Below are 230,686 nucleotides of genomic sequence, written 5' to 3'. Positions count from 1 at the left end.
TGCGGGAGAACTCACGCTCGATGCCGGAATCCGGTACCACGAAGGCCGCTGCGGCAGAACCGCCGAGACGCGCCCTCGCCCCAGCGGACCGGAACACCGCGCTCACTTCGCCGGTACATTCTTCGCCTGCAACAGAACTGGCCGCTGCAGGATGTGCGCCGACGCTCAACTCGGCGATCAGCACCTCCAAACCGGCGAGCAGCATCTTCTGTGAGAGGTCCCGGTTTTCGGCCGCCTTCGTGCGTCGGCCACGAAAGATCAGTGTTCCGACGAGGACGACCGCCGCGCACCCTGCCGAAAGACCTCCGAGAACCCACGCGGCCGAAATCGCGAGAAATGCGGCGACGAAGTCCCATGGAATTTGCCGGGAGGGCTTGTGGATACTCGGGTTGTATGTCGCGAGCCGAGCTCGTGAATCCCGCACCGGCGCAATCGAGACCGCCAACGCGAAGACCAAGAGGGAAACTGTCACGCTCTGACCTCCCGATTGCGAAGCCTGAACATCCGCTCGAGCCGCTCACGACCCGAACCGCCGTCCGGCCACGCCTGCATGATTCGCACGTATCCGTCCGCACTGCGGTCGATGACGCCGATCTGTTCGAGACGCCTCGATCCGTCTGACAACCGGTGGACGTGCAGGATCACTTGAACCGCCGCGGCAAGTTGACTGTGCAACGCGTGGCGATCCATACCGCCGAGCGCAGCCAACGCCTCGAGCCTGGCCGGCACCTCTTCGGGCGAATTGGCGTGGACGGTGCCGGCCCCGCCGTCGTGGCCGGTGTTCATCGCCGTGAGCAGATCCGTCACCTCCGCGCCGCGGACCTCACCGACGACGATGCGATCGGGACGCATCCGCAGAGCCTGCCGAACCAGATCGCGCACCGTCACCTCTCCGACGCCCTCCACGTTGGGAGCTCGTGCCACGAGGCGGACGACGTGCGGATGCGGCGGTGCGAGTTCGGCCGCGTCCTCGACGCAGACAATTCGCTCGCGCGGGTCGACGGCGCCGAGCATTGCGGACAACAACGTGGTCTTTCCCGCGCCAGTCCCGCCGATCACCAGAAAAGCCAAGCGAGAAGAGATGATGTGATTCAGGAGTTCGCGCGCGTCCGGTTCGACCGCGCCGTGAGCGCACAGCGCGTCGAGGCCCTGTGTCGCCGGCCGCAGCACTCGCAGTGACACGCAGGTTCCGCCCTGGGCCACCGGTGCCAGTACGGCGTGCAGTCGCACCCCGAAGTGCCCGTCGCCGACGCCCCGCAGGCGCCCGTCGACCCACGGTTGGGCGTCGTCGAGGCGTCGACCTGCCGACAACGCCAACCGTTGCGCCAGTCGACGCACAGCTGCCTCGTCGGTGAACCGCACCGCTGACCTTTCGAGGCCGACCCCGCGGTCCACCCAGACCTGATCCGGTGCGGTCACCAGTACGTCGGCGACACCGGGTTCGTGCAGCAGGGGTTCGAGCGGCCCCGCGCCCGTCAGTTCCGTCTGGAGCACCCTGACGACCTCCAACAGGTCGGTGTCCGCCAGAACGCCGGAGGACTCGGCTCGTACGGCATCGGCAACGGTGGCTGCCGTCGGCTCGGCGACCGACGACGCCGTCAATCGCTCGCGAACGCGGTCGAGCAGTTCGGCCGTGACCAACGCACTCATGCCGCAGCCCTGCGCGGGCGTGCTCCGGATTCAACGGCATCGAGTACCGCTGCTGCCGCCACACTCAACGGACAACCACGGGTCAATTCGAGGCCGCCGCGCTCGAGCATCGGTGCCAGCGAACGGTGGCCACGCATGACGGCAGTCAGGGTCAGGCCGAGCATGTCTGCCACATCGGCACCGCGTAGCCCTCCCGGCGCCGGCCCACGCACGACGAGTCCGACGTTGGAGTTGTGTCGCATCACCCAGGCCCCGACCTTCTCGGCAGCGACACACGCGGCCACGGTGGCCGGAACCACGACGAGGACAAAATCAGAGATCTCCAGTACAGCCTGGCCGACTTCGCTGGGGTGACGCGGCAGGTCGCAGACCACGAGTCCGCCGGATCTGCGACCTGCGTCCAGCACGGCGCGAACAGCGGTCACCGTCGGACCGTCGATCTCACGTCGACTGCTCGCCAGAACCCTCAAGAACTTTCCCTTTGCCGGCAACGCATCACGCAGCGCATCCGGTGCCAACCGTCCGCCCTCGACGGTCAGTGCACCCCAGCGCAATCCGGGGGCCGTCTCGATACCCAACAGGACGTCGGCGCCGGAACCGAGCGCGTCGACGTCCACCAGGAGCGTCGGGACGTGACGCGCCGCCGACGTCAGCGCGACAGCCGCCGCAGTTGCCGAGGCTCCGCCGCCGCCACAACCACCCACCACGCTCACGACGGTGCCGTCGCCACCCACGTCGACGTGGTCGGCCAGAACTGCGACCAACGCGTTCTCCTCTTCGGGCAGAGACAGAACGCTGTCGGCTCCGATCGCTGTGGCGCTCTTCCAATCGTCGACGGTCGGTGTGCCGTCGCATACGAGGAACACTCGCGTTCGCCTCGGGGAACGAGCCAGAGCATCTCGCGCAGCCGACGCGTCCAATACGACCGCCGAAGCGCGGTTCCACTGTTGCCGGGACACGGGATGCTCGGCCTCGTCCAGACGGCGGTCCACCGCGGCAGCGACGCGTCGCACACTCGCGAGGACCTTCGCGTCGTCGACGAGAACCAGAATGCAAGCGCCGGTTTCCCGGGAATTGATCGTCGTGTTCATGACTGCAGAGCCTGAACGAGCACGGGCACCGAAAACAGTGCGGTGAACGACCCTGTGGACAACTACGAAGTTGTGGAGAAACGGGCCTGAGACAGAGGACGACCCCCGCCAATGGGGGGAGGAGGCGGGGGCCGTCTGAGTTCAGCCCCGGGGGGTCGGGCTGAACTAGTTCGAACGAATCGAACAGCAACGATCTTACACCCGACATCGGCGAGAAACGCAAGCCTGAGCTGCACTGAACTGCTGTTTTTCGCCGAAAGAGGATGCTTGCCGAGGAGCACCCGAACCGCCTGTCGGACTATCCTCATTCCTGTGACCGACAAGCCTTCGAACGGACTGAATACCGGGCGGACAGCCGCTTTCTTCGATTTGGACAAAACGATCATCGCGAAGTCGAGCACCCTGGCGTTCAGCAAGCCATTCTTCGCCCAGGGTCTGATCAATCGACGCTCGGTTCTCAAGAGCAGCTATGCACAATTCCTGTTCCTACTGTCCGGCGCCGATCACGATCAGATGGAGCGCATGCGCGAACACCTGACGGCGATGTGTGCGGGTTGGGACGTGGAGCAGGTGAAGGCCATCGTCGCGGAAACTCTGCACGACATCGTCGACCCACTCGTCTTCGCCGAGGCGGCCGATCTGATCGCAGATCACAAGCTGCGTGGACACGACGTCATCGTGGTGTCGGCCTCGGGTGAAGAGATCGTCGCACCGATCGCCCGCGCCCTCGGAGCCACCCATTCCGTCGCGACGTCGATGAGGGAAGAAGACGGCCACTACACCGGCGAGGTCGACTTCTACTGCTACGGTCCGGGCAAGGTCGAGGCGATGGAAAAACTCGCCGCCGAGGACGGCTACGACCTCGCCGCCAGTTACGCCTACTCCGACTCGGTGACCGATTTACCCATGCTCGAGGCGGTCGGACATCCCACCGCGGTCAACCCCGATCGCGCATTGCGCAAGGAAGCAGCCGTAAACGGTTGGCCCATACTGACTTTCTCGAATCCAGTCTCACTTCGTGCGCGGCTGTCGGCCCAATCCACGACGACGGTGGCCACTACTGCCGCGGTGGGAATCGCAGCTGTGGTGGCCGGCGCCATGACCTTCGGGCTACTACGTCGGAAACGCTGAAATCCAAGGCCCACAAACAAAAATTGGTACTTGCTGTGAGCCCGGACACAGGGTACAAAGGAGTTACGGAAGAACGGAAGGCCAGGAACGGCTCGGAAGAGAAGGACCGTTTCCCCAACTGAAATTCCTAGCACGGGCACTAGGGCACCCACGCGGAGCACAAGCCACTATAAGGGCAGAAGCGTTGTGGGCCTGCGAGATTCGTTCAATTTGAGCGAGGACCCCACACAGGTTGCGGGGACGACCTCAGAAAGTGCGATCCCTCGCCGAGGCCACCCACACAACCCACCGAGCACGCTTGGTAACGAGTAGTCCGTGCTGACGGGCGGCGAAGTCGATTTATCGGCAGCGCCGCCCGTTCGTTATGTTCCGACAGGGGCAATTGTCCCGGACTACCCGGTAGCTGCGTCGGCAATCGAAGTCGCTTCTCGCGCACCGGCTTCGAGCGCACCGCAGCACAGGATCACCCAACTGCCGACGCCGGCCGGGTTTCCCGAAGCGAATCCTGCCGCGCCGTCCGTGTACGCCTGCGGCCGCCGAAGCCAACTGACCTCGGGGACCCCGAGATTGTGCGGATCCAACCCCGACGAGACCGCAACCAGACGTGAGGCCGCGCGGGCGACGATGCCGTCAGCTGTGCCGAACGGGCTCAGCGCCAAGAGTTCTCCGTGTACGACGGCTGCCAGAACCGGCGCCGGTGCACTGGTTCCTCCGGTGACGAGTTGGGCGAGAGCGTCCAAGCGCTCCCCCACGCCGCGGTCCGACCGTGGCCGTCCCAGTTGATCCGCGTCCTCGACGAGGTCCGCCGCGGCCAACAGGTGCAGCCGGGCCAGAGCCTGCAGTGGGGCGCGCTTCCACGTCGACTCCATGAGCGGAAGGCTGTCGCCGTCCAGAGCCTGAGCTACCCGCAGAGCACCCGCGAGAATCGGGTCACCGGCCATGCCCTCGGCCGGCAATTCGGTGGTGCCACCGGCCAATGAAGCGGAGGCTCGCGCAGCGCGAACCGCGGCTTCGGCGGCAGTGGTGGGCCAACCGCGACGGTTGGTCTTGTGCCGATGAACCTCACCCAGAGCGTCGCGCGCATGATCGGCGGCGGCGCGTACGCCTGGAAGATCGACGAGGGGCTGCAAGGGGTCCGTCACGATCAACGACGGTACCCTTGCAGCCCCTCTGCGGACTTGCCTACCTACCTGTTGCGTCAGCTTCCCAGCTTGATGGACCCACCGGGAATCGCGTCGAGCAACTTGCGCGTGTAGTCCTGCTGCGGATTGCCGAACACGTCGTCGATCGGCGCCGATTCGACGATCGAGCCACGCGACATCACCAAGACGTTGTCCGCGATCTGACGAACCACGGCCAGGTCGTGCGTGATGAAGAGGTACGTCAACCCGAACTCTGCCTGCAGGTCGTTGAGCAGGGTCAAGATCTGATCCTGAACGAGCACGTCGAGAGCGGAGACCGCCTCGTCGCAGATCACGACCTCCGGCTGCAAAGCCAGCGCGCGCGCAATTGCGACGCGCTGACGCTGTCCACCGGAGAGCTCGTTCGGGAAGCGTCGCATGACCGACTGGGGCAGACCGACCTTGTCGAGAAGTTCGCGGACGCGAGCCTCACGCTCGGCCTTGGTCCCGACCTTGTGGGTACGCAGCGGCTCCTCGATCGTGCGGTAGATCGAGTACATCGGGTCGAGCGTGCCGTAGGGGTTCTGGAAGATCGGCTGCACTCGGCGGCGGAACGCAAAGGTTTCCTTCGCGCCGAGTTTCGCCACGTCCTGACCGTCGAAAACCACGTTGCCCGCCGTGGGCTCGAGCAAGCCGAGGACCATCTGCGCGACCGTCGACTTACCGGAACCCGATTCACCGACGATCGCCGTTGTGGTTCCGCGGCGGACCTTGAAGGACACGTCGTTCACTGCGGTGAAGTCAGTGGTCTTGCGGAAACCCTTGCGCAGCTTGAACACCTTGGTCAGATGATCGACGACAAGAACGTCGTCGGTCGCCTTGCCGAAGGACTCTGCCGTACTTTCCTCGGCTTTGACCGCTTCGGCGACCCCTTCCGCCTGTTCCCGAATCTCGGCGCGCGCTACCGAAGAACTGAGTCGCTTCGACGCCAACGACGGCGCAGCAGCGACCAGCTTCTGTGTGTACGGATGCTGTGGACGCTTCAGAATCTCCAGTGCCGGACCGGATTCGACGATGCGCCCCTTGCTCATCACGATCAAGTGCTCGGCGCGCTCGGCGGCCAGGCCCAGATCGTGAGTGATGAGCAGAACGGCGGTGCCGAGTTCCGTAGTCAGACCGTCCAGGTGATCGAGGATCTGACGCTGGACGGTGACGTCGAGCGCCGACGTCGGCTCGTCCGCGATCAGGAGCTTCGGACGGGCAGACAACCCGATCGCGATGAGTGCGCGCTGACGCATACCGCCCGAGAACTCGTGCGGGTACTGCCCCAACCGGCTCTCGGCTTCGGCGAGGCCGGCCTCCTCGAGCAATTCGGCGGCGCGAACCTTGGCAGCTTTACCCTTGGCGATCCCGTTGGCAGCCAGTGCTTCCTCGATCTGGAAGCCCACTTTCCACACGGGATTCAGATTCGACATCGGGTCCTGCGGAACCAAACCGATCTGGCTGCCCCGGATGTGGACGAAGTCCTTCTCCGAAAGCTTCGAGATGTCCTTGCCGTCGAAGATGATCTCGCCTGCCGTCACCTTGCCGGTGCCGGGAAGCAGATTGATGATCGAGTGGGCGGTGGTGGACTTACCCGAGCCCGATTCGCCGACGATGGCGACCGTCTGACCCGGGTACACCGTCAGGCTGACGCCTCGAACTGCCGGAACCGGACCGGAATTGGACTGGAACGACACCTCGAGATCACGAATCTCGAGCAACGGAGTTTCCTCCGAGGTGAGAGTTTCCTTGGTGGTCATCGTGCTCACCGCTTCCGAGACTTGGGATCGAGGGCGTCGCGCAGTGCGTCACCCATCATGATGAATCCGAGGACGGTGATCGCCAAAGCCGTTGCCGGGTAAAACAAAATCGTTGATCCTTGACGCAGCGTCACCTGAGCGTTGCTGATGTCGCCACCCCACGAAACCTCGGTGGACGGAAGCCCGATACCGAGGAAGGACAGCGTCGCCTCGGCAACGATGTACGTGCCGAGCGAGATGGTGGCCACCACGATGATGGGCGCCAACGAGTTCGGGATGACGTGGCGGATCAGAGTCTTGAGCTTCGAAACACCCAATGCTTCCGAAGCCATGACGTAATCGTTGTTCTTCGCCGAGATCACCGCGCCTCGAGCAATTCTTGCCATCTGCGGCCAACCGAAGAGTGCCAGGACGCCGACGACGGTCCAGATGGTGCGATCGGTGAACAGCTGCATCAGAACGATGGCAGCGAGGATCAGCGGGATACCGAAGAAGATGTCGGCCACGCGGGAAAGAATCGAATCGGTCCAGCCGCCGTAGAAGCCGGACAGCGCGCCGAAGATCACTCCGATCACCAGCACCGACGCAGTGACGCCGACGCCCACGAGTACGGACGCGCGAGCACCGTAGATAGTGCGCGAGTAGACGTCACAACCCTGGCGGTCGAATCCGAACCAGTGGCCGGAAGTCGGTCCCTGCATGCTGTAGGTCAGGTCGCAGAACCGCGGATCGGTACTCGTGAACAAGCCCGGAAACGCTGCGATGACGATGACCGCGAGGATGATGATCGTCGAGATGATGAACAGGGGACGCTTGCGCAGATCGCGCCACGCGTCGGTCCACATGCTCGTCGGCGCCTGATCGAGTTTGACGGCGTCCGTCTCCCCCGGTGCCGCAACTTCGGGCGGTGCCACGAAATGACTTTGCCGGACTGCACGTCCGGTCTTCACGGTCTCAGACATAGCGGATCCTCGGATCGAGCGCGGCGTACAAGAGGTCGACGAGCAGATTCGCGATCAGGTAGATCACGATCAGGATAGTGACGAACGAAACCACCGTCGGTGCTTCACCTCTGGTCACGGCCTGGTAGATCGTGCCGCCGACGCCGTTGATGTTGAAGATGCCCTCGGTGACGATGGCGCCGCCCATCAACGTTGCGAGATCGGCGCCCAGGAACGTGACCACGGGGATCAGCGAGTTGCGCAACACGTGTACGCGAACCACTCGTCCACGGGAAAGTCCCTTGGCGGTGGCGGTGCGCACGTAGTCGGCACTCAGGTTCTCCGCCACGGACGTTCGGGTCAGTCGCAGTACGTAGGCGAACGAGACCGAACCCAGAACCAGGGCAGGGAGTAGGAGATTGGTAAAGCTGGTGTTGCCACCGACCGTCGGCGGGACGATGCCCCATTTGACGCCGATGAAGAACTGAGCCAGGAAGCCGATCACGAAGATCGGGATGGCGATGAGAACGAGGCTGAACAGCAGGACGGTGCTGTCGAAGAATCCGCCCTTACGCAGGCCGGCGATGAGGCCGAAGCCGACACCGAAGACCGTCTCGACGATCAGTGCCATGAAGGCAAGTTTCATCGTGATCGGAAATGCCTGTGCCAGAACTTCACTGACAGGTCGCCCGGAGAACGACGTGCCGAAGTCCAGCGTGAAGATGCCCTTCAGGTACAGCAGGTACTGCTGATAGAAGGGGAGGTCGAGGTGGTAGCGCTCCCGAAGCTGCTGTGCAACAGCCGGACTGAGCGCTTTGTCGCCCGCCAACGCGGCAATCGGATCACCGGGAAGCAGGAAGACCATGGCGTAGATCAGAAGAGTGGCCCCGAGAAAAACCGGGATCATTTGAAGCACTCGGCGACCGATGTACCAGAGCATCGGATCACCTCCTTGTCGATGATCGTGTACGTCAGCGGACAGTCCGGTGTGAACACGAGTTCGGGACGGCAGGCAGGGCGCCTGCCGTCCCGAACTCACGTTTCAGATGCGGATCGTTCTACGCGTCAGTTCTTTTCGATGTCTTCGTAGACCGGAACACCGTTCCAGCTGATGGTCACGTTGGAGACGTTCTCCGACCATCCACTGGCAGCGTTGCGGTACCACGTCGGAACTGCGGGCAGGTCTTTGAGCAGGACTTCCTGAGCCTGATCGAGCAGTTCCTGAGCCTTGGCCTGATCGGTCTGGCCGGCCGATTCGCGCAGGAGGCGGTCGAACTCGGGGTTGGAGTACTCACCGTCGTTGGAGCTGCCGCCGGTCTGGTAGTTCTGCGCCAGGAAGCCGTACTGCTGCGGGTAGTCACCCTGCCAACCGGAGCGGAAGGAGCTCTGGATGGTGCGGTTGGTGGCTTCGGTGCGGATCTGAGCGAAGGTGGCGTACTGCTTGCCCTTTGCGTCGATGCCGAGGGTGTTGCGGATGCTGTTCGCCGTGGCGTCGACCCATTCCTGGTGTCCGCCGTCCGAGTTGTACGCGATCTCGAAGCTGCCGGTCCACGGAGCGATCGCGTCGGCCTTCGCCCAAGCGGCCTTGGCTGCCTCGGGATCGAACTTCAGGTTGCTGTTGCCGGTCAGCGAGTCGTTCCAGCCCTTGATTGCGGGGCTGGTGAAGTCGAGTGCAGGCGTCCTGGTCTTGTTGAAGATCTGCTGGGTGATCTGATCGCGGTTGATCGCCATCGAGATCGCCTGACGGCGGAGCATGCCCTCTTCGCCGCTGAAGTGCGGCAGGCGACCCGGGATCGTGAACGTCTCGATGGTTGCCGACGGCTGGTTGACGGTGCGTCCGGGCAGATCCGACTCGAAGGTCGTGACGGCGCTCGGCGGAACCTGGTCGAGAACGTCGACGTTGTTGGCCAGGAGATCGGTGTAGGCCGTGTCGAGGCTGTTGTACATGATGAAATCGACGCCGGCGTTCTTCGGCTTGCGGTTGCCGTTGTAGTCCGGGTTCACGACGGTGTCGATGCGGACGTTGTGCTGCCATGCGCCGGTTCCGTCGAGCTTGTACGGGCCGTTGCCGATCGGGTTCTCACCGAATGCGGCCATGTCCTTGAACGCGACCTCCGGCAGCGGGTAGTACGCCGTGAAGCCGAGGCGATCGGGGAACGCCGACTCGGGCTGCTTGAGTTCGATGGTGAAGGTGGAGTCGTCCACGACCTTCAGACCCGACATGGTCTGTGCCGTCGGTACCTCGGCGGCAACTTCGTCGTAGCCCTTGATCGGGTCGAAGAACGAAGCCTGAAGCTGAGCGTTGGTGGAGAGGGCGCCGTAGTTCCAGGCGTCGACGAAGGACTTCGCGGTGACGGGGGTGCCGTCCGTGAAGGTCCAGCCGTCCTTGAGCTTGACGGTGAAGTTCTGACCGTCGGTGCTCTCGATGGACTCGGCAACCTCGTTCTCCGTACCGCCGTCGGCGGTGTACGAAACGAGACCGGAGAACAGCGAGTCGAGGACGCGGCCGCCCATGTTCTCGCTCGTGTTCGTGGGGATCAACGGGTTCTGAGGCTCGCCCGCCCAGGCGTTGACGACGCCACTGGACGATCCGCCCGACGAATCGCCGGACGAACATGCCGTGATCAGCACTGCCGTCATTCCGAGCGCGACCGCGCCGGTCGCTATGCGTGAGATACGCAAAGGAATTCCTTCCACATCTAAGTGACCCCGAGCATGCTCGCGGCCTGCCGACAGCCGTAACTGCCGGCGTCGTGTCGCCTACAACTGAAAGTGAACGTGACTTCGAGTTGCGGTCGAATAATGGTTTGACAATAGACACATCGAGCTCGAAGCGCGCACCGCACCCATTGTTGGAAAATTGGGGGTAATTGAATTCGCACACATTCATTCGTCGGCGGAAGCGACCACCCGTCGCATCAATTCGACCGATCGTCGCAGGACAACGGGTTGCAACGTGATGCAACGGTGCGTTTGCGCGAGCTTGTGACTACCCTCACACGGAGTCAGAAAAGTGTCGATCAAAGTGGAAAGAAGGCCGTCAGCCATGACAAGCGCAGCCGAAACAGACGTCCCCCAGGCATATCCGCCGAGCGCAGAGTTCGCTGCGGCCGCCAACGCGGGACCGGAGTTGCAGGCTGCCGCAGATACCGACCGCCTCGCTTTCTGGGCGAATCAAGCTGAGCGCCTTCACTGGCACGAAAAATGGACCGACGTCCTCGACTGGACCGACGCCCCCGTCGCCAAGTGGTTCGTCGGCGGAAAACTCAACGTCGCCTACAACTGCGTCGACCGCCACGTCCTCGCCGGCAACGGCGACCGCGTCGCCATCGCATTCGAAGGCGAACCAGGCGATTCCCGCGATCTGACCTACAACGACCTCCTCGCCGAAGTCAGTCGCGCCGCAAACACTTTCACCGACCTCGGCCTCGTCGCCGGTGACCGCGTCGCGATCTACATGCCGATGATCCCCGAAGCGATCGTCACCATGCTCGCCTGCGCCCGCCTCGGCCTGACCCACTCGGTCGTCTTCGCCGGATTCTCCGCCACCGCCCTACGCTCACGCATCGACGACGCCCAAGCCAAACTCGTCGTCACCGTCGACGGTCAGTGGCGACGCGGCGCAGCAGCACCCATCAAGACCGCGGTCGACGAATCCGTCGCCGGCGCCGAATCGGTGCAGAACGTGTTGGTGGTCAACCGGACCGGCATCAACGTCGACTGGACCGACGGCCGCGACCTGTGGTGGCACGAAACCGTCGCACAGGCCTCACCCGAGCACGAAGCGCAGGCCTTCGACGCCGAACATCCCCTGTTCATCCTCTACACCTCCGGCACCACCGGTAAGCCCAAGGGCATCATCCACACCTCCGGCGGCTACCTCACCCAAGCCTCCTACACCCACCACAACGTCTTCGATCACAAAGCCGGACAAGACGTCTACTGGTGCACCGCAGACATCGGCTGGGTCACCGGACACTCCTACATCGTCTACGGACCCCTCTCGAACGGCGTCACCCAGGTCGTCTACGAAGGCACCCCCAACTCCCCGAACGAGCACCGCCACTTCGACATCATCGAGAAGTACGGCGTCTCCATCTACTACACCGCACCCACCCTCGTGCGCACGTTCATGAAGTGGGGCCGCGAGATCCCCGACGCCCACGACCTGTCCTCGATCCGCCTCCTCGGCTCTGTGGGCGAGCCCATCAACCCCGAAGCGTGGCGCTGGTTCCGCGAGGTCATCGGCGGCAACAAAGCACCCATCGTCGATACCTGGTGGCAGACCGAGACCGGAGCGATCATGATCTCGCCACTCCCCGGTATCACCGCCACCAAACCCGGATCCGCCATGGCACCCCTGCCCGGCATCTCCGCCAAGATCGTCGACGACGACGCCAAGCCCCTCGGCCCCGGCGGCAACGGCTACCTCGTCCTCGACGAGCCGTGGCCGGCGATGCTGCGCGGCATCTGGGGCGACATGGACCGCTACCGCGACACCTACTGGTCACGCTACGCCGAAGAAGGCTGGTACTTCGCCGGTGACGGCGCCAAGTACGACGACGACGGCGCACTCTGGGTCCTCGGCCGCGTCGACGACGTCATGAACGTCTCCGGGCACCGCATCTCCACCTCCGAAGTGGAATCAGCACTGGTGAACCATCACGGCGTCGCGGAAGCCGCCGTCGTCGGTGCCGCCGATGAGACCACCGGACAGGGCATCGTCGCGTTCGTCATCCTCCGTGAAGGCGTCGAGAACACCGGCGACGTCCTCATCGCCGAACTCAAGGCGCAGGTCTCCACCGACATCAGCCCCATCGCCAAACCACGTCAAATCACCATCGTGCCGGAACTGCCGAAGACCCGGTCCGGCAAGATCATGCGCCGCCTCCTGCGCGACGTCGCCGAAGGCCGCGACCTCGGAGACACCTCGACCCTGGTCGACCCCAAGGTATTCGACGCAATCCGCGGCAAGTAAGGCCTTCGGCCCCCGTGCGCCTTTTTGGTAGTCCCCACTACCTAAAAGGCGCACAGGGGCGGAGCCCCTCTCGCAGCTTCACTTCCTCTTTCGACGTCAGCCAGGACTCCTCGGCCACGCGAATATCTGCTGCAACCCGCTTGTGCAAGGACTTTCCGCGCGAGGAGAGAAACACGCGCACCTTCCGGCGGTCGTCCTCACCGACTTCGCGATAGATGAGCGCAAGCGAGACCAGCTTGTCCGCGACTCGCGTCAGCGTCGGAGATGGTGTTCCCGTTCGATCGCGCAGCTCAGCCATAGTCAAGCCCTCGGTCGACGCCAAGGCTTCGAGCGTCATCCAGTGATCGAGAGTGAGATTCTCTGCCGCCAGCGTCTTCTCCGCCGCTGCTGCGGCAATTCGTGCTGCTCGGACCAGCGCGGTCGTCAGCGACGCATCGAGAATTCCGGAGTCACTTTTTCCCACTGATCGCTCCCCCGCTGTTGCGTAGTTCACACTTCTCGGGCAATACTTTCAAATGAAATGATAGTAACCCAGGCCAGGCCGCTGACTCCCGATTCCGGCGGCGACGCATGAACGCTACCGGCGCGCTCGAACGCGCGCGCAGCGCGGTGTGGCGCCTGGGCATGGTGGTTCCCCTCCAGGGACCGGCCGGACTGTTCGGTCCGTCGTGCGAAGCAATCAGCGAATTGGCCGCCCGCGACCTCAACAACTCCGGTGGCGTGCTGGGACGCGAAGTCCAGATCGAAGTGATCGACGGCGGCGCGACGCCGAGCGCCGTCGCCGCCCGCGTGCAACAACTACTCGACGCCGGCGACATCGACGCCGTCAGCGGCTGGCACATCTCCTCGGTCCGACACGCGCTTGCACCAGTGGTCGCCGACCGCATCCCGTATTCGTACACCTCGCTCTACGAAGGTGGCGAGGTCAGACCAGGTATCTACTGCTCGGGCGAGACACCACGGCAGCAGATCGCGCCGGCTCTGAAGTGGCTGCGTGACAACGTCGGAGCGCGTAAGTGGTTTGTCGTGGGCGACGACTACATCTGGCCCCACAGCTCACTCGGGGCCGTCCGACAGTTCGCGGCCGAACTCGATCTCACCCTGGTCGGTGGTTCGTTTGTCGACCTGGGGCGCGGCAACATGAAACAGTTGGTCGAGACCGTCTCGAACTCCAGTTGCGACGGCGTGATCATGCTCCTCGTCGGGCAGGACGCCGTCGACTTCAACCGTGCCTTCGCCCGCCGCGGGCTCGACGAATCGATGATCCGGTTCAGCCCGTTGATGGAAGAGAACATGCTGCTCGCGAGCGGGCCTAGGGCAACCCGAAACCTGTTTGCCTCCGCCGCATACTTCCGTTCGATGGTCGACGGCAACTCCATGGACCTGCTGGGACGCTACGTTGCACTGCATGGCGCGCACGCCCCAGCACTGAACAATGCTGCCGAGTCGTGTTACGAAGGGATACATACCCTTTCAGCCCTGGTTCGACGCGCCGACAGCACACAACCGCACGACCTGGACGCCGTCGTCGAAGGCGCCGCGTACGACGGACCTCGCGGGACCGTCGAGTTTCGCAATCGTGTTGCACGGCAGAAGATTCAGCTTGCCGTCGCCGACGGACTCGACTTCTCGATCATCGCCACCCTCTGAAATCTTTCCCTGAGATTCACCTCTTGACTTCTGTGGCGCGCATCACTTAGTTTCATTTGGAATCATTTCATTTGAAAGTAACCCGTCCCGAAAGTAACCGGAGGTGCCCGATGGGCAGTGTTGGCTTGCTTTACGTGGGAGCCGTCCTCTTCGTCAACGGACTGATGCTGCTCGGCACAGTTCCCGTTCGATCCGCCTCGGTCCTCAACCTCTTCGTCGGCGCTCTTCAGTGCGTCGTCCCCACCGTCATGTTGATTCAGGCACAGGGAGATTCGAGTGCCGTCCTGGCGGCCTCGGGGCTCTACCTGTTCGGATTCACCTACCTCTACGTAGGCATCAGCAATCTCGCCGGCTTCGAGCCGGAAGGAATCGGGTGGTTCTCGCTGTTCGTCGCATGCGCCGCACTCGTGTATTCCTTCCTCTCGTTCACGGTGAGCAACGACCCGGTATTCGGCGTCATCTGGCTCGCGTGGGCAGCACTCTGGACGCTGTTCTTCCTGGTGCTCGGCTTGGGCCGGGAAAATCTCGGCCGCTTCACCGGTTGGGCCGCAGTCCTTCTGAGCCAGCCCACCTGCACGGTTCCCGCCTTCCTGATGCTGACCGACAACTTCCACACCACGCCTGCCGTCGCGGCCGGCTGGGCCGGAGCACTTCTGATTCTCCTGGGTCTGGCCAAGATCCTCGCCGCCCCCAAAGCCGCAGTACCCCAATCCCGTCCAGTCTTCAACTGATCCACACAACCAAGGAGTGAAAGACAATGCGACACGGTGACATCTCCTCGAGCAACGACACAGTCGGCGTAGCAGTGGTCAATTACAAAATGCCCCGCCTGCACGATCGCGCCGGCGTCCTCGAGAACGCGCGCAAGATCGCCGACATGATGATCGGCATGAAGACCGGTCTCCCCGGAATGGATCTCGTGGTCTTCCCCGAATACTCCACGCAGGGAATCATGTACGACGAAGAGGAGATGTACGCGACAGCGGCCACCATCCCCGGTGACGAGACCGCGATCTTCTCCGCCGCATGCCGCGAAGCCGACACGTGGGGAATCTTCTCCATCACCGGCGAACAGCACGAAGATCACCCGAACAAGCCGCCGTACAACACGTTGATCCTCATCGACAACAAGGGCGAGATTGTTCAGAAGTACCGAAAGATCCTGCCCTGGTGCCCCATCGAAGGGTGGTACCCCGGTGACACCACCTATGTTTCCGAGGGCCCCAAGGGGCTGAAGATTTCGCTGATCATCTGCGACGACGGCAACTATCCGGAGATCTGGCGCGACTGCGCGATGAAGGGCGCAGAACTGATCGTCCGCTGCCAGGGATACATGTACCCCGCCAAGGACCAGCAGGTGATGATGTCCAAGGCGATGGCCTGGGCCAACAATTGTTATGTGGCAGTTGCCAATGCGGCCGGATTCGACGGTGTCTACTCCTACTTCGGACACTCGGCGATCATCGGTTTCGACGGTCGGACGCTGGGCGAAACCGGCGAGGAAGAATACGGAATCCAGTACGCGCAGCTGTCCGTCTCGGCCATTCGTGATGCGCGCGAGAACGATCAATCCCAGAACCACATCTTCAAGCTCCTCCACCGCGGCTACTCCGGCGTCCATGCAGCAGGTGACGGAGACAAGGGCGTCGCGGACTGCCCGTTCGAGTTCTACAAGCTGTGGGTCACCGACGCGCAGAAGGCTCAGGAACGCGTCGAGGCCATCACCCGAGACACAGTGGGTGTAGTGGATTGCCGCGTCGGAAACCTGCCGGTCGAGAAGACAATCGAAGCGTAAGGATTCCTGCCGTGCCGTATATCACCGACATGCTCCATGACCGGAACAGTGCAGCAGCACCACCACCGGCCGAGGAACCAACCGAACCCGCACCGGTAGGAGCCTTCGACGCCCACAAGCTCTCGAAGGCCCTCAGTTCCAAGATCGTCGGACAACAGGCCGCCGTCGACGCTGTGGTTCGCGCAATTTCGATCGCGCATGTCGGTGCCACGGATCCGACGCGTCCGCTCGCCAATATCCTTCTGGTCGGCCCCACCGGCGTCGGCAAGACGGAGCTGGTGCGGCGGGTGGCCGCGGAACTACGGTCAGGGCCCGACGATCTGTGCCGCATCGACATGAATGCTCTAGCACAAGAGCACTATGCGGCATCGTTTTCCGGGGCTCCGCCTGGATATGCCGGAAGCAAGGAGTCCTTCACACTGTTCGACAAGAACACTGTCGAGGGCGATCCGTATACCCCCGGAATCGTCCTGTTCGACGAAGTGGAGAAGGCCGACCCCACCGTGCTGCGCGCGCTCCTGCAGGTCCTCGACAACGGCGAGCTCCGGTTGGCGAACGGTCAGCAGAAGATCTCGTTTCGCAACAGCTACGTGTTCCTGACGTCGAATCTCGGTTCGGCTGCGGTGGCGGAACGTCGACGGTCCCGCCTACGACAGATCGCCGATCGCGTCCGCATCGATCGACCACGCCACGGTCATCATCTGGTGCAGCGCGCGCTGGAGAAGTTCTTCGACCCCGAGTTCTTCAACCGCATCGACGAAACCGTGATCCTCGACGAGTTCGACGAACGGACGGCGGAGCAGGTCACTCGGCTCGAAATCGGACTGATCACAGCTCGGCTGGCCAGGAGAGGCGTCGACGTGGAGGTAGACGACAGCGCCGTCGCCCTGTTGCAACGGCGCGGGTTCGACCCGGTGTACGGAGCACGTGGCCTACGCCGGACCATCCGAAACGTCTTGGCCGACCCGGTGGCCGCCGCCGTTCTCGACCTTCGGCCGGTCGGGACGCAGCCACTCGCCTTGCAAGCGCGGGCAGTTGGTGATCAGATACAGGTAAAGAAAGTCCCATGAGTGCTCGCTCACGTTGCGGATCGAATCCGCAACGTGGGCGACACATTTCAAACATGTCCGCGTAACGCCACCTCCCTAGGTTGGGTGCCTGCACCACAAAGTGCACATGCACAGGCACCCAGGGGAAGTGACGTCATGACAGCAGTGAACGAGCAGGTGTCCGCCGGCGCGCCGGACAGGGCAGAACTCGGTGAGAACGCCGCACTCAAGGAGACTCTGGAGGACTACACCCTCCGATTTGCGCCACGCAGTTACCGCAAATGGGGAACCGGCGTGGTCGCGACCTCCGCGCTCGGCGGAATCGCGTATCTCGCAGACTTCTCGATCGGCGCCAACATCGGCATCTCGTACGGCACCGGTAACGCACTGCTGGGCATCGCCGTGTTTGCCGTCGTCATCATGGCCACCGGCTTCCCACTCGCCTACTATGCCGCGCGATACAACATCGACCTCGATTTGATTACGCGCGGAAGCGGTTTCGGCTACTACGGTTCGGTGGTCACCAACGTCATCTTTGCGACGTTCACTTTCATCTTCTTCGCGCTCGAGGGTTCCATCATGGCCCAGGGTTTGAAACTGGGGCTCGGGATCCCGCTCTCGATCGGCTACGCGGTCTCGACCCTGATGGTCATTCCACTGGTCATCTACGGCATGAAGGCTCTGGCAAAGCTCCAAGTGTGGACGACGCCTTTGTGGCTCGTCATGATGGTGCTGCCGTTCCTGTATCTGCTGTTCAAGCACCCTGATTCGGTGAGCGCGTTCTTCGCATTCGGCGGTGAGGACGGCGCAAACGGCAAGGGTGTCAACTTCGGTTCGGTGATGTTGGCCGCGGGTGTCTGTCTGTCGCTGATCGCGCAGATCGCCGAGCAGATCGATTACTTGCGCTTCATGCCGCCCAAGACACCGGAGAACACCCGTCGTTGGTGGGCTGCAGTAATTCTCGCCGGGCCCGGCTGGGTCATCTTCGGCGCGTTCAAGCAGATCGTCGGACTGTTCCTCGCCGTGTACATCATCGCGAACGTCGTCGACGGATCCTCGATCGCCAACCAGCCCGTGCACCAGTTCCTCGAGATCTACCAGGACATGATGCCGCACTGGCTGGCCATGACGCTGGCCGTGATCCTCGTCGTCATCAGCCAGATCAAGATCAACGTCACCAACGCGTACTCCGGCTCACTGGCCTGGACCAACTCGTACACCCGCGTCACCAAGACCTACCCGGGACGCATGATCTTCGTACTGGTCAACCTGGCGATCGCACTGATCTTGATGGAAGCCAACATGTTCGACTTCCTCAACACGATTCTGGGCTTCTACGCCAACTGCGGTATCGCCTGGGTCGTGGTTGTCGCCTCTGACATCGCGATCAACAAGTACTGGTTGAAGCTCTCCCCGAAGGTCCCCGAGTTCCGACGCGGGATGCTCTACGACGTCAACCCCGTCGGCTTCGTGTCGATGCTGCTGGCTGCGGGAGTGTCGATCCTGGTGTTCTTCGGCGCTTTCGGTTCGGCGATCAAGCCGTTCTCCCCGATCGTCGCGATCGTCATCGCACTGGTGATGCCGCCGGTCCTGGCCGTCGCCACCAAGGGCAAGTACTACCTACGACGCACTGACGACGGCATCGATCTACCGATGTTCGACGAGTACGGAAACCCCTCCGGCGAAACGCTTTTGTGCTGCGTCAGCGGAGTCGAGTTCGAGCGTCCCGACATGCTCGCGTCGAACGTTCCCGGCCCGAACGGCGAGAAGCAGTACATCAGTTCCTTGGCATTGAGCACCGACAAGACCGGTGAGCACGTCCTGCCTGCTCAGCCCTGACAACTGCTGTGCGCCTTTATCAACCGCCGGGGGTTGATAAAGGCGCACAGCAGGGTCATGCCCCTACATTATCCAGCGACTCACCCTTTGTCTCACGCATGACCAGCAGCGCAACAAAAGTCAGTGTCGCCGCCACGAGGAGGTAGATGCCGACCCAGCCGACGCCGTAGTTCTTCGCAAGGTAGACGGCGATGAACGGCGCCACCGCAGCGCCCAGAATGCTGGCGGTGTTGTACGCGATTCCCGAGCCCGTGTAGCGGACGTTGGTCGGGAAGAGTTCCGGGAGAACGGCACTCATCGGACCGAAGGTCAGGCCCATGAGCAGCATGCCCACGATGAGGAACGCCAACATGCGTCCGTCGTTCATTCCGTCCGGTTCGAGGAAGACGCCGAAGGTCAAGCCGAACACCATGATCAGGCCGGTGATGATCAGCAGCGTGATCCGGCGCCCGTAACGGTCGGCGAGCCAACCCGAGACCGGCACGGCGGCAGCGAAGAACACGACTGCGATCAGCTGCAGGACAAGGAAATCGGTGTACTTGAAGCCGGCACCGGTTCCACCGTCTGCCGCCGTCTTGCCGGTTCCGTGACTGAGCACCCAGGTGGTCATGATGTAGAAGAGCGTGTACGTCGCGAGCATCACGAACGTACCGATGATCAGCTGGCGCCAGCTGGTCTTGAACACCTCGGCGACCGGGGTCTTGACCTTCTCGCCGCGCTCGACTGCGCGCGCGAACACCGGGGTTTCCTCGAGCTTGAGCCGTACGTACAGGCCGATCATCACCATGATTGCGCTGAGCAGGAACGGAATTCGCCAACCCCAGCTCAGGAACGCGCCCTCGAGGTCCGGGCTGGAATTGTCGTGGTTCATGAACAGCGTGATGATCAGGAACAGGCCGTTGGCCATGAAGAAGCCGATGGGGGCACCGAGTTGCGGCCACATCGCCGCCCAGGCCCGCTTGCCTTCCTTGGCGGTCTCGGTCGCGAGTAGAGCAGCACCCGACCATTCACCGCCGAGTCCGAGGCCCTGACAGAAGCGCATGAGCGCCAACAACGCCGGGGCCAGCAGACCGATCTGGTGATAGGTGGGCAGCAGACCGATGAGGAAGGTCGCGATGCCCATCGTCAGCAGCGAGCCGACCAGGGTTGCCTTGCGTCCGACGCGGTCCCCGAAGTGTCCGAAGAGGATCGAGCCGAGGGGGCGGGCGACAAACGCGAGTCCGAACGTCGCCAACGACGCGAGAAGCGCGGTGGCGTCGTTGCCCTTCGGAAAGAACAGGTGCGGGAACACCGATACTGCCGCGGTTGCATAGATGTAGAAGTCGTAGAACTCGATGGACGTACCCACCATGCTGGCAACCACGATTCGGCTGCGTGGCACTCCGGCGACGGTATCTGCGCCACCGTCCTCAGGCTTGGGTGGGTTCTCACTGACTGACGTGCTCAAAGAATGCTCCTGCGCCGATATACGAACGATGTCCAATTGGTGGGATGCTGTCCCAATCGGTAGGAATTGAACACCCGCGGGGTTTTCCTGCGCAAATCCGACTCCGCGAATTCGGCTCAGCGGGCAATCCGCGATAAAATTCCGTAAAGGTGAGCCGGGAAGTCTGGTCGGCACGTGCATTCGATGCGTCGCAACGTCGATCACGTTCATGTCTGTTGCATCCGAATTCGGTTGCACGAACAAAGGTCGTCCCCACGCGTGATCTCCACCCTGCGTTCCGAACTGTCCCGCTATCTCCGCACCGAAACGGTGGGCGGATCGATCCTCCTGATCGCCGCCGCCGTCGCTCTGATCTGGGTGAACTCACCTTTCGGTGAGAGCTACATCGCACTACGCGACTTCCAGATCGGCCCCTCCGTACTCCATCTCGACCTCAGCCTGGGCACGTGGGCGCAAGACGGACTGCTTGCCGTCTTCTTCTTCGTCGCCGGCCTCGAACTCAAACGCGAACTGGTGGTCGGCGAGCTCGCGGACCGTAAAGCCGCGATGCTGCCGATCATCGCGGCGTGCGGCGGCGTCCTGGTCCCCGCGATCATCGCGGCATCCATCGGCTTCGGCACGCCCGGCATGGACAAGGGCTGGGCTATTCCCGTCGCGACGGACATCGCTTTTGCCCTCGGCGTGCTCGCGCTCACCGGCTCGAAGATCCCAGCGAGCGCCCGAGTTTTCCTGCTCAGCCTGGCCGTCGTCGACGATCTGCTCGCGATCATCCTCATCGCCGTACTGTTCACCGGTTCCCTCGCGATGTTGTGGCTGCTGACCGCGGCCGCAGCCCTGGCTACCTACGCCTACGCCCAACACAAACGCATCACGACGCCGTTCCTCTACGTCCCGCTGGCACTATTGACCTGGTACGCGATGCACGAAGCGGGGATACACGCCACACTCGCCGGCGTCGCGCTCGGCTTACTCACCCGGGTCAGGCGTGATCCGGACGAGGAGTACGCGCCGGGCAGCCGTCTCGAGCACCGCATTCAGCCGTACTCCGCAGGATTCTGCGTCCCCGTCTTCGCACTGTTCGCCTCCGGTGTTCCGATCAACGCCGCGGTACTCGGCGACATTTTCACCGACCCAGTGGGGCAATCGGTTGTCGTCGGACTTCTGGTCGGCAAAACCGTCGGAATCTTCGGGATTTCCCTGCTCGCGATTAAATTGGGGATAGCAACCAAACCCAAGACACTGGAATTGAGAGACATGTTTGCCCTCTCAGTTCTCGGTGGCATCGGGTTCACCGTTAGCCTGCTTGTAGCAGACCTCGCATTGGACGGGGTCGGCGATGGCAGCGAGGCCGAGATAGCGAAGGCCGCAGTTCTCGTGACATCGTTGGTGGCATCGCTGATCGGATCAGCGCTGCTGTGGCGACGTGGACGGGTGCATGCGGCTCGAGACGACGCTTCCACCGCCATTGCCACGGACGCGAGAGAACTACCTGGAGAGGTCGACAAGTGAGCTTGACCAACGGAGAGAGCCAGCGCTTCACCGGAGATGGAGTACCGAACACGGTCTCTTCCATCCCTCTCACCGATGTGGACGCCCGCACGCCGGGCGAGGCCACCATCGGGGCCCTCGTCAAGGATGCGACTGCACAGGTCTCCACCCTCGTGCGCGCCGAGGTTGAACTCGCCAAGGCCGAGGTCACGGGCGAGGTCAAGAAGGGCCTGCAGGGCAGTGTCTTCTTCATCCTGGCCTTCACAGTTCTGCTGTTCAGCTCGTTCTTCTTCTTTTTCTTCCTGGCCGAGATGCTCGACACCTGGGTGCCGCGCTGGCTGGCGTTCCTCATCGTCTTCCTGATCATGGTGGTGACCACCGCGATCCTGGCGCTGCTCGGTTATCTGCGCGTGCGCAAGCTGCGGGCTCCGGAGAAGACGATCGAATCGCTCAAGCAGGCCAGGAACGTCATCCCCGGCAGCCATGACGACGCAAAGCCGTCCGTCGATTTCAACGCGCGCCGGTAGCGAGTCTGATCGAAAGTGGCAGCCCCAGATCCATCCACCGTCAGGTTCGACGGCCCCTGGATTCACCGGGACATTCACGCCAACGGCATCCGGTTTCACGTCGTCGAGGTAGGCGACGCGGAGCCGGATGCTCCGTTGGTGGTCCTGTTGCACGGATTCGCCGATTTCTGGTGGTCCTGGCGCCATCAGCTGACAGCGCTGTCCGAGCAGGGCTTCCGCGTTGTCGCGATGGATCTTCGTGGGTACGGCGATTCCGACAAGCCCCCTCGCGGCTACGACGGTTGGACGCTCGCCGGTGACGTAGCCGGCCTTATTCGTGCGATGGGTTACGGCAAGGCCACGCTGATCGGTCATGCCGACGGAGGTCTGGTGTGCTGGGCGACCGCCCTCCTGCATCCACGCCTGGTGCGGTCGATCGCGCTTATCTCGTCACCACACCCGATGGCGCTCAAGCAAGCCGTCGTCCGCGACCCCTATCAGCGGCGGGCACTGTTGCCCTCGTTCCTGGCCTACCAGGTACCGCTTCGCCCGGAGCGACGGCTGACGGCCGCCAAGGGCGCCGAGGTGGAGCGTCTCGTTCGTTCGAGGTCCGGCCCCACCTGGCCGCAGCAACCCGAGTTCGCGGACGTCATGAGCAAGATGCGATCCGCGATCCGGATCCCGGGTGTCGCGCATTCCACGTTGGAGTACCAACGCTGGGCATTCCGCAGCCAGCTCCGCCCCGAAGGGCGTCGCTTCATGAAGTTGATGGATCAGGTGCTTCGCATCCCGACCCTCCAGATCCACGGCGAACTGGACCCGTACGTCCTGACGCGCACCGTGCGTCGCGACAGGCACTGGGCACCCACCGAGAAACTCCACACCATCGCAGGCGTCGGCCATTACGCACATCAGGAAGCCCCGGAGCGCGTCAACAGCACGCTCCTGCACTTCCTGACCGACGAGCCTTCCTGACCGCTACAGAATGCACGCGCCGGTCGGCACGGGCGTCGAGGCCGACGCGGCCGCGTTCAACTGACGCGAGACTTCCTGCGCGGTGAGGACGAATCCGGTGTCGCTGTCGTCGACGGCAGCGCCGAACACGACGCCGAGGACCCGTCCCTGATCGTCGACCATCGGTCCACCCGAGTTGCCCTGCCGGATGGATCCGCGAACGGTGTAGACCTCGCGCTGGGTGGTTCCGGCCTTGTAGATGTCCGGCCCGTTCAGGTTCAGAACCTCACGAACGCGGGCTGCGCTGGCCGTGTACGGACCACCACCGGGGTAGCCGAGCACCAACGCGTTGTCACCGGTCCGAGCCTGCTCCGGAGCAAACGGCAGCACCGGCGCGTCCAATCCGGGAACCGCCAGAATCGCGATGTCGACAGCGGAGTCGAAGAGAACCACCTGTGCGGGCAGTGCGCCCTCCATGGTGTCCACCGTGATGCTCTCGGTTCCGGCCACCACGTGGGCGTTGGTCATGACGCGTTCGGGGGCGACGATGAATCCGGATCCCTCGAGCGCGCGCTGGCAACTCGGTGCGACGCCGTTGATGCGTAGAACACTCGGACGCAACTGCGCCGCCAACGGACTGGCCAGAACGCTCGCGTCGGGTGCTTCGACCTCGGTGATGGGTGTGCGCCCGAACGGGCCGATGACGTCCGGCAGGCCGGAGGTGTCGAGCAACGCCGAAAACTCGGTCGGGATGCGGCGCAGCCACTGCGGCGCCACTTCGTCCACACTGGCGAGTACATCCGAACCACGAACAGCTGCGGCGATATTCGGCTGCGACGAAGAAGTGAGCGGAATCGCGAGCAACCATGCCGCGACCACGACGGCCACCGCCTGTAGACCCGCACCGATGACGCTGTCGACGGATCTCGCCGTCGGACTGTGCATTCCGCTGCGCGCTGCGCGTCCGAGGACCATGCCGGCGACTTCGCCGATGATGACCAACACCACGATCAGCGAGATGCCCGCGAGGATGCGAAGTTTGCCTTCGGTGACGTGCACGAGCAGGTGTGGCGCCAACAGAATTCCGGCGACGGCGCCGAGGATCACGCCGACGAACGCCAACGCCGACGCCACCGCGCCCTGACGCCATCCGGACGTGGCGGCGATGAGGGCGACCAGAACGATGGCGATGTCCACCCAACGAGAACCTGTCATCGCGGCACCGCCGAATCCTCGACACCTTCACCGAACTCGGACAGCGCTGTGTCCAGGTCTCTCACGTCCTCGTAGTTCCATGGAATCTCCCAGCCGGACACCGTGAACAGCGCCGCGAGGATTCCTGCTGTGAACCCCCAGACCAGCATGCCGTCGGCGCGGAACGCCGGGCCCTGATATCCGAGGGGATGGCGAACCTGAAACCGGTTGTCCGGGTCAAGCAACGTGCGCAGTGGCACCCTGGCCACCCGTCCGACCTCGCCCTCGTCCTGAATGCCCACCGTCGTCGGCTGCTCCCAGTAGCCGAGCACCGGAGTCACGTCGAAACCTGACGGCGGGATGAAGATCTCCGGCAACACGGTGAGCGGCTGAACTCCGCTCGGATCGAGCCCGGTCTCTTCCTGAGCTTCACGCAGCGCGGTGCCGATGGGACCGTCGTCGCCTGGGTCGGCGGCGCCGCCGGGGAATGCGACCTGTCCGCTGTGCTGACGCATCGTCGACGCCCGTTGGGTCAGCAGGACGTCTGCGCCCTCCGGCAAGCCGCTGACGGCGAGAGGGTCTGCCTCACGCGGTCCTCCGAAGAGCACGAGCACCGCGGCCGGACGCGTCACGGTGCCGCGCGGCGCGCGACGCTCGAGGACGGGGTTGATCCGATGGGGATCGGTGGGCTCGGTGCTGGCGACAGCGCGCAACCACTCGGGAACCGGTGTGCTCATACGACGACTCCCAGATATTGCGCCGCAGCGGCGGCGATTTCGTCCGCACTGCGGAAGGGTTGGGGCAAGACCTTGGCGACTGTTCCATCCGCGCGCACGAGCACCGACACCGGCAGCACCGGCGGTGCGCCCACTGCGATCCGCACCTTGCCGTCACCGTCCTGGACGCCGGGCAAACGCACCGAGTAGTCGATGAGTCGCGTCAAAGCGTTCTCCTGATTCGGATCCGAATGCACGGTCAGCACGTTGATGCTGCCGTCGGCGCGCTCCGCGAATTCCTGAAGGTACGGAAGCTCTTCGGCGCATGGCGCGCACCAGTACGCCCACAGATTGAGCAGAGTCGGCTTTCCGCCCACCGCTGCGGCAAGGTCGACGGGCGCTCCGTCGGAGACGCAGTCGAGGGTGATTCCGGCGAGAGCCGAGCCGGCAGGCGCTTCGCCGGTCGGAGTCGGGCAGGAAGCCAGAGCCGCCTGGCTACGGAGTTGATCGAGCGATTCCGACGACGGAGTGAACGTCGGCGGCTGATACGCGGACGAGGACGGGCCCGTCGAGGTGGGCGTCGTGTCGTCTCCTCCGCGCGGCCAGATCGCCACGACGAGAGCCGCGACGACCACGAGCGCAGCGAGAGACCATCTTCCGGCACTTGTCATCGGCGATCACAACCCTGCCAGGGCGAGCAGATGATCGGTCTCGGGGCCTTTCACCAGGGCCGCGGCCTCGGTTTTGTCGGTCGGGCCGAGACCGTACGACGGGCAGTCCTTGGCCAGAACACACACACCGCATGCGGGCTTGCGCGCGTGGCAGACCCGTCGGCCGTGAAAGATCACGCGATGCGAGAGCAGAGTCCATTCCTTACGTTCGATCAGTGCCCCGACGGCGTGTTCCACCTTGACGGCATCTTCTTCCTCGGTCCACTTCCACCGACGCACGAGCCGACCGAAGTGGGTGTCGACGGTGATTCCCGGAATGTCGAAGGCATTGCCCAGCACGACGTTCGCAGTCTTGCGTCCGATGCCGGGGAGTTTCACCAGATCTTCGAGCTTGTTCGGGACTTGACCGTCGTAATGTTCGAGTAGCGCCTGACCGAGTCCGATCAACGACGTCGTCTTGTTCCGGTAGAAGCCGGTGGAGCGGATGTACTCCTCGAGTTCGGTCCGATCGGCTTCCGCGTATGCCTTGGCGGCGGGATAGCGGGCGAAGAGCGCCGGCGTGACCATGTTGACGCGGACGTCCGTGCACTGCGCCGACAGGATTGTAGCCACAGCCAGCTCCAACGGTGTCGTGAAGTCGAGTTCGCAATACACGTGCGGAAATGCCACGGCGAGCTCACGATTCATCCGACGCGCCCGGCGCACCAATCCGAGGTGTGATTCTTCTTTCCGCGCACCCCCCGAACGCGGTTTCTTCCGCTGCTCTGAACTGCCTGTCGGGGTGGTCTGCACTCAGACAACTGTACGGATAGGACATGAGTGGAGACTCCGTCGTGTCGATTCTGAGACCTTCGACGTGTTTACTTCCCCCTATGCAAGGACTCGCAGTAATTCTCTTTCCGCTACTGCTGATGCTCTTTGCCCTGGCGATGGAACGAGTCGAAGGGCGATTGCGTCGGCTCTCGGTTCAAGAGCACGAAGTAGAAGACTTCCTCGATCAGGCAAGTCACGACGACGTCGCCCGCCTGGCAAGCGATGGGTTTCCCCATGCGTTCGCTCGCTTCCACCGGAAGCGGAAGGGCCGTCAGTCGGAGGCTCCCGAGAGCGCCAGCCTGGGCGAAATCCGGACACAACGGGCAAGTTGACGGCCATACAAAGTAGTCACCACAGCGGATTCCGGAAGAATTTTCGGCTCTTACGTGGCATCAATCACTCGTCGCGAGCTATCGGGACGTAGACTTCGATGCCGTACCTGTTGCATTGAACACAGATTGCATTGGACACAGTGTCTCACTCATGGCCTCACTCATGAGGGGTGAACCTGTGTACAACGGTTTGTGCGCAGCACGGGTACAAAGATAGATAGCGCAAAAATGACACCACAAACGAACAAATCCCAACAAGGAGCGCACGTGGACGACGTCCTGGCAAGAGCCGGCATCTTCCAAGGAGTCGAGCCCTCAGCGGTAGCGGCGCTGACAAAGCAGCTGCAGCCCGTCGACTTCCCCCGTGGACATGTCATCTTCAACGAAGGTGAACCCGGTGACCGCCTGTACATCATCGTGTCCGGCAAGGTGAAGATCGGTCGACGCTCACCCGACGGTCGCGAGAACCTGCTGACGATCATGGGCCCGTCCGACATGTTCGGCGAACTGTCCATCTTCGACCCCGGCCCCCGCACCTCGACGGCTACGACCGTCACCGAGGTTCGCGCCGTGAGCATGGATCGCGACGCTCTCAAGGCATGGATCCAGCAGCGCCCGGAGATCGCCGAGCAGCTGCTGCGCGTTCTCGCCCGCCGACTGCGTCGTACCAACAACACTCTGGCCGACCTGATCTTCACGGACGTTCCCGGCCGTGTCGCCAAGGCGCTCCTGCAGCTCGCGCAGCGCTTCGGCACTCAGGAAGGCGGCGCCCTGCGCGTCACTCACGACCTCACGCAGGAAGAGATCGCCCAGCTCGTCGGCGCTTCCCGCGAGACCGTCAACAAGGCGCTCGCTGATTTCGCACACCGCGGATGGCTGCGCCTCGAAGGCAAGAGCGTTCTGATCTCGGATTCCGAGCGTCTGGCTCGTCGCGCCCGCTAATTTCTTCCTTCTCGACTCTTTCGGCCGCTCCCACTTCGGTGGGGGCGGCCGAAGTCATTCCCTGGACTCTTGTTGTACCTATCGGTAAAGTGTGTACCGATAGGTACACATCCGATCGAGAGGCCACGCAATGACCGTCCGAGCACCGATTCCGCCCTTCACCCACGAAACCGCCGTCCAGAAGGTCCGTCTCGCCGAGGACGGATGGAACTCACGCGATCCGCACAAGGTGTCGCTGGCCTACACGCCGGACAGTTGGTGGCGCAACCGGTCGACGTTCGTCACCGGCCGATCCGAAATCGTCGAACTTCTGACCGAGAAGTGGACCCGCGAGCTGGACTACCGGTTGATCAAAGAGTTGTGGGCACACGGCGACGACCGCATCGCCGTGCGATTCGCGTACGAGTGGCACGATCACGACGGGCAGTGGTTCCGCTCCTACGGCAACGAGAACTGGGAATTCGACGCGGACGGCCTCATGCACCACCGTCATGCCAGCATCAACGACGTCCCCATCGCGGAGTCCGAGCGAAAGCTCTTCTGGGATTCGACCGGACCACGCCCGCACGATCATCCGGGCCTGAGCGAGTTGGGTCTGTGATGAAAGGATGAATCCATGGCCAGACAGGTAGCTGAACGCTCGGACACGATCCCCGCCCTCGCGAACGTGTTTCGAACCTACGGGTTCGACGGAGCAAGACTGGCCGTCATCACCGAACACACCGGTTTGGGCAAAGGCAGTCTCTACAACTTCTTTCCGCGAGGAAAGGAAGAGATGGCCGAGGCCGTACTCGACGAGGTCGACGGATGGTTTCGCACCGAAGTCTTCGAACCGCTTCGAGCAGAGTCGGTTCCACCGCGGCAGCGCATCCAGAGCATGTTCGCTACCGTCGCCGACTACTTTCGGTCAGGGCAACGCATTTGCCTGTTCGGCGCATTTGCACTCGGTGAAGAGCGAAACCGCTTCGGCGCCAAGGTGCAAACCTACTTCGACGAATGGACAGCAGCTCTCGAGGCGGCACTCGTCGGCGCCGAAGATTCCACCGGACTCGCCGAAGAAGCCGTCGCCGGAATCCAAGGCGCAATAGTGATGTCCCGGGCCCTGGACGACGGTGCCATATACAGCCGAGTGACGACGCGACTCGAAGATCGACTGGTACAGGCCCTCTCGCCGTAACGCATACCGCACGACCACAAAGGCATTTGTGCCGCGGCATGCACCTGGCATGCTCGAAAAGGTATGCACAAGAGGAAAGGAACCCATGCCCTCGTCCCAGACGGTGATCGCATCCACAGCTTCGGGGAAGATCCGCGGCCGAAAGCGTGACGGTTCCTACTACTTCGGTGCGATCCCCTACGCCCGCGCGGAGCGTTTCGAGAAACCGCGCCCAGTGGAACCGTTCTCCGACGTCCTCGACGCCACAGCTCTCGGAACGGTGTTCCCCCAACCACCTTCACGTCTCGAACGGATCATGGGACCGCCACTCCCCGAACCGGAGCAGAGCGAGGACAGCTTCACCGTCACCGTCACAACCCCGTCGCTGACCGGTCATCGCCCGGTGATGGTGTGGCTGCACGGTGGCGGTTACTCCAGTGGAGGCGGCTCCCTCCCTTGGTACGACGGTGGCGCTTTGTCAGCCGAGGGCGACGTCGTCGTGGTGTCGGTCAACTATCGCGTCGGCGTGCTCGGATACCTCCTCCTCGACGGGGTCAGTGAAGGCAATCTCGGGGTTCAGGATCAGATCGCAGCGCTCGAGTGGGTGCGCGAGAACATCGAGGGATTTGGCGGCAACCCCGATTCGGTCACCGTGTTCGGCCAGTCGGCCGGCGCTCATTCCATCGTGAACCTGTTGAGCAGTAACAACTCTCGAACTCTGTTCCATCGAGCAATTCTGCAGAGCACCCCACGACCGGACCTCAACTTCACGCAGGCCGCGGCAATCGAGAACGGCGAGACGTTTGCCCGACTGCTCGACGGAGATCCTCGAACCGCGCAGCTCCCTCATGTGCTCGACGCGTTCCGCGGCACGGCAATCGAATTCAGCCGACGGTCTCCCAATGTCGTTCAACCGCCATTTGCGCCGATTTCCGGGCTTGAACCGGTGACCCTTACTTTCGAGGCAGCGCCGGACGTCATCGTGGGCTACACCCGCGACGAGGGATCCGCGTTCCTGCGCGGCGTGGTGGGCTCTCCGGATCTTGAACGTGTCGCCGAAAAGGCACTGACACAGAACATGTTTGCCGAACCTGCGATCGACCTGGCCGATGCCTTCACCGAGGCCGGTGCGTCGGTGTACACGTATCGCTTCGACTGGACACCGTCCGACGACGTCTTCGGAGCCACCCACTGCATCGAACTTCCCTTCGTCTTGGGAACCGAGCAGTCATGGCAGGACGCGCCGATGCTGGGCAGCAGCGACTGGCCGAGCATCGACGCACTGGGCCGTCGCGTGCGCAGGCACTGGACGTCGTTTGCGCACACGGGAAGTCCGGACAGCAGCGAATCGTGGGAGAAGTACACATCGGCCCAACCGATCGGAATCACCTTCTCCTGAGCAACTTCGGGCGCCTACCCACCAGGAGAAATCCCGACTAGGATTGCTCCATGGACATGCCCAAGCTCCTCGACGGGCGACTCAAACTCCGCCATCTCCTGCTCGTCGACGCATTGAGCCGTCAGGGCAGTGTGGTCGGTGCCGCTGCCGCACTCCACATCACGCAACCTGTCGCGACCCGCAGTCTGCACGACATCGAATCCATTCTCGGTGTCTCGCTCTTCGACCGCGGCCCGCGCGGAATCACCCCGACCATTTTCGGTGAGGCATTCACCACTCATGCTCGGGCCGTGATCGCACAACTGACCGAAGCGGGGCGGCACGTCGTCGAGCTTGCCGACGCCAATCGCGGAACCGTCATCGTGGGAACACATCTCGCCGGATCCAACGTGCTGCTTCCGGGCGCTATCGCGCGACTGAAGGTCCAGCACCCCCTGCTCACCGTCATCGTTCGCGAAGGCACACCCGAGCAATTGCTCACCGATCTGGAAGCGGGCCGGATCGACCTGATCGTCGGCCGACTCACCTCACCTACCGACGACACCGCGATCAGGCGAAACCTCTACGCGGAGTCGGTCGAACTCGTCACGCGCGTGGATCATCCACTCGCCCACCGCGAGGACATCCAACTCGAAGAACTGCGCGGCTTCCCCTGGATCCTGCCCGGTGTCGAGACAGTGCTCCGCCGCGAACTCGAGGAGTTCTTCGCCCGCAACGGCCTGCCGTTGCCCGAAAATCGCGTCGAGGCAACCTCTTTCCTCACCGTGCGTCAACTGCTGGTCGAGACCGACATGATCGCGGTACTACCGAGTCTCATCCCCCGCGACGACGCGCGCTTGACCACCCTGTCCATCACTCTCGATCCGATCGGGCACAGCGTCGGCATCACCTCGTCGGCGACTCGCACGTCGAGTCCGTCCGCGCAGGCGTTGATCGCGACGCTGAAGTCCTTTGCAGACGAGCTCATGCGACCGTGAAACGCGGATCGGCCCGCTCCCTCACAGGGAACGGGCCGATTCGGATCAATCCAGCACTCAGGCGTTTTCGGAGACGCGAATCTCTTCGTTCTCCAAGCCCCGCGACGAATCGGGAACAAGCTTGAACAGTGCGATGGCGCCGACCAGACTGATCGCGCATATCGAGGCGAGGTACCAGGTGACGCCCACCGAAGACCCTGTGGCGTCCAGCAGCGCAGTGGCGATCATCGGCGCCAGGCCACCGCCGAGAATCGCACCACTCTGGAGGATCAGAGACGAACCGGAGTAGCGGACCTTGGCCGGGAACGTGTCGGCGATGATGCTGCCCTGAACGCAATGGGTGACCGGCACGATCAGACCCATACCCAAGAACGCGATGACAGCGATCACTTTGTTCTCGGTGTTGAGGAGCGGGAAGAACACGATGCACCACAACAAGATTGCGGCGGATCCGCCGATGAACATGTGTCGACGCCCGTACTTGTCGGCGATCTTGGTCCAGAACGGGATGGAGAGGAACCAGAGGACAGCCGCCGCAGTCACGCTGAGCACGAGGAACTGCTTGTCGTAGCCCAGATGTTGAGTTCCGTACGACAGAGTGAACACCATGAAGGCGTACGCCACGGCGGAGTTCGCCAGGCACGCGGCCAGCGTCAGCGATAAACGCGGGAAGCCGACCTTGAGCGATTCACGCAGCGGGAACCGGACTATTTCGCCCTTCTCCATGATCCCGGCGAAGGACGGCGACTCGGTGACGCGCAAGCGAATCACCAGACCGATCGCCACCAGAACGAAGCTGAGCAGGAACGGGATTCGCCATCCCCACGAGGCAAACGCGGAGTCCGACATCACGGCATTGGTCGTGAGGAAGATGCCGTTGGCCAGAACAAGTCCGGCCGGTGTGCCCATCTGCGGGAAACCTGCGTACAGATTCTTCTGCCCGGCCGGTGCATGCTCCATCGACATGAGCGTCGCACCGGCGCCTTCACCGCCCAGACCGATGCCCTGAACGACGCGCATGGCCACCAGAAGGACGGGTGCCCAGAATCCGATGGAGTCGTAATTCGGGATGAGGCCGATGAGTGTGGAACCGACGCCCATCATCACCAGGGAGACCACAAGTGTGGCCTTGCGCCCGATCCGGTCGCCGAAGTGCCCGAACACGAGTCCGCCCACCGGCCGCGCGATGAATCCGACGGCGAAGGTGCTGAAGGCAGCCAGCGTGCCGGCCGTGGGGCTCAGGCTCGGAAAGAATTGCTTGTTGAAGATCAGCGCGGCGGCCGTGCCGTAGAGGAAGAAGTCGTACCATTCGAGAGTTGTGCCGGCCAGGGTTGCCATGGCAACTCGGCTACGGGCAGCTTTCTCCGGCAACGGCTTTCCGTCACTCGTTGTACTGTTGGATATCTTGTCTGACATCGCGGAACCTATCGATTGGATGGGGCAGGCGGACGATGAAATCTGTAGTCACCGACCCCGTCTTCGGGATTGTCGGCATCACGAGCGTCGTCGATCGTTGTGTTTGGAATTGTGCTCGCTCGAGACATGACTCACAAATGCCGAATTCACCGTCCGCCATACCGGAATGGGTATAGCCGGGGTCTCAGACGAGACCCAGAAAGCGTTCGGCGTTCCCCCGCGAGATCAGTTGGCGCGCAGTATCGTCCAAGAACTCACTCTTGCGAACCACCTCACCGACCGGACGCTCCCCCAAGGGGTACGGGTAGTCACTACCCACCATCACACGGTCCACCCCCACCGTGTCCACCAGCAGTCGCAGCGCACGCTCGTCGAAGACGACGGAATCCACGTAGAACCTTCCCAGGTAATGCGACGGTGGGAACTCCGACGTACCGATGATGTCGTTGCGGCCGTGCCAGGCGTTTTCCATCCGGCCCAACCAGAACGCGAAAGATCCACCACCGTGCGCAAATCCGATCTTGAGACGATCGTCGATCTTGTCGAACACACCACCGAGAATCAGCGCGAGTATCGACAGATGCGTTTCGGCCGGCATCGCGGTCAGCCACTGCGCCATCCAGCGATCGAGGCGCGGCGAGTTGGCCATGTCCCACGGATGCACGAATACCGGCACGTCCAGCGACGCACAGTGCTGAAGGAACGTCACCACGCCTTCACTGTCGAGGTCCAGATCGCCGACGTGATTGCCGATCTCGACACCGCGGTGCCCGTTCGCGATGCACCGCTCGAGCTCACGGCACGCGGCGTCGGTGTCCTGCAAAGGCACCTGGCAGAACGGAATCAACCGATCCTTTGCCGGCTCCACGATCTCGAGAGCGAGGTCGTTGAAGATCCGTGCAATGCGACTTGCCTGCTCGCCGCTCCGGCCGTAGTTGAAAAACGCCGGAGTGGGCGAGACGACCTGCGTGTGCACGCCGTCGGCATCCATGTCCCGAAGCCGCACTTCGGCGTCCCAAGCATCGGACTGGATGCGGCGGAACTCCTTGGTGCCCATCATGATCATGGCTTCGGTTTCCGACTCTACCTTCAGCCACGGTGCCTGCGGTCCCGCGTCATCGGTCAGATCGGGCCACCCGTTGGGCACGTAATGGGTGTGGATGTCGATCAGGTTGCTCATAGCTCAGCCCTTGCCGGGATGGAGCGTGCCGCACTTGTCACACGTGCGGGCTTCTTCGCTCTCGTAGAACTTGACGAACACTGGCGGCAGGTCGGCCACGATGTCGCGCACCTGAAGTTCGACCTCGTGAATCTTGTGATCGCATTCGAGGCAGTACCACTGGAACTTCTCGAGCGTGCCTTCCTTGCGGACGCGTTCGATGACCAGGCCGATCGAGCCCGCGGTGGGACGCTGCGGCGAATGCGGAATGTCTCCCGGCAGCAACCAGGTTTCGCCCTCACGAATGTCGACACGCTGAGGACCGCCTTCGGTCATGACGTTGACGTGGATGTCGCCTTCGAGCTGGTAGAACCACTCCTCGTACGGATCGAGGTGATAGTCGGTCCGCTGGTTGGGGCCGCCGACGACCTGCACGATGAAGTCGTCTCCGAGCGCCATCGTCTGATTGTTGACGGGCGGCTGCAGGAGGTGGCGGTTGTCGTCGATCCACTTCTTGAAGTCGATGACGGGAGGAATCGTGGTCATGATGCATTCTCCGTATCTTCGGACGCTGAGCGCTTGGAATCTTCGGACGCTGAGCGCTTGGCGGCGGGCACGTACGCCACGCCGGAAATTTCGATGAGCAGGTGAGGGTGGGGCAGCTGGTGAACAGCCACGGTCGTTCTCGTCGGACCGTTTTCGTCGAAGAGGTCGGCATACACCTCGTTGTATCCACCGAAGTCGTTCATCGACACCAGGTACGAGGTGACCTGAACCAGATCACTCAGTTCTCCGCCCACTTCGGCGAGGATCGCCGCAATGTTCTCGATGACGGCACGGGTCTGCGCCCGAATGTCGAGCGCCGTGGTCCCCATCTCGTCGACCTCGACGCCGACAAACGTGTTGTCGGGCCGACGCGAACTGGTACCGGAGACGTAGACGAAGTCGCCGACCACCTTGACATGCGGGAACTTTCCGCGCGGCTTTGCCAGCTTCTCGATGACCTGCGCACCACTCATCGCTTCACACCTTTCACCGTGACAGTCCCGAGGCCGTCGATGCTGCACTGCGCGACGCCCTCGTCGAGTCGCACAGCTGCTGTGGCGGCACCGGCCAGAATTACCTGACCGGCGCGCAACGGGATTCGGCGTCGACGAGCGATGTCAAGCAGTGCATGCAGTGCACGTGCCGGGTCGCCGAGAATGGCCGAGGTGGAACCGACTACCGTCTCGCCGCCGACTTCGATACGCACGGAACGGTCCTCGACGTTCTGCAGCGGCAGCCAACGCCCGATCACGTACCCGGCGGCGCTGGTGTTGTCAGCGACCACGTCGGTGTAGGTGAACCGGAAGTCGCGGTAGCGCGAGTCGATGATCTCCATCGCGGGAGCCAGTGCGTCGACGCAGGTTTCGATATCAACATTCGGATCGTCGAGATCGATGTCCTTCGACAGGCGGTATGCCACTTCGGGTTCGATCTTGGGATGAATGAACGTCGTCAGGTCGACTTCGCCGCCGTTGCTCACGCACATCGCGTCGGTCAACTGACCGACGATCACCTCGGAGACACCCATCTGCGCCATCTTCGCTTTGCTGGTGAAGCCGAGCTTGATGCCCACAATCGATTCACCACGACGGGTGCGTCGTTCGAGAAGTTCGTTCTGGATCCGGTAGGCCTCGTCGATGTCGATGGTGTGATCGTCGGCAAGACTCAGGGTGTCGGTGCGACTCTGCTGAGCGTCGTCGAGGCGACGGGCGAGTGCGGATACGGTGTCTTCGGGGGCTGTCATCACGCCTCGCTCATTTCTGGAGAACTTTTGCGGTTTCGATGTTCACAGTTGCACACACACGTTTGTCGGTTCGGTGTAGAAGTGCAGCGAGGACTCGCCGCCCTCACGTCCTATGCCGGACAGGCCCATGCCGCCGAACGGAGATCGCAGTTCACGGGTGAACCATGTGTTGACCCAGGAGATTCCGACGTTCATCTTCTGAGCGACGCGGTGTCCGCGGCGCAGGTCGTTGGTCCACACGGAGGCAGCCAGGCCGTACTCGGTGTCGTTCGCCAGGGCGATCGCTTCGGCTTCGGTGTCGAACGGAATAAGTGCTGCGACGGGTCCGAAGATCTCCTCGCGCACGGCACGATCCTTGTTGGTCAAGCCCGTCCACAGGGTGGGTTCGATCCAGGATCCGCCCGACAGTTCCTGTCCGAGATCCGGAATACCGCCGCCGGTCAGTACTTTCGCGCCATCCTGCTCGGCGATCTCGAAGTAGTCGAGAACCTTCTTCCGGTGCGCCTGCGAGATGAGCGGACCGGTCGTCGTCGCATCGAGCGTCGGGTCGCCCAGACGCAATCCTGCTGCCCGCTCGACGAGTCCACCGGCGATGTCGTCGAAAATGCTGCGGTGCACGTATACCCGCTCGGTGCACAGGCAGACCTGGCCGGTGTTGGTGAACACCGACTTGGTCAGACCCGTCAGCGCTTCGTCGATGTCGACGTCGTCGAACACGATCGCGGCATTCTTGCCGCCGAGCTCGAAGGAGACCGGGCGAACTCGCGGGGCAACGGTTTTCATGACATGGGAACCGGTTGCCGAAGATCCTGTGAAGGTGACGCCGTCGATACCGGGGTGCGTGGTGAGGAACTCGCCGGCCGAGTTCGCGCCGAATCCGTGGACGACGTTGTAGACGCCGGCAGGCAGGCCGACCTCTTCGAGCACCTCGGCCAGCAACGTCGCAGTCGCCGGGGTCTCCTCGGAAGGCTTGACCACCACGGAGTTTCCGCACGCGAGCGCGGGCGCAACCTTCCAGGTCAGGAGAAGCAGCGGCAGGTTCCACGGAACGATGACGGCGACCACGCCGAGCGGCTTGCGGATCGCGTAGTTCAGCGCCTGCTTGCCACCCGCGAGATCGGTGACAAACGATTCCTGGCCGGCAGCGGCGACGATGTCGGCGAATGTGCGGAAGTTCGTCAGGGCACGCGCGACGTCGAGTTCTCGTGCCTGCGTGATCGGCTTACCGGTGTCCGCCATTTCTGCGGCGACGAACTCTTCGAATCGTTCCTCGATCCGGTCGGCGGCCCGCCTCAGCAGAGCCGTCCGCTCTCGAACCGGCGTATCGGCCCAACCGTTGTCCAGAGCACGTCTGGCGGAAGTCACCGCCCGATCGACCAGGGCCTTGTCGGCCTCGTGGACCCGGGCGAGAACACGGCCCGTTGCGGGGTCAACCTGATCGAAGCTCGACGACTCGTCGGGTTCGACATAGGAGCCGTCCACGTAATTGCGGATCCATCCGTCGCATTGTGAGGTCATGGACTAACTATTGGCCCGTGACCCATATCAAACAAATGCAAAAACTGCCGCCAGCTATACCTCGATCGGCATAGGTGGCGGCAGTTCGGCTACTCGCCTGCAGCTCCTCATGTCGGCGCCGAGCGCCTCAGCGACGCAGATACGCCAACTGCACGTTGACGGATTTTTCCGCGACCGGCCACAGCTTCGGGTCCACGTCGGCGTAGACGTGCTCGACAACCTCGCGGACCGCTGCCGACTCCCCCAACGTCGTCAGAGCCGCCCGTATCTGATCCAGACGCTCCTCGCGGTGAGCCAGGTACTGCTGCGAAACCGCCTGCAGATCGGGCAGGTCCGGACCGTGCCCGGGAAGAACCGTCAATCCTTCGCCGAGCGCGGCCAGAGATCGCAGCGAGGTGAGGTAATCCCCCAGATCGCCGTCGGAATCGTCGAGAACTGCCGTGCCACGGCCGAGAATGGTGTCGCCAGTCAGCACGCTCGCATCGTTCTCGATGACGATCGACACCGAGTCGGCGGTGTGCCCCGGAGTCGCGAGGATCCGCAACTTCAGGCCCGCGACCTCGATCACTTCACCGTCGACAAGTGCCGAGCCGCCCCCACGCAGAAATGTGGGGTCGACGGAACGCACTGGAGCCGAAGTCAATTCGTGGAAACGGTCCACCCCGCCGGTATGATCGTAATGCCGGTGCGTGATCAAGGTCAGCGCTACCGGACCGACCCCAGCGACACGTTGCAGGTGTTCCTCGTCGTTGTCGCCTGGATCGACGACAACACACTCGACGCTGCCGGGAGCATGCAGGATCCAGGTGTTCGTACCGTCCAGCGTCATCATGCCCGGATTGTTCTCGAGCGCGACCGAAGCGATGTCGGTGACGCGGCGAAGCTGCGCGTAGGCGGGATGGACCGTCGACATCAACGAACTTCGACGATCAGTTCCACCTCGACGGGTGAGCCGAGGGGAAGTTCTGCCACTCCGACAGCCGAACGAGCGTGGATGCCGGCGTCGCCGAGCACCTCGCCGAGGAATTCGGAAGCGCCGTTGATCACGCCGGGCTGACCGGTGAATCCTTCGGCGGATGCCACGAAACCGACGACCTTCACGACACGGACGACGTTGTCGATGCCGACCAGCGCGTCAATGGCAGCAAGAGCGTTGAGCGCGCAGGTACGTGCCGCGGCCTTGGCGTCCTCATCCGACACGCCCGCGCCGAGCTTGCCGGTCAGCGCCAATTTTCCGTCGACGAACGGGAGCTGGCCCGACGTGTACACGTGGTTGCCGCTGCGAACCGCGGGAACGTACGCAGCGACGGGTGCCGCGACGGCGGGAAGTGCGATGCCCAGTTCGGCGAGACGCTCCGACCAGGTCTGTGTTGCCTCTGCCATGTGATTCAGCCCTTCGGACGCTTCATGTACGCGACGTGCTGCTCGCCCGACGCGCTCGGCAGGACTGCGACGAGTTCCCAGCCGTCGACGCCCCAGTTGTCGAGAATTGCCTTCGGATTGTGGACCAGCAACGGAGTCACGGTGTATTCCCAGGAAGTTATTTCGCTCATGCGCTGAGCCTATCCCGCGTACATCTTCGGCCCCGGACTTATAGGCTCGCGGTGTGGTTGCATCCCAAGATGAGATGAGCAGGACCTGGCCCGAGTCTGCGACGAAGGCCCGCCTGCACTTTGTGTCGGGTAAAGGCGGAACCGGTAAGTCCACGGTTGCCGCCGCGTTGGCGCTCGCGTTGGCCGAAGGCGGCAAGCGCGTTCTCCTCGTGGAGGTCGAGGGCCGTCAGGGAATCGCGCAGCTCTTCGACGTACCGCCGCTTCCACCGCAGGAGACCAAGGTCGCGGCCGCCGAAGGTGGCGGTGAAGTGATGGCTCTCGCCGTCGACATCGAGACCGCGTTCCTCGAATACCTCGAGATGTTCTACAACCTCGGCTTCGCCGGCCGAGCGATGCGTAAGTTCGGCGCTATCGAATTCGCCACGACCATCGCCCCCGGTCTTCGCGACGTTCTGCTCACCGGCAAGATCAAGGAGTGCGTCATCCGCACCGATCGAACCGGCAAGCGCGTGTACGACGCCGTTGTCGTCGACGCTCCCCCGACTGGACGCATCGGCAGCTTCCTCGACGTCACCAAGGCGATGGCCGATCTCGCCAAGGGCGGCCCGGTGCACTCACAGAGTGAAGGCGTCGTTCGCCTGCTGCACTCGCCGGAAACCGTCGTACATCTGGTTGCGCTGCTCGAAGCGCTGCCCGTTCAGGAAACTGCCGACGCCGCCGCAGAACTGGCGCGTGACGACCTCAACCTCGGTGCCATCATCGTCAATCGCGCCAGCCCGAGGTTCTTGCCCGAAGATCAACTCGCTGGTGCCGCGGCCGGCAATATCGACGCCGCTTCGATCCGGTCGACGCTCTCCGACGTCGGCATCGATCTATCCGACGACGACTTCGCAGGCCTGCTCACCGAGACGATCGAACATGCTTCGGTGCTCGAAGCTCAAGAATCCAGTGCAGAGAAGCTCCGCGAGATCGACGGCGCGCGGGTGCAACTTCCCGCACTCGCCGACGGCGTCGATCTCGGTGGGCTCTACGAGCTGGCCGAATACCTCACGGAACAGGGCGTGTGATGACCGAGACCACCGAGAACGTGACGGTCGGCAGTTCCAGGATCGGCCGACGCGCAGCTCCTGCCCTCGATATTTCGGCGATCATCAAGGACCCGACGGCACGGATCGTGGTGTGTTGCGGCGCGGGTGGCGTCGGCAAGACCACGACGGCTGCGTCGCTGGCATTGCGTGCGGCCGAAGAGGGCCGACGCGTAGTCGTCCTCACCATCGATCCGGCCCGTCGCCTCGCGCAGGCCTTGGGTGTGGCCGAACTCGACAACACTCCGCAGCCGGTGAAGCTGGGTCCCGAGGCCACGGGTGAACTGCACGCGATGATGCTGAACATGCGTCGGACCTTCGACGAGATGGTCATCGAGCATTCGAGCCCTGAGAAGGCCGAGCAGATCCTGGCGAATCCCTTTTACCAAACCGTTGCCACATCGTTCTCCGGAACGCAGGAGTACATGGCAATGGAGAAGTTGGGACAGCTGGCGTCGAACGACGCGTGGGATCTGGTGATCGTCGATACCCCGCCGTCACGCAATGCGCTCGACTTCCTCGACGCTCCTCAGAGGCTCGGAACGTTCCTCGACGGACGGATGATCCGGCTGCTCTCTGCACCCGGCCGTGGCCTGACCAGGCTCGTGGCCGGCGCGATGGGGTTGGCACTGAAGGGTGTCTCGACCATTGTGGGAAGCCAAATGCTTTCGGATGCATCGGCATTCGTGCAGTCGCTCGACTCCATGTTCGGCGGTTTCCGTGAACGCGCCACGAAGACCTACGAGTTGCTACGTCAGCCGGGGACTCACTTCCTGGTGATCGCAGCGGCCGAACCCGATGCTCTTCGCGAGGCGGCATTCTTTGTCGACCGTCTTGCAGGCGACTCGATGCCGTTGGCCGGTTTGGTTCTCAACCGCACTCACCCGACATTGACGGCCTTGCCTGCCGATCATGCGGTGACTGCCGCCGACAAACTGGAAGCGAAGGAAAATGCGACCGAGGCCGAAGCCCTCACCGCAGCTGTTCTCCGTATCCATGCCCATCGGGCAGTGATCGCGAAGCGAGAAATCGCCTTGCTGAGCCGATTCACTGCAGCTCACCCGAGAGTGCCGCTGATCGGTGTTCCGTCGCTACCGTTCGAGGTCTCGGACCTCGAGGCGCTGCGTGCGGTGGGAGATCAGCTCACTCGGAAGGGCTGATCCCCCGTTCGGCCGGGATCAGACTGCTGAGTGATGCTGGCGCTGGTCCTCGAAGAACTCGGACCAGGAGTCGACGTCGGGGTGCTGCTTGAGCAGTGCACGGCGCTGACGCTCGGTCATCCCGCCCCACACACCGAACTCGACCCGATTGTCGAGAGCATCGGCTCCGCACTGCATGAGGACCGGGCAGTGACGGCAGATGGTGGCCGCCTTGCGCTGCGCGGCGCCACGTACAAAGAGTTGGTCGGGGTCGACCTCGCGGCATCGCGCCTGAGTTACCCAGGCAATTCGTGCCTCGGCCTGCTCGATGTCCAAACGGCTACTCGGGGTGGCTGTGTACATTCTGGGTCCCCTCTACAAAGTCTGACCGTCGCCATGGGGCGAGCAGCGCACCATCTCAGCAGTCCCCGCGGTAGCACGGTGAAAGCCGAGACACATTCGTGATCGAGTGTTACGTCGATCACACTGATCACAATTTAGGTAAAGAACGGCCCTAGCGCAAGACGCTCGGGGGCATTTTTTGGTACGGCAGTACAAAGCGCGTGTTCAGGAGGTTTTGAACACCCCCAAAACACTGAAACCGGTTCCAATGGGTGGGCACACGTACTCTGTAGATCGTGTCGATTGCAAAAACAGTGGCGAAGCTCGCCGGAAGCTCCGCATTGGCGGGTGTCCTGGTCGCAGGGGTGATGTTCCCAGTGGCGGGCGGATTCGGATTCGCGTCCAACCGCGCCGCCGATACCGTCGACAACGTCTCGGCCGAACTGGTCGAAGGCACTGTCCCTGCGGTGTCCACCATGGTCGATGCGGAAGGCAATCCCATTGCCTGGCTCTACGACCAACGACGCTTCGAAGTCCCCAGCGAGAAGATCTCCAACAACATGAAGTTGGCGATCGTCTCCATCGAGGACCGACGGTTCCCCGACCACAAGGGCGTCGACTGGCAAGGAACGCTGCGCGCCTTCCTCACCAACACGACAACCGGTGAAGTGCAGCAGGGCGCGTCGACGCTCGATCAGCAGTATGTGAAGAACTACCAACTGTTGGTCGTGGCGAAGACGGATGCCGAGCGCCGCGCTGCCATCGAGACCACCCCGGCCCGAAAGATCCGCGAGATCCGGATGGCACTGACACTGGACAAGGAACTCACGAAAGACGAGATCCTCACCCGGTACCTGAACCTCGTACCGTTCGGCAACGGATCCTTCGGCATTCAGGACGCGGCTCAGACCTACTTCGGCGTCGATGCCGCAGATCTAACCGTTCCTCAGTCCGCGATGCTGGCCGGCATGGTTCAGTCCAGCTCCGCGCTGAACCCGTACACAAACGTCGAGGGCGTGACCGAGCGTCGTAACACCGTGCTCGACACCATGATCACGAACATTCCGGATCGTGCCGACGAGTTCCGGGCTGCGAAGGAAGAGCCCCTCGGCGTCCTGGAAACTCCCAACAACTTGCCGCGCGGCTGCATCGCCGCGGGAGATCGTGGGTTCTTCTGCGACTACGCACTGAAGTACCTCTCGGACGCCGGGATCACCCGTGACCAGATCAACGACGGTGGTTACCTCATCAAGACCACTCTCGACCCGCAGGTGCAGGCATCCACCAAAGCCGGCCTGAATGCGAACGCGAGCGCCAACCTCGACGGCATCGCGAACGTGATGAACGTGATCAGGCCGGGCCAGGATTCACACAAGGTCATCGCGATGGCCAGCAGTCGCACGTACGGTCTCAATGCCGACGCCGACGAAACCGTCCAGGCACAGCCGTACTCCCTTGCGGGTGACGGTGCGGGCTCCGTCTTCAAGATCTTCACGACGGCTGCGGCGATGGAGAAGGGTCTCGGCATCAACGCGACGCTCGACGTGCCCAAGCGATTCGAAGCCAAGGGCATGGGTAGCGGTGGTGCGGCCGGTTGCCCGGTGTCGACTTACTGCGTGGAGAACGCCGGCAACTACCCGCCGACGCTGTCCGTGACCGACGCGCTCGCACAGTCCCCCAACACCGCTTTCGTCAAGCTCATCGAGGCAACCGGCGTCACGCCGACCGTCGACATGGCCGTCCGTCTCGGCATGCGCTCGTACGCTGATCCCAACACCTCGGGCTTCGACGAGCGCAGCATGGCCGACTTCCAGAAGGAACAGAACCTCGGTTCGTTCACCCTGGGCCCCACCTGGATCAACCCGCTCGAACTCTCCAACGTCGCGGCCACTCTCGCCTCGCACGGCAAGTGGTGCCCGCCGAGTCCCATCGATTCGGTCTTCGACCGCTACGGCAAGCCGGTGGCCGTCACCGAGCAGGGCTGTGAGCAGGTTGTCGAGCCCGGCTTGGCAGACACACTCGCCAACGCCATGAGCCGTGACGACGTCGGCGCCGGTACGTCTGCCGGAGCTGCAAGCAGCGCCGGATGGAGCCTGCCGATGTCGGGCAAGACGGGTACCACCGAGACCCACAAGTCCTCGGCGTTCCTCGGCTTCACCAACAACCTCGCTGCTGCCGTCTACATCTTCGGCGACTCCCCGACGCCCGGCGAGATCTGCTCTAGCCCGCTGCGCCCCTGCTACAGCGGCAACCTGTACGGCGGTACCGAACCGGCGAGATCCTGGTTCGCGGCAATGAACCCGGTCGCCAACAACTTCGGGCCCACCTCACTGCCTCCGATCGACGAGAAGTACGCACGGGGATCGCAGAACGGCCAGGTTCCCGAGGTTGTCGGCCTGAGCCAGTCGGCCGCAACGTCCCGGCTTCAGGCGTCCGGCTTCACCGTCAATTCCGTGACGACGGCATCCGGAGCGCGCGCGGGAACGGTCACCGGAGTTTCGCCGTCCGGGTCCGCGATCCCAGGTTCGACCGTCACGATCTACATCAGCGACGGTTCCGTGAGGGCTCCGGCCGCACCCGCATCCCCCGCGGCCCCGGCACCGGGCGCGACTCCTCCGGACGCGACTCCGCCCGGAGGTGAACCCGCACCGCCTGCGGGGACCCCGCCGAACTGACGGCCATGAAACAAGAACGGCCGCGATCTCCGAGTGACTCGGAGATCGCGGCCGTTTTCGGTTTCTGGTGGCGCGCTTCTACAGGCGGGACTTCACTGCTGCAGAGATACGTGCGCCGTCGGCCTTGCCCTTGGCCAGCGCGTTGGCAGCCTTGATGACCTGGCCCATCTGACGCATACCCGGACGCTCACCGAGCTCCTCGGAAACCTGGGCAAGCGCGGTGTCGACGACGTCGACAAGCTCGGCGTCGGTCAACGGCGTCGGCAGGTACTCGTCGATGATCTGAGCTTCTGCACGCTCTTTCGCGGCAAGCTCACCGCGACCGTTCTCGGTGTAGATCTCGGCCGATTCGCCGCGCTTCTTCGATTCCTTTGCAAGGACTTTGATGATTTCTTCGTCGGTGAGGACGCGCGCTTCCTTACCGGCCACCTCTTCGGTCTGGACGGCTGCCATGAGCATCCGAAGGGTGGCTGTACGTAGCGGATCCTTCGCCTTCATGGACGCAACCATGTCGGTTCGGAGGGTGGCTTTGAGCGATGGTGTCGTGTCGGACATGGTGGAAACGCTACGCGCTCGGCGTTTCGAGCGTGCCGATAGTTACCTCCGCCCGGACACAATTCTCTGTGGAATAGCTGTAAAAGGCGGCGAGAGCGACGCAGAAGAAGGCCACACCCGTATCCTTGAGGGGTGTCTGACCAGTTCCGCACCAACCTGACCCGCGCCGCACTTGGTGCCGCGGGCGCCGCTGCACTCGGGATCGGGTACGCATCCGGCATCGAACGCAATGCATTTGCACTGCGTGAGGTGACGATGCCAGTCCTGGCGCCCGGTTCGTCGTCGCTGCGGGTCCTCCATCTCAGCGACTTGCACATGATGCCGAACCAACGGTTGAAACAGAATTGGTTGCGTGAGCTCGAAGGTCTCGACCCCGACCTCGTGGTCAACACCGGCGACAACTTGTCTCACCAGCGCAGCGTTCCGGCAGTGGTCCAGGCGCTCGGAGATCTGTTAGCTCGGCCGGGCCTGTTCGTCTTCGGCAGCAACGACTACTTCGCCCCGAAACCGAAGAACCCACTGAGCTACATCTTCAACAAGGACAAGCGCATCACCGGGGATCCCCTCCCCTGGGGTGACCTGCGTGCTGCCTTCACCGAACGTGGATGGCTGGACATGACTCACGTGCGCCGCGAACTCGAAGTGGCCGGTATTCGCATCGCAGCCGCCGGCGTCGACGATCCGCACCTGAAGCGCGATCGCTACGACACCGTCGCCGGAACACCGAACCCCGTCGCCCAGCTCAAGCTCGGTCTGACGCACTCGCCCGAACCGCGAGTTCTGGACCGGTTCGCCGACGACGGCTACGACCTCGTGCTCGCCGGCCACACGCATGGTGGTCAGCTGTGCCTGCCGTTCTACGGCGCGCTGGTCACGAACTGCCAGATCGACCGATCCCGGGTCAAGGGGCCGTCCAAGTGGGGCGCGCACACCCAGCTGCACGTCTCCGCGGGCATCGGCACTTCGCCGTGGGCGCCGGCACGCTTCTGCTGCCGCCCCGAGGCAACTCTGCTCACTCTGGTTCCGGCCACCAGGCGCGAACCCGAGCACGTCTCCGCGCACGGTTCCGCAGAGTCTCCAGCGTCGGTTCTACGCAACTGACCTGCGGATTTAATGTCAGTCGACTCGGTAATGTAAGCTAACCGAGGTTCGACACGGGGTGTGGCGCAGCTTGGTAGCGCGCTTCGTTCGGGACGAAGAGGTCGTGGGTTCAAATCCCGCCACCCCGACAGTGAAGAACAGAAATCGAGGCCCTGCCGCTCACGCGGCAGGGCCTCGATTTCGTTGACGATAAGGTGAAGCCGTGGCATCCGAACCAGACTTTGCACATAACGACATGGCGAGCCGTAGCCGACGCGAGAAAGCTGTCGGTCTTGCCAAGTTCGCCTGGGATCGCGATATCAGCAGTGCAGAGTTGCTCGACATGCCCGACGATCGGCTGCGCAAACTCGCGCGGGCGGCGGGCGCCAATCCGCCGAGCACGCGGGAGACTTGGACCATCGCGGCCGGACTGCTCGACGAGAAAGCTGTGTGGGCAGCCGCTAACCCTGACCGTCCCGAAGCTCGGCGTGAGCATCCGGACGAAAAGATCATGTGGGTGAAGAAGCCGATCGAGCCCTGGCTGTGACAGCCGAATTCAACGCAGCTGTCACAGCCGAATTCAACGTCGTTGAGACCACGATCGGGAAACCCTCTGATCTTGCTCCGTAGATGGCGACCACGGAGTAGCACCTAGTTCGTCGAAAACTGCTTCCAGGCTGCTCCATCGCTCTCGGTGCTCGTACGGCAAAGATCTGATGGCGTCGGCGGCCGCCCTCAAATTTTCTGCCAAATCGATTTCTCCCCCTTCGAGCAACCCCTTGTATCTTGTATCCAACAAATATGGTGCGTCGACACTGGTTAAGGTCGCGAGCTTGTCCAGGAATATCTCCAGGTCGCGTGCAGCCACACGCTGATCGAAAGAATCTGAAACGGCAACGTAATCGAAGTCGTTCTTCCACAGAGCAGTTCGAATCTCGTCTCGCTGCAGTGTGATCACGGTACCCAAAATTCGTGGGCGCTTGTTTCGTGCATCGAGCGCCAATACTTCATGCGCAAGACGAAGCACATTGTCATCTGTCATAGATGCTCCGACAACGATCAGATGTCCGGTTGCCATGAGAGACTGAACGATCGAGCCCAACGGACGTCGTTCTGCGTCGTATCTGACGAAATCCCGGCGACTCAAGACGATGCTGGCCGAGTCAGCCACATCTCCGTGCAGTTTCAGTACCCATGGAACCCCCGCGCGAGCTTCTTCTCTCGGCAATACAGCGACCGAGTTTTCGCCGTGCGCTGATTCAAATGCGCGCTCGTACAACGAATCGTAGTTGGTCGTAACAACTCTCGTGACTCGCAGAGACGCCAGAAGACAATGCGACAGCGTGGGTTTGATATCGAGGCCAGTCAGCTGAACAACGCGTTCGCCGAGTTCGTTCGATCCGTCGTCCTCCGTTTGCAACTCCTTCGACAGAAGTTGCGCACGGTCGAGGACATTGAGCTCAGCAAATTCTGCGCTGCTCACGCCCGGAAGTTCCTTCTGCCGAATTGCCTCGAGCAGACTGTCCCACGACGGCAATCCGGCGGGGATGCTGACTCCCGCGCCCAACAACAAGGAGGCTTCACCAGCTTGCAGCCTATCTGCCAATTGCTGGACCTGTGGAGGGATACCAGCGCTCAACAGATGTCCCCGCCGAATCGATTGATACGCGGCGTAATCGGCAGCATTGGCAACTACGAATGCGATATCGAAGTCGTATTTGTCGGCACATTCCACCGCAGCCTCGATCAACGCCTTGATGACGTGACCACGAACCATCCCCTGCCCACCTAGACCGACCCCGAAGGTCGGCAAAGCGATGAGCGGTTTGACTCGACGGCCTCCAGGCTGAATATCGGCAGATGCAATCGCGTCGAGGACCTCGTACACTCCGTCCACCAGCCAGGACACCGATATCCGAGAAGCGACGTTCAACAGCCACGCCGGCCGCCCCTCCTTCGGGAAAGAGCGCACCCGGTTGCCCCCTGCAGGTGCACTTTCCACTGGACTCGTGAGGCCGAGCACCGGCCACCAATGCTCACGCGGCACGAAGCTACCGCTCGTCGACACGACCGCCGCATCCCAGTCCACTGATTCGAGACGTCCTCGGACGACAAAAACATGCCCAGAACCTGCATCATTCCCAGTCACGCATACTCCCCACTAGTGCCAATACAGGTTTCGGAACCACTACATGCTCAGACTCTCGCTACGGTTTCGCGAGCCCAACGGTAGTCGGCCTTACCGCTGGGCGAGCGGAGGATGCTTGGTACGAGCACGATCGAGCGGGGGATCTTGTACCCGGCGACGTGGGTGCGGCAATGCTCCGACAATGATTCCTTCGCAACATCTTCGAACCCCGGTCGAACCTGCACCACAGCGGCGACCTTCTCACCGAATCGTGCGTCGGGCGCTCCCGCTACCAAGGCGTCGAAAACTGCCGGGTGAGTTTTGAGTGCCTGTTCCACTTCTTCGGGATAAACCTTCTCGCCGCCGGAGTTGATGCACATCGAACCGCGCCCGAGCAGCACGATGGTTCCGTCGGCTTCCATCGTGCCCATGTCCCCGAGTACCGCCAGACGCACCCCGTCGACGACGGGAAAAGTTGCCGCAGTCTTGGCGGGGTCGTCGAAGTAGGCCACGGGAACATGGCCGGCCCTGGCGATGAATCCGACTGTGTCCGAGCCTGGTTCGATACGACGAAATTCACCGTCGACAAGAATCATGTTGGGGTTGGAGCGAATTCGCTTGGAACCGTCCTCACCGAATTCGACGACGCCGTCGTTGCCGGATTCCGAAGCACCGAAGGCATCCTTGATCACCAACCCTGGCAATCGGGTTGTCAGTTCTGCCTTCAGGTTCGGGGAGAACAATGCGCCACCCGACCCGATCAGTTTGAGAGTCGAAAGGTCGTAGCGCCCTTCGCTTGCGGCGATGGCGTCCGCGATCGGCCGAGCAATCGCATCGCCGACGACCGTGATTCCGGTGATCTTCTCGGCCTCGACCAGTCGCAGCACTTCCATCGGATCGAAGCTGCGGGTCAACACTCGGGGCGCTCCCATGAGAAATGCCGTGAGCAGTGAATAGATCGCGGCTCCATGCATGAGCGGCGGAATGAGTAGCAGCACAGTGGGCCTGGCGTTCGCCACGGCCGCCTCCACAACCTCTTCGAGGCTCTGACGCGGTGGCCCGCTGAGGTTTGCTCCGGACAGCGCGGCGAAGAAGAAGTCCTCGTGCCGCCACACCACGCCCTTGGGCATTCCGGTTGTACCGCCGGTGTAGATGATGAAATGGTCGTCGTTGCTGCGGGGGCCGAAGTCGCGGGCATCGGATTGCGCCACAAGCGCGTTCTCGTAGTCGTCGCCGACGATCAGCACGTGGGTGATCTCCGGACACTGCGGAACTACAGCCAAAGCGGTCGGCGCGAATTCTGCTTCGACCAGCAGTGCCACCATTTGAGAGTTGGTGTAGATGTACAGCAGTTCTGCATCGGTATAGCGAAAGTTGACGTTGATCGGTACCGCTCTGATCTTCAAGCAAGCCAGGAGCGCTTCGACGTACTCGACGCAGTTACGCATGTGAATACCGACATGCTGGCCCGGTTCGACGCCGACGGACTGCAGATGATGAGCGAGGCGGTTCGATCGCAGTTCGAGTTCGGCGTAGCTCAACCGCGAATCTTCCAGAATCAATGGAACTCGATCGGGGATCGCATCGGCGACGGCCTCGAACAGATCGGCAATGTTCAGGGTCATCGAATTCCTCACTACACGCGTCTTCACTTACCAGCACAGGTCTTTCGCGAAGCTAACACGTTGCTCGCGCCCGGTAGTCCGAATTGCGTAGAGGTCCCGCTGAGCGAGACCTGACGCGCCGTTCACCTGGTGTCGACGGTGCGGATACCTCCCTGACCAAGCCCGATAGGCGGAAGGTAGGGTAGCCTAATGCATTCACGCACCACTCTCCGGAGCCGCACGTCGGTCCGGGTCGCCATGGTTGCCCTGGCGACTGTTTTTGCCGCTACTGCCTGCGGTTCTTCCGACGCCGGCGGCAACGCAAACGGCAATACCGATGTCGCGACCGGCGGCAAGCTGTTCAGCACTGCCGACACGGAAACCGCGAAGCTCGGCAGCGATGTCGCGCCCGGCGAGTTCCCTCGCACGATCACCCACGCGCTGGGCGAGACCATCCTCGAGGCCAAGCCGACCCGCGTCGTCGTCCTCGACAGCGGCGAACTCGACGAGGTTCTTTCTCTCGGGATCACCCCGGTCGGCATCGCCAGCCCGGAAAGTGCCGCCGGTCAGCCGTCGTACCTGGCCGACAAGTTGGTCGGAGTCCCCGACGTGGGCACGACCAACAACCTCAACCTCGAGGCGATCACCGCACTGCAGCCCGATCTGATCCTCGGTAGCAAGTTGCGCCAGGACAAGCTCTACCCGCAGCTCGCGGCTATCGCGCCGACAGTCTTCAGCATCCGCCCCGGCTTCCCGTGGAAGGAGAACTTCCTCCTTGCCGGTGACGCACTCGGCGAAGAGACCAAGGCTGAGCAGGTTCTCAACGACTACCAGACGCACGCGGATCAGGTCCGTGAGTCGATTGACGGTTCGCCGACCATCTCGCTGGTTCGCTTCATGTCCGGGAAGCTGCGCCTGTACGGCAACCTGTCGTTCATCGGCGTCATCTTGAAGGACGTCGGCCTGCCCCGCCCGGCGATCCAGGACATCAACGAGCTGGCCGTCGAGGTCAGCCCGGAAACGATCGCCGAGGCAGAGGGTGACCGAATCTTCTACTCCAGCTACGGAAATCCCGCCGACACCGGCCAGACCACCGTCGTTGCCGGCCCGCTGTGGGCCAGCATGGACGCAGTCAAGGAAGGTCGCGCCACCGAGGTCAGCGACGAGACCTGGTTCCTGGGTCTCGGCCCGACAGGTGCCGGCCTGGTTCTCGACGACCTGCAGGCCAAGCTCGGCAAGTAGCCGTCACCGAAGCCAAGACCGCCGCTCGACTCTCCGGAGTCGAGCGGCGTTTTTTGTTCAGCGGTTGTCCTGCTCGAGGTGTTCGTTCATCGTCGAGTGCAGGTCGACGAGAAATTCCTCGAATCGACTGAGCAGTTCGGGCGGGTACTTCGCCATCATGGCGTCGAGTCGCACGGCAAGGGGCCCGAAGAACTCGTCCGCCAGATCCTGCACATGCGCACTGCTGTGCAGCGTGACCACGCGACGGTCTGCATTCTCTCGGGTCCTTACGATGTGTCCCGCCTTCTCCAAACGATTGAGCAGCGCGGTGGTTGCGCCCGACGTCAAGGAGATCCGCTCCGCGAGGCGCGCGGGTGAGAGCGGCGCACCTTTCTCCTCGGCTGCGGTGATTTCCATCAGGGCAGTTGCATCGGTGGAATGCAGCCCGAGCCACGACGCGAATCGATGGCTGAATTCGGTGAACGTGCCACCGTACGCGCGGAATTCGTCCATCAGCCGCTCCCGCTCCACGGAGATGTCGCGCGGTGCCTCCACCCCGTGATCCCACCTTTCCTGTGCCAGACGGCGGCCGGTCGAGCCCAGCGCGCACGTTGACAACTTACCGCCTCAAATATACCTTCATCATGAAGTTACTTCACAATGGAGGTTTATTCGTGAACATCTCACCCACCACCCGCAAGTGGTTGGGCCTGATCGCCATTGCACTCGGCGTGGCACTGATCGTCGTCGACACCACCATCGTCAACGTCATAGTTCCCTCGATCATCGAAGATCTCGGGATCAATTCCGTTCAGGCTCAATGGATCCAAGAGTCCTACGCAATCGTGTTCGCGGCACTTCTGCTATTGGTCGGCAGAGTTGCCGATCTGGTCGGTGCGCGTCGCATCTTCATCGCCGGCGTCGTCGTTTTCGGCGCAACGAGCCTGCTGGCCGGACTGGCACCGAACGGCGGTCTGCTCATCCTGGCGCGTTTCCTGCAGGGCGCCGGCGCGGCCATGATCCTGCCCACCTCACTGTCGCTGCTGAACGCGATGTTCACTGGCAAAGCCCGCGGCCAGGCCTTCGCAGTCTGGGGTTCCACCATCGGTGCCGCCTCCGCCCTAGGCCCATTGCTCGGTGGCTGGCTTGCCGAACATGCTTCGTGGCGTTGGGCATTCGGGATCAACATTCCGCTGGCTGCGCTCATTCTCATCGGCGCAGTGCTGTTCATCGCACCCTCCCCGCGCACCGCTGGGCGTATCGACGCCACCGGAGCGGCACTGTCCATCGCCGGGCTCGGACTGCTGGCCTTCGGCCTCGTCGAGGGACGCACGTACGGGTGGCTGACCACGAAGGAACCCTTCGATCTATTCGGTCTGTCATGGTCCAGCGGACCGTCGCCGGTTCTGGTGGCGTTGGTTCTCGCCGTTCTGTCGCTCGGTGCGTTCGCCTACCGTCAAACCATGCTCACCCGCAGCGACGATCCGTCGCGGGCACTGATGGACGTACGGTTGTTCTCCATCTCGTCGTTCCGCAATGGCAACATCGCGACGCTGATCATCGGACTCGGTGAGTTCGGAATCGTTGCGGTGCTTCCTCTCTGGCTCCAGTTCACGCTCGGATACAGCGCACTCCAGGCAGGGCTCGCACTGGTTCCCATTGCCATCGGCAGCTTTGTCGCCAGTGGTGCGAGCTTCGGGCTGGCATCGAAGGTCTCGCCGTTGGGCTTGGTCCGTATCGGTTTGGCTCTCGAGGCGCTCGGTCTCGCCGGTCTCGGATTCATCGCTGCGACAGACAGCCCCTGGTGGACTATCGCCGCAGTGCTGTTCTTCTACGGAATCGGCGTCGGTTTTGCGACTGCGCAGGTGACCAACGTCGTGCTCGAGGAGATTCCCGAGCAGAGCGCCGGTCAAGGCTCCGGCATTCAGAGCGCGTTCCGCCAACTCGGATCCGCACTGGGCATCGCTGTCCTCACCACGGTCTTCTTCAGCACTCTCAATTCGACGCTGAACAACGACCTCACCGGATCCGGTGTCGACCAAGCTCAGGCTGATCAGTTGACGCGGGCAGTCACCGACAGCGCGGGAGCCGCCATCGACTCGCTGGCCGAGTCACCTAACACCGCTTTCGTCGCCGACGCTGCCCAGTCTGCAATGACTCACGGCATCACACTCGGCGGATACCTTGCGGCCGGATTTGTCGTGGTGGGCCTGATCGCCACCGCGCTCATCCCGAACAAGCCTGCCCCGTCAAGCGAGGAGGAAACGAAAGCACCAGCCGACGTCGCCTGACGGCCGGATAGGTGCAGTACGGTGCCGGTATGCGATTGCCCTGGTCACGGTCAGCACAGTCACAGTCACGACGGTCAGCACCGGCGCTCAGTGAGGCTGACATCGTCGCTGTCCGTGAGCAAGCGCGCGAACTGCTAGTCCCTGGTTTCGCGACGTTCGACGAAATCTGCGAAGCCGCCCGAGACTGTGTCGAGGGCGGTTTCGAGAACGACGAACTCGGCAGACATATCGACGCAGTAGTGCGTGACGTCTGGGACCAAAGAGTTGTGGAGCAGATGCAGTGGACGGCTCCCGGCGACTTCGAGCGCGTATCCGCAGCCTTCGCCGAACTCGAGCGCAACGGCATCGTGGCTCGGATGAACTTCACCTGCTGCATGCAGTGCGGCACTACCGAAATCGACGACGAACGCACGCCGTCCGAACCCGACGAGAACGGGTATCCCTTTGCTCAGTGGGCGTACACGTTCTTCCACATGCAAGATGCGGAGCGTCTCGGCGACGAGCCGTCCGATCTCTACTTGTCCTACAGTGCGTTTCGTCCTGCCCACGATCTCGATCCCGCGCTGATCGCCGCCGCTTTCGGCGGCGACGAAACCGCCAAGGCACACATGATCGCGCACACCGATCAGACAGTCGGGCGCCAGGTAGCTGATGCACTCCGAGCCCAGGGGCTGAGCGTCGATTGGAACGGCGACAATAATCAGCGTATCCGTGTCACCGACGTGTGTTGGCGCAAACCGCTTCCGCAGTAGGAGATTCAGCTGGGTGGCAATACGCGGTCGAGGAACGTATTGCTGAATACGCGGTGCGGGTCGTGTTCGTCCAGAGTGGCGAGAGCGAAGTCCCAGTTCCCGTCGCCACCGGCACGGAAGGTGGCAGGCACTGTGCTGGTGAGGAATTCGTCGTCCTGGTACGCCACCTGATCGGTAAATGCCCACCCCTTGGACCACTCCGGACGGAAAGTCGCGTAATCGCCGGAGTAGTTCGCGACCATCCACCGTTCCATTTCGCGAAGGAACGCGGGCAATCCCGCGGTACCAGGAATCGAGACCACGTTCATCCAGATCGCCGTGTCCCAGTCCTGACGATCCGCCCGCGGCCGCACCGCTGACAGATCCGGCACTCCGGCGCTGTCGACCAACACCTCGCCGTCATCGTCGACACCGCAGAGACGCACTTCGAACGGCATGTTGACGGGATACTGCCCCATCGACGCGTAGTGCGTCATTCGCTCGTTCAACCAATTCGTCATCTCGTGGACGACTCGGCCGATGTTTGACCGCTTGGTGATCACCGCGCCGCCGCCCGCTACTACGCGCAACGTCGTGTGCCGCAGGTAGAACAGAACATCCTTTGACCAGCCCCACAGATCGTCGGTGTCGGTCAGCACCAATCCTGCTGCTACAGCGCCGAACTGAGAGGCACCGAACAGTGGCGTCGCAGCTTGAAGACCCTGAGCCACCAGCCCCAACGGGGTGGTGACTTCTTCGGGAATCGCGTCGGAGAAGAAGTAGTTGTACGGCCCGCTCACCTCTCGGGACTCCGGCGGTTTGACCGGGGTCGGTGTCCAGACCTTGAGCCACGGTGTTTGCGTGAACGGGAACCAGATCGCCTCCACCCTTCCGGATTTCGCGACAAAACTCTCGTAGGTGCGCCCTGGCGATCCGGGAGCGGCAAAGAGTTCTTGCCACGGAATGTCGGTGAAACTCTGGCATCGAAGTCGATAGTTCTCGCCGGCCTGCAGCGTCACGGAGGTGACGAAGGTTCGACCCAGATGGGTCAGGAAGGCGGTGCTCTCGACGTCTGATCGGTGAAAGGTCTTCAGTGCGTATCGATTGCTGCCTTCGTCCCACGCCACCAACGTGATCTCGGCGATCAGGTTGCTCAGCGACCCGTACGACTGGCCAGGGGTGATCGTCTCCCCCACCGCCGGATATGTTGCCCCATGAGCACCGATCGCGAGTGCCCCGGCGATGGACAGCTCACCGATCGCTGGAGAGTTGGCCCAGCCGAGCCCTTCTCGCTCGAGTGCTGTCAGAATCGCTTCGATACTGGCGCCGGCGCCCGCCATGACTGTTGCGGGTGTGCCGTGCTGCACCACAACCGAATTCAAGTTCGCCATCGTATCGACCAGTAGAACTCGATCCGAAGGCGCGCCGGGCACCACCGTCAACGGGCTCCAGCCGTGCATCGTTCCCTTCGCACGCACTGTGTACCCATTGTCGAACGCCCAGTTGGCGAGGGTGACAACGTCGTCGCTGTGACGTGCCGTCGCTGTCCACACGCTGTCGAGCATGATTTCTCGCGACCAGTTCGCGTATGCCTGCTGTGACAACGGAATGTCTGACGGAAATCCGGGCGGGGGCGCGATGGTCGATGCCGAACCCCAGGGAACTGCTCCCGCCGGTGCCCAGGAAATGCCCGCGAGAGCAGCTGCGCCGGCACTCGCTGCGAGAAATCCGCGCCGGCTCACACCGTCTTCTCTCGAGCTGTGCTCTGCCTTGCGCTCTGATTGGTGCACCACTGCTCACTCCGTCAGCCGACTCGGTTCATGTCAGGGACGAACGTAGAACAAATATGATTACGATGCCAGTGGTTCCGTAATAAAAGATTTCCGAAGCTCACTGCACCATCGGAGCGAAGACGGCATAGATCGCTTCCGGGGCGCCGTCGAAAGCACTGATGATCAACCAGGCCGTCAGGACCGTCAGCGCCGGCCCGATCAGGACCTTCTCGAGGTTCCCACCTGCACGGATGGACAGAAATGACGGCAGCCGTTGTTCCCACCATCGCTTGCCGCCGAGCGGAATCAGGGGCGCGAGAAACGGCACTCCCTCTTTGGTGATCGCATCGCCGAGACAGTGCGTGGCGCAGCCCAGTGCCACCGCAACACCTAGCCCGGTAGATCCGGCCTCACTCGGATACCACTGCCAGGTGAGGGCAGAGAGCACCAACGCAACGGCGGAAACCGCGAGCCACCCCTTCTCCTTGGCCAATTCACCCGCCAACCCTCGGATGGCCAGCCCGAGGCAGAAGAACAGCGTGATGATGATGGCGGGCTTCCCGAACTGAACAACCAACGCGGAGACCCCGGCCCCCAGACCGGCGGCAAACAGTGCGGTGTGCGTGAGCGTCCGATGCCCACCACGACGCTTGCCGTCCTTCTTACCTTTGGTGATGTGGTAGAAGGTCACCGAAATTGCGTCGATACCCTTGGCCAGCGCTTTGCTGAGAGGACCGAATGATCGGGAAACCGTCGACTGACCGGTATCGAGGTCGGGAAGCAAGGCGGCTCCGGCGCACACACCGGCAAAGGTCAAGGTTTCAGCGGTGGATGTGGGCCCTCCCCAATCGAGAGGCAACAACTCTGCAACCACCAACCCCACAGCAGCACCGGACATCGCGTGGGTGGGGCCCATGACCATGAAACACAACACCTTTCGAAACGCGCCCCACATCAGGCCGTACCGCACCCTCTGCGAGACACCACACACATGACGCCGTCGGCGACGGTCCCGGCATGCTCGCCGAGACCGCCCCGAACGTAGCAAGTGCTACCGACAGGGTTGACCATCCTCCGGACCAGGTCGAGTACGGCCGTACCGTTCCAGGTCAAAGCGGTTCATGCGGAGCTTCTTTCGCTCGTCAGCCCGCAGCAACCGTGCATGACAGGGCAGCGCCTTCCTCCAGCGGAGCGACGCCTGCCATGTCGAGCACCTCTGCCGGAACACCCTCGGTGGTCGGAGCCCATACGACGGTCGGCAACGCCGGCACCCCTTCACGCGCAATGAATGTCGCGGCGTCGCCAGGTACTTCAATCGTGATTGCGGCTGTACCGGCCTCCTCCGCGCGCACGACCTTGCCCTCGTCTATGAGCTTCTGCAGCTCCTCGTCGGAAATCGGCGTCGCGGCACCACACGCTACTTCCGGTGCCACACCAGCCTCGGACGGAGCGGTCGCGATCGATCGCACCGCCACCGGCGACCCGTCGGAAATCGGGTTCGAAGCCCAGGCGATTCCCGGCGCCACGGCCATACCGAGGACCGCGACGGACGCCACCACCACACCGGTCCGGCGGGCCCGCTTGCCGTTCACTTTCAATCGCGTCATCGTTGTTCTCCTTGATCGAACGTTCTCGAATTCTCGGCGCGGTCGCATCCGAGAAACCCGAGGTTATGAAGCCAACACTGCAGATCTGTTGTCGGTTTCTTAGGAGTTGATGAGAATGCGACGGCCCTCGCTCCGAGCGAGGCCCCAGGTCGCAATCCGATGGCACCATGGCTGGGGTGAGTACACGCGAGCGCATCCTGATCGTTGACGACGACGCGAAGGTTCTGAATTCGCTCGAACGTGGACTCCGATTGTCGGGCTTCGACACGGCGACGGCCGTCGACGGACGATCGGCCTTGTCATCGGTGAACAAGCAATGTCCGGCCGCACTTGTTCTCGACGTCAACATGCCCGGCCTCGACGGCGTCGGAGTCGTGACAGCCCTGCGCGCGATCGGCAACGAGGTTCCCATCTGCGTACTCAGCGCCCGAAGTTCCGTGGGAGACCGCATCGCGGGGCTGGAGGCGGGCGCCGACGACTACCTCACCAAACCTTTCGAGTTGGCGGAGCTTGTCGCCAGACTTAATGCCTTGCTTCGACGCACGACGCGAGCCACTCCGTCGGTCGACCATCCGATCACGGTGGGACCGCTGACGGTCGATCTCCGTGGCCATCGAGCGCACATCGACGGTAGGCGAATCGAACTCACCAAAAGAGAGTTCGACCTGTTGTCGGTACTCGCCGAGCATGCCGGCGTCGTACTCAGTCGCGCACAACTCCTGCGACTCGTCTGGGGTTACGACTTCGCTGCCGACACCAATGTCGTCGACGTCTTCGTCACCTATCTACGCAAGAAACTCGAAGTCGACGGGGCGCCCCGCGTGATCCACACGGTGCGTGGAGTGGGCTTCGTCCTCAGGGCCGAACGATGAAGCGGCCGCTGTCACTTCAGACCCGCGTAGCCATCGCCTCGGGTCTGGCCGCCGGCATCGTGATTGCCGCGATCGGAATTGCGTTCGCGGTCTTTCTTCGCGTCAACGGATCCGAACAGCTGGAACGCACTCTCGATTCCGTCACCCTGGGCGTCGCAGCCAGTGCGCCGAGCCCATTATTCATCGAAACACCAACCGTAACAACACAACCACTTGTCGTCGACCCCGGCTTCAATGCCACGACCATCAGTGCGTTGGCTACCACTGATGTCCGCAGTCGGGATGTTCTGGTGCCCGGTGACAGCGGCGCCGCACTCGCCGTCAGCATCCCCGAAGACCCACTGACCCAGGCAATCCGTGAGCAGCAGGTCCAGGTGGCCGCTGCGGCGGTGGTGGCCATTCTCGCCGCGGCCGGGCTCGGCTGGTTCCTCACGGGCCGTGCCGTCCGGCCTCTACAGCAATTGACCGAGACCACCAGTTCGATCGGCAACAATCTCGACGTCGAAGGACTCTCGCGCCGGGCACCGTCGGTACGTGGCACGCGCGAAGCCGAAGAACTGTCCGAAGCAATCCACAGCATGCTCAGTCGCATCGAAAGCGATCGAAGCCGCACTGAGGAGGCGTTGAAGTCGGCACGCGATTTCGCTCGCGTCTCCGCCCACGAACTGCGCACACCTCTCACGTCGATGCGTACCGATCTGGAAGTTCTCGCGACACTGGATCTCACGGAAAGCCAACGGCGCGAACTGTCCAGCGAATTATTGGAGGCGCAGCGCCAGATCGAGCGCACCCTGACCGATCTCGAGACGCTCGCCCTGGGTGAAGTGGCCGATCCAGAGGATTGTGCCGACGTCGATCTCGTGGAGGTTGCCGATCGCGCCGTCGCTGACGCAGGCCGTCTGCACCCTCAGGTCGACGTTCGTTTGAAAGCACCGGAAGAACTTTCGGTTCAGGCCTTTCCCGCGGGTATCCGTCTGGTGCTGACCAACGCCGTCACCAATTCCGTTCGGCACGGCAATGCCGACGAAGTCGAGATCACCGTCCGATCAGGGGCTGCCACCGGTTCGGCGACGGTATTCGTCGACGACAACGGCACCGTGATCGCGCCATCGGAACGGGAAGTGATGTTCGAACGATTTGTTCGTGGTACCGGTGCGGGCGACGCCGGAAGCGGTTTGGGTTTGGCCCTCGTCGCGCAGCAGGCACGGCTGCACGGCGGTAGCGCTCGGCTCGACAAGAGCCCGCTCGGCGGAACTCGATTGATCTTCTCGATCAACCCAATTCGACGTGCAGAGCCTCGAGCAGCGGCTTGGCCGCCTCGTCGAAGAATCGGTCTTGGGTATCTCCACCGATCTGTACCAGTGCCACATCGGTGAATCCGGCGTCCGTGTATGCCTTCACCGCCTCGACGATCACATCCAGATCGGGACCACACGGGATGCTTTCAGCTACATCCTCTTTGCGCACGAACTGAGTCGCTCCGGAGAAGCTTGCCGGCGTCGGCAGTTCGGAGTTCACGGACCATCCTCCGCCGAACCACCGGAACTGCTGATGAGCGCGAGCGATTGCCGTGTCGCGATCAGGATCCCACGAGATCGGAATCTGACCGATGGTCCGGCCTGCGGGAGCCAATCCGTATGCCCGGCCATGCACATGCTTCCAGAGGTGTACAAGTTCCGAATCCGGTTGCACGGCAATCAGATCGTCGGCCATCGGACCGAAACGCTCGACAGACTTGTCACCGGACATGGCCAGCGCCAGAGGAACCGGGTTCTCCGGGAGATCCCAGATCCTGGCGGACTGAACGTCGAAGTACTCCCCCTTCCAGCTCACCAGATCTCCGGCGAGCAGTGCACGAATGATGCTGACCGCCTCCTGCAGCATGTCCTGCCGAGTGTCGATGGACGGCCAACCCTCGCCAACCACATGCTCGTTCAGGCTCTCGCCACTTCCCAACCCCAAGGTGAAGCGTCCGTCCGCGAGGATCTGGATCGTCGCAGCTTTCTGAGCGACGACGGCGGGGTGGTACCTCACGGTCGGACAAGTCACGTACGTCATCAAACCGACTCGCTCGGTGGCGTGGGCGACTGCCCCCAGCACCGACCAGGCGTAGGGCGCATGCCCCTGCTCGGTCAGCCACGGCGAGTAGTGATCACTCATCACTTCGAAGTCGAAGCCGACTTCTTCGGCCCGAACTGCGTGGCGAACCAGTTCTTTCGGACCTGCCTGTTCCGTCATCAAGGTGTAGCCGAATCGTGCCATCACTGATCAACTCCCGGTATCTTGGCCTGAAACGAGTTCGGAGATCACACTGCCGTCGAGGTGGTCGAGAAGGTCGCGGGCGTCGTCGTACACGGCCGCCGCACCCGCGCCTTCGAGTTCGTCGGTCGACATGCCGCCGCTGCGCACTCCCACAGCCACAACGCCCGCCCATGTCGCCGCCTTCATGTCCCAGACGGCGTCCCCGACCATGACCGCCTCACCCGCGTCGACACCTGCCTTCGCGAGCGCGACCTCGATCAGGTCCGGATCAGGTTTGGCCTCCTCGACGGATTCCGAAGAGGTGGCGGCGTAGATCATTTCGTCGATGTCGAGCGTCTGGCGCAGCAACTTCAGTTCGTCGTCAGGCGCCGAGGTAGCGAGCACCACGTGCAGTCCGAGCGAGTGCACTCGGCGGATCAACTCGCGCGCTCCCGGCAGCACTCGGAGACGGTCGGCCGACTGCCGGTAGTACGTGGTGTGAAGTTCTTTGGCCCGCGGCCCGCACCCGTCGATGTCTTCGCCGAGCAGCGTCTCCAACAGTTGGTCGCCGTCCATCCCGATGCTGCGGTGCACCCGCCACGCGTCAACCGGGCGACCTACCTCGAAGAAGGCTCGCGACCACGCTTCTACATGCAGATAGTTGGAATCGACGAGCGTTCCGTCGATGTCGAAGAGAACTGCACCTATTGCCATGGGAATTGACTGCCCAACACTTCCGTTCGCGAAACTTGTGCCCCGAGCATTCTCCGCTCGAGAAGCGGATCATGGAGAGTGCGAACAGCAGAAGTGCACGTCGAAACAGGGGTGTCGTCATGGAGTCAGTAGTTGTGTTTCTTCTCGCATGCTTCGTCTACTGGTTCGCACTGCTGTAGTCGGGCAGACGAAAACGGACCGCTGCGGGGAGTGATTTCCCTTGCAGCGGTCCGCATTCGGTACACCTAGGCGATGCTCATGTCAGCGGGTCACTGACCTGCGCGTACACCCTCTTCGACGCGCTTACCCAAATCTGCGTCGACGTTCTTCCAGTATTCGAAGACACGCAGCAGAACTTCTTCACTGACGCCCGCAAGAGCGTGGCCGACAATGTTGCTCACCAGGCGCTCACGAGCAGCGTCGTCGAGAACCTCACGTACCAGCGTTCCGGCTTGCGTGAAGTCGCCGTCTTCGGCGTGCTCGATGTATCCGGCGCGCACTGCCTTGCCGTCGAACGCCCACAGTCCTTCGTCACCGGCAACCGACGGATCGGCATGCGGTCCGCCGTACGAGTTCGGTGCGTACACCGGCGTCGACGGTGAATTGAAGCTGTACCGCATGGCGCCCTCCTTGGAGTAGGAGTTCACCTCGTTCTTCGGGGCGTTGACCGGCAGGTCGGCGTAGTTGGTGCCGATACGGTAACGATGTGCGTCGGCGTAGGAGAAGACGCGGCCGAGAAGCATCTTGTCCGGGCTGAATCCGATGCCGGGCACCACGTTCGACGGCTCGAACGACGCCTGCTCGATCTGCGCGAAGAAGTTCTCCGGGTTGCGGTTGAGCGTCCACTTGCCGACCTCGATCAGCGGGTAGTCCTTCTGAGACCAAACCTTGGTGAGGTCGAACGGGTTGAAGCGGTAGCCTTCGGCCTCGTCGACGGGCATGATCTGGACCTTGAGGGTCCAACTCGGGAAATTACCGGCCTCGATGGCGTTGTACAGATCCGCACGGTGGTAGTCGGGATCGCTACCGGCGAGGCTGTCTGCCTCGGCTTGCGTCAGGAATTCGATGCCCTGATCGGTCTTGAAGTGGTACTTCACCCAGAAGCGTTCACCCGCAGCGTTGACCCACTGGTAGGTGTGCGATCCGAAACCGTCCATGTTGCGCCAGGTCTTCGGGATACCGCGGTCACCCATCAGCCAGGTCACCTGGTGAGCAGTCTCGGGACGCAGCGTCCAGAAGTCCCACTGCATGTCGTGGTCACGAAGGCCGGAACCCGGCAGTCGCTTCTGCGAACGAATGAAGTCGGGGAACTTGATCGCGTCCTTGATGAAGAACACCGGGGTGTTGTTGCCGACGAGGTCGTAGTTTCCCTCTTCGGTGTAGAACTTCATCGCAAAACCGCGCGGATCGCGCCAGGTGTCCGGGCTGCCCTGCTCACCGGCGACGGTGGAGAAGCGGACGAGCGACTCGGTCTTCTTACCCGGCTGCAGGAACGCGGCCTTGGTGTACTTGCTGACGTCGTGTGTGATGACGAGTTCACCGAAAGCGCCGCCGCCCTTGGCGTGGACGATGCGCTCCGGGACACGCTCGCGGTTGAACTGCGCGAGCTTCTCGATCAGGTAGTGGTCATGAAGGAGCACCGGCCCCTGAATACCCGCGGTCAGCGATTCGTCATCACTTGCGACCGCGATACCGAAATTGTTGGTGGTGGGCTTGGTCATGGCGAAGCCTCCTAGCGTTGTGGGCTGGGCGTCAGAGGAGCGGGGCTGCATCCGAGCCAAACGCATGGGCTGCATGCGAAGGGGCTGGCTCGGAGGTTCTGGACGCATCAATTCGATTCTGCGAGACCGTGTCCGACGCGGTGTCGGATTCGGCAGAATTCTTCAGGCAATCTTGGCAACGGCCCCAGAACACGACCTCGGCTTCGTCGATTTCGAAGCCGTGATTATCGGAAGGTTCGAGGCAGGGAGCTTGGCCGACAACACAATCGACGTCGACGACCTTGCCGCAGCCGCGACAGACGAGGTGATGGTGGTTGTCACCAGTTCTCGTCTCGAACCGGGCGGGTGAACCCGCCGGCTCGATGCGTCGCAGCAATCCTGCGTTCACGCATGCCTTCAGCACGTCGTAAACGGCCTGTGTGGATACCGATCCGAGCTGCTGCCGCACGAGTGCTGCAACAGAATCGGCGTCTGAATGCGGTTGGGCTGTAACCGCATCCAGCACGGCGAGGCGCGGAGCAGTGACCCTCAACCCGACGGCGCGCAGTTGCGCTCGGGGGTCGAAGTCATGCTCTCCGTCTCGCATGTTTCCCAGTATGCCGCTTTTCTGGAATTAGTCAAGAAAAGGATTGCCTAAGTTGAATCGAGACCGGCGTCACATAGGCGGAGCGGGAACAAATACGGGCAGACCACCGTTGAACACCCTGTCGGCGTCCGAACAAGCCCCGGGCCCCACCCCTTTTGTCGCTGCGAGCGACCACCCGCCGAGAGGCGCCTGTGGGACGTCGACACCTAACTTTTAACACAACACTACCGAGGCCGCCCAATCACTGATGGGCGGCCTCGGCCGTTCTTTCGCAGGTCACACCCCTGCTACCGGTGTTTGGCTGCTCCGGTAGTCATCTTTCCGCCCAGAATCACGACGCCATGATGGGTGCCCGCGGCCAACCAGTTCGGCAGTGTCGGTCCCTCTGCCTCGACGCTCACGCGCGCGTATCGGAACGACCCCGTCAGCCTGGCCGACGCGATCGCCACACCGCCGCCGACGTCCGGCTGTGCAAACCCCAACGCCCCGGCAATCGGCAGACGCGGCCCGAGCATCCGCGTGTCGGAACGCACCCGCCATCCGTCGCCGGTTGCCGTGAATTTCTGCTGCACGTCTCCGTCGAACTCGGCCAGGACCTTGGGTAGTTGCCAATGGAACCGTCCGCCGTGCACCGAAGGTTCCGAATCCACCGCGATGAAAGGGACCGCCATTCGCGGCATAGGCCCGATCCGTTTCCCTGGCGCATGCAAGACCGGACTGGCGAGGATTTCGCGATACGGGCCGACCGGAGAATCGAGGTAGTCCACCATCATGGCTACCGTCACCGGAATCGTTCGACCGTCCGTGCCGAGCTCGCGCGCCGCCGATGTGCTGCGGTGCCACCACAGTGTCGCGCGAACGCGAGCAGGCCACGGCGGCGGATCACTCACCGGCCAGTCGACGCGGTCACTTGTCGATTCAGGCACGCTCCACATCGGACACCTTCTCAGCTCGAATGGTCAGGGGAAGCCGCAAAGCGCCTGGTGCATGCGTCGGCACCACCGGATCGGACGGCAACGTCGGGTCGATACGTACGTATGGCTCGCCAGTCCTCGGGCGGGCGTCTGCGCCACCTTTGTTCGGCCACATTGCGCACGCTCGTTCCGCTTGCGCGGTGATCGTCAGGGAAGGATTCACTCCGAGATTCGCGCTCACCACCGAACCGTCCATGACGTGCAGGCCCGCATGTCCGTAGGCACGGAGATACGGATCGACGACACCACTCGACGCACTGTCCCCGATCGCGCAGCCACCCAGAAAGTGCGCCGTCATCGGGATGTTCACGATCTCGGCGATGGAACCACCCGGATCGCCGTCGATCTTCTCGGCGACCTTGCGAATAGCTTTATGCCCCTGCGGAATCCACGGGGGAGGTGGATCACCCGGCCCCGGCCTACTGGTGAGGGAACGTCCGAATCGTTTGGTGTTCTTGGAAAGTTCGAGGGAGTTGTCGTCGGTCTGCATCACCAGCGCGATGACGGTTCGCTCGGACCAGTTCCGCACCGACAATGATCGAAGGAACGCACCTGGGTGCCGGGCCGCGACCGCCAGAGTCTTCAGCACCCGGGGAGTTCGCCCACCCCCGTCACTCAGGACGGTCTGCAGAAGTCCTATTGCATTGCTGCCCTTGCCGTATCGCACCGGTTCGATATGCGTGTGATCATCCGGGTGAAATGACGATGTAATCGCGACGCCCTGCGTGAAGTTCTGTCGACGCGACTTCGACGTTGCTGCCAGTACGGCCTCCGAGTTGGTGCGTACGACGGTGCCCAGCGTGTCCGACAGGCCAGGCAGGGCACCGGATTCCTTCATACCGAGCAGCAGTCTCGCCGTTCCGTAGGTTCCGGCGGCAACCACCACCTGGTCGGCGGTGAACCGAACTTCTCGTCGGCGGACGCTATCCGTTCGCCTCGCGAGCAGGTGGTAACCACCGCTTGCCGCCGGCCGCAGATCGGTGACGGTCATGAGCGGGTGCACTCTGGCGCCCGCTTGCTCGGCGAGATGGAGGTAGTTCTTGACCAGCGTGTTCTTCGCCCCGACACGGCACCCGGTCATGCATCCCCCACATTCGGTGCAGCCGGTGCGCTCGGGTCCCTTCCCGCCGAAGAACGGGTCCGGCACGGAAACTCCTGCCTCCCCGAAGAAGACGCCGACGGGTGTGGACGTGAAGGTCTCCCCCACACCCATTTCTTCCGCTACCTCCTTCATCACCGCATCGGCGGGAGTGAAGGACGGATTGGTGCGAACACCCAACATCCGCTTGGCCTGGTCGTAGTACGGCGCCAGCTCGTCGTGCCAGTCCGTGATGTGCGCCCACTGACGGTCTTCGAAGAACCGCTTGGGTGGCTGATACAACGTGTTGGCGTAATTCAACGATCCTCCACCCACTCCGGATCCCGCCATCACCAGCACATCCGGAAGCAGATGGATGCGCTGCACGCCATAGCACCCAATCCACGGCGCCCACAGATACTTTCGCAGTCGCCAACTGGTTTCAGGCAACTCGTCGTCAGCAAACCGTCGACCGGCTTCGAGCACCCCGACACGGTAACCCTTCTCCGTCAGACGAAGAGCGGCGACACTGCCACCGAATCCCGAACCGATCACCAGCACGTCGTAGTGCGTCGTGGTCATGCCTCGACGCTTTCGATCTTGCGAGCCGAGTAGTTCTCCCGATCGAAATGCTCCAACAGCGACCGGAATTTGAAAGTGAACGTCGGCCACTGCACCGAGTTACGCCCCTCCGGATCGATGTACCAACTCGAGCATCCGCCCTTGTTCCACACGGTGTGCTGCAACTCGTGCTGAATTCCCTTGTTGTAGTGCACCTGTACCGACTCGTTGACATCGAGAGCGTCCAGTCGCTCACGCTTCATGGTGTTCAACGCATCGTTGACATACTCGGCCTGGGACTCGAGCATGTACACGATCGAACTGTGACCGAGGTTGGTGTTCGGCCCGTACATGAGGAACAGATTCGGGAACCCACTCACCGCAGTGCCTTTGTACGCGTGGGGGCTTCCATTCCAATGCGCGGCCAGCGTCTCTCCCCGCTTTCCTGTGATCAGATGCGCGACAGGCGGTTCCGTCGGCGTGAAACCGGTGGCGAAGATGATGGTGTCAACCTTGTGCTCGACTCCGCGTCCGTCGACCACTCCGTTTTCGGTTACCGAGACGAGCCCACTGTCGACCAGACTCACGTCCACACGGTCAAGTGTGCGCAACCAGTCGTTGGACAGAAGCATCCGCTTGCAGCCGATCGTGAAATCTGGAGTCAGCTTCCGGCGCAATTCCGGATCTTTGACCTGTCGCCGCATATGGAGACGCGCGGCCGCCTCGAAGGCCGGCAGCACCCACGTCGCGTGCGACATCGCGGCACCGAGTAGCTCACGGAAGCCGTACACCCATCCCCGAACCACTTTCTGCGTAGCGGGAATCCGCGAGTACACGGCCTTCTGCGCGGCAGGCAGGGTGCGGTCCATTCGCGGGATCACCCAGGCCGGAGTTCTCTGGAACACGGTGACGTGGGCCGCCGGATCGGCAATTTCGGGAACGAACTGAACCGCCGACGCTCCCGTTCCGATCACGGCTACGCGCTCACCACGCAGTTCGTGTTCGTGGTTCCACGTCGCCGAATGGAAAGTGGTACCGGAGAATTGTTCGAGCCCGGGAAAGTCCGGAATCTTGGGTGTCGACAACGCCCCGGTAGCGGCGACCAACGTCTTGGCCGTCAAGGACCCTCGGGATGTTCGAATACGCCACAGCGCCGCATCCTCGTCCCAGACAGCAGCTTCGAGTTCGCAGTTCAGGACTACGCGATCCCCGATGCCGGTGTCTGCAGCCACTTTCTTCAGGTAGTCGTAAATCTCGGGCTGACGAGCGAACGTATGACTCCAATCTGCGCTCGGCGCAAACGAATACGAGTACAACGCCGTCGGCACGTCACAGGCACAACCGGGGTAGGTGTTGTCGCGCCAGGTGCCACCGATATCAACTCCGCGCTCGATCAACACGACGTCCGCCGCTCGGTTGTCGCGAAGCATTCTGGCTGCCAAGCCCATACCGGCGAATCCGGCACCGACGATCAACGTTTCGACATGTTCGGGAAGCTTCACTTCTTCTCCACTCGGGATTGCCAGGCCGGCAACAGTCGCGCTCTGAGCGCGTCGTCGGCTTCGGATGTACGGAAAAGGGCTGAGACGGCAAGCCCACGAACGAGTTCGATGGTGAGTTCGACCGATTCGGAATCGAAGCGATCGCCGAACAACTCGGCACTGCCGAATTCGAGTGCCTCATTGACCTTGCGTTCGAGGGGTACCGTCGCCGCGTGCAGGACGGGATCGGTTCGCGCCGCGACCCACAATTCGAGGGCGGCATAGAACAGCGGCCCGGAAAACGCGTCCGCCAGGACCTCGAGGCCGAGGTCGCGATCCACTTCAGCGGTGAGGATTTCTTCCAGTCGCTTGTCGACCAGATACTCGACGGCCGCAACGACCAGCGATTCCTTGGTCGGAAAATGATGCAGTTGCGTACCCCGCGAAACGCCTGCGCGGCGGGCGATCTCTTGCGTACTGGTCCGTGCGTAGCCCAGTTCGACCAGCGAGTCGACAGCGGCGTCGAGCAGGCGCCCTCGCATCGCAGCAGTTCGTTCGGCCTGCGTACGGCCTACTTTCGCGTCAGAAGTGGTCTCGGTCACAAGACAACTGTAGAGCCAAAACGTAAAACAGTCCAGGCTGACTTCAAATCTTGACACAGAGCAAACTGCATCTCCGCACCGCTGTGTCGGGTTAGTGGAAGCCCACGGGTCGGTAGCCCGGGACTGAACTCGTCACGATGGTTCGTCCGGGAAACTCACCGCGATCACGCGAGGCGAAGTGACCATTCGAATCCTTCCACCTCGGCGTACCGCTATGGCCACGATGTTGGTCGACACTGAAGACGTTCGACGAATCGAGTTCGATCACAACGGAATGCGACTACAGCACCGGCGAAGCGTCCTAGTCGAGCGACCTGGGCTCCCAGATCGGAAGTGTCGCGATCCGGATCGTCCTCGCGATCATATTTGCCGCCGGTGCCTGGTACCTGGAGAAGCAGCGCATCGGTTGGCCGCCGGCGGCACACGAGCAGTTGGTCAAACTGCAGTCGACATCACCCAATCGAGAAGAGTAACGGTCCCTACCGCTTCCGATCGCCCGCGCGGAGAAGATTACTGGGAACCGTATGGCCCACTATCTCCTCTGCAACGGCAGCGGCACGAATGCTCGCATCCAGGTCGATACCTGTCGCAATGCCCATGTCTTCGAGCATGTAGACCAGTTCCTCCGTCGCGATATTGCCACTGGCACCGGGAGCGAACGGACAACCACCGAGACCACCAGTGGACGCGTCCAAGTTTCGAACACCGTGCTGCACAGCCGTCAAGGCGCAGGCAAGACCAGCGCCGCGAGTGTTGTGGAAGTGCACACCCAAGCCGAAGTCACCCACTCTTTCGCCCACAGCGTCGATCAACCGTCCGACCCGCCCCGGCGTGGCAGTGCCGATGGTATCCGCGATCGAGAACTGATCGGCGTTGAAATTCTTGGCCTGCTCCGCAATCCGCAGAACACGATCCTGATCGGTGGGGCCGTCAAAGGGGCAGTCCCAGGCTGTGGCCACGATGACCTCTACCCGTCCACCGGCGTCGTGAACGATACTGACGACCTCTCCGATACGTTCAGTCGCTTGCTCCGTGGTCGACCGAGTGTTGGCTTCGCTGTGGCCATTCGATGCCGACACAACATATTCGACGGTCTTCATTCCTGCGGCGACGGCTCGTTTCGCTCCACCGATCCCGGCGACCAATGCCGAGAACTCGATGCCGGGCCACTGGTGCAGTTCTGCGGCCAACAACTCCGCGTCGGCCAATGCCGGCACAGCGCGCGGTGAGACGAACGACGTCGCCTCGATACGCGAAACACCCGTCGCAGCCAGAGCTTCGACAAGGCGAAGTTTCTCCGCCAGCGACACCGGGTCTTCGATCTGTAACCCGTCCCGTGGCCCGACTTCACGAATCCTGACTGCAGGAATACCCACTTCGGGGACCGACATGTCAGATCACACCCTTCGTCTTCAGTTCTGCCTGCTCCTCGTCCGAGAGTCCGAGGAGCCCGCCCCAGACGGAGGAGTTGTCGTGACCAGGCGCCGACGCTCCCGCGTTGCGCACGGATCCAGGGGTCTCGCTGAAGGTAGGCACGACACCCAAGCCGAGCACGTTTTCCCCGATCCGCTCGTCGTAGTGGTCGACCAGCATTCCCCGTTCGATCAACTGCGGATCCTTGACAACGTCTTCGACCGTGTTAATCGGCCCGGCAACAACCCCCACTTCGGTGAGGCGCTCCACCAGGCTGGTGGGATCTTGGAGCGCGACCCAGGCGCTGATCATTTCGTCGAGCTCGTCCTGATGTTTGCCACGCGCAACATGATTGGAGAATCGGTCGTCATGCGCCAGTTCCGGTCGGCCCATGATGGTGCACAGACGCACGAAGAGCGTGTCCTGATTGGCCGCGATCACCACCCAGTTTCCTTCAGAGGTCTGGTAGATGTTGGAGGGCGCGATACCCTCCAACCTCGTTCCCGAGGGCTGCCGGATGATCCCGCCCCGATCGTAATCCGGGATCGTGGATTCCTGCACCGCCAGACAGGATTCCGTGAGGGCAACGTCGACCACCTGACCACGGCCGGTCCGCTCTCGCGAGAGCAACGCCGCCAGCACTCCCTGAACGGCGAACATCCCGCCGAGAGAATCTCCGAGCGAAAGGGCAATACGCGGAGGTGCCTGCCCTGGATAACCGTTCAGATGCCGAAATCCGCTGACTGCCTCAGCCACCGAGGCGTAGCCGGCGCTCTTAGCCTGCGGTCCGCTCTGCCCGTAGCCGGATACCCTGGCCAACACCAACTTCGGATTGCGCGCGCTGAGAACGTCGAATCCCAGACCCCATTTCTCGAGCGTGCCAGGCCGGAAGTTCTCGACCACCACGTCCGCATGTTCGACCAGATTCAGAAACAGGTCTCGGCCCGCGTCGACACGAAGATCCAACGTCACACACCGCTTGTTGCGCGCGTGAACCGTCCAGAAGAATCGATGACCGTCCTGCTCAGCCTGACCCCAGGTACGAAGCGGGTCTGGGCGGTCCGGTGATTCGATCTTGATCACATCGGCTCCCATGTCGCCGAGCAATTTCCCGGCGAAGGGGCCGGCGATCAAGGTTCCAAGTTCAATCACCCGATATCCGTCCAGGGGCCCGGTGGGCGCACCTTCCGACACAGCTGCCTCCTCTGGGAACTTTTCTCCCTTTGAAGGCTACGTCACCACCCGATATCGCAACATCATGTCGTGGTCTTCGTGATCGAGCATGTGGCAGTGCCAGACGTACCCCTGCAGGTCCCCCATGCCAGCTTCTCCGTGTGCCGAGTGATCTGCCATGGAACCTCTCGCGAAAGTTGCATCCGGATCGAAGCCCAACTCGTCGGCCGTCGGAAAGCGCACGATCACGCGGGTGATCGAGTTGGCATCCACGATGACCGTGTCCTTCTCCCCCGCTTCCCACACTTCGGGAGGCCGCAGCGAAGAGGTCACGAATTCCTCTGCCGACGGCGTCCACCTGACCCCCAGGTCAGGTACCGGATACCGCTGCATCAGCGCTGCAGTGTCGATGTTCTGGCGCCCCATAACGCGGAACGCCACCAGATGCAGATGAATCGGATGCGGTTCCGTGGTGATGTTGATCAGATTCCATTGTTCGACGGTCCCCTGGCGCGGCAGTTCGATATCAGAATCGGTGAACCTCAAATTGTTGAGCGACATAGTGATCGACGGATAATCCGAGGGACGCGACAGCTGCATGATCGTGAGGTTTCGCACCACATCCGGGGACGCTGGTTCGGCGGCAACGGAATTCAGCTGCTGCGGGATCGATCCGGTGAGCCCCTTTGCGCTGCCAACGTCGAATCGGCAGAACACCGGCATCACCTGCGTGCCGCGTTGAGCCACCGCAAGGGGTACCGGTTCGTCGTTGCGCAATTCCACCGTCGTGCCCGGCTCGAGCATACTGAAGTCGACAAGCAGATCAGCGCGCTCACCCGGACTCAACCGAACGTGATCCGTCGGCGCCGGAGCGGCCAGCAAACCGCCTTCGGATCCGATCACCCAGAACCGCATACGATTTGCGAAGTGCAGATTCCACACCGAGTAAGTTGCGGCGTTGAGCAGTCGCAACCGATACAGTCCGCGAGCCACCTCCACTTTCGGCCACACGACGCCGTTCACCACGCCAACGTCACCGGGAGTCGCCGGATCCCAGGAACCCTGCGGAGTGAGCCACGTGGAACGGACGCTCTGTTGGCCGTCGGAGGTGAATACCTTGTCCTGCAGAATCATCGGGATTTCGAACTCGCCGGACGGAAGGCCGAGCGAATTCCCGGTGGCGCCCGTATCTGCGTCGTCACGGAGAAAATACATCCCGACCAACCCGGCGTAGACATTGAGGCGCGTCATCCCCATGGCGTGATCGTGATACCAGAGATTTCCGGCCGCACGACCATTCGTGTATTCGTGGACCAAACCTTCGCCCGGACGCTGGATCAGCTCCGGATGCCCATCGAACTGCGGTGCAGTAACTCCTCCGTGCAGGTGAAGCGAGGTGGGGACTTGTGTGCGGTCGAGGTCGCTCACACCGTGCAGACCCGGATCGACATCGGCGGCAAGCGGATACGCAGAAATATCATTCGCGTATCGCACTGTCACGAGCTGATCGACGTGAGCTTCGATGGTGGGGCCCAGATAATCCATTCCGCCGTAACCCAGCGACGGCGACGGCGGTAGGTCCGGGTGGAAACGGTGCATCGACGAGGCCGCGCGAAGTTCCAGATTGTCACCCGAAATGGCCGGCAGGACAGGAAGGGTCTCCCGAAACGGTTCCAGCCGGGGTGACGGAAGTTGGAATGGGCGCAGCGGATCGATGTCAGGGGGTCGAGCCGTCGCTGATCCAGCGGACAATGCACTCAGGCCGGCCAGCAGGCCAAGCCCTTGAACAAACGATCGTCGACGTATCTTGTGTGACTCGTCCACTCACGGCCCCCTCACGCTGACGGCATCCGGAGCGGGTTACCCGTGTGCTCGCGCGGTCAAACACCGACCACCTTCTCCATCCATGGTTTGAGAATCGGTGGCCTATACCCCAGCCCATCCGTCGTCATACACGATGACGGCCTCGGTCCCGACGAAACACATTCGCGGACAACGGATGCACTCTTGAATCGTTGCGAGAAGTCGAGGAATCAAAAAGGGCCTTGACTCGAACGCATGTTCGAGTATGATTGAGACAGGGGATCGGGGGATTCAATGAGTGTCTATTTGTCGGACGTGGTGTCTGGTTCTGCGGTGGGGTTGCGTGGACGCCTGTGGCGGTTGTCTGCTGCCGAGTTGCGCACGGCCGCTATCGAGGCGAGTGCGGAGATTCTTCGCCTGGAAGCCGTTCGGGTGGCCGTGGTGGACGAGCTGTCGATGCGTCCCGACGATCAGGTGATCGCCAGCCGCGGTGTCGGTGCGTGGTTGGCGGCCAACACGATGCTGCAGGTTCGGGACGGGAAGAAGATCGCCGCCCTGGGTGCTGCGCTACGCCCGTTCCCAGCGGTGGCAGCGAGATTTGATTGTGGGGATTGCTCGTTCGAACATGCCGTCTTGATCGTGGCGTTCTGCGAATCACCACCGAAGGGGATGCCGGAGGAGGCGCTCCCTCGCTGTATCGACCTACTGTTGGCTGCTGCTTCCGGAGTTGAGGCGACGACCACGAAAGTGCGGAACGTGATCGCGACCTTGGAGCGCGTTTTCGAGTCCGATGAGATTCCACCCGCCGAAGATGTCGACCGCAACGAGTTGCGGATAGCCTCGACCTTGAACGGTCGGGTGGTGGTGCGAGGCGATTTCGACGCCCTCACCGGAGAAATGCTGCTGTCCGCCCTGTCGAATCTGACGATGCCGACCCCGGCACCGGACGGCACTCCCGACGCCCGGTCCGCGGCGAAACGCACAGCGGACGGATTCACCGAACTGATCCGCCGCTACCTCGACTGCGCCAAAACCGGCACCGACGGCGGGCAACGCCCACACGTGAACGTGCACATCAACGCTCGGGATCTGGCTGAGCATCGGAACTGCGCCGCTGCACCGTCTGATGGTGGAGAGTCCCCGTCTGATCTCGATGTGGATCTGTCGGATCTCAACGTCGGACACATGCCGTGGCTCGGGCCACTGTCCGTCTCGCAGACCAGGCTTCTGGGGTGTGATTGTTTCCTGTCGACGGTGTTGCTGGACGATCATGGCGCGCCGCTCGATGCGAAACCCGGGAAGCGATTGGTCACCGCCGAACAGCGCGTAGCGTTGATCGCCCGAGACAAGGGCTGCGCGTTCCCGGGGTGTTCATGTGTTCCGGCGTGGACGGATGCGCACCACATTAGGCACTGGGCGAACGGCGGCCCGACGGTGATGAGCAACCTTGTCCTGCTGTGCCGTTCACATCACCGGCTGATGCACCGCAAATCGGGGTTCGTGGGCAAGTGGTCGATTCGGATCGGCGTCGACAACAAACTGTGGTTCATCCCACCGCCCTCGATCGACCCCGGCCAGCACCCACGGCCCGCGAACACCACATTCAAAACCTGACGACGAACCTCAGGCACAACAGAACACGGCCCTGCACCGCATCAAAGAAACCTCGATGCGGTGCCGAAAGCCGTGAATTCCGTCAGACTGCCTGCGGAACTTTGGTGGTGCGTGGGAATCGCTCCCGAATCTCCGCTGGGGTAACAACCCTCGGGTCGAGGGGTTGCTCGTCACGCAGGTGGCGCTCCAACACCTTGCCCGTCATCGGCGCAATGACTTTCAGAGCAGTGGTCATGTTCTTCGGTGAACTGCCCACCCGGACTGCCGTTCGCACCGCGGGCGCAAGTGCTCTGTCCAACAACGCGGGCTGATCGAACCCACCCATCGTTCGCATCCAACCGGGCAAAGTCGCGATAGTGGCCGGCGCGACCAATCGGCTGAATGTCGCGAACTTCGTCTTCCCCTGCGCTCTTGGTGTTCTCAGCAAGTAGTGCATCGCCCGGTTGGCACGCTCGGAGGTACACAATCTGGGCCTGACTTCAGCGAAGTACTCCCGTACCTCATCTCGCGAGCGCGGAACGTCGGACGCTTTGCATGTCTGCAGTTCGGCAGCGATCACGCATTCTTCCCAGTACCGCTGCTCTTCGACAGCCGAGAGCGGGCCCGGCCCATACATCTCGTAGCACTTGAGCACCGAATGCCAACCCGTCACGTGGATCCAGAGTTGCGACGCCGGATTGTTTGCACTGTAACGAGTTCCGGTGATCGGTTCGATGCCCGTGGCCTGAGCGTGAACCGTCATGAGATGGTCGGACAAGGCCAGCGCCGTCCGCCCGTCGGCAGTGGCGACGGTCAGGAAATAGGCCAAGGTTCGGTCGAGTCGTCCGGCCGGATCGCTGTAGATCCCGCTCATGTCTGCCACTGCGGCAGCAAGGAAAGGGTCGAAGTGCTCGAGCACCACTGACCGCTGGAAACCGATCAATGCCGTCGGAGCCGCCCATATTTTCCAACTGGGTGATCCTGGGCCGAAGAAGCCGTAATCCTCACGCGGTCGATTCATCGTCAGTTCAGACATTTCATACCTCCCCGTTTGTTTCGCGAGCACCGTTCATTTCGTATGCATCAGACAGGGCCACAACCTGCTGCCAGACGTACTCGAATCGCTCGGCCGCAAACGCGGGGCGCCGAACGGATGCGAGAGCCAATCGTTGTTGATCTTCACTGGCGCTGGGCTTGCCGTACAACTCCACCGCCGCAGCACTGAAGTCGCGAACCAAGACATCGAAGATCTGATCCACCACTCCACCGTCGCGCTGCCCCTCGTCCAATCCCAAGAGCTCGGCCTGTTCGAGAATCAACTGGCCGTAGACGACGAGGGTGAAGAGTTCGGTGATCGCCAGGCCGAAGTCCAAGTCGACCTGCTGCGCCGCATCCGGTGCAGCTTCGGCAAGAAGGGTCACGAGCGCTTCGGCCTGCTCCACGAACAGCGCGACGTTGGGGACATCCGCAAACTTCGCGTACACCGCTCGCCAATCGTCGAATCGAACCTTGGACAACCCCCGCGCCGGGCCCTGACGGAACAGGAACTCGTCGTCGGCTGCGTCGTTACGCGTCGGAATCGCCGGAAATGACTCGGGGGCAAAGAGGTACGCGGGCATGAACTTGGCGATCAGGGCGAGATTGACGGCGACGGTTCCCTCCAGTTTGGGCAACCCGTCGACATCCATCTTGGCCACCGCGAGGTAGCTGTCCTTCTCGAAACCCTTTGCCGCAGCGATATCGGAGAGCAGTCCGATCACTTTCTGCGCTTCGGTTGTCACCTTCATCTTGGTGACGGGGTTGAACAAGAGATAGCGGCGGTCTTCGGGCGATGCAGTACGGAAATAGTCCACCGCTCGATCCGAGAAAAGCCTCATCGCCAGCAGGCGCGCGTACGCGTCGACGAATTCACGTCGGACGTGTGGGAAGGCCGTGACGCGATTGCCGAACAGAATTCGATTGTGCGCGTGGGTGATCGTCTCGTACAACGCATGTGTCGACATACCGATTCCGCCGAAACACAGGTTGAATTTTCCGATGTTCACAGTGTTGAGTGCGGCACTGAATGCTGCCTCGCCGGTATGCAGAATATCCTCTGCCGCAACGGGATAGTCGGCGAGCGAGAACTCCGCTACGTACATCTGCGCCGGAACGATGTTCTTCACCACGGTGAATGCCGGATGGTCCGAGTCGGCGTAGAAGAAGACGTACTGATCAGCACCGTCCACCCCGTCGACGCGACCGAAGACGGAAATAGTGTTGGCACAGTTGCCATTTCCGATGTAGTACTTGGAACCGCTGGCCAGGTAGCCGCCACTGCCGTTCGGCGTCAAGACCATGTCGGTGGAGTAGACGTCGGCGCCGTGCTCTTTCTCGGACAATCCGAATGCCGCAACACCTCCGGAATTCAACGCGGAAGCTGCTCGCGCCCTTGCCGTCTCGTTGTCGCTCTGCCACACCGGCCCGAGACCGAGAATGGTCACCTGCCACGGGTACCAGTAGTTGAGTCCGTAGAAGCCGAGGATCTCGGACAGCGCGGCGATACGACTGGTATCCCAGCGCTTGTCGGAGTCACCACCGCTGTCGCGGGCGGGCGTCAGAAATGTGGCGAACAGGCCTTCCTTTGCCGCGAAGTCGAGGAAGTCGGAGTAGAAGGTCTTATCGTGATAGTCGGCCAGGAGTCGATTCTTTCCACGCGCCTCGAACCAGTCGACGGTCGCGCCCAGCAGTCTCCGCGTGGTCGCGTCGCACTCTGGCCGATCGTACGTGAAGGGATGGAGCAACAGATCATTCGGCGCTGTCATAGCGGTTGTTCTCCTCGAGATCTCGGCAGAGGCGCCTCACTGAGCACCCCTTCGAATACAACGCCACCGTAACAATTGCAGACGCCGAATACAACGGTTGCGTATTATTCAGGGAGAAGTGGCGGGCAGATTAGGGTGGGAGCGGAGGTGAGGCACACGATGACCAGGTCACAGGCAGACACAACGGACACACCGCGTCGAAAGTACGCTCCGCGCATGGCGCCTGAGCAACGTCGCGAACAGCTCCTCGACGCAGCATTCGAGGTCACCGGCCGCGTTGGCCTGCACAACCTCAGCATGGAATCAGTCGCCGCCGAAGCCGGCGTCGGCAAGCCCGTCCTCTACACAATTTTTGACACGAGGACCGATCTCGTCGCCGCACTCCTGCGCCGCGAGCACGAGCGAGCCATCGCTCAGGTGCTCGAAACCATGCCGACAGATCTGAGCGAACTCGGCCCAGCCGCGTCGTACACCGGGACCGTTGGAGCCTTCGTCGACGCCGTACTCGCGAACCCGACGCGCTGGCGCCTGATTCTCACATCTGTCGAGAACGCACCCAGTGAGTATCACGGTCTGTTGAAGCTCTCACGCGGAGCCGTTTTCGCTCGCGCCGAAGAACTTGCCCGCGCCGGAATTGCCATCGAACCGAAACTCGAAGGTCTGGATCCGGTTCTCCTCGCCCACACGATGCTGTCGTTTGCCGAAATGCTCGGGCGGTTGGCGGTCAGCGACCCCGAAACCTATACCCGAGAACGGCTTTCCAGCTTCGCCGTGGCTCTCGCTCAGTCGGTAGGTCGCTAGAAGACGACTGAAACCTGTCGGTCGGATCTGCTTCAATACACACATGACATCACCATCGATCGAACCGCTGCAGCTTTTCGAAACGTCTCCGGGAAACTGGTCACTGATGCTCACCGACCAGCATTTCGGCAAGGTGGCAGCAGTATTCGAGCAGGTAGAGGGTTTCGAAGGCTCCGGCTACGACTGGGCTTCGGTCGCCCACGCAGTGGTAGGCCGCGATGCACCGCATCTGGAAGGCCGATTCGGCACCGATCCTGAGGCCGGCATGTTTGTTGCCTACGGCGGCGACAACGAAGCTCTCGGCGAACTCGGAGTGCTTCTCGCCAAAGCGCATTCGGATGCCGACTACCTAGGCGGCCTGGTCGCAATCTCCGAACTCGACTGAAACTCACCAGTAAGACGACACCGGCCCCACACCTAGGTGCGGGGCCGGTACCAATCGAAAATCTAGCCGACCAACAGCTCGGCAATCTGAATCGTGTTGAGAGCGGCGCCCTTACGCAGGTTGTCACCCGAAACGAAGAGCGCGAGTCCGCGTCCCTCCGGGACACCCGGATCCTGACGGATACGACCGACCAGCGACGCGTTGCCACCGGCAGCGGCCAGCGGCGTCGGAACCTCGACCAACTCCACACCAGGAGCGTCGGCGAGGATTTCCTTCGCACGAGCGACCGAGAGCGGGTTCGCGAACTCTGCGTTGATCGCGAGCGAGTGCCCGGTCACGACGGGAACGCGCACGCAGGTGCCCGAAACCAACAGATCGGGAAGTCCGAGGATCTTGCGGCTCTCGTTGCGGAGCTTCTGATCCTCGTCGGTCTCGCCGCTTCCGTCGTCGACCAGCGAACCTGCGAGAGGCAGGACGTTGAACGCGATGGGGGCGACGTAGTTGTTCGGGGCCGGGAAGTCGACAGCGCTGCCGTCGTGAACCAGCTTCTCCGCGTCGCCGACTACGGCGCGCACCTGGCCGAGGAGTTCCTCGACGCCGGCGATGCCGCTACCGGACACGGCCTGGTAGCTGGAGACGATCAGTCGCTGCAGACCGGCTTCGTCGTGCAGAACCTTCAGCACCGGCATCGCTGCCATGGTGGTGCAGTTGGGGTTCGCGATAATGCCCTTGACCAAGTTCTTCGTGTCCTGCGGGTTGACCTCGCTGACCACGAGGGGAACCTCGGGATCCTTACGCCATGCCGAAGAGTTGTCGACAACCGTTGCTCCGGCAGCGGCGAAACGCGGAGCCTGGGCGCGCGAGAGCGTCGCGCCAGCTGAGAAGAGGGCGATGTCGATGCCCTTCAGGTCCTCATCCGATGTGGCGGCCGCATCCTCGACGATGATCTCTTCGCCGCGGAAGGGCAGCTTCTTACCGGCGGAGCGTGCAGATGCGAAGAACCGCACCTTGTCCGCGGGGAAGTTCCGCTCTTCGAGCAAAGTGCGCATGACGATGCCGACCTGACCGGTCGCACCGACAACAGCGATAGTCGTCATGAGAAATTACCGTCCCGTTCCAGCGTGTACTACTGCTTCTTCTTCGCCACCGAGCCCGAAAGCGTCGTGGATGACACGTACAGCGTCGTCCAATTCGGTGTCCTTGACCAGCACTGAGATGCGAATCTCAGAGGTCGAGATGAGGTCGATGTTGATGTCTGCCTTGGCCAGCGCCTCGCAGAACGTGGCGGTGACGCCCGGGTGGCTCCGCATTCCGGCGCCGACCAGGGAAACCTTGCCGATGTGGTCGTCGAACAAGATCTGCGTGAAGCCGATGTCTTCCTGACGCTTGGTCAGCATTTCGACGGCGCGGGGGCCGTCGGCGGTCGGCAGCGTGAAGGTGATGTCCGTCTTGTTGGTCTCCACCTTGGAGATGTTCTGCAGCACCATGTCGATGTTGATCTCGGCATCGGAGACTGCGCGGAACACCTTGGCAGCGTGTCCCGGTGTGTCCGGCAATCCGACAACGGTGATCTTGGCTTCGCCGCGATCGTGCGCGACTCCGGTGATCAGGGCCTCTTCCACAGGAATGTCCTCCATCGATCCGGACACGATTGTTCCGGGCTTGGTGGTGTATGACGAACGGACGTGCACTGGCACGTTGTAACGACGGGCGTACTCGACGCACCGGAGCATGAGCACCTTGGCGCCGCATGCTGCGAGTTCGAGCATTTCCTCGAAGGAAACCGTCTCGAGGCGGTGAGCGTCGGGGACGATGCGCGGATCAGCGGAGAAGACGCCGTCGACGTCGGTGTAGATCTCGCAGACGTCAGCGTTGAGTGCAGCTGCCAACGCCACGGCAGTGGTGTCGGAGCCACCGCGTCCGAGCGTCGTGATGTCCTTGCTGTCCTGGCTGACGCCTTGGAACCCGGCGACCAGAACGATCGAGCCTTCGTCCAGCGCAGTGCGAACACGGCCCGGCGTGACGTCGATGATCTTGGCGTTTCCGTGGCTGCCGGTCGTGATAACTCCGGCTTGTGAGCCCGAGAACGAACGAGCTTCGGCGCCGAGGGAGTGAATTGCCATCGCTACCAAGGAGTTGGAGATGCGCTCACCCGAAGTCAGCAGCATGTCCATTTCACGGGCCGGCGGGGAAGGGCACACCTGCTGAGCCAGGTCGAGCAGCTCATCGGTGGTATCGCCCATCGCTGACACCACGACGACGACATCATTGCCGGCCTTCTTGGTCTCGACGATCCGTTCAGCGACTCGTCGGATGCGCTCGGCGGTTGCCACCGAGGATCCGCCGTACTTCTGGACGACGAGAGCCACGCGTTTCTACCTCCAGGTCGAAATTGTTTACAGATACCAGAGGTCGAGCTTACCGAGGTGGTCCTGGGACTTCCCGATGCGTACTGCTGTTCGCCTCAGATCCGCGCGGGATCAGTTGCGAGATCCGCGCTCGCATCAACGTCGCAGAACGCGAACCACCGGCAACGTAACCGACCACCGCGACGGCAACTCCGCAGGCGAGAAGCACGCGGATACTGCTGACCAGCGAAACTGCCAGCGCGTCGTACACCTCGACTGCCGCGTCAGATGACGGTATGTCTGAATTCTGTAAATAGACCCGCCGCACGACGGCCAGCGCCACCAGCAGGGCGATCATCGCCACCGCCGTCGCCAGCCCGAGCAGGGACAGCCCGCGCATTCGCCTCGGCGCAACTGCGACGGCCGCGATCGCACAGGACACCGACACCCACGGCAGCCAGACCGCCGCTCGGTCGAGAGTGTTCGAGAGGTCCCGGGCCCGCACCAGCTCGTCGGACTGCAGGATCTCGAACTGCGGATCGAGTTTCGGGAGGCGATCGACGACGGTGAATCCGCGATCGCGGAGGTTCGTCCGCAGTTCTGTCATGATCGGCTCGAGGGACAAGGTGACTGTTCCGCTGTCGTCGGACCGAACGATGCCGTCGGCGGCTCGGCCGGTCACCATCGCAGCAAGTTGCGCGTGCGCTTGACGGTTGGCCGCAGTCCAAAGCGTCGCAAACTGGTCGCTCTGAACCAACGACTGAGCCGCCTCGCGAACGAGTCTCTCGGCCTGTCTCGTCACCACCTGCGGAAACCCATCCAACCGCTGCGTCAATTCCTCGGTCAGCCGGTCAACGACCGCCGTTTGGACAGCAGGCTCGGAAGCCAACGGGGCAACCGTGTCGACATAGCTGTCGGTGTCGTTCACCTGGGTGTGAACGAACAGCGCAACCACCGAGCAGGCAGAACCGAGACCAGCGAGAACGATCAGCAGTGAACAGACGATCCAGCGGATCGAGCGCATCACGCGAGCTTGGCGCGCGCCGGTCGAATCTTCGCGGTGATGTGGTGAATGCGGTGATCGTCAGCGGGTATCCGGAAAGTCTCGGTAACCCGAACGGTCATCAGGTTGCGCCCGAACAACCCGGCGTCAAGGAGGTAGTCAGCCGTCAGGTCATCCCCGTCGACCGTCCACTCCACCACACGAATGTCGCGGATCACGCGATACTGAGGACCTCGGGAAAGGCTGCGCCGCAAATGATTCCCCGAAAATCCGGTCTTCAACCCGACCTCGTGACGTACCGCGTCCGGAGCCAGCGGTACGGAACTACCATCGTGACTGCGGAGCGCGTCGAGGTACGTGCTCGCCACGGCGATTCGGGGATCCATGGACGACAGTCCACCATTTTCGGGGCCGAAACGGCAGCACAATTCGGCGACAAATTGGACATGAGGGCGAACCCCACCGATTTCTCGCGAAATCCAGGAGTAGAGTGCTGTGCATGCAGCGCGCACTCCTTCTTGGTTGCCGCGACGGGGTCTGATCCAGACTGGCCTCCCGCCGCGGGGTTTTTGTGCGCCGGTCGACCAAGCCTTCCGGACTCATGGTCTTGACCAACAGGTCATCAGGCCGGGTCCACAATCCTGGAGATCACACCCATGTCCCCCGCTGACGCATTCACCACCGGCACTCGCACCATCACCCCGCCCACGAAGCCGGCACCTTCCGACCAGCCTGCGTGGAACACGCAGAAGAACTCGTCGATGCCGACATTCCGCTACCGCCCGTTCGCCGAAGAGGTCGAGACAGTCACGCTGCCCGACCGCACCTGGCCGGACAAGATCATCGACCGAGCACCCCAGTGGTGTGCCGTTGACCTGCGCGACGGCAACCAGGCGCTGATCGATCCGATGAGCCCGGCGCGCAAGCGTCGTATGTTCGATCTCCTGGTTCGCATGGGCTACAAGGAGATCGAGGTCGGCTTCCCGTCCGCGAGCCAGACGGACTTCGATTTCGTTCGCGAGATCATCGAGGACGGCGCCATCCCGTCCGATGTCACCATCCAGGTGCTGACGCAGTCGCGTCCCGAGCTGATCAAGCGCACGTTCGAGGCTTGTGAAGGTGCCGAGAACGCGATCGTGCACTTCTACAACTCCACCTCGATCCTGCAGCGCCGCGTCGTGTTCCGCGCCGACAAGGACACGATCAAGAAGATCGCCACCGACGCCGCCGAGCTGGTCCTGGCCGAGTCCAAGAAGTACCCGGACACGAACTGGCGCTGGGAGTACTCCCCCGAGTCCTACACCGGCACCGAGCTCGAGTACGCCAAGGAAGTATGTGACGCAGTCACCGAAACCCTGGGTGCGACGCCTGCCAACCCGGTCATCCTGAACCTGCCTGCCACCGTCGAGATGGCTACGCCCAACGTGTACGCCGACTCCATCGAGTGGATGCACCGCAACCTGGCTCGCCGCGATTCGGTCATCCTGTCGCTGCACCCCCACAACGACCGCGGCACCGGCGTCGCTGCAGCCGAGCTGGGCTACCAGGCCGGCGCAGACCGCATCGAAGGCTGCCTGTTCGGCAACGGTGAGCGCACCGGCAACGTCTGCCTGGTGACCCTCGCTCTGAACATGTTCACGCGCGGCGTCGACCCGCAGATCGATTTCTCGAACATCGACGAAATCCGTCGCACGGTCGAGTACTGCAACCAGCTGCCCGTCCACGAGCGTCATCCGTACGGCGGCGACCTGGTCTACACCGCATTCTCCGGCAGCCACCAGGACGCCATCAACAAGGGCCTCGACGCCATGAAGGTCGACGCCGACAGCCAGAACTCCGACGTCGACGACATTCTCTGGCAGGTCCCCTACCTGCCGATCGACCCGAAGGACGTCGGCCGCAGCTACGAGGCAGTCATCCGCGTGAACTCGCAGTCCGGCAAGGGCGGCGTCGCGTACATCATGAAGGCCGATCACGGTCTGGTGCTGCCGCGTCGTCTGCAGGTCGAGTTCTCGCAGTCGGTTCAGAAGATCACCGACGGTGAGGGCGGCGAGGTTTCGCCGAAGGAAATGTGGGACGTCTTCCACGAGGAGTACCTCGCTCCCATCACCCCGCTCGAGCGCATGAAGCAGAAGGTCACCGCGTCCGAGGAAGACGGCGGCACCGATGCGATCACCGCGATCGTCAAGGTGAACGGCAAGGAGCAGGAGATCTCGGGCACCGGCAACGGCCCGCTCGCTGCCTTCGTCGACGCGCTGGGGAGCATCAACTTCGACGTTCGTGTCCTCGACTACTCCGAGCACGCGATGTCCGCCGGTGACGACGCCCAGGCCGCGGCCTACGTCGAGTGCGCAGTGACGAGCCCGGAGGGTCAGAGCACCGTCGTCTGGGGTGTGGGTATCGCCACGTCGATCACGACGGCCTCGCTGCGCGCTGTGGTCTCGGCAGTGAACCGCGCCAGCTGACACTCAGCTCCTGACTCGTGAACAATCCCTGGTCTCACCCGATTTTCGGGTGGGACCAGGGTCGTTTTCAGGGCACTGAAGATTTTCGGTCCATGTTTTCGATTCGGCATGACATTGGTCCCGAAAGAGTCGGTTAGCGACGTTAACAAAAAGAATTCACCCATCGAGGATGATGCAGACCGCACGTGCGCGTGAGATAGTCAGCTCAGACAAATCCGACTTGTGAAATGGAGCTCGACAATGGATTCCTTTTGGGACTTCCTCTGGCTGATCATCATCAGCTTCGCGTTCATCGCATACTTGATCCTGCTCTTCTCGATCATCACCGACCTGTTCCGCGATCACAAGACCTCCGGATGGGTGAAGGCAATCTGGATCGTCTTCCTGTTCTTCATTCCGCTGCTCACCTCGCTCGTCTACCTGATCGTTCGCAGTGACGGAATGGCACAGCGGTCCCTCGAGGCTGCGCAGCAGGTCAAGAACGCGCAGGACAGCTACATCCGTGAGGTTGCCGGAAAGTCCCCGGCCGAATCCATCGCAGATGCAAAGGCTCTTCTCGACGCCGGCACCATCAGCGAAGAAGAATTCGCAGCACTGAAGGCCAAGGCTCTCGCCTGATACCGGCCCTCACTAAGCGGCCCTCACTAATCCGTGAGGATTGCACTACCGAAACGGGAGCGACACTAATCGTGTCGCTCCCGTTTTGTGTTCATTCACCAACCGCCGTTCATTCACCAACAGCACGTGCGACGTCACGAAAGGCGTCGAGAACCACTCCGATTGCCGGGCTGCGGTCAGAATGTAATCGAGTTGCCAATTCATAAACGCGTGCAGCGCGCACTCCCGCGACCGGTTTCCGCGACACTCCGGGGTGCGTGATGGCGTAACGCGGCATCAAAGCCACGCCATGACCCGCCGCCACCAACTCTTCGATCACCCGGAAATCGTTTATCCGATGAGCGACGCGAGGCTGAACCCCCGTGACGGAGGCGACCGACAACAGAACGTCGTCGACCGGAAATCCGCCGCGCACGCTTATCCAGTTCTCATCGGCCAATTGTTCCAACCGAACCGAATCCTGCTCGGCGAGTGGATGATCAGGCCGCAGCACCAGATCGATCGGTTCACGCATCAGCGGTTGCACGCTGACCCGGGGAAACGACGTCTCGGCTCCGCGTTCGTCACGGTGAGTGAGGATCACATCATGATCGGCCAACAGCCCAGGGACGGCCGACGCCGGTTTGTCGACGTCGTAGGCGTCGATATCCACGTCCGAGTTCTTCAGAGCCGTCAGGACACCGGGCAGCAGGAGAGCCGCGCCGGAAGGAAAGAACGCGACTCGCACCTTTCCCCGCGGCGAGCCTCGGTACGACGCCATCTCCTCTGCTGCCCGGTCGAGCGCCGCCACCACGTCATCGGCGCGGAGCACCAGCGCTCGACCCGCGTCGGTGAGGCGCAGCGTGCGCCCGTCCGGCTCGAGGAGCGAGACCCCCGCTTCTCGTCCGAGAATCTTGAGTTGTTGCGAGACGGCTGACGGCGTCATCGACAGAGCGAGAGCAGTGGCGCCGACAGTTCCTCGATCGGCGAGCTCGCGGAGGATTCGCAAGCGTGTGGCGTCCATCTTAGTGACCAGCTTCTCTGTAGCGCCCTGAATCCATGTAGCAAAACTACATGGATAGTGCATCTATATTCGCTTGTTCTGATGCTTTGTACGGCTCACGATGAACGTCATGACTCCCCGCGACCGTCTCCTCGGCCTGACCGTGATCGTCTTGTGGGGTCTGAACTTCCTGGCCATTCGCGTCGGCCTGGATCATTTCCCGCCGTTCTTCTTCGCTGCGCTGCGGTTTCTGATCATCGCGATTCCGGTCGTCATCTTCGTACCGCGTCCGCAGGTACCCCTCCGTTGGCTGTTGCTGTATGGATTCGGTTTCGGATTCGGCCAGTTCGTCTTCCTCTTCTGGGCGATGCATTCGGGGATGCCGACGGGTCTTGCATCACTGGTTCTGCAGTCGTCCGCGCCGTTCACCGTCATACTCGGCGCGTTTCTGCTCCGCGAGAAGCTCAGCGTCTGGCAGGTCTCCGGGATCGCCGTCGCCGTCGCCGGTATGTCCTTGATCGGCTGGGACCGCTCGCACCATGCGGCACTGTTGCCCGTGATCCTCACGCTCCTCGGCGGTCTGTCCTGGGCGTTCGGCAATCTCGGCAGCCGCTTGGCCGCGGCGAACACCGTCGGCGAGCCTGCACCTATGCGTTTGATGTTGTGGATGTGTGTCATCCCGCCGTTGCCGATGCTCGCACTGTCAGCCGTGGTCGAAGGCCCAACCGTCGGCTGGCACGCACTCGGCACCGCATTCAGCGCCGACGCCTGGCCGTCGCTGGTCGGGCTGGCCTACATCATCGTGCTCGGCACCATCGCCGGATCCGGGCTCTGGACGATGCTCATGGGCCGCTATCCCGCCGGCATGGTGGCGCCGCTCTCCTTGCTGGTGCCGGTAGTGGGAATCGGCGCGTCCTGGCTGTTCCTGCACGAGGATCCGAGCCCGTTGTCACTGGTCGGGGCGGTCATCGTGATCGCCGGAGCGAGTGCCGCACAGATGAGGCGTAAGCCCACGAACACTGTTTTCTCTGACACACCTGCAGCCTCACCACCGGCGCGACTCGGCGTCTGACGACGCCCTGTGCCAAACTCGGGCCGTGGGAACTGGACTATCGATCACAGCGCGCGGAAAGCTCGCCATGCGAGCTGCCGCAGCAGCATCTTGGGCATCGCAGAAAGCCGGTCGCGGCAAGGGCTCGATGATCGGCGGGTTGATCGCCCTCAAGATCGACCCGACGCTCATGACTCAGCTCGGACGCGGCAAGCGCACCGTCGTGGTCACCGGCACCAACGGCAAGTCTACGACCACGCGTATGACCGCCGCAGCGCTCGCGACACTCGGTGACGTCGCCACGCAGGCCGACGGCGCAAACATGGATGCCGGGATCGTGGCCGCTCTGGCCGCGCGCACGGACGCGACGCTGGCAGCACTCGAGGTCGACGAACTGCACGTCCCCCACGTAGCCGACGCCGTGAACCCGGAAGTGATCGTGCTGCTCAACCTCAGCCGCGATCAGCTCGACCGAGTCGGCGAGATCAACATGATCGAGCGGAAGCTCCGCGCGTGCGTCAATGCTCATCCGAACGCGGTGATCGTCGCCAACTGCGATGACGTACTTGTCACCTCCGTGGCATACGACGCCACCAACGTAGTGTGGGTTGCTGCCGGCGGCGGCTGGGCCGGCGATTCCGTCAGCTGCCCGCGCACCGGCGAACCCATCGTGTGGGAGGGAAAGCACTGGCGCAGTACCGGTTCCGACTTCGCGCGGCCTGAGCCGACCTGGTGGCTCGACGACGACAATCTCTACGGCCCCGACGGCCTGAAGATTCCGATGACGTTGACTCTCCCCGGAAAAGCCAACCGCGGTAACGCAGCTCAGGCAGTAGCGGCAGCAGCAGCTTTGGGCGCAGATCCGGTCGGGGCAGTTGCCGCCGCGTCGACGGTCCAAGAAGTCGCCGGTCGATACAGCACCGTCGAGGTCGGACCGCACTCCGTTCACATGCTGCTCGCGAAAAATCCCGCTGGTTGGCAGGAAGCGCTGTCGATGATCGATCCCACGGTGGACGGACTCGTGATCGCAGTGAACGGTCAGGTGCCGGACGGCGAGGACCTCTCCTGGCTGTGGGACGTGAAGTTCGAGCACTTCGAAGGCGTCAAGGTAGTGGCCGCCGGCGAACGCGGAACTGATCTAGCAGTTCGCCTCACGTACGCTGGCGTAGAGCACACCCTCGATCCGGATCCGTTGCGCGCCATCGCTTCCTGCCCTCCCGGACGTGTGGAGGTACTGGCGAACTACACAGCCTTCCGCGATCTCAACACCGCCATCGCGAAGGAGTCTCGCAATGTCTGACTCGACAGTTCGCATCGGTCTGGTACTCCCCGACGTGATGGGTACCTACGGTGACGGCGGCAATGCCCTGATCCTGCGTCAGCGTCTGCGGATGCGCGGCTACGACGCTGAAATCGTGGACATTACCCTCAGCGATCCGGTCCCCGATTCGCTCGACGTGTACACGTTGGGTGGCGCCGAGGATTCCGCTCAGCGCCTCGCAACGCGTCACCTCGCGAAATACCCTGGCCTGCAACGCGCCGCCGAGCGTGGCGCACCGATTCTGGCGATCTGCGCTGCCATTCAGGTGCTCGGCAACTGGTACGAAACCTCCAGCGGCGAACGCGTCGAAGGTGTCTCGATGCTCGACGTCACGACCTCACCGCAAGAGAAGCGCTCCATCGGCGAAGTCATCACGAAGCCGCTGATCGACGGACTCACCGCACCCCTCTCCGGGTTCGAGAACCACCGCGGCGGAACAACTCTGGGCAGCTCGGCCTCCGGATTTGCACGGGTCACCCATGGTGTCGGAAACGGCGTCGGCGACGGATTCGAAGGCGTCGTACAGGGTTCGGTGATCGGGACGTACATGCACGGACCCGCCCTGGCCCGGAATCCGGAACTCGCGGACCTCCTGCTCATGCGGGCATTGGGCGTCGACGAGCTCGAACCCCTGCACCTACCCGAGGTCGACAAGCTCCGCAAGGAGCGACTCGCGATTCGTTGAGCCGGCTCAGACCGTCTCGGATTTCTCTTCGGTCAGGACCAATTCCACTGCCAGCAGGGCGGCGCAGGCCAGTCCCGCGACCAGTTCGGGCACTGCGGTGTAGGTACCACCGAGCACGACGGCTATCGCGACCGAGAACGGCACGAGGGTTCGTACCGAGGAGTCGTGCAGTCGAATGTGAATGAACCACAAGGCTGCGAGGATGACCGCGACCGGCACGGTGACTGCAGCACCCGTCACCAATGCGCTGCCGTCACCGTGATGAGTCCAGAAGTCGACGCGCGAGGCCAACCCGGCACCGATGGCGGCAGCGGCGGCGAAGATGAAGTAGTGACCGAAACCCCAGACGAAGGGGGAGACGTTGTCACCACCGATCACTTCGCCGGCATTGCGTTGGAAGTACAGCCACCACAGGCTGAACACGATCAGGATGCCGCCGATCACGACATAGGTGACCTGCGCTGCCGGATGCTCACCGTCCACGGCGTCCTGAATTGCGATGGTGGTCGAGAGGATCGTCTCGCCCAGAACGATGATGAAGAACAACGAGTACCGCTCAGCGATGTGATGCGGGTGCCACGGCGTCATGCCCTGCTTCTCGGACCAGATCGGAACCGCGAACTCGCACAGAACCAACGCCAAGAACGTCGGGACGTAGATCGCGGACGGCACGAAGTAGAAACCGATCCAACCCATCTGGACCAGAACGATTCCGAGAGCGTATCGACGAGCTGTCAGCGCGTGTTCCGGGTCATTCCGCGAAACCCTGAGCCATTGGATGACCAGGGCTATTCGCATGATGACGTAGCCGACGATGATCAGCAGGGCGTCGTCGTTGAAGAAGCGGACGATGCCGGCGGCCAGAACCAGAGACCCGAGGATCTGGAAGATGGTCAGCAGGCGGGCGATTCCGTCGTCGTTGTCGTACGCCGAGGTGAACCACGTGAAGTTCAGCCACGTCCACCAGATCGCGAAGAACGCCATCGCGAAGTGTCCGACGCCCGAGGCCGCGTGCCCTTCGCTGATCGCATGGTGCAGACCGGTGGCCGCTTGAGCGACCGCCACGACGAAGCAGAGGTCGGTGAGCAGCTCGAGCGGCGTCGCCACCCGATGCGGCTCGTGCGGATCCCGAGGAACCAACGGCCTGATGAACGAACTGGTGCGATTCACGAAGGGCAGAGTAGCGCGATGATTGCCGACGCGCTGCCTGTGACTGAAACCTGCCGTCTCAGATATTCACGCCGACGCCCCGATCTGAGCGCGGATTTCCAGCTGATCGGCGAGTTCGGCGCCTATCGCCCCCGCGCTCCCCAAGGTGAAGGCGATCTGGCGTCCCCACAGGAAGTAGCGGTGAATCGGGTAGTCGATATCCGCGCCCATCCCGCCGTGCAGGTGCTGGGTCGCGTGCACCACGCGCAGGCCACCGCGAGACGCCCACCATTTGGCGACCAGCGCCGCTGCTTCCGCTTCACTCTCGACTCCGCTGTCCATCAGCCAGGCAGCGCGATGCGTGGTCAATCTTGTGCTCTCGGTGTCGAGGTACGCGTCGGCGGCCCGGACTGCCACTGCCTGATTGGTCGAGAGCGGGCGACCGAACTGCACTCGCTCCGAGGTGTATTTCGCCGTCATCGCCAGCGCTTCCTCGCAGACGCCGGTAGCCAGGGCCGCCAGCGCGACCCGTGCGCGCCGCAACGTCCAGTCTCGAACTACCGTGCCGTCTGCGGGAAGTGCGTCGGCTGTGGTAACCGCAACCCCGTCGAACTGCACAGCGCTGTTGCTCTCGCGGTTCGTCACCTGAAGCGGTGTACGCACCAGCGCGTCCCGGTCCGTCGGCACGATCATGACGGTGACACTGCCGTCCGGCATCGTCACCGGAACAACCAGTGCGGCAGCGAACTCGGCGGCCGGGATGGAGTCGACGCGTCCGGACAGAACCCAACCGTCCGGCGCGGGCTCGGCGCGAACCGCCGTCTCGGCGTTGTAGCCGGTGTCGAATGCACCGGTGACGATGACCGAGCCGTCGAGCAGACCGGGAAGCCAGGACTGAACCTGATCGGGGCTGCCGAACTCCACGATCGGCAGCGCCGCCGTGGAAACCACCGACCAGAGCGGTACCTGGGCGACCCGGCGGCCCTGTTGTTCCAGCACCGCTGCCAGACCGAGCATTCCGAGGCCCGCTCCCCCGACCTCTTCCGGCAGAGCAATTCCCAGCACGTCGGAGTCGGCAAGGAGCTTCCACAGTTCCGCGTCGAAACCGCCGGCGCTCTCCACTTCCCGGAGTCGGTCTACACCGGACTTCGCCACAAAGATCGATTCACTCAGTTCCCGTACGGCGGACAAGTTGTCGTCGAATTCGAATTCCATGTCAGCTCTTTTCGTTCTGTGCGGTCGCGGCTCGACGACGCGCAGCAAGCGTCATGCCCAGGCATTTTGCGGCGACGATTTCACGCATCACTTCGTTGGTACCGCCACCGAAGGTGTTGTTCTGTGCGCGTCGACCCAGGTTCTCGACCCGTCCTTCCAGCACCGCTCCGGGTGTACCGGGGCGCAGTAAGCCTTTGGCGCCCAGCACTTCCTGCAGCATGCCGTACGCACTGACGACGGCTTCGGTACCGAAGATCTTGGCCGCGGCCGAATCCCCGCCGCCCAAGGTGTTGGCGGCGACGTCCGCCACCAGTCGCAGGTTCATCAGGTCGGCGGCGCTGAGCAGCGCGTAGACTTCCGCCAATTTCTCACGTACCCAGCCGATGTCGTAGACGTGGCCGTCACCGGCGGGTTCTGTCTTTGCCCACTCGACCACCTCGGCGAAGAGCTCGTTGGCGATGCCGCCGCGTGCTGCCAGGGCAACACGTTCGTGGTTGAGCTGGTTGGTGATGAGCTTCCACCCCTGATTGAGCTCACCGACGACATTGCTGATCGGCACCCGAACATCTTCGTAATAGGTTGCCGAAGTGCTGATTCCGCCCACGGTGTGAATTTCGGTGACCGAGAACCCCCGCGAATTGGTCGGTACCAGGACCACGGAAATGCCCTGATGCGTCGGCGCGTCAGGATCGGTGCGAACGGCAAGCCAGACCCAGTCGGCAAACACACCGGCGCTGGTGAAGATCTTGTTGCCGTTGATGACAAGCTCGTCGCCCTCGATGCGGGCGCGTGTTTCGAGTGCCGCGAGATCGGTGCCCGCATTGGGTTCGGTGTAGCCGATGGCAAAGATCAATTCACCCGCCAGGATCGGACGCAGGAAGAAGTCCTTCTGAGCTTGCGTCCCGTGCTTGATCAGAGCGGGTCCGACGGTGTTCAGCGTGACCAGTGACAGCGGCGCATTCGCGCGAATCACCTCGTCGTAGAACACATACAGAGCTTCGGGGTTCTCACCCCGACCGCCGAATTCCTCCGGCCACCCCAAGCCCAGCCAACCGTCTTTACCCATCCGGCGCAGGATGCGATCGAAGACGGGGCCGCCTTCGGTCTGATCCACGAGAGCACGGCGGTCTTCGACGTTGATGATCTCTGCGAAGTATGCGCGCAATTCCTTGCGCAGAGTCTTCGACTCCTCCGACAAATCCAAGTACATGGTGAAGCTCCTAAGATCTACGAACGCGGCAGGCCGAGTACGCGCTGCGCGATGACGTTGAGTTGGATTTCGACGGTTCCGCCGCCGAACAGAATCGAGGGAAGTCCGATGTGGTCTATTGCGTAGTTCGCCGCCGGGTCGACAACTGCGGCGCGCGGTCCGAGCAGTCGCAACAGGTCCCGCGAGCCCTCGCGCTGCGCCAGGGCGTTGTACACCTTCGACACGCTGATCTCGGCGCCCGGTTCCTGACCCGCCAGTCGCGCCGACACTCCGCGCAGATTCATCGCGGACAGTGCCAACTCACGAGAGAGACTGCGGCCGAGGGCTTCCACTGCATCTTCGCGAGGGCAGTCGTGGCTCGCGTCGGCAATCACCTGACGGAACAACCGACTCGAACCATGGTGCAGCGTGCTGCCCATGCTCAAGCGTTCGTTGGACAGCGTTGTCGCAGCAAGTTTCCACCCTTGCCCAGGTTCGGCCACCAGGCAGTCGTCCGGGACGAAGACGTCGTCGAGGAATACCTCGTTGAATTCCGACTTGCCGGTGGCTTGCTTCAGCGGACGTACGTCGATGCCCTTCGAGGTCATGTCGACCAGGAAGTACGACAGCCCACGATGTTTCGGAGCGTCCGCGTCGGAACGCGCCAGGCATACTCCCCAATCTGCCTCGTGCGCACCCGAGTTCCACACTTTCTGACCCGACAGGACCCAGCCACCGTCGACCTTGCGCGCTTTCGTGCTCAGACCGGCCAGGTCTGATCCCGCGCCCGGCTCACTGAAGAGCTGGCACCAGATGATTTCGGCTCGCAGCGAAGGCTCGATAAACCTGTCCTGCTGCTCGGTGTTGCCGTGTTCGAGAATCGTGGGCAGTACCCATTCCCCGATCACCGTGGACGGTTGAGCCCAACCTCGCATCGCGAATTCGTGTGCGATGACGGCCTGTTCTCTCGGTCCTGCTCCCAGCCCGTACGGCGCCCGATAGTGCGGGGCAACCAGTTTGGCGTCGGCAAATCGTGCGCGTCGAGCACTGCCTTTGGCCGGAGCCCAACTCGCGCTGGTGGTTCCGTCGTCCGGCAGCAGCGCAACCTCGTCCAGAACCCTACGAACCTGCTCACGTAGCTCCGGCAGCATGTCCGGGTCGACAAAGGAGAAGTCGCGGACCGAATCGGCAGACCGGCCTCCCAAGGCGTGTGCCCACTTCACCTCGGATCCTGCCACCGCCGCGATACTGATCGCCCGGCGCCAGTACAGATGCGCGTCGTGCTCCCAGGTGAATCCGATTCCGCCGAGCAACGTCACACATTCGAGGGCATTCTCGATGCCGACCGGCAGTGCAGCCAACGCAGCTTGAGCCGAGACAAGTTTCTGCTGATCCTCGTCGTGGTCCTCGGATCGAGCCGCATCCCATGCTGCGGCACAGGCAATCTCGGAGCGGACCAGCATCATGGCTGCCTTGTGCTGGACTGCCTGGAAGCTTCCGACCGGACGGCCGAACTGCTGACGGGACTTCACATAGTCGACCGCGGTGCGTAGCGCCCACCCGGCGATACCGCTCGCCTCCGCAGCCAACACCGTGTTGACGATCAGTTCGACTCGGTGGGCCTCGAGACCGTCGACGGTCAGCCCGTCATCGACCTGGTGATCGGTCAAGGTCAGTGTTCCGATCGATCGTGTCAGATCCACTCCGTCTTCGACCTCCACCGCAGCGGAAGGCAACGGTTCGAGCCGGAACCACAACTCGCCGTCTTCGCTGTTCGCCCGCACGAGAACGACATCAGCTCCGGGTAGACCTAGAGCTGGGTCGGCAGAACCGCTCACCGTCCACCCATCGTCGCTTCGAGCCGCGCGCAATCCCGCGCCCGTACAGACTGCTCCGGTTGCACCGGTGGCCAATTCGGTCAGCATTGCTTCCGCAGCCGAGCCTGCGGCTGTTGCGAGAATCCCACTCGCGATGACCGTCGGAACGTACGGTCCCGGATAGAGCGCATCACCCAATTGCTCGACTACCACTGCAAGTTCGGCAAGACCCGCCCCGTCACCACCGTACTGCTCCGGCAGGTGCACTGCGTGCAGGCCCTGACGGACCAACCCATCCCACGAGTCCGGCCGATCACCGGCGCCGTACCTCTTGACGTTGCTCCGCGTATCGGCGATGCCACCGAAGCGGTTCGCGAATGCGTCCACCGCTTCGGCCAGGTCACGGTGATCTTCGAGCAGGGGTAGTGCCATGGCAGGTTCCTCAATCTTCGGTTCTTGTCAGATGCGTTCGAGAATCAGGCAGGTGGTTGCGGCGGACGCGCAGATCGCGATCAGTGCGATGGACTTGTCCCGGCGCTCCAATTCGTCGATGACATTGGCCAACAGTCTGATTCCGGTTGCACCGGCCGGGTGGCCCAGTGCGATCGCGCCGCCGTTGACGTTCAGCAATTCGGGATCGACGCCGTGAACCTGCGCGAACGACATCGGTACCGAAGCAAATGCCTCGTTGACCTCGAACAGATCGATGTCGTCGATCGTCAGACCGGTGCGTCCGAGCACGATGTTTGCCGCGTCGACGGGACCGTCGAGCATGAACTCGGTGTCCCCCGCCGATGACGCACTGCGCCAGTATCTTTGCCCGTGGCCGCACGCCGAGTGCCTTGGCTCGATCCTCTGACATCAGCAGAGCTGCACTCGCACCGTCCGAGACCTGCGAAGACGTTCCAGCGGTGTGCAATCCGCCTTCTTGAACGGTACGCAGCTTCGCGAGCCCTTCGAGACTCGATTCGCGCAGACCCTGATCACGGTGAACCGGAGTGTCCGACCCTGGAACCACCACATCGATGATGTGCGAGTCGAAACGTCCTGCCTCCCAGGCTGCTGCGGCTCGCTGCTGCGAGCGCAGCCCGAAGGCGTCGAGATCCTCGCGGCTGAAACTGCGCTTGACAGCAATCCGATCGGCCGCGGTGTACTGGTCGACGGTATCGAGTGACCACGACTCCGGACGTGGTGTTCCCAGGCCGGTACCCACCTTGTACGTCAACGGAGCGCGGGACATTAATTCGACACCGCACGCCACACCCACGTCGACTGCACCGATGGCAATCTGCCCGGCAATCAACTGCACCGATTGCTGCGCTGTGCCGCACTGCGCGTCGATCGTGGTGCAGCCCGCTTTCAACGGAAGGCCCGCATGCATCCAGGACGTACGCACGATGTTTCCGAACTGCTCACCGAGAGGCGTCACACAGCCGCCGATGACCTGGTCGACTGCGCCAGGATCCACGCCGACCCGATCCAGCACGCCTTTCTGCGCGTAACCCAACAGTTCGGCCGCGTGGACTCCGGACAGCCATCCCTGACGCTTGCCGAACGGCGTTCGTGCTGCGTCCACGATGACGGGCTTCATGCCAACTCCTCGGTTCGTAGTGCCGTTCCGTCCAGACCGCGTACGGTCAGGGACCACTCGTCGATCAGGTCCAAGCTGACGCTCGAGCGCGCGGTGAACTCGGCGTCGCAATCACACAGCGCTGTGACCGCTTCCACCATTTCTTCCATAGATTCGACCTGATCCGGCCGGATAGTCTCACCGACCAGGACTCTTGCGCCCTCGCTGAGCACCGCCGCCCGCGGTTGAACCGTGTTGACACGCACCCCCTGGCCGTAGAGTTCCACGCCCATGCCGTTGCTGATCCTGTTGAGCGCTGCTTTGGACGCGCCGTACACGGTCATCGCGGATCCCGGTTCGACCCACGTGAACGGCGGACCCTGCCACGGTTTGACGGTGCCGCTGGACACGTTCACGATCCAGCCGTATCCGTTTGCCACCATCCCCGGCACCACGGCTTGCATCAGATCCAGCGGTGCGTGGACATTTGCGTCGAACATCAGACGTCGCCGACGGAGTGGGTAATCCGACAGCGGTTGATAGATCGCCGCTGCCGCGTTGTTCACCAGGATGTCGATAGTCCCGCCAAGCTTCTCGATCGCCAGCGGCACAACGGTGTCGCGCTGCTGCTCGTCAGTCAGATCTGCGACAACTATCTCGACTTTGGTTCCGTACTTGGCAATTCGAGCCGCAGTCTCTTCGAGACTGCCCGGCAGGGTTGCATGCGCGCCGAGCGTCCGGGCCACGAGAGCGACGTCGGCACCTTCCGCTGCCAGCCTCTCTGCGACGCCTGCACCGATTCCGCGGCTGGAACCGGTGACAAGCGCTCGGCGTCCTTCGAAGCGATTGGTCATGCTACTTCCACTTCGAGGCAAATCGATTGATGCTCTCCGCAATCCGAGCAACTTCGTCTTCGCGCAGGCCATGGCTCATGCCGAGCGTCATGCCGCGGGCAAAAACCGCGTCGGCTTCCGGCAAACCTTCGGCTGGCTGACGGAATTCGATGTTGTTCATCATCGGGTGACGAGTGACGTTGCCGCTCCACACAGTTCGTGTGTCGATGCCGTCGGCTTCGAGGGCTTCCTGTAGGTCGCTGCGTGTGAAGGGTGCATTCTCGTTGATCATCACCGGGTAGCACAGCCACGCGGTATCGAGCCCGTCGAGTTCTACCGGCGTCGTGAAGAATTCGGGGTGGGCGCCGTACGCCGCCGTAAAGGCAGCAAACGTGGCCTTGCGTGTCTTGTAGTTCTCCTCCAGCTTGTCGAGCTGCACGACGCCGTAGGCTGCGCCGAGTTCAGAGGGCTCGAAGTTCCACGACATGAGCTCGAAGATGAAATCGTTGTCGTAGTCGACACCGTCGAGTTCTTCGCGGAAAACTCGGCCGGACTTGTTGCTACCGAACAGGTTCGGCTCACTACGACGACCCCAGCGGCGGAGCAGTAGAGCCTTGTCACGGCTGGCTTCGTCGTCTACGCACACCATTCCACCGGTTCCCGCGCACGTGATGATGTGTGCCATCGAGAAACTGGTGACAACGATGTCCGCCCGGGAGCCGGTCGGAGTGCCGCGGAGCGTGGCGCCGATCGCGTCACACGAATCTTCGATCACCTTCAGTCCGTGGCGATCTGCAATGTCGCGGATGGCGTCCCAGTCCGGGCAGTTGCCGGCCAGGTTCGGCATCAGGATCGCACCGGTCTTCTCGCTGACCATGGCCTCGATCTTGGTGACGTCGACGTTGAATGTGTTGGGTTCCACGTCCACGAACACCGGCACCAGACCGGCACGCACGATCGGCGCGATGTCGGTGGAGAACGTCAACGGCGATGTGATGACCTCGCTGCCCGCAGGCAGTCCGAGCAGCTCGACAGCCAAGTACAGACCCGAGGATCCCGAGTTGCACATGACGCCGAACTTCTTGCCTGCCAACGCCGCGATACGTTCTTCCATCTCGAAGACGTTCTTGCCGATGCGCAATCCTTGATGCCCGCTGCGCAAGACGTCGACAACCGCCTGTATTTCTTCCTCGCCGTGGGTGGCTCTGGCGTAGGTGATCCGCTCGCTCATCTTGTTCCTGCTTTCTCGAATGGGCGGCAGATTCAGCGATCTGCCGAGAGGACGAGCGCACTGTGCGGGACGGGAGAGCCGCCGGTCACGAGCACGTTGTCCAGAGTTTTCGTGGGTTGGTTGGTGGAGGCGCCGCGGATCAGGCGAACACCTTCGGCAATACCGTTGACGCCGTGGATGTATCCCTCACCGAGTTGACCACCGTGGGTGTTGATCGGCAGGCGACCGTCCAGCTCGAGATTGCCGTCAGCGATGAAGTCTTTTGCCTCGCCCCGACCGCAAAATCCGTACTCCTCGAGTTGAAGCAGAACCATCGGGGTGAAAGCATCGTAGAGAATTGCGGCATCGATGTCGTCTGGCCCGATACCGGCCTGGTCCCACAGTTGGCGCGCGACCAGTTCGACTTCCGGCATACTGTCGATGTCGTCTCGGTAGTAGCTGCTCATCGAAATCTGTTGCGGACCTACACCTTGCGCGGCACCGCTGATGATCGCAGGTTTATGCGGGAGATCGCGGGCGCGCTCCGCGCTGACGATGACCAGTGCCTGTCCGCCGTCACTTTCCTGGCAGCAGTCGAGCAGGCGGATGGGGTCGGCGATCATGCGCGAGTTCTGATGATCCTCGATGGTGATCGGGCGTTCGTAGAACCAGGCCTTCGGGTTGTTCGCCGCATGCTTGCGCGAGAGAACCGAGATCTGGCCGAAGTCGGCGCTGGTTGCCCCGTACTTGTGCATGTACAGCTTGGCCAGGAAGGCTTCCTGCTGCGCCGGCGTCAGAAGCCCGTACGGGTTGATCCAGTTCCGATACTCCTGGTCCGTCGACGCGTTGTACGCAAAAGGTGGTGGCCCGGCGCCGAATCGGTGACCTGATCTTTCGTTGAAGGCACGGTAGACGACCACAACGTCGGCAACTCCGCTGGAGACGGCAAGCGCTGCTTGTTGAACCGGTGCACAGGCACCGCCGCCACCATGTGGAATACGACTGAAGAACGTCAGTTCCGGTATCCCCAGGGCGCGTGCGACCGCAATCTCGGGATTGTTCTCCATGGTGAACAGCGCAAATCCGTTCACCTCTTCTGCCTCGATGTGAGCGTCGTCGAGTGCGGCGATCACGGATTCGCACGCCAACTGCCATTCGCTGCGGCCGGAGTTCTTGGAGAACTCAGTGGCGCCGATCCCGGCGATGGCTGCTTGCCTCGAAAATCCTCGTGTCATGCGATTACCCTTTCCACCGGTTCGAGAGTCACGTCGGCCGTCACGTGTGTTCCGCGGGCGTTTTTCCCGAGAACCGTCACGGTGAGGGCCTGGCCGTCTATGGCGGTGACCTTGCCGGTGAATGTCATGGTGTCTCCGGGGAAGTTCGGAACACCAAGCCGTAGTGATGTTTTGACGATCCGTGATGCCGGGCCGGACCAGTCGGTGATGTAGCGGTCGATGAGCCCGTTGGTGGTGTTGATGCTCATGAAGATGTCGGGAGTTCCGCGATCCTGCGCCTTACCCGGATCGTGATGCACGTCCTCGAAATCCTGAGAAGAGATCGCCGTGGCCACGATCAGCGTTCGGTCCAACGGCAATTCGAGGCTGGGGAGAACCGAACCCACCTCGCAGTCAATCAGTTTCGTCATTCCACCGAACCCCGTCGCCTCAGTTGCGGCAGCATCTCGCCGTGAGCGTGCTCGGAGAAGGTCACTTCGAGTTCCATGCCGAATTCGAGTTCCTCGTGATCGATCCCCGCGATGTCGGCAACAAGTCGCGTGCCTTCTTCGAGATCGACGAGTCCGACGGCGAGCGGATACTCGAAAGCAGGATCCTGTGGGTGATGGATGACCGTGAAGCTGTGCAACATGCATTGCCGCGTGGATTCGACTGTGTCCCAACTGAACGAGCGGCATTCCGGGCACGCGGGCGCGGGTGGGTGGCGCAGTGTCTTGCAATCCGCACACCGTTGGATCTCAAGGCGACCCTCTTTGGCCGCAGCGAAGAAGAAATCGTTGTCGTCGGTGACGGTGAGTCTCGGAACAGCGGTGTTGCGGGAGCCAGTCTCGCTCATGCGATTACCTCCTGGGTGTCCGGCTGGGCATCTGGTTTGAACCTGAGCAATCGAAAACGCTCTTCGACCAGCGTCTTTCCGCCCTGGTCGACGTACTTCTTGAACAGAGTGATGAAGCACCCGTGACCGAGGGCAGTTTGTTTGAACGGCGAGATCGCTTCGATGGTGAAATGTGCGGTGACGCGATCTCCGGGGCTCAGCTCCGCGAAATACTCCTGCTCGACGTTGGTCGCGACAACGGACGTGTATCCGGCCTCGTCCAACAACGCCAGCAGTCGTGAATAGGCGAAGTCCTCGCAGGCTCCGTCGGCACGAAGTTGCTGGACCTGCCGATAACGTCGGTAACCCGCCATCACCCAGGTCGAAATCATGGCAGGCGGACAGACGACGTCTCGACGGCCGGTACTGCGGGCGGCCTCGGCGTCGACGTAGATCGGGTTGCGGTCGTCGTGCGCCTCGACCCAGTTGCGGATCATCGCCTCGTTGACCGCGTAGCGGGCGACCCGGGCTGGTTCGGCCTCTGCGCCGATGAAATTCGGAAATTGCGTCTGCAGGCTCTGCACTGAAATCCTCCGTGAACGAAAGTTGAGCAAGCGCTTGATTCTGAAGCTAGCATAGGAATCCGGAAGTGGAAACACGCGATCTCACCGACGAATTGGTTCGAGCCGGAGCCATCAGGCAGGATTGCGCTACGTTCGACGCCGGAAGCCCGGCACCCGTGAAACCCTGCCCTGAGCAGGACCGACAACCAGCGGAGATTTCAGTGGCATCACCAGATCGTCGGGAGAAAATCCTGGAGAGCTCAGCCGAGCTGTTTGCCAGGAAGGGTGTCGCGACCACGACCGTTCGCGAGATCGGCGATGCCGCTGGAGTGTTCTCGGGCAGCCTCTACCACTACTTCAAGTCGAAGAACGCGATAGTTGCCGAGCTCATGCGCGGCTTCATCACCGACATCCAGCTCCGCTTCGATCAGGTGGTGAAGACGGCAACCGGCCCCGAGGACGTCCTGCGCGGCCTGATCCGCGAGACGCTGATCGTCATCGAACTGCACCCGCACCCGACGGCGATCTACCAGAACGATCGGGCCTACCTACGCGACAACGATCTCCTGCAATCCGTCGACGGGCCTTCCCGCCAGGTCCGCGAGCATTGGATGAAAGCGATTGCCGAAGGTGTCGATCAGGGAATCTTCCGCAAAGACGTGGCCCCGGAGATTTTCTATCGATCGGTACGCGACACCCTGTGGTCGACAACGCATTGGCCGGACCGCCAGAAGTACACCACCGAAGAGTTCGCGGATCTGATGATCACGCTCTTCCTCTCGGGATTCAGGGTCGCGTGACGAGATCCGGCAGATCAATGTGTTTCGGGGTTAGCCCCTGCGGCAACAGGATCGACACTGCGAACACGACCACCGCGCAACCGGCGCACACCAGGTAGGCGACGGAGAATCCGGTCCACGACGTGGAATGTTCCGAACCGCTGATCACGAATGCCGCGAGGATGGTTGCCACCGTCGCACTGCAGATCGTGCTTCCGGACGTCCGCAGAAGTGAGTTCACCCCGTTGGCTGCCGCCAGTCGCTGACGAGGCACGGCAACCAGAATCAGCAGCGAGAGTGTGCTGTACACGATGGCGGTCCCGACTGCTGTGATACCCAGTGCCGCAACCACTCCCCACAGCGGCTTACCGGCAACTGCGTGAATCCCGTACCCTCCGGCAAGGAACACGGCACCGGTCAACATCGCGGTCCGTGAACCGAAGCGGTCGGTGATCCGCACCGCAACCGGCGAGAACAGCACCATCGCGATACTCGCCGGAATCTGGCAGAGCGCCGCCGCGATGATCGACAGCCCGTACCCGGCGCCCGGCCCCTTCATCCCCTGCAGCAGTTGCGTGGTGATCAGTGTATTCCCGAAAAATGCGAACCCGACCAGCAGAGCCGCCAGATGCGGGATCAACACCGCACGTTTCACGAGAGCACGGACGTCGACCAGCGGATTGACGTTGCGCCGCTGTTGAATTACCCAGAGCGTGAACAGCACCGCCGACGCAGCCAGCATGGAGATCACCGCTCCACTGGTCCATCCCCAACTCGATCCCTGAGTGATCGGCACCAGTAACGCGATCATCGCGGCGCTCAGACCGACAGCCCCGACTCCGTCGAATCTTCCCGACGGATTCGGCTCGGACTCTCGAATGAACAGCACCGCAGCAAGAGTCACGGACAGCCCGATGGCGGTGGTTACCCAGAACAGGACGTGCCAATTCGAGTACTGCGCGATCATCGCGGAAAACGGTATGCCCAAAGCGGTTCCGACGCCGAGCGTCGAACTCATCATGGCCACTGCGCCGTTGACCTTGTTGCGTGGCAATTCGTCACGCAGCATGGAGATTCCGATGGGGATGACCGCCGACCCGGCCCCCTGCAACGCTCTCGCGAAGATGAGGACTGCGATGTCCGACGACAGCGCACACAACATCGAGCCGAGAGTCATCATCGAGAAGGCAACGAGAAGCATCTTCTTCTTGCCGAACATGTCGGCGAGCCGGCCGAAGATGGGGGTGACCACCGCGCCGACCAGCAACGTGACGGTCACCAGCCAGGACACGGCCGTACGTCCAGCGCCTGTGAAGTGCGGCAACTCCGGCAGCAGTGGAACGATGACCGTCTGCAGAACAGCCTGGAACACTGCGGCGGCGACAACGATGGGGAACAGGAAGCGGGAGCGCGGCTGCGCGAGTCCCGCGTCGGAGGTGGTGACTGCAGGCGTGCCCGGCGGACGGTCGAGCGTCGTCACCCCACACCGCCTGTTCTCACTAGGTAAATATCCGTTCACCTACATTAGGTGAACGGATATTTACCTAGCAAGAATTGTGACGCCGCTCACCCGTCGAGCAGCTTTTGCACCAGCGGTGCGTACAGCGCAACCACCTCGTCCTGGGTGCCGGTGGCATGGCCGGCCATCATCCGTCGGCGCATGATCGCCACTCCGACCACCATCGACATCGCCAGTTCCGCGCGCAATCTCGCGTCGGGGCCGGACAGACGAGCGGCGAGGGTGTCGATCATCTGCGTCGAATAGTTCTCGCGCAGCTTGCGGTTGCTCTCTTCACTGACGCCGCTCATGAACAACAAGCTCATGGACAGCGGCTTGTACGACTCCAGCGGCTTGGTGAACAGCGAGACCATGCGCTCGCCGAGCGAGTCGTTCGGTGCGTCGAAGACCGTGACCGCCGCTGCCCGGAAGTCGACCAACTCGTCGTACAACTGCTCTTTGGAACCGAAGTACTTGATGATCAGCGGAGCGCTGACGCCTGCGTCTTCGGCGATGTCCTTGAGCGTGATTTCGCGGTACGGCCGAGTCGCGAATGCTTTCCCGGCCGACGCGATGATCTGCGCACGCGTCTGCTCGGACGTACGACGCACCTGCTGACCTTGCTCCGTGCCGCCCATCAAGCGTTCCGCGACAATTCGCGACGGCCGGACAATGCGCGACCCAACGTCAACTCGTCGGCGAATTCGAGATCGCCACCCATCGGAAGACCCGAAGCCAACCGAGACACCGTGAGCCCCGGAATGTCTCTCATCATGCGAACGAGATAGGTAGCTGTCGCCTCACCCTCCGTGTTGGGATCGGTGGCGATGATGACCTCGGACACGTCGACGCCGTCCTCCTGGTTTGCGATGCGAGCCAACAACTCCCGGATACGCAACTGGTCCGGCCCGATCCCCGAGAGTGGATTGAGCGCACCGCCGAGCACGTGATAGCGACCTTTGAACTCACGGGTGCGCTCGACAGCCTGGACGTCCTTCGGTTCCTCCACGACGCAGATCACCGTGCGATCGCGTCGTGCGTCGGCGCAGATGCGGCACTTCTCCTGATCGGACACAGTTCCGCACACCGTGCAGAACTGAACGCCGTCACGGATGCGCTGCAATGCATTTTTCAAACGGTCGATCTCGGGAGGCTCCACGGAGAGCAGGTGAAAAGCGATGCGTTGAGCGCTCTTCGGCCCGACTCCGGGAAGCTTCCCGAGTTCGTCGATCAGATCCTGAACCGGACCTTCGTACACGCGTTCTCGTTTCTAGAAGCCGGGGAGACCGGGAAGGCCTCCGCCGAGTCCGCCGGCCAACGGGCCGAGCTTCTCAGCAGCGACTTCCTGTGCCTTGCGCGAAGCGTCCTCGATCGCGCCGATCACCAGATCCTGCAGCGTCTCGACATCTTCGGGGTCGACGACCTTGGGATCGATCTGCAGACCGACAACCTCGCCGGTGCCCTTGACCGTGGCGACAACCAGTCCGCCACCGGCCTGACCGGTCACTTCGGCCTGAGCCATTTCCTGCTGCGCCGCCATCAATTGCTGCTGCATCTGCTGAGCCTGAGCCAACAGAGCAGACATGTCGGGTGCTCCACCTGGTTGCACGAGCGGTCCTTTCTACAGAGTTATCCCCACCAGCGTAGTCGGTGCGCGCTACCGTGAGCGGGTGCGCCGGAACCAGTCAGACACCGTAAAACCGTCAAGAGGGTCAAACATGGCATCACGTGTGTTCCGCTCGACCGCCCTCATTGCCGTAGTCGGGGCCGGGCTTCTGAGCGCCGCGTGCACGATTCCCACCGAGACTGCCGACGCCACGGCGCCCGAGGCCACGACTTCGGTCGAGGTGTCTCCGCTCAGCACTGTCGCCGCTGACATCCCCGCAGCGCTCACCGGCAAGGTCGTCTTCCTCGATCCCGGGCACAGCGGGGCGAACGACGACAGCATCAACACCCAGGTCCCCACGGGCCGCGGCGGCACCAAGAACTGCCAGACCACCGGCACCAATACCGATGCCGGGTTCCCCGAGCACACTTTCAACTGGGAAGTCGCTAGCCTGGTCAAGAGCGAGCTCGAAGGCCAAGGCGCAACTGTCGTCCTGAGTCGACCCGATGACGTCAGCGTCGGATCTTGCGTCGACGCACGTGCCGAGGCCGCCAATTCCTCCGGCGCCGACGTGGTGGTGAGCATTCACGCGGACGGCGCAGCAGCCGGGGCCGAAGGCTTCCACGTCTGCTACTCCGCGCCCCCGCTGAACACGGTGCAGGCCGGCCCGTCCGTCGCCTTTGCCGAAACCATGCGCGACTCACTCGTCACCGCCGGGCTCACCCCGTCGACATACATCGGTGACGACGGGTTGGCGCCACGCGCCGATCTGACGGGACTCAACCTGTCGCAGCGGCCGTCGATTCTGGTCGAACTCGGCAATATGCGTAATGCCGACGAGGCAGCGCGCATGACGAGCCCGGACGGTCAGCAGGACTATGCGTCCGCCGTCACCAGCGGAGTCACAGCCTTCCTGACAACCCCCTGATCCGGCTTCTGTGGAGAAGTTCCGCTTGTCCACAGGAAAGCCGGCACGGCCCCAATAGCCAGTTCGCCTGGCTACGGTTCAGCCATGGGGCCGATACTTCAGGTAGACATCGCTGCGTTGCAGCAACTTTCGGCTGATCTGTCTCGAATTGCGGATCAGATTTCAGGGATCGACTCCGCTGGCCCGATTTTCGAAGCCGCGACGAGCCTGGATTCGTCCGCTGTCATGGCTGTATCGACGGAGCATGCCAGCGTGATCGCCGACGCCTACCGGTACCTGGCTACGCAGTTGGGACTCATGGCGTCGGGAACCGCTGCCGCAGCACGTCTGTACGACACTGCTGAGGGCGAAGTTGCGTCCGAACTGCGCGGCGACCACTGATGCGGCCCAACATCTCTCAACTTCGCGCGTGGTCACCGGAGCAACTACGTGCCTGCGCTTCGAGACTGATCGACATCGACCGGCAGATCGAAGTTCTCGGCAATGACGCCGGACACAGCATCGACGCCGTCCGCGAATCCTGGCTGGGACAAGCGTCGAGCGCGGCGGCAGTGCAGTGGTCGGACATCTCGCTTTCCTCGGCTCGGCTGTCGATTGCGGTTCGCGTAGTTGCGGATCTGTATGGCGGAGCAGCCAATACGATTGGTTTGGCGCGAAAATCAATTCTGGACCTGGTCGAGGAGGCGACTCTCGAACACGGCTTGACGGTGTCAGACAGTGGAGCGGTATCGGCGCCTGAGACGAAGCAGCCGTGGAATCTGGCCGACGTCATGCAAGATTCCGAAAACGACACGGCTGCAGAGATTTTCCAGCAGAAGATTTCCACTGCATTGACGGCACTCGACGACGAAGACAACCGGGCCGCGACTGCTCTGGGTGAGGCATTCCGAGAGATCGGATCGCTCCTTGGCAATCGGCCTGATCGCCTCAACCGCACTGTCGTCGATATCCTCGATGGGAGGTCGACACTCCCCAGGACATCAACGGAGCTACATCGACTCTGGGAATCGCTCACTCCCGACGAGAAAGACGCGTTGGCGAGGTGGGATCCGTCCATCGGGAGCCACGACGGCCTTCCCGCTCTCGACCGGGACTACTACAACCGGCGGTACCTCGCTGCGCTCGAGCAGTTGCCGGATCGAACCGTAGCCGCCGAATATGCGGCCGTGCGCGGCGAACTTCGACCGGACACGTTCCTTCTCTCCGTCACGGATGCGCACGCCGTCGTGGCAGTCGGTAATCCCGATGCCGCCGGCAACGTCGCAACACTGGTCCCCGGAACCGGCTCCGGGCTATCGGGCGTCGGCGGCGATCTGCAACGAGCCAAGGCCATGTACGACGCGGCGGTCAGGGCGGCACCAACGGAAGCCACATCAGTGATCCTGTGGTCCGGATACGACGCTCCCCCAGGCATTCCCGACGCAGCCTCGGATCGCTACGCCAACTCCGCGGCGCCGAGGCTGGACAGCTTCCAGGACGGCTTACGCAGCTCGCATGACGGTCCGCCGTCGCACAACGTGGTGATCGGCCATTCCTACGGCAGCACCGTCGTCGGTGCCGCGACTACCCGTGGCGCTTCTCTCGACGTCGACGAACTGGTATTTGTCGCAAGCCCGGGAGTCGATGCCGAGCGTGTGAACGAACTGAGCCTGGACGGCGTCGACTCCTCCGAGATATCGCGTCGTGTTCATTCGACGACGGCCTTCTGGGATCCGGTCCAATTAATACCTAAGATCCTCGGAGTCCACGGATTCGACCCGTCGGATCCGGAATTCGGCGCGCAGGTATTCACCGGATCACCCGGGGAGCCTGGTTTCGGAGTTCACAGCGATTACTGGGAAAGCGGAAACCCCGCACTCACCGAGTTGGGGCAGATCATTACCGGCGCATGAAAGATGGCGCCGCACCGGTGAAGGTACGACGCCGTCTTTCGAGATGCAGAGTCAGTCAGACCAGTTCGCGCTTGAGGTTGTCCAGGACCTGGGCCTGGATGCGCTGCAGACCCTTCGGAGCGAAGGTGCGCTCGAAGAACCCGCCGATTCCGGTGGCACCCTGCCACTGGGTGAGCGTCGTCACCGTCGTTCCGGTGCCGTTGGGGGCAACGGTCCAGGTGGTGACGAGACTGGAGTTGGCGTCCTTCTCGGTGATGACGTTGCCGTCGACCGTCACTGTGGCCTTGACGTTGCGCGAGCGCTTTTCCGTCGCCTTGAGCGTCCACTGCGCGACGGTGCCGTCACCCTGGCCGCCTTCGACAACCTTGTAGTCGAGGTACTGCTCGGACAGGATCCGCGGGCGAACCGTCTCGTAGTCCGCGAGCGCCGCGAGCACCTTGTCGGGTGCTGCTGTGACGACTATCGAACTCATTGCATTGACCTGACCCATATGCCCTACGTCTCCTTGCTCGACCAACGCGGCTCGATGCCGCGAATGACTACCCGAATCCGCACCTCGAACTGCGCAGATATTCCTTTCCATACTGCCTGCTGCGCCCGGGTATCTCGACCATCTACCCATTCCATGTGAGCTGGTTCACCACTCGGAGCATTTACCGAGTTCGATTGCAACAACTCGATCAAATTCGGGCATTAATACCCCTCCGGATAGCTTGCACACGCAACTACCGATAGCGTCAGGGTGTGACTCTCTCGTTCAATGGGGTAGTTCAGAAGTTAGATCGAATCCGGACAAAGCAAGGCCCGGGTTCCGATGCTGCGCGTGAAATGGGGTTCGAGCAGCACAGAGAAGGCGTCGAACGCCTACTCGCGTCATACCGCGCCATTCCCGCCGATGCTTCTGTACGCCTGGCAAAGAAGACATCCAATTTGTTCCGCGCTCGCGCCAAGACGTCGGCCCCCGGCCTCGACGTCAGCGGTCTGGCCGGTGTCATCGCCGTCGATGCGCAGGCGCGCACCGCCGACGTCGCCGGCATGTGCACGTACGAGGACCTCGTCGACGCGACGCTGCCCTACGGGCTGGCGCCGTTGGTCGTGCCTCAGCTCAAGACCATCACCCTGGGCGGTGCGGTGACAGGCCTGGGCATCGAGTCCACCTCCTTCCGCAACGGCTTACCGCACGAGTCGGTACTCGAAATCGACGTACTGACCGGAAGCGGCGAGATCATCACCGCAACGCCGGACGGTGAACACGCCGAGCTTTTCTTCGGTTTCCCCAATTCCTATGGCACCCTTGGCTATTCGACGCGACTGAAGATCGCACTCGAACCCGTCGAGAAGTACGTCGCCTTGCGTCACGTGCGCTTCGATTCGCTGAAGAAGCTCGAAGAAACGATGGATCGCATCGTCACCGAGCGCGAGTACGACGGGATCGCCGTCGACTACCTCGACGGGGTGGTCTTCACCGATTCCGAGAGCTACCTCACACTCGGCGCGCAAACCGACGAGGAAGGCCCGGTCAGCGACTACACCGACCAGGACATCTTCTACCGGTCGATCCAGCATCCGTCACTCACACAGCCCAAGACGGACCGCTTGACCATTCGGGACTACCTGTGGCGCTGGGACACCGACTGGTTCTGGTGCTCACGGGCTTTCGGTGCACAGAACCCCAAGGTCAGGCGCTTCTGGCCCAAGCAGTACCTGCGCAGCAGCTTCTACTGGAAGCTGATCGCCCTCGACCACAAGTACGACATCGGAGATCGCCTCGAAAAGCGCAAGGGAAAGCCCCCGCGCGAACGCGTCGTCCAGGACGTCGAGGTACCCATCGAACGAACCGCGGACTTCGTCTCGTGGTTCCTCGAGGAAATTCCGATCGAACCACTGTGGTTGTGCCCGTTGCGCCTACGTGAGCCCAGCCCGGCCGCTGCCTCCGCATCGCGGCCGTGGCCCCTCTACCCCCTCGAACCCAAGCGCACCTACGTCAACATCGGCTTCTGGTCTTCGGTGCCGATCGTTCCCGGCGAGCGCGAGGGGGCAGCAAATCGACTGATCGAAGAAAAGGTCAGCGATTTCGACGGACACAAATCGCTCTACTCCGACTCCTACTACTCGAAGGAAGACTTCGAGGAGCTGTACTACGGCGGCGACCGGTACATCGGACTCAAGGAACGCTACGACCCGAAATCCCGTTTATTGGATCTATTCTCTAAGGCGGTGCAACGTAAATGACCACGTTTAAAGACTCCAAAAGCCAGGACAAGCTCTCCATCGCAGAGATTCTCGAGACGCTTTCCGACGGCATGCTGCCGCTAGGATTCACCGCGTACGACGGCAGCACCGCCGGCCCCGAAGATGCCGACTACGGACTGCACCTCAAGTCGACTCGCGGAACCACTTATCTCGCAACGGCTCCCGGCGACCTCGGCATGGCCCGCGCGTACGTCTCCGGCGATCTCGAAGCCGAGGGTGTCCACCCCGGTGATCCGTACGAGATTCTGCGCATCATGGGCGACGAACTCCACCTCAAGCGCCCGTCGGCACTGACTCTCGCCAGCATCACGCGCTCGCTGGGCTGGGATCTGTTGCGGCCCATCGCCCCGCCGCCCCAGGAACATCTCCCTCGCTGGCGTCGCGTTGCAGAAGGACTGCGTCACTCCAAGACTCGTGACGCCGAGGTCATCCACCATCACTACGACGTCTCCAACACCTTCTACGAGTACGTCCTCGGCCCGTCCATGACGTACACCTGCGCCGCCTATGACAATGCGGAGCAGACCCTCGAAGAAGCCCAGGAGAACAAGTACCGCCTGGTGTTCGAGAAGCTCGGACTTCAGAAGGGTGATCGACTTCTCGACATCGGCTGCGGCTGGGGCTCGATGGTTCGCTACGCGGCCAGGCGCGGCGTCAAGGTAATCGGCGTGACTCTCTCACGCGAACAGGCAGATTGGGCACAGAAGGCCATTGAAGACGAAGGTCTTGCCGATCTCGCGCAGGTCCGCTTCTCCGACTACCGCGACGTCGCGGAGACCGGATTCGACGCTGTGTCCTCGATCGGTCTGACCGAACACATCGGCGTCGGCAACTACCCGGCGTACTTCGAGTTCCTCAAGGGCAAGTTGCGCGAGGGTGGGCGTCTGCTCAACCACTGCATCACCCGTCCGGACAACCGAAGCGGCGCCAAGGCAGGCGGATTCATCGACCGGTACGTCTTCCCCGACGGGGAGCTCACCGGATCGGGTCGCATCATCTCCGAGATCCAGAACGTCGGTCTCGAGGTGCGGCATGAGGAGAACCTGCGCGAGCACTACGCACTGACACTCGCCGGATGGTGCCAGAATCTCGTCGACAACTGGGACGCCTGCGTCGCCGAGGTCGGCGAGGGAACCGCTCGCGTCTGGGGCCTGTACATGGCCGGCTCACGGCTCGGGTTCGAGCGCAATGTCGTTCAGCTGCACCAGGTTCTGGCTGTCAAGCTTGGCCCCAAGGGTGAGGCGCATGTGCCGCTTCGCCCGTGGTGGAAGGCCTAGGGGCACAGCCCCTGTGCGCCTTTTTGGTAGTCGGCACTACCAAAAAGGCGCACAGGTGCCGCATGCACCCGACTGCGTCCTCACCCAGCCTCCCCGCCGCAAGACCGTCTCCACTTCGTGTGCAACCTCGCATGGAGTCTTCATCACCTCGTCGAATCCGTAGACCAACCGCGGACGACCTGCCAGCTCTGCCGCATTGTCACGGCGGCGATCACGGAATGCCACCTCGGCCATGGAATGCGCCCACCGACCGTCGAGACGCACGATCAGCGGCACACCCACTTCGCTGTAATCGCAATCCTCGTACAGCGTGCGACCGTCGACGCGAACCGGTGATTGGCGTCTGGACGACGGCAACCCGTGTGCCTGCTCCACATCGACCGCATAGTGATATTCGAGCGATGACTGCACCCCGTCTGCCAGGAGTCGTACCGCATCGGAAAGCGCACTCTTGAATCGATGCGGTGTTCGTTCGTCAATCCGACGGCGCACATCGTTCAACGGAATTCGCGCATTTGTCACTGTGGTGATGAGCGAAACATAGGCGCTTCGCGCTGTGGATTCGGCAGTCGCAAGATCAATCGCGGTATCAGCCCGCGACGTTCGAGGTATGACTGACGGCACACCGATGTATCGGTGAGCTCGGGATCGGTGGACGACTACCCCGGGGTGAACCACGCCGCCCACTCTGACAAGCGCTCCTGACGTTCGCGCTGGAACTCGACGGATTGTCGCGGACTGACAGCGAGCGGACTTGCCATAGGGCACGGTGACATGGACTGGCTTGTCTGCGTCGATGCGACGCATTCCCCATTCCTCAGCTGCAGTGTCGTGGCTCAGAATCGCCTGCGGGCCACCGTAAAGCCAAGCGGCGTTCAGGATCATTTCTCTGGTCAGCGGGCCAGCGGTCACTGCATACACGCCTTGTAGGACGCGCTGCCATTCGCCGCGGTCCAGGAAGTTCCGCAGCGTGCCTCGGTTGTACCCGAATGACGAGAGTTGCTGTTGCCGTATCAGACCGGATTGCGCATCGAGAATCCGGAGAAACTCGCTTCCACCATGGGACGTAGTCATGGCACCAAGCGTCAGGTCGAACTCCGACAGGACTGACGTGAAATTCGCTGTCGAAGTTCGTCTGTGGATAACTCACAAATTGGGGAAAACCCCTGTGCGCCTTTTTGGTAGCAGCAACTACCAAAAAGGCGCACGGGGGGGCTATGCCTCTAGCGAAGCCGGCGGGTTGAACCGCGGGCCGTACTGCGCAGCGAGTTCCTTTGCGCGAGCAACGAAGCCGGCAGTGCCGCCCTCGTAGCCGACGATGAACTGGTGAACGCCACCGGTCCAGGCCGGGAACCCGATGCCCATGATGGAGCCGATGTTGGCGTCCGCCGTGGTGATCAGGACGTTCTCGTCGAAGCACTTCTGCGTCTCGATCGCCTCGATGAACAGCATGCGGTCGATGAGGTCCTGGATCGGGGCGTCGGAGGTTCCGGAGTTGAAGTTCTCGCGGAGTCCGGACCACAGGCCGGTGCGCTTGCCCTCTGTGTAATCGTAGAAGCCTGCTCCACCGAGCTTGCCCTTACGATCGAACTTCTCGACGAGGGTGTTGATGACCTCGCCGGCCGGATCTGCCGGCAGTTCCTTGCCTTCGGCCTTGGCCGCCTCGGCAGATTCCTTGCGGATCTTCTGCATGAGGGTGAGGTTGAGCTCGTCCGAAAGCTGAAGCGGCGCAGCCGGGTAACCAGCCTGCATACCTGCCTGCTCGATGGTGGCAGGCTCGACGCCCTCGGCGAGCATGCCGATGGCCTCGTTGATGAAGGTTCCGATGACACGTGAGGTGAAGAAGCCACGCGAGTCGTTGACCACGATCGGCGTCTTGCGGATTGCCTGGACGTAGTCGAACACGCGAGCCAGAGTCTCGTCGGAGGTCTTCTCACCGCGGATGATCTCCACCAGCGGCATCTTGTCGACGGGCGAGAAGAAGTGGATGCCGATGAAGTCTTCCTGACGCTTCACGCCGGTGGCGAGACCCGTGATGGGCAGCGTGGAGGTGTTCGAGCCCAGCAGTGCTTTGGGATCGACGATGTCCTCGATCTCTTGGAACACCTTGTGCTTGAGTTCCTGGCTCTCGAAGACGGCTTCGATGACGAAGTCGACGCCGGCGAAATCGGCCGGGTCAGCCGTCGGGGTGATCTTGGCGAGGAGTGCGTCGGACTTCTCCTGCGTGGTCTTGCCACGCGAGAGTGCCTTGGCCTCAATGCCTTCGGAGTACGCCTTGCCCTTGTTCGCAGCCTCGATGGTGACGTCCTTGAGGACGACGTCGAAGCCTGCCTTGGCGGAGACGTACGCGATGCCCGCGCCCATCATGCCTGCGCCGATGACGCCGACCTTCTTGATGGTGGACTTCTCGATGCCTGCCGGACGTGAACCGCCGCCGTTGATCGACTGCAGGTCGAAGAAGAACGCCTGAATCATGTTCTTCGCGACGCGGCCGGTCACGAGAGAGGTGAAGTAACGAGCCTCGATGAGCAGCGCGTTGTCGATGTCGACCTGCGAGCCCTCGACGGCTGCGGCCATGATGGCGCGCGGAGCCGGCATCGGAGCACCCTTGAGCTGCTTGCGCAGGTTCGCGGGGAATGCCGGAAGGTTGGCAGCGAATGCCGGAGTGGACGGGGTTCCGCCAGGGATCTTGTAGCCCTTGACATCCCACGGCTGAACGCCGCCTTCGGGGTTGGCCTTGATCCATGCCTTCGCGGCCGGAACCAGTTCCTCGACCGAGCCTACGACCTCGTCGATGAGGCCGACTTCCTTGGCCTGGACGGGTCCACGCTGCTGTCCCTGGAGCAGGACGCCCATGAGCGCGTTCTGCAGGCCGAGCATCCGCACGGTGCGAACGACGCCGCCGCCGCCTGGCAGCAGGCCGAGGGTGACCTCGGGCAGGCCGATCTTGACGCCCTTGACGTCCGCCGCGATGCGGTGGTGGGTCGCGAGAGCGATCTCGAGGCCGCCGCCGAGTGCCGCGCCGTTGATGGCGGCGACTACCGGCTTGCCGAGAGTTTCGAGGCGACGCAGGTCTGCCTTGATCTCGACGCTGTGGTTGTAGATCTCCTCGGCCTGCTCGGGGCCGACCTTGATCATGTTCTTGAGGTCACCACCTGCGAAGAAGGTCTTCTTGCCGGAGGTGATGACGGCACCGGTGATGGAGTCCTTCTCGGCGACCAGACGGTCGACGGTGGCCTTCATCGACGCGATGTACGCGTCGTTCATGGTGTTTGCGCCCTGGTTGGGATCGTTGATGGTGAGCACGACGATGCCGTCGGCGTCCTGGTCCCAGTTGATGATGTTCTGATCAGTCACTTTGATTGACTCCTGGTAAGCCTCGTTGGAAGGACGGACGCCGCGTCAGACGCGCTCGATGATGGTGGCAACGCCCATACCGCCGCCGATGCACAGGGTGATGAGGGCGCGCTTGCCGCCACGACGCTCGAGCTCGTCGACCATCGTTCCGGTGATCATCGCGCCGGTTGCTCCGAGGGGGTGGCCCATGGCGATTGCGCCGCCGTTGACGTTGAGCTTCTCGTCCGGGATGTTCAGGTCCTTCTGGAACTTCAGGACGACGGAGGCGAACGCCTCGTTGATCTCGAAGAGGTCGATGTCGTCGACGGTCAGGCCGGCAGCAGCCAGAACCTTCTTCGACGCCGGCGTCGGGCCGGTGAGCATGATGGTGGAGTCGGCTCCGCTGGTGGCGGTGGCGACGACGCGAGCGCGCGGCGTCAGACCCATGTCCTTGCCGGCCTGCTCGCTACCGACAAGCACGAGCGCAGCGCCGTCGACGATTCCCGAGCTGTTGCCACCGTGGTGAACGTGGTTGATCTTCTCGACCCAGTGGTACTTCTGCAGCGACACGGCGTCGAATCCGCCGATTTCACCGATCACACCGAATGCGGAAGCCAGGCCGGCGAGGTTCTCGGCCGTGGTGCCCGGACGCATGTGCTCGTCGTTGTCGAGGATGGTGATGCCGTTGATGTCCTTGACCGGTACTACCGACTTGGCGAAGTATCCGCCGGTCCACGCCTTGGCAGCGAGGTCCTGCGAGCGCACGGCGTATGCGTCGACGTCGTCACGCGAGAAGCCCTCGATGGTGGCGATGAGGTCTGCGCCGACGCCCTGCGGGACGAAGTAGTTGTCGTAGTTGGTGGCGGGGTCGAGCGCCCACGGTCCACCGTCGGATCCCATCGGAACGCGGGACATCGACTCGACGCCACCGGCGATCACCAGTTCGTCCCAGCCGGACCGGACCTTCTGAGCAGCCATGTTCACGGCTTCGAGACCGGAAGCGCAGAAACGGTTGAGCTGAACGCCGCCGACGGTGTCCGGCAGTCCCGCATCGTTGACTGCAACGCGGGCGATGTCCATTCCCTGATCGCCAACGGGGGTGACCACGCCCAGGATGAGGTCGGAGATCCGATCCTCGTCGAGGTCGGGAAAGCGCACGCGCAGTTCCTGGATCAGACCCGTGACCAGCGAGATCGGCTTGACCGAGTGCAACGACCCGGTCTTCTTGCCGCGGCCTCGCGGGGTACGGATGGCTTCATAAATGAATGCCTCTGTGGTCACTGTGAGGTGTTCCTTCCGTGTAATTCGTCGAACCGGTCTGCAGATCGTCCGCGCCACCTTCGGTGGTGGCGCATGGCCGAGGTACAGACCTCAGCCCCTTCACTGTAGAACGTGTTCCAAATTCATGGGAAGGACCGAAGCGATCCTGCTAGGTGACCAAGGTGATCCGGCGCGCGAACGCCTGCCCGTTTCGGTTCATTTCGAGTGCGCTTCCGTCAGCGCTCACGGCACGATGCGACAGGGCAGCATCATGTCGTGATCTTCGTGATCAAGTAGGGGCGTTGCCACACGTATCCCACTTGTCGGGCTCAGCTTTCGAGGCGGCGAGCCCCGAGAACGTCCTTGAGCAGCTCTTTAGCCACGTCTTCCGGGTCACGTCTGGCCGTCGGATCGGCGGGCTCAGCCGCCTCCGCGAACATTTCGTCCTCGTCCTCACGTGTCGCAGGCGGAGGAGTTGCCTCGTAGTCGACCTCGGGAGCGGGGGCCGGTCCAGGGTCTTCCGGGTAGTCAGGAGCCTCGGGCGGCGGAATGTCGTCCGAATCTCCACGCTGGGGCTGCGGAGCCTTGGGCTGCTGCGCTGCGCGTTCCTGACTGGGGCGCGAGAACCGCGGCGCAGCGGCAGGGCGAGTCGGAGCCTCTGACGCCTTGGGCGCGCTCGACCCGGCAGGCGCGGGCGGCGCACCTTCCTGGTACTCGACTTGCCAAGTGCCACCGAACATCTCGGCAAGGACCTCGCAGATGACCGCCGCGTTGTGCGGTTGCGTCACACGAGCACCCAGAACCGGTGAGCCGTGAGCGATGACCACGACATGACCACGCACGTCGTGAACCGTCGCAGCGGACAGCATGGCCGGAAGAACCTTGTTTCGCTCACCGACCTTGTTGCGCAAGGTGTTCCACGATTCACGAAGTGTCTCGACCGTAGGGCCGGCCGAGGCCGGCGCAACTTCTGCAGCCGCCGGCTCCTCGTACTCGGGCTCGGGCTCGTAGTCGGGTTCCGGCTCGGAAGGTCCGATCAGCTCTTCCGCTTCGACAGGAGCTGGAGCCGGTAGTTCAACCACTGGAGCTTCGACCACTCGAGCTTCGACGACCGGCGGTTCGGCAACGGGCGATTCAACGACCGGCGGTTCGGCAACGGGCGGCGCCACGATCTCGACAGCGGGAGGCTCGACGACTGGAACTTCCGCCACCGAAGGTTCGACGACAGGGGCCTCGACAACCGGCGGCGCCGCCGCGGGAGCAGTGGCGGCTGGTTCTGGTTGTGCCTCGGGCTCGGCCTTACGTTGGGAGGGCCGTTGGAACTTGGAAGCAATCTCCGGTTCGAGCGGCGGCACGGTCGGCGCCGACGCTACTGCGGCCCGTGCAGCAGGGGCAGTCGAGACTCCGGCAGCCGGAATACCCTGTTCCAGGCGCTCGAGCCGCTGCAGCACAGCCGACTCGGTGTCCGAGGCAGAGGGAAGCAGCATTCGCGCGCACATCACTTCGAGCAGCAGCCGCGGCGCCGTCGCCCCACGCATTTCACTGAGACCGGCATGGACGGTCTCGGCGAAACGGGTGAGCGTGGCCGGACCGACTCGCTGAATCTGCTCACGCATCGTGACCAGCTCCGCCTCGGGTGCGTCGACCAACCCTCGTTCGCTGGCGTCGGAAACCGCCTGCATCAATATGAGATCACGCAGACGTTCGAGCAGATCGAGCGCGAATCGGCGTGGGTCGTGACCGGCGTCCATCACGCGGTCGACGGTGCCGAACAAGGCGGCTCCGTCACTGGCGGACAGAGCATCGACTGCTTCGTCGATGAGCGCGACGTCGGTGACTCCGAGAAGAGAGAGCGCGCGCGGGTACGTGACACCTTCTTCGCCGGCTCCCGCGAGCAGCTGATCGAGGACACTCAACGAGTCACGAGGCGAACCGCCGCCGGCCTTGATGACCAGCGGATATACGGCGGGCTCGACCGGTACGCCCTCTTGGGCGCAGATCTTCTCAAGGAGTCCGCGCATGGTCGACGGCGCCAACAGGCGGAACGGGTAATGGTGCGTACGCGAGCGAATGGTGGGGAGAACCTTTTCGGGTTCCGTCGTCGCAAAGATGAAGATGAGGTGTTCCGGCGGCTCTTCGACGATCTTGAGCAGCGCGTTGAAGCCCGCCGCCGTCACCATGTGCGCCTCGTCGATGATGAAGACGCGGTAGCGAGAAGCGGCGGGTGCGTGGAACGCCTTGTCTCGGAGTTCTCGCGTGTCGTCGACACCACCGTGACTTGCGGCGTCGAGTTCGGTCACGTCCAGGTTGCCTGTACCGCCCGGGCCCAGCGAAACGCACGAGTCGCACACATTGCACGGCGTCGACGTCGGGCCCTGCTCACAGTTCAGCGAACGCGCAAGGATGCGCGCCGACGACGTCTTTCCACAGCCACGTGGGCCGGAAAAGAGATAGGCATGGTTGATGCGTCCGGTGTCGAGAGCCGTGCTGAGCGGTGCGGTGACATGCTCCTGCCCCACCACCTCGGCGAAGGACGCGGGTCGATACTTCCGGTACAGGGCCACGCGCAAAGACTACCGGCGACCCACGACAGGTGGTCCGGTGCGGGTGCAACGCCGAGTTCTCCCGAAACATGTTCGCAACACAATCGCAGTGCGTAGGAAACCGCACGCACGCATCGTGGGTTCCGTGCATGCGGGCTGGTCCGTGTGCGTGAGGAGAAAACTGTGCCCGCCACCATCGATGCCGGAGCAACTGCCTGGTTGCTCGTCAGTACTGCACTGGTACTTCTGATGACGCCAGGACTCGCACTGTTCTACGGCGGCATGGTCCGCTCGACCGGCGTCCTCAACATGATCATGATGAGCTTCGTCTCGATCGCGCTCGTCACTGTTGCCTGGTTGTTCGTGGGTTACAGCCTCGTCTTCGGCGACGATCACGGCGGCATCATCGGTGGACTCGAGCACGTCGGAATGGCGGGCATCGACCCGTCGACCGTGCACGGGAACGTTCCGGAAGTGTTGTTCGCAACCTTCCAATTGACGTTCGCGATCCTTACTGCAGCACTCATCAGTGGTGCGATCGCCGACCGAGCGAAGTTCTCCGCCTGGATGATCTTCGTCCCCATCTGGTCCTTGCTCGTCTACGTCCCCGTCGCTCACTGGGTGTGGAATCCGCAGGGATGGCTCGCCCAGATGGGAGCACTCGACTATGCCGGTGGCCTCGTGGTCGAGATCGTGTCCGGAGCGTCGGGTCTGGCATTGGCCCTGGTCCTCGGCCAGCGGATGGGTTTCAAGGCCGAGTCGATGCGTCCGCACAATCTGCCGTTCGTCCTGCTCGGCGTCGGCCTGCTCTGGTTCGGTTGGTTCGGATTCAACGCCGGGTCGGCCCTTGCGGCCGACGGTATGGCCTCGCAGATCTTCCTCAACACCCTCGTCGCCGGTTGCACCGGACTACTCGGCTGGCTGTTCGTCGAACAGAACCGTGACGGACACCCCACAACGTTCGGCGCGGCCTCGGGCGTCGTCGCCGGTCTGGTCGCGATCACCCCGTCGTGTGGAACGGTGAACATGTTCGGCGCGCTGGTCATCGGCCTGATCGCGGGCATCGTCTGCTCGTACGCCGTGGGATGGAAGCACAAGCTCGGCTACGACGACTCCCTCGACGTCGTCGGCGTGCACCTCGTCGGTGGAATCGTCGGCTCGTTGCTGATCGGACTCCTCGCGACAGCCGTGATGACGGGCGGTCCGGAAGGCTTGTTCTTCGGCGGTGGGTTCGCTCAGTTAGGTAAGCAGTTCGTCGGTGTCGTTGTGGTCGCTCTCTATGCCTTCGGAGTGACCTACGGTCTCGGAAAGCTCATCGACAAGACCTTCGGCTTCCGCATTTCGCGTGAAGACGAGGCCCGCGGAATCGACGTTGCCCTGCACGCGGAGTCCGCCTACGAGCACGGAGTCCTCGGCCACGGTCCGATCGGCGGACAGAACCCGAGCCCGTTCCTCCAGCGTCAGCGTGAGGATCGCGAAAAGCGCGAACGCGAAGACCGGTGATCTATTTCGCCTTCGCCGCAGCCTTTGCTGCCTTCTTGAACTCGCGGACCTCGAGCAGAGATTGCTCATCGACGACGTCCGCGATGGACCGCCTGGAGCCCTCGAGCCCGTAGTCGCCGGCCGCTTCGCGCCAACCCTTCGGCTCGACGCCGATCTGCTTGCCGAGCAATGCAACGAAGATCCGGGCCTTCTGATCCCCGTAACCGGGCAGAGCCTTGAGCCGCTTCAGCACTTCCTTGCCATCAGGGTTTCCCGCAGTCCAGATCGCCGCGGTGTCGCCATCGTAGTTCTCGACGATGAACTGGCACATAAGCTGGATACGCTCGCCCATCGACTTGGGGAATCGGTGCACAGCCGGGGGCTCCGCACAGATCGCGATGAACTCGTCGGTGTCCATGTCGGCGAATCGCCTGACATCGATGCCGCCGAGCCGATCCGCCAGCTTCTTCGGACCGAGGAAGGCGGTTTCCATCGGAACCTGTTGATCGAGAAGCATTCCGATCAACAACGCCAACGGGTCCTCGGCCAGGAGGGCATCAGCTTCGGGGTCACCGACAAGGTTCAGATGAAGTGCCATGAGTCCGATACTGCCACGTCAGGCAGCAGTTGTGACCGACGCCGGGGCATCCTGCGCCGGAATCTTCCACTTCTTCCAGCCGAACAGAACCAACGTCGACACCGCGGCAAGCGTGAAGACCCAGAGGTAGACGCCGACGGTCGGAATCCGCAGAAAATCGGGCGGCACGAACATGAACAGGCCCATTCCGACAAAGCGATCCGTACCCGGAATGACCGACGGGTCCCACCAAGTGTGAGACCAGTTCAAGACTGGGAGCAGGAAAACGAACGGCGCCACCCACGCCCAGCGCTTCTTCGACACCATCGCGTAGTGCGCGGCGAGGACGACCAGCGGGACGAACCACACCCAGTGATGACCCCACGAGAACGGCGAGACAGTGGTCGCAGTCAACCCCGTCATGGTGAGGCCGAGCAATTTCTGGCCGTGCCGGTGAGCAATCCACGCGGCACCGAGTCCGAGGCATACTGCCAGCGCACTGAAGACGAGGACCAGGACCCGCGACGGCGTCGGAGTGTGAGAGAGCTGAGCGATCAAACCGGACACGGACTGGTTGCTCGGGGCATCCGTCGGTCCGACGCGTTCGCTGTCGACAAGAGTGCCGGTCCAGTACTTGTATGCGTCGTTGTAGATCACGACGAAGCCGATCGCAACGGTCGCTGCGAACGTCACGACGGCCGTCACCAACGCACGCCATTGACGAGTGATGAACAGGTATGCCCAGAAGAAGGCCGGAGTCAGCTTCACACCGGCGGCAATGCCGGCTCCGATTCCTCGGAGGCGACTCTTCTCGTCCCGGCCGAGGTCCCACACGATCAGCAGCAGCAGGAAGATGTTGATCTGCCCGAGCCAGAGCGTCGTACGTATCGGTTCCATGAACAGGAAGATCGTGGTCGCCAACGCACTCACGGCGTACGCCTTCGCGTCGAGTCGATAGCCGAGGTACTTCCAGCACAACACGATCACGGTGAACAATGCCGCGATGTTCAAACCCGTCCAGACGACAATCGCCTGTTTGAGCGAGAGCACCGCCCACACCGTGAACAGCAAAGCCGCAAACGGGGTGTACGTGAACATCATTCCTTGCAGAACCGGTCCGTCGTACAACGGAAGGCCCTGAACCACGACACTGCCGCCATGACGGTAGACGTCGAGGTCGAGGAAGTTTTCGAAGATTCCCCAGTACCGCGTGTTCATCGGGACAGCAAACAGAACCATCAGAACGGATGCGACGGCCAGGACACCGAGCACAGAAAATCCGAGAACACCGACACGGAGGCTGCGTCGCGGAATGGGTGTTTCGATGACCGACCCTGAATTCACGGTGTGCGCCTCGAAAGAAGGCCCATCCGAAGCGTTGATCGCGCCCGCCATTACAACCTCCGGGATTTACACCCTATGTCGGGAATTGATGCTCCGAACGGTACAAGACGAGACCACAAGTACCGACCGGGCACGCCACTTCGAGAACTCAGATCTCGGAGAGACGCGATTCGGTGGCTGCGAGCAGGACACACGTAGCCACGCCGTCCATGGCGACTTCGAGTTCAGCCGTGGACGGGAAGCTGGGGGCCAACCGGATGTTCCGGTCATCCGGATCCGTGCTGTACGGGAAAGCCGAACCGGCAGCGGTGAGGGCGATACCCGCGTTCTTCGCCAGTTCGATGACCCGCTTGGCCGTGCCGTCGACCACGTCGAGGCTGATGAAGTATCCGCCCTTCGGCTCGGTCCAGGAGGCGACCTTCGACGCACCGAGACGATCCTCGAGGATCCTCAGTACGAGCTCGAACTTGGGCGCCAGGAACGCGCGATGCTTCTCCATGTGCGCACGAACCCCGTCTGCATTGCCGAAGAAACGCAGGTGGCGAAGCTGATTGACCTTGTCCGGTCCAATGCTTTTCTTGCCGAGGAACTTCTGGTACCAGGCAAGGTTTTCCGCCGAGCTACCGAAGAAGCTCACACCCGCGCCGGCAAAAGTGATCTTGGACGTCGACGCGAACACGAGCGGACGGTTGGGGTGTCCGGCCTCCGCTGCCATCGAGAGAATGTCGTAGGAAGGCGCGGTCTCGCCGACAAGCGGATGCACGGCATACGCGTTGTCCCAGTACAGGCGGAAGTCGGGCGCGGCGGCCGGCATCGACGCGAGCGTCCGGACAATTTCTTCGGAGTACACGGCGCCGGTGGGGTTCGCGTAAACCGGAACCGCCCACATGCCCTTGATCTGCGGATCTGACGCAACAAGTTCGGCGATCTTGACGACATCCGGGCCGTCGTGGTTCATCGGTACCGCGATCATCTCGATGCCGAGGGACTCGGTGATCGCGAAGTGGCGGTCATAGCCCGGTGCGGGGCAGAGAAACTTGATCTTCTCTTCCTGTGCCCACGGCCGGGCCGAATCCGGTGTGCCATGAAGCAGTGAGAACACGACGTTGTCGTGCATGATCTCGAGGCTCGCGTTGTTGCCGGCGAGAAGGTTCGCAACGGGGATACCCAGCAGCTCGCCGAAGATGGCGCGCAGTTCCGGCAAACCGGTGAGTCCACCGTAGTTACGGCAGTCGGTTCCGCTTCCGTCTCGAAAATCACCGTCGCCGGGCAGCGTCAGCAGCTCTGCGGAAAGGTCGAGTTGTTCCGGGGAAGGCTTACCGCGGGTCAGATCGAGTGCGAGCTTCTGCGCCTGGAGCTGCGTGTACTTCGCGCTCTGGCTCTCATGCTCGGAGGTGAGTTCTTCATGGCTCATCAACCCGATCTGGGTTTGGATAGGCATCCGGAGCGGCCTTTCACCGACGAGGCGGGGTCGGGTATGTGAAAAAATAGAGGACCCCGCGCACCCGGCAGAGCCCGTTGACCCTTGCTGCCTTCCGGCCCTGGGGGAGTTCACAGGATGCGCGCCGCGCGGGATCCAATGAACAGTGTAGACGGCTTTCGTCGGCCGCTGCACACCACCTACCGGGGTGGAGATGCAAACCCTGGGATCCACCAGTTCTTCGCAGGTCAGGTACCCGTTTAACGCTTCACGCTCGCGATTGGGTATGCTGCTCCACGGAGGATTCGCCTAGTGGCCTATGGCGCTCGCCTGGAACGCGGGTTGGGTTAACGCCCTCAGGGGTTCAAATCCCCTATCCTCCGCCAGGGAAGTCCCCGACCAGTTTTGGTCGGGGACTTTTTCTTTGCCGCGAAGCATCGCCAAGCCGCGCTACTGTCGCCAAATGCCTCCCTCGACGACTGGCCGCGTCATCGCAGCAGGTACCGGCCTTGCGCTGAGTGCACTTGTCGACGCACCCGTGAAAAAGTGGATGCCTCGCTACCGAACGCCGTCGTACGCCGCCGGCCTCATTGTTGCGGCGGCCGTTTATCCAGTGGCTCGACAGGGACAAGCCCGGTTGGGGAGCACGATCGACGTCTCCATTCCCACCCGCGAATGGAGTGCAGTGGCCGCAACTTTTGCGGTCCTTTTCGGCGCACTTGTTCTGACGTCGAGTTCCGCACGGCGACTGGTTGCAGCAAGCTGGGCCATCCATCCGATTTTCGACCTACTTCACGAGCGTGGTCCGGACTCACGCCTGCCGGATTGGTACCCCGCAATATGCGCGGGATACGACCTCGGCGTCGCTGGGCTTCTTGCTGTCGAACCACGCAATATCGTTTGACAGACGCACGAACCCGAGGACACACTCCGTCCAACCCAACAATCGGGAGTACGCGTGATTGCCGGCCAGACCAATCTGCTCGCGGATTGCAGCAGTTGCTTCGGCCTGTGCTGTGTCGCACTCCCCTTTTCCAAGTCCTCCGACTTCGCAACCAACAAGAATGCCGGCGACCCCTGCAAGAACCTGCAGCAGGATTTCCGTTGCGGCATTCACACCGGATTGCGAAAGAAGGGCTTCACCGGTTGCACCGTCTACGACTGTTTCGGTGCGGGACAGAAGGTTTCACAGCAGACCTACGACGGCATCAGCTGGCGTGATGCCCCGGAGACCGCGTCAGACATGTTCGAAACCTTCCCTGTCGTACGCCAGTTGCACGAACTGCTCTGGTATCTCGCCGAAGCCCGCTCGCTGAAGCAAACCCACTCGATACGGAAGGAACTCGACGCAGTACTCGTGGAGACGGAAAACCTGACCAACGGCACGCCTTCGCAAATCCAAGCCGTCGACGTCTCAGCACACCGAGCGGCAGTCAACACACTGCTCTTGCAGACGAGTGACCTTGTGCGCTCCCCTGTCTCGGGCAAGAAGGGGCGCAAACTCGACCACCGCGGCGCGGACCTCATCGGAGCCAAGTTTCGTGGTTCCGATCTACGTGGTGCCAACTTTCGCGGGAGTTATCTGATCGGTGCAGACCTCCGAGACTGCGAACTCGATCGAGCCGATCTGATCGGTGCAGACTTACGCGGCACCGACATTCGTGGCGCGAAACTCCGCGGCAGTATCTTTCTCACTCAGTTCCAGATCAACGCGGCGATCGGCGATTCGGCTACCACGCTTCCCGATTCGCTGACCCGCCCCAGCCACTGGGCCTGAGCCCGACTGTCAACTCCGTCGACGGAGAACCACCTTGTTGGCTTCGGGATCGACGGACACCCACGGCGGGTCAACGTCGGTTCCGTCCTCGCGATACATCAACGTACTCTGCCGTTGCTCGAATTCGTGGTGCTTGGAGCCCTGAAACAGCGCAGCGACCTCGCGAACAGAGTGCCCATGAAAAAAGTTTAGCGACGAACGCCGCTCGTTCCCGCAACTTTCGATCGGCCACTTTATGTCTGGTCCCGCGGTCGATGATCTGCCACAATGCAAGCCGTTACGACTAGTAACACCTTCGGGGGGAGGATTTCGCGTGAGCTTGATACTTGCAGCTACCGATCGTTCGTATCTTGTCCAGACACTCGGTACCGAATTAGTACATTTCGGGCACCAGATACAGCTCGTCCGCACTGGGCGCCGCCTACTCGACGACCTGGACACCGATAGTTTCGATATTGCCGTGATCGACCTTCTGTTGCCGGACATCGACGGCTACGAGATCGCACGACAGATCCGCCTGCGCAGTTCGATGCCGATCATGATGTTGGTGGACAGCCGTGAGGACATCGACGAAGCACCACACCGCGCCGTCTCGGACTTTGTACTGAGTCCGATCGATTCTCAGGCGCTCGATCTTCGGGTCACCGCGATCCTTCGCGAAACCGCACATCCGAGTGCCGGCAAACACCAACGTCACGGTGATTTGCTCCTCGATCGACGTGCGATGACGGCGACGATGGGCGGAAAGCTGCTGGTCCTCAGTCGGACCGAATGGCGAGTACTCCTGGAACTGTCGAGCGAGCCTGGGCGTGTGTACTCGCGTGATCACCTGATCCGAAGCGTCTGGGGTTCCGCCCACGAAAAGACGCGTGCGGTCGACGCGACGATTCTCAGCCTGCGGTCCAAACTCGAATCCGATCCCGCGAAACCGAAATACATCAAAACCATCCGGGGGTTCGGATACCGCTTCGGCCCGGTCGACTGAACTCGCCTTCGTGTCGGTGACGCTCGATAAGCTCTTGTCATGGGTTGGTACACACCACAATCGGTCGCCCCGGATCTCTCCGACATCCTGGTGTGCGGCTGGACGGCGTGTGCAGAAGGCGAGCACCTCCTCGTGCCCGATGCCTGCATGGACGTGCTGTGGATACGTGGCGTCGGCATCCGCGTCTGCGGCCCGGAAACCGCTGCGTGGTCGTTCACTCTTCCGCCGGGAACACGCTCCGTGGGTGTTCGATTCCGCCCTGGATCAGCCTCGCCCATGCTGCGAACTTCGGCGTCCGAGCTTCGGGACTCTCGCGCGGACCTCAGCAATGTAACCGACGCACGTACAGAACGAATACTGTTGAACCGCTTGGAAAATTCCGAAGACCACGAACAGGTCTCCATCCTCGAAGATGCTGTTCGAAGTTGGGCAAATTCGAGTTTCCGTCACGATCCGGTGATCAACCATGTTCGCACCGCACTGTCCGAACATTCGTGGAATGTCAGCTCTCTCGCCGACGCCGCCGCACTGACGTCACGCCAACTCCAGCGTCGTTGCAACGACGCCTTCGGATACGGTCCTGCGACTCTGCGCGCGATCTTGCGTCTCCAGCGCTTCATGGCACTCGCTCGCAGTCGACCCGCGTTGGGACTCGCTGAATCCGCTGCCCACTGCGGATTCAGCGATCAGGCCCACTTGACGCGTGAATGCCGCCGAATCTCGTCGCTGACCCCGGCGGCTCTGCTCCGAACCCAAGCCCCCGACTGGCACGGGTCGGATACCGTCGTCGCGCTGGCCGAGGGAGACGCGGTCGCATAGTCGCGACCGTCGTCCCCTGGCCGTCACTTTTGACTGAAAAGTGTCCTGGCCGACCACAGGCCGCCGAGGGAAAGAACTGCGACCGTCATGTAGTAGTAGCTCGGAGCGTCGAGCGAGCCTGTTGTACTGATCAACCAGGTCAAGACCAACGGCGCGATTCCGCCGAGCAGGGTCACGCCGAGGTTGTACGACAAAGACATCCCGGTAGCGCGAATCTCCGCAGGAAACAGCGAACTCATCAAGGCAGGCAACGGGCCGAAGGCGAACGCCATGATGACGCCCAGGACTGAAACAACCAGGACGAGCGTCAGAGTCGACGGGTGATCGACCATCAATTTGAAGAGCGGCCAGGCCAAGACGATTGCCGCGACGGCGGCCCAGGTCATGACTCTCGCAGGCCCGACCCGGTCTGCAAGATGACCGATCAACGGCACAGTGATCAAGGTGACCAGTCCGGCGACGATACCGCCGAGATAGCCGGCAGAGGCGGATACTCCGAGATTCTTCACGGCAAACGTCGGCATGTACAAGATGAGATAGATCGAGATAGTCGCGACGCCGACTACTGCGGCACCGGTGAGCACCCGGCCGAGATGCCTGGTCAGCGTCGTCTTCAGGGGGGCTCTATCCGGGACGCTCGTCTTGAAATCGTCCGTTTCGTCGAGCTTGGCACGGATGTAGAGACCGACCGGGCCGACGATGATGCCGAAGAAGAACGGAACGCGCCAGCCCCACGAGTAAAGCGCTTCATGCGAGAGATGGGTGTTGAGCACGTATCCGAACAACGATGCCAGGAACACCGAGGCACCTTGGCTCGCTACCTGCCAGGAAGAGTAGAACGCCTTCTTGTGTGGCGCAGTTTCCACGAGGAATGTTGTGGCAGTACCGAATTCGCCACCGGCGGAGAATCCTTGAATGAGCCGTGAAACCAGGATGACGACGCCGGCCCACGGACCGATCATCGAGGTCGTCGGCGCCACGGCCATGATGAGCGTGCCGATCATCATCAGCATCATCGTCAACGTCAAGGCGTTCTTGCGCCCGCGACGGTCGGCGTAGCTGCCGAGAACCATCCCGCCCAGTGGCCGGATGACGTACGAGATTGCGAACGTCGCAAACGTCAGTATCAATCCGAGTGTGTTGTCGCCACCGGGAAAGAAGTTATGGGCGATGACCACTGCGAATGACGCGTAGACGATGACGTCGAACCACTCGAGCGCGGCGCCGAGTGAGCTGCTGATCACCGCCTTGCGAGCAGCGGCCAGGCGTTCCGGAGTGACAGTTCCGGAGGTTGGCGTAGTTGCCGTGGACATAGGTTTCCTTAGGGGATTAGGGGGTGGATCAGGCGCGGGCGTGAGCGATGACGCTCCGAACGAACTGCTCGCACTGTGCCAATTGGTCAAGTGTCACGTACTCGTCGGGTGCATGAGCCTGCGTGATACTTCCCGGACCGCACACAACCGTAGGGACACCGATACTCGCGAACATGCCGGCCTCGGTGGCGTAGGCGACCTTTTCGTCCGTGGGCCGACCGCCCCATTGTTCTACCAGTGCAGCCGCCGAAGCATTCGCATCCGTCTCCAGCGGAGGAACCGAGGCCGAGACGTGCATCGTCACGGAGGCCGACGGATTTTCTTCCCGCATCAATGTTTCGATCCGATTAGCCTCGGCGGCAAAGCGTTCGAGCAGATCCTCGGCTCCTGCTGTGCTGATACTCCTGAACTCGAAAGTGATGGAGCAATCCTCGGGCACTGTGTTGACTGCTATTCCGCCGGATACGAGATTGACCGAGCATGTTGTCCAGGCCACGTCGAATGCGTCGTCGTACGGGCCGGACGCACGGAGCTCGTCGGCCACGCTTCTGACGAATCGAATCAACTCGGCGCCGTATTCGATTGCGTTCACTCCTTGTGGAGTGAGCGACGAGTGAGCCGAAACGCCCTGCAGATCAACACGTATGACGTTCATCGACTTGTGCGCGCGAATGACTCGCATCTCCGACGGCTCTCCGACAATGCACACCTCAGGTCGCAGGCCCCGGGTACCGATCTCCTCGACCAATCCGTCAGCACCGATGCAGCCGACTTCCTCGTCGTAGGAGAATGCGAAGTGAATCGGCTTCGCCAGCGGCCGAGCAACGATGTCGGGGATCGCCGCGACAACGATCCCGATGAACGACTTCATGTCGCACGTGCCGCGTCCGTACAGACTTCCGTCGCGAATTTCGGGGGCGAAAGGGTCGCTGCTCCAGTCTTGATCGTCGACCGGCACAACGTCTGTGTGGCCGGAGAACATCACACCACCGGAAGTACTTCCGTCAGGAGGCGTGAACGTGGCCAACAAGTTGAGCTTCGTTCCCCCGTCATCGGGAACAAGTATCGGCTCAACGCCGTGGCGACGTAGTTCCGCAGCGACGAGATCGATCAACGGTCGATTGCTCAGGGCACTCGTCGTATCGATACCGATAAGGCGCTTCACCCACTCGAGGCTTCTCTCGGTCGGAACGGCGGACAACGTGGTGGACGGCATCAGGATTCTCCTCTCACAGCAGGAACACGGCGGGCACTCGCCGCCGCGTTCTGCCCTTCGAGCATGAATGAAGTGATCCCAGACACAATGAAGATGCACGATACTTGCATGATGATCGAACAAACGCAGGATTCCGCCGTGCTCGACGACGTTGACCTCGCCCTGATCAATTGCCTGCAACTCAACCCGCGAGCGTCGTGGCGCACGGTTGGTGACGCGCTCAAAGTCGATCCGGTCACCGTCGCGCGGCGCTGGCAGCGACTACAGGACTCCGGCACAGCCTGGGTCTCCGCGAGGGCAACCGGCCACGGCCGTCCGGAATCGTGTCTGGCATTCGTGGAAGTCGACTGCACGACTTCGCACGCCTTGGCGATTGCCGAACGACTCGCCCTCTGGCCGCAAGTGCTGAGCGTCGAACACACAAGCGGCCCAGGCGACTTGACTCTTCTCGTCGAAGTCAGAGACATGGCTTTCCTGTCGCGCTTCATGCTTCGCTCGCTGGCGTCGGTGCCCGGAATCGTCAGTTCGCGTGCACATCTCGTCACCGAAGTCTTCGCGATCGGAGACGACTGGAAGTTGCAGGTACTCGATGCCACGCAGCGGGCGGTGATGACAGACCGGCCTGTGCGCTACAGATATGCACCGACGGATCAGCGCCATCACGGGAAGACGTTCGACGCGGTCGATCGCCGATTGATCTTGAAGCTGGGCGAGGACGGTCGATCATCGATTGCAGAGCTCACGGTCGGTACTGGCCTCAGCGAAAGTACGGTCAGGCGGCGCCTTGCCGAACTGACGTCGCGCAACCAGATCGTGTTCCGCTGCGACGTGTCACTGCCGTTGTCCGGTTGGCCTTTCGTGACCTGGGTGTGGGGATATGTCGATCCCACGGACCGGTCGACGATTCGTGCGCTGGTGGAACGAGTGCCAGGCATGCGCGTTTGCATGCGGATATCCGGAGGCCGCGCCAACACATTGCTCGCGATCGCCGCCCATTCCCTTCGTGAAACCCCCATTACCGAGGTACAACTCGCCCAAGAGGCGCCGGGTCTGGTGGTGCTGAACAGATCGGTGGTGCTGAGATCCATGAAAAGGGTCGGCCGACTTCTCGATGACGAAGGAAAGAGTGCCGGTGTCGTACCGATGGATATCTGGGCGGACGCTCCGGAAATCGAGTGAATGTCCGAAATAATCAATCATGATGCTCCGCGGCGGAGAAGGATCGACGTCATGACTTCAACAGAGAACTCCCCCGCCCAACGCTATCGGGATCTGGCCGCCGAATTCACGGCGCGGATCGACGCCGTACCCGCAGATCGCTGGGACAACGATTCCCCCTGCGAGGGCTGGACCGCCCGCGACGTGGTGAGACACGTGCTCGACAGCGAACGAGACATGGTCAAGGTAGTCGGCCTGGAATTGGCCTCGGGCCCGTCGGTTGACGACGACCCGTCCGCAGCCTGGGCGGCCGTCCGCGATTCGATGCAGGAAATTCTGGACGATCCAGAAAAGTCCACTCTCGAATACGACGGGCACTTCGGCAGGACCAACCTCGGGGCCACGGTCGAAGGGTTCTTGTGTTTCGATCTGGTCATCCACGGTTGGGACCTCGCAGCCGCAACCGGTACCGATACGGCGATGCGAGACGCGGACGTGGACTGGGTGTCGGAGATCGCCGCGGGCCTGGGCGACTCGATCCGCATGAGCGGCGTATGCGGCCCGGAAATACAGGTTCCGGACAACGCTGACAAAGCGACGAAACTCCTTGCCTTCCTCGGCCGGAAAGCGTGAAAAAGCACCCCTGACGTGCGCATTACTTCCATACACATGTAATGTCGCGGTATGCCAGAGCGTCGAAAATCCTCCACGAGTCCAGACCTGCTTGCGGCGGCATTGTTCGACGTCGCCGCGGAATCCGGACTGGAAAACGCCAGCGTCCGCGAGGTCGCAAAACGAGCGGGCGTCTCGATCGGCGCAGTGCAACATCATTTCTCGACCAAGGACGAGATGTTCGCATTCGCACTGCGAACACTCGTCGATCGATTGTTGACAAGACTGGCCGAGTCGTCCGCCGACGCGGATCCGCATACCTCTCTGTTCCAGGCACTCTCGCAACTGCTGCCCCTCGACGAACAACGCACGCGCGAGGCACATGTGCTCGCCGCATTTGCCGTGCGTGCCGCGACCAGCGAGTCACTCTCCGAAATCCGCCGGACAACTCTGTTCACAATCCGCACCGGCATCTCGACGGTCCTGATCGGGATCGGAACCCCGGAAGCGGAAACCAGAGCAGCACTCCTACTTTCAACCGTAAACGGGTTGGCACTCGACGCACTCGGAAGCCCCGCCATGTATCCGCCGCAGTACCTCGATCACGCTTTGGAAACCGCAATCCGCCTCACCCTGCACGACGCCGAGAACCCGCTCGCCTCCGTCGGGCTCGCCAGCTGACGTGGCAGGAGCAGGGCGCTTCGCGCCGAGCCCGTCCGGCGATCTCCATCTGGGAAACCTCCGAACCGCCCTCTTGGCCTGGTTGTTCGCCCGCACCAGCGGGCGCGACTTCCTCATTCGGGTCGAGGATCTCGACCGTGTCCGACCCGGCGCGATGGAACGGCAACTCGACGATCTGCGGGTGCTCGGCCTCACCTGGGACGGCCCGGTCGTCCTACAGTCACACCGTCTTCCCTTGTACCACAAGGCCATCGAACTATTACGCGAGCGTGACCTGACCTATCCTTGCTTCTGCACACGCAAGGAGATTCTGCAGGCACCGTCCGCTCCCCATGCTCCCGACGGCGCCTACCCCGGCACGTGTCGAAACCTGTCGGAGGCCGAACGCGCCGAGAAATCAGCAATCGGCCGATCCCCCGCACTGAGGCTACGGGCCGGCATCGACTCGTTCACCGTGCACGACGAACTGTTCGGCGAAGTGACGGGACAAGTCGACGACGTCGTCCTGCTCCGCGGTGACGGGGTACCCGCCTACAACCTCGCCGTTGTCGTCGACGACGGCGCCCAGAACATCGACCAGGTGGTCCGCGGCGACGACCTCCTGACCTCGGCTCCACGCCAGGCCTACCTTGCTCGACTGCTCGACATCGAACCACCGTCGTACGCGCACGTTCCTCTCGCGGTGAACAGTGAAGGCAAACGACTCGCGAAGCGCGACGGCGCCGTGACTCTTGCAGATCAACTCGAGGCCGGACGCAGTGCCGAACAGGTTCTGACGATGATCGCGTCGAGCATCGGCCTCGCCGAACCCGGCGAAGTTGTCACACCACCACTATTGGCGGATCGATTCGATTCTCGGAAGATCCCCCGGACCCCGTGGATTTTCCCGGCGAAGTAAGCGAAGGATCAATTTGCACCTCGACGGAGCAAAGGGTCGATTGTCCGATATGAGCAAGCCGTCCGCAATAGCTATTCGTTGGCAATTCTCCAATAGTGAAGTACGGTCGAGACTGGCGAAGGCATTTAAGGGCGAGTGGTCCCTGCAAAACTACGGCCGGGATCTGAACCTGGAATCCGACCGCAGGACCCACTTGCAGCATCCACGCTGACACGCACGTCCGGCACGGGAGACTCAGGACGAAAAGGAATACGCATGGTCCGCGAGCTTCGCGAGGCACTCGACGACCATCAATTCGAGGTGTTGTATCAACCCCAGGTCAATCTGAACTCGTCAGCAATTATCAGCTATGAAGCCCTGCTGCGGTGGCGCCATCCACTTCGAGGGTTGATCGAGCCTCAAGATTTCATGCGCTCCGCCGAGTCTTCCGGGCTCATCATTCCCATCGGATTACAAGCTCTGGACATGATTTGCGCCCAAACAGCGTCGTGGCCCGAGCACATGATGGTCGCGGTCAACTTTTCGCCTCGCCAACTCGCTACCCCGCACGCAGCTCACGAGATCCTCGGAGCGCTCGACAGTTCTGAAACCCCACTGAGCAGAATTATCGTGGAAGTCACCGAACTCGGCGTCGTGGGTCAGCATGCCGCCGAGACTCTTCACATCCTGCACAACGAAGGAATTCGAATTGCCCTCGATGATTTCGGGGCGGGCTTCGCATCGTTCTCCGCGTTATCGGAATTGCCGCTCGACATTCTCAAGATCGACCAATCGTTGACCTGGGCCGTCAGCGCAGCGGGTCGTGCTGGAGATCGCGCCTTCATGGTCATGGAGTCCATCACCGACATCGCTCGGAAGCTCGGTCTTGATTCGATAGCCGAGGGCGTAGAAACCGCCGAACACGCAGCCAACGTCCTGCGCGCCGGCTGCGACATGGGCCAGGGCTATTACTTCGGGAAGCCACTTCCTGCGTCGTCCATCGTCACTTCCGTGTGAGTGCCAGGCACTTCAGTACGACGCCACTTCAGTACGACGACGATGCACTCGCTATGAGTGCGACTACGAGAATCACGGCAAAAATCGCCAAGAAAGCCGCTCCGACCGCAATTCCGGCAATCGCAAGCCCGCGTCCCTCTTGACCTGTCTGCTTGATCTGATTGAGCGCGACAATTCCCAAGATGATTCCGACGATTCCGCCGACGCTGTAGAAGCAACCGCCTGCAAGCGATACAACCAGCGATGCAATTGCGAGACCATTGGTGCCGACCGGCTGCATCGGCGGTGCGTACCCACCCGTGAATTGATTCGGTTGACCGTACGGGTTCGGAGGTTGGCCGTATTGAGCTTGTCCGTACTGAGCCTGTCCGTATTGTCCGGGTTGCTGATATTGATTCTGCTGATATTGATTCGGCGGTCCGAAACTCTGCGGCGGCAGGTATGGGTTGGGTTCACCAATCCCACCCGGCTGAGGCGTATTACCGGGCGGGTTGTACGACGGCGGCGGATAACCCGGGTACTGCTCGTTGGGAGTGGTATATCCGGGAACTTCAGGTGAAGACTGCGTTTCGGACGGGGACACGCCGTACCCCTCGGGAGGCATGCTCGGAAATTCTCCGTATCCAGGTTTTGCCTGGTAATCACTCGAAGAATCGTCGTTGTTGCCCCCGGAACTCGTCATACAACGCAGCCTAAACCACAGGTGACCTCCGAATCCAAGTGAGCAGATGTCATCCACATAGCTCTTTGATCCCAGTAGGGTCATATCCACTGTCACACTCGAGCGCGATATTTACGACTGAGGGGAACACATGACAACCGGCGGGTACGACCCCAACCAGAATCCAGAAGGCGGGAAGCAATTCCCACCCCAGGATCCATATGGCCAACAGGGAACACCTCCTCCCGGAAGTTACCCTCCACCGGCCGGTCCTCCGCAGGGTGGAAGTTATCCCCCGCCCGGCGGCTACCCGCCGCCCCCACAGGGCAACTTCCCTCCGCCCCCTCAGGGTGGAAGCTATCCCCCTCCCGGCGGAAACTACCCGCCGCCCGGCGGTTACCCGCCACCTCCCGGAGGCGGCAACTTCCCGCCGCCGCCCGCCAATGACTACGGCGCAGGATTCGGTGGACCGCAGCTTTCCGTGGGTGCCGCGCTGAATTACGGCTGGGAACGCTTCAAGAACAATGCGTTGACGTGGATCGGTATCACTGTTGTCGCGGGCTTGATTTCCTTTGGCATCAACCTGTTGTTCGGTGGCTTCGACTTCTCGACAGACGGTTCGACTTCGGTGTCGGCGTTGAGCATCATCGGCGGATTGGTCTCGATCGTCGTCAGCATTCTGATCCAGGCTGCCTACGTTCGAGGTGCCCTCCATGAAGTCGACGGCAACAAGCCTGCTTTCGGTTCCTTCTTCCAGTTCTCGAACATCGGCGCCGTTATTCTGGCGAGCATCTTGGTAGGGTTCGCGGTAGCGATCGGCCTCGTCCTGCTGATCATTCCGGGCATCGTCATCGCGTTCCTGACCTACTTCACGTTGCAGTTCGTTATAGATCAGGATCAGGATCCCGTCACCGCAATCAAGTCGAGCGCCAGCGTCATCTCCAAGAATGTCGGCCCGCTGCTTCTCCTGGCACTCGCGGCAATCGGCATCAATCTCGTTGGCGCACTGCTCTGCGGTCTCGGATTGCTGGTCACCGGACCGGTCACTCTCATCGCAGGCACCTACGCGTATCGCGTCATCACAGGACGCTTCGTAGCAGCACTCTGATCAGGCTTCATCCCATTACTGAAGGCCCTGCGGTTCCACGTGAAACCGCAGGGCCTTCGGTGTGTTCTGCGCAACTGGACGGTCGCCAACTCGCATCCGAGCGCCTTGTGGTGCTTGGATGACGGACGTGACAGCTCAGGATCAGCAAGACGAATCGACCCACGAAACCAAATTTGCGCACGTCAGCCGGGGTTATTACCCGACGATCGTCGCGCTGTTCACCGCGACGCTGCTGATCTCGAATGTTGCGGCGACCAAAGGGGTCGCCTTCTTCGCGGATTCCGTGTTCTCGCTCGGTCCCTTGCAGATTCTGCCCATCATCACCGACGGCGGCTTCTTCTTGTTCCCGCTCGCCTATGTCCTCGGTGACGTGCTCAGCGAGGTCTACGGCTTCAAAGCGACCCGACGCGCGATCTACCTGGGCTTCGGCGCACTGATCCTTGCTGCCGCGTGCTTCTGGATTGCCGTGCAGCTACCGTCGGCGGCGTTCTACGAGAACCAGGCCGCCCTCGAAACCGTAGTGGGCGTCATTCCCCGGCTACTGGTCGCAGGCTTGGCCGCCTACCTCGTCGGCCAGCTCTTGAACTCCCTAGTGCTTGTCATGATGAAGAAGCGCATGCAGGAGAAGCACCTGTGGGCGCGGCTGATCGGCTCGACCGTCGTCGGCGAATTCGCCGATACCCTGATCTTCTGTTCCATCGCGGCCGGTGTCATCGGCATCAGCACGTGGGAAGACTTCATCAACTACGTGCTGGTCGGCTTCCTGTGGAAGACGCTTGTCGAGGTACTGGTCATGCCGATCACCTACCGCGTCATCGCCTACGTGAAGAAGCGCGAACCGACCTACGCCTGAGGTGCAGGCGTCTTCGCCGCGTAGAACTTTCCGAGCATGTCCGCTTTGAAGTCGTGGAAGTACCCGCCTTCGATGCTGGCTCGGATGTCGTCGACCAACTTCACGGTGAATCGCTCGTTGTGGATGGTGCAGAGCGTCGACGCGAGCATTTCCTTCGCCTTGAAGAGGTGATGGATGTACGCGCGGGTGTAGTTGGCGCAGGTGTAGCAGTCGCACTCGTCGTCGATAGGCGTGAAGTCACGACGGAATCGGCTGGTGTTGATGTTGAACCGGCCGGAGCGGACGTAGATCGCGGCATTGCGAGCAACACGCGACGGGTTGACGCAGTCGAAGGTGTCCGCACCGTTCTCGATTGCGACGAAGAAGTCGTCCGGTTCACTGATACCGAGCATGTGACGCGGTTTGTTCTCGGGTAGCTCCTCGTTGCACCAGCGCACGATCGTTCCGAGGTTCTGCTTCTCCAAAGCACCGCCGATGCCGTACCCGTCGAAGCCGTATCCGTTCTCGCCTTCGATCGACTCGAGGCCGCGACAGGCCTGACGACGCAGATCCTCGTACTGCGCGCCTTGGATGACGCCGAAGAGCGCCTGATAGGGCTTGTCGGCGCGTTCGGCGGTGAGCTTCTCGTGCTCGTTGATGCAGCGGATCGCCCACGCCTGCGTGCGCTCGACCGATCGCTCCTGGTAGCCGCGGGTGTTGAGCAGCGTGGTGAGCTCGTCGAACGCGAACATGATGTCGGCGCCCAGCTGATGCTGGATCTGCATCGACACCTCAGGGGTGAAGCGATGCTTACTGCCGTCGAGGTGCGATTTGAACGTCACGCCCTCGTCGTCGACCGTCGCGAGACGCTCCTTGCCCTTCGCGATGACGTCGTCGGACTGCACGCCGACGGCCTCCATCGCGAGCACCTTCTTGAACCCGACACCAAGCGACATGACCTGGAAGCCACCGCTGTCGGTGAAGGTGGGCCCGTCCCAGTTCATGAACTTGCCCAGCCCGCCGGCCTCGTCGACGATGTCGGGTCCCGGCTGCAGGTACAGGTGGTACGCGTTGGCGAGCAACGACTGCGCACCGAGTTCCTTCATGGACTCGGGCAGCACGGCCTTGACCGTGGCCTTGGTTCCGACGGCCACAAACGACGGCGTCGCGATGTCACCGTGCGGTGTGTGGATGGTGCCGGTTCGTCCGAGCCGGTCTTCGAGCCTGGTCCCTATCGTGAAAATCGACTCGGGACGCTTGTCTACGACGGGCTCGGGCGGTGTCGGTACTGCAGAAGTCACGGGTTCAATCCTGTCACAGCCCCTGAGTACCGCCATGATCACAGCAAGCGAAACGTCCCGCGCGATCACTGTTCGGCATCGGTCTACTGAACGAACCCGAGCAGTATCGCCGTGTGAGAGTCCCGCTCCATACTTCCCTGGGCACACCTCCGACTCGACCGGTGTACACCGCCATCCCGCTGACAGGAGCTCACTTGACGAGACAGACCTACAACTTCGTCACCGTCGACGTCACAGACTCGATTGCCACCGTCGTCATCGACAAACCTCCCGCCAACGCGTTCAATCCCAACCTGATCGCCGAGCTTCTGGATTTACTGCCGACACTCGCGTCGGATCAAAGCGTCCGTGCCATCGTCATCACGGGTACGGGCCGGTTCTTCGTCGCCGGCGCGGACATTACCGTGATGCGCGAGCTGACGGAAGAAACTCAGCGCGCGATGCGCCCGTGGGTCGACGTACAGCGGATCCTCGAGTCGGCTCCCAAACCTGTCGTCGCGAAGATCAACGGGCACGCACTCGGCGGCGGAGCAGAACTGACGTTGGCCTGCGACTTCCGCATCATGGCGCAGTCGGCGACCATCGGCTTCCCCGAGATCGGACTTGGGCTTTTTCCGGGTGCCGGTGGCAGCCAGCGACTTCCACGCCTCATCGGCGCTCACCGAGCCAAAGTGCTCATGATCGAAGGCAAGCGCCTCAGCGCCGAGCATGCACTCGATATCGGCCTGGTCGACACCGTCGTTGCGGACGCCGACCTCGATGCGCATTGCGCTGACCTCGCACGCGAACTCGCGACGAAACCCACTGCCACCATCGGAATGATCAAACGCATTGTCGACGAGGGCATGTCGTTGCCGCTCGATCAAGCGCTGGATCTCGAATTCGAGGCAGTGCTCGACCTGATCAAGACGGACGACGCTGCTGAGGGACTTCAGTCATTCCTCGACAAGCGGTCCCCCACCTTCACGGGACGCTGACAGCTCCCATTTACCGAGAGGCCATCATGCTCAACAAATTTCAGAAGAAATGGGTGGGCGCAGTCGCTACTCTCGCCGCCCTGACGATCGCGGTCAGCGGATGCACCCGGCCCGCTACCGACAACTCCGCGGAAAGTGGTGGCCTGGTACGGATCGCGGTGGGTGTAGACCCGTCGTACGCCCCGATTTTCCTGGCCGACCACGAGGGCATGTTCGAGGCCGCCGGCCTCGACGTCCAGGTCATCCAGACGGAAGGCGGGGCGGCGGGCGCCCAGAACGTCGTAGCCGGAACTTCGGAACTCTCCGGCAATGCCGACTCGACGGCACTGTCCGTCATGGCCGCCAATCCGAGCCTGCGGGCGCTGGGCGTATTTCAGGAATCCGACCGATACTTCCAGGTTGTACTGAGGAATGGCGTCGAGCCGAAGTCGATCAAGACCATGGGCGTCTTCCCCGGCATCGGCCTCTACTTCACGAACCAGTACCTGGCCAGTCTCGGCATCGACCCCACGACGGTCACACTCGTGAGCACAAGCCCGCCCGAACAGCCTGCTTTGCTGGCGCGCGGTGACATCGACGGCTTCCTGTCCTTCGACCCCTGGGTGACGCAGAGTGTCAATACCGGCGGGCGCGTTGTTGCCACGACCGGCGACTTCGGCGCCAAGTACGCCCAATGGATCATCGCTTCGGACAACTGGTTGTCCGCGAACGAAGAAACCGCAGGCAAGGTGTTCAAGGTGATCTCGGAAGCGTCGGCAATCGTGAACTCGGATCCGGATCGGGCTGCAACCGCAATTGCCGCGTCTATCCAGATGGACCCGGCCGAGGCCGCAGACCGGGTGACCCAAATCGATTTCGGTGGACGCGGATTCACCGAGGACGACGTGGAGCGCGCAAACGAACTTGTTGCATTCTTCCGCGAGCAGGGCAAGATCTCCGCGGACATCGATCCGTCCGCTGTCCTCCTCTCGGGATGGTTCGAGCAGAACGCAGCCTGAGCGGAGAGTGAGAACGGGTCCGGTGGGCAGACCGAAATCATGTCGCCCACCGGCCCGCAGAACTACGTTCGACACCAGTCGGTTCGGCGATATCTTTCGATTGAAACGGAGTAGTTGTGGTGCATCCCCCGGTACGGGTCGTAGAGATTTCCAGTCCGTTTGCGCGATTCGCCGGGCGCATCCTGGTCGGGCTGGGTTTCGAGGTCATTCTGGTAGAACCACCCACCGGTGATCCCAGTCGCACCGAGTCCCAGGGTGATTCGTACTTGCATTGGCATGCGGGCAAGAAGTCCGTTGTCCTCGATATCGACGACAGCAACGATCGCCTCGCTTTCGAAGCACTGCTGCGCAGTGCCGACGTCCTGCTCGACGGCAGCGCGACCGGCGCTCTACGCGACAACCGAGGATCTCTCGTTCACGTACGAGTGACACCCTTCGGCACAACCGGACCGCGAAGTGACTGGAAGGCAACAAATCTGACCGTCGCGGCACTCGGCGGGATGATGGCCCAGGTCGGCGATCCCGAGCACCCTCCACTGCTGCTCCCCGAACTCCAGGCTGAGCAGCTCGCCGGAATCAATGCCGCAATCGGCGTGCTTCTCGGACTGCGTTCGCGATCCAAGGGCCACAACCCGTTGCTGGAGATCAGCGCTCAGGAATGTGTTGCCGCCGCGCTGGAAGCGGGCACTCTTGCCTACATTCACGAGGACCGCGTACCACCGCGTCCGGGCCGGGTACATCCGCTCGTTCCGCACGGACTGTTCCAGGCCGCCGACGGTTACGTCGGTGGCGGCCTCGGCGGTAGCCCCCGCATGTGGGACGGCATGTTGGCCTGGCTGATCGACAACGATGCTCAGGACGATCTCGATCAACCGGAGTGGTCCGACGCGGTCTACCGAAAGACGCATCAGGAACACATTTTCGACGTTCTGTCCGCCTTCATCGCGAAGTGGCCGAAGGAAGAATTCGCGGTCAGCGCGCAGTCACGCAAGTTGCCGTGGGCAGCGGTCGACCGGCCCGAAGAACTGCTGCGTAACCCGCAACTCAACGACCGGGACTTCTTCACCGACGTGACCGGAGATCACGGTACCTACCGCGATCTCGGGTTCGGCTTCGCTTTCCCCGAAGGCCGGCGCACCGGAACGCTCGAGGCTGCCAGGTTGGGCCAGCATCAGGAACTCTTGAAGGCCACCTCGCCTGTGGCAGTGAACGAAACCCACGAGTTCAGCGGTGGCAGCACGCCCAGCCTCGAAGGTGTCCGCGTCCTGGATCTCACGTGGGTGTTGGCGGGCCCGTACGGCACCAGAATCCTTGCCGACCACGGTGCCGATGTCATCAAGGTCGAATCGATCGGACGCCCGGACCCGACTCGCTTTGCACCGTTCATGCATCTCTCGCGAGGACCGCACGACAATCCGAACACCAGCGGGTACTTCAACGACGTCAACCGCAACAAGCGCAGCATCACACTCGATACCCGATCCGCAGAGGGCCTTTCGGTACTGCGCGACCTGATCAGGAACTCCGACGTCGTGGTCGAGAATTTCAGCTCGTCGGTCATGGACAAGATGGGGCTCGGCTACGAACAACTCCGGGAGCTCAACCCGGACATCATCTACGTGTCGATGTCCGGGATGGGTCACACCGGTCCTCGCAAGGACTGGGTGTCGTATGCCGACATCGTTTCGGCAAGTACCGGTTTGACCGCACTGACCGGCTGGAACGCCGATGACGTTGTCGGAGTCATCTACGGCCATGGCGACATCGTCGCCGGACTGCAAGCCGGCGTCGCGATGCTGGCAGCCCTCGACTACCGCGACCGGACCGGCCGGGGACAGCACGTAGACCTGTCACAACTCGAAGCCATGGCAGCGCACATGGGTACCAGCGTTCTCCGAGCCGCCCGGTCACAGTCCCCCGATCCGATCGGCAACAGCCATCACGAACTGGCACCACACGGCGTGTACCCGTGCCTCGGCAGCGACCGGTGGTGCTCGATTGCCGTTCGCGATACCACGGAATGGAATGCATTGTGCCGCATCATCGAAGCAGAGAAATGGATCGGCAATCCTGACTTCGCGAGTGCAGAAAGCCGCCAAGCCGATCACGAACATATCGACGACGCCATCGCCGACTGGACCAGGACTCTGTCACCCGAAACCGTCATGGAACGCTTGCAATCGGCGGGTATCGCGGCCGGCACCGTCCAGGACGGACGCGACCTGGTCGAGAGCGATCCACATCTTCGGGCACGCAGTTTCTATTCGGCACAGGAACATCCCCTCGCCGGAACATTCCTCCACGAAGGCATCCCCGTTCGCCGGAACTCCGAACCCGGCTCGATCCGACGCGCTGCGCCGGTGCTGGGCGCGGACACCGACGACGTCCTCGAGTCGGTGCTCGGATACAGCGACGAACTGATCGCCGGACTTCGCGACCAGTCGATCCTGTCCTGACCGCACTCATATTCAGTACATCCATTCACAGATCGCTCCTAGGAGACACAATGCGCGCGGCCCGACTCCATCAGTTCGGCACTTCACCGGTCATCGACGACATCGACATTCCCACACGTGAATCCGGTCAGACGCTCGTGCGCATCGACGCTGCCGCGCTCGGCCATCTCGACATCACCGTCGCGAGCGGAAACTTCGGAGTCAAGCCGAACCTGCCACATATCGGTGGAACAGACGGAGCGGCGACGGTAATCGAATCCGACACCTATGAGCCTGGCACCCGCCTTCTGGTCCGAGGCGGCGGAGTCGGCCTGTTCAAGAACGGTTGCTGGGCTGAGTATCTGGTAGCGGCAGACAAGGCGTTCACACCCTTTGATCCCGCACTGTCGCCGGCCGTCGCCGCAACCTTCTTCCTGCCTAGCACAACCGGCTATGTTGCCGTCAACGACATTGCAGCCGTCGCTCCCGGCGAACGAGTTGTTGTCGCCGGAGCATCCGGCGCTGTCGGATCGATGGCAGCACAGTTCGCTCTGCTTGCCGGAGCGTCCGAGGTAATCGGTGTTGTACCGCGCGAAGATCAGGCTGCCTTGCTTCCGGAGGGTGTGCGTCCCGTCGTCGGGCAAGGCGACGAACTTGCCGGGGTGCTGGGATCCGAGCCTTCCGTCGACGCCGTGATCGACACGCTTGGCGGCGACGGCTTGCCGCACCTTCTGGCGAGTGTTATCCCCGGTGGCCGGGCTGCCCTGATCGGATATACCTTGGGTAAGAGCCTCACCCTGGACTTGCCGAACTGGTTGCTCAGCGATGTCCGGATCCTGCCCGTCAACATGATTCGCAAGACTGCCCGGCAAGCCGAACTGGCACCTGAAATGATCCGGCTGCTCATCGAAGGCAAGATTTCCGTTGCAGTGCAGGAGTTTCCGCTGGATGACATCGCAACGGCACTGCAGTTGATGGGTGAGGGCAAGGTTGCCGGCCGGGCCGTCGTCGTACCCTGAGGGATACAATTACCCATGCCCCACGACGCACATGCCATTCCGCGCTCGCTTCCGGATTTGATCCGGAGGCGAGCTTTGGAGCGTCCGGAGCACCCGGCGCTCGTCGTCGACGGGATCACGGTCACCTACCGCGAATTGCGGGATCGTGCAGCGTCGATGGGGGCGGATCTCCGTAATCACGGTGTCGGCCGTGGGGAGCGCGTGGCGGCACTGTCCGGCAACAGGATCGAACTGGCAGACCTTGTTCTCGGATGCGCGTGGATCGGTGCGGTTGTCGTCCCACTCAATACGGCCCTCCGAGCCGACAGTGTTGCCAGCGCACTCGAACAGGCTGGTGTACAACGGATCCTGGTTTCACCCGAATACTCAGGCGCTGTAGCCGGATTCGACGGCACCGTGTGGGTCATGGGTGAACAGTGCGTCCCCACTGCCGGTTCGCATCCGGGTTGTGAGCCCGAGACCCTCGATCCGCTCGACCTGGCCGCGATACTCTTCACCTCCGGCACCACCGGTCTGCCCCGAGGCGTCCGATGCCCGCACGCGCAGTTCCTGCAGTGGGGCAAAGGCGTCGGCGCCTCACTCGGGCTCACCGGGGACGATGTGCTGTACAACTGCCTGCCGCTGTTTCACACCAATGCTCTCAATGCCTTTGTTCAGTCCCTTTGGGCCGGGTCTACTTTTTTCCTGGGACAACGCTTTTCGGTCCGCAATCATTGGCGCGAAGTTCGCGAGATCGGCGCAACTGTCGACTACCTGCTGGGTGCGATGGTGGCCATGTTGATGAACGCGGACCCATCGCCGCAAGACCGACAGCACAGCGTCCACGTGGCACTTGCCCCCGCAACGCCGGCTCATCTGATCGAACCGTTTGCCCAGAGATTCGGTGTAGAACTCGTGGACGGATTCGGAAGTACCGAAACCAATCTCGTGATCGGCACACTTCCGGGAGATCGGCGGGCCGGGTACATGGGGCGGGTGATGAGTGGCTACGACGCCGCAGTCGTCAACGACGGTACTGCTGCCGCAGACGGGGAGCCCGGCGAACTGGTGGTCCGCAGCACGATCCCCGGCGCCTGTTCACTGGGCTATCTGGGCGAGGAGATTCCGGCGACGGAGAGTTGGATACAGACCGGTGACAGGGTGATTCGGGAAGCAGACGGCTGGTTCCGATTTGTCGATCGCATCAAAGACGTGATTCGGCGCCGCGGTGAAAATATTTCCGGGGCCGAAGTGGAAACCGTTCTGGCGTTGCATCCGTCGGTCGGTCAGGTTGCCGTCTTCCCGGTACCGTCGGATCTGGCCGAGGACGACGTCATGGCAACTGTAATACTGCGCCCCGGAGTATCTTTCGACCCCATTTCGATTCTGGAGTTCTCCCAGCAACAGCTGCCGTACTTTGCACTTCCCCGGTACATCGACGTCGTGGACACGTTGCCACTCACCGAAACCGGCAAGGTACAGAAAGCAGTGCTACGTGAGAGGGGCGTCGGCCCACACACCTGGGACTGCGAGAAGAGCGTGTTCCGCGCCCGGCGATAGACCGCGCCTCGCTACTTGCCGCAACCGTTGAACGAACACATCACCGGACTGCAGATCGTGCGCAGAGCCAGCGGGTCGCTCGGCGAATGTGTGCACTTCATGGCATGAAGTTTTCGGGTGATTCCGGCGCCGGCAGTGCGCAGGGCCCCGGTGATGCGGCTGACGTTGAGGCGAGCCGTCGGCGCTGTCACAGACAACGCGCCGGCCAGAGTGCGCGGGCCGCTGAACACCGGCACTGCGACGCTCATGTACCCGAGCCGTGTCTCCTCGACCTCCACCGCGAGTTGTTCCTTACGCATCCGCTCGGTTTGCTGGCGCAGCACGCTGACGGACATCGTCGTTCGACTGGTCAAGGCGGTGAAACCCTGCTCGACTACCTCGTCGAAGACCGATTGCGGGGAGAAGGCAAGGATGATCTTGCCGGTGGCGGTGCAGTACAGCGGGAGCCGACCGGCCACCCGCGACTGCTGATTGAGCCCGCGGTGTCCGATGATCTTCTCGATGTAGAGGACGTCGATGCCGTCACGAACCGCAAAGTGAACCGTCTCCTGCGTCGCCAGCAGTAGGTCCTCCATGTACGGCAGCGCCGCGTCGCGCAGAATCCGCTGACGCGGCACCAATTGGCCCAGCTCGAACAATCGCAGGCCGAGCCGGTACTTGGTACCCGCGCGCTCGAGCAATCCCCACTCGACCAGCTCGCCGGCCAACCGGTGAACCGTCGCTTTCGCGACCCCACTGCGCCGGGTGAGCTCCGTCAGAGACAGGTCACTGTGGTCGGTGTCGAAAGCGTCCAAGATCATTCGAGCCTTGCCCAGGACCGAGGACAGTTCACCTGCAGGCTGCGATGCAGCGGTCGTTTCCGACGCGATGGGTAGTACGGATCCGAACCCGACGGATTGTTGTGGAGCGGCCATGAGTGTCCTCCTGAACGATCTGTGACAGCCTGCCGAGACCGAGTGCCACAACGACCGAGATCGGTCGGGGCCCTCGTTAGGTGCAGGTGCTTCGAGACTGACACTATGGTGACGACACGATGAGACGCACGCCACACGGTCCGCTCAGTGAACCCGTCCCGCAGAGTTTACACGGGGCGCCTACCTGCGTAATTCTCCAGAAACATGCGGACGGCGGATGCAATCTGCGGAGCGTGCTCCTCGACGAGTGCGACGGTCCCCGATTCGACGATCTCCGTTTCCACCACTGCCGCACCCGTCAGGTGTGCACGCAACGGCGCAATGTTAGGCATCGAGAAGGGATCCTTCTGCGCGCCGATCAGCAAAACCGGCGCAGTCACCGAACCGACTCTCGCCTCCATGACGTAGCGGGCGCAGGCTTTGTGCCCCTCCGCCGGATCTACCCGGTAGGCAAGCGCGTCTCGGATGAACCTGTCGAGCAGTGCGGTGCCTGGTTCGGGGTAGTAGGGGCGACGCATCTCCCACAGCCTGGTGAGATGGCTACCGTCTGCGGCCCGGTCGACGCAGTCGATCCCACCGGGTCCCGAGTGCCCCTCGCGGTAGTTGCGGTCGGTCCACGGGCACGACGAGAGCACGGCAGCGTGCACCCTCTCGGGGCGTGATGCCGCCATCTCGAGCGCCACTGCCGCACCGGTGTGGTGACCGATGACCGTGACTCGATCGACGCCCAGGGTGTCGAGCAATTCCCACGCGCCTCGCGCATAGGTCTCGATGGTCTGCGGGCCGGGCACCGGAGCACTGTTGCCGTACCCCGGCATGTCCATCGCGACAACGCGGAAGTCGTCGGCAAGGAGTGGAATGAACTCGCGGAACTCGTCCCACGACCGGGGCGCCTGATGAAGCAGGAGAATCGCCTCACCCGAACCTTGCTGCGCGTAATGCAATTGCCCGAAAGACGAATCCACGTATCCGAGTTGCAGGCCGCCAGCCATCAGAACGCCGCAACCATCGGGGTATCGACGCCGACGATGTCGATCTTTGCCGAACCACCCGGATTTCCGACGGGCTCGCTACGGGTAGGCAAGACCTCGAGGAAGAAGCGCTTGTTGTCTTCCTTGAAATCCGGGTCTGCTTTCCGGTCGACGGTGATCGCCTCCACCGGGCAGGCCAATTCGCAAGCGCCGCAATCGATGCATTCGTTCGGGTTGATGTAGAGCTTGCGATCACCCTCGTAGATGCAATCCACGGGGCATTCTTCCATGCACGATCGGTCCGTGTAGTCGATGCATGCTTCACCGATGACAAATGCCATTGCCTAGCTCTCCTGTTCGGTGGAGTGTCCAGGGAAGATTTCTGCTTCCGGATCCAGCACTGCCGCAGCGTTGTTCACCGCAGTCGCGGCCTCGCCGAAACCGACGGCGATCAAGCGGACCTTGCCGGGATAGTCCGTGATGTCCCCGGCGGCATACACACGCGGAACATTCGTCTCCATCCGTGTGTTCACCGCGATGTGGCGATTGTCGATCTCGATTCCCCACTCCATCATCGGCCCGAGGTCGGCCGTGAATCCCAATGCAGCGATGACGGATTGAGCGGGCAGCGTGGACGTGCTCTTGTCTTGTTTGTGGGTGATGTCGACCTCGCCGATCCACCCGTTTCCACGTACCGCCGAGACATCGGCGTTGACGAGAACCTGGACACTGCTTTCCTGCACCTTGGCGACTGTGGATTTGTGCGCGCGGAAACGATCTCGCCGGTGAACCAGGGTGACGGACTTGGCAATCGGTTCCAGGTGAACGGCCCAGTCGAACGCGCTGTCGCCGCCACCGACGATGACAACGTCTTTCCCGGTGTGCGCCGACAAATCCGGGACGAAGTAACTCAGCCCCCGATCCATGAACTCCGAACCCTTCGCCAACGGACGCGGGGTGAAGGTTCCGATGCCGCCGGTGATGACAACCGCGCCGGCCACCACGACCTGGCCCGTGCTGGTGGTGATCCGCACCCGGCCGTCGTCGTCATGCGACAGCTCACGAGCCTGCATGCCCATAAGGTACACCGGATCGAACGGGGCAGCCTGCGCCATCAAACCCTCGATCAGGTTGCGTCCCTTGACCGAAGGGAATCCTGCGATGTCGAGGATCGCCTTCTCCGGGTACATCGCACTAACCTGTCCCCCCGGTTCCGCAAGGGCATCGATCACGGCAACCGAGAGGCCGCGGAAGCCTGCGTAGTACGCGCCGTATAGCCCGGCGGGGCCTGCACCAATGATCAGAATATCGACGCCGATCTCGTTGTCGGTCGCCGTGGAAGACGTTGTGTTCACGCTCGATACGGTATTGCGCTGACGGACTCCCGCAAATGAAACCGGTCCGCTCAACAGACCTCGGTAACAGTTGCGGGACACCACGAAAAGGGCCCGCCGACCTCTCGGTCTACGGGCCCAATGCTCGCAAGAATTCAGTGCGCGAAGAATTCAGTGCGCGAATACCTCGGGTTCGTCTGCTGCGATCTTCTGGATGATGGTCGAGTACGCAAACCACCCCACCTTCTCGGTGCCGACTGCCTCGTAGGTCTGCGCCGCGATCTTCTCGTGCAGGACAACCGGATCACCGGCGGCTCGCGCCGTCAGCTCCGCCTGCATCGACCGCTCCATCGACACATACCACCACACTGCGCTCTCCACGGAAGTTCCGACGGTCAGATGACCGTGGTTGGTGAGGATCACGGCCTTGTTCGATCCGAGGGCATCCGCGATGCGAATCCCCTCCTCTTCGTCCAGCGCCACCCCGTGATACTCCTCGTAGATCGAGTGATCCTCGTGAAAGGCGCACGCGTCCTGAGTGATCGGCGTGAGGCGGGTGTGCAGCGAGGAGAACGCCTTACCGTTCAAACCGTGAGCGTGAACAGCTCCGATGACGTCGGGACGAGCCTCGTGAACCTTGCTGTGGATGACAAACGCTGCTCGGTTGAGCGGTCCGTCTCCGGAAATGACCGTGCCGTCCGACGCCACATGCAGCAATTCCTCCGGCTGAACCTGGGAGAAGTGCCGCCCGAACGGCGCAGTCCAGAAAGTCTCCGGATCCTCTGGGTCTCGGGCGGTGATATGTCCCGAGATTCCCTCGTCCAAACCGAATTTCGACAAAATCCGATACCCGCCGATGACAGCGGTCTTGCGACGACGCCGATCACTCTCGATATCGGTGAACTCGGGCGGTCCCGGAATTCCGGCCTGCTCGGCAATGCTCAGCGGGTGATTCATGCTGCGCTCCTGACTATTTGACGCCGTAACGGGCGAGGTACCGCGAGGACAGAATGCGGAGAATCCGGTCGAAGATGAAGCCCATGATGCCCAGGACGATGATGCCGACGAACGTCCAGTCGATCCGGCCGTAGTTTCGAGCCTGCCAGATCATCGAACCGATACCCTGGTCGGCGGCGACGATCTCCGCCGACACGATGGTGAGGAAGCTGTTGCCCATCGCCAGGCGAGCGCCCGTGACGATGCCGGGGATCGACGACGGCAAGACCACCGTCTTCATGATCTGAAGTTTGTTGGCACCAAGATTTGCCGCTGCCTGCAGTTTGTTCTCGCTGATCGCTACAGTCGCGGCAATCGTGCTGACCGTGACGATGAATACCGAGGTGTAGAAGATCAGAACAACCTTCGACGTCTCACCGATGCCGAACCAGACGACGGCGAGAGTGACAAACGCAATAGGCGGAATGAACCGGAAGAACTCGATGTACGGATCGAGGAGCTGTCGCACGATGGAAATGCGGCCCATCAGAATTCCGACGGGAGCACCGATCACGACACCCAGGAACCAGCCGATGAGAATTCGCTGACCCGATGCGGTGATCGACGACCACAGAACGCCGCTCTCCCACAGTTCCTGTGCCGCCGACCATACTTCGGCCGGTGATGCAATGGTGGTCGGCCCGTACCACCACGCCAGGAACGACCAGATGCCCAAACCGATTGCCGCTGAGGCTGCATACATCAGCGTCGCTTTGACAATCTTGGATCGCCGCGCCGACGAACGCTTTTTTGTCTGCGCCACCTTCGCTGTTCTCACACCGGCTGAACCACCGGTCACTACAGCCGTCACAGCTCGTCCTCCTCAATGCCTTGGTTCCGCAGCGACGCAACCACTTCTGCCCGAATGTCGTCCCGCAGCTTCTCGTAGAGCTCGATCACCTCGGGATCGTTGCGGTCTCGCGGACGAGCCGAATTGACCTCGTAGACGCTCTTGATCCGGGCCCGCGGGCCGGCCGACATCACGATCACACGGTCAGCCAACGTCAGTGCCTCGTCGATATCGTGAGTCACGAATACCACGGTGCAGCGGGTGTGCCGCCAGATACGGTCGAGTTCGGTCTGCAGAACCTGACGAGTCTGAGCGTCCAACGCACCGAACGGCTCGTCCATGAGAACCAACGACGGCTGGTTGGCAAGAACTCGTGCGATCTGAACACGTTGCCGCATACCGCCGGACAGCTGCGAGGGGAACTTCGCACCCGCGTGGGGCAAGCCGACCATCGCGAGGTACTCGGCCGCGATACTCGCCTGCTCGCTGCGGTTCGCTCCACGCATCCTGGGGCCGTAGGCCACGTTCTGGCTCACGGTCATCCATTCGAACAACGCTTCGGAGCTCTGAAACACCATGCCGGCGTGGCGGTTACTGCCGGCGACGACATCTCCGTCGCACACGATCTCGCCGGCGCTGGGTTCCACGAAGCCGGCCATGGACGACAGCAGCGTCGACTTGCCGCAGCCACTCGGACCGAGCAGACAGACGAATTCACCTGGCTGCACGTGCATGCCGATTCCGGCGACGATCTCCGCCGCGCCGAAGCTGATTCCGAGGTCGACCACGTCGATGGCAACACCGGTGTTCTTCTTGCCGGGGCCGGCTGTCCCCGCGCTATTCGTCGAGCTGGTCGTTGAACCACTTGTTGCGATACTCACTGTGCACCATCCTTGTACCAATCCAGAAGCATTGCCGATTCGAGATCCGGCTGGTCGCTGAGAACACCGATCGACTTGTAGAAATCTACGATCGACTGAGCCGACCCGACATCCGCAGCTTCGAGATTCACCACGGCGAAGTCGATCTCGTCCACCGCGGCAATAGTCTGATCCTCGCTGACGTTCACAGCCGCCTTGGTCGCGGACGCTGCCACGCCCGGATCCGACTCGACCTTGCGCGTTGCCTCGTCGAGCACCTTCGCGACGGTTCGCGCTGTCTCTTCGTTGGCCGACAACCACGGAGCCGTCGTGATCGCCCAATGATGATAGAACCAGCCGTAGTCTCCGGTTACTGCCACCACGTGGCCGGTTCCCTGATCCAGGGCGGTGGCCGGCCACGGCTCCCACAGGACAAACCCGTCGATGTCGCCGCGACTGAGCAGTGCGGGCATGTCCGTCGGGGTCGCCGAGATCATCTCGACCGAACCGGGGGCAATGGAGTTGGCAGCGAGGTACTTGTCCGTCGAAATCTGGCTGAGACCCGGGACGATGCCCATCTTCTTGATCGCAGCCGGTGAGTCGACACCGTTACGCAGCACGACCTTGATGTAGTCACCCGACGCCTCGTACGAGTACATCGCGCGCAACGACGGATTCTGACGCAACTGGGCGATCGTTGTCGTATCGGAGCTACCGGCGATCTGGACCTGCCCGGTCGAGAGTGCGTCGACGGCCTCGCCACCACGACCGAACTGGACGAGTTCGACGTCCAAACCGGCAGCGTCGAACATGCCTTCCTGATCCGCTACGAAGAACGGAGCGTAGGAAGCATCGATTCCGACTGCGATACGCAGTGGTCCACTTCCGGCGGAATCAGCTGTGCTTTGCGTCGCCGGGCGGCTGCATGCGCCGGTTGCAACGGTCAGCAGCAGCGCAGCCGAAACAAGAGCAGTCCTTCCAAACTTTGACAGCGAGGCCATCTACTCACACCTTTGTTTGTGATCTGTGCCGCAGTTGCGGGTCGTGGAGAGCAAACCTAGCTGTGTGTACCTACACCCGAGAACCAACCGGGTCCACCGTGCGGACCGGGGACAGGAACTTACCTCGGCGAAACACTGCACCTGGAGGAACGTGCGGACCGAAATACTTCGGTAACACGGCCCTCGATCACAATGTCCACCGAATCACAATGTCCACCGAATTGTCTGCGAGCGCAGCGCACTGGCGACATTCTGCGCCGTCATCGAATAGATCGACGCACGCGCTCCGGCGCTGCCGCCGGCGACGTGCGGGCTCAGGAGGGTCGAATCGAATCCACGGAGCGGGCTCGAAATCGGTAGTGGTTCAACGTCGAACACATCGAGGGCAGCGCCGCCGACATGCCTGGAACGCAAGGCACGCGCCAATGCCGCGTCGTCGACGACAGCGCCGCGCGCCACATTGACCACGATCGCTCCGGTGGGCAACTGCGCAACTCGATGGGAATTGATCAGTCCCCGAGTTGATTCCGTAAGCGGGACGGCCAGCACCAGGACATCCGCGAGAGGCAGTAGCTCGTCGAGTGACACAAACGTCGCAGCCACAGTGTCACGCGGTCTCGAACGCGCGGTGACGTAGACGTCGCAACCGAAGGCGGCAAACAATTCTGCACACCGGCGGCCGATCGAACCGACACCTACGACGCCGACCCGGCGCTGCGCCAGATCGCGGCAATCGCGCGTCAGGATGGATTCCTGTGGCCATCGACCATCGGTAACCTCGTTGTGCGCCCAGAACATGGAGCGGCACAACACACCTGCCGCGAGCACTGCCCACTCCGCAACCGAATTCGCGTTTGCACCGGGAGTATTCGCCACCGGAACTCCGGCGGCGCGCCAGGCTTCGGCATCGATGAAATTGGTTCCGGCACCAGGCTGTTGGACGAGGAGCACATTCCGGCCGAGCTCTGCTTCCTCCTTGCCCAGTGGCAGATCACCACTCCAGTCCCCCACCACGACGTCGCATGTCGGCAACTCCGCACGGAGCGCCCCCGTGGTGCGCTCAGGTAATCGAACTACCTCCGCCTCACCCCTGACGGCGTCACGGATTGCGGTACCGAGTCCGTTGTCGGCGTCGGCCGTCAGCAGAAGTACTTTCTTCACGAGAACTCCTTCGCTGTAAGACGATGACTGTACCTTCGAAAACGCGGAAGCCGGCCTCCCAATCGAGAGACCGGCTCCATTACGCAGCAGTATATTTGGCAGGAACTTCTCAGATAGCTGCCTTCGCGCTGGCTGATGCCTTTGCCAAGAACTCGAGGCTCAGCGGGTTGTACTTCGCTGCCTGCTCGTGCTGCGGCCAGTGACCGCACTCCGAGTAGAGTTCGAGCTGAGCGCCCGGAATATCCTCGGCCATCTTCTTCGCTTCCGGAACATCACCGAACGGATTTTCCTGACCCCAGACCACAAGAGTCGGCGCCTTGATGAGTGCCATTCGATCCGGGCGCAGCAGGTTCCGCTGGCGAACCTCCATCTCCTGCAAGGAAAGGAGGTTGTGGATGTTGGCGACAAAATCAGGCTGATGGTAGATCCGGTGACGAGCCTGAACCAATTCCTCGGTTGCATCGGCGGGATCGTGCATGAGCAACTGCATACGTGCGCGGGTCAATTCGATGTCGTCGCTCTGGACGGCCTTCGCGGTCGACGTCTTGATGCGCTCCATGACTACTGGGTTCGCGACTGTTCCGCCTGCTGCCAGCAACTGCAGCGACAGAACACGTTCGGGCTGCTCGCTGGCCAGGTAGGCAGCGACCCAACCACCGAGGCTTTCACCCACCAAGTGCACACGGTCCAGTCCGACCGCGTCGAGGTAGTTCACCAAATGCTCGACGTAGCGCGGAATCTCGTACGGGTAGTCAGGCTTGCCGGTGTAACCATGGCCGAGCATGTCGATCGCGTGAACCCGGTAAGACTCGGCGTGCGGTGCAATATTGCGTGCAAATGCCTCGAGGTGTCCGCTGGTGCCGTGCAGGAAGATCACGGCCTCGTCACCGGATCCTGCCTGCAGAGAGCGCGTGGGCACACCGCCGGCGTCGACGGTCGTCAACTCGAAATCGAGCCCGGCAAGTTCGTTCCAGATTGTCATCAGAGAAACTTCCTTTACTGAAGGTGCAGATTATGTTGTTGCGCTGTCTGTTCCAGCTGGATCGAGAATCGTGACACCCATACCGGTGAGCCACTCGGGAATCGCTTCGTAGGCAAGGCGTTCACCCGGAACGTAGTCGACCATCGCGGCCATCATGAGCCAGGTCCGCAACTCCTGCGCACCGTTGCCCGCCTCGTCTTCGATCTGCTGCGTCGTGAACTCGGCAAGCTCACTTGCCTTGCCGCTGGCAAACAGATCAAGAATTCGGTCATCGAACTCCGGAGTGATCGCGGCATCGGCTGCGCGGATGATCTGGCGTCGCCGGACGTCGTAGTCGGACCAGTTCTCCCGGCCGTCCAGCCAGGCTTGAACCATGAAATCCTCGTCCTCACCGTGCGGATCACGCCAGTCCGGCCAGGGCAGACGATGAGACAATCCACCGGACGCGATCACCACGACCCGGGTATCCGCCGGATACGACGCAACGGCATCCCGCAGGGCCTTCGCCACTTCCTCACATCGCTTGAACGTCGGGAGGGGCGGCGCGAATACGTTGACCACCAACGGAACTATCGGAACATCGATTCCGTCGAGAAGGTACTGAATCGCGTGAGACTGACCATGATCGATCTGCAATCGCGCCGAGTAGGCAAGATCGAACCGGCCACCTTCGATCAGCTCGTTTGCAAGGTGCCTGGCGAACTCCACGTCGACCCGTTGCGGCCCCTTGGGTGTTCCTGACTCGCCACTGGAAATGCACTCTCCGACGCCGAGAGTGAACGCCGGAATCAGATCCAGCCAGAAACCGCGAAAGTGGTTGGAGCCGAGAATCAAGACAACATCGGGTTTCGACGCCGCGATCTTCTCCCGGCTCAGATACAGCGCGTCCCGGAAGCGTTCGGCCTCCGCCTTGTGCGTCGTCTCTTCCCAATGGGTGTTCATCAAGGTGCTGTGGGAGGCACCGATACCCAGAACTATCTTCGCCATCAGTCGATTCCTACTTCCTCGAGCGAGCGGGTGACGGTGTCGAGGGCCACTCGGATCAGATACTTCGTAAATCTCTCCGCCGCAGCGAGATCCACAGTGTTCATCCCCATCGCGAAGTCCACCTCGAAGGGTGCGTCGACCACCTTGGGCATACCCACCCGAATCGTCGGGATGCCGCGGCTGCGCAGGATGTTTGCGTCGGTGGCTCCACTGGCGTCGAAGAAGTCCTGATGCGGCTCTCCTTCGGCAGCCTCCCACGCGTCGACTGCGGCGCGGCGCAACCACATTCGAGGGTCGGAACCCTCACCGGGGATGGCAAGAACCTGTTCGACGTCGATCTGTAGATCCAGCGATTGTGCGATCTCCGCCACGACAGCTTTGAGTTCACGCTTGGCTGCGGTGGGCGTCGTCCGCGGGCTGAGCCGCAGATCAACGGTAAGGCGCACCTGCTCGGGGGTGAACGACGCTGTTCGCTCCCACCCGCCGCGGATGTTGGCGACGATCCCCTGGGGCGCAACCAAACCGTCCTGATGCGCCGCCGAGTACTTCGGGAACCATTCCTCCAACTTGGCGACCACCTCGCCGGCGGCGGTAATCGCGTTGCGGTACGGCAAGCGGTGGCGCGAGCCGACGTAGGTGTGCAGACCGTGCACCGTGATCTCGAACCAGGCCAGGCCCACTTCTTCCCAGGAAACCGTCCAGCCGGGCTTGGCGATCAGCGCGCAGTCCGCCCACACTCCCTGTTCCAGGAGGAACGAGCAGCCGACGCCTTGGCCGGTGTTGTGTCGGGGGTTTCCGACACCGGGCCGGGCATTGGTCGGCATACCGCCGGCGCCGAATCCGAGTACCAGGTCACCGCGGAGCGGAATGCCAGCTGCGGCAATTGCTTCGGCCGCTGCGACGATGCAGACGGCGTGGCCTTTGGGGTTCGACGCACCTAATCCGATCACGTAGTTCTCGTCGAACTGGGCGTGCGGCGTCAGATCCGCTCGCAGCTCTTTTCCCACCCACGGCAGGTCTTCCGCCGGATCGCCCGTCGTGACGGTGTCGATCGGCGCATACAGCAACAGGTCCGGTCCGGACCCGTCACCGCGGAGCCTTCCCCACGAGTTCGCTTGCCGATCATCGAGATCCATTGTGTGGGCCTCGATGCCCGACGCTGCCAGGACCGCCGTGATGTGGCGGGCCAGCGGTGCTTCGTCACCCGTCGGACTGGGAATGTTCACCACCGAAGTGGCGAGATCTCGCAATCGCGCACGATCGACATGGGCGTAGGCTCGCTCGACCCATTCCCGGCGCTCGTCGCCTAGGCCTGCGAGAGCGTCGGCCCTCGCAGTGGTCATGGATTGACCTGATGTACCTGAGTATTGCTGCGCTCGCCGGCCAGCTGCCACAGCTTGGGAATTGCCACTGCAACAGCGGCACCGATAGCGACAGCCGTCAGAATCTTGAACATGTATCTCTCCTATTCGCTGGTGCCGGTGGGAATCTGAGCGTCGGCGACAGGGGCCGAGCGGGACGTTGGCGTCCGGCGCTCTCGGGTGGGCCTGACCGGCGCCTTGGGGGTGTGCTTGGCCGCGTCGGCGATCTTCTCGGCGTACTCTTCCTCTGCCAGATTTCGCCACGTCGTCAGCGACACGTCCGGTCGGTACAGCTTCTCCGGCGGCGCGTCGGTGACCTCGACCATCCACGCATCCTGACCCGAGAACTGACCGTGGAACAGCCAGCGGATCGCGCCGAGGTACTTGGCGTAGAAGCCCAATTTTGCTGCGCCGGAGACGAAGTTGACCATGAGGCCGACGTACTTGTGGTTGTCTTCGTCCACCGGGACGTAGAACTCGTAGTGAATGAACTTGGGGTACGCGATGCGCAGGACACCCGGCATGGACAGTGAAGCAAAACCGGGGAAGTTCTGAGCTGCGATCACAGGATTGACATCCAGGCCGGCGCCGACGTTTCCGATCTGCGAAATCTGGGTCTCGTCCGGCTTCTTCTTCCACCACCGCTTGTTCGTCCAGGTTCCCACGCCCGGGAATTCCGCCTCCCAGTACACCTCTTCCTGCACGCGGTAGATCCAGCGTCCCTCCGGAACGATGCTCGTGATGTTCCACGTGGGCATCGGCTTGAACAGACGCCACAATGCGGTGCGGTGCAGGTACTTCGCATGTCCCTCGTCGAAACCGTTCTCACATGCGAAGCGCCAGTTGCCTTCTCGGGGCTGAATCCGACCACCGACGATACCCTTGTTCTCCACCAGCTCACGCGGCAACTGGTCGTCGATGGACGGCGCCGGCTCGTTGGCGATCGGGATGTACACCCACACCAGACCGAGTCGCTCCTCGATCGCATAGGTCTGGACGTTCAGCTTGCCGCAGATCTTGGAATCCGGACCGTCGGTGATGACCGCGGCCAGCTTGCCGTCGGTGAGCCGGTACGTCCAGCCGTGGTACGGGCAGCTGACGGTTCCCGGGAACTGCTGATCGCCCTCGGACAACGGAACGCCGCGGTGCGGGCACCGATCGTGCAGGGCATATGCCTTGCCTGCGTCGCGGATGATCGCCAGCTTTTCACCACAGATGGTGAAGCTCTTGGGGTCTTTGGTGATGTGGTTCGACCACGTGACCGGGTACCAGTAACCGCGGTATCCGCTGCCGGCTGCGTTGTAACCCGGCCATGCCGTCCAATCCTGCCGACCGGCCGCTCGTGGCCGCTCGGGCAGCGCGAACGTGGCTTCCGACGCCTCGACACCAGTCATGTGAAGTCCTCTCGACACTGAACGTTTGAATGAAACAGATCTTGGGTGAGATTGCGGTCTACGCCAATGGATTCGGTTCGCTCAGCAGACCCGGACCACCACAGCGGTTCCGACGGCACACAGCACGCCATTGTCCGAATGCTCCCGCAATGCCAAAGTTAGTTGGTCACTGTCGATTTGGGACACTTCACCCGACACCTCGAGTGTGGTTCCGACGGGCGCGGGCGCACGATTCTGCCAGGAGACGGACACAACTCCTTCGTATCCACCGGCAAAGTGTGACGCGGCACGAAAGAACAGCGTGCCCTGCAACTGGGCCATGACCACCGGTGCGGACAACCCCTCCGTCTGCGCATAGGAGGCGTCGTAGTGAATACGGTGCGAATTGTGCGTCGACGCCCCGAATCGAAGGATCCGAACCGGATCGCAGACCAAGGTCACCGATTCGATCGACGTGCCCACGACTACTGTTTCGGTCATCGGACGATGAACTTCTCGACGACCTCGGCAAATGAGCCGGACTGCGCACCCTGGTAAGTCTTGGTGACCGAGAGCAGCAGAAACTCGTCCGGAGCCCGGCCCTTGGTCGTCACGGTATCGAGTACTCGCCCTACGACGACAGCCTCACCCAGCGGGGCCGGTCGCAAGAAAGTCACACTCTGCCCGCCGGCCATCAAGCGCACGTCGATACCGTCTGTGCCCGGCACTTCGTCACGGAACATGCCGTCTGCTCGGTACTCTCGATCGGAGCCACCTTGCGGTCCTCGCAAAAGCGAAGGCAGATACATCGGATGGACGGCAAATGCCGGGTGCTCCGGGTCGAGAAACCGGGGGTCCGTCTCGGCGGTGGCAACCGCAAACGCAACCGACTCCGCCGGACGCACCGTTCCCAACTCTCGCGTTTCCCGCGTACCGATCATCGCCTCCGCGCGATCACGCGCGTGCTCGAGTTCTGTTCTCATGCCAGCACGCTAGGCATTCGGAAGTCTCACAGCCACGAACCGGGTTCGCCTGCCGGACCGCGATACTTCCCATACCGCTCACCTCGAGGTCAGGTATAGCCATGGCTGATCAACCGAAGAGCTTGTACGCCAAAGCAGATGGCGTCACATTCCATTACTACGACCTCGGCGAGGGCGACCCCACGATTTTCCTGCACGGAGGCGGCCCCGGCTGCACTGCGTGGTCCGACTTCGGGCCGGTGGCACCGCTCTTCGCCTCGGATCGACGAGCGATTCTCGTTGATCTGCTGCAATACGGTCGGTCCGACAAGTGCACCATCGCCGGCCCAATGTGGGACTTCCACGCCGCCAAGATGGTTGCCCTGCTCGACGAACTCGGAATCGAACGCGCAGACTTCGTCTGCAACTCGTGGGGCGGCACCATAGCGCTCAATCTTGCGGCAAAGTACCCGGAACGCGTTCGCTCCCTGGTGATCACGGGCAGCATGCCCGTCTTCTACGGTCCACTCGCGCCGCTCCCCGAGGATGGCCGGCGTGGCCGCAACGCCCGCGACCTCTACTACGGCGGCACCGGTCCCACCCTCGAAAAACTCCGCACCTTGATCACCAGTCTCGAATGGTTCGACGGATCGAAGTTGCCCGCCGAAACCCTCCAGATGCGATACGAGCAAAGTCTCGACCCCGAAGAAATGGCCCTGGCTGCCTCGGCGGACTCACCTCGTGGCGATTGGCAGGATCTCACAGCTGAACTCGGCCAGATCCAGGCGCCGACGCTCTTCGCCTGGGGCATGCACGACGCATTCCTCACCCCGGACTACCCGCTCATGCTGGCGCGGATGATTCCCCATGGCCATCTCTACATCATGGACAAGGCGTCGCATCATCTTCAGGAAGAACGACCATACGACTACTACAGTGTAGTTTCGGGTTTCCTTGACCAACAGCACAACTGAACGAACGGTGATCGCCCCGACGGGCGGTGCACGGATCCGATTGGTACTGCTTCTCGGAATTCTCACCGCCCTCGGGCCGTTCACCGTCGACATGTATCTTCCTGCGCTGCCACAGATCACGCAGGAATTCGGCACTTCGGACACGATGGTTCAGCTGACCCTGACGGGCACACTGCTGGGTCTGGCTTTCGGCCAGTTGCTCATCGGCCCACTGTCCGACATCTACGGACGTCGACGTCCCCTGCTCGTGGGCACAGTAATTCACGTCGGCGCGTCGTTGGCCTGCTTCTTTGCTCCGTCCATCGAAGTCCTCACTGCGCTGCGAACCCTTCAAGGTTTCGGCGCCGCCGCGACAGGCGTGATCGCGATGGCAATCGTTCGTGATCTATTCACCGGACACGATGCGGCAGTTGTACTTTCGCGGCTGATGTTGGTCATGGGCGTAGCGCCCATCCTGGCCCCCTCCATCGGCGGGGCACTGATGTCCGTAACACATTGGCGCGGAGTCTTTCTCGCTCTCTTCATCCTGGGCATCGCGATGATCGCACTCGCGGCAGTATCGCTGCCGGAAACACTTCCACCCGAGAATCGGTCGGGCAAGGGCATCGGCGCCATCGCGCGAAACTACATTGCGCTCGGCAAGGATGCCCACTTCATGGTGTTGGTGCTCGTGTGCGGTCTCGGCCGCGGCGTTTTGTGGTCGTACATCGCCGCGTCGTCCTACGTGATGCAGGAACAGTTCGGACTGAGCGCCACCGCATACGGATTTGCCTTTGCCGGCGGCGCCGTCGTTTTGATCGGTTCGTCCCAGCTCAACGTCGTGCTTCTCGGCCGGTGGTCGCCGAATTCCATCACGATCTGGGCAATGTGGGGCAGTAGTGCCGTCGGCGCTGCATTTGTTGTTGTTGCCGCCACCGACTCGTGGGGATTCGTCGGGTTTGCCGTCCCCATCCTGCTGATGCTCTGCGCAACGGGTTTTGTCATGCCCAACGCACCGGCGGTTGCACTGTCCCGTCACGGAGAAGCCGCAGGCTCAGCAGCCGCGCTGATCGGATTTGCGCAGTTCGGCGCTGCCGCTGTGGTTGCGCCCATCGTCGGCCTTCTCGGCAACACCAGTCTTGCCGTGGCCATCTCCATGACCGGGGCTTCGGTTCTCGGCGTGATCGCGCTGCTCTGCGTGCGTCGATAAAACGGTTATGCCGAGCGTTCGAGAACCGATACCTTCCGGCTGATCCCTTCGGCCGCCGCGCGCAACGGTTCGGCAAAACGCTCGGTATCCATTCGATACCGCGGACTCGACACACCGATCGCGGCAACTGCTTCACCAAGTCCACCGAAGATCGGGGCAGCGATACTCGATGTTCCCAGGCGAACCTCTTCGGTCTCGACCGCCAACTGCTGCGAACGAACAGCGTCGAGTTGCCTACGTAACCCGTCTTCCGAGTTCACCGTCCGATCGGTGAACTCGACAAATCCGTTGCCTGTCACCGCTCGAAAAACGGAATCCGGTGAGTACGCGAGTATTGCTTTGCCGGTTGCCGTGGCATACATCGGCAGCCGGCCAGCCACCCGCGACGGCAGGTCCACCCCGTGATGACCGGAGATCTTGTCGATGTACAGAACATCGAGGCCGTCGCGAATCGCGAGGTGAACCGTCTCCCGGGTCGCCGCGTGAAGATCCTGCACATACGTCAAGGACACCTCGCGCAGAATACGTTGACGAGGAACCAACTGCCCCAGTTCGAAGAGCCGTAACCCCAACCTGTACTTGGTTCCGACCCGTTCCAGTAGACCAAGAGACACCAGTTCACCGGCTATTCGATGCACCGTCGCCTTCGCAACACCACTCCGATTCGCAAGTTCGGTCAGCGACAGCGCACCCGAATCCGCATCGAAGGAATCGAGTATCAGGCGCGCTTTCCCCAGCAACGAATGCATCGCCGAGCGCCTCCAGTACACAGAATGTGGTCCACCCAGCGGACCAAGTCTGCTCCAGTCTACTGAGGCATCAGATCTCCGCGCCCACGAATTGGCTGTTGTACAGACGGAAGTACGCGCCGCGGGATTCGAGCAGAGCCTCATGGCTCCCCTGCTCCACGATCCGGCCTTCCTCCATCACCACGATCAGGTTCGCATCACGAATTGTCGAAAGACGGTGCGCGATGACAAAACTGGTGCGGTCACTGCGCAGAACCGCGGTGGCGCTCTGAACCAGTAGTTCGGTGCGTGTGTCCACCGAACTGGTCGCCTCGTCGAGGATCAGAATAGACGGCTGCGAGATGAAGGCGCGGGCGATGGTGATGAGCTGCTTCTCGCCGGCACTGACGTTGCTGCCTTCCTCGTCGATGACCGTGTCGTAACCCTCAGGCAGAGAGTGCACGAACTTGTCGACGTAGCTCATCTCGGCCGCGCGACGAATCTCCTCGTCGGTGGCACCGGGCTTGCCGTACGCGATGTTCTCGCGGATGGTTCCACCGAACAGCCACGCGTCCTGCAGAACCATGCCGATGCGTGAACGCAGATCGTCTCGCGTCATGTCGGCGATATCGATGCCGTCCAAAGTGATTCGGCCCGAATTGAGTTCGTAGAACCGCAGGATGAGGTTGACGAGGGTGGTCTTGCCTGCCCCGGTTGGGCCGACGATGGCAACCATCTGGCCAGGCTCGGCGGTCAGGGACAGGTCCTCGATCAGCGGCTGTTCCGGCTTGTAACTGAAGGTGACGTTCTCGAACTTGACGCGGCCCTTGTCAACCGTGGGCGACTTCGCGCCCTTCGGGTCCTCCGACTGCTCGTCTTGGTCGAGCAGCGCAAAAACACGCTCGGCCGAAGCGACACCGGACTGCAGCAGATTTGTCATCGACGCGATCTGCGTGAGCGGCTGGGTGAACTGACGCGAGTACTGGATGAACGCCTGCACGTCGCCGAGCGTCATCGTTCCGGATGCGACGCGCATGCCACCCACCACTGCGATGGCAACGTAATTGAGGTTGCCGAGGAACATCACGGCCGGCATGACCAGACCGGAGATGAACTGCGCCTTGAAGCTCGACTCGTACAGATCCTCGTTCTGCTTGCGGAAGCGCTCCTCGACCTCGTGCTGGCGGCCGAACACCTTGACCAACTCGTGACCGCTGAATGCTTCCTCGACCTGTGCATTGATTCCGCCGGTGCTCTTCCACTGCGCGACGAAGTGCTTCTGCGAACGTTTCGCGATGAACGCCGTGACCATGATCGACAGCGGAACAGTTGCCACCGCGATCAAGGCGAGCAGCGGTGAGATCCACAGCATCATCACCAGAATGCCCAGGACGGTCATCACCGACATGACCAACTGGCTGAGCGTCTGCTGCAAGCTCTGCGCGACGTTGTCGATGTCATTGGTCACGCGTGAGAGAACATCACCGCGGGCATGGGTATCGAAGTACCGCAAGGGAAGTCGGTGAATCTTCTGCTCGACGTCCTCACGCAGACGACGAACGGTTCGCTGGACCACGATGTTGAGCAGATACGCCTGCAGCCAACTGAACAGCGACGCGCAGACGAACAGCAGCAGCACGATCATCAAGACCTTGCCGACGGCGTCGAAATCGATTCCGGTTCCAGGCACAACTGCCATGCCGGACACCATGTCGGCGAGCTGACCCTGCCCCGAAGCGCGCAATCCTTCGACAGCCTGTTCCTTTGTCGTCCCCGGCTGGAGTTGCTTGCTGACGATTCCGTCGAAGATCAGGTTGGTGGCGTTTCCCAGGATCTTCGGAGCGATCGAGGAAAGTACGACGCTTGCGGTCACCAAAGCGAAGATCAGGACGACGATCGGCTTGTCGGGGCTCAAGCGTCCAAGGAGACGTTTGAGCGAAGGGCCGAAGTTCATGGCCTTCTTTGTGGGATCGCCGCCGCCGGGCGGGCCGATGGGAGGCGAGGAAGTCGGTCGATTGCTCATGATGCGTCCTGTACGGCTAGCTGAGAGGCGACAATTTCGCCGTAGGTGGGACAACTGACCACGAGTTCGTCGTGCGTGCCGATCCCCACGATGGCGCCGTCGTCGAGCACGATGATCTGATCGGCTTCCACGATGGTGGAAATACGCTGCGCGACAACGACGATGCAGGCGTCTTGCGTGACCGGCCGGAGCGCCGCACGCAGCCTCGCATCAGTAGTGAGGTCGAGTGCCGAGAAGGAATCGTCGAACAGATAGATCTGTGGCTTACGCACCAACGCTCTGGCGATGGCGAGTCTCTGACGCTGACCGCCCGATACCGTCGTACCGCCTTGTGCCACCGGTGTGTCCAGGCCTTCGGGCATGGCGCGGATGAAGTCGGCAGCTTGGGCGATCTCGAGGCACTCCCACAGCCATTCGTCGGTAGCTTCGGGGTTTCCGTAGCGGAGATTGGTGGCGACAGTGCCGGAGAACAGATACGGCTTCTGCGGGACCAGACCGATCACCGAACAGAGCAGCTCCGTGTCGATGTCGCGGACGTCGACGCCGCCCACCGATACCGATCCGGAGGTGGAGTCGATCAAACGCGGAATCAGGTTGAGCAGAGTGGTCTTTCCCGAACCGGTGCCGCCGATGATCGCCGTCGTCTTGCCTGGTTCGGCGCGGAAGGTGATGTCGCGCAACACTGGCTCCTCGGCTCCGGGGAACTGGAACTGAGCTCCACGAAGTTCGACGACTCCCGGGTCCTTCAGTTCTCGGACCGGATTCTCGGGCGGAATCACCGACGAATCCGTGTCGAGCACCTCGGAGATACGTTCGGCGCACACCGACGCACGCGGCAGCATCACCGCCATGAAGGTGGCCATCATGACGGCCATCAGGATCTGCATGATGTAGCTGAGCATCGCGGTGAGCGAGCCGATCTGCATCGAGCCCTCGTTGATCTGATGGCCACCGAACCAGATGACCGCGACGCTGGTGACATTGCTGATCAGCATCACGAGCGGGAACATCAGTGCCATGAGGCGGCCGACGCCGAGTGCAGTCTCCGTCAGTTCGCGGTTGGCGTCGCCGAAACGCTCTACCTCGTACGGTTCCCGTACAAACGCTCGGACGACGCGGATGCCCGTGATCTGTTCGCGAAGAACACGGTTGACGGCGTCGAGGCGGCCCTGCATGACCCGGAATCCGGGGACCATCCGGGCGATCAGGAAACCCATCGAGACTACGAGGAGCGGGACGCTGATCCCGAGGATCCAGGAAAGATTCAGGTCCTGGCGCAGAGCCATGATGATGCCGCCGATACACATGATCGGCGCCATGACGAGGATGGTGCAACTCATCACGACCATCATCTGCACTTGCTGGACGTCGTTGGTGTTGCGGGTGATCAGCGAAGGCGCACCGAAGTGCCCGACCTCTCGGGCCGAAAATGTCCCGACCTGATGCAGCACCGAAGCCCGGAGATCGCGTCCGACGCCCATGGCGACTCGCGCACCGAAGAAGACGGCACCCACCGAGCACAGGATCTGCGTCAGCGTGACCATGAGCATCATCCCGCCGGTGGAGAGGATGTAGCCGGTGTCGCCTTTGGTCACGCCGTTGTCGATGATGTCGGCGTTGAGACTCGGAAGGTAAAGAGCCGCCATAGTCGAAATAAACTGCAGGACGACAACGCCCGTGAGTTCACCCCGGTACGGCGTCAGATAAGTGCGCAGCAGCCTGATCAGCATAGTGAGCGAAGGTTACCAATCCTGGCCGACATGTGCCGCTGGATATTTCGATACCGGGAAAACAGCTGTGCGCCTTTATTAACCGCGGGGGGTTAATAAAGGCGCACAGCGGTCAAGCGGTCAAGCGGATGTGGACTGCAGTTCCGCTTCCTTCTCGTCACGGAGGGCCTTGCTGAGCTTCTCGCCCTCGATGTCGACGTTCGGCAAAATCTTGTCCAGCCACTTCGGCAGCCACCACGCCTTGTCGCCGAGCAGTGCCATGACGGACGGGATGATCACCATTCGCACGATGAAGGCGTCGAAGAACACTGCCGCAGCGAGCGCGAATCCGATCGACTTGATGAACGAGTTCGGTTCTGCGATGAAGGCGCCGAACACGGAGATCATGATGACCGCGGCCGCACTGACCACTCGGGCACCGTGGTTGAAGCCGATGGTCACGGCCTCCTTCGCGGTTGCACCGTGGACGTACTCCTCACGCATACGCGTCACGAGGAACACCTGGTAGTCCATCGCCAACCCGAACACCACGCCGATCAGGAAGATCGGCATGAAACTCACGAGCGGTTGCGGGTTCGAGATGATGCCCAACCAACCGTGCTGGAAGATCGCCACCGTCGCACCGAATGTCGCGAGCACGCTGAGCAGGAAGCCGAGCGTCGCAGTCAGTGGAACCAGGATCGAGCGGAACACCAAGAGCAACAAGATGAATGCAAGGCCGACCACTACGGCAAGGTAGGGCACCAGTGCATCCTTCAGCGTGTCCGAGACGTCGCCTTCGAGTGCGGTCTGACCGGTGATGCCGTAGCTGACGCCGATCGAATCGTTGAGTCCTGATTCGGCTCCGCGGAGGCTGGACACCAGGTCCATGGTTGCCGGATCTGTCGGACCACTCTTCGGAGTGATCAGTACCTGTGCGGTAGTGCCGGCGTCGTTGACCCCGATGACCTGTGCGTTCTGGACGTCACTGAAGCTCGAGATGGTCGAGACAACCTCCGCGAACGCCTCTTCGGCAGAAACACTGGCATCCTTGGCGTCGACGACGGCGATCAGCGGTCCGTTTCGGCCGTCACCGAAGCCCTCGTCGATGAGGTCGTATGCCTGACGCGCACTCGTAGCCGGGTCACCGGTGGCCTCCGACGGCAACGCGAGGCTCAATCCTGTTGCGGGTAGAGCCAATGCACCCAGAAGGACTACACCACCGATCAGCGGAACGAGCGGACGACGGACGACGGCGTTGATGAATCGCAGGGCCAACTTCGGCTTGCCCGAATCCTGGTCTTCAGACTCCTCAGCACGCTTGCTGAGGAAGGGGATCTTGCCGGCAAAAGCCTTGCGCCCGAACATACCCAGGATCGCGGGCAGCAAGGTCAAAGCGATCAGGACCGCGATCAGCACGGTGAAGGCTGCTGCCGCACCCATGTCCGAGAGGAACGGGATACCGACGACACGCAACGCGACCAGCGCGATGATGACCGTCAAACCGGCGAATACGACTGCGGAACCGGCAGTTCCGACAGCGCGGCCAGCTGCTTCGGCACGGTTGTCGGTGAGCGTGAGCTCATGCCTGAACCGGGACATGATGAACAGCGAGTAGTCGATCGCTACCGCCAGGCCGATCATGATCGCCAGGGTCGGAGTCATGGAACTGAGATCCATGAACCCGGTGGCGACAGTGATTCCGAGGCTGCCGATAGCGATACCGATGATTGCGGTGAGGAGCGGAAGCCCCGCGGCCACAAGCGAACCGAACGTGATGGCTAGAACGACGGCGGCAACGGCGATGCCGATCAGCTCGGTGACACCACCGGGCATCTCCGCTTCCTGCGCAGCCGAACCACTGACCTGGACATTGAGCCCCGCAGCTCGCCCGACATCGGCTGCGGAGTTGATCGAATCACGCAAGGCTTGGTCGAGATCGGCGAAGTCACCGCTGAACGGAACCTCGACGTACCCGACCGTTCCATCGGCACTGAGCGGGGACAACGCACGCGCGTCGTCCACGGCCTGCGTCTCGGAAGTTCCAGCGGCAGCTGCCTTTTCCTTGAACATCGCAACCATGGAGTCGTTGCCGGCAACCGGATTGACCAGCGCCTTCGCGGCCTGTTCCGGAGTGGCAGTTGCCGGGTCCACCTTGGCAGAGTCGGCGACCTTGTCGATGCCGCGGATACTCGTGAGCATCTCGTCCATGGCCTTGACGTTCGCCGGGTCAGCCAGGGTTGTACCTGCCGGAGCCTCGACGACGTATCGGGCGCTCAGCGAATCCATCGGATTGGGAGCACCGGGGAACCGCTCAGCCATCAAGTCCTGGGCCTGCTGCGCCGGCGTTCCCGGAATGGAGAAGGAATCTTTGGTGGGGCCGGACAGCGTTGCCGCCCCGACACCCATCAGGACCAGGATTATCAGCCAAACACTGAGGACCGCGCCCTTTCGCCGATAGGCGAACTTGCCGATCCGATAAAGATACGTGGCCACGACGGGCTCCTTGCTGTTTCGGTGCGTGTACGTGGACAGGTTTTACGAGTGGATCTCAGAAGCGGTGCCTCCGAGACGCGGTGGCGGTGCGGGCAATCCCGCACGAATCTGCCGAAAAGCGTCGTGGACCAGTTCTTCCGGACTGGAGGCCTCCGACTTTCCGCCAGTCCAGATGTCGATTACCGATTTAGCGGCTCCACCCACCGCTCCAAGGAGGAGAGTCGGGTAGAGGTCCCGTTCGGCGTCCGTACCGGTACGTTCCGCCAAGGCCTGAACGACTGCACGGTTGATCCGCTGATGCATGTCTGCGGCATCCCGATAGAGCGCGGGACTCGAATCCGACAGCAGCCAGATACTCGCCTTCTCACTCCCACTCGGACCTGAGTCGTTCACGATTTCGACCACAAGGTTTTCGAGCACGTCGAGGATAGGTTCGTCGGCGGGCCGGGCTGCAAGCGCCTCGATCCACAAAGTCACCGATTCCTCGAAACTGGCGAGCACTGCCTCTTCCTTGCTGGAGAAGTAGTTGTGGAATGTCCTCGTCGACACTCCGGCCTCGGATGCGATTGCGTCAGCGGTGACGCATTCGATTCCCAGCGCGCGAGCCAGCCGCGCCGCCGCACCGCTGAGTGCGGCACGGGTTGCTGCCTTCTTGCGGTCGCGCAGGCCTGGTTCGATGATCACTCCAACACGGTACCAATCTTGCAGACCTCTGCAACTTTGCAGAGCTCTGCAAGATTGTGCAATCGAACACACCACCCGGAACATCGAGGTGTGGCTCACACCCCTACTCGCCAAATGCCTGGACAAGACGACCGGAGAAGTTTCCGACCCGACACACTGCATGACATCACGACTCAAGTTGACACGCATATCAACAGAGGCTGACATACTTTGCTAATCATTAACCACAACGAGTTCGATGAAGGAAGCTGATGGATCCGCTCCTGCATACCTGGCCGGTTTCATCCTCGGTCATGGTGTGGGGCTCCAAGACCGGACGCGGCACGGTCCTGCGTCTCGCGCACCTCACCATCGGATTCTGCTCCCTCAATTTCTCGCTCGTGGCTTACCTCTTTTTCTTCAGCACAGAAGGCCCCGAGGGACCATTTGCGCGCGCCTGGTTGGTCGGCGTCGCGACGATCAACTTGATTCCGACTTTCCTTTGGTTCGCCGGCCGAATCAAAGGGGGACGCGCGCTCAAGCTCTACGGACTGTGGGCGGATATCGGCACCGCCTCCACTGTCATCGCATACTCCAGTCCCAACACCGCGCTGTTCGGCGCAGTCCTTTTTGTCGCCACCGGCGCCTACTTCACGTATTTCCTCGACTATCGCTGGCTGACCTTCCACCTGGCCTTCACCACGACGTTTGTCATCGCCCTGACCGTTCTCGGATTGACGAACAACGAGTACTCGGCAACCAGCGTGATCGCGCGCACCGACATCGTACTGTGTGCCGTGATCTTCATTCCGGCCACGATTCAGTTGAGCTGGCGACAATTACTTTCGCGCGCAACGGGATCCAAAGTAGACGCACTCACTGGTCTCCTGAACCGACGCGGACTGTGGGAGATGTCAGAGCATATCTGGTCGGTCGCGTCGGTGAATCGTGCCGACATCGCTGTTGCCGTTGTCGACATCGACAAGTTCAAGGCGGTGAACGACACGTTCGGTCATGAGGTCGGTGACGCCGTCATCATCCGGACGGGAACGCGCCTTCAGGAGCATGTGAACGGTTTCGGTTACGCCGCGCGCACGGGCGGCGAGGAGTTCACCGTCGTGATGATCGGCACCCCGTACGGATTGCGCAAACGAATCGCAACCCTACCCAAAGCAGTAGTGAGCACTTCTGACAGTCCGCTGTCCACAGTCAGCGTCGGAGCAGCGACGCTACCTTTCATCCCGCACCAGGAGGAATTCGACTACAACGAGTTCTCCCGAGCGATCATTGCGGCCGATCATCTGATGTACGAGGCGAAAGCCGCGGGCGGCAACGCGGCCAACACTGCGCCTACGACTGTTCCGCGTCCCAGGCGGACAGTCTGAAAATCGCGCTGCATCAGCGCCGATTCCACGCTTCGGGATCTGCCGTCAGTTCGTGAATGAAGTCGGGCAATTCACCGCCTGCGACATCGGTGAGGCTGACATTTTCGAGCACGGCGCGAAGGTTGACGCGTACTGCAATCCACACCTCTTTGAGCGGTGTTGCCGGTCCCCCGTAGTCGACGTCTTCCGGTCGCTGGCCCCGAATCGAGGCAAGCGGTCCTTCGACAGCGCGGATGACGTCGGCAATCGTGATCTCGTCCGCGGACCGAGCGAGCCAGTACCCGCCGTCCGGGCCGCGGCGGCTGTTGACGAGGCCGCCGCGCCGCAAGTCAGAGAGCACCGCTTCCAGGAACTTGTGGGGTATGACCTGGGATTTGGCGAGAAACTCGGCCTTGGCCGGGTCCGGACCGACTGCCGCAAGCTCGACCAGAGTCCGCACGGCGTAGTCCACCTTCGCGGTGATATGCACCGGCAATTCCTACCATTGTTCTATGGAAAGTCGCAACAAACCCGCAAGATACTTCTCGCAAAAGGTTCCGCGATGTTACACATTGATGCATGATGTAACGACCAGAGCGAGAGAATAGGACAAATAGCGTGTGGGAAACCCTCGTCGAGTCATGGCGGTCACTGCTCGAACCACTCCATGACCCGGTCACGCTCGCAATCCCCGCGTTTGTCATCTTCCTCGGCATCGAGTGGTTCGCCGCCCGCGCACTCGAAGATCATCCGGACGATGCCGACGGACGCGCACAGCCCGCGCAGGGTGGATACCGCCACATCGACGCTCGGACCAGCATCCTCCTCGGATTGGTGTCGATCGCCACCAGCACGTTCTGGAAAGCGCTGGCCCTGATCGGCTATTCGGCGATCTGGGTGTACCTCGCGCCGTGGCATCTGTCGCCCACCGCCTGGTACACCTGGGTAATCCTGCTGCTCGGAATCGACGTCCTCTACTACGCGTATCACCGCATCGCGCACCGAGTTCGAGTCGTCTGGGCTACGCACCAGGCTCACCATTCGAGCGAGTACTTCAATTTCAGCACCGCGCTGCGGCAGAAGTGGAACAACAGCGGCGAGATCATCATGTGGCTGCCACTACCGTTCCTCGGGATTCCGCCGTGGATGGTGTTCGTCGGCTTCTCCGTCAGCCTCGTCTACCAGTTCTTCGTCCACACCGAGCGTGTCGGAAAGCTCTGGCGCCCGATCGAATTCATCTTCAACACACCCTCACATCATCGCGTCCACCACGGTTCCGACGCCGAGTACCTTGACCGCAACTACGCCGGGATCCTCATCATCTGGGACCGGATGTTCGGCACATTTGCGGCCGAAACCCACAGGCCCACCTACGGACTCACGACACCGGTGGGAACGTACAACATCTGGAAGCTCCAAACGCGCGAATACGCTGCCATCGCCCGTGATTGGAAGGCGTCGACCTCGTGGCGGCAGCGAGCAGGCTACGTATTCGGCCCTCCGGGCTGGGCGCCGAAAGCTGCAGTCACGTCAACAGAATCCACAGCCCCGTCGCACTGAGCAACAGAAGACTCAGCGCGAGCGCTGCTCCCATACCCAAAGCAGGCGTTGCCTTTTCAGCTGAGAACTGGGCCAACCGTCTGGGCCGCGACCGACGTTCGTAAACCATCACCGCAACGACAAGCATCGCAGCGAGGGACGGCCCGATCAGGGCCAACGAACCGAACGGCGGCAACCACCTCAGGCAGGCGGCGGACAAGCCGAGGATCGACAGACTCGTCCGCACGAGCGAGAGCGATGTGCGCTCGGACTGTAGGCCCCTATCTGGCGGCGTGAGTCCTTCCGAAGGTTCCAGCGCGGTCAATCAGTTCACAACCTCGACCACCAGGACTGTCGCGCAGATCACCAGCACGATGCCGACCACCGGCGCCATCAGCGGCACCGGCAACGAGCGCTCGGCACGGAGCGCTCGCTCGGCACTGATCCAGTGGACAAAAGAAGTGATGGCGATCAGAGCGCCGCCGACGAGCAGCAACGCGGCCAAGCCGACGCGAACCGTCGGGTTGAGGATGTCGCCGCCGAAGGCCTCGAGTCCGACGCCCGACGCGACAAAGGCCGTCGCTGTGCGGATCCAGGCCAGATATGTCCGCTCGTTGGCGAGGGTGAACCGTGGATCGGGGTCTTCACCCGTTCGGAACGGCCTCCATCGGGGCATCACCTATTCATTCCGTCCCGGCAGAATTCGCCCGCAGCCTTCGGAACGGACAACAAGAAAGGAAGGTCATGTCCTTAATCTTCCCTACCCGCCCCGAAGGAGTGCGAATCGGGTGGACGTAATTCAGTTCGCGGCGAGCGAGACCAGGAAGTCCACCGAGCCACTGCCGTCGACGGTGACAAAGCCGAGCGACGGGGGTTCGACACCGAAATCGGTCCAGGTGACCGGAATCGAGCCCGAAGCAATCAGAGAATCCCCCGAGTGCAGCACAGTCATGTCGACCGATACCGGCTTGGATTGGCCTTTGAGTGTCAAGGTTCCCGACACCGTGACCGTTGCAGTTGTGCCGTCGGCCGGCACGGCCGACAGGTCCACCGGCGAGTCGATCGTGAACGTCGCCGTCGGGTAGGTGCTGGTATCCATCACATTGCCAGTGAACTGGCCATCGCGCCGATCCGAGTCGGTCTTGATGCCTGCCACCTGCACGGTCACTTCGCCGGCCGTGAGCTTCTCGCCCTCGACGGTGGCGTTTCCGCTCACCTCGCCGGTGGTTCCGACGACGGTCACACTCGATCCGTTGAGAATCTCGTGCACGGTGTACCCGGCTGCCGTCTGGTTGTCTCCCTGGCCTGCGACGACGGTCCACTGTCCGTCGATGGATCCGGACGCCGCCTCTGCGCCCTGAGTGGACACTACGGCCGCCGGTGCATCGTCCTCAGCGATGAACTTCCCGTACGCCCACGGCCCCACGAGCAGGGCGAGTACGACCACAACCACTGCTCCACCGATCCACCAGATCTTTTTCATGGGTTCGACGATAGTTGCAGCTTCAACGGTTGTCAGGACTTAACACCTGGGAGAACGCTGTGAAAGCTCTCCGCAGCAACTGAAGACGAGGGTGCTGTCCGCAACGATTAGTAATCATTTGGTAAAGTAGATTTTGCATTCCGGCCCCCAGCCTGGAATGCACCGGCCGTGCGCGTCGAATCATGCATCGATCCCGATGCGCACGGTCTGCCGAAACACGTATCACACTGGACGAGGGGGCTCGCGATGCCGGACCTGAGCCTCCTGAGCGACGACGAGTTGCGTGAGCGCCGAATCGCCCTCAGTCAATCACTGACTGCCGCAGCCGATTTGATCCCTACCCCGTCACCGTCATTCTTCGAAAAGCTGAAGCAGGACATCGATGCCGCCGCTGCGGAGTGGATCGCCCGCCGCTCCTGAAACCTCGTCAACCTGGGAATGTCACCGGAGGGCGTCCCTCCCCTATAAGAACGAGTGTGGCTCCCGATCTCCCCCGAGGTCGGGAGCCACCTTCGTCCGAATGGCGGATTTCTGCCCAATCCGAATGTTTGTTCCTTGATTACGAAATACGTTCGGAGCGACGGATCCGCCCGGCGGCTGATCAGGTCTGCGTGTCGAACTCACTTTGGCTTCGACACACATGGACACGGGCTTCGACCTGGCCGGTCGCCCGATAGTTCAGCCGGAGCGTGTCCGTCCCCGACAGTCGGCAGCGCTCGCATCGAGGTCTACGAACAAAAAAGCTCCCCACCTGCGTGAACAGGTGGGGAGCTTTGGCGGTGGCGGAGGGATTTGAACCCTCGGACGGGGGTTACCCGTCACACGCTTTCGAGGCGTGCTCCTTAGGCCGCTCGGACACGCCACCGTTGGTGACTTTACCGGATGGAGTGCCCGTGGCCGAAATCGCCAGGTGGAGCGGTATTATGTGAGCTTGTCCTTGATGCTGGACGCGGCGTCCTTGACCTTCTCGCCTGCATCCTTGACGGCCGATTTCACCTGGTCGCCTTTGCCTTCGTTTTCGAGGTCCCGGTCACCGGTAGCGCTGCCAGCAGCTTCCTTGGCCTTGCCCCCGAGGTCCTCGGCCTTGTTCTGAGCCTTGTCTGCGATTCCCATGAGTACTCCTCTGTGAACGCGAACGAATCGCCTTCCGACGATCCGCCGATGCCCTGACGACATCTGCCTCCACCATGCCCTCGTTCACCGGTTCCGGCTACCCGAGTGTGCGATCACTCTCGATGGGGAATACCGATTTCAGGCTCGCTGCTCACGGAAGAAATCTTCCAAAAGCCCAGCGCATTCGTCCTCGAGGACCCCGCCGCGCACCTGCGGCCGGTAGGTCAATCTTTTATCTCGAACTACGTCCCATAAAGATCCGACGGCACCGGTTTTCGGCTCCCACGCCCCGAAAACGACTCTGGAAACCCGGGCGAGGACCAGCGCGCCCGCGCACATCGTGCAGGGCTCGAGGGTGACGGCCAGCGTCGCGCCTTCCAGTCGCCAACCGTCGCCGTAGATTTTTGCGGCAGCACGCAACGCGACGATCTCGGCATGCGCGGTCGGATCGGACGACGCTTCCCTGGCATTGGCGGCGCGAGCAACTTCGACGCCGTCGCCGTCGAACACCACGGCGCCGACCGGGACGTCGGCGTCGGAAGCGGAGCGCGCAGCCACGATGGCCGCACGGATCATGCGCTGATCGTCAGCGAGAGTCATCTAGCGCGGGAGCTTGTCGAGCGCTGCGCCGAACTCGGACGCGAACCCGAGTCGCTGCGCGATCATCCCCAACTGCTCGTCCGGATAGAGATCGGTCTCGGCCGCGATGACGGCGAGTACGGGTTCCGGCAGGCCCAGATCGGTGAGGACGGACAGATCGCCCTCTTCCCAGGGTTCGACATCGTCGAGGTCGTCCGGGTCGATATCGGGGATCTCGATGTGCAAGGCGTCGAGGACGTCGGCTGCGATGTCGTAGTCGATGGCGGCAGTCGCGTCGGAAATCAACAACTGCGTGCCCGACGGGGCCGGACGCAACACGATGAAGAACTCGTCGTCGACGTCGAGAAGACCGAAGACGGCACCCGAACTTCGCAGCTCACGCAGCTGCGTTTCGGCGGCCGAGAGCGAGGTCAACGCGTCGGGCGTCAGTGCCTTGACCGTCCAACGCCCCTCTTCACGGACCACCGCGACACCGAAGCCTTCAAGCTCCTCCGACTGGTTCGAAGAGGCGCTCTTGTTACCCGCGCGCTGTGCACCCATGGCGCAACGGTAGCCCGCCTGGTGCCAGTGAGTGAAGTCCGAGCATCGATGTGCCAACCTGAACTCGTGTCTGCGATCGATTCCGCCCCACCAGTCTGCGTTCTCGGCCTCGGATTGATCGGCGGTTCGCTACTTCGTGCCGCCGTCCGATCCGGCCGTCAGGCGTGGGGTTACAACCGTTCCAGTGAGTCCGCCGACGCGGCCCGAGCCGACGGTTTCGACGCCGACACCGATCTAGTTTCAGTGCTGCAGAGAGCGAACGAGAGCGGCGCGATCATCGTGGTCGCCGTGCCGATGCCTGCCGTCGACGCCACCTTGGAGGCAATCGCCGCGCATGCACCGAACAATCCGATCACGGACGTCGTCAGTGTCAAGGGTGAAGTGAAGGCCGCGGTCGAACGAGCGGGCTTGAGCGCCAAGTTCGTGGGCGGTCATCCGATGACGGGGACGTCAGCTTCGGGTTGGGCGGTCGGGGATGCCGATCTGTTCGTCGACGCGGTATGGGTCGTTGCCACCGACAACGGCGTCGACGCAGACGTGTGGACGCAGGTCGCCGATCTCGCGCTCGACTGCGGCTCGGTGGTCGTGCCTGCCGAATCTCTGGAGCACGACCGAGCAGTCGCGCGTATCTCGCACTTGCCCCACCTGCTCGCGGAAACACTTGCGATCACGGGAGCGGCCGGCGGCGAACTGGCACTCGGGCTGGCTGCCGGATCATTTCGCGATGGCACTCGCGTGGCCGGAAGCGCACCCGGCCTGGTGCGGGCGATGTGTGAGGGCAACCGCGACGCCCTGGTGGTCGCGCTGGACGAAGCGCTCGACCTTCTGCAGGGCGCACGTACCGATCTGCTCGACAACGGCTCGACGGCACGATTGGTGGACGCAGGGTTCGCGGCGCGCGGCGCTTACGAGTCACACGAGCGGTGGGACATCGAAGACGTTCAGGTCGGAGAACCCGACTGGATCGACCGGATGCGAGACGCCGGTCGACGCGGCGGCGTCATCCGGCGATCCGAAACCTAGAAATACGAAACCTAGATACGAGTTGCCAGACCCGGGTAGTCGAGGACAAAGCCTTCGGTGTCGACGGACAGCGTCGAGCTGGACACCGGGGACAGCACACTGATTCCGTCGGTGCCGGAGCTGTACGTGATGGTCGCACCCTCGACGCGCAGGTCGAGAAGGTTGACGTAGACGACCGGAACCTCGGCGTCTTCGATGTCGTTCTGCAAACCGACGCGGCGGATGGGCAGCGTGTTGAAGAACGGACTGAGGATCACGTCGACGTCGAGTGCACCGTCGAACGCCGAGCGCTGATGGCTGGCGCCGTTCTCGACCATCCAGGTACCTTCCTCGTCCCGGCTGATCGACATCTGACGCTCACCGGCGGCCAAGGCGGTCCGCACGGAGAGCCTGCGAGTGATGCCGGCCTCGTCGGTGACCAGGTCGTATGACGCGCTGAATGCCGGGTGCTCGCTGCAGGCTCCACCGATGATTCGGCCGGAAGCCTTGATGCGATTTCCGTTCAGCTGCACACGAACAGACTCCATACGAGGAGCGTTGTGGGCCTGCCAGGTCAATACCGCGGGCCAGGACGCGTCACCGGAAGGTTGGATGCTCACCCGACCACGGTAATGGACGAACGGGCGCGGAGCACCGCTGGTTCGGGTTATTGCTCGGATCAGGGACCTTTCAGGGACTTCGATCGGCCCCGAAGATCTCGATGTAAGGCGTTTCACAACGGTTCTTCGGTAAGGAGCACGCCGCGGACCGAATAGTTGGCAAACGGTGTCGGAGTTCTCGAGTACCGTGCTTCTAGGTCGGTTCGTGAGGAAGGGTGCTGTGACGTCGTCGCGGAGCATGGTGGGTTTGTTTGCCGGTATCGGTGGGCTCGAGTTGGGGCTCTCGGAACATGGGTGGAACACCGAACTGCTGTGTGAAATCGATCCCGGCGCCCAGGCAGTTCTCCGTTCGCGTTTCGCTGACGTGCCGTTGCACGGTGACGTCACCAAACTGCGTGCGCTACCCAGTGACATCGAATTGGTTGCGGCCGGTTTCCCCTGCCAGGACCTCTCGCAGGCCGGCAAGACCGCAGGCATCACCGGCGCGCGTTCGGGCCTGGTGGACGAGGTGTTCCGTCTGGTCAAGCGCAAGAAGGGCCCGCGCTGGCTGTTGATCGAGAATGTTCCGTTCATGCTGCAACTCGGCAAGGGCGCTGCCATGCGGCACATCACCGACGCGCTCGAAGACCTCGGATACACGTGGGCGTACCGGGTGGTCGACGCCCGCGCCTTCGGACTCCCCCAGCGTCGCCAGCGGGTCATCATGCTCGCCTCGCGTACGGATGATCCCCGCGAAATCCTGTTCGGCCAGGACGCTGGCGAGCGCCTGGGCGGCGATCCCGCGGACTACCCGTGCGGCTTCTACTGGACCGAAGGCACCCGCGGACTCGGATGGGCCGTCAACGCCGTTCCGACGCTCAAGGGCGGCTCGTCCGTCGGCATCCCCAGCCAACCGGCAGTCCGGTTGCCGTCCGGTGAGATCGTCACCCCCGGCCTCGTCGACGCCGAACGCTTACAGGGTTTCGATCCCGACTGGACGCTGCCGTCCGTCGAGGTCCCCGGCCTTCGCCACAGCCACCGATGGAAGCTCGTCGGCAATGCCGTGAGCGTGCGGATGGCGTCGTGGGTCGGTGGCCGGTTGAGCGATCCCATCGAATACGACGCCGCGGGCGAGACGCCACTCGAACCGGGCGACGCCTGGCCGAGCGCGGCGTGGGGCCGTAACCGCCAGGCCTTCCGCGTGCACACGTCGACGTGGCCGGTGCAGCACGACTACGAAGATCTGAGCGGATTCCTCGAAGACACGCGGTTGCTGTCGGCACGGGCGACGGCCGGCTTCCTCAAGCGCGCCCGCATGGGCAATCTTCGGTTCATTCCCGGTTTCATCGAGGACGTCGAAAGCCATCTCGAGCGGATGGGTGGATACCCCGAGGCCGCGGCATGACGGAATCGCTGTTCCCCGAACCTGAAACGCTGTTTTCCGAGCCCGAACACGAACCACTGTGGAGCGCACTGCAACTCGCGGGTGACAAGCCCCCGGCCGATGCCGATCGCGGCGAGAAGAAGAACTACGCACAACGACTGTCCAATCAACTGGCACAGACGGTCGCCGATGCTCTGCGTCCGTTGTACCCCAACATCACCCCGACTGCGTCCGGCGAAGGCCAGGAGGCAACCGTCGATGTCGCCAAGGGCCGAAAGCGCTTGGACGTCAAGGCACTCGACCCCACTCTCGGCCTGATCCTCTGCGTCTCCATCAAGACCTACAACTTCCAGGACTACAGTCCGCGCAGCGGCAAGCTAGGACGGTGGACCAAGAACATCGTCCGCAATGACCACGAATTGCGCGGCGAGGCAATGGTTCTGCATCAGCGGCAGCCGTACAGCGTGTTGGTGGCCGTCATGTTCGAGCCGTACGCCACCTGCGACGACGGCGACCCGACCAAGACCAGCGACACCGGCAAATCCTCTTTTGCACACCACGTCACAACGCTCTCGAAGCGCTCGGGTCGGGGCAAGCGCGCGGTGGTCGGCGTTCCAGGAAAGGCCTGGGTGGATCTCGGCGCCGAGGACACCCGCTACGACCTCTTCGAGAAGGTCTACATCGGACTCTACGAACCCGATGGTGCGGTTCGGTTCTTCGATGTCGACGAACCGCCGCCGCGCAACGGCCGCCCCACCGAAGCTCAGACGCTCTCGTTCACCGACTTCGTGACCGTCGTGCACGGTGAAGTGGAGCGTCGCAACAGGTTTGCGCCCACCTGGTCGGATCCCGAAGACAGCGACGATTCCGACGGCTGAGAGAACCACGGTGCCTGCGACGGATCCTGCCACCAGCGCTCGGATGAGCGCTCAGCGTCGGCGCGACACCAAACCCGAAATCGCACTTCGACGCGAGCTTCATCGGCGCGGACTCCGGTACTTCGTGGATCGGGCGCCGATCAAAGGTGTTCGCCGACGGGCTGATCTGGTATTTCCGCGCCGCAAAGTCGCGGTGTTCGTGGACGGATGCTTCTGGCACAGCTGCCCGCAGCATGCGACGTTTCCCAAGAACAACGCGCAGTGGTGGACGGACAAGTTGGCCGCCAACGTGGTTCGAGACCGCGACACCGATGCACGTCTGGCAGAGCAGGGTTGGACCGTCATCCGCATCTGGGAGCACGAAGATCCGCTGGTAGCAGCCGAACGCGTCCAGAAAGCCCTGCTCGGTCCGTAAGCTCGATTCCGTGAAGGAACGCAACGTTGCGCGGTGGGGTTTGGTGGCTGCGCTGGCTCTGGGCGGAATCGTCTACTCGTCGTGGATTCTCGAATTCTTCCTGGACACCGGCCTCGACCCAGTGACATCGTTCCTCAGCGAACTCGATGCCGAGAACCAGAAATACCGCGATGTCTTCGGTAACGCCGATGTCCTGTCCGCAATCTTGATGTTGATCTCCGGAGCGCTGGGCCTGCTGATCACGCCCCGGCGAAGGCTCTACGTCACGGGCTGGATTGCGCTGGCGGTGTTCGGCATCGCGACCATCGCCGACGCGTCGTTCCCTCTCGAATGCTCGGGCGAGGGTTGCCCGTCGAGCGCACCCGACGGTCTACTTCCGCAGCTCCACCATGTTCACGCGTTGACGAGCAGCGTGGCGGTCTTCGCGATCTTCACCGCGATGATCGCATTCACCGTGGGAGCGTTCAGATATCGCGAGCACCCTTCTTTGCGGACGACGGGTCTGACCATTCTGATCCTGACTTCCCTTGCGACGGTGTGGATGTTGACGACCAACAGCATCGCAGTCTCCGGCGGCGGTAATCTCGGACTGGGTATCGCTCAACGTGCGCAGGTGCTGGGAATGTCGTTGTGGTTGTGCACCCTGGCATTTGCGATGTCGCGGCCGCCATCCACCGGGCTCCCGGCGTCGCCGCGCTGACAGGTTTTCCGGCAACCGATTCGGGCGATCCTGGAACTACAACTGAAAATGGCTGCCCCGAACTAGCGAAGGTGTGCCCATGTCTCTCGCGTCGTCGTTCTTCGCCCATCCGCACCAGGCGTTCACTGCTGGTTTCTATCGCAACGAATCCTTCGACTTCGAGCTACGAGTCGTTCTCGGGCAAGCCACCTTCGGCGCGGCAGACACCGGCGAAGTGCTCTCGGCCATCGCTCACGTCGGCGAGAAGGACCTCGAGGGCTGGTACGAGGCCTGGTTCGACCTCGGCACACGGGTATTCGGGCAGGCCGATGAGGCAGTCGTGGCCGGGCATTCGCGAAGCGCGTCCAACGCATATCTGCGGGCGGCGTCGTACTTCGGTGTGGCGATCAACGCCGTCGACGGTCTCAGCGACGATTCTGTTCTGGTCCCCACTTTCAAACGCCACCGACAAGCGTGGGACCGCTTCGTCGACACCACTGCCCAGCCGGTCGAGCGCGTCCGGATCCCTTACGAGGACACCTATCTGCCCGGGTACTTCTTCCGGCCGCCCGGAGACGTACGTCGTCCGACGCTGATCATGGTGAACGGCAGCGACGGCCCGATCAGCGGGCTGTGGGGCAGCGGCGGGGCCGGGGCCCTCGAGCGGGGCTACAACGTGTTGATGTTCGACGGTCCGGGCCAGCAGTCGATGCTCTTCGAGCGCAACATCCCGTTCCGTCACGACTGGGAAGCCGTCATCACGCCCGTCGTCGACTATCTCGTTGACCGGCCGGACATCGATGCGTCGAAGCTGGCGATGTACGGGATAAGTCAGGGCGGTTACTGGGTGCCGCAGTCGTTGGCGTTCGAGCATCGGATCGCGGCAGCGATCGCCGATCCGGGGGTCGTGGACGTGGCCGCGTCGTGGCTCGCCCATATCCCCAAGAACATGCAGAAGCTGCTCGACGAGGAGAAGTCGGAGGCCTTCGACCGTGACATGGCGATGGGGATGAAATTCTCCAAGGACACCGCCCGGATCTGGCGTTTCCGAGCGCGTCCGTACCTCACCGACGGCTACTACAACACCCTCACCGCCGTTCGGAAGTGCCACCTCGAACACGTCGCCGGTTCGATCTCCACTCCCCTGCTCATCACCGATCCGGAAGGCGAGCAGTTCTGGCCGGGTCAATCCAAGCGGCTTGCCGCCCTCTCCGGCGGACCGACGACAGTTGTCCCCTTCACCGCTGCCGAGGGCGCGAACTTCCACTGTCAGCCCATGGCGAGGCGTCTGACGGATCAGCGGATGTTCGACTGGCTCGACGAGCAGTTGGATCTCTGAATCAGGACACTTTCTCTTTTTTCGTCAATAGAGTGGCAATCATCGGCAGCAGTAGAACAGTGATCGCCCCGGCCGCGACAAGAATCGACGCGTTGTCCGACGACATCTGATGCGCGTCGACGGCAGCGCCCGTGACGGCCACGATCATCGGCAGACCGGTAGCTCCGTACAGCGCGACCTGCGCACTTTCACGCGTGGTGAAGGGTGGCTCGACCTTCTCGAACTTGGTCACGAAGAACACTGGCACGCCGCGGACGACAACAATCAGGATCAAAAACGCAATCAGTATGCCGGGACTCGCGGCGACCGCCGAGACGTCGATCGCCATCCCTGACGTGATGAAGAAAATCGGGATGAGGAACCCGAAGGCGATTCCGTCGAGCTTGATCTCGAGGCGCTCATCGCCTTCGGGCATCAGTCGACGCAAAATGAACCCGGCGGCAAATGCACCGAGAATGACGTCGAGTGAGAACACCGCCGACAGCACTCCGAGGCTGACCAACAACAGCACCGTGAGGCGGACTGTCGTCTGCGCTGTGGTGTCCGCCCCTGCCCGCACCAGTCGATGTGTCCACGAGCCTTCATGAATCAGCTTGCCGGGCAGCACCGCCAAGATGACAGCGATCAAGGCGAAGACGGCAAGAACGATCAGCGACAGGACGGCACCGCGGGCACTCAGCAAAACCGCCATCGCAACGACCGGCCCGAGCTCGCCGACGGCCCCGTGGTTGAGGACGGTCTTGCCCAAGCGCGTGTCGAGGAGTTTGTTGTCCTTGAGGATCGGCAGCAGCGTGCCCAGTGCGGTCGACGTCATCGCGATGGCAACAGCGGCTTCGGCGGAGATCACGTTCCTCACCCCGAGCAACGCGACTACCGCAAATGCCAGGGCGAGACAGAACAGCCACGTGTAGAGGGCTCGACGTCCGCCGCGCCCACTGAGTTCTTGTCGGTCGATCTCGTAGCCGGCGAGGAGGAACAGCATGCCGAGGCCGAGCTCGCGCAGGATGCCGATCGCTTCGCTGTCAGCTGCGATGTTGAGGGCGAACGGCCCGACCACTGCGCCCGCGACTAGTAGCAACACCACTTCCGGAACCAGCCGCCGCGGGATCAGGCCCGCGACTATCGGCGCGATGGCCGCGATCAGCGCGATCCAGAACAGCGAGGAGGCAATTGAAGGCACGGATCATTATCGGATATAGGTGACAAATCTGCGTTCAGTACAGGTGCTTGCGGTACGCCTCTTGTCTCGCAGGCTCGAGGTTGGTCAGCCGCCAACAGGTCAAGATGTGACCAACGTCGCCATGAAAGAAAATTCGCATACAAGAAAGCCCCTCACCGGCATCTCTGCTGGTGAGGGGCTTTCTGTTGTGCGCCCGAAGGGATTCGAACCCCTAACCTCTTGATCCGTAGTCAAGTGCTCTATCCGTTGAGCTACGGGCGCATGTTCTGTTGTCTAGCAGGTCTTGCGTTTCCTGCCGTCGTAATTTCTATCATTTCTAACCCGCCGGTCAAAATCACCGGCTTGGCGGAGGCGAGAGGATTTGAACCTCCGGTCCCTCGTAAAAGGGACAACTCATTAGCAGTGAGTCCCATTCGGCCGCTCTGGCACGCCTCCCTGGGGGTTCCGATCCTTTCGGACCGCCGGATCGAAAGATTACACACCCTTCGCCACCAAAGGCAAAACGCGTGGTCAGCGGGCTGTTTTGTGGACTTACCGCAGGTGGCTGTCGAACCAGTCGAAGATCCGCGTCTGAGCTTCGATGATCGAGGCCGAACCCGGGTCGTCGACGTCGGCGTCCTCGGACAGCTGAGGCGGCTCGTCGGCCCGGTGAGCCAGTCCGGCATAACTGACGACCAGTGTCGCGACGTCGGCCTTCGCGGTCGCTTCCCGGAGCAGAGTCACGTGTTCGCGAGGCGTGCTGGGATCGTCCTCGCCGTACAGCGCCAACCACGGCGCCTGCAGGGAAGTGGCCGCGTCGACGAGCGCCTGAGCATCCGCCGACAGCGCTTCGACGATTCCCCGGGCGGCGACACTCACCGCGGCGCCGACGGGACGGTTGGTGGCCACGAGCATTGCGGCGGTTCCGGCGTCGTCGAATCCGAGCACCCCGATGGTGTCGGCGAGAACTTCGCGCCCGACGAGCCAGTCGAGGGTTGCGTCGAAGTCGGCGAAGAGATTGTCACCGAACACCTCGCCCTGCATGTGTTCGGGTTCGCGATGGAACAGGTGAGGTGCGACGCTCACCCAACCTTCGCCGGCGAGTGCGCACATCAGATTGAGCAGAGCCGGGCTGAACTGCCGGGCTTCGTGCAGCACGACGATTCCGCCTCGTGTCGGGCCGTCCGACTCCACCACCGTCAGTGGAACAGCCGTGGCGACCTCCCCTTCGGCTCCGCGCAGATATGCGGTGGCCCGGAAGATTTCCGACATCTTTCAACTGTGACACGCAGACGGCCGCAACGCACCACATCAGTGCGCGCATAATCGACTCGTGACCGCACACATTCGCCCTGACCTCGCCTCCATCCCCGCCTACGTTCCTGGACGCAATTTCCCGGGTGCGATCAAACTGGCGAGCAACGAAACGACCGTGGGGCCGTTGCCCGGTGTGCGTGACGCCGTCGCCGACGCAGTCGCCAATGCCAACCGCTACCCGGACAACGCTGCGGTCGCCCTTATCGATGCGCTGGCCACCTTCTTGAAAGTCGAGCCTGCAAACGTCGCCGCTGGTTGTGGCTCCGTGACGCTGTGCCAGGAACTCGTGCAGATCACGTGCGATCAGGGTGACGAGGTCATCTACGCGTGGCGTTCGTTCGAGGCGTACCCCGTGGTCACCCAGGTCGGCCACGCCGTCTCGGTCAAGGTTCCGCTGACCGAGGACTTCGGCCACGACCTCGACGCGATGCTGGCCGCGATCACCGATCGCACGCGGTTGATCTTCGTCTGCAACCCCAACAACCCGACCGGCAACGCGCTGTCGAAGGCGGAACTCGAAAGCTTCCTCGACGCGGTCCCGGCTCACGTCGTCGTCGCACTCGACGAGGCGTACTTCGAATACTCACGCTCGGACGCCGACGGCATCGAACTGTTCCGCAGCCGCCCCAACGTGGTTGTTCTGCGCACCTTCTCGAAGGCGTACGGCCTCGCGGGAATCCGCGTGGGTTACGCGGTCGCGGATCCGGAGATCATCGTGGCCCTCGGCAAGGTGCACACCCCGTTCACCGTGAGCGCCGTTGCCCAGGCCGCCGCGATCGCCTCCCTGGCTGCCGCAGACGAACTGCTTGCCCGCACGGAGGGCGTCATCGCTGAGCGGACCCGAGTTCGGACCGCACTGATCGAAGCCGGCTACACCGTCCCCGAGTCGTCGGCGAACTTCGTCTATCTCCCCCTCGGAGAGCTCTCTCCCGGTTTCGCCGGGGCAAGTACCGAAGCGAGCATTCTGATCCGTCAGTACGGCGTCGAGGGCGTCCGGATGACCATCGGCGATCCGCACGAGAACGACGCGTTCCTCGCTTTCGCGAACACCGACGTCGCGAAGCGGGCTGCGGGCATCGGCATCACCGCGTGACACTCGATACATAACTGTTACGCCGAGGACTGGAATTCGTTTCTGCGGACAGGCACACTCAGGAAGGTTCGAGGCCGGTCCGAGCGAGGGAGCACGACGCATGACGCGACGCATGACACGAACGTGTGCCGTGCTCGCAACGACCCTTCTCGCCACCACCGCGACCTCCCTGAGTGGCGTCGCCTCCGCCCAGTCGCAGGACACGGTGTCGGTCCGCTTGTTGGCCTTCAACGATCTGCACGGCAGCCTCCGCCCGCCGGAAGGTGTCCGCAGCGAGATCAGGCAGGCCGACGGTTCGCTCACCCCGGCCGGTGGCGCGGCGTATCTCGCGGCCTACGTGACGCAGCTTCGCAGCCAGGCCACGAACTCGCTGCTGTATTCGGTCGGTGACAACTGGGGATCGTCGGCGCTCGAGTCGGCGATGTTCAACGACGAACCGACGGTCGAACTCCTGAACCGAATGAAGATCGACGCTTCCGCGATCGGCAACCACGAACTGGATAAGGGGCTCGCCGAGTTCCGTCGCATGCAGTCCGGTGGTTGCTCCGCCGTCGACGCGTGCACGTTCAGCCCTTCCTTCAGCGGCGCCAACTTCCCACTGATGGCCGCGAACATGACGTACACCAACGGCGCTCCGGCCACGCTGCCGTTCACCGTGAACATGGTCGACGGCATTCCGCTCGGAGTCATCGCGATTTCCCCGGCCAACACGTCGCAGATCGTCACCCCTGGCGGGATCGCTGATCTGCAGTTCGGCGACGAGATCGAAGCGATCAACCGCACAGCCGACGTCCTCGACTTCTTCGGTGTCAAAGCCATCACCGTCCTCCTGCACCGTGGGGACGAACCTGCTGTCGAGGGCGGGCCGAACGACTGCAACGTCGAATCCGGGCCTGCCCGCGACATCGCCTTACGCGCATCGCCCAAGGTGGACGTCATCTTCACCGCCGACAGCCACCAGCAGTACAACTGCGAATTCCCTGATCCCGCAGGAAATCCCAGAGTCGTGATGCAGGGCGCTTCGCACGGCCGGATCGTGTCCGTCGCAGACGTGACGATCGATCGCAACACCCGCGAGGTCATCCGTGATCAGACGTCCGCTTTCAATCAGATAGTGACACACGATATTTCGCCGGATCCCGATATTCAGGCTCTCGCCGATCGTGCATGGTCGGAGGCCTCGGAAAGCGCTCAGCGACCGGTGGGGACCATCACCGCCGATCTGACACGGGACCGGGTACCCAGCGGCGAATCCACACTCGGCAACCTGGTCGCCGACGCTCAACTCGCAGCCGGATCGACACGAGGCGCTCAACTCGCGTTGACGAACCCCGGCGGCATGCGCGAGGACTTGGACTTCGGCACTTCCGGCCAGATCACCTACCGCCAGGCCTACGGAGTGCAACCCTTCGGCAACAGTCTCGAGGTGCTCTCCGTCACAGGAGCGATGCTGAAGGACGCTCTCGAACAGCAATTCCAGATCGACGTCGACGGCACCGGTACCGAGCGCATCCTCTCACCGTCCGCGGGCTTCACCTACACCCTGGACCGGCAGGCAGCGCCGGGCGCGCGCATCTCGGAAATGCGCCTGAACGGGCAGGACATCGCACCCGACGCCGTCTACAGCATCGTGGTGAACAAGTTCCTCGCCGAGGGCGGGGACGGCTTCACCGCGCTGAAGAACTCCACTCAGATGACCGGTGCGGGGAACGACCTCGACGCCTTGACCGCCCTGTTCGCAGCCGGGTCACCGGTCTCGCCACCTGCCACCGACCGCATCCGCACCATCGGCTGAATAGGCATCCCCGCGCTCGATTGCCTAGTCTCGACGGGTGATCATCGCGACCCATAACGGCAAGTTCCATGCAGACGACGTCTTCGGCGTATCGCTGCTCAAGCAGCTGTACCCCGACGCCACCGTCGTTCGCAGCCGTGACGAGGACGTCCTCGACAGCGCGGACATCGTGCTCGACGTCGGCGGTCGCTACAACCCGGCCGAGGGCCGCTTCGACCACCACCAGCGTGATGCCGGCGAGCGCAGCAACGGCATTCTGTACTCCGCCTTCGGTCTGCTCTGGCAGGAATACGGCTTGAAGTTCTGCGAGGGCGACGCGTCCGTGTTCCGACGGATCGACAGCCGGCTGGTCGAGGGCATCGACGCCGTCGACAACGGCCAGGAGATCTACACCCTCAACGATTTCGGCACCAAGCCTTTTGATCTGTCGTCCGTGCTGGACCTGTTCAATCCGATCTCGTCCACCGACGAGGAGTTCGACACCCAGTTCGAGCTGGCAGTAGTTCTTGCAACTCAGGTCTTGATTCGCCTGCGCGCCAAGTACGCCGGCGACGCGGCAGCCGAACGCGAGTTCACCGAGACCTACGAGAAGGCAACGGATCCGCGCTTCGTCGTGTTGGAACGCTTCGTTCCCCACGGCCGCGCCGCATCGGCCCAACCGGAATTGCTGTTCACGATCTTCCCGAACACCAACGGCGGCTGGTCGATTCAGACAGTGAAGCCCGCCGACTCCAAGTTCGGTTCACGAAAGCTGCTGCCGGAGCAGTGGCGCGGCCTCAACGGCTCGGATCTTGCCGCCGAGACGGGCGTCGACAGTTCGGTGTTTTGCCACAAGGCCGGATTCATCGCGGCTGCGCAGACCCGTGACGGCGCGCTCCAGTTGCTCGAACTGGCACTGGCCGAGTAACTCTCAGTTCACATTCCCAGCGCCGTCTTCACTGTCGGCCAGGAATCGTGAAGCGCGTCTTGCCAGTACGGCCATGAATGGGTGCCGTCGTTCCGATACGCGAACACTGCGGGAATCGACAGTTCCCCCAACTTCGCTTCGAACAGTTGCGTACAGGTGTTCGCGAGCGCCTCGAGCGGTCCGCCTTCGATGGCAGTCTGCAGTCCGCTCGGAGTGAAGATGTTGTCGTAGTCTCCGGGCGCACCCGTGCCCGAGGAGACATAGATCGTCTTCCCACGCAGCGTTTCCGCGTTGGTGGACGGGTCGTGCTTTTGCCAATCGGGGTCCGATGCCGGGCCCCACATGTTGGTGGCGTCGCCGGCTTTGCTGGCCACGGTGAGCCGCACGGAATCCTGCGAGGACGACTCGGAGTTGTCGAGACAGCCACTGTACGAAGCTAATCCGGTGTAGAGCTTCGGGTGATGTGTGATGAGGTTGGCCGCGCCGAGTGCACCCATGGACACCCCACCGACCACGTTCGTCCCGTTTCCGGAGAACGCCGAATCGATCAATGCCGGAAGCTCCTCGGCGAGAAACGATTCCCACTTGTTCACACCGAGATTCGGATCGTCGTTCTTCCAGTTGGTGTAGAAACTGCCGGTACCGCCCACGGGGAGAACGACGTTGACGTTCTTGTCGGCAAAGAATGTTTCGATGTCGGTCTTCTGGGTCCAAGTGCTCTCGGAGTATCCGGATTCCGAACCGGCGCTGACGCCGTCGAGTAGGTAGAAGGACGGACGCGCGCCGGCGTCGGTCGCGGGATGCAGAACCTGCACTTGCACCTCGCGTCGCATCGCCGGCGAATCGACGAACACGGCACTGCGAGTGGGCGACAACCGCTCTATGCGATTGATGTGGGCGCCGGTCTGACCGGCCAGATCTCCTGGTGGATTTTCAGGCGCCGGTTCGGCATACGCCACTCCGCCCACAACAAGCGCGAGCACGACCAACACAATTCCGACAAACCCAAATCTCCGCATCCGTCAAGCGCCCCCTGAGCATCGCACGACTACCGCTAACCCTCGATTGGACAGGACGAACGTCCCGGGGTCAACCCACTGGTTGGGATTTATTACTCGCGGGTATCCAATGGAGTTGGACAGTTCTCCACCGATGCACACACAGGTGTGGATAACTTCATTCACATACACTTCCCAGTTGTGCATAACCTGTGGACAAAAGGATGAATTACAATAGAGTTATTCCTCCTACCTGCAACGATCCGTTTACCCACAGTGTGCATAACTTTGTCGAACAGGGCTCGCGAGACGCCGGTTTCCGGGCGTGTCCACGCAGTTCACACCGTCACGCCATTCTTTGTTCACAGGCACGACACCACCGGCCGACAACGCTCCCCACCCCGACTTCATACTTGTTGCATGCTGACCGCTCTGCTCGCTGCCACAGCTGTGCTCGCCCTACTGACTATGGTCCCCGGGCCGGACATGGCCGTCGTGACGCAGGCTGCGCTCGGCGCCGGAAGATCCGCCGGATTCCGGGTTGCGGCCGGCATAGTCTCCGGCCTCCTCGTGTGGGGGCTGCTGACCGTTCTCGGGCTGTCGGCGATCCTGGCCGCATCCGCCGAGGCTTACACCGTCGTCAAGCTCGCGGGCGCCGCCTATCTGATCTATCTCGGGGTACGAGCACTGTGGGAGAGTCGCTCATCGCGCTTGCAACACAATGTCGGCACTCCTCGGTCGCAGAACGCCGGAACCTGGAAGACGGGCTTCACCACCAACCTGCTCAACCCCAAGATCGCCGTCTTCTACACCGGGCTGTTGCCACAGTTGGTTCCGGCCGGGTGGCCGACGGGACCGTCGCTTGCACTGCTCGTGCTCATCCACGCAGCCATCACCATCATCTGGCTCAGTTGCTACGTGATCCTTCTCTCGCGGGCGCGTAGCACCTTCGAGAAGCCCCGAGTGCGACAGGCACTCGAGCGCATAACCGGAACAGTTCTTCTAGGATTCGGAGCGAAGATCGCGCTCGAAGCGCGCTGAGACGGCAATCGGAAAAGAGCAGACAGTGGGCGCGTGGGGATCGGGACCGTTCGAGAACGACGGTGCAGGGGATTTGATCGCATCCATCGGACACGGTGACTTCACCTTCGAATCGGTGGAGTGGGCATTCGAGGACGACTACCTCGAGGTGGACGGCGGCCAAATCGCCGTCGCCTTGCTCGAATTGGTCCTGATCGTGCGCGCCGATCGCAAGCGCGACCCTGCCACCCAAGACCTCGATCTCGATTCCTTCACCGCGGCCCTGACCAGCGAGCGGATCACCTGGCTGATCGAGATGGTGGAGCGCACCATCGCATCGACCGATTCGGAACTATTCGAGCTGTGGGACGAACAGGGGCCGGAAGAGCTTGCGTCGTGGAGAGTTCCCGTCTTGGACGGTCTCGAGGATCTGCGCGTTCTGTCGGTTCAGTAGCCCGCCGACGGATCGATTACCGCAGCAAGGTCCTCACCCGCAGCGAATCGAGCGACGTTGGCGGCCACGTGATCTGCCAGCGCACGTGTGAGCGTCGTGGCCGGGTTGGCGACGTGGGGAGTGATGATCGCGTTGGGGAGCTTCCACAACCGGTGCCCGTCCGGCAGCGGCTCGGGATCCGTGACGTCCAGTGCCGCACCGCCGATCGAACCAGCTTCGAGAGCATCGACCAGCGCGTCCGTGTCGACGAGGTTGCCGCGTGCGATGTTCACGATCCAGCTCGACTCCGACATCTGGTCCAGTTCGGCCTTACCGACCAGATGCCGCGTCGCGGACGTCGACGGTGCTGCGATCACGAAGTGATCTGCCGTGGACCAGATTTCACCGGTTCGATCGGCCGAGAGCGTTTCGGAGGCACCCTCGACGGGGGTTCCCGAGCGGGTGACGGCGATGACCTTGACCTTGGACGCGGCGAGGTACGGGATCAGCGCACGGCCGATTCCGCCGCAACCGATGATCGCCACGGTCGAGCCCTGCAAGGTGCCCACTCGCGGGTCGAACTCTTCCTTGCGCCACGACTGCGCCGCCAACTGTTCGGGGAGAGAGCGCACTCCGGCGAGGAGGAGCATCATCGCATGTTCGGCAACATTGCCCGCATAAGCCCCGGCAGCGGACGTCCAGACCCGCTTGTCGTCGATCACGTCGGCATCGAACCATGGCTCGATCCCGGCGAAGGGCAATTGCACCCAGCGAACCGAGTCAGGTAGCGACGACGGGAACGTGTCCGGACCATGCACCCAGACGACGCCCTCTGCCTCGGCGAGTGGAACGAGAACCCCACCGACTCCGCGAATTCCGTCGGCAATGTGCGGATCCTCGACGGGGCCGAGATGGATGCGAGGGTCGCTGGAGGCTGTCATGTAGGTGCGTTCCTTCGAGAGTGGCGGGGCGATCGGATCAACTCATCGGTGTTTCCCAGCGTACGGGCGCCTCGCCAATTCGGCCGCTCTAGCCGTTCGCCTTTGCGATCGAATCCCTGCCCTCGGCCGCTCCACCCTCGATGGTGTCGTGCTGGACAGGAACGAACTTCTTCTTCGGCAGCAGGAACAGCCACGTCGCGAAGACAAAGGGACCGGTGCCCGCCGGCAGACCGATCGGAGCGAAGGCAGATACCAGGGTGCCGTGGATAACAACACTCACCAGCACTCCGAAGACTGTGTAGACGAATACACGCCACGACGGGTTGTAGAACACCGAGCCCAGGGCGATTGCCGTCAGCACCGAACTGAGCCCGTACAGACCATTGCCGATGTCGACGGTGTTGGCGCCGAGCGCGAGCACCGAACCCATTGCTATCGCCGAACCGATGAGCGCGAACACCGCCGCCCAACGCGACGCGACCAGCAGCGCGATCACGAAGATGATTCCGGTAATGGTGTTGTTGATCAGGAATATCTGGGAGACGTTGCGGAACAGCGTGTCCCACAGGAAGCTGAAAGTGATGTCGGCATGAGCCGACGCGTCCCCGATGTGCTGGGGAAACTGGCCGGCGCTGAGGTCCGACGTTTCGATCCGCAGGAACTGGAACGCCGCGAGGAGGAAGAACCAGTTGACGAGGTTGAACGGAAAGGTCAGCGCCGGTACGCCCCAGGTCTTGAAGACATTGGCGACAGCCAGGAACGCGATGGTCGACGCGGCAGCCCCCACCACGAGGTAGATCCACAGCATCACGCCGCCGGCAAGGAACGTCGGAAAGGCAGCCCCCACAAGAATTCCGTTGTATCCGTACAGTCCGATACGCATCGAATCGTCGTCGGAGTGCAGCATTATGCCGGTGACGGTGGATACCACCAGACCCACCACGGCACCGATCGCGACGGTGATCGTGTCCGCGGCTATCGCGCCCCAGAAGATGCCGACCAGAAACAGCAGGCCGGTCAGCGCATTGCCCTGAAACATCACTTGTCCGGAGCCTTTGAGATTCGTGTCGATGAATCTGAGCACGACGTTCTTGTCCGCGACGTCGTCCCAAGGTTTGGTGATGGTGGTCATCGCACGTCCCTCGATCCTTCTCCGGCGATCCGCGTCATCCCCAGAGTGGGACAGGCGGAATGGTGGTGTCCAGAACTGCCTTTCGCACCAGAGCCCAGAAATCACGGACCTTCGCCTTGACGGGTTCGCTCTCCGGACCGAGGACTTTGAAGATGAGCCCGGCGTCGTTCGGTAGCCGACTCGCTCCGGAAACGACCTTGCCGTCACGGCCCGGAACTATCTCTTCGAGAATCGCGTCGGCATGGTCCTTCGGTGTCAACAGGATGACATTGCCGAACACGTCGTGGTCGCCCATGATTCCGCCGTATCGCACGGGATAGCGTGCCGGTTCGATCACCAACTTCTCGGTGAAAAGGTTCTTCCCGTCCGGGCGCTTCGCCTTGATCAACGTGGAGTACAGATCGTAGACGAACATCTCTCCGCCGTCGTGGTACTTGCGTCCTGGCATCACGATCTCCGAGAACAACAGCGTTGCAGTCGGATCCACCGTGATGTCGGTGCGCGCGTAGTACCTCGCGTTGCGGTGTGGGATCGTCACCCCCGGCATCAGTTCGAGATACGAATTCTCCGCGAGCACCACTTTCTGGAGTTGCGACGCGTGATTGGCATCCATCCGGTGGACCTTCGTGGCCGACTGAGTGGTCACGTGCGCGAGGGAACCCGACTCCATCTCGATGGTCAGGAACAGTCGATCACCTTGCAACACACTGCCGGACGTGGAGATCATGTAGACGCACGGCATGGTCGGCAACGCTTCGTCCCAGTACAACGCCTGCTGAACCAGCAGCGGTGTCTTGCGGTACATGTCCCGCAGAATCGTCTTGTCGCCGCGGTCGACAAATCGCATCTCGAGAACACCGGTCTTTCCGACCTTGCCGGCCGGGGCCTGCTTCGGTTGGTCCTGGTACTGATCGAGTTCCGGGATGGTCGGGATCGGACCCGGGAGCGACCGCGATGCTCCCGGGACGGGCGGCGCACTCACTGTGCGCTCGCTCCCACTTCCTCTTCGTCGAAGAGGACTCCGTGCACGATGAGGTCCACCACTTCCTTGATGCCTTCCCCGGTCATGCAATTGGTGAAGACGAACGGCTTGTCTCCCCGCATCCCCTTCGAGTCGCGATCCATGACTCCGAGATCGGCGTTGACGTACGGTGCGAGATCGGTCTTGTTGATGACCAGGATGTCGGACTGCGAGATTCCCGGACCGTTCTTGCGCGGAATCTTGTCGCCCGCGGCTACATCGATGACGTAGATGAAGAAGTCGACGAGAGCCGGGCTGAACGTCAGCGTGAGGTTGTCGCCACCACTTTCGATGAACACCACGTCGGTGTCAGGGAATGTCTTCTCCATGTCCTCGACGGCCGCGAGGTTCATACTCGGGTCTTCACGAACGGCAGTGTGTGGGCAGGCACCCGTCTCGACGCCCACGATGCGTTCCTCCACGAGAACACCTTTGAGAGCCTTGCGCACATGCTTGGCGTCTTCGGTGGTGACCACGTCGTTGGTGATGATCAGAACGCTGGTGCCCCGCTTGATGAACTCCGGCGTAATCGCCTCGATGAGCGCGGTTTTACCCGAACCCACGGGTCCGCCGATTCCGATGCGAGTTGTCTTCTTCATCGTTCTCCTTCTAGTTCATGAACATTCGGACGTGCGCCTTGACGTGCACCGCAGCCAGAATGTCGATCATCGGGGCGAAATTGGACATGTCGTCGAGTCCGTAGTCACGCACTGCGGCGTACTCACGGCCGGCGGTCTGATTGACCTCGAACAGAATCTCCTGCGTCGCAAGGTGATCTACTCGGACGATGCGCAGGGCAGCGCCGAGCAAGGTCATCGCGACACCGTACTGATTGACCGTGAAAGCATCCTCCTCCGGAGAATCCATCTCCGCGAAGGCAATTCCGAGGCCGACGGGGTAGGTTCCCGGCGTCTCTCCCGACGCGACCGCGGCCAACCACTTGTTGAACAGGGTCTCCCCGGCCAAGCGCCCGCCGAGCTCAGCCAACTTCTTACCCATCCGGGTACTCATCGTGCGTGCTTCTTCGTTGAGTTTGCGTTCGATCACCGCATGATCGGCCGCGAGGATCGCCGAGAAGTCACCGGCGGTCGCGCCCCGGTGCGCCGCGAGTACGGCGATACCGTCGCACGTCGCACCCTGATGGGTGGCCGAGAGCACAAACTCCCGCAGCGACGGACCGCCCGTGACAATTCCCTGTGCCACGGCCGATTCCAAACCGTTGGAGAACGAGAAGGAACCGACCGGGAACATGGAATCGGAAAACTGCATCATCCGCATCGCGCGGTTGATGCTGAGCCCAGACCCCTCAGACGAGAGGGTCATGGGTATGCCCCTCGCCCTCACGCGCGGCCGCACCGAACAAGCGGCGTGCCTCGTGTGGAGCGATGTAGGGAATGACCTCGGCGCCCGGGATGAAGGTGTACTCGATGCCCTCGAAAGCATGCGTGCGCATCACCGAGCCCATGACCGCCTTGTCGACGGTCAACGGAACGTAGACCTTCATTCCCTTCACCACCGCAGGCCAGTGCTGGTTACCCACGGCATGTCCCAACTCCAGGCACGTCTGAATCATCTTCTCGGGCGTGACGTCGACCAGTGCGCTCAGGTCGATCTCCAACACGTCCTTGAGGTTGATTCTGGCCACGACGACGGTGTTCTCCGGCTCGTCCCACAGCAGAATGTCGCCGTCCTGCAACTGGATACCGCGATCGAGCGAGACGGCCAGTTCACGGCCACCGATCGTGGTGCGTCGCAATCGACTCTTCTGCGCTTCCCACTGATCGAGCGACAAGACGTCCACTACAGCCTTTTCGAGTCGACCGGCCCACTCCTCGTCGGTCTCCTTCCCGAGTAGCGCGTCGACTCGCGTCGGCTTGCCGCTTGGCGCTGTCATCTCACCGTGCGTGTGTGGCGTCGCATCGGCGCCGTGCGTGTGTGTGATTGTTCCCGACACAGGAGACCCCTAACTGAAGAAGTAAAGTTGGTTCAAGCGAATGGATTCGGCAGGTTCGACGTAAGCGTGAACACCGTCCGCGGTCACCGCGAATGTCTCCGGGTCGACCTTGATTTCCGGAGTGGCCGAGTTACGAACCAAATCACGCTTGGTGACTGTTCTGGTTCCCTCGACAGCAACAACCTGACGTTCGAGACCGAGCCGATCCTTGATGCTGTCGTCGAGTGCCGCTCGCGAGACGAACGAGACCGAACTCTGCGGCAACGCCTTGCCGAATCCACCGAACATCGGCCGGTAGATCACCGGTTGTGGCGTCGGGAGCGACGCATTCGGATCTCCCATGGCGTGCCAGCTGATCAGACCGTTCTTGATGATCGTCTTCGGCTTCGCCCCGAAGAATGCGGGCTCCCAGAGAACAAGATCGGCCATCTTCCCGACACCGATCGACCCAACCACATGCGAAAGACCAAACGTCAGCGCAGGATTGATCGTGACCTTCGCGACGTAACGCAACACACGGAAGTTGTCGTGCGTCGGCGAGTCCTCGGGCAACTTTCCGCGGGACCGCTTCATGCAGTCCGCAGTTTGGATCGCGCGTAGCCAGTTTTCTCCGACGCGGCCCATCGCCTGAGAGTCACTCGAGAACATCGAGATGACGCCCATGTCCTGGAGTACGTTCTCGGCACCGATCGTCTCAGCGCGAACGCGGGACTCGGCGAATGAAACATCGGAGGGCACTTTGGGATTGAGGTTGTGACAGACCATGATCATGTCGAAGAGCTCGGCCTGAGTGTTGATGCCGTACGGCAGCGTCGGGTTGGTCGACGCGGGAAGTACGTTGTCCTCTCCCGTCACCCGCAGAATGTCGGGTGCGTGACCGCCGCCCGCACCCTCGCTGTGATAGGTGTGAATCGTGCGTCCTTCGAAGGCCGCGATGGTGTCCTCGACGTAGCCGGCCTCGTTGAGCGTATCCGTGTGAATGGCGACTTGGACATCCATTTCGTCTGCCACCCGCAGAGACTCACGAATCGCGGCCGGGGTTGCGCCCCAGTCCTCGTGGACCTTCAGACCGGCCGCACCGGCCTTGATCTGTTCGACCAGCGACTGATGCCCGGACGAGTTGCCCTTGCCCAGCATGCAGACGTTGACCGGCAAACCCTCGTTGGCCTTGAGCATCATCTCCATGTTCCAGATACCGGAAGTGATCGTGGTGCCGTTGGTGCCGTCGGTCGGGCCGATGCCGCCACCGATCAGCGTGGTCACTCCCCCGCTGAGCGCGTGATACGCCTGCTGCGGCGACACGAGGTGCACGTGTGGATCGATGCCGGCGGCAGTGAGAATCATCTGCTCACCGGAGATCGCGTCGGTCGCCGGACCGGTCGTCAGCCCTGGGGTGACGCCTTCCATCGTGCTGGAGTTTCCCGCCTTTCCCCAGCCGACGATCTTCCCGTCCTTGATTCCCACGTCCGCTTTGACGACGCCGATGGTCGCATCGACGATGACCACGTTGGTGATCACGAGGTCGAGGGCTCCGTCGATGCTGCACGACTCCGGATCCTGGCCCATGCCGTCGCGCAGCGTCTTGCCGCCACCGTAGATCGACTCGTCTCCGATGGTTCGAAGATCTTCCTCGACCTCGATGTACAGGTCGGTGTTGCCGAGCCTGATCTGGTCACCCGTGGTGACCCCGAACAGGCCCGAATACTCTTGTCTCGAAATGCTTGTCATGGGTGTTGTTCTCCTTCGTCCGCCGTGAACGAGAATCAGTCGGTTTGAGGTTCGGACAGGAAGCCGAGTTCTTCGGCACGCTGGACGGCTCCGGGAAGCCGAGGGCGGTAGGCGGCGTGGGTCGGCGCCCAACCGTCGACAAGTCCGTTGAAGCCTTGAACCCGTTGCTTGCCGCCGAACGGCACCAATGTCACTTCCTTCTCGTCGCCCGGCTCGAATCTGACCGCCGTGCCCGCTGGAATGTCGAGGCGCCAGCCGAAGGACTGTTCACGATCGAACGACAACGCGCGATTGACTTCCATGAAGTGGTAGTGCGAACCCACCTGGATGGGACGGTCACCGGTATTTCGGACTCGCAGCTTCAAACGAGGACGACCCTCGTTCAGTTCGATCGGCTCGTCCCGCAACACGTATCCGCCGACCGGCACTTTCTTCTCGCCGCCGGAATCCTTCTTCGTCGATTTGCTTGCCATCTTGGAGTACTCCTGACATCTCGGACGGGCTACTGGATCGGAGAGTGCACGGTGACGAGTCGACTACCGTCGAGGAACACCGCTTCGACCTGCACGCGCGGGATCATCTCCGCGACGCCTTCCATCACGTCGTCGACCGTCAAGGCGTGCGATGCGTCGGCCATGACCTCCTCGAGCGTCTTACCCTCCCGAGCTCCCTCCAGCGCGGCCGCCGTGATGACCGCGACGGACTCCGGGTGGTTGAGTTTGAGTCCCTTGGCCTTTCGTCTCAGAGCGACATCCGCCAACATGAGAATTGTCAGCTTGTCGAGTTCTCGCGGTGTCAGATGCATTCCGAACGCTCCTTGTCGATCATGCGGTAACTCCCTGTCGTCGAATACATGTCAGCTCCCCTGTTCCGTCGCTTCGGTGAGTGGTTCGGCCGCTTGCTGGACGAAACCGCTCCTCCTGCCGCCCGAGTACTCGTTGATCGCGTCCAGGACCGCCTGGGCATGTTCCGAGGCGACCAGCACCTCGACACGCAACCGCTCGGTGAACACGACGTCGTTGCGTTGCCCGCGGAACTTGAGTGAGGCCGAGTCGCTGGCGGAGACATGCGCTTCCGATACGACTATCGACTCCGCTCCAGCGGCCAGCAGCGCCTCCCGTAGCTTCTCGGACTCGATGGTCTGCAACACCGCGGTGATGAGTTCGTGCTTCGGGGCGTCGAGGTTCGGAACAAGTTTTGCCCCCTCGACCAGGACCCCCGAGTCGAACCCGCTGGTCTGCGGCGCACCACCCGCGTCGACGAATGCGGCGTTGTAGCGGTACGCGTCCATGCCTTGCTGACGACGGTCGATGTCCACCTGGTCTTTCGGAGCCAGCTTGAGACCGATGGTCTTCTCGATGCCCATGGCGATCAGCCAGGTCACCACGAACGAGAATGCGATGACGACGATTAACGCCAGCGCCTGCTCGCCGAGTAGTCCTACGCCGCCGCCGAAGAAGAGTCCGTCGCGGCCTATCGAATTGATCGCCTTTTCGCCGAACAAACCGAGAAGGAGTGAACCGAGGATGCCGCCGATGAAGTGGACCGCGATGACGTCGAGCGCGTCGTCGAACTTGAAGATCGACTTGAGCGCGAGCGCGAAGTGGCAGACCAGTCCGGCAAGCGCGCCGATCGCCAACGCGGAGAAGGTGCTGACGAAGCCGGCACATGGGGTGATGGTCGCCAGACCCGCTACTGCACCGGTGATTCCGCCGATCGCCGTGGCCTTGCCTTCGGTATACCTCTCGATGACGAGCCAGACGACCATGCCGCCCGCTGCCGCGATGTGCGTATTCATCAGTGCCTGCGCTGCAACGCCATTGGCAGCCAGACCGTCGCCTGCGTTGAATCCGAACCAGCCGAACCACAGGATGCCCGCGCCGATCAACGCCAAAGGCACCGAGTGAGGGACCGCCTCGGCGTTGGGCCATCCCGGACGTTTACCGACCACCAGCAAGATTGCCAGGGCGGCGGCACCGGCGGATGCGTGGACAACAATTCCGCCGGCCCAGTCCTGAGCTCCGCGGAGCGCCAACCAGCCTTCGGGGTTGAAGAGCCAGTGCGCAATCGGGGGGTAGACGATGATCGACCACAGCACGAGCAGAACGGCCCAGCCCAAGGGCTTGAGCCGGTTTGCGGTCGCACCGGTGATCAGCGCGGGCGTGATGATCGCGAACATCATCTGATAGACCACGAACGCCAGAGTCGGTACCGCGACTGCACCTTCGATCAGGTGGAAGCCCGGGGCGGCGGCTGTGTGTATGTCCTGCAAGCCGAACAATTTGAGGTCACCGAGGAAGCCGGAACCCCAGTCTCACTGAACGCGAAGCTGTATCCGAACACGACCCAGGTAATCGAGACGAGTCCGAGTGGGACGAGGTTCTGCTGCAACATGACGAGCGCACTGCTACCGCGCACCAGACCGGCGTAGAAGAAGGCGAGTCCGGGAACCATGAACAGAACCAGGCCCGCGGAGATCAGCACCCACGCCGTGTCCCCGCTGTCTATCACTGCTTCGGCTAACACTATTTCCATCGACATCGACGACCTCCGAGCAATATTCGGATCTGAACAAAGTCATTGGTTAGAGCAGCAATTCGCGATGTTCCGGTTCGCTGCGACAGTTACGCTACGCCCCATAGTTGCACCTTCTCAGCAAAATCGGGGGAACATCCGGTTTTCACGTTTAGTAGAGCATTGCTCTGGGAAAAGATAGGACTTTGCCTAAACATTGCGGACGCTCCACAACCTACAATTGCGGGATTAAATCTCGCCGAAATTGGTTTAAGTCTTGCGAAATTGGGAAAGTAGCCGCAGGTGAGCACCACTTTCGTAGCAGAAATGCTGTTGCCAGCTCGGGACTTAGCTCCCTAACCAAGAGAGCGGCGAGCGCCTTATTCGATTACCAACGTCGGTGACCCACCTATCCAATCAGGTAGGTAACCTCACCGAACATCTTCTCACCTGTTCAGATGATTAACCTTCACAGCACCGAGGGCAATCCTGCCGTTAATATGTTCTTCATCCGTACTGGATATTTCGACTGGAAAGTCGAAGATCACCTTTCGATAACCTTTGAAGGTGAAATAACGTTCGCTGTAACTCTTTTGTTATGCAGAACCTAGAGGGGAGGATTGATCCCACCAGGCGAGCACTCGGATGCCGGACAAAGTAAGCCACTTCGACGGCTCCCCCGCCTCTGTGTCGACCTCGAACCACACCCGCCCCGGTTGGCGACCGGCTTGGAGCCACGTCCCATCCGAGGCTCGAGCAGCCCTGATCATCTCGATCGCGTCCGCCATTCGCGGATCAGGCTCATTTCCATCCGACAACGACGCTTCACGGAAGTATTCAGCCGCGTTGAGCACGTTGTAACGCCACCGGAACGGGTACGCGAACCGGCCGACCCAGGGCCCCACCGGTTCCCCGGTCGAAAGTCTCCGGAACAGACCGCGCCGCAGCAAGAATTCCTCACCGGATCGTCGAGCCGCGCGCGTCTCATCTGTTCCCCCGGTCGCGATCTCGTACGCGAGAAGCCCTTTGAGTGAATTGAGGGTCGAATGAAACGACGATCGCGTCGAACCTTCGATCCACTCGCAGTTCCACCCGCCATCCGGAAGTTGATGCTGCACAAACCAATCAGCCAGTTCATCAACACGCATGTCGAGCCACACACCGTTTGCCACCGTCCAGGCGTTGATGCAGCAATCGACCTCACCGTCCCAGTACGGCCGGCCCTCGTACTCCCAGCGACAGTTCTCCGCGAGCAGTTCTGCGGTACGACGCTCCCGCAGAACACTGGCGTCGAGGCCCCACTCACGCAAGGAGTTGAGCGTCCAGGTTGTTGCCGTCCAGGGTTGCGAACCTTGTTCAGCTGCTTCGGGTCCCGCGAAGTCGAATTCTGCCGGGAAGAACGCCCCACCCGCCCATTGGCCGTCTCGATCCTGCAATGAAAGCAGGCGTGCACCAAATCCTTTGGTAGTGATCGACGCGCGCGTTGGCGCCCACACAGTGGGTGCTTCGTTCAGCAGGTCGCGCTCCACCTGCCACCGAATCGCTGGATCCGAATCGAGGAGCCACGCGAGCAAGTCGGTTCGGGGTGCCATCTGGCGATACTACCGAAAGGCGAAGCAGGCCATCCGGTTAACACATTTCTCGACGTCTGATGCAATGGTGAACTCCAGACCCATTGCGGGGCCTACACCGGGTAACCCAACGCCGCCCGCACCGCCACGATGTCGGCGGCATCGACCTGCATAGGCTTGTCCCCCAACCGAATCAACGTGCCAGTGGACAGTTCCTCTACTACCGCAGATTGGGGCAGCGCGCTGTGATCGAACGTGATCCCGGAATGGAAATATGTTTCCCATCCCACCTGGATCTGGCCTCTAACTCGCGGTTGCAGATCGAGGTAGTCGCCGATGATCCACCGAACTCGATCCGGTTTCCAATGCTTGACGATCACTTTCATGATCGCGTCTCCGATGTCAGGGTCGAGCAGCTGCCGGGTACTGTCGGTGAGCTGCGTCTCCGTCGGCAACGACACCCGGACGCTGTTGGGGGCGCTGGTTTCTAAGCCGCCGACCCTGGCGATGATCCGCCGCGCGGTCCCGTCCTCGGGCGACAAACCGATGCTGTACCCCGGTCCCGGGGTGTCCGAATACCCCATCTCGTTCGAGCGGGAATGCTCGAAGATTCGCACCAACCCGTCCACGCTGAGATCTGCTGGCACCTTGTCGAACTCGGCAGTCGAGACCCACGGCAACGCCAACTCCGGACCGATCGCCGCCAGGTCGTCGAGGAAAGCCCGCATCGTCAGCGCCACCTCCTGACTCGATTGCACCCGCGTGCCCCAATAGCCGCCCACTGTTGGCCGCCGTCCGAAAAAGCTCATCGCCCCGCCCTTTCCAACCATTGAACTTAGGAGCCCACGCTCGGCGGTCGTCACCACGTCAGAGGAAGATGGAGACGCCATCACATTCGTGAGCTGGGCGGGAACGCCTGGTGTCACGTCTAGGGTGCCAGAGCCCTCGTGAACCTTGGGTAGACGCACCTCCGGTCGTTCCGGTCGGCAATCCTGCTGCAGCGCGGATGCTTCGGATATCGTCGGCGGCCCACAGGGCGCTTGGATCACGCTGGATGACGATCGTTCTGTTCCTGTACGGAAAAGCCTCCACCCTGGGGTGGGAGTTGTGTTTCGTCGATCAGCAACTCAAGGCCGAAGTAGGTGCAACTGCCCACGATCGCGTCGCCGGGTACGTTGCGCTGAGGCAATGATTCGGTCCGGTGGTAGAGCACGGTGACACGAGAGTCCCAGATATCGGCCAGCCCCTGTACGACCTTAACGCCAGCGCAATCAGCGATTCGTCGGCAAAGGTGCAGGAGAACGAGTCGGTGCGTGAGGTACCCCCCGAAACCGATCATGACCTCGAGATCCCTTCTGGTCAGACAAATTGATCATCTGCTCTTTGGAGACTGGATCCGAGGCACGTGCCACGTGGGGCAAGACCGCACACAGATTGCTCAGTCTGTCTCCGGTCTGGCTATCCAAGGCGCAGGCTCTAGGCACCGAGTCCGACGTTGGTCCAGATATCAAGGTAAGTGGAGTAATCGACCAGTTCAGGGGGTTCCGTCGATGACCACACAACACCCCTTGTCGATTCCTCACCAAAGTACAAGCAAAGATAACCGCCGCCGCCCGATCTGAATGTCGCGATGCAACGAGCCGGATCTGGGTACTCTTCAGGGGACAGCCCGTCCAGAATAGACCATTCAAAGCTGTCAATTCGAAACATATCTTCAAGAGGGAGTGGCCCGACAGTCTTACCGGCAATATAGTACCAACCGTTGTGCAAATTTGAATAAAGATTCTTTAGACTGGAGGGGATTTTATTCCAATACCCTGAAAGTTCATCACCATCCACCACCGGTGGCGTACCCAAATAGTAGAGATCGGTCCCGTCTGCCATTTTAATTTCATATAGAAGAAAGAACCTATTTTCAGACCTGAGCAACCGAACATCAGATAGATTATCTTTAATGTTTCTGTAAGTGTCGCCCAATATCGGTCGCCCAAATACGTCCCATTGGTCCAATATCCCAGAAATTCGAGCTGCAACGTCACCATTTAGTGCATCCAACCAATAATTCGGAAGCGCCATACGTTCAAGTGGTGTCAAGTCGTCAATCTCCACAAGCACGGGCGAGTCGACATACCGCGAAATCTTGACCAGATCCACTACTGAACTCCATTCAATATATTAGATATCATTAACTGTCCAGACGAGGCGGATGCTCGAAAAATGGGATGAGCTGCAGGGACTAGGGGAAGAGGACTACCGCTCGCGATGGCGCTGACAGCTACTGAATTGGGCTACGCGAAGAGCAGCTTCGAGCCATTGATCATCCTGGTTGCTGTACAGCTTGCGCAAACCGGGCAGGTGTACGCCGCCATGTGGAAAGTACTGTTTCCCATGGCATCTCACTACAAGCTGTTCGGGTACGCGCGAGGGTGGTATTGAGGACATCACGTCAAAGCGCTCTACGCGCCGGCTCAGGTGTTGACCTGATTTCCGTCAGAATCGGTATCTCGTGCTTGGCGGTCAGTGTCTTTGTAGTGCAATTTGTCGTACCTGTTTACCGGAGGTGCATCCTTCTGCTCGCGGTAGAGCGCCCGTGTCAGCCAAGCACCGAAAACATCGTTGAATCCGGTGGGATGCCTTCGCGTGAGGAAGGGGGTCCACCACCACGCCACGAACACAGCAGCGAAACCGCACAAGAGGACAGGTCCGAGAATCGACCGCTGTGGAGCGGTGAGCCAAGCGAAAACGATGGTAAGGACCGACGAACTCCAGTAGATCGTTCTCGCATGACTGCGGTACATCACGTAGGGCGTGGATACGATCAACGCCACAGCCCCTGCGGTAATCGCACAAATCGCATAAAAGGTGGTCATGGTGCCGATTCCGCTTGAGGAACGGTGTGTCGTCGGTATATAGAACTCTTCGGGAGAAAACGCAAAACGAGGACCGCCGCAGTGCCCGCGACAGCGCCGATCCGGGTGGTCGAATTGTCTGTCACGAGGAAGACCATCCCACTCGCAGCCGTCAACGAAACGGCCAAGGTTATCGCGCCCCGCATCGGATTGCCTGCTGCGGCATCAAGCGCCGACAGCACCCCCGAGGCTAGGCAGAACGCAATGGCAGCGATCAGCAGGTAATGCACGGTCTCAGTCCCTTCTCTTGGAGCGATCGATCATTGTCTAAGGCTTCAATCAAATGATCGGCCTGCCCGGGTACCCAAGTATGCCCCGAGTAGCGATCCTCCGATTGCACCGATTCCGCCCCCGACTGCGGCACCTATCGGGCCGCCGAGAAACCCGCCGAGTGCGGCGCCACCTTTGCCGCCTGCCCATCCCAATGCGATTGCGCCACCGGAATTTCCCACAGTTTCGCCACTTGGCGCGCCTTCGCGCCACTTGATGACACCCGAGGCAACCTCAGCTGCCACCGATAATCTGCTTAAAACAGTACCCACCGCCGCCGACCGACCGGCCTGCGCAGCGCTCGGAAGCGAACCAGCATGATGCACACCAGTGTTCGCAAGGGTGCCCGCAGATTGCAAGCCCGAGGCGGGGCCACCGAGCGCGGTGCTGCCTTTACTCAAGACAGTCGCGATCTCGGAATCTGTATAGCCGCGGTCTCGCATCTGATCCACCTGCCATTGCAGGTCGTCAAGTTGTTGCTGTGCGGTCAGAGGGACGTTGCCAGGGAAGTCAGCAGGTACGTCGCCATGGGCGAGCGCCCGTTGGTTCGCGGCCCTCTGCGCGGGGCTGATCAAACCGTTGTTGGGATCAGAGTCAAAGATCCCGAATGGTAGTTCCATTGGAGGATCTGGCTGCGTCTGCGTTTCCATGTCGAGGTTGTCGAGTGGGTTCCACGGAGGCTCGCTCGTATCGGTGCCCGAGTCGGTCGGCGATCCGATATCGAACGGCAGAGGCGTTGTCGGTGCCGGCTGCGTCGGCGGATCCATGTCGAGATTGCCCAGTGGGTCGATCCCGCCGACGTCGTTGTAGGGGGAGTCTGTCGGGACGTTGACCATGACCGGTCCGCCGGACTGGTTGACGACCTCACCGCCCCCTTGAAGGGGTGTAGCGGTGATGTCTCGTCCGGTGACCGGGTCGCTGCCGCCGTAGGGGCCGTCAGCGGTGACCGGGTAGATGACGCCCGGGTCGGGATAACGACTTGGTAGAGCTTGCCGTCACGGATCTCGTAGTAGGTGGGAACCGGATCGCCGTTGACGTCGTACGCCCACGCAGCGGCAACGGTGCCCTGCAAGTCTCCGTTCGCGTCGTAGACACCGACGGACCCGTCGTCGTTGATGCTCATGTGTCCGCCGGGTGGTACGTCGACCACCATTTGAGCTTCATGCGAGGAGGTTTCGTCGTGAATGAGGAAGATGGTGCGTTGTCCGCCACCTGGGTCGGGGATGACCACGACGTCCTGACCGCCGACGAAATACGGCATGAACGGTTTCGCGACCGTACCGACTACCTGGGAGAGAACCGACTCCCACGGGCGCGCGCTCACACGCGCACTGAACGGTCCCGGCCGCCCCCTCACTCCCATACCCGCAGCGGTGAACGCCGCGGCCCCGACGAGGACCAGTTCGAGATACCGGTCACGGCCCGAGTCCTCCACAGTTGTGGAAACATCTGCTGCCGGGTCCGGAACCCTTTGGGCCGGTGCGATATTCGAATCCAAATCCGCGGGGATCGGTCCGGGACCACGATCGGTGGTGGTTCCCTCACCCGGGGTGGGGGTGGGGGTGGGTGAGGGAACCGCTGATGCCGATGCATTGGGGAATGCACCGACACCAGTTTCCGAGGCCGGGGCCTCGGAAGCAATAGGCGGAACCTCGATCGTCGGAACCGGGACGATGGGGGTGCCGTTGTAGGTGGGAAAGTTCGTCGGGGCATTGGCCCCGACATTCGGGCCACCGCCTGGAGCTTGCGCACCAGGGAGCCCGACAGCGGTCGTCGGCGCAACTGTCGCCGTCGTGGACGGCGCACTCAGGCACGGGTTGATGATCTCTGGCGGGATGGGTGCACCAGGTGGCAGCGACGCAATGAGATTCAGGTAGATCTGATGATCACGTGCCCGCACCGCCGCGCAGTCTTCTTCCGGCGTCGCGTTCGCCGGAGCGGCGGAGAGTGCGATTCCCGCACCGATCGCTCCGGCCGCTCCGGTCAACAGCGCCCCGGCGGCAAGCACTCCCGCGAGAGTCCGGCGAAGTCGTCTACCGGACTTCACCGGTGCGCACCACGATTGTCACTCTTCTTCGTTCGGAGTAGCGCGATGAGTTTGTCTGCGCCCCACCAGAACAACCGTCCGGAGATCGACATCCACAAGAAGAATGCCAGGTAAACCAGGATCGTCCCGTAGTCGTTCGCCCAGCCGGCGAGCTTCCCGATCACCGCAAATGCCGCGATCAGCAACCCCAGTCCAACTGCTGTAGCAATCACAGCTTTGGAGAGTGGACTGAGTTCGCTGTCCGGATCCCAGTCATCAACGTCTGCAACGTCTTTGCTGTCGACGGCAGCGGGTTCCGGCTGGACACTGCGACGTTCGGCGTTGTTGACGGTCATGGCTGGAACTCCAAATAGGAAGGGAGAGCGGGGATAACGGGCCGCCGGTACTGGGCGCGGTATCAGTTCCAGTGCTGGTAGGTCTGGACGATGAATCCGGCATTGACTGGGTGATTCGGGTCAGCAAGGTAAACGTCGACGTAGCCGCCTGGATGGGCGGCGGCTTCACCGATCACGACCCGGTCGGGGGCGCTGAGCTTGCCGTCCGGGGCGACGGTGAGCGCCGACCCTGGTGCCAGATCAATCCATCGCTGCGAGCCGGGGACGATGTCGGAGATTGCGTCGGGGATGGGGCTCGCCGCCAACGCCGCCGTTTCGGCGTTCGAGAGTGACAATCCGATCCGGCCAAACTCGGGTTCGACAAGGGGGGTTGCGGCCGATGCCACGCCGGCGCCGAGAACACCGATCAGGGCGATACCTGCGGTGAGAGTTCCGGCAGTGGTCAAGGTACGAATCTTCATGATTTCTCCTTTGTGGGCGTGATGAGTAACCACCCCTGGACTGGGCGGATCGGGAATAGTCGCCAGCAGCGCTGACGACGGCTGCGTGGGTTAGAGCCAGGTGGGATCGGAGTACACGAACAACGTGTTGTCGGACGTCGCCGTCGACACCGAGAGTTGTGCGTACGAGCGGATCGTCACCGGCCCCATGCACGCATCAACCTTCACGTGCACGTTCTCCGCGGTGATCGACGCCTTCGACGACTCGAGATCCTTCTTCCCCAACGGAATCGTCGTGATCGTGCCCGGCGCAATCGTCGACTGAATACTCGGATTTACCGACGCATTCACACCCACGTTCGCCGACGGGACACCCGAAATACTCACACCGACAGACGGGCCGAGCGAAAAACCAAGCCCCAATCCAAGTCCGGAGGAGACATCGATCTGGCAGCCGATCTGCAACCCCTGCTCGACATAACCGGTCTTCACTGCCGAATCGCCCGCACCACCGATCGTGCCGGTCACCTTCGCCGACACGAACCCCTCACGGGTGAACGCCGTCGTCGCCAGATTCGGCACCGGGTTCGCCGACAGTTTCGTGGCGGCAAGATCCAACGACCAGCCGTCATCGGTGATCGTGCTCGCGAATTTGTCCGACAACGCCGTTGGCGTTGCCGATGCGCTCCCTGCGAAGACCACACCAGACGACAGCGCGGCAACCGCACACGCCGCGAGCCCTACCGCGGCCCTCGATCGACGATGGGATACGCCGTTTTGCGATTCGATCGACATGAACTGCTCCTCCACGTGACACAGCAACCAGAGCGGTAGCCGACAACTAACTGAATTAGTTACCGGACGGTACCAATCGTCCTGTTTGCCCGCCAGCGCGCCATCTCCCCCATCCTGGATTTAGGGTGAACTTTCGGTAACAGATATATATCGACAGGCTTATCAGCAGCGAAAAGGACCTAGGTCCCACTATGAGCAAGGTCACGGTTTAAAGGCAAGAAGATCCCTTGGAAACGGTGTGGCAAACCGGACTGAACCCACATTTCGCGGTCCTCAGTGCAGCTGAAGGCCGAAAGTCCGGGCATCAAGCCAGTGCGCGTACTTGAATATGAAACTAACAGGCATTACTTGGCAATCAATCGTGAAGTACGGCGCCCGAGCGGGGCCTGGGAGCGCAACTCTGCACAGCTCACGCGGAGATACTCACTTCGTGGTCGGCGCGAAATCGTAGAACCCACTGGCATCGCATCGTTAGCTTGTCAATCACTGATTCGCGCAGACGACGCACACAAGTAGTACGCAAGTACGAGAAAAGGCTCTGACCAAGACCGGAGTCCTTGATCAGAGCCCTACCAACTCGGGGTCGAAAGTTATGCCGGTTCTCTCATGATGCCGAGATGCCGTGCAGTCCCGGACACCCCAGGAACCTCTTGCACCGGAGACCAGGTGTTCAGCCCGTCCGTGCTGTCGGAGTAGAGATACTTTCCTTCGGTATAGGCGTCGAGATAGATCCGCCAGTCGCCGCTCGGCAACTGAACCACGGCCGGACCTTCGACAAGCGAACCCCAATTCCCGGGCGGGACAAACGAATAAGGTCCCGTCACCGAAGGAGCGACCGCATGCTCGACGACCTTGCTCGTCTCGTTCTTGGTGAACGCATGATAGGTCGATCCGACTTTGACCACGGTGGTGTCGATGTGGTCCGCACCGATCCCGGCGAGTGGAACAGGCGGGCTCCACAACCGGAGCGACGGTTCCAACGCCGTCATCAGATACGGCACAAATCCTCCACCTGTCGACATCGACAGGATGACGTTGACGCGATCGCCGTCCACAAACCATTCAGGCGCCCAGGCCTTGGTGACGAATGGTGACAGCGACGGTCCGTCGCTGAAACCGGCCGAACCCGAGAAGCCCGGCGGGCTCGCAGAACCGGTGCCATCTCCCGTGCCAGGCATGAAGGCGCAGCAAAACGGAACCGGATAGTTCCCCAGCGGCGTCCAGTTGATGCGGTCGCTGCTGCGTGCGAACCCGATGTTCGCCCCACCACCCGTCGTGTAGGTGAGGTAGTACAACCCGTCCGTGTTCCGGAAGATGCTCGGATCACGCACGAGCCCAGACGGCGGCCTGTACGCCGACTGCTGGACGAGTTGAAAGCCGGTGCCGTCGGCCGACTCGTAGACATCCATGTCACGGTCGCTGGCATTGCTGAACGCCACCATTGTGTATTTCCAGTCAGGCGGCGGCGCGGCGCTGCTGGCAGGGGCTGCGACCAGCAACCCCGCGACGACGAGGATCACCAGCGATACAGCAGAAAGGCCGGTCCGTTTTGTCGGAATCACCGATGAAGTATGTACGACAGCCGGCCCACCATGGGTAACTTCGGTCGGAGTTAGAGCAGGATCGTTACCTGAGGCGATTCGTCCCGTAGTGACGGCGGGACGCCGGCAAGGTCGGCCGTTAGCATCACGCCATGGAACTTGGGGTGCATTTCGCGCTGTCAGACAGCTTGGCAGCGGAACTTCTGGACGCGCGCGGCGACGACGACAAACTCGGCGCTGTGGTCGAGGACATCGAGGAGACGGGCCGATCCGAGTTCTCGTGCGACACGGACAAGGCGTGGGATCCGATTCTGTGCGCCCTCTCCAGCACGGGGTACGAGCGCGTGTCCGAGAACTGGCCGGCCTACGGCGTGATCTTGGGGGACGAAGACCTCAACACCGACACTGACGACCAACTCGTCACCTATCTGGCACCCGATCGGGTCGCCGAAGTCTCCTCGTACCTGGCGGAAATCACCGAATCCGAGTTCGGTGTGCGCTACGACGCGATGCCGCTCGACGACCGCAACCCGGAGTACGGCTCCGACGAGCGCCGGTACGCCTGGGGTTGGTTGCAGGAAGTGGCGGACTTTTTCCAGCGCGCGGCCCGAGAGCGTCACCACGTGGTGTTCACCGTGCGGTTCTGACAGTCGAGAGCCCACTGCCGAAGCAGCGCGCTCTCGAAGAATGAAAGACCGCTTGACAGTGGAGCTTAACTGCGGAGGACCCTCTGCGCGGGTTCTTGCTCTGACATTTCCTGTGCCGCAGCGTTTCTGGGTGACCGAGCGCGTGCCCTTCTCGCAGCCAGACTGAGCAGTAACGGAACCGTAACGACAGCCCGCGCGCTTCTCCGGCATTCACGATCTTGACCAGCAGTTTCACTGAAACAGTTTATTATTCAACGGATTTACAGCAGTGAGCTGCATCTCAAACCAACCCAATGGATTGCTCATTGTTTGCGACATGTCGTTGACTGTTACCGGAAGGATCAGACAAAGTGGCCCGTGGAGGCGCCAACTCGAGTGGGCCACCGACGAGGGAGAAGCCGAATGACGCACCTACGCAAGATGATTACCGCGGCCGCATTGATACCTGCCGGTATCGCAGCCATCGCACTCAGCGGCGCGGGCGCAGCATCAGCTGTTACTCCGATCGCCGACAACGGGCGCATCGGCGTGCAACTGAACCAGGGTGAGACGGCATTGTTCGGCCAGCTCAATGCCGGCGCTGCGATCGAAAGCATCACTAACTCCAACCAGATCGGCGTGCGCCTCGCACCAGGATCACGCTTCGAGAGCGGCCCCAACGTCGTCTGGGGACGTCTCGACCAGTTCGCCAACGAAGCAGCCTCCCGTGGTGGAGAAATTTCTCTCGGCGTACTCAACCCGGCGAGGGGTTCACAGCAGTTCTTCTTCATTCAGAACTGGTAATACCCTCCGCCGTCGAATTGATGCTTCGCTCTTCCTGTGGCGGGGCGAAGCATTTTTCATTTCCCGTGGCCATGTTCGTCGCCGAGTGTTGAACAGGCGACGTTATCCCGAACGACTTTTGCGAGGACCGCAAACGGGCACCGATGCGTGCGGGAAATTCCCTGTGCCGCTGCGTAATAACGCATCCACCACCGACCCCTGAGGCGAACGAATGAGCTGGACCCGAAAAGAGATAGCGATCATCGTAACCGCCACCGCGGTCGGGCTGGTCGTCGTCCTGGTGGTCGGGGTCAATCTCGCCGCCTCCGTGGTGAAACGGGTGCTGCCGTCATATGAAGCGGTCGCCGAAACCAGCCAGCGATTGACCGACACGGATATGCAGTTCCCGGAGATCGACTGCACGCCAGTCGAATGGCGCGGCGACATCACCCGTCAGAAGAGGTATGCGGAAGGGGTGATGGCCTGCCTGGACGAGATGTGGAGCCCCGCTGTCGACGGAGAACTCAGAGGCGGCAACCTCGTGACACCTCACGTCGACATGCGCCTCGAAGGCGACGATGCACCCCTCCTCTGCGGAGAAGGCGCAGACGTGTACGGGATCAGTTTCTACTGCCCCCGAAACCAGACCATCCGCATCTGGACGTACGACAGTTTCAACGAACTCGACCTCGTCAGAGTCGCCACCCACGAATACGGACATCACCTTCAGGAAGCGATGGGGATCGAATCGCAGCTGTCGTCATTGGCCGCGCGGGAAAACGATCACCGCGAGGTGATGTTGATGACCAAACGCCTGGAAGCTCAAGCTGAATGCCTCTCCGGCGTCAGCGCCAACCACATCCTGCCCTACCTCGCCGAACTGTCCGTACAAGAAGACGACATCAACATCCCTGGCGAAGACCCCGAAGACACCCACCCGAGTCAGGCCAACAACAGAATGTGGTTCAACCGAGGAATGCAGGAGGGACTCAGCTCCTGCGACACGTGGAGCGCACCGCAATCAGAGATTCAGTGAATGCGTAACGCCGCCTGAGTCCCTTTTTTGAGGGGCATGGCTAGTCATTCATTTCGGAAGGAGCTGGGGCGGTGGAGTGGTTGCGAGATGGCGGGAAGTCCCCGACAAGAACGATCATGCCGCCGTCAAAGACTGGATCCAGCTCTCGAAGGAACTGCACCGACGTCGCTCGACGCCGCCGCGGACCTCGTCGACGACGATCTTGGCACGATCGGACACGAAAAGGCCCCTCACCTGTATGGACAAGTGAGGGGCATCTGCGGAAGCGGAGGGATTTGAACCCCCGGTGGGTTTAACGCCACGCTCGCTTTCAAGGCGAGTGCATTCGGCCGCTCTGCCACGCTTCCGTGGGCGATCCTATCGGGTGATCCCGCGTACCGCGAAAACGGCTCCAGAGTCAGCGCTCGGCGATGGCTTTGTCGACCTTCTCGAAGACGTCTGCGAGCACGTCCAGTTCCTGGGGAGTCAGCAGATCGACCAGATTGTTCCGCACGCCGGCCACGTGAGTAGGCGCTGCCTCGGCGAGGCGACGCCTACCCTCTTCCGTGATCCGAGCGAGCACGCCGCGACCATCTTCGACGCAGGTGTCTCGCACGACTATGCCCTGGGATTCCATCCGCCTGATCTGGTGTGTGAGGCGACTCCGCGAAGACAGCACGCCATCTGCCAGGTCACTCATCCGCAACGACCCGTCAGCTGACTCCGAGAGCATGACCAAAATGCGGTAATCAGCCAACGACAGGTCGTGTGAATCCTGCAGTTCGCGGTTGAGAACCTCCATGAGGCGCTGATTACCGTCCATGTAGCCGCGCCATGCACGCATCTCGCACGGCGTCAGCCACGGTGTCTCACCGTGCGCCGCCTGCGATGTCTCCTCGGTTGTCGCTTCAGCTGTCACAGGTTCCAAGTTTAGACCTGTGTCCGCCCGTCACAGTAAGACTCACCCTAAAGTCACGAATTGGACATCAGGATCGAGCGATCGATTTCGGCGACCGATGCCAGGCCCGCCAACCCCATCGTGAGATCCAGGTCGGCCAGGAGACTCCGGAGCGCATGACGCACTCCGTCCGCTCCGGCCAATCCCAACCCGTACACCCACGGCCGCCCGTACAGCACTGCATCGGCGCCCAAGGCCAGAGCCTTGATTACGTCTGCGCCACAACGAATTCCGGAGTCCATCAGGATGTCCACCTCATGCCCCACCGCATCAGCGACAGGACCGAGAGCGTCGAGTGCCGAAATCGACCCGTCGACCTGACGCCCACCATGGTTGCTCACGACGATGCCGTTGGCGCCGGCCGCAACGGCCTCACGTGCGTCGTCGGGATGGACAATTCCCTTCACCGCGATCGGAAGTGTCGTCCACTGGCGAAGTTTCGCAATATCAGCGATCCGCACCGCGTGATTGCCGAACAACGACACCCACGTCAAAACCGCGATCTGCAGAGCTTCTGCGCTCTCCTCGGGAGGCGTCGCCAGTTTTGCGCGGAACACCGGATCCGACAGGTAGTTGGCAATGCCCTTCGCCTGCAGGAACGGAAGGTGACCGAGTTCGAGATCCCTTGGACGCCAACCCATACCGGGAGTGTCGGCAGTCAGGACGATAGCCTTCGCGCCCGCCGTCTCCGCTCGGCGGACAAACGACTCGGCAAGCTCGTCGTCGGCCGGCCAGTACAGCTGGTACCACCAGTTCTCGCCGGAGGCCGCCGCTACATCTTCGATGGTCGAGGATGCCGCCGTCGAGAGAATCGATCCGATCCCCAACTCGGCAGTGACCGAACCGACCGCAACCTCGGCGTCGTCGTGGACCAAGCCGAGCACGCCCACCGGAGCCGTCAGGATCGGTGCGGCCAATCGCGTCCCCAACACCTCGACGCTCAGGTCGCGTGCGTCGGGCGCCGCAGTCCCCCGCAACATCCGCGGCACGATCGCATGCTTGTCGAACGCACGCAGATTCGACACCGCGGTCCGTTCGGTCGACGCGCTACCGGCGATGTACCCGAAAGCCTCCGGTGAGAGTTGCTCGCGCGCGGCATCTTCCAAGCCCGCCGCAGTCATCGGCAAAGCCGGCTTCGCGCCGCTCAGTCCCGTCAGATAGATCTCGTTCTGCATGTTCCCGAAGTAAGTCACGTCCGCGACGGTAGCGGCAAAACACCCGTCAGCGGGGAGATTCGCTAGCGTCGTATCCATGTACGCCATAACGATCGATCAGCCCGGCGGTCCCGAGGTCATGAAATGGGCGCAGCAGCCCGATCCCGAACTACCTCGCGGGCACGTACTCGTCGAGGTCGCCGCGACCGCCGTCAACCGCGCCGACCTGCTCCAACGTCAAGGCTTCTACCCGCCGCCGCCCGGCGCGAGTGACATCCTCGGCCTCGAATGCTCGGGCGTGATCGTCGAACTCGGCGAAGACGTCACCGGTTGGTCCGTCGGCGACGAAGTCTGCGCACTGCTGGCCGGCGGCGGTTACGCCGAGAAGGTTGCGGTCCCTGCAACACAACTTCTCCCGGTTCCCGCGGGCGTCGATCTCCGCGTCGCAGCGTCGCTGCCGGAAGTTGCGTGCACGGTGTGGTCCAACGTCGTGATGCGCGGCGGCTTACGACGCGGACAGGTCCTCCTCGTCCATGGCGGTGGCGGCGGAATCGGCACCCACGCCATTCAGGTCGGCAAAGCCCTCGGCGCCCGCGTCGCAGTTACCGCGGGCTCGGAGGATAAATTGAACCGCTGCCGCGAATTGGGCGCGGACATTCTGATCAACTACCGCGACAGCGACTTCGTAGCATCACTCGCCGAAGCCACCGACAACCATGGCGCCGACGTGATTCTGGACAACATGGGAGCGTCGTACCTCGGACGCAACGTCGACGCACTCGCCATGGACGGCCACGTCGTGATCATCGGAATGCAGGGTGGCCGCAAGGGCGAAGTCGACATCGCCAAGCTGATGGGCAAGCGCGGAAACATCACGTCCACAGGCCTGCGCGGTCGTCCGCTCACCGGTCCTGGCGGTAAAGCGGACATCGTCGCCGACGTCCGCGCGAAGCTGTGGCCGCTGATCGCAGACGGATCGGTTCAACCGATCGTGTCGACCGAACTTCCGATCACCGAGGCACCATTAGCCCATCAATTGCTGGATTCGCCGGAAACCGTAGGCAAGGTCATCCTCACCGTGAAGTGAGCCGAACGGGGTCGATCAGCCCAGGGCGCCGAGTTCGGCGACCAACTGATTGATCTCGTACCGCGTCGTGTATGGCGCAAGGCCGACGGTGACCGCGCCACCTTCGTCGTTGACTCCGAGTGCGTCGAGCAGCCTGGAACCGCCGTGCGTACCGCTGACCGTCGCGATGCGCTTGTCGGCCAGATGCGCGGCGACCTTGTCTGCCGCCATGCCCTCGAGCGTGAAGCTGAGAGTCGGCACCCGCGTGGGTGCGCCGCCGATCACCATCACGTTGGGTAGGGCTGCGAGCGAACGCATGAGGTGATCGAACAGACCGTCCTGGTAGTCCTGCAGCGAGCTGATCGAGGTTTCCAGTCGCTCGCGCCGGGTTCCGGTTGCCGATTCGTCCAACCCGGCCAGGAAATCGATCGACGACGTGAGCCCGGACAGCAGCGCGAACTGGTGACCGCCCACCTCGAGACGCTCGGCGCCACGGGCATACGGATTGAGAGACACGGCAGGAATTCGGTCGAGCAATCCGGGATCTCGGAAGACGAGCGCACCGACCTGTGGACCGCCCCACGACGGTGCACTGACGGCGACGATGTCCGCTCCGAGATCAGCCATGTTCACATGCGCATATGGCGCTGCGCCGACGGCGTCGACCACCATCAGTCCACCGAATTCGTGCAGACGATCAGCTGCGGCACGGACATTCGGAGCCGAACCGACGATCGGCGACGCGGCCGTCAAGGCCACCAACCGTGTGGTCGAGCTGATGAGATCGTTGAACTGCCAACTCGGGAGCTCACACGTTTCGATTTCGACCTCTGCCCATCGCACCTGAGCGCCGTAGCGACTGGCCACGCGGAGCCAGGGCGCGACGTTCGCCTCTTCGTCGAGGCGCGAGAGTACGAGACCAGTTCCGAGGCCGAGCCGCGAACTGAGCGACTCGGCGAGCCAAGCCAACAACACCGCTCGGTCCGCTCCGAGAACGACTCCCGCAGGATCTCCGCCGACCAGATCGGCGACCGCGGTGCGCGCACTCTCGAGGATGGCAGCACTACGACGGTTCGAGACGTGGCGACCGGAGGAAGAAGACGCAGAGGCACGGAACGCGGTGGAGACCGTCCGCGAAACGGCGTCCGGGATCTGCATTCCGGCCTGCGGATCGAGGTGGATCCAGCCGTCACCGAGTGAGGGAATCAACCCCCGTACGCGGGCAACGTCGTAAGCCATGCTCGACACTCTAGGTGCAGACGCCCGCTTAGTCGAAGGCAGTCACCCAATTACCCGCCGGTACAGTTATTCGATAGCTAACTTTTTGGGGGTTAAGCGGCGTTTGTCGCCCACACACGACAAGATGGAAGCATGACGAACCCCGACAAAGAGCAGGTACTCGTTATCGGACCCGACGGTCGACCCGCCGCGATGCCGGCGGCCGAGGCAGAGGCCGCCGCCTCCGGCGCGGCCGAAGGCGCGGAAACAGAAGCCGAGTCCGTCGCCGAGATGGTCGAGCAGCCGGCCAAGGTCATGCGAATCGGCACGATGATCAAACAACTCTTGGAGGAAGTGCGCGCCGCGCCGCTCGACGACGCCAGCCGCAAGCGCCTCAAGGACATCCACACGTCGTCCATCCGCGAACTGGAACAGGGTCTGGCACCCGAACTCCGTGAGGAACTCGAGCGACTGAGCCTCCCGTTCACCGACGACTCCATTCCCTCGGACGCCGAACTGCGCATCGCACAGGCGCAACTCGTCGGCTGGCTCGAAGGACTGTTCCACGGAATTCAGACCGCACTGTTCGCCCAGCAGATGGCAGCGCGCGCTCAGCTCGAACAAATGCGGCAGGGCGCACTGCCTCCCGGCATGAGCATCGGGGCTCCGCATTCACCTGCACATCCGGACCAACAGAGCCCAGGAACCGGCCAGTATCTGTAACCCGGACCACCACGAAGTCCGCGGGAAATCCGGCGCCGACGCCAGGCCGGTAGGCTCGACCTCCGTGTCAGCATCCGCAATCGAATCCGAGACGCCGGGCGCACCTGCGCCCGTGTCCGACTCCCAGACGTTCCGTCGTGCGTTCAAAGACCTTCGCGACGGTCTGAATCAGCGTGAGTTGTGGCTCAGCCTCGGCTGGCAGGACATCAAACAGCGCTACCGCCGGTCGGTGATCGGTCCGTTCTGGATCACGATCGCCACCGGCGTCCAGGCCGGCGCGATGGGTCTTCTGTACTCTGCGCTGCTGAACATTCCGCTCAAGGAGTTCCTGCCGTACGTCACGGTCGGCCTGATCGTGTGGAACCTGATCAGTGCAGGCATCCTCGAAGGCTCCGAGGTCTTCATCGCCAACGAGGGCCTGATCAAGCAGTTGCCGTCGGCGTTGAGCGTGCACGTATATCGCCTGGTGTGGCGTCAGGTGCTGTTCTTCGCGCACAACTTTGCGATCTACATAGTTCTGCTGTTCGCGTTCAGCATCTGGCAAAACATGAGCTGGACTGCGCTGGCGGCGATACCGGCATTCCTGCTGATCGTGGCGAACACGCTGTGGGTCTCGATCGTCTTCGGCATCTTCTCCACCCGATACCGCGACATCGCCCCCATCCTGGGAAGCATGACGCTCCTGCTGTTCGTGCTGACGCCGATCATGTGGACAACTCAGGCCCTCAAGGACCAGGGCGGGCAAGCCAGCGAGCGAGTCCGGCTTGCCGAGCTCAATCCGCTGTACCACTACCTCGAGATCATCCGAGCACCACTCATCGGGGCCGACCAGCAGGCATACCACTGGTACATCGTCATCGCCTTCACCGTCGTCGGCTGGGCCGTCGCGATTCTGGCACTCCGCAAGTACCGGGCACGCGTGCCCTACTGGGTCTAGAGGAAACACATGAGTCAGCCAGTCAGCATCCACACGCAGAACGCGTGCGTCGACTTCCCGATCTTCGACGCGAAATCCCGCTCGCTCAAGAAGGCCTTCCTCGGCAAGGCCGGAGGATCCATCGGCCGCAACGACTCCGATGTCGTCGTCGTCGAAGCGCTCCGCGACATCACGATGACGCTCAAAGAAGGCGACCGCATCGGGCTCGTCGGCCACAACGGCGCCGGCAAATCCACCCTGCTGCGCCTGCTCTCAGGAATCTACGAACCCACCCGGGGATCCGCCAGCATTCGCGGGCGCGTCGCACCAGTCTTCGATCTCGGCGTCGGCATGGACCCGGAAATCTCGGGGTACGAGAACATCATCATCCGCGGCCTGTTCCTCGGTCAGACCCGCAAGCAGATGCTCGCGAAGATGGACGAGATCGCCGAATTCACCGAGCTCGGTGAATACCTCTCGATGCCGTTGCGCACCTACTCCACCGGCATGCGCGTGCGCGTTGCCATGGGCGTCGTCACCAGCATCGATCCCGAGATCCTGCTTCTCGACGAGGGCATCGGTGCCGTCGACGCGGAATTCATGAAGAAGGCTCGTATCCGGCTGCAGAAGCTGGTGGAACGCTCCGGCATCCTGGTGTTCGCCAGCCACTCCAACGAATTCCTCGCCCAGCTCTGCAACAGCGCCATGTGGATCGACCACGGACAGATCCGCATGCAAGGCGACATCGAAGACGTCGTGCGCGCCTACGAAGGCGACGACGCCGCCGAACACGTGCGCCACGTCATCAAGGAGATGGAACGGGAGAACACCCCGTGAGGGCACCCGAGAAAATTATCGGAGTTGTCGTCACGCACAAGCGTCGTGAACTGCTGGCCGAATCCTTGAAGGTTCTCAGCACCCAGTCGCGGCCGCTCGATCATCTGGTTGTCGTCGACAATGCCGACGAATCCGATGTGAAAGAGCTCGTCGAAAACGCTCCACTGCCGACCAGTTACATCGGTTCTCAGCACAATCTCGGCGGTGCCGGAGGATTTGCCCTGGGCATTCTCTACGCACTTTCGCTCGGCGCCGACCGCGTCTGGCTCGCCGACGACGACGGCCGCCCGGAGGGCCCCGAGGTCCTGGAAACACTGCTCGACTGTGCAATTCGGAACGAGCTGGCCGAGGTCTCTCCCGTTGTCTGCGACATCGACAACCCCGACCGCCTTGCTTTCCCACTGCGCCGCGGTACGTCGTGGCGACGGTTGCGTTCCGAGCTCGGCGACGAGGATCTCCTGCCAGGCATCGCGTCTCTCTTCAACGGCGCACTGTTCACCGCCGACGCGATCGATGCCGTCGGAGTTCCGGATCTACGCCTGTTCGTCCGCGGCGACGAGGTCGAGGTACATCGTCGCCTCGTGCGCTCCGGCCTGAAGTTCGGTACCTGCCTGCAAACTGCTTACGTCCACCCCAACGGCGCGGACGAGTTCAAGCCGATTCTCGGCGGACGCATGCACACGCAGTACCCCGACAACGACACGAAGCGGTACTTCACGTACCGCAACCGTGGATACATCCTCTCCCAACCGGGAATGCGGAAACTGCTTCCGCAGGAATGGGTTCGGTTCGGCTGGTACTTCCTGATCACCCGCCGTGATCCGGCCGGACTGCGCGAGTGGATGCGACTGCGCAAACTCGGCCGGGAAGAGAAGTTCGAACGTCCGAGTTAAATCAGTTGCACAGTCACGTCTGCGGCTGAGACGATTCTGATCCGACGCATGGTGCGTCCTGAGATTTTCGAGGAGTGAGTATTGATGACTGTCGTGTTCCGCAGTTTCAGCACCGTCAACATTCACACTTCTTCGTACTCGAGGACACAATCACCATGCCGGAAAACAGCACGCCCCTGACCGAATACGGTTGGAACGCAACACTCTCGAACATATTCACTACCCTGGCCCCACCGGACTCCGCACCCGGGCGCGTTCTTCGCGTCGACCGCGGCCGGTGCGACGTGGCCGTCGCCGAAGGCACAGTTCGCACACTCACCGGCAGCGATCCGCTCTGCACGGGCGACTGGGTGACCGTTGCCGAGATACGGGACTCACGCGAACCCGAGATGCACACGGTCACTTCGATACTCCCCCGATCGAGCAGCATCGTTCGGTCCTCGGCGTCCGGAAAATCGGAAGGCCAGACCCTGGCCGCGAATGTCGACACCGTCGTCATTGCCACGGCTTCGGACGGCGATGTCGATCTCGGGCGCATCGAGCGTCTACTCGCACTCACCTGGGAGAGCGGCGCAACACCTGTCGTCGCACTCACCAAATCCGATGCAGCTCAATATATCTCCGACACTCTCGCCGAAGTCTCCGCCATTGCGCCCGGCGCAACAGTGCTGGCTGTCAGTGCCGAGACCAACGAAGGAATGGATGTACTCGATGCAGTTCTGGACGGCACCGTGGCGATACTCGGTCCATCCGGCGCCGGCAAGTCGACGCTTGCGAACGCCCTCCTCGCAGAGACCACCGGCAACAACCGACTCGAGACCGGTCGCGTTCGGGCCGGCGACGGAAAGGGACGCCACACCACCGTCACGAGAGAACTGATTCCCTTCTCCGGCGGCCGGACGCTGATCGACACACCCGGTCTGCGAGGGGTCGGCATGTGGAACGCGGCGGAGGGGATCGACAAGGCGTTCCCCGAGATCGAGGAGCTGATTGCAGAATGCCGGTTCTCCGATTGCGCACACAACTCCGAGCCGGGATGCGCAGTCCTGAGCGCACTCGGGCGCGGTGATATCGACGAACGGAGACTTGCGAGCTACCGGAAACTACAGCGAGAGAACGCATGGAACGCCGCGCGAAGCGATGCTCGTCTGCAGGCAGAGAGGACGCGGGAGATCGAGGTGATCTCCAGACAGCTCAAGAGTCACTACCGCGGTCGGGACCGGTAGCGTAGAAAGCCTGGCAGCATGGGAGTGATCCCGACGAGAGGTTGCCATGTTCGAGCAGTTCCGTTCCAGCGCCAGAACCAAGCTTCAGCGTGCGGTATCCGAGGTGGTCGAGGCCGCCGACCGGCGCAACGCAGATCGCACGCAACAGATCCTCGACGCGCTGGCACTCTCACGTGACGAACTGGCCGAGGCCCGCGGTGACATCGCGGGCCTCCGGTCCAGGATCGACGAACTGGAATTTCGCCAGCGTCGGGATCTGGCCTACGCCGTAGATCTGGAAGCGACAGCGTCGACTGCCGAGTTCATCCTCGAACACCTTCGAGTCGCGGAGACATTCGGCCACCCGCACGACACGCTGCGCCACGCATTGGGCTTGATCGAAATACCCGGCATGGCACTCGAATTCGGCGTCGCCAGCGGAACCACACTCAGGATCGTCGCGGAGGCATTCACCGAACGTGAGGGGACCGTCGCAGGTTTCGACGTGTTCTCCGGTCTTCCGGAGACCTGGCGTACCGGGTTCCCGGCCGGCGAGTTCGCTCAGGAATCTATCCCCGAAGTCCCAGGGGCGCAACTTGTTCCGGGCCTCTTCGAGCACACATTGCCCTCGTTTCTGAACGACGAACCCGGCCCTGTTGCGTTCCTGCACCTCGACGCCGACCTCTACTCGTCCACCAAGACGGTACTCGATCTCCTCGGCGACCGACTGGTACCCGGGTCGATCGTCGTCTTCGACGAGTTCTTCAACTATCCCGGGTGGCAGCAGCACGAGTACCGGGCGTGGACGGAGTTCGTCACACGCACCGGCATCTCGTTCGAATACCTCGGGTACACCGTCGACAACGAGCAGGTCATCGCCAAGATAGTGCGCTAACGCTCACTTCTCGTACAGGCGGGCCCAGTTCTCGCGGCTGGTGAGCTGCGGGAACTCTCGAGCGAATGCCTCAGCAACACTTGGCGCTTCGGCGAGGAACCTCTTCATCACGCCGGCGAGGCGGCCGCTCATCTCGGCGGCCTTCTCGCTGTCGAAGCGGCGTTCACGCACGCCACCCTGCGAAGCATCGGTGACGAAGACGTGATCGAAACGTCCGACGTGCCACCACTGCGCATCCTCGTACGAGATCGCCACCGGACCCCGCTCGAGATGATTGCGTGCCTGCATCACAGCACGTTTCGCGAGAACCAGGTCTGTCCACAAACCGGGTTTCGGGCTGGGCGCAACGCGACGGATCGGCAGCCTTCCCGGCAACTCCGACGCCGGGCGAGTTACCGTCTCGGGGAAGCGCTTACGTTCCTGGTTTATCGCGGCAAGCGCCTCCTGTCCACCGTCCGCCAAACCTTCCGGCCCCTCGAGGAATCCCTCGATCGCCCGGAGTTGCGTGTGTGCAAGGCCGTACTGCAAACCGACGATCGAATGCGAAATGTCGCGGGAGAGTTGCTTCGCGAGAGTTTTGGGTGCAAACCCTGGGTCGAGCGAAGCGGTGATCAGTCCGTTGCGCGTACTGAAGTAGTGCGCAAAACCGTCGACGTCCTTCCAATAGAAGTCCGCATGCCACACAGCAGCCGACGGCAACGTGATGGTGGGAATCCCGGCCCGCCCGGCCCGCAAGCTGTACTCGACGTCGTCCCACTGGAAGAAGACCGGCAGTGGCAAGCCGATCCGCTCGATGGCTTCAGCAGGGATCAGGCAAGACCACCAGCCGTTGTATTCGGCGTCCACGCGACGTTCCGGCAGCTTCTCGAGCACACTCCGGTTGCGAACACCGTGCTCATCGGTCGGCACACCACGCTGAAGCGTGCCCAGATCGACGCGTTCACCTGAAGCCAACAGGTAGTCGGGGTTGAACAGGAACAGCATCTGGGCACCGATCAACGCCGGTTCAGTCGTCATGTTCGCAAACGCGCTCAGTCGAAGAACCGATTCGGGTTCGCACAGAATGTCGTCGTCCATCAAGATCACGTCGGCGTGCGGTCCGGCCGCCGAAGCCTCGTACAGGCCCCGGGTGAATCCGCCGGCACCACCCAGATTCGCCTGCCGCAGATATTGCAACCGCGAACCGAACTTCTTCGACACTTCCTGGAACAGCTCACGGCTCTCTACCGGATCCGTTCCCTGATCGACGACGTACAGAGCGTCGAGCAACGCGAGTACACGCTCGTCGGACGCGAGGGCCTCGACCGTGCGTGCACAGTCGTCCGCGCGATTGAACGTGCAGATCGCCACGGCTACCGGGCGAATCGACTCCGGCGAGACGACGGTCCATTCCACATCGTCGACCACTGCGTCGCCGCCCTGCGCTTCGAACTGCAGCCACAGCGCACCACCGTCGACGAAAGTATCGAGCGGGGCGGTCATGGACACTCGCTCTTCGCCGGTCACGACGACGTTCGTCACGATACGACGGTGGCCACCGATGTCCGAGGCCTGGATCTGGATGCGGCAAGCGGTATCGGCCACGACATGTGCAGTGACGGTGACCTCGGTGACATTGGTCCAGCGCTGCCAGTAGCTGGCCGGAAAACGACCGAAGAAGGTATTGGTGTGCGCGACCGCGCCCGGCTGAAGCCGCAACTCGAACCGCGATCGCGTCGACATACCGACCTTGGTCACCGCATACAGTTCGTCACTGGCGACGGGCGAAGTTCCGGTGAACAACGTCCGCTGCGCCAGCAGTCGATCTGACGTCGCGCTGCGTTCGATCAACTCGACTCCGGAATCGGACTGGTCATCGGTCGTGTTCACGGTATCCACGCCCCGCAGGGTATCGCGAATCCGCACCTCGGCGCCCCGGGCACCGAGTCACACCAGGTCTACCCACGATTACCCGTGATTACTCACTGCAGCGGCGGAGCGCAGCTCGGTCTTTCGCCGACGAAGTGACAACAAACCCTTCGCCATCTGGATCACGTCCTTGGGCGAGATACGGCTCGCGTGCGCCAGATGATCGTCGCTGAGTCGGATCGGGACCTCGACCGGGCGCACCCCAGCCAATTCGAGCGCGTAGTCCAATTCGGTGGTGAAAAGGAATCCACGCTCGGTCAGCGAGGGTGCGATTCGACGCAGCAAAACGCCGTCGACGATGAATGTCCCCTGGGGGTCGCCCGTGCGGGTGCCCAGCACCACCCGTCGTAGCGTCGCGAATCCACCCGTCATCACCGAACGCAGCAGGCCACGTTCCACCTCTGATTCCGAATGGGCCTTCGAACCGATGACCACCGGCGGGACGGAACCTAGATCCGCCATCACGCGGTCGGCGCCTTCGATGTCACCGAAACCGAACGGAAGATCGTCCGCGGTGAGCAACACGCGTCGTCCACGAGAAGCAAGTGTCCCGGCGCGAAGCGCTGCACCCATCCCTTTGTCGCTGCTCATCGGAAGGAAAGTCACTCCAGGCCACGACCAGGAAGCCGCCAGCGCAGCACACACATCAGCAGTGTTGTCCGTCGAACCGTTCTCCACGACGATGATCTCGACCTGACCGGCGCTCTCGGCAGGGCGGGTGGTGAAGTACTCGGCGAATTGACGCACCGTCGACTCCAACACCTCGCCTGAGTTGTATGCGGGGATGATCACCGAGAGTTCCGGCGTAGCTGGTTCCCCACGAACGGGTTCCGTCCGCGATGTCGCCACGTCCCGATCTCCTTACTTCCCCGACTGCAGTTCGAACTCGTCGGAATACTACGCTCCGAGAAACAAGGCGCAGCCCAGGCTCCGAGAAAAAGAGCACGACCCAGGCTCCGAACAACTGCCATCGACTCGAAGACGAAAGCACATCGTGAAATCTGACTTACCGCTCGCACAACGCGTGGTGCCGCCGATTCTTCTCGCCGCCCTGGTGTCGATCGTCGCCGCCATCCCACTGATCTCCAACCGGTGGTTCTACTACTGGGACGACAGCGCAGCAGCTTTCACGCCTGTTTGGCACACGATCGGCGAGCGAATCCTGTCCGGTTCGTGGCCGACGCTCATTCCCGAATTGTGGGCCGGCGGCAACGTCACAGCCGAAGCCCTTTACGGGACATACAATCCCGTAATCCTGCTGGATTCGGTTGCCATTGCACTCATTCCGAACCTGGGAATCGGAATCACCCTGGTCAAGATGCAATTCATGGCGATTCTCGCGGTCGGCGTTTACCTGGTGGCCCGCCAGTACGGCGCCAATCGGTCGATGGCTTTCATCGCCGGATTTGCCATGCCGTTCGCCGGATACACGCTCTATTTCGACGCCTCCAGTTGGGCGTCCGGGCTGATCGCCTTCGCCTGGATCCCCCATGTCTGGTGGTCAACCCGCGCCAGCGCCCTTGGCCGGGTGAACCCCCTGGTACCGATCGTTTTCGGCTACCTCGCCATGACCACCGGCAATCCGTACGGCGCTGTCGGTGTCGCGGTCGTCTACCTCGCTGTCATCGCGGAATGCATCGCTGTCAAACGTGCAGGCAGCATAAAGTCACTGATGATCAGCGCGGCAGCGATCATCATGATGTCGCTGATCGTGTACCTACCGTTGCTGTTCACCACCGGCGTGTCGGTGCGAACCCAGTCCGGAATCGCGAACGACGGTTCGCTTCGCCCCGATCTCGGTGATCTGCTCAACCTCTCCGGTCCGTCGAACCAGCCGTATGTCACCGCTTTCGCTTTGCCCGCCATGACGATTCCGCTGGTCTACCTGGCCTGGTTCCTCATACCGCTCGCACCGTGGATTCAGTGGAAGTCACTGAAGAAGTTGGGCCGCCACAGCGTCTCGCTGTTCGTCTTCGGCGGAATCTACGTCGTACTACTTCTGGGACCGTCGAATCTGTGGCTGTTCCGTTGGCCCGCGCGATTGCTCGAGTACGGTCAACTGCCTGCCATCGTGGTCACGGCGGTCGCACTCTCTGCAGGACTGCATCGTGATCGAATCCAGGCAAGAGCAATCATCACTGCGGGATTGTTGGCACTTCAGTTCTATCTTGCCTGGTCGAATGTCCCGGAAGACATCGGCATTCACTCGGCATCACTGATCATCACCGTGGTTCTCACCGTTTTCGCGTTGGTCGTGGCCTACCGAAGGCCGCGTTACCTCGCCGGCGCCCTCGCTGTCGGCATCGTCGTCGTGCTCAGTGCTCAGACCAACTTCTGGTTCACCGGAAACTACAATGTGACACCGTGGAAGTTCCCCCGGCAGGTGGCATTCCTGGAGTCCAAGTTCGAGGACCGTTACCAGGGAACCACTTTCGCGATCGCCGACCCCGTCAACATCCCGCCGGACAACGAAACCGGACAGTGGGGTGACCTCCTGTTCGGCAACGCCTGGCAGCCCGCTGGAGTCAACGCCGTCAACAGCTACGCCGGAATCAGCTACAACGATTTCGTCCAAGCGCTGTGCTTGAACTACTACGGCGGCGTCCAGTGTCCGGACGGCGTCGACCGACTGCTCGCCGAATCGCCGGGAACGGGCGCGTCCTGGCTCGACGCGATGCGAATCGATACGGTTGTCGTTCAGAATTCCGGACCGTACGGCGGAAAACGCGCGCTCGACGCCCTACCCGAGGGCGAGTGGACCGTATCGCCGGATCGGGTGGTCACGGTCGGCCATCGCACCACCGAGCATCAATGGCCCGACGGTCGCGTATCCGCAACGACACCGGGTCTCGACGTGCGTGGCGATTCTGCCGCTACGGACACCCGGGAAACCGTCGAGTACACCGGGTCCGGCACGGTCACATTCGCCCTGCTGGCCTGGCCGGGCTGGACGGCGAATGTAGATGGTCAGACCGTCGAAACGAAGGCGAGCCCCGGCGGGTTGTTGCAGGTCGATCTACCGCCGAGTGCCACGTCCGGGTCTGCCCTCACCATCGAATTCAGTCCGCCCGGAAACACTTTCGGATGGACTGTCGCCGGCGTCGGACTACTCCTGGCGCTGTCGCAAGGAGCCTGGACCTTCCGACGCCGACGCAGCGGTCAGGACGACAACGCTGCAGCCAAAGCAGATTCCGTCACCTCGTGAACCGCGCGGTGAGCGGGCAGAATCGACGCCCGCTCACCGTCTGCGTCACCGGTGCCCTGCACCAACCCGAGGAAATGCGTCAGCTGCGCGGCAAGCGGTTCCTCGCTGTAACGGATCGTCGGAATTTCGATGACCGTCTGCTGCTGGTAGCCGTCCCGATCGGTAGGCATGTTGTCGTCGATGTGCCGGTAGATCGTGATGTCGCGACGCAAGAGATCGATCTCGATGAGTCGATCGGCCTCGAGCAACGACAGCTGGCGAATCTTGCGCTGACTGATTCGACTCGCGGAAATCGTTGCAACAGCACCTGATCCGAAGCGCAATACGGCGTCGGCGCAATCTTCCGACCGGTTCTGCACGGACGTCGGGTGGAAGTAGCCGAACTCCCCTTTTGCCAAACTGGGTTCCGAGCCGGCAAATCCGATGGCAAGGTCGATATCGTGAATCAGCAGGTCCGTCGCGACACCCGTCGGAATGCGGGAAACGAACGGAGAGTGACGGATACCGTTCACCTGCCACACATCGCCGGAGAACTCGCGGGCGGTGCGAACAGCAGGATTGAAGCGTTCGAGCAGTCCACACATCAGTGGAACACCGGACGCGCGTGAACGATCGACCAGATCGACGCTCTGCTCGTACGTCGCAGCCAACGGCTTCTCCACCAGGACAGGCTTACCCAGATCGAGAACCCGCCCGGCCAACTCGTAGTGCGCCGGCGTAGCGGCGGCGATCACGACGGCGTCGATACCGTCGAGCGAGTCGAAATCTGCGGCCCAACGCGTATCGAAACGCGCAGCAACAGCTTTGCCCTGCTCCTCGCGCGGCTCGATCAGCAGATCCAACTCGCACAGCGCCGACTGCGCGATGACCCGCGCATGCAGCGAGCCCATCTGACCGGATCCGACAAGAGCGATACGTGGCTTGCTAGCAGTCATTTTTCAGGCCTCCATGGCGCCGCGTACCGCGGCAACGATCTGATCGACGTCGCCGGCGGACAACGCAGCGTGGACAGGGATGCTCAGGCACCGCGACGCCACCGAAGTGGCCACCGGCGTCTCGTCGATGACGACCCGCGGATGTTCGCGGTAGCACTCGTAGTCGTAGACGGCCTTCGGGTAGTAGATGCCGCTACCGATATCCTTCGCGGCCAGACGCTCACTCAACTGGTCGCGAGTGATCGGCGCGTCCTCGGCCAGCAGCAAGGTGAACTGATGCCAGACATGTCCACGACCGGACAGTTCGCTCGGCAAGATCAGTCCTTCGACGTCCTTCAGGCCGACACGCAAGGCCTCCGCATTCCGGCGGCGCGCCTCGACCTGCTGCATGTACGTCGCCATCTGGGGCAGCGCCAAGCTCGCCTGAAGGTCGGTCATCCGGTAGTTCTGGCCGACCATCTCGTACTGGTAGCGCGCCCGCATCCCCTGGTTGCGCAGGACCCGAAGACGATCGGCGATCGCGTCGTCGTCGGTCGTGATCATTCCGCCCTCGGCGGTCGTGAGGTTCTTCGTTGCATAGAACGAGAAGCAACCCACACCGAAACTGCCGGCGCCTCGCCCGTCGAACGTCGCTCCATGGGCCTGAGCAGCGTCCTCGACGACAGTCAGACCGTTCTTCGATGCCAGCGGCATCAAGGCACCCATGTCCGCCGACTGGCCGTACAGATGAACAGGCATCAGAACCTTCGTGCGCTCACCGATTCGCTCGGCAGCGACAGCGGGGTCGATATTGAAGTCGGACTCGGAGATATCGGCAAACCTCGCGGTCGCGCCTGCCTCGAGAATTGCATTGAGCGTGGCCACGAACGTGAACGGCGTGGTCAGAACCTCGTCACCCGGCTGAAGATCCTGGACCTGAAGCGCCGCGATCAATGCGGTCGTGCCGTTGTTCACCGCCACTGCCTGTCGCGTCCCGACCAGCGCCGCGAACTCGTCCTCGAGCCGCTTCACCTTCGGCCCCTGCGCGACGATCCCCGATCGCAGAGTGTCCAGCACCTCGCGCTCGACTTCTTCCCCGAACGAGATACTGGATATCGCGATCACTGAGTTACCTCCGATAGATTCATCCGACCGTCGTCGGAACGAAATACCCCGACAACCCAGGAAGCGTATCGAAACACGATTCGATACTTCGAGAGGATTCCGGAACCTGCATGTCTGAACGAGCCGACTGCCACATCCATCCGACCGCCGTGATCGGCGCCGACGTACTGATCGGGGCGGGAGTCACGATCGGACCGAACGCGGTACTCACCGGCCCACTCGAGATCGGCGACGACTGCTGGATCGGCTCGGGAGCGGTCTTGGGAGCTCCCCCCGAGATCCTCGGCGCGCTACATCCGACGTCCTGGTCCGTCAGCGCCGGTCTGGGAATTCGAATCGGTGCTCGAACGACGATTCGCGAATTGAGCACAGTCCATCAGGGAAGCGAACGCCGCACAGAAATCGGCGAAGACTGCTTCGTGATGAACAGAGTGGGAATCGAGCACGACGTGCAGATCGGTGACCGCTGCGTCGTGTCCTCCGGTACGACACTTGCCGGGCACGTCAGCGTCGGAGACGGCGTCAACCTGGGCATGCACACTGTCGCGCACCAACGACGCGTCATCGGCTCCGGATCCATGATCGGGATGGGAACCGTCGTGGTCAAGGACGTCCCGCCCTTCGCCAAGGCATTCGGCAATCCGGTGTCGTTGCACGGTGTCAACCGAATCGGAATGAGCCGATCAGGTATCGCGGACGCGGATATTTCCGCGATCGAAGATCTCTACACCGCCGGCAGCTTCGGCACGTCACCGGCCATTCCGGACTCGCTCTCGGAAGCCTTCACCTGGTGGCGGGAACGCGCCGACAAACCGCTCGTGGTTTAGCGAGACAAATCCTGGTTGGTATCGTCTGCGAAATGACGAACGGGCGGGATGCAGGCGCGTGAGTACCTCTCCCGAATCTGAACAACCGGTCGAAGACGTCGAACCGGCAGCAGAGCCGAACGCTCTACGCGGCCTTCTCGTCAACGGATTCAAGGTCCTCGTCACCCTCGCGATCGTCGTCGCGATCATCTTCGCGGTGAAGTCCCAGTGGTCCGAGGTCAAGAACACGATCACCGAGCTGAACTGGTGGACGCTTGCCGCCTCGTCGGTGTTCATCTTCCTCGGTATGGGTGCCGCAGTGCGGGCCTGGCAACACGCACTCGGCGCCCTCGAACAACCGATCCCGGCCTTCGACGCCGCTCGCGCTTATCTGGTCGGCCAACTCGGCAAGTACCTTCCCGGCAGTGTCTGGGCCTTCGTTCTGCAAACGGAACTCGTGAGGCGCGCCGGTGTGTCCCGAGCCGCAGGCTTTGTCGCAGTGCTGGTCACGGTGGGATTGAGCACAACTTCGGCGCTGGTCGTCGGCCTCTTCGGTCTACCTGCCCTGTTCGAGGTCAGCACAGCGGCAGCGGTCGGCGTGATCATCCTGGTACCGATCGCATTGGTCTGCGCCTACCCTCCGGTGCTCACTCGCCTGGTGAACCTCGCGCTGAAACTGCTCCGCCGCACGCCGCTGCACAAGCCGCTCACGATGCACAAGATTGCGCTCGCATTGGGCTGGTGCGCAGCAAGCTGGGTGCTCTACGGCATCCAGTTGTGGCTACTCGCGTCCAGTTCGGCCGGCTTCGAAATCCGTGGGCTCGTCCAATGCATCGGCGCTCTCGCCCTCGGTATGTGCGCGGGCGTCCTCGTGTTCGTCGTCCCGTCCGGAATCGGTGTCCGCGAAGCCGTCATCGTCGCCGCGCTTTCACCGTTCATGGATGCCGGCGTCGCGCTAGGCCTCGCACTGGCGTCGAGGCTGCTGTTCACCCTCTGTGAAGTCTTTGCCGGCGTCGTGGCTGCACTGTCGGGATCACGAGGCCTGCGCAATGCACTCGTGCACGAACGTTCCCGAGTGCCGGACCCCACCAAAGCCTGACGTTCGGTCAGACCACTTTCTCGGACGCGGAATACTGCGTCTCGACGCCGGCCTTCTGCGGACGCCACCACTGTTCGTTGTCGCGATACCACTCGATGGTGGCTTCCAGTCCGCTTCGGAAATCTCGGTACTGCGGCTTCCACCCAAGTTCCTGCTGCAGTCGCGTCGAATCGATCGCATACCGCAAATCGTGACCAGGGCGGTCGGTGACGAAGTCGAAATCGTCCGGCTTGCGTCCGAAAATTTCGAGCAGAGTCGCAATCACCGTTCGGTTGTCGGTTTCACCGTCAGCGCCGATCAGATACGTCTCACCGGACTTTCCGCGGTCAAGGATGTCCCAGACGGCGCGGTTGTGGTCCTCGACGTGAATCCAATCGCGGACGTTGCGACCTTCCCCGTACAACCGAGGACGTACCCCGTCGATCAGATTGGTGATCTGGCGTGGAATGAACTTCTCCACATGCTGGTACGGGCCGTAATTGTTGGAGCAGTTCGAGATGGTTGCCGCGATCCCGAACGAGCGCACCCAGGCGCGCACGAACAGATCACTCGACGCTTTGGACGCCGAGTAGGGACTCGACGGGTTGTACGGTGTCGTCTCCGTGAACTTCGTCGGATCATCCAGTTCGAGGTCTCCGTACACCTCGTCGGTGGAAATGTGGTGATAGCGGACCCCGTGTGAACGCACTGCCTGCAGGAGCGAGAACGTACCCATGACGTTGGTGCGCAGAAACGGTTCGGGGTCGGCGAGGGAATTGTCGTTGTGGCTTTCGGCAGCAAAGTGCACAACTGCGTCGGAGCGCGAGACAAGATCGTCGACCAGTGGCTCGTCGGCCACGTCGCCGTGAACGAACGTGATCCGGTCCTCGACCGACGCCAGGGACTGGCGATTTCCGGCGTAGGTCAGAGCGTCGAGAACCGTGACTTCCACGTCGGGACGAGTCGACACCGTCTGATGAACGAAATTGGCACCGATGAAGCCGGCACCCCCGGTGACCAGTAGTCGCACTTCATCTCCTCAGGCTCATCGGACGAACCCCCACTTTAGCGGCCGGGCGTGTCATGTCCGTTTGCGTCGGCAGGCAGGAGTGCAGGACACTGCACGCATGCGCGGAATCATTCTGGCCGGTGGCACCGGGTCGCGGTTGCACCCGATCACCCTCGGAGTGAGCAAGCAACTCTTGCCTGTCTACGACAAGCCGATGATCTACTACCCGCTCTCCACTCTCATGCTCGCCGACATTCGCGACATCTTGATCATCACGACCCCACACGACGCCGAACAGTTCCGCCGGGTTCTCGGCGACGGCTCAC

General features: G+C 62.2%; 225 protein-coding genes, 6 tRNA genes, 1 other RNA gene and 1 pseudogene (2 of these 233 cut by a window edge). 91 read left to right on the top strand and 142 right to left on the bottom strand.

The window, feature by feature from the left end:
• The 3 genes in view from ACSW29_RS04130 to ssd are tightly spaced (each overlapping or abutting the next) and all read right to left on the bottom strand, a layout consistent with a single transcriptional unit that may run on beyond the window.
• A protein-coding gene (locus ACSW29_RS04130) for a type II secretion system F family protein (protein ID WP_347875579.1) crosses the window boundary here: on the bottom strand, positions 1-472 show its 5' portion. 317 nt of this gene lie to the left of the window's left edge; 472 of the gene's 789 nt are visible here — the first part of the coding sequence; its start codon is at positions 470-472; its stop codon lies beyond the left edge, outside the window.
• Entirely contained in the window at positions 469-1,650 is a 1,182-nt protein-coding gene (locus tag ACSW29_RS04125; protein WP_448276561.1) for a TadA family conjugal transfer-associated ATPase, read from the bottom strand. The genes ACSW29_RS04130 and ACSW29_RS04125 overlap by 4 nt, the downstream gene beginning before the upstream one ends.
• Positions 1,647-2,741: a septum site-determining protein Ssd gene (gene ssd / locus ACSW29_RS04120; protein ID WP_230816498.1), complete on the bottom strand. Its 1,095-nt coding sequence runs from the start codon at positions 2,739-2,741 to the stop codon at positions 1,647-1,649. Before ssd ends, ACSW29_RS04125 begins: the two co-directional genes overlap by 4 nt.
• 312 nt (positions 2,742-3,053) lie before the next feature.
• Between ssd and ACSW29_RS04115 the strand changes: the two genes are divergently transcribed.
• Complete coding sequence (locus ACSW29_RS04115; RefSeq protein WP_230816499.1) at positions 3,054-3,872, top strand: HAD-IB family hydrolase; 819 nt, start codon at positions 3,054-3,056, stop codon at positions 3,870-3,872.
• Positions 3,873-4,264: 392 nt separating this feature from the next.
• On the opposite strand, the gene ACSW29_RS04110 is transcribed toward ACSW29_RS04115, so the two are convergent.
• The 5 genes from ACSW29_RS04110 to ACSW29_RS04090 all read right to left on the bottom strand — a co-directional run bounded on the left by ACSW29_RS04110 (position 4,265) and on the right by ACSW29_RS04090 (position 10,418).
• Positions 4,265-5,014 carry a hypothetical protein gene (locus tag ACSW29_RS04110; protein ID WP_020905979.1) on the bottom strand — a complete coding sequence of 250 codons (750 nt, stop codon included), beginning with the start codon at positions 5,012-5,014 and terminating at the stop codon, positions 4,265-4,267.
• 56 nt (positions 5,015-5,070) lie between these two features.
• Positions 5,071-6,795: an ABC transporter ATP-binding protein gene (locus tag ACSW29_RS04105; RefSeq protein ID WP_317826503.1), complete on the bottom strand. Its 1,725-nt coding sequence runs from the start codon at positions 6,793-6,795 to the stop codon at positions 5,071-5,073.
• Between the two features lie 5 nt (positions 6,796-6,800).
• The gene (locus ACSW29_RS04100) at positions 6,801-7,757 is read right to left on the bottom strand and encodes an ABC transporter permease (RefSeq protein WP_003946092.1); all 957 of its coding nucleotides are present in this window, start codon (positions 7,755-7,757) and stop codon (positions 6,801-6,803) included.
• Positions 7,750-8,676 (bottom strand): ABC transporter permease, encoded by a 927-nt coding sequence (locus ACSW29_RS04095; RefSeq protein ID WP_230816501.1) that lies wholly within the window; start codon positions 8,674-8,676, stop codon positions 7,750-7,752. The genes ACSW29_RS04100 and ACSW29_RS04095 overlap by 8 nt, the downstream gene beginning before the upstream one ends.
• 125 nt (positions 8,677-8,801) lie before the next feature.
• A complete protein-coding gene (locus tag ACSW29_RS04090) occupies positions 8,802-10,418 on the bottom strand; it encodes a peptide ABC transporter substrate-binding protein (RefSeq protein ID WP_230816502.1) in 1,617 nt (538 codons plus the stop codon).
• Between the two features lie 364 nt (positions 10,419-10,782).
• Here ACSW29_RS04090 and acs point away from each other — a divergent pair, with 364 nt between their 5' ends.
• Positions 10,783-12,714 (top strand): acetate--CoA ligase, encoded by a 1,932-nt coding sequence (acs, locus tag ACSW29_RS04085; protein WP_448276559.1) that lies wholly within the window; start codon positions 10,783-10,785, stop codon positions 12,712-12,714.
• A 37-nt stretch (positions 12,715-12,751) separates the two neighbouring features.
• Here acs and ACSW29_RS04080 read toward each other — a convergent pair whose 3' ends face one another.
• Positions 12,752-13,177, bottom strand: a complete 426-nt coding sequence (locus tag ACSW29_RS04080; RefSeq protein WP_347875576.1) for a MarR family transcriptional regulator — start codon at positions 13,175-13,177, stop codon at positions 12,752-12,754.
• 107 nt (positions 13,178-13,284) lie between these two features.
• Between ACSW29_RS04080 and ACSW29_RS04075 the strand changes: the two genes are divergently transcribed.
• From ACSW29_RS04075 to ACSW29_RS04055, 5 genes are all read left to right on the top strand, one after another.
• Positions 13,285-14,364: a substrate-binding domain-containing protein gene (locus ACSW29_RS04075; protein WP_347875575.1), complete on the top strand. Its 1,080-nt coding sequence runs from the start codon at positions 13,285-13,287 to the stop codon at positions 14,362-14,364.
• Positions 14,365-14,474: 110 nt separating this feature from the next.
• Positions 14,475-15,095: an AmiS/UreI family transporter gene (locus ACSW29_RS04070; protein ID WP_230816506.1), complete on the top strand. Its 621-nt coding sequence runs from the start codon at positions 14,475-14,477 to the stop codon at positions 15,093-15,095.
• Positions 15,096-15,121: 26 nt separating this feature from the next.
• The gene (locus ACSW29_RS04065) at positions 15,122-16,159 is read left to right on the top strand and encodes an aliphatic amidase (RefSeq protein WP_448276557.1); all 1,038 of its coding nucleotides are present in this window, start codon (positions 15,122-15,124) and stop codon (positions 16,157-16,159) included.
• Positions 16,160-16,170: 11 nt separating this feature from the next.
• Positions 16,171-17,229, top strand: coding sequence for an AAA family ATPase (locus ACSW29_RS04060; protein WP_230816508.1), 1,059 nt, complete (start codon positions 16,171-16,173; stop codon positions 17,227-17,229).
• A 135-nt stretch (positions 17,230-17,364) separates the two neighbouring features.
• The gene (locus ACSW29_RS04055; RefSeq protein WP_230816509.1) at positions 17,365-19,047 is read left to right on the top strand and encodes a purine-cytosine permease family protein; all 1,683 of its coding nucleotides are present in this window, start codon (positions 17,365-17,367) and stop codon (positions 19,045-19,047) included.
• Positions 19,048-19,102: 55 nt separating this feature from the next.
• Here ACSW29_RS04055 and ACSW29_RS04050 read toward each other — a convergent pair whose 3' ends face one another.
• The gene (locus tag ACSW29_RS04050) at positions 19,103-20,494 is read right to left on the bottom strand and encodes an MFS transporter (protein ID WP_448276556.1); all 1,392 of its coding nucleotides are present in this window, start codon (positions 20,492-20,494) and stop codon (positions 19,103-19,105) included.
• 174 nt (positions 20,495-20,668) lie between these two features.
• On the opposite strand from ACSW29_RS04050, the gene nhaA reads away from it, so the two are divergent.
• Genes nhaA through ACSW29_RS04035 form a run of 3 tightly spaced genes read left to right on the top strand, consistent with a single transcriptional unit; the run spans position 20,669 to position 23,463 of the window.
• Positions 20,669-22,003, top strand: a complete 1,335-nt coding sequence (nhaA, locus tag ACSW29_RS04045; protein ID WP_448276555.1) for a Na+/H+ antiporter NhaA — start codon at positions 20,669-20,671, stop codon at positions 22,001-22,003.
• Positions 22,000-22,509 (top strand): phage holin family protein, encoded by a 510-nt coding sequence (locus ACSW29_RS04040; protein WP_230816512.1) that lies wholly within the window; start codon positions 22,000-22,002, stop codon positions 22,507-22,509. The genes nhaA and ACSW29_RS04040 overlap by 4 nt, the downstream gene beginning before the upstream one ends.
• A 15-nt stretch (positions 22,510-22,524) precedes the next feature.
• Positions 22,525-23,463, top strand: coding sequence for an alpha/beta fold hydrolase (locus tag ACSW29_RS04035; RefSeq protein ID WP_230816513.1), 939 nt, complete (start codon positions 22,525-22,527; stop codon positions 23,461-23,463).
• A gap of 3 nt (positions 23,464-23,466) precedes the next feature.
• On the opposite strand, the gene ACSW29_RS04030 is transcribed toward ACSW29_RS04035, so the two are convergent.
• Genes ACSW29_RS04030 through nth form a run of 4 tightly spaced genes read right to left on the bottom strand, consistent with a single transcriptional unit; the run spans position 23,467 to position 26,710 of the window.
• Positions 23,467-24,657: a MarP family serine protease gene (locus tag ACSW29_RS04030; protein ID WP_003946095.1), complete on the bottom strand. Its 1,191-nt coding sequence runs from the start codon at positions 24,655-24,657 to the stop codon at positions 23,467-23,469.
• Positions 24,654-25,373: an NUDIX hydrolase gene (locus tag ACSW29_RS04025; protein WP_448276553.1), complete on the bottom strand. Its 720-nt coding sequence runs from the start codon at positions 25,371-25,373 to the stop codon at positions 24,654-24,656. Before ACSW29_RS04025 ends, ACSW29_RS04030 begins: the two co-directional genes overlap by 4 nt.
• A complete protein-coding gene (locus ACSW29_RS04020) occupies positions 25,370-26,023 on the bottom strand; it encodes a TlpA family protein disulfide reductase (RefSeq protein ID WP_003943500.1) in 654 nt (217 codons plus the stop codon). Before ACSW29_RS04020 ends, ACSW29_RS04025 begins: the two co-directional genes overlap by 4 nt.
• Positions 26,024-26,029: 6 nt before the next feature.
• Positions 26,030-26,710, bottom strand: a complete 681-nt coding sequence (nth, locus tag ACSW29_RS04015) for an endonuclease III (RefSeq protein WP_448276552.1) — start codon at positions 26,708-26,710, stop codon at positions 26,030-26,032.
• Positions 26,711-26,895: 185 nt separating this feature from the next.
• Here nth and ACSW29_RS04010 point away from each other — a divergent pair, with 185 nt between their 5' ends.
• The 6 genes from ACSW29_RS04010 (at position 26,896) to ACSW29_RS03985 (ending at position 31,642) form a co-directional block, all read left to right on the top strand.
• Complete coding sequence (locus ACSW29_RS04010; RefSeq protein ID WP_019746620.1) at positions 26,896-27,168, top strand: hypothetical protein; 273 nt, start codon at positions 26,896-26,898, stop codon at positions 27,166-27,168.
• A 267-nt stretch (positions 27,169-27,435) separates the two neighbouring features.
• Entirely contained in the window at positions 27,436-28,110 is a 675-nt protein-coding gene (locus ACSW29_RS04005; RefSeq protein ID WP_003943506.1) for a Crp/Fnr family transcriptional regulator, read from the top strand.
• A 130-nt stretch (positions 28,111-28,240) separates the two neighbouring features.
• Positions 28,241-28,711 (top strand): nuclear transport factor 2 family protein, encoded by a 471-nt coding sequence (locus ACSW29_RS04000; protein WP_448276550.1) that lies wholly within the window; start codon positions 28,241-28,243, stop codon positions 28,709-28,711.
• Between the two features lie 15 nt (positions 28,712-28,726).
• The gene (locus ACSW29_RS03995; RefSeq protein WP_448276548.1) at positions 28,727-29,287 is read left to right on the top strand and encodes a TetR/AcrR family transcriptional regulator; all 561 of its coding nucleotides are present in this window, start codon (positions 28,727-28,729) and stop codon (positions 29,285-29,287) included.
• A gap of 85 nt (positions 29,288-29,372) precedes the next feature.
• Positions 29,373-30,665 (top strand): carboxylesterase family protein, encoded by a 1,293-nt coding sequence (locus tag ACSW29_RS03990; protein ID WP_448276547.1) that lies wholly within the window; start codon positions 29,373-29,375, stop codon positions 30,663-30,665.
• A 50-nt stretch (positions 30,666-30,715) separates the two neighbouring features.
• The gene (locus ACSW29_RS03985) at positions 30,716-31,642 is read left to right on the top strand and encodes a LysR substrate-binding domain-containing protein (protein ID WP_230816521.1); all 927 of its coding nucleotides are present in this window, start codon (positions 30,716-30,718) and stop codon (positions 31,640-31,642) included.
• A gap of 57 nt (positions 31,643-31,699) precedes the next feature.
• On the opposite strand, the gene ACSW29_RS03980 is transcribed toward ACSW29_RS03985, so the two are convergent.
• From ACSW29_RS03980 to ACSW29_RS03940, 9 genes are all read right to left on the bottom strand, one after another.
• Positions 31,700-33,058, bottom strand: a complete 1,359-nt coding sequence (locus tag ACSW29_RS03980; protein ID WP_317826519.1) for an MFS transporter — start codon at positions 33,056-33,058, stop codon at positions 31,700-31,702.
• 184 nt (positions 33,059-33,242) lie between these two features.
• Positions 33,243-34,238, bottom strand: coding sequence for an amidohydrolase family protein (locus tag ACSW29_RS03975; RefSeq protein ID WP_021342675.1), 996 nt, complete (start codon positions 34,236-34,238; stop codon positions 33,243-33,245).
• 3 nt (positions 34,239-34,241) lie between these two features.
• A complete protein-coding gene (locus ACSW29_RS03970; RefSeq protein WP_448276546.1) occupies positions 34,242-34,763 on the bottom strand; it encodes a 3-hydroxyanthranilate 3,4-dioxygenase in 522 nt (173 codons plus the stop codon).
• On the bottom strand, positions 34,760-35,236 hold the full coding sequence (locus ACSW29_RS03965; protein ID WP_448276545.1) for a RidA family protein: 477 nt from the start codon (positions 35,234-35,236) through the stop codon (positions 34,760-34,762). Before ACSW29_RS03965 ends, ACSW29_RS03970 begins: the two co-directional genes overlap by 4 nt.
• Positions 35,233-36,006: a 2-keto-4-pentenoate hydratase gene (locus ACSW29_RS03960; protein ID WP_448276544.1), complete on the bottom strand. Its 774-nt coding sequence runs from the start codon at positions 36,004-36,006 to the stop codon at positions 35,233-35,235. The genes ACSW29_RS03965 and ACSW29_RS03960 overlap by 4 nt, the downstream gene beginning before the upstream one ends.
• Positions 36,007-36,048: 42 nt before the next feature.
• Positions 36,049-37,524 (bottom strand): 2-hydroxymuconic semialdehyde dehydrogenase, encoded by a 1,476-nt coding sequence (locus ACSW29_RS03955; protein ID WP_448276543.1) that lies wholly within the window; start codon positions 37,522-37,524, stop codon positions 36,049-36,051.
• A 127-nt stretch (positions 37,525-37,651) separates the two neighbouring features.
• The gene (locus tag ACSW29_RS03950) at positions 37,652-38,437 is read right to left on the bottom strand and encodes an MBL fold metallo-hydrolase (RefSeq protein ID WP_448276542.1); all 786 of its coding nucleotides are present in this window, start codon (positions 38,435-38,437) and stop codon (positions 37,652-37,654) included.
• A complete protein-coding gene (locus tag ACSW29_RS03945; RefSeq protein WP_003943508.1) occupies positions 38,437-38,907 on the bottom strand; it encodes a RidA family protein in 471 nt (156 codons plus the stop codon). The genes ACSW29_RS03950 and ACSW29_RS03945 overlap by 1 nt, the downstream gene beginning before the upstream one ends.
• Positions 38,908-38,912: 5 nt before the next feature.
• A complete protein-coding gene (locus ACSW29_RS03940) occupies positions 38,913-39,077 on the bottom strand; it encodes a hypothetical protein (protein ID WP_003943454.1) in 165 nt (54 codons plus the stop codon).
• 74 nt (positions 39,078-39,151) lie between these two features.
• On the opposite strand from ACSW29_RS03940, the gene ACSW29_RS03935 reads away from it, so the two are divergent.
• Together ACSW29_RS03935 and ACSW29_RS03930 are read left to right on the top strand one after the other, a co-directional pair.
• Positions 39,152-40,144: an ArsA family ATPase gene (locus ACSW29_RS03935; protein ID WP_230816528.1), complete on the top strand. Its 993-nt coding sequence runs from the start codon at positions 39,152-39,154 to the stop codon at positions 40,142-40,144.
• Positions 40,144-41,322 (top strand): ArsA family ATPase, encoded by a 1,179-nt coding sequence (locus ACSW29_RS03930; RefSeq protein WP_317826525.1) that lies wholly within the window; start codon positions 40,144-40,146, stop codon positions 41,320-41,322. Before ACSW29_RS03935 ends, ACSW29_RS03930 begins: the two co-directional genes overlap by 1 nt.
• Positions 41,323-41,340: 18 nt before the next feature.
• Here the strand turns inward: ACSW29_RS03930 and ACSW29_RS03925 are convergent, their stop codons facing one another.
• Complete coding sequence (locus ACSW29_RS03925; protein ID WP_007732375.1) at positions 41,341-41,664, bottom strand: WhiB family transcriptional regulator; 324 nt, start codon at positions 41,662-41,664, stop codon at positions 41,341-41,343.
• Positions 41,665-41,957: 293 nt separating this feature from the next.
• On the opposite strand from ACSW29_RS03925, the gene ACSW29_RS03920 reads away from it, so the two are divergent.
• Complete coding sequence (locus ACSW29_RS03920; protein ID WP_448277399.1) at positions 41,958-44,318, top strand: penicillin-binding protein; 2,361 nt, start codon at positions 41,958-41,960, stop codon at positions 44,316-44,318.
• A gap of 78 nt (positions 44,319-44,396) precedes the next feature.
• Here ACSW29_RS03920 and ACSW29_RS03915 read toward each other — a convergent pair whose 3' ends face one another.
• Positions 44,397-44,873, bottom strand: coding sequence for a GatB/YqeY domain-containing protein (locus ACSW29_RS03915; RefSeq protein WP_230816530.1), 477 nt, complete (start codon positions 44,871-44,873; stop codon positions 44,397-44,399).
• Positions 44,874-45,005: 132 nt separating this feature from the next.
• Between ACSW29_RS03915 and ACSW29_RS03910 the strand changes: the two genes are divergently transcribed.
• From ACSW29_RS03910 to ACSW29_RS03900, 3 genes are all read left to right on the top strand, one after another.
• Positions 45,006-45,974: a metallophosphoesterase gene (locus ACSW29_RS03910; protein ID WP_230816531.1), complete on the top strand. Its 969-nt coding sequence runs from the start codon at positions 45,006-45,008 to the stop codon at positions 45,972-45,974.
• A 54-nt stretch (positions 45,975-46,028) separates the two neighbouring features.
• Positions 46,029-46,102 (top strand) — tRNA-Pro (locus tag ACSW29_RS03905).
• Positions 46,103-46,176: 74 nt separating this feature from the next.
• On the top strand, positions 46,177-46,500 hold the full coding sequence (locus ACSW29_RS03900) for a hypothetical protein (RefSeq protein WP_003943496.1): 324 nt from the start codon (positions 46,177-46,179) through the stop codon (positions 46,498-46,500).
• A gap of 33 nt (positions 46,501-46,533) precedes the next feature.
• On the opposite strand, the gene ACSW29_RS03895 is transcribed toward ACSW29_RS03900, so the two are convergent.
• A complete protein-coding gene (locus ACSW29_RS03895) occupies positions 46,534-48,102 on the bottom strand; it encodes an SIR2 family protein (RefSeq protein WP_448276541.1) in 1,569 nt (522 codons plus the stop codon).
• 47 nt (positions 48,103-48,149) lie between these two features.
• On the bottom strand, positions 48,150-49,706 hold the full coding sequence (locus tag ACSW29_RS03890; protein WP_448276540.1) for an acyl-CoA synthetase: 1,557 nt from the start codon (positions 49,704-49,706) through the stop codon (positions 48,150-48,152).
• A 189-nt stretch (positions 49,707-49,895) separates the two neighbouring features.
• Here ACSW29_RS03890 and ACSW29_RS03885 point away from each other — a divergent pair, with 189 nt between their 5' ends.
• A complete protein-coding gene (locus tag ACSW29_RS03885; protein ID WP_448276539.1) occupies positions 49,896-50,927 on the top strand; it encodes an ABC transporter substrate-binding protein in 1,032 nt (343 codons plus the stop codon).
• 57 nt (positions 50,928-50,984) lie between these two features.
• Here the strand turns inward: ACSW29_RS03885 and ACSW29_RS03880 are convergent, their stop codons facing one another.
• Positions 50,985-51,461, bottom strand: a complete 477-nt coding sequence (locus ACSW29_RS03880) for a MarR family winged helix-turn-helix transcriptional regulator (RefSeq protein WP_095969655.1) — start codon at positions 51,459-51,461, stop codon at positions 50,985-50,987.
• A gap of 119 nt (positions 51,462-51,580) precedes the next feature.
• Between ACSW29_RS03880 and ACSW29_RS03875 the strand changes: the two genes are divergently transcribed.
• Positions 51,581-53,197 (top strand): DHA2 family efflux MFS transporter permease subunit, encoded by a 1,617-nt coding sequence (locus ACSW29_RS03875; RefSeq protein ID WP_448276536.1) that lies wholly within the window; start codon positions 51,581-51,583, stop codon positions 53,195-53,197.
• A gap of 29 nt (positions 53,198-53,226) precedes the next feature.
• The gene (locus tag ACSW29_RS03870; RefSeq protein ID WP_448276535.1) at positions 53,227-53,949 is read left to right on the top strand and encodes a DUF6891 domain-containing protein; all 723 of its coding nucleotides are present in this window, start codon (positions 53,227-53,229) and stop codon (positions 53,947-53,949) included.
• Positions 53,950-53,954: 5 nt separating this feature from the next.
• Here the strand turns inward: ACSW29_RS03870 and ACSW29_RS03865 are convergent, their stop codons facing one another.
• The 3 genes from ACSW29_RS03865 to ACSW29_RS03855 all read right to left on the bottom strand — a co-directional run bounded on the left by ACSW29_RS03865 (position 53,955) and on the right by ACSW29_RS03855 (position 57,307).
• A complete protein-coding gene (locus ACSW29_RS03865) occupies positions 53,955-55,721 on the bottom strand; it encodes a cholesterol oxidase substrate-binding domain-containing protein (protein ID WP_448276533.1) in 1,767 nt (588 codons plus the stop codon).
• A gap of 97 nt (positions 55,722-55,818) precedes the next feature.
• Entirely contained in the window at positions 55,819-56,622 is an 804-nt protein-coding gene (locus ACSW29_RS03860; RefSeq protein ID WP_448276531.1) for a metal-dependent hydrolase, read from the bottom strand.
• 220 nt (positions 56,623-56,842) lie between these two features.
• The gene (locus tag ACSW29_RS03855) at positions 56,843-57,307 is read right to left on the bottom strand and encodes a light harvesting protein subunit alpha (RefSeq protein ID WP_448276529.1); all 465 of its coding nucleotides are present in this window, start codon (positions 57,305-57,307) and stop codon (positions 56,843-56,845) included.
• Positions 57,308-57,474: 167 nt separating this feature from the next.
• On the opposite strand from ACSW29_RS03855, the gene ACSW29_RS03850 reads away from it, so the two are divergent.
• Together ACSW29_RS03850 and ACSW29_RS03845 are read left to right on the top strand one after the other, a co-directional pair.
• A complete protein-coding gene (locus ACSW29_RS03850; RefSeq protein WP_230816539.1) occupies positions 57,475-58,179 on the top strand; it encodes a response regulator transcription factor in 705 nt (234 codons plus the stop codon).
• Positions 58,176-59,555 (top strand): sensor histidine kinase, encoded by a 1,380-nt coding sequence (locus ACSW29_RS03845; RefSeq protein ID WP_448276528.1) that lies wholly within the window; start codon positions 58,176-58,178, stop codon positions 59,553-59,555. The genes ACSW29_RS03850 and ACSW29_RS03845 overlap by 4 nt, the downstream gene beginning before the upstream one ends.
• Here ACSW29_RS03845 and ACSW29_RS03840 read toward each other — a convergent pair.
• The 11 genes from ACSW29_RS03840 to ACSW29_RS03790 all read right to left on the bottom strand — a co-directional run bounded on the left by ACSW29_RS03840 (position 59,452) and on the right by ACSW29_RS03790 (position 72,547).
• Positions 59,452-60,441 carry an LLM class F420-dependent oxidoreductase gene (locus ACSW29_RS03840; protein WP_007732341.1) on the bottom strand — a complete coding sequence of 330 codons (990 nt, stop codon included), beginning with the start codon at positions 60,439-60,441 and terminating at the stop codon, positions 59,452-59,454. The two genes, ACSW29_RS03845 and ACSW29_RS03840, sit on opposite strands and share 104 nt — an antisense overlap.
• Positions 60,442-60,447: 6 nt before the next feature.
• Entirely contained in the window at positions 60,448-61,134 is a 687-nt protein-coding gene (locus ACSW29_RS03835) for an HAD family hydrolase (RefSeq protein WP_124566735.1), read from the bottom strand.
• Positions 61,135-61,403: 269 nt separating this feature from the next.
• Positions 61,404-62,855, bottom strand: a complete 1,452-nt coding sequence (locus tag ACSW29_RS03830; RefSeq protein ID WP_003943483.1) for a catalase — start codon at positions 62,853-62,855, stop codon at positions 61,404-61,406.
• Positions 62,856-62,886: 31 nt separating this feature from the next.
• A complete protein-coding gene (locus tag ACSW29_RS03825) occupies positions 62,887-63,441 on the bottom strand; it encodes a Fur family transcriptional regulator (RefSeq protein ID WP_448276525.1) in 555 nt (184 codons plus the stop codon).
• Positions 63,442-63,728: 287 nt separating this feature from the next.
• Positions 63,729-64,376 (bottom strand): hypothetical protein, encoded by a 648-nt coding sequence (locus ACSW29_RS03820; protein ID WP_448276524.1) that lies wholly within the window; start codon positions 64,374-64,376, stop codon positions 63,729-63,731.
• Positions 64,360-66,075 (bottom strand): GMC oxidoreductase, encoded by a 1,716-nt coding sequence (locus tag ACSW29_RS03815; RefSeq protein WP_448276523.1) that lies wholly within the window; start codon positions 66,073-66,075, stop codon positions 64,360-64,362. The genes ACSW29_RS03820 and ACSW29_RS03815 overlap by 17 nt, the downstream gene beginning before the upstream one ends.
• The gene (locus ACSW29_RS03810) at positions 66,072-67,556 is read right to left on the bottom strand and encodes a flavin-containing monooxygenase (protein ID WP_448276522.1); all 1,485 of its coding nucleotides are present in this window, start codon (positions 67,554-67,556) and stop codon (positions 66,072-66,074) included. The genes ACSW29_RS03815 and ACSW29_RS03810 overlap by 4 nt, the downstream gene beginning before the upstream one ends.
• Entirely contained in the window at positions 67,553-68,077 is a 525-nt protein-coding gene (locus ACSW29_RS03805) for a TetR/AcrR family transcriptional regulator (RefSeq protein ID WP_317826803.1), read from the bottom strand. Before ACSW29_RS03805 ends, ACSW29_RS03810 begins: the two co-directional genes overlap by 4 nt.
• 539 nt (positions 68,078-68,616) lie before the next feature.
• Complete coding sequence (locus ACSW29_RS03800) at positions 68,617-69,528, bottom strand: hydroxymethylglutaryl-CoA lyase (protein ID WP_347875552.1); 912 nt, start codon at positions 69,526-69,528, stop codon at positions 68,617-68,619.
• Between the two features lies 1 nt (position 69,529).
• Complete coding sequence (locus ACSW29_RS03795) at positions 69,530-70,744, bottom strand: CaiB/BaiF CoA transferase family protein (RefSeq protein WP_448276521.1); 1,215 nt, start codon at positions 70,742-70,744, stop codon at positions 69,530-69,532.
• 36 nt (positions 70,745-70,780) lie between these two features.
• Positions 70,781-72,547 (bottom strand): multicopper oxidase family protein, encoded by a 1,767-nt coding sequence (locus ACSW29_RS03790; protein WP_448276520.1) that lies wholly within the window; start codon positions 72,545-72,547, stop codon positions 70,781-70,783.
• A 273-nt stretch (positions 72,548-72,820) separates the two neighbouring features.
• On the opposite strand from ACSW29_RS03790, the gene ACSW29_RS03785 reads away from it, so the two are divergent.
• Complete coding sequence (locus ACSW29_RS03785; protein ID WP_448276519.1) at positions 72,821-74,140, top strand: DUF222 domain-containing protein; 1,320 nt, start codon at positions 72,821-72,823, stop codon at positions 74,138-74,140.
• Positions 74,141-74,222: 82 nt separating this feature from the next.
• Here the strand turns inward: ACSW29_RS03785 and ACSW29_RS03780 are convergent, their stop codons facing one another.
• Positions 74,223-75,155 (bottom strand): oxygenase MpaB family protein, encoded by a 933-nt coding sequence (locus tag ACSW29_RS03780; protein ID WP_448276518.1) that lies wholly within the window; start codon positions 75,153-75,155, stop codon positions 74,223-74,225.
• Between the two features lies 1 nt (position 75,156).
• On the bottom strand, positions 75,157-76,944 hold the full coding sequence (locus ACSW29_RS03775) for an acyl-CoA dehydrogenase (protein WP_448277398.1): 1,788 nt from the start codon (positions 76,942-76,944) through the stop codon (positions 75,157-75,159).
• A 138-nt stretch (positions 76,945-77,082) separates the two neighbouring features.
• Here ACSW29_RS03775 and ACSW29_RS03770 point away from each other — a divergent pair, with 138 nt between their 5' ends.
• On the top strand, positions 77,083-77,724 hold the full coding sequence (locus tag ACSW29_RS03770) for a TetR/AcrR family transcriptional regulator (protein WP_317826552.1): 642 nt from the start codon (positions 77,083-77,085) through the stop codon (positions 77,722-77,724).
• A gap of 43 nt (positions 77,725-77,767) precedes the next feature.
• Positions 77,768-78,109, top strand: coding sequence for an Imm51 family immunity protein (locus tag ACSW29_RS03765; RefSeq protein ID WP_448276517.1), 342 nt, complete (start codon positions 77,768-77,770; stop codon positions 78,107-78,109).
• Positions 78,110-78,171: 62 nt separating this feature from the next.
• On the opposite strand, the gene ACSW29_RS03760 is transcribed toward ACSW29_RS03765, so the two are convergent.
• The 4 genes from ACSW29_RS03760 to ACSW29_RS03745 are packed head-to-tail and all read right to left on the bottom strand — an operon-like array spanning position 78,172 to position 81,846.
• Positions 78,172-79,206 (bottom strand): aspartate-semialdehyde dehydrogenase, encoded by a 1,035-nt coding sequence (locus tag ACSW29_RS03760; protein ID WP_042447794.1) that lies wholly within the window; start codon positions 79,204-79,206, stop codon positions 78,172-78,174.
• Positions 79,207-79,212: 6 nt separating this feature from the next.
• Positions 79,213-80,478 carry an aspartate kinase gene (locus tag ACSW29_RS03755; protein ID WP_317826554.1) on the bottom strand — a complete coding sequence of 422 codons (1,266 nt, stop codon included), beginning with the start codon at positions 80,476-80,478 and terminating at the stop codon, positions 79,213-79,215.
• A 49-nt stretch (positions 80,479-80,527) separates the two neighbouring features.
• Positions 80,528-81,481: a hypothetical protein gene (locus ACSW29_RS03750; RefSeq protein WP_448276516.1), complete on the bottom strand. Its 954-nt coding sequence runs from the start codon at positions 81,479-81,481 to the stop codon at positions 80,528-80,530.
• Positions 81,481-81,846: a hypothetical protein gene (locus ACSW29_RS03745; RefSeq protein WP_448276514.1), complete on the bottom strand. Its 366-nt coding sequence runs from the start codon at positions 81,844-81,846 to the stop codon at positions 81,481-81,483. Before ACSW29_RS03745 ends, ACSW29_RS03750 begins: the two co-directional genes overlap by 1 nt.
• Positions 81,847-82,116: 270 nt before the next feature.
• Between ACSW29_RS03745 and leuA the strand changes: the two genes are divergently transcribed.
• Both leuA and ACSW29_RS03735 read left to right on the top strand, forming a co-directional pair.
• Entirely contained in the window at positions 82,117-83,925 is a 1,809-nt protein-coding gene (gene leuA, locus ACSW29_RS03740) for a 2-isopropylmalate synthase (protein WP_230816577.1), read from the top strand.
• Positions 83,926-84,165: 240 nt separating this feature from the next.
• A complete protein-coding gene (locus ACSW29_RS03735) occupies positions 84,166-84,543 on the top strand; it encodes an SHOCT domain-containing protein (RefSeq protein ID WP_003943489.1) in 378 nt (125 codons plus the stop codon).
• A 109-nt stretch (positions 84,544-84,652) separates the two neighbouring features.
• Here the strand turns inward: ACSW29_RS03735 and ACSW29_RS03730 are convergent, their stop codons facing one another.
• Complete coding sequence (locus tag ACSW29_RS03730; protein WP_317826556.1) at positions 84,653-85,546, bottom strand: LysR family transcriptional regulator; 894 nt, start codon at positions 85,544-85,546, stop codon at positions 84,653-84,655.
• 109 nt (positions 85,547-85,655) lie between these two features.
• On the opposite strand from ACSW29_RS03730, the gene ACSW29_RS03725 reads away from it, so the two are divergent.
• Genes ACSW29_RS03725 through ACSW29_RS03715 form a run of 3 tightly spaced genes read left to right on the top strand, consistent with a single transcriptional unit; the run spans position 85,656 to position 88,582 of the window.
• A complete protein-coding gene (locus tag ACSW29_RS03725; protein ID WP_448276513.1) occupies positions 85,656-86,597 on the top strand; it encodes an EamA family transporter in 942 nt (313 codons plus the stop codon).
• A 25-nt stretch (positions 86,598-86,622) separates the two neighbouring features.
• Positions 86,623-87,876 (top strand): Mur ligase family protein, encoded by a 1,254-nt coding sequence (locus tag ACSW29_RS03720; protein WP_003943457.1) that lies wholly within the window; start codon positions 86,623-86,625, stop codon positions 87,874-87,876.
• A complete protein-coding gene (locus ACSW29_RS03715) occupies positions 87,869-88,582 on the top strand; it encodes a type 1 glutamine amidotransferase (protein ID WP_448276512.1) in 714 nt (237 codons plus the stop codon). Before ACSW29_RS03720 ends, ACSW29_RS03715 begins: the two co-directional genes overlap by 8 nt.
• A gap of 6 nt (positions 88,583-88,588) precedes the next feature.
• Here the strand turns inward: ACSW29_RS03715 and ACSW29_RS03710 are convergent, their stop codons facing one another.
• From ACSW29_RS03710 to ACSW29_RS03660, 11 genes and pseudogenes are all read right to left on the bottom strand, one after another.
• Positions 88,589-89,752: a low temperature requirement protein A gene (locus ACSW29_RS03710; protein WP_448276511.1), complete on the bottom strand. Its 1,164-nt coding sequence runs from the start codon at positions 89,750-89,752 to the stop codon at positions 88,589-88,591.
• Between the two features lie 66 nt (positions 89,753-89,818).
• Complete coding sequence (locus ACSW29_RS03705) at positions 89,819-90,946, bottom strand: acyl-CoA dehydrogenase family protein (protein ID WP_448276510.1); 1,128 nt, start codon at positions 90,944-90,946, stop codon at positions 89,819-89,821.
• A gap of 1 nt (position 90,947) precedes the next feature.
• A complete protein-coding gene (locus ACSW29_RS03700; RefSeq protein WP_448276509.1) occupies positions 90,948-92,156 on the bottom strand; it encodes an acyl-CoA dehydrogenase family protein in 1,209 nt (402 codons plus the stop codon).
• A 17-nt stretch (positions 92,157-92,173) separates the two neighbouring features.
• On the bottom strand, positions 92,174-94,384 hold the full coding sequence (locus ACSW29_RS03695; RefSeq protein ID WP_448276508.1) for an acyl-CoA dehydrogenase: 2,211 nt from the start codon (positions 94,382-94,384) through the stop codon (positions 92,174-92,176).
• Between the two features lie 27 nt (positions 94,385-94,411).
• Positions 94,412-95,543, bottom strand: a pseudogene (locus ACSW29_RS03690) (steroid 3-ketoacyl-CoA thiolase).
• Positions 95,540-96,376, bottom strand: coding sequence for an SDR family NAD(P)-dependent oxidoreductase (locus ACSW29_RS03685; protein ID WP_448276506.1), 837 nt, complete (start codon positions 96,374-96,376; stop codon positions 95,540-95,542). Before ACSW29_RS03685 ends, ACSW29_RS03690 begins: the two are co-directional and overlap by 4 nt.
• Before the next feature lies 1 nt (position 96,377).
• On the bottom strand, positions 96,378-97,586 hold the full coding sequence (locus ACSW29_RS03680; RefSeq protein ID WP_448276505.1) for a DegT/DnrJ/EryC1/StrS family aminotransferase: 1,209 nt from the start codon (positions 97,584-97,586) through the stop codon (positions 96,378-96,380).
• A gap of 32 nt (positions 97,587-97,618) precedes the next feature.
• On the bottom strand, positions 97,619-98,800 hold the full coding sequence (locus tag ACSW29_RS03675) for a lipid-transfer protein (protein WP_448276503.1): 1,182 nt from the start codon (positions 98,798-98,800) through the stop codon (positions 97,619-97,621).
• A complete protein-coding gene (locus ACSW29_RS03670; protein WP_448276502.1) occupies positions 98,797-99,210 on the bottom strand; it encodes an acyl dehydratase in 414 nt (137 codons plus the stop codon). The genes ACSW29_RS03675 and ACSW29_RS03670 overlap by 4 nt, the downstream gene beginning before the upstream one ends.
• A complete protein-coding gene (locus ACSW29_RS03665; RefSeq protein WP_448276500.1) occupies positions 99,207-99,635 on the bottom strand; it encodes a Zn-ribbon domain-containing OB-fold protein in 429 nt (142 codons plus the stop codon). The genes ACSW29_RS03670 and ACSW29_RS03665 overlap by 4 nt, the downstream gene beginning before the upstream one ends.
• Entirely contained in the window at positions 99,632-100,198 is a 567-nt protein-coding gene (locus tag ACSW29_RS03660; protein ID WP_230816591.1) for an FAS1-like dehydratase domain-containing protein, read from the bottom strand. Before ACSW29_RS03660 ends, ACSW29_RS03665 begins: the two co-directional genes overlap by 4 nt.
• 65 nt (positions 100,199-100,263) lie before the next feature.
• Here ACSW29_RS03660 and ACSW29_RS03655 point away from each other — a divergent pair, with 65 nt between their 5' ends.
• Entirely contained in the window at positions 100,264-100,977 is a 714-nt protein-coding gene (locus ACSW29_RS03655) for a TetR/AcrR family transcriptional regulator (protein WP_317826571.1), read from the top strand.
• Here ACSW29_RS03655 and ACSW29_RS03650 read toward each other — a convergent pair.
• From ACSW29_RS03650 to ACSW29_RS03635, 4 genes are all read right to left on the bottom strand, one after another.
• The gene (locus tag ACSW29_RS03650) at positions 100,964-102,436 is read right to left on the bottom strand and encodes an MFS transporter (RefSeq protein ID WP_317826572.1); all 1,473 of its coding nucleotides are present in this window, start codon (positions 102,434-102,436) and stop codon (positions 100,964-100,966) included. The two genes, ACSW29_RS03655 and ACSW29_RS03650, sit on opposite strands and share 14 nt — an antisense overlap.
• An 86-nt stretch (positions 102,437-102,522) precedes the next feature.
• Positions 102,523-103,092, bottom strand: a complete 570-nt coding sequence (locus tag ACSW29_RS03645; protein ID WP_020905905.1) for a TetR/AcrR family transcriptional regulator — start codon at positions 103,090-103,092, stop codon at positions 102,523-102,525.
• Positions 103,092-103,712 carry a recombination mediator RecR gene (gene recR, locus ACSW29_RS03640; protein WP_003943917.1) on the bottom strand — a complete coding sequence of 207 codons (621 nt, stop codon included), beginning with the start codon at positions 103,710-103,712 and terminating at the stop codon, positions 103,092-103,094. Before recR ends, ACSW29_RS03645 begins: the two co-directional genes overlap by 1 nt.
• 12 nt (positions 103,713-103,724) lie before the next feature.
• Positions 103,725-104,063 carry a YbaB/EbfC family nucleoid-associated protein gene (locus tag ACSW29_RS03635; protein WP_003943929.1) on the bottom strand — a complete coding sequence of 113 codons (339 nt, stop codon included), beginning with the start codon at positions 104,061-104,063 and terminating at the stop codon, positions 103,725-103,727.
• 109 nt (positions 104,064-104,172) lie between these two features.
• Between ACSW29_RS03635 and ACSW29_RS03630 the strand changes: the two genes are divergently transcribed.
• From ACSW29_RS03630 to ACSW29_RS03620, 3 genes are all read left to right on the top strand, one after another.
• Positions 104,173-104,988 carry an Rv3717 family N-acetylmuramoyl-L-alanine amidase gene (locus ACSW29_RS03630; protein ID WP_448276498.1) on the top strand — a complete coding sequence of 272 codons (816 nt, stop codon included), beginning with the start codon at positions 104,173-104,175 and terminating at the stop codon, positions 104,986-104,988.
• A gap of 84 nt (positions 104,989-105,072) precedes the next feature.
• Positions 105,073-105,369 (top strand): hypothetical protein, encoded by a 297-nt coding sequence (locus tag ACSW29_RS03625; protein WP_317826574.1) that lies wholly within the window; start codon positions 105,073-105,075, stop codon positions 105,367-105,369.
• Positions 105,369-106,880, top strand: a complete 1,512-nt coding sequence (locus ACSW29_RS03620) for an alpha/beta hydrolase (RefSeq protein WP_448276497.1) — start codon at positions 105,369-105,371, stop codon at positions 106,878-106,880. Before ACSW29_RS03625 ends, ACSW29_RS03620 begins: the two co-directional genes overlap by 1 nt.
• A 55-nt stretch (positions 106,881-106,935) precedes the next feature.
• Here the strand turns inward: ACSW29_RS03620 and ACSW29_RS03615 are convergent, their stop codons facing one another.
• Positions 106,936-107,370, bottom strand: coding sequence for an SRPBCC family protein (locus ACSW29_RS03615; RefSeq protein ID WP_019746544.1), 435 nt, complete (start codon positions 107,368-107,370; stop codon positions 106,936-106,938).
• Positions 107,371-107,708: 338 nt separating this feature from the next.
• Here ACSW29_RS03615 and ACSW29_RS03610 point away from each other — a divergent pair, with 338 nt between their 5' ends.
• Entirely contained in the window at positions 107,709-109,112 is a 1,404-nt protein-coding gene (locus ACSW29_RS03610) for an FAD-binding protein (protein ID WP_448276496.1), read from the top strand.
• Entirely contained in the window at positions 109,109-110,410 is a 1,302-nt protein-coding gene (locus ACSW29_RS03605) for a class I SAM-dependent methyltransferase (RefSeq protein WP_448276494.1), read from the top strand. The genes ACSW29_RS03610 and ACSW29_RS03605 overlap by 4 nt, the downstream gene beginning before the upstream one ends.
• 36 nt (positions 110,411-110,446) lie before the next feature.
• Here the strand turns inward: ACSW29_RS03605 and ACSW29_RS03600 are convergent, their stop codons facing one another.
• The 4 genes from ACSW29_RS03600 to ACSW29_RS03585 form a co-directional block, all read right to left on the bottom strand.
• Positions 110,447-111,484 carry a type IV toxin-antitoxin system AbiEi family antitoxin domain-containing protein gene (locus ACSW29_RS03600; RefSeq protein WP_448276492.1) on the bottom strand — a complete coding sequence of 346 codons (1,038 nt, stop codon included), beginning with the start codon at positions 111,482-111,484 and terminating at the stop codon, positions 110,447-110,449.
• 141 nt (positions 111,485-111,625) lie between these two features.
• Positions 111,626-113,767 (bottom strand): 3-hydroxyacyl-CoA dehydrogenase NAD-binding domain-containing protein, encoded by a 2,142-nt coding sequence (locus ACSW29_RS03595; protein ID WP_448276491.1) that lies wholly within the window; start codon positions 113,765-113,767, stop codon positions 111,626-111,628.
• 45 nt (positions 113,768-113,812) lie between these two features.
• On the bottom strand, positions 113,813-115,027 hold the full coding sequence (locus ACSW29_RS03590) for an acetyl-CoA C-acetyltransferase (protein WP_003943886.1): 1,215 nt from the start codon (positions 115,025-115,027) through the stop codon (positions 113,813-113,815).
• A gap of 308 nt (positions 115,028-115,335) precedes the next feature.
• Positions 115,336-117,570, bottom strand: a complete 2,235-nt coding sequence (locus tag ACSW29_RS03585; protein WP_448276489.1) for a DNA polymerase III subunit gamma and tau — start codon at positions 117,568-117,570, stop codon at positions 115,336-115,338.
• Between the two features lie 162 nt (positions 117,571-117,732).
• Between ACSW29_RS03585 and ACSW29_RS03580 the strand changes: the two genes are divergently transcribed.
• Positions 117,733-119,052 carry an ammonium transporter gene (locus ACSW29_RS03580; protein ID WP_448276488.1) on the top strand — a complete coding sequence of 440 codons (1,320 nt, stop codon included), beginning with the start codon at positions 117,733-117,735 and terminating at the stop codon, positions 119,050-119,052.
• Position 119,053: 1 nt separating this feature from the next.
• On the opposite strand, the gene ACSW29_RS03575 is transcribed toward ACSW29_RS03580, so the two are convergent.
• From ACSW29_RS03575 to ffs, 4 genes are all read right to left on the bottom strand, one after another.
• Positions 119,054-119,629 carry an HhH-GPD-type base excision DNA repair protein gene (locus ACSW29_RS03575; RefSeq protein ID WP_230816603.1) on the bottom strand — a complete coding sequence of 192 codons (576 nt, stop codon included), beginning with the start codon at positions 119,627-119,629 and terminating at the stop codon, positions 119,054-119,056.
• An 18-nt stretch (positions 119,630-119,647) separates the two neighbouring features.
• The gene (locus tag ACSW29_RS03570) at positions 119,648-120,952 is read right to left on the bottom strand and encodes a glycosyltransferase 87 family protein (protein WP_448276486.1); all 1,305 of its coding nucleotides are present in this window, start codon (positions 120,950-120,952) and stop codon (positions 119,648-119,650) included.
• 148 nt (positions 120,953-121,100) lie between these two features.
• On the bottom strand, positions 121,101-122,393 hold the full coding sequence (locus tag ACSW29_RS03565) for an aminotransferase class I/II-fold pyridoxal phosphate-dependent enzyme (protein ID WP_230816605.1): 1,293 nt from the start codon (positions 122,391-122,393) through the stop codon (positions 121,101-121,103).
• Positions 122,394-122,434: 41 nt separating this feature from the next.
• Positions 122,435-122,534: signal recognition particle sRNA small type (gene ffs / locus ACSW29_RS03560), an RNA gene on the bottom strand.
• Positions 122,535-122,670: 136 nt separating this feature from the next.
• Here ffs and ACSW29_RS03555 point away from each other — a divergent pair.
• The 3 genes from ACSW29_RS03555 to ACSW29_RS03545 all read left to right on the top strand — a co-directional run bounded on the left by ACSW29_RS03555 (position 122,671) and on the right by ACSW29_RS03545 (position 124,149).
• A tRNA-Ser gene (locus ACSW29_RS03555) sits at positions 122,671-122,758 on the top strand.
• 77 nt (positions 122,759-122,835) lie between these two features.
• Positions 122,836-123,276, top strand: a complete 441-nt coding sequence (locus tag ACSW29_RS03550; protein WP_448276485.1) for a hypothetical protein — start codon at positions 122,836-122,838, stop codon at positions 123,274-123,276.
• 54 nt (positions 123,277-123,330) lie between these two features.
• Positions 123,331-124,149, top strand: coding sequence for a pentapeptide repeat-containing protein (locus ACSW29_RS03545; RefSeq protein ID WP_230816607.1), 819 nt, complete (start codon positions 123,331-123,333; stop codon positions 124,147-124,149).
• 9 nt (positions 124,150-124,158) lie between these two features.
• On the opposite strand, the gene ACSW29_RS03540 is transcribed toward ACSW29_RS03545, so the two are convergent.
• Complete coding sequence (locus ACSW29_RS03540) at positions 124,159-124,560, bottom strand: DUF6191 domain-containing protein (protein WP_448276484.1); 402 nt, start codon at positions 124,558-124,560, stop codon at positions 124,159-124,161.
• On the opposite strand from ACSW29_RS03540, the gene ACSW29_RS03535 reads away from it, so the two are divergent.
• Together ACSW29_RS03535 and ACSW29_RS03530 are read left to right on the top strand one after the other, a co-directional pair.
• Positions 124,463-125,134 (top strand): response regulator transcription factor, encoded by a 672-nt coding sequence (locus ACSW29_RS03535; protein ID WP_448276483.1) that lies wholly within the window; start codon positions 124,463-124,465, stop codon positions 125,132-125,134. The genes ACSW29_RS03540 and ACSW29_RS03535 overlap by 98 nt on opposite strands.
• Before the next feature lie 39 nt (positions 125,135-125,173).
• Complete coding sequence (locus ACSW29_RS03530; protein ID WP_317826586.1) at positions 125,174-125,953, top strand: helix-turn-helix domain-containing protein; 780 nt, start codon at positions 125,174-125,176, stop codon at positions 125,951-125,953.
• Between the two features lie 23 nt (positions 125,954-125,976).
• On the opposite strand, the gene ACSW29_RS03525 is transcribed toward ACSW29_RS03530, so the two are convergent.
• Positions 125,977-127,266, bottom strand: a complete 1,290-nt coding sequence (locus tag ACSW29_RS03525) for an MFS transporter (RefSeq protein WP_317826587.1) — start codon at positions 127,264-127,266, stop codon at positions 125,977-125,979.
• Between the two features lie 28 nt (positions 127,267-127,294).
• Positions 127,295-128,482, bottom strand: a complete 1,188-nt coding sequence (argE, locus tag ACSW29_RS03520; protein ID WP_448276481.1) for an acetylornithine deacetylase — start codon at positions 128,480-128,482, stop codon at positions 127,295-127,297.
• Positions 128,483-128,590: 108 nt separating this feature from the next.
• Between argE and ACSW29_RS03515 the strand changes: the two genes are divergently transcribed.
• The 5 genes from ACSW29_RS03515 to ACSW29_RS03495 all read left to right on the top strand — a co-directional run bounded on the left by ACSW29_RS03515 (position 128,591) and on the right by ACSW29_RS03495 (position 132,827).
• Positions 128,591-129,661 carry an Lrp/AsnC family transcriptional regulator gene (locus tag ACSW29_RS03515; RefSeq protein WP_317826589.1) on the top strand — a complete coding sequence of 357 codons (1,071 nt, stop codon included), beginning with the start codon at positions 128,591-128,593 and terminating at the stop codon, positions 129,659-129,661.
• A 51-nt stretch (positions 129,662-129,712) separates the two neighbouring features.
• On the top strand, positions 129,713-130,273 hold the full coding sequence (locus ACSW29_RS03510; RefSeq protein WP_317826590.1) for a TIGR03086 family metal-binding protein: 561 nt from the start codon (positions 129,713-129,715) through the stop codon (positions 130,271-130,273).
• Between the two features lie 51 nt (positions 130,274-130,324).
• Positions 130,325-130,933, top strand: coding sequence for a TetR/AcrR family transcriptional regulator (locus tag ACSW29_RS03505; protein WP_347875498.1), 609 nt, complete (start codon positions 130,325-130,327; stop codon positions 130,931-130,933).
• Position 130,934: 1 nt separating this feature from the next.
• Positions 130,935-131,831, top strand: coding sequence for a tRNA glutamyl-Q(34) synthetase GluQRS (gluQRS, locus tag ACSW29_RS03500; RefSeq protein WP_317826592.1), 897 nt, complete (start codon positions 130,935-130,937; stop codon positions 131,829-131,831).
• A 255-nt stretch (positions 131,832-132,086) separates the two neighbouring features.
• Positions 132,087-132,827 (top strand): EAL domain-containing protein, encoded by a 741-nt coding sequence (locus ACSW29_RS03495; protein WP_317826593.1) that lies wholly within the window; start codon positions 132,087-132,089, stop codon positions 132,825-132,827.
• 28 nt (positions 132,828-132,855) lie between these two features.
• Here the strand turns inward: ACSW29_RS03495 and ACSW29_RS03490 are convergent, their stop codons facing one another.
• Positions 132,856-133,509: a DUF4190 domain-containing protein gene (locus ACSW29_RS03490; RefSeq protein ID WP_347875496.1), complete on the bottom strand. Its 654-nt coding sequence runs from the start codon at positions 133,507-133,509 to the stop codon at positions 132,856-132,858.
• A gap of 130 nt (positions 133,510-133,639) precedes the next feature.
• Between ACSW29_RS03490 and ACSW29_RS03485 the strand changes: the two genes are divergently transcribed.
• Both ACSW29_RS03485 and ACSW29_RS03480 read left to right on the top strand, forming a co-directional pair.
• Complete coding sequence (locus ACSW29_RS03485; protein WP_448276479.1) at positions 133,640-134,596, top strand: hypothetical protein; 957 nt, start codon at positions 133,640-133,642, stop codon at positions 134,594-134,596.
• Between the two features lie 118 nt (positions 134,597-134,714).
• A complete protein-coding gene (locus ACSW29_RS03480; protein WP_448276478.1) occupies positions 134,715-135,449 on the top strand; it encodes a queuosine precursor transporter in 735 nt (244 codons plus the stop codon).
• Here the strand turns inward: ACSW29_RS03480 and tgt are convergent.
• Positions 135,440-136,729, bottom strand: coding sequence for a tRNA guanosine(34) transglycosylase Tgt (tgt, locus tag ACSW29_RS03475; RefSeq protein WP_030535742.1), 1,290 nt, complete (start codon positions 136,727-136,729; stop codon positions 135,440-135,442). The genes ACSW29_RS03480 and tgt overlap by 10 nt on opposite strands.
• A 194-nt stretch (positions 136,730-136,923) precedes the next feature.
• On the opposite strand from tgt, the gene ACSW29_RS03470 reads away from it, so the two are divergent.
• From ACSW29_RS03470 to ACSW29_RS03450, 5 genes are all read left to right on the top strand, one after another.
• Positions 136,924-137,706 carry an enoyl-CoA hydratase/isomerase family protein gene (locus ACSW29_RS03470; protein WP_448276477.1) on the top strand — a complete coding sequence of 261 codons (783 nt, stop codon included), beginning with the start codon at positions 136,924-136,926 and terminating at the stop codon, positions 137,704-137,706.
• Positions 137,707-137,732: 26 nt separating this feature from the next.
• Complete coding sequence (locus tag ACSW29_RS03465) at positions 137,733-138,704, top strand: ABC transporter substrate-binding protein (RefSeq protein ID WP_448276475.1); 972 nt, start codon at positions 137,733-137,735, stop codon at positions 138,702-138,704.
• A 119-nt stretch (positions 138,705-138,823) separates the two neighbouring features.
• Positions 138,824-141,160, top strand: coding sequence for a CoA transferase (locus ACSW29_RS03460; RefSeq protein ID WP_448276473.1), 2,337 nt, complete (start codon positions 138,824-138,826; stop codon positions 141,158-141,160).
• A gap of 50 nt (positions 141,161-141,210) precedes the next feature.
• A complete protein-coding gene (locus ACSW29_RS03455) occupies positions 141,211-142,158 on the top strand; it encodes a quinone oxidoreductase family protein (RefSeq protein WP_021332885.1) in 948 nt (315 codons plus the stop codon).
• Between the two features lie 15 nt (positions 142,159-142,173).
• The gene (locus ACSW29_RS03450; RefSeq protein ID WP_021342542.1) at positions 142,174-143,697 is read left to right on the top strand and encodes an AMP-binding protein; all 1,524 of its coding nucleotides are present in this window, start codon (positions 142,174-142,176) and stop codon (positions 143,695-143,697) included.
• A gap of 11 nt (positions 143,698-143,708) precedes the next feature.
• Here the strand turns inward: ACSW29_RS03450 and ACSW29_RS03445 are convergent, their stop codons facing one another.
• From ACSW29_RS03445 to ACSW29_RS03375, 15 genes are all read right to left on the bottom strand, one after another.
• Positions 143,709-144,611: an IclR family transcriptional regulator gene (locus tag ACSW29_RS03445; protein ID WP_007731601.1), complete on the bottom strand. Its 903-nt coding sequence runs from the start codon at positions 144,609-144,611 to the stop codon at positions 143,709-143,711.
• Between the two features lie 167 nt (positions 144,612-144,778).
• The gene (locus tag ACSW29_RS03440; RefSeq protein WP_007731603.1) at positions 144,779-145,603 is read right to left on the bottom strand and encodes an alpha/beta fold hydrolase; all 825 of its coding nucleotides are present in this window, start codon (positions 145,601-145,603) and stop codon (positions 144,779-144,781) included.
• The gene (locus ACSW29_RS03435) at positions 145,603-145,923 is read right to left on the bottom strand and encodes a DUF362 domain-containing protein (RefSeq protein WP_007731605.1); all 321 of its coding nucleotides are present in this window, start codon (positions 145,921-145,923) and stop codon (positions 145,603-145,605) included. Before ACSW29_RS03435 ends, ACSW29_RS03440 begins: the two co-directional genes overlap by 1 nt.
• Positions 145,924-145,926: 3 nt before the next feature.
• Positions 145,927-146,937, bottom strand: a complete 1,011-nt coding sequence (locus ACSW29_RS03430) for an NAD(P)/FAD-dependent oxidoreductase (protein ID WP_448276470.1) — start codon at positions 146,935-146,937, stop codon at positions 145,927-145,929.
• A 150-nt stretch (positions 146,938-147,087) separates the two neighbouring features.
• A complete protein-coding gene (locus tag ACSW29_RS03425) occupies positions 147,088-147,873 on the bottom strand; it encodes a class II aldolase/adducin family protein (protein ID WP_448276469.1) in 786 nt (261 codons plus the stop codon).
• A gap of 13 nt (positions 147,874-147,886) precedes the next feature.
• The gene (locus ACSW29_RS03420; RefSeq protein ID WP_021342537.1) at positions 147,887-148,723 is read right to left on the bottom strand and encodes an ABC transporter permease; all 837 of its coding nucleotides are present in this window, start codon (positions 148,721-148,723) and stop codon (positions 147,887-147,889) included.
• Entirely contained in the window at positions 148,720-149,583 is an 864-nt protein-coding gene (locus tag ACSW29_RS03415; RefSeq protein WP_448276468.1) for an ABC transporter ATP-binding protein, read from the bottom strand. Before ACSW29_RS03415 ends, ACSW29_RS03420 begins: the two co-directional genes overlap by 4 nt.
• Positions 149,580-150,563, bottom strand: coding sequence for an ABC transporter substrate-binding protein (locus ACSW29_RS03410; protein ID WP_448276467.1), 984 nt, complete (start codon positions 150,561-150,563; stop codon positions 149,580-149,582). Before ACSW29_RS03410 ends, ACSW29_RS03415 begins: the two co-directional genes overlap by 4 nt.
• Before the next feature lie 204 nt (positions 150,564-150,767).
• On the bottom strand, positions 150,768-151,724 hold the full coding sequence (locus ACSW29_RS03405; protein WP_019746501.1) for an NAD(P)-dependent oxidoreductase: 957 nt from the start codon (positions 151,722-151,724) through the stop codon (positions 150,768-150,770).
• 109 nt (positions 151,725-151,833) lie between these two features.
• Entirely contained in the window at positions 151,834-152,706 is an 873-nt protein-coding gene (locus tag ACSW29_RS03400) for an alpha/beta fold hydrolase (protein WP_019746500.1), read from the bottom strand.
• A 30-nt stretch (positions 152,707-152,736) separates the two neighbouring features.
• The gene (locus ACSW29_RS03395; protein ID WP_448276465.1) at positions 152,737-153,693 is read right to left on the bottom strand and encodes a DODA-type extradiol aromatic ring-opening family dioxygenase; all 957 of its coding nucleotides are present in this window, start codon (positions 153,691-153,693) and stop codon (positions 152,737-152,739) included.
• Positions 153,693-155,036 (bottom strand): M20 family metallopeptidase, encoded by a 1,344-nt coding sequence (locus ACSW29_RS03390; protein WP_448276464.1) that lies wholly within the window; start codon positions 155,034-155,036, stop codon positions 153,693-153,695. The genes ACSW29_RS03395 and ACSW29_RS03390 overlap by 1 nt, the downstream gene beginning before the upstream one ends.
• A gap of 122 nt (positions 155,037-155,158) precedes the next feature.
• Positions 155,159-156,448, bottom strand: a complete 1,290-nt coding sequence (locus ACSW29_RS03385; protein ID WP_046377787.1) for an aromatic ring-hydroxylating oxygenase subunit alpha — start codon at positions 156,446-156,448, stop codon at positions 155,159-155,161.
• Positions 156,449-156,529: 81 nt separating this feature from the next.
• The gene (locus tag ACSW29_RS03380; RefSeq protein WP_448276463.1) at positions 156,530-156,928 is read right to left on the bottom strand and encodes an acyl dehydratase; all 399 of its coding nucleotides are present in this window, start codon (positions 156,926-156,928) and stop codon (positions 156,530-156,532) included.
• Positions 156,925-157,410: an FAS1-like dehydratase domain-containing protein gene (locus tag ACSW29_RS03375; protein ID WP_448276462.1), complete on the bottom strand. Its 486-nt coding sequence runs from the start codon at positions 157,408-157,410 to the stop codon at positions 156,925-156,927. Before ACSW29_RS03375 ends, ACSW29_RS03380 begins: the two co-directional genes overlap by 4 nt.
• 101 nt (positions 157,411-157,511) lie before the next feature.
• On the opposite strand from ACSW29_RS03375, the gene ACSW29_RS03370 reads away from it, so the two are divergent.
• Complete coding sequence (locus ACSW29_RS03370) at positions 157,512-158,363, top strand: alpha/beta fold hydrolase (protein WP_046377785.1); 852 nt, start codon at positions 157,512-157,514, stop codon at positions 158,361-158,363.
• 7 nt (positions 158,364-158,370) lie between these two features.
• On the top strand, positions 158,371-159,552 hold the full coding sequence (locus ACSW29_RS03365) for a multidrug effflux MFS transporter (protein WP_081557232.1): 1,182 nt from the start codon (positions 158,371-158,373) through the stop codon (positions 159,550-159,552).
• A 5-nt stretch (positions 159,553-159,557) separates the two neighbouring features.
• Here the strand turns inward: ACSW29_RS03365 and ACSW29_RS03360 are convergent, their stop codons facing one another.
• The 5 genes from ACSW29_RS03360 to ACSW29_RS03340 all read right to left on the bottom strand — a co-directional run bounded on the left by ACSW29_RS03360 (position 159,558) and on the right by ACSW29_RS03340 (position 167,192).
• The gene (locus tag ACSW29_RS03360; protein WP_007731643.1) at positions 159,558-160,301 is read right to left on the bottom strand and encodes an IclR family transcriptional regulator; all 744 of its coding nucleotides are present in this window, start codon (positions 160,299-160,301) and stop codon (positions 159,558-159,560) included.
• 70 nt (positions 160,302-160,371) lie between these two features.
• On the bottom strand, positions 160,372-162,303 hold the full coding sequence (locus ACSW29_RS03355; RefSeq protein WP_308371776.1) for an ABC transporter ATP-binding protein: 1,932 nt from the start codon (positions 162,301-162,303) through the stop codon (positions 160,372-160,374).
• Entirely contained in the window at positions 162,300-164,033 is a 1,734-nt protein-coding gene (locus ACSW29_RS03350; RefSeq protein WP_317826599.1) for an ABC transporter ATP-binding protein, read from the bottom strand. Before ACSW29_RS03350 ends, ACSW29_RS03355 begins: the two co-directional genes overlap by 4 nt.
• Before the next feature lie 120 nt (positions 164,034-164,153).
• Complete coding sequence (locus tag ACSW29_RS03345) at positions 164,154-166,508, bottom strand: MMPL family transporter (RefSeq protein ID WP_317826600.1); 2,355 nt, start codon at positions 166,506-166,508, stop codon at positions 164,154-164,156.
• Positions 166,509-166,550: 42 nt separating this feature from the next.
• Positions 166,551-167,192, bottom strand: coding sequence for a TetR/AcrR family transcriptional regulator (locus tag ACSW29_RS03340; RefSeq protein WP_230816625.1), 642 nt, complete (start codon positions 167,190-167,192; stop codon positions 166,551-166,553).
• A gap of 251 nt (positions 167,193-167,443) precedes the next feature.
• Here ACSW29_RS03340 and ACSW29_RS03335 point away from each other — a divergent pair, with 251 nt between their 5' ends.
• Positions 167,444-168,556, top strand: coding sequence for a GGDEF domain-containing protein (locus ACSW29_RS03335; protein ID WP_317826601.1), 1,113 nt, complete (start codon positions 167,444-167,446; stop codon positions 168,554-168,556).
• Between the two features lie 13 nt (positions 168,557-168,569).
• Here the strand turns inward: ACSW29_RS03335 and ACSW29_RS03330 are convergent, their stop codons facing one another.
• Entirely contained in the window at positions 168,570-169,025 is a 456-nt protein-coding gene (locus ACSW29_RS03330; protein WP_230816627.1) for an RrF2 family transcriptional regulator, read from the bottom strand.
• A 128-nt stretch (positions 169,026-169,153) separates the two neighbouring features.
• Here ACSW29_RS03330 and ACSW29_RS03325 point away from each other — a divergent pair, with 128 nt between their 5' ends.
• Positions 169,154-170,095 (top strand): sterol desaturase family protein, encoded by a 942-nt coding sequence (locus ACSW29_RS03325; RefSeq protein WP_230816628.1) that lies wholly within the window; start codon positions 169,154-169,156, stop codon positions 170,093-170,095.
• Here the strand turns inward: ACSW29_RS03325 and ACSW29_RS03320 are convergent.
• From ACSW29_RS03320 to ACSW29_RS03310, 3 genes are all read right to left on the bottom strand, one after another.
• Positions 170,061-170,399, bottom strand: a complete 339-nt coding sequence (locus ACSW29_RS03320; protein ID WP_411742538.1) for a DUF202 domain-containing protein — start codon at positions 170,397-170,399, stop codon at positions 170,061-170,063. The genes ACSW29_RS03325 and ACSW29_RS03320 overlap by 35 nt on opposite strands.
• Entirely contained in the window at positions 170,400-170,750 is a 351-nt protein-coding gene (locus ACSW29_RS03315; RefSeq protein ID WP_317826603.1) for a YidH family protein, read from the bottom strand.
• Positions 170,751-170,873: 123 nt separating this feature from the next.
• Positions 170,874-171,557 (bottom strand): YceI family protein, encoded by a 684-nt coding sequence (locus ACSW29_RS03310; RefSeq protein ID WP_230816630.1) that lies wholly within the window; start codon positions 171,555-171,557, stop codon positions 170,874-170,876.
• 246 nt (positions 171,558-171,803) lie between these two features.
• Between ACSW29_RS03310 and ACSW29_RS03305 the strand changes: the two genes are divergently transcribed.
• Positions 171,804-171,977 (top strand): hypothetical protein, encoded by a 174-nt coding sequence (locus tag ACSW29_RS03305; protein ID WP_230816631.1) that lies wholly within the window; start codon positions 171,804-171,806, stop codon positions 171,975-171,977.
• Positions 171,978-172,331: 354 nt separating this feature from the next.
• Here the strand turns inward: ACSW29_RS03305 and ACSW29_RS03300 are convergent.
• The 4 genes from ACSW29_RS03300 to ACSW29_RS03285 all read right to left on the bottom strand — a co-directional run bounded on the left by ACSW29_RS03300 (position 172,332) and on the right by ACSW29_RS03285 (position 173,810).
• Positions 172,332-172,422, bottom strand: a tRNA-Ser gene (locus ACSW29_RS03300).
• A gap of 56 nt (positions 172,423-172,478) precedes the next feature.
• Positions 172,479-172,670: a CsbD family protein gene (locus tag ACSW29_RS03295; protein WP_003943869.1), complete on the bottom strand. Its 192-nt coding sequence runs from the start codon at positions 172,668-172,670 to the stop codon at positions 172,479-172,481.
• 138 nt (positions 172,671-172,808) lie between these two features.
• Positions 172,809-173,270: a nucleoside deaminase gene (locus tag ACSW29_RS03290; protein WP_230816632.1), complete on the bottom strand. Its 462-nt coding sequence runs from the start codon at positions 173,268-173,270 to the stop codon at positions 172,809-172,811.
• Complete coding sequence (locus ACSW29_RS03285) at positions 173,271-173,810, bottom strand: tRNA adenosine deaminase-associated protein (RefSeq protein ID WP_230816633.1); 540 nt, start codon at positions 173,808-173,810, stop codon at positions 173,271-173,273. It lies immediately after the preceding gene.
• A 48-nt stretch (positions 173,811-173,858) separates the two neighbouring features.
• Here ACSW29_RS03285 and ACSW29_RS03280 point away from each other — a divergent pair, with 48 nt between their 5' ends.
• A complete protein-coding gene (locus ACSW29_RS03280; protein WP_317826808.1) occupies positions 173,859-174,833 on the top strand; it encodes a prephenate dehydrogenase in 975 nt (324 codons plus the stop codon).
• A gap of 11 nt (positions 174,834-174,844) precedes the next feature.
• Here the strand turns inward: ACSW29_RS03280 and ACSW29_RS03275 are convergent, their stop codons facing one another.
• Entirely contained in the window at positions 174,845-175,432 is a 588-nt protein-coding gene (locus ACSW29_RS03275; protein ID WP_230816634.1) for a putative glycolipid-binding domain-containing protein, read from the bottom strand.
• A 238-nt stretch (positions 175,433-175,670) separates the two neighbouring features.
• On the opposite strand from ACSW29_RS03275, the gene ACSW29_RS03270 reads away from it, so the two are divergent.
• The 5 genes from ACSW29_RS03270 (at position 175,671) to ACSW29_RS03250 (ending at position 180,106) form a co-directional block, all read left to right on the top strand.
• The gene (locus ACSW29_RS03270) at positions 175,671-176,816 is read left to right on the top strand and encodes a DNA cytosine methyltransferase (RefSeq protein WP_317826809.1); all 1,146 of its coding nucleotides are present in this window, start codon (positions 175,671-175,673) and stop codon (positions 176,814-176,816) included.
• Positions 176,813-177,673: a hypothetical protein gene (locus ACSW29_RS03265; RefSeq protein ID WP_448276457.1), complete on the top strand. Its 861-nt coding sequence runs from the start codon at positions 176,813-176,815 to the stop codon at positions 177,671-177,673. The genes ACSW29_RS03270 and ACSW29_RS03265 overlap by 4 nt, the downstream gene beginning before the upstream one ends.
• Positions 177,674-177,683: 10 nt before the next feature.
• Positions 177,684-178,088: a very short patch repair endonuclease gene (locus tag ACSW29_RS03260; RefSeq protein ID WP_030535751.1), complete on the top strand. Its 405-nt coding sequence runs from the start codon at positions 177,684-177,686 to the stop codon at positions 178,086-178,088.
• A gap of 10 nt (positions 178,089-178,098) precedes the next feature.
• Entirely contained in the window at positions 178,099-178,788 is a 690-nt protein-coding gene (locus ACSW29_RS03255) for a DUF998 domain-containing protein (RefSeq protein WP_317826606.1), read from the top strand.
• Between the two features lie 79 nt (positions 178,789-178,867).
• On the top strand, positions 178,868-180,106 hold the full coding sequence (locus tag ACSW29_RS03250; protein ID WP_448276455.1) for an alpha/beta hydrolase family protein: 1,239 nt from the start codon (positions 178,868-178,870) through the stop codon (positions 180,104-180,106).
• 1 nt (position 180,107) lies between these two features.
• On the opposite strand, the gene ACSW29_RS03245 is transcribed toward ACSW29_RS03250, so the two are convergent.
• The 4 genes from ACSW29_RS03245 to ACSW29_RS03230 all read right to left on the bottom strand — a co-directional run bounded on the left by ACSW29_RS03245 (position 180,108) and on the right by ACSW29_RS03230 (position 182,537).
• Complete coding sequence (locus tag ACSW29_RS03245; protein WP_448276453.1) at positions 180,108-181,286, bottom strand: cation:proton antiporter; 1,179 nt, start codon at positions 181,284-181,286, stop codon at positions 180,108-180,110.
• A gap of 188 nt (positions 181,287-181,474) precedes the next feature.
• Positions 181,475-181,547, bottom strand: a tRNA-Arg gene (locus ACSW29_RS03240).
• An 82-nt stretch (positions 181,548-181,629) separates the two neighbouring features.
• Positions 181,630-181,721 (bottom strand) — tRNA-Ser (locus ACSW29_RS03235).
• A gap of 96 nt (positions 181,722-181,817) precedes the next feature.
• Positions 181,818-182,537: a dienelactone hydrolase family protein gene (locus ACSW29_RS03230; RefSeq protein ID WP_448276451.1), complete on the bottom strand. Its 720-nt coding sequence runs from the start codon at positions 182,535-182,537 to the stop codon at positions 181,818-181,820.
• A 61-nt stretch (positions 182,538-182,598) separates the two neighbouring features.
• Here ACSW29_RS03230 and hisC point away from each other — a divergent pair, with 61 nt between their 5' ends.
• The 3 genes from hisC (at position 182,599) to ACSW29_RS03215 (ending at position 186,377) form a co-directional block, all read left to right on the top strand.
• Positions 182,599-183,675: a histidinol-phosphate transaminase gene (gene hisC, locus ACSW29_RS03225; RefSeq protein ID WP_448276450.1), complete on the top strand. Its 1,077-nt coding sequence runs from the start codon at positions 182,599-182,601 to the stop codon at positions 183,673-183,675.
• A 100-nt stretch (positions 183,676-183,775) separates the two neighbouring features.
• Positions 183,776-185,470, top strand: a complete 1,695-nt coding sequence (locus ACSW29_RS03220) for a bifunctional metallophosphatase/5'-nucleotidase (protein ID WP_448276448.1) — start codon at positions 183,776-183,778, stop codon at positions 185,468-185,470.
• 37 nt (positions 185,471-185,507) lie between these two features.
• Positions 185,508-186,377 carry an MYG1 family protein gene (locus tag ACSW29_RS03215; RefSeq protein WP_317826611.1) on the top strand — a complete coding sequence of 290 codons (870 nt, stop codon included), beginning with the start codon at positions 185,508-185,510 and terminating at the stop codon, positions 186,375-186,377.
• Positions 186,378-186,385: 8 nt separating this feature from the next.
• On the opposite strand, the gene ACSW29_RS03210 is transcribed toward ACSW29_RS03215, so the two are convergent.
• Positions 186,386-187,396, bottom strand: coding sequence for an alpha/beta hydrolase (locus tag ACSW29_RS03210; protein WP_269068555.1), 1,011 nt, complete (start codon positions 187,394-187,396; stop codon positions 186,386-186,388).
• A 399-nt stretch (positions 187,397-187,795) separates the two neighbouring features.
• Between ACSW29_RS03210 and ACSW29_RS03205 the strand changes: the two genes are divergently transcribed.
• On the top strand, positions 187,796-188,416 hold the full coding sequence (locus ACSW29_RS03205; protein ID WP_448276445.1) for a LysE family translocator: 621 nt from the start codon (positions 187,796-187,798) through the stop codon (positions 188,414-188,416).
• Positions 188,417-188,441: 25 nt separating this feature from the next.
• Positions 188,442-188,849, top strand: a complete 408-nt coding sequence (locus ACSW29_RS03200; RefSeq protein ID WP_317826613.1) for a DUF4259 domain-containing protein — start codon at positions 188,442-188,444, stop codon at positions 188,847-188,849.
• Here ACSW29_RS03200 and ACSW29_RS03195 read toward each other — a convergent pair.
• The 13 genes from ACSW29_RS03195 to ACSW29_RS03135 all read right to left on the bottom strand — a co-directional run bounded on the left by ACSW29_RS03195 (position 188,843) and on the right by ACSW29_RS03135 (position 200,498).
• Positions 188,843-189,769, bottom strand: a complete 927-nt coding sequence (locus ACSW29_RS03195; protein ID WP_448276443.1) for a D-isomer specific 2-hydroxyacid dehydrogenase family protein — start codon at positions 189,767-189,769, stop codon at positions 188,843-188,845. The two genes, ACSW29_RS03200 and ACSW29_RS03195, sit on opposite strands and share 7 nt — an antisense overlap.
• An 88-nt stretch (positions 189,770-189,857) precedes the next feature.
• On the bottom strand, positions 189,858-190,901 hold the full coding sequence (yut, locus tag ACSW29_RS03190; protein ID WP_448276441.1) for an urea transporter: 1,044 nt from the start codon (positions 190,899-190,901) through the stop codon (positions 189,858-189,860).
• Positions 190,902-190,935: 34 nt separating this feature from the next.
• A complete protein-coding gene (locus ACSW29_RS03185) occupies positions 190,936-191,883 on the bottom strand; it encodes an urease accessory protein UreD (protein WP_448276439.1) in 948 nt (315 codons plus the stop codon).
• Positions 191,880-192,521, bottom strand: coding sequence for an urease accessory protein UreG (ureG, locus tag ACSW29_RS03180; RefSeq protein ID WP_347875481.1), 642 nt, complete (start codon positions 192,519-192,521; stop codon positions 191,880-191,882). Before ureG ends, ACSW29_RS03185 begins: the two co-directional genes overlap by 4 nt.
• Positions 192,522-192,531: 10 nt before the next feature.
• The gene (locus ACSW29_RS03175) at positions 192,532-193,245 is read right to left on the bottom strand and encodes an urease accessory protein UreF (RefSeq protein ID WP_448276437.1); all 714 of its coding nucleotides are present in this window, start codon (positions 193,243-193,245) and stop codon (positions 192,532-192,534) included.
• Entirely contained in the window at positions 193,229-193,816 is a 588-nt protein-coding gene (gene ureE / locus ACSW29_RS03170) for an urease accessory protein UreE (protein ID WP_269068587.1), read from the bottom strand. The genes ACSW29_RS03175 and ureE overlap by 17 nt, the downstream gene beginning before the upstream one ends.
• Positions 193,817-193,885: 69 nt before the next feature.
• On the bottom strand, positions 193,886-195,604 hold the full coding sequence (locus ACSW29_RS03165; RefSeq protein ID WP_448276435.1) for an urease subunit alpha: 1,719 nt from the start codon (positions 195,602-195,604) through the stop codon (positions 193,886-193,888).
• A gap of 35 nt (positions 195,605-195,639) precedes the next feature.
• Positions 195,640-196,077: an urease subunit beta gene (locus tag ACSW29_RS03160; protein WP_003943812.1), complete on the bottom strand. Its 438-nt coding sequence runs from the start codon at positions 196,075-196,077 to the stop codon at positions 195,640-195,642.
• A 29-nt stretch (positions 196,078-196,106) separates the two neighbouring features.
• Complete coding sequence (locus ACSW29_RS03155) at positions 196,107-196,409, bottom strand: urease subunit gamma (RefSeq protein WP_003943837.1); 303 nt, start codon at positions 196,407-196,409, stop codon at positions 196,107-196,109.
• A gap of 51 nt (positions 196,410-196,460) precedes the next feature.
• Positions 196,461-197,876, bottom strand: a complete 1,416-nt coding sequence (locus ACSW29_RS03150; RefSeq protein WP_448276434.1) for an ammonium transporter — start codon at positions 197,874-197,876, stop codon at positions 196,461-196,463.
• Complete coding sequence (locus ACSW29_RS03145) at positions 197,834-198,145, bottom strand: hypothetical protein (protein WP_448276432.1); 312 nt, start codon at positions 198,143-198,145, stop codon at positions 197,834-197,836. Before ACSW29_RS03145 ends, ACSW29_RS03150 begins: the two co-directional genes overlap by 43 nt.
• 569 nt (positions 198,146-198,714) lie before the next feature.
• Positions 198,715-199,710, bottom strand: a complete 996-nt coding sequence (locus ACSW29_RS03140; RefSeq protein ID WP_448276430.1) for a squalene cyclase — start codon at positions 199,708-199,710, stop codon at positions 198,715-198,717.
• Between the two features lie 92 nt (positions 199,711-199,802).
• Positions 199,803-200,498 carry an Imm52 family immunity protein gene (locus ACSW29_RS03135; RefSeq protein ID WP_347875476.1) on the bottom strand — a complete coding sequence of 232 codons (696 nt, stop codon included), beginning with the start codon at positions 200,496-200,498 and terminating at the stop codon, positions 199,803-199,805.
• 245 nt (positions 200,499-200,743) lie between these two features.
• Here ACSW29_RS03135 and ACSW29_RS03130 point away from each other — a divergent pair, with 245 nt between their 5' ends.
• Positions 200,744-200,881 carry a hypothetical protein gene (locus ACSW29_RS03130; protein ID WP_347875475.1) on the top strand — a complete coding sequence of 46 codons (138 nt, stop codon included), beginning with the start codon at positions 200,744-200,746 and terminating at the stop codon, positions 200,879-200,881.
• Between the two features lie 284 nt (positions 200,882-201,165).
• Here the strand turns inward: ACSW29_RS03130 and ACSW29_RS03125 are convergent, their stop codons facing one another.
• Both ACSW29_RS03125 and ACSW29_RS03120 read right to left on the bottom strand, forming a co-directional pair.
• Positions 201,166-201,843: a hypothetical protein gene (locus tag ACSW29_RS03125; protein ID WP_347875474.1), complete on the bottom strand. Its 678-nt coding sequence runs from the start codon at positions 201,841-201,843 to the stop codon at positions 201,166-201,168.
• A 314-nt stretch (positions 201,844-202,157) separates the two neighbouring features.
• Complete coding sequence (locus ACSW29_RS03120; protein ID WP_347875472.1) at positions 202,158-202,559, bottom strand: hypothetical protein; 402 nt, start codon at positions 202,557-202,559, stop codon at positions 202,158-202,160.
• An 81-nt stretch (positions 202,560-202,640) separates the two neighbouring features.
• Here ACSW29_RS03120 and ACSW29_RS03115 point away from each other — a divergent pair, with 81 nt between their 5' ends.
• Positions 202,641-202,823 (top strand): hypothetical protein, encoded by a 183-nt coding sequence (locus ACSW29_RS03115; RefSeq protein ID WP_125461318.1) that lies wholly within the window; start codon positions 202,641-202,643, stop codon positions 202,821-202,823.
• Positions 202,824-202,873: 50 nt separating this feature from the next.
• On the opposite strand, the gene ACSW29_RS03110 is transcribed toward ACSW29_RS03115, so the two are convergent.
• The 6 genes from ACSW29_RS03110 to ACSW29_RS03085 all read right to left on the bottom strand — a co-directional run bounded on the left by ACSW29_RS03110 (position 202,874) and on the right by ACSW29_RS03085 (position 207,927).
• Positions 202,874-203,113 (bottom strand): hypothetical protein, encoded by a 240-nt coding sequence (locus ACSW29_RS03110; protein WP_113683461.1) that lies wholly within the window; start codon positions 203,111-203,113, stop codon positions 202,874-202,876.
• A 326-nt stretch (positions 203,114-203,439) separates the two neighbouring features.
• Positions 203,440-204,915: a hypothetical protein gene (locus tag ACSW29_RS03105; RefSeq protein ID WP_448276426.1), complete on the bottom strand. Its 1,476-nt coding sequence runs from the start codon at positions 204,913-204,915 to the stop codon at positions 203,440-203,442.
• Positions 204,912-205,250, bottom strand: coding sequence for a hypothetical protein (locus ACSW29_RS03100; protein WP_283310225.1), 339 nt, complete (start codon positions 205,248-205,250; stop codon positions 204,912-204,914). Before ACSW29_RS03100 ends, ACSW29_RS03105 begins: the two co-directional genes overlap by 4 nt.
• Before the next feature lie 62 nt (positions 205,251-205,312).
• On the bottom strand, positions 205,313-205,711 hold the full coding sequence (locus ACSW29_RS03095) for a hypothetical protein (protein ID WP_347875470.1): 399 nt from the start codon (positions 205,709-205,711) through the stop codon (positions 205,313-205,315).
• Between the two features lie 90 nt (positions 205,712-205,801).
• Positions 205,802-206,485 carry an MspA family porin gene (locus ACSW29_RS03090; protein WP_059016389.1) on the bottom strand — a complete coding sequence of 228 codons (684 nt, stop codon included), beginning with the start codon at positions 206,483-206,485 and terminating at the stop codon, positions 205,802-205,804.
• A 590-nt stretch (positions 206,486-207,075) separates the two neighbouring features.
• Positions 207,076-207,927 carry a glycoside hydrolase family 43 protein gene (locus ACSW29_RS03085; protein WP_448277397.1) on the bottom strand — a complete coding sequence of 284 codons (852 nt, stop codon included), beginning with the start codon at positions 207,925-207,927 and terminating at the stop codon, positions 207,076-207,078.
• A gap of 251 nt (positions 207,928-208,178) precedes the next feature.
• Between ACSW29_RS03085 and ACSW29_RS03080 the strand changes: the two genes are divergently transcribed.
• The 3 genes from ACSW29_RS03080 (at position 208,179) to ACSW29_RS03070 (ending at position 210,471) form a co-directional block, all read left to right on the top strand.
• On the top strand, positions 208,179-208,673 hold the full coding sequence (locus tag ACSW29_RS03080; protein ID WP_448276422.1) for a DUF1877 family protein: 495 nt from the start codon (positions 208,179-208,181) through the stop codon (positions 208,671-208,673).
• A gap of 402 nt (positions 208,674-209,075) precedes the next feature.
• Positions 209,076-209,456, top strand: a complete 381-nt coding sequence (locus ACSW29_RS03075; protein WP_019746448.1) for a hypothetical protein — start codon at positions 209,076-209,078, stop codon at positions 209,454-209,456.
• A gap of 211 nt (positions 209,457-209,667) precedes the next feature.
• Positions 209,668-210,471, top strand: a complete 804-nt coding sequence (locus ACSW29_RS03070) for a neutral zinc metallopeptidase (RefSeq protein WP_448276420.1) — start codon at positions 209,668-209,670, stop codon at positions 210,469-210,471.
• Positions 210,472-210,731: 260 nt separating this feature from the next.
• Here ACSW29_RS03070 and ACSW29_RS03065 read toward each other — a convergent pair.
• The 3 genes from ACSW29_RS03065 to ACSW29_RS03055 form a co-directional block, all read right to left on the bottom strand.
• A tRNA-Ser gene (locus ACSW29_RS03065) sits at positions 210,732-210,818 on the bottom strand.
• Positions 210,819-210,868: 50 nt separating this feature from the next.
• Complete coding sequence (locus ACSW29_RS03060) at positions 210,869-211,294, bottom strand: MarR family winged helix-turn-helix transcriptional regulator (RefSeq protein WP_317826810.1); 426 nt, start codon at positions 211,292-211,294, stop codon at positions 210,869-210,871.
• Between the two features lie 128 nt (positions 211,295-211,422).
• A complete protein-coding gene (locus ACSW29_RS03055; RefSeq protein ID WP_044480920.1) occupies positions 211,423-212,661 on the bottom strand; it encodes a lactate 2-monooxygenase in 1,239 nt (412 codons plus the stop codon).
• On the opposite strand from ACSW29_RS03055, the gene ACSW29_RS03050 reads away from it, so the two are divergent.
• Positions 212,660-213,649 carry an NAD(P)H-quinone oxidoreductase gene (locus ACSW29_RS03050; protein WP_347875465.1) on the top strand — a complete coding sequence of 330 codons (990 nt, stop codon included), beginning with the start codon at positions 212,660-212,662 and terminating at the stop codon, positions 213,647-213,649. The genes ACSW29_RS03055 and ACSW29_RS03050 overlap by 2 nt on opposite strands.
• A 15-nt stretch (positions 213,650-213,664) precedes the next feature.
• Here the strand turns inward: ACSW29_RS03050 and ACSW29_RS03045 are convergent, their stop codons facing one another.
• On the bottom strand, positions 213,665-214,867 hold the full coding sequence (locus tag ACSW29_RS03045; RefSeq protein ID WP_448276417.1) for a cysteine desulfurase-like protein: 1,203 nt from the start codon (positions 214,865-214,867) through the stop codon (positions 213,665-213,667).
• Positions 214,868-214,999: 132 nt separating this feature from the next.
• Here ACSW29_RS03045 and ACSW29_RS03040 point away from each other — a divergent pair, with 132 nt between their 5' ends.
• From ACSW29_RS03040 to ACSW29_RS03015, 6 genes are all read left to right on the top strand, one after another.
• A complete protein-coding gene (locus ACSW29_RS03040; protein ID WP_448276415.1) occupies positions 215,000-215,569 on the top strand; it encodes a bacterial proteasome activator family protein in 570 nt (189 codons plus the stop codon).
• Between the two features lie 64 nt (positions 215,570-215,633).
• On the top strand, positions 215,634-216,506 hold the full coding sequence (gene wzm, locus ACSW29_RS03035) for a galactan export ABC transporter permease subunit Wzm/RfbD (protein ID WP_007731774.1): 873 nt from the start codon (positions 215,634-215,636) through the stop codon (positions 216,504-216,506).
• 9 nt (positions 216,507-216,515) lie between these two features.
• Positions 216,516-217,322: a galactan export ABC transporter ATP-binding subunit Wzt/RfbE gene (gene wzt / locus ACSW29_RS03030; protein WP_007731776.1), complete on the top strand. Its 807-nt coding sequence runs from the start codon at positions 216,516-216,518 to the stop codon at positions 217,320-217,322.
• Positions 217,319-218,215: a galactofuranosyltransferase GlfT1 gene (glfT1, locus tag ACSW29_RS03025; protein WP_448276412.1), complete on the top strand. Its 897-nt coding sequence runs from the start codon at positions 217,319-217,321 to the stop codon at positions 218,213-218,215. The genes wzt and glfT1 overlap by 4 nt, the downstream gene beginning before the upstream one ends.
• A gap of 155 nt (positions 218,216-218,370) precedes the next feature.
• Positions 218,371-219,441 carry a ribosome small subunit-dependent GTPase A gene (rsgA, locus tag ACSW29_RS03020; protein WP_448276411.1) on the top strand — a complete coding sequence of 357 codons (1,071 nt, stop codon included), beginning with the start codon at positions 218,371-218,373 and terminating at the stop codon, positions 219,439-219,441.
• A gap of 46 nt (positions 219,442-219,487) precedes the next feature.
• The gene (locus ACSW29_RS03015) at positions 219,488-220,315 is read left to right on the top strand and encodes a TylF/MycF/NovP-related O-methyltransferase (protein WP_042921211.1); all 828 of its coding nucleotides are present in this window, start codon (positions 219,488-219,490) and stop codon (positions 220,313-220,315) included.
• A 3-nt stretch (positions 220,316-220,318) separates the two neighbouring features.
• On the opposite strand, the gene ACSW29_RS03010 is transcribed toward ACSW29_RS03015, so the two are convergent.
• Positions 220,319-222,184 carry a glycosyltransferase gene (locus tag ACSW29_RS03010; RefSeq protein ID WP_411742542.1) on the bottom strand — a complete coding sequence of 622 codons (1,866 nt, stop codon included), beginning with the start codon at positions 222,182-222,184 and terminating at the stop codon, positions 220,319-220,321.
• 78 nt (positions 222,185-222,262) lie between these two features.
• Positions 222,263-223,072 carry a glycosyltransferase gene (locus tag ACSW29_RS03005; protein ID WP_448276409.1) on the bottom strand — a complete coding sequence of 270 codons (810 nt, stop codon included), beginning with the start codon at positions 223,070-223,072 and terminating at the stop codon, positions 222,263-222,265.
• Positions 223,073-223,217: 145 nt separating this feature from the next.
• Between ACSW29_RS03005 and ACSW29_RS03000 the strand changes: the two genes are divergently transcribed.
• Positions 223,218-225,428, top strand: a complete 2,211-nt coding sequence (locus ACSW29_RS03000) for a hypothetical protein (RefSeq protein WP_448276407.1) — start codon at positions 223,218-223,220, stop codon at positions 225,426-225,428.
• Here the strand turns inward: ACSW29_RS03000 and ACSW29_RS02995 are convergent.
• Together ACSW29_RS02995 and ACSW29_RS02990 are read right to left on the bottom strand one after the other, a co-directional pair.
• Entirely contained in the window at positions 225,383-226,363 is a 981-nt protein-coding gene (locus ACSW29_RS02995; protein WP_019746438.1) for a Gfo/Idh/MocA family protein, read from the bottom strand. The genes ACSW29_RS03000 and ACSW29_RS02995 overlap by 46 nt on opposite strands.
• Before the next feature lie 3 nt (positions 226,364-226,366).
• A complete protein-coding gene (locus ACSW29_RS02990) occupies positions 226,367-227,467 on the bottom strand; it encodes a DegT/DnrJ/EryC1/StrS family aminotransferase (protein ID WP_230817612.1) in 1,101 nt (366 codons plus the stop codon).
• A gap of 110 nt (positions 227,468-227,577) precedes the next feature.
• On the opposite strand from ACSW29_RS02990, the gene ACSW29_RS02985 reads away from it, so the two are divergent.
• On the top strand, positions 227,578-228,294 hold the full coding sequence (locus ACSW29_RS02985; RefSeq protein WP_230817613.1) for a DapH/DapD/GlmU-related protein: 717 nt from the start codon (positions 227,578-227,580) through the stop codon (positions 228,292-228,294).
• A gap of 58 nt (positions 228,295-228,352) precedes the next feature.
• A complete protein-coding gene (locus tag ACSW29_RS02980; RefSeq protein WP_058038039.1) occupies positions 228,353-229,372 on the top strand; it encodes a lysylphosphatidylglycerol synthase transmembrane domain-containing protein in 1,020 nt (339 codons plus the stop codon).
• 7 nt (positions 229,373-229,379) lie between these two features.
• On the opposite strand, the gene rfbB is transcribed toward ACSW29_RS02980, so the two are convergent.
• Entirely contained in the window at positions 229,380-230,381 is a 1,002-nt protein-coding gene (gene rfbB / locus ACSW29_RS02975) for a dTDP-glucose 4,6-dehydratase (RefSeq protein ID WP_448276406.1), read from the bottom strand.
• 97 nt (positions 230,382-230,478) lie between these two features.
• On the opposite strand from rfbB, the gene rfbA reads away from it, so the two are divergent.
• Positions 230,479-230,686, top strand: the start of a protein-coding gene (gene rfbA, locus ACSW29_RS02970; protein ID WP_230817618.1) for a glucose-1-phosphate thymidylyltransferase RfbA. Its footprint extends 668 nt past the window's final position; 208 of the gene's 876 nt are visible here — the first part of the coding sequence; its start codon is at positions 230,479-230,481; its stop codon lies beyond the right edge, outside the window.

The organism is Rhodococcus sp. GB-02 (assembly GCF_053470465.1).
The sequence above is the reverse complement of the archived record's forward strand: the minus strand, read 5'-3'. Positions and strand labels throughout refer to the sequence as shown.

Bases quoted from the DNA above. Each gene is read 5' to 3' on its own strand.
- ACSW29_RS04125 (WP_448276561.1), bottom strand. From the start codon at position 1,650: ATGAGTGCGTTGGTCACGGCCGAACTGCTCGACCGCGTTCGCGAGCGA.
- ssd (WP_230816498.1), bottom strand. From the start codon at position 2,741: ATGAACACGACGATCAATTCCCGGGAAACCGGCGCTTGCATTCTGGTT.
- ACSW29_RS04105 (WP_317826503.1), bottom strand. From the start codon at position 6,795: ATGACCACCAAGGAAACTCTCACCTCGGAGGAAACTCCGTTGCTCGAG.
- ACSW29_RS04100 (WP_003946092.1), bottom strand. From the start codon at position 7,757: ATGTCTGAGACCGTGAAGACCGGACGTGCAGTCCGGCAAAGTCATTTC.
- ACSW29_RS04095 (WP_230816501.1), bottom strand. From the start codon at position 8,676: ATGCTCTGGTACATCGGTCGCCGAGTGCTTCAAATGATCCCGGTTTTT.
- acs (WP_448276559.1), top strand. From the start codon at position 10,783: ATGACAAGCGCAGCCGAAACAGACGTCCCCCAGGCATATCCGCCGAGC.
- ACSW29_RS04075 (WP_347875575.1), top strand. From the start codon at position 13,285: ATGAACGCTACCGGCGCGCTCGAACGCGCGCGCAGCGCGGTGTGGCGC.
- ACSW29_RS04070 (WP_230816506.1), top strand. From the start codon at position 14,475: ATGGGCAGTGTTGGCTTGCTTTACGTGGGAGCCGTCCTCTTCGTCAAC.
- ACSW29_RS04065 (WP_448276557.1), top strand. From the start codon at position 15,122: ATGCGACACGGTGACATCTCCTCGAGCAACGACACAGTCGGCGTAGCA.
- ACSW29_RS04055 (WP_230816509.1), top strand. From the start codon at position 17,365: ATGACAGCAGTGAACGAGCAGGTGTCCGCCGGCGCGCCGGACAGGGCA.
- ACSW29_RS04030 (WP_003946095.1), bottom strand. From the start codon at position 24,657: ATGACAGGTTCTCGTTGGGTGGACATCGCCATCGTTCTGGTCGCCCTC.
- ACSW29_RS04025 (WP_448276553.1), bottom strand. From the start codon at position 25,373: ATGAGCACACCGGTTCCCGAGTGGTTGCGCGCTGTCGCCAGCACCGAG.
- ACSW29_RS04020 (WP_003943500.1), bottom strand. From the start codon at position 26,023: ATGACAAGTGCCGGAAGATGGTCTCTCGCTGCGCTCGTGGTCGTCGCG.
- nth (WP_448276552.1), bottom strand. From the start codon at position 26,710: ATGAATCGTGAGCTCGCCGTGGCATTTCCGCACGTGTATTGCGAACTC.
- ACSW29_RS04010 (WP_019746620.1), top strand. From the start codon at position 26,896: ATGCAAGGACTCGCAGTAATTCTCTTTCCGCTACTGCTGATGCTCTTT.
- ACSW29_RS04000 (WP_448276550.1), top strand. From the start codon at position 28,241: ATGACCGTCCGAGCACCGATTCCGCCCTTCACCCACGAAACCGCCGTC.
- ACSW29_RS03995 (WP_448276548.1), top strand. From the start codon at position 28,727: ATGGCCAGACAGGTAGCTGAACGCTCGGACACGATCCCCGCCCTCGCG.
- ACSW29_RS03990 (WP_448276547.1), top strand. From the start codon at position 29,373: ATGCCCTCGTCCCAGACGGTGATCGCATCCACAGCTTCGGGGAAGATC.
- ACSW29_RS03985 (WP_230816521.1), top strand. From the start codon at position 30,716: ATGGACATGCCCAAGCTCCTCGACGGGCGACTCAAACTCCGCCATCTC.
- ACSW29_RS03980 (WP_317826519.1), bottom strand. From the start codon at position 33,058: ATGTCAGACAAGATATCCAACAGTACAACGAGTGACGGAAAGCCGTTG.
- ACSW29_RS03975 (WP_021342675.1), bottom strand. From the start codon at position 34,238: ATGAGCAACCTGATCGACATCCACACCCATTACGTGCCCAACGGGTGG.
- ACSW29_RS03970 (WP_448276546.1), bottom strand. From the start codon at position 34,763: ATGACCACGATTCCTCCCGTCATCGACTTCAAGAAGTGGATCGACGAC.
- ACSW29_RS03965 (WP_448276545.1), bottom strand. From the start codon at position 35,236: ATGAGTGGTGCGCAGGTCATCGAGAAGCTGGCAAAGCCGCGCGGAAAG.
- ACSW29_RS03960 (WP_448276544.1), bottom strand. From the start codon at position 36,006: ATGACAGCCCCCGAAGACACCGTATCCGCACTCGCCCGTCGCCTCGAC.
- ACSW29_RS03955 (WP_448276543.1), bottom strand. From the start codon at position 37,524: ATGACCTCACAATGCGACGGATGGATCCGCAATTACGTGGACGGCTCC.
- ACSW29_RS03950 (WP_448276542.1), bottom strand. From the start codon at position 38,437: ATGTCGACGGTCCATCCCGCCTACGCGCAGCTTCGCCGCGTCACCGAC.
- ACSW29_RS03945 (WP_003943508.1), bottom strand. From the start codon at position 38,907: ATGGCAGAGGCAACACAGACCTGGTCGGAGCGTCTCGCCGAACTGGGC.
- ACSW29_RS03940 (WP_003943454.1), bottom strand. From the start codon at position 39,077: ATGAGCGAAATAACTTCCTGGGAATACACCGTGACTCCGTTGCTGGTC.
- ACSW29_RS03935 (WP_230816528.1), top strand. From the start codon at position 39,152: ATGAGCAGGACCTGGCCCGAGTCTGCGACGAAGGCCCGCCTGCACTTT.
- ACSW29_RS03930 (WP_317826525.1), top strand. From the start codon at position 40,144: ATGACCGAGACCACCGAGAACGTGACGGTCGGCAGTTCCAGGATCGGC.
- ACSW29_RS03925 (WP_007732375.1), bottom strand. From the start codon at position 41,664: ATGTACACAGCCACCCCGAGTAGCCGTTTGGACATCGAGCAGGCCGAG.
- ACSW29_RS03915 (WP_230816530.1), bottom strand. From the start codon at position 44,873: ATGTCCGACACGACACCATCGCTCAAAGCCACCCTCCGAACCGACATG.
- ACSW29_RS03890 (WP_448276540.1), bottom strand. From the start codon at position 49,706: ATGACCCTGAACATTGCCGATCTGTTCGAGGCCGTCGCCGATGCGATC.
- ACSW29_RS03885 (WP_448276539.1), top strand. From the start codon at position 49,896: ATGCATTCACGCACCACTCTCCGGAGCCGCACGTCGGTCCGGGTCGCC.
- ACSW29_RS03870 (WP_448276535.1), top strand. From the start codon at position 53,227: ATGCGATTGCCCTGGTCACGGTCAGCACAGTCACAGTCACGACGGTCA.
- ACSW29_RS03860 (WP_448276531.1), bottom strand. From the start codon at position 56,622: ATGGTCATGGGCCCCACCCACGCGATGTCCGGTGCTGCTGTGGGGTTG.
- ACSW29_RS03855 (WP_448276529.1), bottom strand. From the start codon at position 57,307: ATGACGCGATTGAAAGTGAACGGCAAGCGGGCCCGCCGGACCGGTGTG.
- ACSW29_RS03850 (WP_230816539.1), top strand. From the start codon at position 57,475: ATGGCTGGGGTGAGTACACGCGAGCGCATCCTGATCGTTGACGACGAC.
- ACSW29_RS03845 (WP_448276528.1), top strand. From the start codon at position 58,176: ATGAAGCGGCCGCTGTCACTTCAGACCCGCGTAGCCATCGCCTCGGGT.
- ACSW29_RS03840 (WP_007732341.1), bottom strand. From the start codon at position 60,441: ATGGCACGATTCGGCTACACCTTGATGACGGAACAGGCAGGTCCGAAA.
- ACSW29_RS03835 (WP_124566735.1), bottom strand. From the start codon at position 61,134: ATGGCAATAGGTGCAGTTCTCTTCGACATCGACGGAACGCTCGTCGAT.
- ACSW29_RS03830 (WP_003943483.1), bottom strand. From the start codon at position 62,855: ATGACCAAGCCCACCACCAACAATTTCGGTATCGCGGTCGCAAGTGAT.
- ACSW29_RS03825 (WP_448276525.1), bottom strand. From the start codon at position 63,441: ATGCGAGACGGAGAGCATGACTTCGACCCCCGAGCGCAACTGCGCGCC.
- ACSW29_RS03820 (WP_448276524.1), bottom strand. From the start codon at position 64,376: ATGTGGAGCGTGCCTGAATCGACAAGTGACCGCGTCGACTGGCCGGTG.
- ACSW29_RS03815 (WP_448276523.1), bottom strand. From the start codon at position 66,075: ATGACCACGACGCACTACGACGTGCTGGTGATCGGTTCGGGATTCGGT.
- ACSW29_RS03805 (WP_317826803.1), bottom strand. From the start codon at position 68,077: ATGCGAGGGCGCCTGCTCGACGCCGCTGTCGACTCGCTGGTCGAACTG.
- ACSW29_RS03800 (WP_347875552.1), bottom strand. From the start codon at position 69,528: ATGTCGGTCCCCGAAGTGGGTATTCCTGCAGTCAGGATTCGTGAAGTC.
- ACSW29_RS03785 (WP_448276519.1), top strand. From the start codon at position 72,821: ATGAGTGTCTATTTGTCGGACGTGGTGTCTGGTTCTGCGGTGGGGTTG.
- ACSW29_RS03780 (WP_448276518.1), bottom strand. From the start codon at position 75,155: ATGTCTGAACTGACGATGAATCGACCGCGTGAGGATTACGGCTTCTTC.
- ACSW29_RS03770 (WP_317826552.1), top strand. From the start codon at position 77,083: ATGACCAGGTCACAGGCAGACACAACGGACACACCGCGTCGAAAGTAC.
- ACSW29_RS03765 (WP_448276517.1), top strand. From the start codon at position 77,768: ATGACATCACCATCGATCGAACCGCTGCAGCTTTTCGAAACGTCTCCG.
- ACSW29_RS03760 (WP_042447794.1), bottom strand. From the start codon at position 79,206: ATGACGACTATCGCTGTTGTCGGTGCGACCGGTCAGGTCGGCATCGTC.
- ACSW29_RS03750 (WP_448276516.1), bottom strand. From the start codon at position 81,481: ATGCGCTCGATCCGCTGGATCGTCTGTTCACTGCTGATCGTTCTCGCT.
- ACSW29_RS03745 (WP_448276514.1), bottom strand. From the start codon at position 81,846: ATGGATCCCCGAATCGCCGTGGCGAGCACGTACCTCGACGCGCTCCGC.
- leuA (WP_230816577.1), top strand. From the start codon at position 82,117: ATGTCCCCCGCTGACGCATTCACCACCGGCACTCGCACCATCACCCCG.
- ACSW29_RS03735 (WP_003943489.1), top strand. From the start codon at position 84,166: ATGGATTCCTTTTGGGACTTCCTCTGGCTGATCATCATCAGCTTCGCG.
- ACSW29_RS03730 (WP_317826556.1), bottom strand. From the start codon at position 85,546: ATGGACGCCACACGCTTGCGAATCCTCCGCGAGCTCGCCGATCGAGGA.
- ACSW29_RS03725 (WP_448276513.1), top strand. From the start codon at position 85,656: ATGACTCCCCGCGACCGTCTCCTCGGCCTGACCGTGATCGTCTTGTGG.
- ACSW29_RS03715 (WP_448276512.1), top strand. From the start codon at position 87,869: ATGTCTGACTCGACAGTTCGCATCGGTCTGGTACTCCCCGACGTGATG.
- ACSW29_RS03705 (WP_448276510.1), bottom strand. From the start codon at position 90,946: ATGGAATTCGAATTCGACGACAACTTGTCCGCCGTACGGGAACTGAGT.
- ACSW29_RS03700 (WP_448276509.1), bottom strand. From the start codon at position 92,156: ATGTACTTGGATTTGTCGGAGGAGTCGAAGACTCTGCGCAAGGAATTG.
- ACSW29_RS03695 (WP_448276508.1), bottom strand. From the start codon at position 94,384: ATGGCACTACCCCTGCTCGAAGATCACCGTGACCTGGCCGAAGCGGTG.
- ACSW29_RS03685 (WP_448276506.1), bottom strand. From the start codon at position 96,376: ATGACCAATCGCTTCGAAGGACGCCGAGCGCTTGTCACCGGTTCCAGC.
- ACSW29_RS03680 (WP_448276505.1), bottom strand. From the start codon at position 97,586: ATGAGCGAGCGGATCACCTACGCCAGAGCCACCCACGGCGAGGAAGAA.
- ACSW29_RS03675 (WP_448276503.1), bottom strand. From the start codon at position 98,800: ATGACACGAGGATTTTCGAGGCAAGCAGCCATCGCCGGGATCGGCGCC.
- ACSW29_RS03670 (WP_448276502.1), bottom strand. From the start codon at position 99,210: ATGACGAAACTGATTGACTGCGAGGTGGGTTCGGTTCTCCCCAGCCTC.
- ACSW29_RS03665 (WP_448276500.1), bottom strand. From the start codon at position 99,635: ATGAGCGAGACTGGCTCCCGCAACACCGCTGTTCCGAGACTCACCGTC.
- ACSW29_RS03645 (WP_020905905.1), bottom strand. From the start codon at position 103,092: ATGGGCGGCACGGAGCAAGGTCAGCAGGTGCGTCGTACGTCCGAGCAG.
- ACSW29_RS03630 (WP_448276498.1), top strand. From the start codon at position 104,173: ATGGCATCACGTGTGTTCCGCTCGACCGCCCTCATTGCCGTAGTCGGG.
- ACSW29_RS03625 (WP_317826574.1), top strand. From the start codon at position 105,073: ATGGGGCCGATACTTCAGGTAGACATCGCTGCGTTGCAGCAACTTTCG.
- ACSW29_RS03620 (WP_448276497.1), top strand. From the start codon at position 105,369: ATGCGGCCCAACATCTCTCAACTTCGCGCGTGGTCACCGGAGCAACTA.
- ACSW29_RS03615 (WP_019746544.1), bottom strand. From the start codon at position 107,370: ATGGGTCAGGTCAATGCAATGAGTTCGATAGTCGTCACAGCAGCACCC.
- ACSW29_RS03610 (WP_448276496.1), top strand. From the start codon at position 107,709: ATGGGGTTCGAGCAGCACAGAGAAGGCGTCGAACGCCTACTCGCGTCA.
- ACSW29_RS03605 (WP_448276494.1), top strand. From the start codon at position 109,109: ATGACCACGTTTAAAGACTCCAAAAGCCAGGACAAGCTCTCCATCGCA.
- ACSW29_RS03600 (WP_448276492.1), bottom strand. From the start codon at position 111,484: ATGACTACGTCCCATGGTGGAAGCGAGTTTCTCCGGATTCTCGATGCG.
- ACSW29_RS03575 (WP_230816603.1), bottom strand. From the start codon at position 119,629: ATGGCACTTCATCTGAACCTTGTCGGTGACCCCGAAGCTGATGCCCTC.
- ACSW29_RS03565 (WP_230816605.1), bottom strand. From the start codon at position 122,393: ATGCCTATCCAAACCCAGATCGGGTTGATGAGCCATGAAGAACTCACC.
- ACSW29_RS03550 (WP_448276485.1), top strand. From the start codon at position 122,836: ATGCCTCCCTCGACGACTGGCCGCGTCATCGCAGCAGGTACCGGCCTT.
- ACSW29_RS03530 (WP_317826586.1), top strand. From the start codon at position 125,174: ATGGGTTGGTACACACCACAATCGGTCGCCCCGGATCTCTCCGACATC.
- ACSW29_RS03525 (WP_317826587.1), bottom strand. From the start codon at position 127,266: ATGTCCACGGCAACTACGCCAACCTCCGGAACTGTCACTCCGGAACGC.
- argE (WP_448276481.1), bottom strand. From the start codon at position 128,482: ATGCCGTCCACCACGTTGTCCGCCGTTCCGACCGAGAGAAGCCTCGAG.
- ACSW29_RS03515 (WP_317826589.1), top strand. From the start codon at position 128,591: ATGATGATCGAACAAACGCAGGATTCCGCCGTGCTCGACGACGTTGAC.
- ACSW29_RS03510 (WP_317826590.1), top strand. From the start codon at position 129,713: ATGACTTCAACAGAGAACTCCCCCGCCCAACGCTATCGGGATCTGGCC.
- ACSW29_RS03505 (WP_347875498.1), top strand. From the start codon at position 130,325: ATGCCAGAGCGTCGAAAATCCTCCACGAGTCCAGACCTGCTTGCGGCG.
- ACSW29_RS03495 (WP_317826593.1), top strand. From the start codon at position 132,087: ATGGTCCGCGAGCTTCGCGAGGCACTCGACGACCATCAATTCGAGGTG.
- ACSW29_RS03490 (WP_347875496.1), bottom strand. From the start codon at position 133,509: ATGACGAGTTCCGGGGGCAACAACGACGATTCTTCGAGTGATTACCAG.
- ACSW29_RS03485 (WP_448276479.1), top strand. From the start codon at position 133,640: ATGACAACCGGCGGGTACGACCCCAACCAGAATCCAGAAGGCGGGAAG.
- ACSW29_RS03480 (WP_448276478.1), top strand. From the start codon at position 134,715: ATGACGGACGTGACAGCTCAGGATCAGCAAGACGAATCGACCCACGAA.
- ACSW29_RS03465 (WP_448276475.1), top strand. From the start codon at position 137,733: ATGCTCAACAAATTTCAGAAGAAATGGGTGGGCGCAGTCGCTACTCTC.
- ACSW29_RS03455 (WP_021332885.1), top strand. From the start codon at position 141,211: ATGCGCGCGGCCCGACTCCATCAGTTCGGCACTTCACCGGTCATCGAC.
- ACSW29_RS03450 (WP_021342542.1), top strand. From the start codon at position 142,174: ATGCCCCACGACGCACATGCCATTCCGCGCTCGCTTCCGGATTTGATC.
- ACSW29_RS03445 (WP_007731601.1), bottom strand. From the start codon at position 144,611: ATGGCCGCTCCACAACAATCCGTCGGGTTCGGATCCGTACTACCCATC.
- ACSW29_RS03440 (WP_007731603.1), bottom strand. From the start codon at position 145,603: ATGGCTGGCGGCCTGCAACTCGGATACGTGGATTCGTCTTTCGGGCAA.
- ACSW29_RS03435 (WP_007731605.1), bottom strand. From the start codon at position 145,923: ATGGCATTTGTCATCGGTGAAGCATGCATCGACTACACGGACCGATCG.
- ACSW29_RS03425 (WP_448276469.1), bottom strand. From the start codon at position 147,873: ATGAATCACCCGCTGAGCATTGCCGAGCAGGCCGGAATTCCGGGACCG.
- ACSW29_RS03410 (WP_448276467.1), bottom strand. From the start codon at position 150,563: ATGGCCTCGCTGTCAAAGTTTGGAAGGACTGCTCTTGTTTCGGCTGCG.
- ACSW29_RS03400 (WP_019746500.1), bottom strand. From the start codon at position 152,706: ATGACAATCTGGAACGAACTTGCCGGGCTCGATTTCGAGTTGACGACC.
- ACSW29_RS03395 (WP_448276465.1), bottom strand. From the start codon at position 153,693: ATGGCGAAGATAGTTCTGGGTATCGGTGCCTCCCACAGCACCTTGATG.
- ACSW29_RS03390 (WP_448276464.1), bottom strand. From the start codon at position 155,036: ATGACCACTGCGAGGGCCGACGCTCTCGCAGGCCTAGGCGACGAGCGC.
- ACSW29_RS03385 (WP_046377787.1), bottom strand. From the start codon at position 156,448: ATGACTGGTGTCGAGGCGTCGGAAGCCACGTTCGCGCTGCCCGAGCGG.
- ACSW29_RS03380 (WP_448276463.1), bottom strand. From the start codon at position 156,928: ATGACCGAAACAGTAGTCGTGGGCACGTCGATCGAATCGGTGACCTTG.
- ACSW29_RS03375 (WP_448276462.1), bottom strand. From the start codon at position 157,410: ATGAGAACAGAACTCGAGCACGCGCGTGATCGCGCGGAGGCGATGATC.
- ACSW29_RS03370 (WP_046377785.1), top strand. From the start codon at position 157,512: ATGGCTGATCAACCGAAGAGCTTGTACGCCAAAGCAGATGGCGTCACA.
- ACSW29_RS03360 (WP_007731643.1), bottom strand. From the start codon at position 160,301: ATGCATTCGTTGCTGGGGAAAGCGCGCCTGATACTCGATTCCTTCGAT.
- ACSW29_RS03355 (WP_308371776.1), bottom strand. From the start codon at position 162,303: ATGAGCAATCGACCGACTTCCTCGCCTCCCATCGGCCCGCCCGGCGGC.
- ACSW29_RS03350 (WP_317826599.1), bottom strand. From the start codon at position 164,033: ATGCTGATCAGGCTGCTGCGCACTTATCTGACGCCGTACCGGGGTGAA.
- ACSW29_RS03335 (WP_317826601.1), top strand. From the start codon at position 167,444: ATGGATCCGCTCCTGCATACCTGGCCGGTTTCATCCTCGGTCATGGTG.
- ACSW29_RS03315 (WP_317826603.1), bottom strand. From the start codon at position 170,750: ATGCCCCGATGGAGGCCGTTCCGAACGGGTGAAGACCCCGATCCACGG.
- ACSW29_RS03310 (WP_230816630.1), bottom strand. From the start codon at position 171,557: ATGAAAAAGATCTGGTGGATCGGTGGAGCAGTGGTTGTGGTCGTACTC.
- ACSW29_RS03305 (WP_230816631.1), top strand. From the start codon at position 171,804: ATGCCGGACCTGAGCCTCCTGAGCGACGACGAGTTGCGTGAGCGCCGA.
- ACSW29_RS03295 (WP_003943869.1), bottom strand. From the start codon at position 172,670: ATGGGAATCGCAGACAAGGCTCAGAACAAGGCCGAGGACCTCGGGGGC.
- ACSW29_RS03290 (WP_230816632.1), bottom strand. From the start codon at position 173,270: ATGACTCTCGCTGACGATCAGCGCATGATCCGTGCGGCCATCGTGGCT.
- ACSW29_RS03285 (WP_230816633.1), bottom strand. From the start codon at position 173,810: ATGGGTGCACAGCGCGCGGGTAACAAGAGCGCCTCTTCGAACCAGTCG.
- ACSW29_RS03280 (WP_317826808.1), top strand. From the start codon at position 173,859: ATGTGCCAACCTGAACTCGTGTCTGCGATCGATTCCGCCCCACCAGTC.
- ACSW29_RS03270 (WP_317826809.1), top strand. From the start codon at position 175,671: ATGGTGGGTTTGTTTGCCGGTATCGGTGGGCTCGAGTTGGGGCTCTCG.
- ACSW29_RS03265 (WP_448276457.1), top strand. From the start codon at position 176,813: ATGACGGAATCGCTGTTCCCCGAACCTGAAACGCTGTTTTCCGAGCCC.
- ACSW29_RS03250 (WP_448276455.1), top strand. From the start codon at position 178,868: ATGTCTCTCGCGTCGTCGTTCTTCGCCCATCCGCACCAGGCGTTCACT.
- ACSW29_RS03230 (WP_448276451.1), bottom strand. From the start codon at position 182,537: ATGTCGGAAATCTTCCGGGCCACCGCATATCTGCGCGGAGCCGAAGGG.
- ACSW29_RS03220 (WP_448276448.1), top strand. From the start codon at position 183,776: ATGACGCGACGCATGACACGAACGTGTGCCGTGCTCGCAACGACCCTT.
- ACSW29_RS03210 (WP_269068555.1), bottom strand. From the start codon at position 187,396: ATGCGGAGATTTGGGTTTGTCGGAATTGTGTTGGTCGTGCTCGCGCTT.
- ACSW29_RS03205 (WP_448276445.1), top strand. From the start codon at position 187,796: ATGCTGACCGCTCTGCTCGCTGCCACAGCTGTGCTCGCCCTACTGACT.
- ACSW29_RS03195 (WP_448276443.1), bottom strand. From the start codon at position 189,769: ATGACAGCCTCCAGCGACCCTCGCATCCATCTCGGCCCCGTCGAGGAT.
- yut (WP_448276441.1), bottom strand. From the start codon at position 190,901: ATGACCACCATCACCAAACCTTGGGACGACGTCGCGGACAAGAACGTC.
- ureG (WP_347875481.1), bottom strand. From the start codon at position 192,521: ATGAAGAAGACAACTCGCATCGGAATCGGCGGACCCGTGGGTTCGGGT.
- ACSW29_RS03175 (WP_448276437.1), bottom strand. From the start codon at position 193,245: ATGACCCTCTCGTCTGAGGGGTCTGGGCTCAGCATCAACCGCGCGATG.
- ureE (WP_269068587.1), bottom strand. From the start codon at position 193,816: ATGACAGCGCCAAGCGGCAAGCCGACGCGAGTCGACGCGCTACTCGGG.
- ACSW29_RS03165 (WP_448276435.1), bottom strand. From the start codon at position 195,604: ATGACAAGCATTTCGAGACAAGAGTATTCGGGCCTGTTCGGGGTCACC.
- ACSW29_RS03160 (WP_003943812.1), bottom strand. From the start codon at position 196,077: ATGGCAAGCAAATCGACGAAGAAGGATTCCGGCGGCGAGAAGAAAGTG.
- ACSW29_RS03155 (WP_003943837.1), bottom strand. From the start codon at position 196,409: ATGCATCTGACACCGCGAGAACTCGACAAGCTGACAATTCTCATGTTG.
- ACSW29_RS03145 (WP_448276432.1), bottom strand. From the start codon at position 198,145: ATGTCGATGGAAATAGTGTTAGCCGAAGCAGTGATAGACAGCGGGGAC.
- ACSW29_RS03140 (WP_448276430.1), bottom strand. From the start codon at position 199,710: ATGGCACCCCGAACCGACTTGCTCGCGTGGCTCCTCGATTCGGATCCA.
- ACSW29_RS03135 (WP_347875476.1), bottom strand. From the start codon at position 200,498: ATGAGCTTTTTCGGACGGCGGCCAACAGTGGGCGGCTATTGGGGCACG.
- ACSW29_RS03130 (WP_347875475.1), top strand. From the start codon at position 200,744: ATGACGATCGTTCTGTTCCTGTACGGAAAAGCCTCCACCCTGGGGTGG.
- ACSW29_RS03120 (WP_347875472.1), bottom strand. From the start codon at position 202,559: ATGACCACCTTTTATGCGATTTGTGCGATTACCGCAGGGGCTGTGGCG.
- ACSW29_RS03100 (WP_283310225.1), bottom strand. From the start codon at position 205,250: ATGACCGTCAACAACGCCGAACGTCGCAGTGTCCAGCCGGAACCCGCT.
- ACSW29_RS03095 (WP_347875470.1), bottom strand. From the start codon at position 205,711: ATGAAGATTCGTACCTTGACCACTGCCGGAACTCTCACCGCAGGTATC.
- ACSW29_RS03090 (WP_059016389.1), bottom strand. From the start codon at position 206,485: ATGTCGATCGAATCGCAAAACGGCGTATCCCATCGTCGATCGAGGGCC.
- ACSW29_RS03085 (WP_448277397.1), bottom strand. From the start codon at position 207,927: ATGGTGGCGTTCAGCAATGCCAGCGACCGTGACATGGATGTCTACGAG.
- ACSW29_RS03080 (WP_448276422.1), top strand. From the start codon at position 208,179: ATGGAACTTGGGGTGCATTTCGCGCTGTCAGACAGCTTGGCAGCGGAA.
- ACSW29_RS03075 (WP_019746448.1), top strand. From the start codon at position 209,076: ATGACGCACCTACGCAAGATGATTACCGCGGCCGCATTGATACCTGCC.
- ACSW29_RS03070 (WP_448276420.1), top strand. From the start codon at position 209,668: ATGAGCTGGACCCGAAAAGAGATAGCGATCATCGTAACCGCCACCGCG.
- ACSW29_RS03060 (WP_317826810.1), bottom strand. From the start codon at position 211,294: ATGCGTGCATGGCGCGGCTACATGGACGGTAATCAGCGCCTCATGGAG.
- ACSW29_RS03050 (WP_347875465.1), top strand. From the start codon at position 212,660: ATGTACGCCATAACGATCGATCAGCCCGGCGGTCCCGAGGTCATGAAA.
- ACSW29_RS03055 (WP_044480920.1), bottom strand. From the start codon at position 212,661: ATGGATACGACGCTAGCGAATCTCCCCGCTGACGGGTGTTTTGCCGCT.
- ACSW29_RS03045 (WP_448276417.1), bottom strand. From the start codon at position 214,867: ATGGCTTACGACGTTGCCCGCGTACGGGGGTTGATTCCCTCACTCGGT.
- ACSW29_RS03040 (WP_448276415.1), top strand. From the start codon at position 215,000: ATGACGAACCCCGACAAAGAGCAGGTACTCGTTATCGGACCCGACGGT.
- wzt (WP_007731776.1), top strand. From the start codon at position 216,516: ATGAGTCAGCCAGTCAGCATCCACACGCAGAACGCGTGCGTCGACTTC.
- rsgA (WP_448276411.1), top strand. From the start codon at position 218,371: ATGCCGGAAAACAGCACGCCCCTGACCGAATACGGTTGGAACGCAACA.
- ACSW29_RS03015 (WP_042921211.1), top strand. From the start codon at position 219,488: ATGTTCGAGCAGTTCCGTTCCAGCGCCAGAACCAAGCTTCAGCGTGCG.
- ACSW29_RS02995 (WP_019746438.1), bottom strand. From the start codon at position 226,363: ATGACTGCTAGCAAGCCACGTATCGCTCTTGTCGGATCCGGTCAGATG.
- ACSW29_RS02985 (WP_230817613.1), top strand. From the start codon at position 227,578: ATGTCTGAACGAGCCGACTGCCACATCCATCCGACCGCCGTGATCGGC.